223 protein-coding genes, 1 tRNA gene and 4 pseudogenes (2 of these 228 running past the window's edge) are annotated in these 230,686 nt (G+C 37.9%); 105 read left to right on the top strand and 123 right to left on the bottom strand.

Annotation, left to right across the window (positions count from 1 at the left end; translation table 11 throughout):
* The 6 genes from mfd to ABLC00_RS08535 form a co-directional block, all read right to left on the bottom strand.
* On the bottom strand, positions 1 to 1,660 hold the start of the coding sequence (gene mfd, locus ABLC00_RS08560) for a transcription-repair coupling factor (protein ID WP_033846329.1). It extends 1,802 nt beyond the left edge of the window; the window shows 1,660 of its 3,462 coding nt (coding positions 1-1,660); its start codon is at positions 1,658 to 1,660; its stop codon lies off the left edge, out of view.
* Positions 1,661 to 1,794: 134 nt separating this feature from the next.
* Positions 1,795 to 2,151: a hypothetical protein gene (locus tag ABLC00_RS08555; protein ID WP_033846330.1), complete on the bottom strand. Its 357-nt coding sequence runs from the start codon at positions 2,149 to 2,151 to the stop codon at positions 1,795 to 1,797.
* 82 nt (positions 2,152 to 2,233) lie between these two features.
* On the bottom strand, positions 2,234 to 3,166 hold the full coding sequence (locus tag ABLC00_RS08550; RefSeq protein WP_080775596.1) for a Dyp-type peroxidase: 933 nt from the start codon (positions 3,164 to 3,166) through the stop codon (positions 2,234 to 2,236).
* Positions 3,167 to 3,311: 145 nt separating this feature from the next.
* Positions 3,312 to 4,091, bottom strand: coding sequence for a glutathione S-transferase N-terminal domain-containing protein (locus ABLC00_RS08545; protein ID WP_033846332.1), 780 nt, complete (start codon positions 4,089 to 4,091; stop codon positions 3,312 to 3,314).
* 24 nt (positions 4,092 to 4,115) lie between these two features.
* On the bottom strand, positions 4,116 to 4,622 hold the full coding sequence (rraA, locus tag ABLC00_RS08540) for a ribonuclease E activity regulator RraA (protein ID WP_004887438.1): 507 nt from the start codon (positions 4,620 to 4,622) through the stop codon (positions 4,116 to 4,118).
* Between the two features lie 11 nt (positions 4,623 to 4,633).
* Complete coding sequence (locus ABLC00_RS08535) at positions 4,634 to 5,299, bottom strand: NAD(P)H-binding protein (protein ID WP_004709063.1); 666 nt, start codon at positions 5,297 to 5,299, stop codon at positions 4,634 to 4,636.
* A 212-nt stretch (positions 5,300 to 5,511) separates the two neighbouring features.
* On the opposite strand from ABLC00_RS08535, the gene rpsT reads away from it, so the two are divergent.
* The gene (rpsT, locus tag ABLC00_RS08530) at positions 5,512 to 5,778 is read left to right on the top strand and encodes a 30S ribosomal protein S20 (protein ID WP_000013652.1); all 267 of its coding nucleotides are present in this window, start codon (positions 5,512 to 5,514) and stop codon (positions 5,776 to 5,778) included.
* A gap of 56 nt (positions 5,779 to 5,834) precedes the next feature.
* Here rpsT and ABLC00_RS08525 read toward each other — a convergent pair whose 3' ends face one another.
* Positions 5,835 to 6,569, bottom strand: coding sequence for a histidine phosphatase family protein (locus ABLC00_RS08525; RefSeq protein WP_004709064.1), 735 nt, complete (start codon positions 6,567 to 6,569; stop codon positions 5,835 to 5,837).
* Between the two features lie 57 nt (positions 6,570 to 6,626).
* Positions 6,627 to 7,484 (bottom strand): 3'(2'),5'-bisphosphate nucleotidase CysQ, encoded by an 858-nt coding sequence (locus ABLC00_RS08520; protein WP_017392840.1) that lies wholly within the window; start codon positions 7,482 to 7,484, stop codon positions 6,627 to 6,629.
* Between the two features lie 309 nt (positions 7,485 to 7,793).
* Here ABLC00_RS08520 and ABLC00_RS08515 point away from each other — a divergent pair, with 309 nt between their 5' ends.
* On the top strand, positions 7,794 to 8,162 hold the full coding sequence (locus ABLC00_RS08515; RefSeq protein WP_002049893.1) for a hypothetical protein: 369 nt from the start codon (positions 7,794 to 7,796) through the stop codon (positions 8,160 to 8,162).
* A gap of 53 nt (positions 8,163 to 8,215) precedes the next feature.
* On the opposite strand, the gene ABLC00_RS08510 is transcribed toward ABLC00_RS08515, so the two are convergent.
* The 7 genes from ABLC00_RS08510 to ABLC00_RS08480 all read right to left on the bottom strand — a co-directional run bounded on the left by ABLC00_RS08510 (position 8,216) and on the right by ABLC00_RS08480 (position 18,487).
* Positions 8,216 to 8,875 (bottom strand): SOS response-associated peptidase family protein, encoded by a 660-nt coding sequence (locus tag ABLC00_RS08510; protein WP_031944263.1) that lies wholly within the window; start codon positions 8,873 to 8,875, stop codon positions 8,216 to 8,218.
* Between the two features lie 107 nt (positions 8,876 to 8,982).
* Complete coding sequence (locus tag ABLC00_RS08505) at positions 8,983 to 10,713, bottom strand: ABC transporter ATP-binding protein (RefSeq protein WP_004887441.1); 1,731 nt, start codon at positions 10,711 to 10,713, stop codon at positions 8,983 to 8,985.
* A 12-nt stretch (positions 10,714 to 10,725) separates the two neighbouring features.
* Positions 10,726 to 11,868, bottom strand: coding sequence for an ABC transporter permease (locus tag ABLC00_RS08500; protein ID WP_004887442.1), 1,143 nt, complete (start codon positions 11,866 to 11,868; stop codon positions 10,726 to 10,728).
* A 7-nt stretch (positions 11,869 to 11,875) separates the two neighbouring features.
* Positions 11,876 to 12,814, bottom strand: a complete 939-nt coding sequence (locus ABLC00_RS08495; protein ID WP_004709076.1) for an ABC transporter permease — start codon at positions 12,812 to 12,814, stop codon at positions 11,876 to 11,878.
* 12 nt (positions 12,815 to 12,826) lie between these two features.
* Positions 12,827 to 14,860 (bottom strand): M3 family metallopeptidase, encoded by a 2,034-nt coding sequence (locus ABLC00_RS08490; protein WP_006580797.1) that lies wholly within the window; start codon positions 14,858 to 14,860, stop codon positions 12,827 to 12,829.
* The gene (locus ABLC00_RS08485) at positions 14,861 to 16,681 is read right to left on the bottom strand and encodes an ABC transporter substrate-binding protein (protein ID WP_348941072.1); all 1,821 of its coding nucleotides are present in this window, start codon (positions 16,679 to 16,681) and stop codon (positions 14,861 to 14,863) included.
* A gap of 15 nt (positions 16,682 to 16,696) precedes the next feature.
* Positions 16,697 to 18,487, bottom strand: coding sequence for an ABC transporter substrate-binding protein (locus ABLC00_RS08480; RefSeq protein ID WP_006580795.1), 1,791 nt, complete (start codon positions 18,485 to 18,487; stop codon positions 16,697 to 16,699).
* A 142-nt stretch (positions 18,488 to 18,629) separates the two neighbouring features.
* Here ABLC00_RS08480 and ABLC00_RS08475 point away from each other — a divergent pair, with 142 nt between their 5' ends.
* From ABLC00_RS08475 to ABLC00_RS08450, 6 genes are all read left to right on the top strand, one after another.
* Positions 18,630 to 18,743 (top strand): hypothetical protein, encoded by a 114-nt coding sequence (locus ABLC00_RS08475; RefSeq protein ID WP_102990548.1) that lies wholly within the window; start codon positions 18,630 to 18,632, stop codon positions 18,741 to 18,743.
* Between the two features lie 520 nt (positions 18,744 to 19,263).
* On the top strand, positions 19,264 to 21,936 hold the full coding sequence (locus ABLC00_RS08470; protein WP_348941064.1) for a TonB-dependent receptor: 2,673 nt from the start codon (positions 19,264 to 19,266) through the stop codon (positions 21,934 to 21,936).
* 110 nt (positions 21,937 to 22,046) lie between these two features.
* Complete coding sequence (locus ABLC00_RS08465) at positions 22,047 to 22,763, top strand: energy transducer TonB (protein ID WP_004887453.1); 717 nt, start codon at positions 22,047 to 22,049, stop codon at positions 22,761 to 22,763.
* Positions 22,764 to 22,806: 43 nt separating this feature from the next.
* The gene (locus ABLC00_RS08460) at positions 22,807 to 23,685 is read left to right on the top strand and encodes a MotA/TolQ/ExbB proton channel family protein (RefSeq protein WP_004887455.1); all 879 of its coding nucleotides are present in this window, start codon (positions 22,807 to 22,809) and stop codon (positions 23,683 to 23,685) included.
* A 15-nt stretch (positions 23,686 to 23,700) separates the two neighbouring features.
* The gene (locus tag ABLC00_RS08455) at positions 23,701 to 24,123 is read left to right on the top strand and encodes a biopolymer transporter ExbD (protein WP_002050154.1); all 423 of its coding nucleotides are present in this window, start codon (positions 23,701 to 23,703) and stop codon (positions 24,121 to 24,123) included.
* 19 nt (positions 24,124 to 24,142) lie between these two features.
* Positions 24,143 to 24,556, top strand: a complete 414-nt coding sequence (locus ABLC00_RS08450; protein ID WP_348941066.1) for a biopolymer transporter ExbD — start codon at positions 24,143 to 24,145, stop codon at positions 24,554 to 24,556.
* A gap of 73 nt (positions 24,557 to 24,629) precedes the next feature.
* Here ABLC00_RS08450 and ABLC00_RS08445 read toward each other — a convergent pair.
* The 4 genes and pseudogenes from ABLC00_RS08445 to ABLC00_RS08430 all read right to left on the bottom strand — a co-directional run.
* A pseudogene (locus ABLC00_RS08445) lies at positions 24,630 to 24,755 on the bottom strand (GNAT family N-acetyltransferase); the annotation flags it as partial.
* Positions 24,756 to 24,858: 103 nt separating this feature from the next.
* Complete coding sequence (locus ABLC00_RS08440; protein WP_004887457.1) at positions 24,859 to 27,024, bottom strand: malate synthase G; 2,166 nt, start codon at positions 27,022 to 27,024, stop codon at positions 24,859 to 24,861.
* 370 nt (positions 27,025 to 27,394) lie between these two features.
* Positions 27,395 to 28,537 (bottom strand): cell division protein ZapE, encoded by a 1,143-nt coding sequence (gene zapE, locus ABLC00_RS08435; RefSeq protein WP_002050256.1) that lies wholly within the window; start codon positions 28,535 to 28,537, stop codon positions 27,395 to 27,397.
* Positions 28,538 to 28,620: 83 nt separating this feature from the next.
* Positions 28,621 to 29,640, bottom strand: a complete 1,020-nt coding sequence (locus ABLC00_RS08430) for an AraC family transcriptional regulator (protein ID WP_004887462.1) — start codon at positions 29,638 to 29,640, stop codon at positions 28,621 to 28,623.
* Positions 29,641 to 29,761: 121 nt separating this feature from the next.
* On the opposite strand from ABLC00_RS08430, the gene ABLC00_RS08425 reads away from it, so the two are divergent.
* Both ABLC00_RS08425 and ABLC00_RS08420 read left to right on the top strand, forming a co-directional pair.
* Positions 29,762 to 31,309, top strand: a complete 1,548-nt coding sequence (locus ABLC00_RS08425; RefSeq protein ID WP_079377778.1) for an NAD(P)/FAD-dependent oxidoreductase — start codon at positions 29,762 to 29,764, stop codon at positions 31,307 to 31,309.
* A 46-nt stretch (positions 31,310 to 31,355) separates the two neighbouring features.
* On the top strand, positions 31,356 to 32,267 hold the full coding sequence (locus tag ABLC00_RS08420) for a lysine exporter LysO family protein (protein WP_004887467.1): 912 nt from the start codon (positions 31,356 to 31,358) through the stop codon (positions 32,265 to 32,267).
* On the opposite strand, the gene pyrF is transcribed toward ABLC00_RS08420, so the two are convergent.
* The 28 genes from pyrF to ABLC00_RS08280 all read right to left on the bottom strand — a co-directional run bounded on the left by pyrF (position 32,264) and on the right by ABLC00_RS08280 (position 54,421).
* Complete coding sequence (gene pyrF, locus ABLC00_RS08415; RefSeq protein WP_006580789.1) at positions 32,264 to 32,962, bottom strand: orotidine-5'-phosphate decarboxylase; 699 nt, start codon at positions 32,960 to 32,962, stop codon at positions 32,264 to 32,266. The two genes, ABLC00_RS08420 and pyrF, sit on opposite strands and share 4 nt — an antisense overlap.
* Positions 32,963 to 33,130: 168 nt before the next feature.
* The gene (locus ABLC00_RS08410) at positions 33,131 to 33,496 is read right to left on the bottom strand and encodes a lipopolysaccharide assembly protein LapA domain-containing protein (protein ID WP_002049904.1); all 366 of its coding nucleotides are present in this window, start codon (positions 33,494 to 33,496) and stop codon (positions 33,131 to 33,133) included.
* Positions 33,497 to 33,520: 24 nt separating this feature from the next.
* Complete coding sequence (locus ABLC00_RS08405) at positions 33,521 to 33,823, bottom strand: integration host factor subunit beta (protein WP_002050043.1); 303 nt, start codon at positions 33,821 to 33,823, stop codon at positions 33,521 to 33,523.
* A 156-nt stretch (positions 33,824 to 33,979) separates the two neighbouring features.
* Entirely contained in the window at positions 33,980 to 35,653 is a 1,674-nt protein-coding gene (gene rpsA / locus ABLC00_RS08400; RefSeq protein WP_002050239.1) for a 30S ribosomal protein S1, read from the bottom strand.
* A 104-nt stretch (positions 35,654 to 35,757) separates the two neighbouring features.
* Positions 35,758 to 36,444, bottom strand: a complete 687-nt coding sequence (cmk, locus tag ABLC00_RS08395) for a (d)CMP kinase (RefSeq protein WP_002049899.1) — start codon at positions 36,442 to 36,444, stop codon at positions 35,758 to 35,760.
* 10 nt (positions 36,445 to 36,454) lie between these two features.
* On the bottom strand, positions 36,455 to 36,895 hold the full coding sequence (locus ABLC00_RS08390) for an SRPBCC family protein (protein ID WP_002050033.1): 441 nt from the start codon (positions 36,893 to 36,895) through the stop codon (positions 36,455 to 36,457).
* 69 nt (positions 36,896 to 36,964) lie between these two features.
* Entirely contained in the window at positions 36,965 to 37,468 is a 504-nt protein-coding gene (gene tadA / locus ABLC00_RS08385; RefSeq protein WP_006580788.1) for a tRNA adenosine(34) deaminase TadA, read from the bottom strand.
* Between the two features lie 6 nt (positions 37,469 to 37,474).
* The gene (locus ABLC00_RS08380; RefSeq protein WP_006580787.1) at positions 37,475 to 38,599 is read right to left on the bottom strand and encodes an enoyl-CoA hydratase/isomerase family protein; all 1,125 of its coding nucleotides are present in this window, start codon (positions 38,597 to 38,599) and stop codon (positions 37,475 to 37,477) included.
* Positions 38,596 to 39,309, bottom strand: a complete 714-nt coding sequence (gene ung / locus ABLC00_RS08375; protein WP_002049829.1) for a uracil-DNA glycosylase — start codon at positions 39,307 to 39,309, stop codon at positions 38,596 to 38,598. Before ung ends, ABLC00_RS08380 begins: the two co-directional genes overlap by 4 nt.
* A gap of 50 nt (positions 39,310 to 39,359) precedes the next feature.
* Complete coding sequence (locus tag ABLC00_RS08370; protein WP_004887474.1) at positions 39,360 to 39,956, bottom strand: 6-carboxytetrahydropterin synthase; 597 nt, start codon at positions 39,954 to 39,956, stop codon at positions 39,360 to 39,362.
* A gap of 229 nt (positions 39,957 to 40,185) precedes the next feature.
* Positions 40,186 to 41,145, bottom strand: a complete 960-nt coding sequence (gene gspK, locus ABLC00_RS08365; protein WP_004887476.1) for a type II secretion system minor pseudopilin GspK — start codon at positions 41,143 to 41,145, stop codon at positions 40,186 to 40,188.
* A complete protein-coding gene (gene gspJ, locus ABLC00_RS08360) occupies positions 41,145 to 41,960 on the bottom strand; it encodes a type II secretion system minor pseudopilin GspJ (protein ID WP_033846335.1) in 816 nt (271 codons plus the stop codon). Before gspJ ends, gspK begins: the two co-directional genes overlap by 1 nt.
* Positions 41,960 to 42,340, bottom strand: coding sequence for a type II secretion system minor pseudopilin GspI (gene gspI, locus ABLC00_RS08355; RefSeq protein ID WP_004887479.1), 381 nt, complete (start codon positions 42,338 to 42,340; stop codon positions 41,960 to 41,962). The genes gspJ and gspI overlap by 1 nt, the downstream gene beginning before the upstream one ends.
* On the bottom strand, positions 42,330 to 42,881 hold the full coding sequence (locus ABLC00_RS08350; protein ID WP_002049902.1) for a type II secretion system protein: 552 nt from the start codon (positions 42,879 to 42,881) through the stop codon (positions 42,330 to 42,332). Before ABLC00_RS08350 ends, gspI begins: the two co-directional genes overlap by 11 nt.
* A gap of 9 nt (positions 42,882 to 42,890) precedes the next feature.
* On the bottom strand, positions 42,891 to 43,499 hold the full coding sequence (locus ABLC00_RS08345; RefSeq protein ID WP_000375838.1) for a TetR/AcrR family transcriptional regulator: 609 nt from the start codon (positions 43,497 to 43,499) through the stop codon (positions 42,891 to 42,893).
* Between the two features lie 37 nt (positions 43,500 to 43,536).
* Positions 43,537 to 44,310 (bottom strand): TatD family hydrolase, encoded by a 774-nt coding sequence (locus tag ABLC00_RS08340; RefSeq protein WP_004887481.1) that lies wholly within the window; start codon positions 44,308 to 44,310, stop codon positions 43,537 to 43,539.
* A gap of 17 nt (positions 44,311 to 44,327) precedes the next feature.
* Positions 44,328 to 44,669, bottom strand: a complete 342-nt coding sequence (locus tag ABLC00_RS08335) for a PilZ domain-containing protein (protein WP_001183024.1) — start codon at positions 44,667 to 44,669, stop codon at positions 44,328 to 44,330.
* Between the two features lie 12 nt (positions 44,670 to 44,681).
* The gene (locus ABLC00_RS08330) at positions 44,682 to 45,662 is read right to left on the bottom strand and encodes a DNA polymerase III subunit delta' (protein WP_004887483.1); all 981 of its coding nucleotides are present in this window, start codon (positions 45,660 to 45,662) and stop codon (positions 44,682 to 44,684) included.
* 11 nt (positions 45,663 to 45,673) lie between these two features.
* Positions 45,674 to 46,435 carry a 3-deoxy-manno-octulosonate cytidylyltransferase gene (kdsB, locus tag ABLC00_RS08325; RefSeq protein ID WP_004887485.1) on the bottom strand — a complete coding sequence of 254 codons (762 nt, stop codon included), beginning with the start codon at positions 46,433 to 46,435 and terminating at the stop codon, positions 45,674 to 45,676.
* Positions 46,436 to 46,444: 9 nt separating this feature from the next.
* Positions 46,445 to 47,455: a tetraacyldisaccharide 4'-kinase gene (gene lpxK, locus ABLC00_RS08320; RefSeq protein WP_004887486.1), complete on the bottom strand. Its 1,011-nt coding sequence runs from the start codon at positions 47,453 to 47,455 to the stop codon at positions 46,445 to 46,447.
* A 2-nt stretch (positions 47,456 to 47,457) separates the two neighbouring features.
* Positions 47,458 to 49,185: a lipid A export permease/ATP-binding protein MsbA gene (gene msbA / locus ABLC00_RS08315; RefSeq protein WP_006580783.1), complete on the bottom strand. Its 1,728-nt coding sequence runs from the start codon at positions 49,183 to 49,185 to the stop codon at positions 47,458 to 47,460.
* The gene (locus tag ABLC00_RS08310) at positions 49,182 to 49,610 is read right to left on the bottom strand and encodes a biopolymer transporter ExbD (protein ID WP_004887492.1); all 429 of its coding nucleotides are present in this window, start codon (positions 49,608 to 49,610) and stop codon (positions 49,182 to 49,184) included. Before ABLC00_RS08310 ends, msbA begins: the two co-directional genes overlap by 4 nt.
* Before the next feature lie 15 nt (positions 49,611 to 49,625).
* Positions 49,626 to 50,261 carry a MotA/TolQ/ExbB proton channel family protein gene (locus ABLC00_RS08305; protein WP_004887494.1) on the bottom strand — a complete coding sequence of 212 codons (636 nt, stop codon included), beginning with the start codon at positions 50,259 to 50,261 and terminating at the stop codon, positions 49,626 to 49,628.
* A 49-nt stretch (positions 50,262 to 50,310) separates the two neighbouring features.
* Positions 50,311 to 51,198, bottom strand: a complete 888-nt coding sequence (locus tag ABLC00_RS08300) for a ParB/RepB/Spo0J family partition protein (RefSeq protein WP_004709129.1) — start codon at positions 51,196 to 51,198, stop codon at positions 50,311 to 50,313.
* Positions 51,195 to 51,977: a ParA family protein gene (locus ABLC00_RS08295; protein WP_002050124.1), complete on the bottom strand. Its 783-nt coding sequence runs from the start codon at positions 51,975 to 51,977 to the stop codon at positions 51,195 to 51,197. The genes ABLC00_RS08300 and ABLC00_RS08295 overlap by 4 nt, the downstream gene beginning before the upstream one ends.
* A 21-nt stretch (positions 51,978 to 51,998) precedes the next feature.
* Complete coding sequence (gene rsmG, locus ABLC00_RS08290; RefSeq protein WP_002050181.1) at positions 51,999 to 52,631, bottom strand: 16S rRNA (guanine(527)-N(7))-methyltransferase RsmG; 633 nt, start codon at positions 52,629 to 52,631, stop codon at positions 51,999 to 52,001.
* An 87-nt stretch (positions 52,632 to 52,718) separates the two neighbouring features.
* Entirely contained in the window at positions 52,719 to 53,408 is a 690-nt protein-coding gene (gene murU / locus ABLC00_RS08285; protein ID WP_002049766.1) for an N-acetylmuramate alpha-1-phosphate uridylyltransferase MurU, read from the bottom strand.
* Positions 53,408 to 54,421 (bottom strand): aminoglycoside phosphotransferase family protein, encoded by a 1,014-nt coding sequence (locus ABLC00_RS08280; RefSeq protein ID WP_004887496.1) that lies wholly within the window; start codon positions 54,419 to 54,421, stop codon positions 53,408 to 53,410. The genes murU and ABLC00_RS08280 overlap by 1 nt, the downstream gene beginning before the upstream one ends.
* 120 nt (positions 54,422 to 54,541) lie before the next feature.
* On the opposite strand from ABLC00_RS08280, the gene ABLC00_RS08275 reads away from it, so the two are divergent.
* Positions 54,542 to 56,995: an LPS-assembly protein LptD gene (locus ABLC00_RS08275; protein ID WP_004709137.1), complete on the top strand. Its 2,454-nt coding sequence runs from the start codon at positions 54,542 to 54,544 to the stop codon at positions 56,993 to 56,995.
* Positions 56,995 to 58,305: a peptidylprolyl isomerase gene (locus ABLC00_RS08270; protein ID WP_002050186.1), complete on the top strand. Its 1,311-nt coding sequence runs from the start codon at positions 56,995 to 56,997 to the stop codon at positions 58,303 to 58,305. Before ABLC00_RS08275 ends, ABLC00_RS08270 begins: the two co-directional genes overlap by 1 nt.
* Positions 58,306 to 58,425: 120 nt before the next feature.
* Here ABLC00_RS08270 and fba read toward each other — a convergent pair whose 3' ends face one another.
* The 3 genes from fba to ABLC00_RS08255 all read right to left on the bottom strand — a co-directional run bounded on the left by fba (position 58,426) and on the right by ABLC00_RS08255 (position 61,136).
* Positions 58,426 to 59,463, bottom strand: a complete 1,038-nt coding sequence (fba, locus tag ABLC00_RS08265) for a class II fructose-bisphosphate aldolase (RefSeq protein WP_002049840.1) — start codon at positions 59,461 to 59,463, stop codon at positions 58,426 to 58,428.
* Positions 59,464 to 59,584: 121 nt separating this feature from the next.
* Positions 59,585 to 59,827, bottom strand: a complete 243-nt coding sequence (locus ABLC00_RS08260) for a hypothetical protein (protein ID WP_004887500.1) — start codon at positions 59,825 to 59,827, stop codon at positions 59,585 to 59,587.
* Positions 59,828 to 59,948: 121 nt separating this feature from the next.
* Positions 59,949 to 61,136, bottom strand: a complete 1,188-nt coding sequence (locus tag ABLC00_RS08255) for a phosphoglycerate kinase (RefSeq protein ID WP_004887501.1) — start codon at positions 61,134 to 61,136, stop codon at positions 59,949 to 59,951.
* Positions 61,137 to 61,274: 138 nt separating this feature from the next.
* On the opposite strand from ABLC00_RS08255, the gene ABLC00_RS08250 reads away from it, so the two are divergent.
* The 14 genes from ABLC00_RS08250 to putP all read left to right on the top strand — a co-directional run bounded on the left by ABLC00_RS08250 (position 61,275) and on the right by putP (position 74,917).
* A complete protein-coding gene (locus tag ABLC00_RS08250; protein ID WP_002050020.1) occupies positions 61,275 to 61,658 on the top strand; it encodes a DUF2237 family protein in 384 nt (127 codons plus the stop codon).
* Positions 61,658 to 62,251 (top strand): nucleoside triphosphate pyrophosphatase, encoded by a 594-nt coding sequence (locus ABLC00_RS08245; RefSeq protein ID WP_006581996.1) that lies wholly within the window; start codon positions 61,658 to 61,660, stop codon positions 62,249 to 62,251. The genes ABLC00_RS08250 and ABLC00_RS08245 overlap by 1 nt, the downstream gene beginning before the upstream one ends.
* A 30-nt stretch (positions 62,252 to 62,281) precedes the next feature.
* A complete protein-coding gene (locus ABLC00_RS08240; RefSeq protein ID WP_004887505.1) occupies positions 62,282 to 63,445 on the top strand; it encodes a cupin domain-containing protein in 1,164 nt (387 codons plus the stop codon).
* A 360-nt stretch (positions 63,446 to 63,805) separates the two neighbouring features.
* Entirely contained in the window at positions 63,806 to 64,372 is a 567-nt protein-coding gene (locus ABLC00_RS08235; protein ID WP_004709146.1) for a TetR/AcrR family transcriptional regulator, read from the top strand.
* Positions 64,373 to 64,847: 475 nt separating this feature from the next.
* Positions 64,848 to 65,156: a metalloregulator ArsR/SmtB family transcription factor gene (locus tag ABLC00_RS08230; protein WP_002050127.1), complete on the top strand. Its 309-nt coding sequence runs from the start codon at positions 64,848 to 64,850 to the stop codon at positions 65,154 to 65,156.
* A 419-nt stretch (positions 65,157 to 65,575) separates the two neighbouring features.
* Positions 65,576 to 66,778: a serine/threonine transporter SstT gene (gene sstT, locus ABLC00_RS08225; RefSeq protein WP_002050031.1), complete on the top strand. Its 1,203-nt coding sequence runs from the start codon at positions 65,576 to 65,578 to the stop codon at positions 66,776 to 66,778.
* Between the two features lie 5 nt (positions 66,779 to 66,783).
* Positions 66,784 to 67,464: a YoaK family protein gene (locus ABLC00_RS08220; protein WP_004887507.1), complete on the top strand. Its 681-nt coding sequence runs from the start codon at positions 66,784 to 66,786 to the stop codon at positions 67,462 to 67,464.
* A 3-nt stretch (positions 67,465 to 67,467) separates the two neighbouring features.
* A complete protein-coding gene (locus tag ABLC00_RS08215) occupies positions 67,468 to 68,004 on the top strand; it encodes a DUF2058 domain-containing protein (protein WP_002050144.1) in 537 nt (178 codons plus the stop codon).
* 373 nt (positions 68,005 to 68,377) lie between these two features.
* On the top strand, positions 68,378 to 70,225 hold the full coding sequence (locus tag ABLC00_RS08210; protein ID WP_002050158.1) for an ABC transporter ATP-binding protein: 1,848 nt from the start codon (positions 68,378 to 68,380) through the stop codon (positions 70,223 to 70,225).
* The gene (locus ABLC00_RS08205; RefSeq protein ID WP_002050041.1) at positions 70,225 to 70,665 is read left to right on the top strand and encodes a MaoC family dehydratase; all 441 of its coding nucleotides are present in this window, start codon (positions 70,225 to 70,227) and stop codon (positions 70,663 to 70,665) included. The genes ABLC00_RS08210 and ABLC00_RS08205 overlap by 1 nt, the downstream gene beginning before the upstream one ends.
* 108 nt (positions 70,666 to 70,773) lie before the next feature.
* Complete coding sequence (locus ABLC00_RS08200; protein ID WP_000705529.1) at positions 70,774 to 71,799, top strand: AraC family transcriptional regulator; 1,026 nt, start codon at positions 70,774 to 70,776, stop codon at positions 71,797 to 71,799.
* Between the two features lie 38 nt (positions 71,800 to 71,837).
* Entirely contained in the window at positions 71,838 to 72,212 is a 375-nt protein-coding gene (gcvH, locus tag ABLC00_RS08195) for a glycine cleavage system protein GcvH (RefSeq protein WP_002049861.1), read from the top strand.
* Between the two features lie 97 nt (positions 72,213 to 72,309).
* Entirely contained in the window at positions 72,310 to 73,017 is a 708-nt protein-coding gene (locus ABLC00_RS08190) for an NAD-dependent deacylase (RefSeq protein ID WP_079377024.1), read from the top strand.
* Positions 73,018 to 73,426: 409 nt separating this feature from the next.
* Positions 73,427 to 74,917 carry a sodium/proline symporter PutP gene (gene putP, locus ABLC00_RS08185; RefSeq protein WP_033846337.1) on the top strand — a complete coding sequence of 497 codons (1,491 nt, stop codon included), beginning with the start codon at positions 73,427 to 73,429 and terminating at the stop codon, positions 74,915 to 74,917.
* Between the two features lie 35 nt (positions 74,918 to 74,952).
* Here the strand turns inward: putP and ABLC00_RS08180 are convergent, their stop codons facing one another.
* A complete protein-coding gene (locus ABLC00_RS08180; RefSeq protein ID WP_001014235.1) occupies positions 74,953 to 75,441 on the bottom strand; it encodes an Lrp/AsnC ligand binding domain-containing protein in 489 nt (162 codons plus the stop codon).
* 124 nt (positions 75,442 to 75,565) lie between these two features.
* On the opposite strand from ABLC00_RS08180, the gene putA reads away from it, so the two are divergent.
* The 4 genes from putA (at position 75,566) to ABLC00_RS08160 (ending at position 81,567) form a co-directional block, all read left to right on the top strand.
* Entirely contained in the window at positions 75,566 to 79,318 is a 3,753-nt protein-coding gene (gene putA / locus ABLC00_RS08175; RefSeq protein WP_004887510.1) for a trifunctional transcriptional regulator/proline dehydrogenase/L-glutamate gamma-semialdehyde dehydrogenase, read from the top strand.
* A gap of 104 nt (positions 79,319 to 79,422) precedes the next feature.
* Positions 79,423 to 79,896: a GrpB family protein gene (locus ABLC00_RS08170; protein ID WP_004887513.1), complete on the top strand. Its 474-nt coding sequence runs from the start codon at positions 79,423 to 79,425 to the stop codon at positions 79,894 to 79,896.
* A gap of 106 nt (positions 79,897 to 80,002) precedes the next feature.
* Entirely contained in the window at positions 80,003 to 81,088 is a 1,086-nt protein-coding gene (trmA, locus tag ABLC00_RS08165) for a tRNA (uridine(54)-C5)-methyltransferase TrmA (RefSeq protein ID WP_004887514.1), read from the top strand.
* A 248-nt stretch (positions 81,089 to 81,336) separates the two neighbouring features.
* The gene (locus ABLC00_RS08160; RefSeq protein WP_002050077.1) at positions 81,337 to 81,567 is read left to right on the top strand and encodes a hypothetical protein; all 231 of its coding nucleotides are present in this window, start codon (positions 81,337 to 81,339) and stop codon (positions 81,565 to 81,567) included.
* A 35-nt stretch (positions 81,568 to 81,602) separates the two neighbouring features.
* Here ABLC00_RS08160 and ABLC00_RS08155 read toward each other — a convergent pair whose 3' ends face one another.
* A complete protein-coding gene (locus tag ABLC00_RS08155; RefSeq protein ID WP_004887516.1) occupies positions 81,603 to 82,349 on the bottom strand; it encodes a phosphodiester glycosidase family protein in 747 nt (248 codons plus the stop codon).
* A gap of 187 nt (positions 82,350 to 82,536) precedes the next feature.
* On the opposite strand from ABLC00_RS08155, the gene ABLC00_RS08150 reads away from it, so the two are divergent.
* Positions 82,537 to 83,127 carry a lecithin retinol acyltransferase family protein gene (locus ABLC00_RS08150; RefSeq protein WP_002050195.1) on the top strand — a complete coding sequence of 197 codons (591 nt, stop codon included), beginning with the start codon at positions 82,537 to 82,539 and terminating at the stop codon, positions 83,125 to 83,127.
* Positions 83,128 to 83,176: 49 nt separating this feature from the next.
* Here ABLC00_RS08150 and ABLC00_RS08145 read toward each other — a convergent pair whose 3' ends face one another.
* Positions 83,177 to 83,767, bottom strand: a complete 591-nt coding sequence (locus ABLC00_RS08145) for a YceI family protein (protein WP_004709169.1) — start codon at positions 83,765 to 83,767, stop codon at positions 83,177 to 83,179.
* 214 nt (positions 83,768 to 83,981) lie between these two features.
* Between ABLC00_RS08145 and ABLC00_RS08140 the strand changes: the two genes are divergently transcribed.
* Positions 83,982 to 84,389: an OsmC family protein gene (locus tag ABLC00_RS08140; protein WP_004887518.1), complete on the top strand. Its 408-nt coding sequence runs from the start codon at positions 83,982 to 83,984 to the stop codon at positions 84,387 to 84,389.
* 57 nt (positions 84,390 to 84,446) lie between these two features.
* On the opposite strand, the gene tkt is transcribed toward ABLC00_RS08140, so the two are convergent.
* Positions 84,447 to 86,435 carry a transketolase gene (tkt, locus tag ABLC00_RS08135; protein WP_004887520.1) on the bottom strand — a complete coding sequence of 663 codons (1,989 nt, stop codon included), beginning with the start codon at positions 86,433 to 86,435 and terminating at the stop codon, positions 84,447 to 84,449.
* A 524-nt stretch (positions 86,436 to 86,959) separates the two neighbouring features.
* Here tkt and metK point away from each other — a divergent pair.
* Positions 86,960 to 88,126, top strand: coding sequence for a methionine adenosyltransferase (metK, locus tag ABLC00_RS08130; protein WP_002049844.1), 1,167 nt, complete (start codon positions 86,960 to 86,962; stop codon positions 88,124 to 88,126).
* Between the two features lie 121 nt (positions 88,127 to 88,247).
* On the opposite strand, the gene ABLC00_RS08125 is transcribed toward metK, so the two are convergent.
* A complete protein-coding gene (locus ABLC00_RS08125) occupies positions 88,248 to 88,496 on the bottom strand; it encodes a hypothetical protein (protein ID WP_004702072.1) in 249 nt (82 codons plus the stop codon).
* Positions 88,497 to 88,754: 258 nt separating this feature from the next.
* On the opposite strand from ABLC00_RS08125, the gene ABLC00_RS08120 reads away from it, so the two are divergent.
* Entirely contained in the window at positions 88,755 to 88,943 is a 189-nt protein-coding gene (locus ABLC00_RS08120; RefSeq protein WP_002050045.1) for a hypothetical protein, read from the top strand.
* A gap of 71 nt (positions 88,944 to 89,014) precedes the next feature.
* Here the strand turns inward: ABLC00_RS08120 and ABLC00_RS08115 are convergent, their stop codons facing one another.
* The 3 genes from ABLC00_RS08115 to ABLC00_RS08105 form a co-directional block, all read right to left on the bottom strand.
* A complete protein-coding gene (locus tag ABLC00_RS08115) occupies positions 89,015 to 89,575 on the bottom strand; it encodes an FxsA family protein (protein WP_004887522.1) in 561 nt (186 codons plus the stop codon).
* 412 nt (positions 89,576 to 89,987) lie between these two features.
* Positions 89,988 to 90,533, bottom strand: a complete 546-nt coding sequence (locus ABLC00_RS08110; RefSeq protein ID WP_004709178.1) for a GNAT family N-acetyltransferase — start codon at positions 90,531 to 90,533, stop codon at positions 89,988 to 89,990.
* On the bottom strand, positions 90,530 to 91,123 hold the full coding sequence (locus tag ABLC00_RS08105; RefSeq protein ID WP_004887524.1) for a helix-turn-helix domain-containing protein: 594 nt from the start codon (positions 91,121 to 91,123) through the stop codon (positions 90,530 to 90,532). The genes ABLC00_RS08110 and ABLC00_RS08105 overlap by 4 nt, the downstream gene beginning before the upstream one ends.
* 229 nt (positions 91,124 to 91,352) lie before the next feature.
* Here ABLC00_RS08105 and ruvC point away from each other — a divergent pair, with 229 nt between their 5' ends.
* Complete coding sequence (gene ruvC / locus ABLC00_RS08100; protein WP_348941068.1) at positions 91,353 to 91,898, top strand: crossover junction endodeoxyribonuclease RuvC; 546 nt, start codon at positions 91,353 to 91,355, stop codon at positions 91,896 to 91,898.
* 4 nt (positions 91,899 to 91,902) lie between these two features.
* Here the strand turns inward: ruvC and ABLC00_RS08095 are convergent, their stop codons facing one another.
* Positions 91,903 to 93,366: an NAD(P)H-hydrate dehydratase gene (locus tag ABLC00_RS08095; protein WP_348941070.1), complete on the bottom strand. Its 1,464-nt coding sequence runs from the start codon at positions 93,364 to 93,366 to the stop codon at positions 91,903 to 91,905.
* Positions 93,367 to 93,395: 29 nt separating this feature from the next.
* Between ABLC00_RS08095 and queG the strand changes: the two genes are divergently transcribed.
* Together queG and bioB are read left to right on the top strand one after the other, a co-directional pair.
* Positions 93,396 to 94,496 carry a tRNA epoxyqueuosine(34) reductase QueG gene (gene queG, locus ABLC00_RS08090; protein ID WP_004887528.1) on the top strand — a complete coding sequence of 367 codons (1,101 nt, stop codon included), beginning with the start codon at positions 93,396 to 93,398 and terminating at the stop codon, positions 94,494 to 94,496.
* Between the two features lie 87 nt (positions 94,497 to 94,583).
* Positions 94,584 to 95,573: a biotin synthase BioB gene (gene bioB, locus ABLC00_RS08085; protein WP_002049782.1), complete on the top strand. Its 990-nt coding sequence runs from the start codon at positions 94,584 to 94,586 to the stop codon at positions 95,571 to 95,573.
* 45 nt (positions 95,574 to 95,618) lie between these two features.
* Here the strand turns inward: bioB and ABLC00_RS08080 are convergent, their stop codons facing one another.
* Both ABLC00_RS08080 and ABLC00_RS08075 read right to left on the bottom strand, forming a co-directional pair.
* On the bottom strand, positions 95,619 to 95,831 hold the full coding sequence (locus ABLC00_RS08080; protein WP_002050123.1) for a hypothetical protein: 213 nt from the start codon (positions 95,829 to 95,831) through the stop codon (positions 95,619 to 95,621).
* Between the two features lie 66 nt (positions 95,832 to 95,897).
* A complete protein-coding gene (locus ABLC00_RS08075) occupies positions 95,898 to 96,248 on the bottom strand; it encodes a hypothetical protein (RefSeq protein WP_002049957.1) in 351 nt (116 codons plus the stop codon).
* 434 nt (positions 96,249 to 96,682) lie between these two features.
* On the opposite strand from ABLC00_RS08075, the gene ABLC00_RS08070 reads away from it, so the two are divergent.
* The 5 genes from ABLC00_RS08070 (at position 96,683) to ABLC00_RS08050 (ending at position 102,425) form a co-directional block, all read left to right on the top strand.
* On the top strand, positions 96,683 to 97,219 hold the full coding sequence (locus tag ABLC00_RS08070) for a fimbrial protein (RefSeq protein WP_006580773.1): 537 nt from the start codon (positions 96,683 to 96,685) through the stop codon (positions 97,217 to 97,219).
* Between the two features lie 70 nt (positions 97,220 to 97,289).
* Positions 97,290 to 98,030 carry a molecular chaperone gene (locus ABLC00_RS08065; RefSeq protein WP_004887533.1) on the top strand — a complete coding sequence of 247 codons (741 nt, stop codon included), beginning with the start codon at positions 97,290 to 97,292 and terminating at the stop codon, positions 98,028 to 98,030.
* Between the two features lie 55 nt (positions 98,031 to 98,085).
* Positions 98,086 to 100,623, top strand: a complete 2,538-nt coding sequence (locus tag ABLC00_RS08060; RefSeq protein ID WP_020992220.1) for a fimbria/pilus outer membrane usher protein — start codon at positions 98,086 to 98,088, stop codon at positions 100,621 to 100,623.
* Positions 100,620 to 101,639: a fimbrial protein gene (locus ABLC00_RS08055; protein WP_033846338.1), complete on the top strand. Its 1,020-nt coding sequence runs from the start codon at positions 100,620 to 100,622 to the stop codon at positions 101,637 to 101,639. Before ABLC00_RS08060 ends, ABLC00_RS08055 begins: the two co-directional genes overlap by 4 nt.
* A 606-nt stretch (positions 101,640 to 102,245) precedes the next feature.
* The gene (locus ABLC00_RS08050) at positions 102,246 to 102,425 is read left to right on the top strand and encodes a hypothetical protein (RefSeq protein WP_002049890.1); all 180 of its coding nucleotides are present in this window, start codon (positions 102,246 to 102,248) and stop codon (positions 102,423 to 102,425) included.
* Positions 102,426 to 102,482: 57 nt separating this feature from the next.
* Here ABLC00_RS08050 and ABLC00_RS08045 read toward each other — a convergent pair whose 3' ends face one another.
* The gene (locus ABLC00_RS08045) at positions 102,483 to 103,334 is read right to left on the bottom strand and encodes a LysR family transcriptional regulator (RefSeq protein WP_002050142.1); all 852 of its coding nucleotides are present in this window, start codon (positions 103,332 to 103,334) and stop codon (positions 102,483 to 102,485) included.
* 94 nt (positions 103,335 to 103,428) lie between these two features.
* On the opposite strand from ABLC00_RS08045, the gene ABLC00_RS08040 reads away from it, so the two are divergent.
* The 3 genes from ABLC00_RS08040 to ABLC00_RS08030 all read left to right on the top strand — a co-directional run bounded on the left by ABLC00_RS08040 (position 103,429) and on the right by ABLC00_RS08030 (position 106,606).
* The gene (locus ABLC00_RS08040) at positions 103,429 to 104,361 is read left to right on the top strand and encodes a DMT family transporter (protein WP_002050245.1); all 933 of its coding nucleotides are present in this window, start codon (positions 103,429 to 103,431) and stop codon (positions 104,359 to 104,361) included.
* 114 nt (positions 104,362 to 104,475) lie between these two features.
* Entirely contained in the window at positions 104,476 to 104,940 is a 465-nt protein-coding gene (locus ABLC00_RS08035) for a hypothetical protein (RefSeq protein WP_004887541.1), read from the top strand.
* Between the two features lie 250 nt (positions 104,941 to 105,190).
* Positions 105,191 to 106,606 carry a cytosine permease gene (locus ABLC00_RS08030; RefSeq protein ID WP_004887543.1) on the top strand — a complete coding sequence of 472 codons (1,416 nt, stop codon included), beginning with the start codon at positions 105,191 to 105,193 and terminating at the stop codon, positions 106,604 to 106,606.
* 56 nt (positions 106,607 to 106,662) lie between these two features.
* On the opposite strand, the gene ABLC00_RS08025 is transcribed toward ABLC00_RS08030, so the two are convergent.
* Entirely contained in the window at positions 106,663 to 107,100 is a 438-nt protein-coding gene (locus ABLC00_RS08025; RefSeq protein WP_004887544.1) for a PACE efflux transporter, read from the bottom strand.
* Positions 107,101 to 107,189: 89 nt separating this feature from the next.
* On the opposite strand from ABLC00_RS08025, the gene ABLC00_RS08020 reads away from it, so the two are divergent.
* Positions 107,190 to 108,089 (top strand): LysR family transcriptional regulator, encoded by a 900-nt coding sequence (locus ABLC00_RS08020; protein WP_004709197.1) that lies wholly within the window; start codon positions 107,190 to 107,192, stop codon positions 108,087 to 108,089.
* A 590-nt stretch (positions 108,090 to 108,679) separates the two neighbouring features.
* Here the strand turns inward: ABLC00_RS08020 and ABLC00_RS08015 are convergent.
* Positions 108,680 to 109,912 (bottom strand): integrase family protein, encoded by a 1,233-nt coding sequence (locus ABLC00_RS08015; protein WP_004887547.1) that lies wholly within the window; start codon positions 109,910 to 109,912, stop codon positions 108,680 to 108,682.
* Between the two features lie 160 nt (positions 109,913 to 110,072).
* On the opposite strand from ABLC00_RS08015, the gene ABLC00_RS08010 reads away from it, so the two are divergent.
* Positions 110,073 to 110,149: transfer RNA gene (locus ABLC00_RS08010), tRNA-Ile, on the top strand.
* A gap of 187 nt (positions 110,150 to 110,336) precedes the next feature.
* Here ABLC00_RS08010 and ABLC00_RS08005 read toward each other — a convergent pair.
* The gene (locus ABLC00_RS08005; protein ID WP_004887549.1) at positions 110,337 to 111,200 is read right to left on the bottom strand and encodes a hypothetical protein; all 864 of its coding nucleotides are present in this window, start codon (positions 111,198 to 111,200) and stop codon (positions 110,337 to 110,339) included.
* 277 nt (positions 111,201 to 111,477) lie between these two features.
* Between ABLC00_RS08005 and ABLC00_RS08000 the strand changes: the two genes are divergently transcribed.
* The 3 genes from ABLC00_RS08000 (at position 111,478) to ABLC00_RS07990 (ending at position 113,704) form a co-directional block, all read left to right on the top strand.
* Positions 111,478 to 112,038: a TetR/AcrR family transcriptional regulator gene (locus ABLC00_RS08000; protein ID WP_033846339.1), complete on the top strand. Its 561-nt coding sequence runs from the start codon at positions 111,478 to 111,480 to the stop codon at positions 112,036 to 112,038.
* A gap of 208 nt (positions 112,039 to 112,246) precedes the next feature.
* Complete coding sequence (locus ABLC00_RS07995) at positions 112,247 to 112,792, top strand: 1-acyl-sn-glycerol-3-phosphate acyltransferase (RefSeq protein ID WP_004887551.1); 546 nt, start codon at positions 112,247 to 112,249, stop codon at positions 112,790 to 112,792.
* A gap of 162 nt (positions 112,793 to 112,954) precedes the next feature.
* A complete protein-coding gene (locus ABLC00_RS07990; RefSeq protein WP_002050219.1) occupies positions 112,955 to 113,704 on the top strand; it encodes a YebC/PmpR family DNA-binding transcriptional regulator in 750 nt (249 codons plus the stop codon).
* Between the two features lie 42 nt (positions 113,705 to 113,746).
* Here ABLC00_RS07990 and ABLC00_RS07985 read toward each other — a convergent pair whose 3' ends face one another.
* Positions 113,747 to 114,217: an Lrp/AsnC family transcriptional regulator gene (locus ABLC00_RS07985; RefSeq protein WP_002050132.1), complete on the bottom strand. Its 471-nt coding sequence runs from the start codon at positions 114,215 to 114,217 to the stop codon at positions 113,747 to 113,749.
* Positions 114,218 to 114,561: 344 nt separating this feature from the next.
* On the opposite strand from ABLC00_RS07985, the gene ABLC00_RS07980 reads away from it, so the two are divergent.
* Positions 114,562 to 115,878 carry a DcaP family trimeric outer membrane transporter gene (locus tag ABLC00_RS07980; protein ID WP_348941253.1) on the top strand — a complete coding sequence of 439 codons (1,317 nt, stop codon included), beginning with the start codon at positions 114,562 to 114,564 and terminating at the stop codon, positions 115,876 to 115,878.
* 50 nt (positions 115,879 to 115,928) lie between these two features.
* On the opposite strand, the gene ABLC00_RS07975 is transcribed toward ABLC00_RS07980, so the two are convergent.
* From ABLC00_RS07975 to ABLC00_RS07955, 5 genes are all read right to left on the bottom strand, one after another.
* Positions 115,929 to 116,672, bottom strand: a complete 744-nt coding sequence (locus ABLC00_RS07975; protein WP_002049786.1) for an amino acid ABC transporter ATP-binding protein — start codon at positions 116,670 to 116,672, stop codon at positions 115,929 to 115,931.
* Between the two features lie 13 nt (positions 116,673 to 116,685).
* On the bottom strand, positions 116,686 to 117,363 hold the full coding sequence (locus ABLC00_RS07970; protein WP_002049960.1) for an amino acid ABC transporter permease: 678 nt from the start codon (positions 117,361 to 117,363) through the stop codon (positions 116,686 to 116,688).
* 2 nt (positions 117,364 to 117,365) lie between these two features.
* Positions 117,366 to 118,208 carry an amino acid ABC transporter permease gene (locus ABLC00_RS07965; RefSeq protein ID WP_004709206.1) on the bottom strand — a complete coding sequence of 281 codons (843 nt, stop codon included), beginning with the start codon at positions 118,206 to 118,208 and terminating at the stop codon, positions 117,366 to 117,368.
* Between the two features lie 93 nt (positions 118,209 to 118,301).
* Positions 118,302 to 119,195: an amino acid ABC transporter substrate-binding protein gene (locus tag ABLC00_RS07960; RefSeq protein ID WP_004709208.1), complete on the bottom strand. Its 894-nt coding sequence runs from the start codon at positions 119,193 to 119,195 to the stop codon at positions 118,302 to 118,304.
* A gap of 541 nt (positions 119,196 to 119,736) precedes the next feature.
* Positions 119,737 to 120,501, bottom strand: coding sequence for a glutathione S-transferase family protein (locus ABLC00_RS07955; RefSeq protein WP_004887559.1), 765 nt, complete (start codon positions 120,499 to 120,501; stop codon positions 119,737 to 119,739).
* A gap of 345 nt (positions 120,502 to 120,846) precedes the next feature.
* On the opposite strand from ABLC00_RS07955, the gene ABLC00_RS07950 reads away from it, so the two are divergent.
* The 8 genes from ABLC00_RS07950 (at position 120,847) to ychF (ending at position 129,329) form a co-directional block, all read left to right on the top strand.
* Complete coding sequence (locus ABLC00_RS07950) at positions 120,847 to 122,082, top strand: SfnB family sulfur acquisition oxidoreductase (protein WP_017392892.1); 1,236 nt, start codon at positions 120,847 to 120,849, stop codon at positions 122,080 to 122,082.
* 12 nt (positions 122,083 to 122,094) lie between these two features.
* Positions 122,095 to 123,318, top strand: coding sequence for an SfnB family sulfur acquisition oxidoreductase (locus ABLC00_RS07945; RefSeq protein ID WP_004709214.1), 1,224 nt, complete (start codon positions 122,095 to 122,097; stop codon positions 123,316 to 123,318).
* Complete coding sequence (locus ABLC00_RS07940) at positions 123,318 to 124,730, top strand: LLM class flavin-dependent oxidoreductase (protein WP_033846341.1); 1,413 nt, start codon at positions 123,318 to 123,320, stop codon at positions 124,728 to 124,730. The genes ABLC00_RS07945 and ABLC00_RS07940 overlap by 1 nt, the downstream gene beginning before the upstream one ends.
* 14 nt (positions 124,731 to 124,744) lie before the next feature.
* Positions 124,745 to 125,575: a MetQ/NlpA family ABC transporter substrate-binding protein gene (locus ABLC00_RS07935; protein WP_004887570.1), complete on the top strand. Its 831-nt coding sequence runs from the start codon at positions 124,745 to 124,747 to the stop codon at positions 125,573 to 125,575.
* A gap of 13 nt (positions 125,576 to 125,588) precedes the next feature.
* A complete protein-coding gene (locus ABLC00_RS07930; RefSeq protein ID WP_004887572.1) occupies positions 125,589 to 126,422 on the top strand; it encodes a MetQ/NlpA family ABC transporter substrate-binding protein in 834 nt (277 codons plus the stop codon).
* 5 nt (positions 126,423 to 126,427) lie between these two features.
* Positions 126,428 to 127,504, top strand: a complete 1,077-nt coding sequence (locus ABLC00_RS07925; RefSeq protein ID WP_079377084.1) for a methionine ABC transporter ATP-binding protein — start codon at positions 126,428 to 126,430, stop codon at positions 127,502 to 127,504.
* Positions 127,485 to 128,144: a methionine ABC transporter permease gene (locus ABLC00_RS07920; protein ID WP_004887575.1), complete on the top strand. Its 660-nt coding sequence runs from the start codon at positions 127,485 to 127,487 to the stop codon at positions 128,142 to 128,144. The genes ABLC00_RS07925 and ABLC00_RS07920 overlap by 20 nt, the downstream gene beginning before the upstream one ends.
* A 93-nt stretch (positions 128,145 to 128,237) precedes the next feature.
* Positions 128,238 to 129,329, top strand: a complete 1,092-nt coding sequence (ychF, locus tag ABLC00_RS07915) for a redox-regulated ATPase YchF (protein WP_002050104.1) — start codon at positions 128,238 to 128,240, stop codon at positions 129,327 to 129,329.
* A gap of 44 nt (positions 129,330 to 129,373) precedes the next feature.
* On the opposite strand, the gene ABLC00_RS07910 is transcribed toward ychF, so the two are convergent.
* Positions 129,374 to 129,895, bottom strand: coding sequence for a DUF962 domain-containing protein (locus ABLC00_RS07910; RefSeq protein WP_004887576.1), 522 nt, complete (start codon positions 129,893 to 129,895; stop codon positions 129,374 to 129,376).
* Positions 129,896 to 129,987: 92 nt separating this feature from the next.
* Between ABLC00_RS07910 and ABLC00_RS07905 the strand changes: the two genes are divergently transcribed.
* Positions 129,988 to 130,695: a Crp/Fnr family transcriptional regulator gene (locus ABLC00_RS07905; RefSeq protein WP_004887577.1), complete on the top strand. Its 708-nt coding sequence runs from the start codon at positions 129,988 to 129,990 to the stop codon at positions 130,693 to 130,695.
* A 161-nt stretch (positions 130,696 to 130,856) separates the two neighbouring features.
* Positions 130,857 to 131,192 carry a hypothetical protein gene (locus tag ABLC00_RS07900; RefSeq protein ID WP_002050113.1) on the top strand — a complete coding sequence of 112 codons (336 nt, stop codon included), beginning with the start codon at positions 130,857 to 130,859 and terminating at the stop codon, positions 131,190 to 131,192.
* Between the two features lie 69 nt (positions 131,193 to 131,261).
* Here ABLC00_RS07900 and ABLC00_RS07895 read toward each other — a convergent pair whose 3' ends face one another.
* Positions 131,262 to 131,732 carry a hypothetical protein gene (locus tag ABLC00_RS07895; protein ID WP_002050258.1) on the bottom strand — a complete coding sequence of 157 codons (471 nt, stop codon included), beginning with the start codon at positions 131,730 to 131,732 and terminating at the stop codon, positions 131,262 to 131,264.
* A 119-nt stretch (positions 131,733 to 131,851) separates the two neighbouring features.
* Between ABLC00_RS07895 and ABLC00_RS07890 the strand changes: the two genes are divergently transcribed.
* The 6 genes from ABLC00_RS07890 to dapC all read left to right on the top strand — a co-directional run bounded on the left by ABLC00_RS07890 (position 131,852) and on the right by dapC (position 138,642).
* Positions 131,852 to 132,574 (top strand): AzlC family ABC transporter permease, encoded by a 723-nt coding sequence (locus ABLC00_RS07890; RefSeq protein WP_023188365.1) that lies wholly within the window; start codon positions 131,852 to 131,854, stop codon positions 132,572 to 132,574.
* A 1-nt stretch (position 132,575) separates the two neighbouring features.
* Positions 132,576 to 132,917, top strand: a complete 342-nt coding sequence (ygaH, locus tag ABLC00_RS07885; protein WP_004709233.1) for an L-valine transporter subunit YgaH — start codon at positions 132,576 to 132,578, stop codon at positions 132,915 to 132,917.
* Positions 132,918 to 133,046: 129 nt separating this feature from the next.
* Entirely contained in the window at positions 133,047 to 133,436 is a 390-nt protein-coding gene (locus ABLC00_RS07880; RefSeq protein ID WP_004709235.1) for a tautomerase family protein, read from the top strand.
* 102 nt (positions 133,437 to 133,538) lie between these two features.
* Entirely contained in the window at positions 133,539 to 134,756 is a 1,218-nt protein-coding gene (purT, locus tag ABLC00_RS07875) for a formate-dependent phosphoribosylglycinamide formyltransferase (RefSeq protein ID WP_079377083.1), read from the top strand.
* Between the two features lie 27 nt (positions 134,757 to 134,783).
* Positions 134,784 to 137,447: a [protein-PII] uridylyltransferase gene (glnD, locus tag ABLC00_RS07870; RefSeq protein ID WP_004709237.1), complete on the top strand. Its 2,664-nt coding sequence runs from the start codon at positions 134,784 to 134,786 to the stop codon at positions 137,445 to 137,447.
* A 25-nt stretch (positions 137,448 to 137,472) separates the two neighbouring features.
* Positions 137,473 to 138,642 (top strand): succinyldiaminopimelate transaminase, encoded by a 1,170-nt coding sequence (gene dapC, locus ABLC00_RS07865; protein ID WP_006580992.1) that lies wholly within the window; start codon positions 137,473 to 137,475, stop codon positions 138,640 to 138,642.
* A gap of 57 nt (positions 138,643 to 138,699) precedes the next feature.
* Here the strand turns inward: dapC and ABLC00_RS07860 are convergent, their stop codons facing one another.
* The 4 genes from ABLC00_RS07860 to msrB all read right to left on the bottom strand — a co-directional run bounded on the left by ABLC00_RS07860 (position 138,700) and on the right by msrB (position 141,143).
* Positions 138,700 to 139,332, bottom strand: coding sequence for a LysE family translocator (locus ABLC00_RS07860; protein WP_004887582.1), 633 nt, complete (start codon positions 139,330 to 139,332; stop codon positions 138,700 to 138,702).
* 64 nt (positions 139,333 to 139,396) lie between these two features.
* Positions 139,397 to 140,242: an AraC family transcriptional regulator gene (locus tag ABLC00_RS07855; RefSeq protein ID WP_025466842.1), complete on the bottom strand. Its 846-nt coding sequence runs from the start codon at positions 140,240 to 140,242 to the stop codon at positions 139,397 to 139,399.
* Entirely contained in the window at positions 140,242 to 140,727 is a 486-nt protein-coding gene (locus ABLC00_RS07850; protein ID WP_002050111.1) for a glutathione peroxidase, read from the bottom strand. Before ABLC00_RS07850 ends, ABLC00_RS07855 begins: the two co-directional genes overlap by 1 nt.
* A complete protein-coding gene (gene msrB, locus ABLC00_RS07845; protein ID WP_002050224.1) occupies positions 140,724 to 141,143 on the bottom strand; it encodes a peptide-methionine (R)-S-oxide reductase MsrB in 420 nt (139 codons plus the stop codon). Before msrB ends, ABLC00_RS07850 begins: the two co-directional genes overlap by 4 nt.
* A 240-nt stretch (positions 141,144 to 141,383) precedes the next feature.
* Here msrB and ABLC00_RS07840 point away from each other — a divergent pair, with 240 nt between their 5' ends.
* From ABLC00_RS07840 to ABLC00_RS07805, 8 genes are all read left to right on the top strand, one after another.
* On the top strand, positions 141,384 to 142,814 hold the full coding sequence (locus ABLC00_RS07840) for a pyridoxal phosphate-dependent aminotransferase (RefSeq protein WP_004709244.1): 1,431 nt from the start codon (positions 141,384 to 141,386) through the stop codon (positions 142,812 to 142,814).
* A gap of 465 nt (positions 142,815 to 143,279) precedes the next feature.
* The gene (locus ABLC00_RS07835; RefSeq protein WP_002049955.1) at positions 143,280 to 144,587 is read left to right on the top strand and encodes a dicarboxylate/amino acid:cation symporter; all 1,308 of its coding nucleotides are present in this window, start codon (positions 143,280 to 143,282) and stop codon (positions 144,585 to 144,587) included.
* A 683-nt stretch (positions 144,588 to 145,270) separates the two neighbouring features.
* Complete coding sequence (locus ABLC00_RS07830; protein ID WP_002050061.1) at positions 145,271 to 146,338, top strand: type II asparaginase; 1,068 nt, start codon at positions 145,271 to 145,273, stop codon at positions 146,336 to 146,338.
* A gap of 200 nt (positions 146,339 to 146,538) precedes the next feature.
* A complete protein-coding gene (gene dnaE / locus ABLC00_RS07825; RefSeq protein WP_004887588.1) occupies positions 146,539 to 150,099 on the top strand; it encodes a DNA polymerase III subunit alpha in 3,561 nt (1,186 codons plus the stop codon).
* A gap of 14 nt (positions 150,100 to 150,113) precedes the next feature.
* Positions 150,114 to 150,953 carry an RNA methyltransferase gene (locus ABLC00_RS07820; RefSeq protein WP_004887591.1) on the top strand — a complete coding sequence of 280 codons (840 nt, stop codon included), beginning with the start codon at positions 150,114 to 150,116 and terminating at the stop codon, positions 150,951 to 150,953.
* The gene (cysE, locus tag ABLC00_RS07815) at positions 150,946 to 151,761 is read left to right on the top strand and encodes a serine O-acetyltransferase (protein WP_000917698.1); all 816 of its coding nucleotides are present in this window, start codon (positions 150,946 to 150,948) and stop codon (positions 151,759 to 151,761) included. The genes ABLC00_RS07820 and cysE overlap by 8 nt, the downstream gene beginning before the upstream one ends.
* Positions 151,762 to 151,866: 105 nt before the next feature.
* On the top strand, positions 151,867 to 152,808 hold the full coding sequence (locus ABLC00_RS07810; RefSeq protein ID WP_348941083.1) for an ABUW_2363 family tetratricopeptide repeat lipoprotein: 942 nt from the start codon (positions 151,867 to 151,869) through the stop codon (positions 152,806 to 152,808).
* A gap of 116 nt (positions 152,809 to 152,924) precedes the next feature.
* A complete protein-coding gene (locus ABLC00_RS07805) occupies positions 152,925 to 154,931 on the top strand; it encodes a triacylglycerol lipase (protein WP_029769059.1) in 2,007 nt (668 codons plus the stop codon).
* A 54-nt stretch (positions 154,932 to 154,985) separates the two neighbouring features.
* Here the strand turns inward: ABLC00_RS07805 and ahpF are convergent, their stop codons facing one another.
* The 3 genes from ahpF to ABLC00_RS07790 all read right to left on the bottom strand — a co-directional run bounded on the left by ahpF (position 154,986) and on the right by ABLC00_RS07790 (position 157,813).
* Positions 154,986 to 156,551: an alkyl hydroperoxide reductase subunit F gene (gene ahpF / locus ABLC00_RS07800; protein WP_033846344.1), complete on the bottom strand. Its 1,566-nt coding sequence runs from the start codon at positions 156,549 to 156,551 to the stop codon at positions 154,986 to 154,988.
* Between the two features lie 180 nt (positions 156,552 to 156,731).
* Positions 156,732 to 157,253: a chromate transporter gene (locus tag ABLC00_RS07795; RefSeq protein WP_004702206.1), complete on the bottom strand. Its 522-nt coding sequence runs from the start codon at positions 157,251 to 157,253 to the stop codon at positions 156,732 to 156,734.
* Positions 157,253 to 157,813: a chromate transporter gene (locus ABLC00_RS07790; protein ID WP_004709256.1), complete on the bottom strand. Its 561-nt coding sequence runs from the start codon at positions 157,811 to 157,813 to the stop codon at positions 157,253 to 157,255. Before ABLC00_RS07790 ends, ABLC00_RS07795 begins: the two co-directional genes overlap by 1 nt.
* Before the next feature lie 101 nt (positions 157,814 to 157,914).
* Between ABLC00_RS07790 and ABLC00_RS07785 the strand changes: the two genes are divergently transcribed.
* On the top strand, positions 157,915 to 158,817 hold the full coding sequence (locus ABLC00_RS07785; protein ID WP_004887596.1) for a LysR family transcriptional regulator: 903 nt from the start codon (positions 157,915 to 157,917) through the stop codon (positions 158,815 to 158,817).
* 88 nt (positions 158,818 to 158,905) lie between these two features.
* Here the strand turns inward: ABLC00_RS07785 and arsB are convergent, their stop codons facing one another.
* Together arsB and ABLC00_RS07775 are read right to left on the bottom strand one after the other, a co-directional pair.
* A complete protein-coding gene (arsB, locus tag ABLC00_RS07780) occupies positions 158,906 to 159,940 on the bottom strand; it encodes an ACR3 family arsenite efflux transporter (protein ID WP_004887597.1) in 1,035 nt (344 codons plus the stop codon).
* A 104-nt stretch (positions 159,941 to 160,044) separates the two neighbouring features.
* Positions 160,045 to 160,374 (bottom strand): metalloregulator ArsR/SmtB family transcription factor, encoded by a 330-nt coding sequence (locus tag ABLC00_RS07775; protein ID WP_006580988.1) that lies wholly within the window; start codon positions 160,372 to 160,374, stop codon positions 160,045 to 160,047.
* Positions 160,375 to 160,458: 84 nt separating this feature from the next.
* Here ABLC00_RS07775 and arsC point away from each other — a divergent pair, with 84 nt between their 5' ends.
* Entirely contained in the window at positions 160,459 to 160,887 is a 429-nt protein-coding gene (gene arsC / locus ABLC00_RS07770) for an arsenate reductase (glutaredoxin) (protein ID WP_004887599.1), read from the top strand.
* A gap of 69 nt (positions 160,888 to 160,956) precedes the next feature.
* Here the strand turns inward: arsC and ABLC00_RS07765 are convergent, their stop codons facing one another.
* The 3 genes from ABLC00_RS07765 to ABLC00_RS07755 all read right to left on the bottom strand — a co-directional run bounded on the left by ABLC00_RS07765 (position 160,957) and on the right by ABLC00_RS07755 (position 164,068).
* Positions 160,957 to 161,118, bottom strand: a complete 162-nt coding sequence (locus tag ABLC00_RS07765; protein ID WP_000784879.1) for a DUF1427 family protein — start codon at positions 161,116 to 161,118, stop codon at positions 160,957 to 160,959.
* A 57-nt stretch (positions 161,119 to 161,175) separates the two neighbouring features.
* Positions 161,176 to 163,050 carry an amidohydrolase gene (locus ABLC00_RS07760; protein ID WP_004887600.1) on the bottom strand — a complete coding sequence of 625 codons (1,875 nt, stop codon included), beginning with the start codon at positions 163,048 to 163,050 and terminating at the stop codon, positions 161,176 to 161,178.
* Between the two features lie 331 nt (positions 163,051 to 163,381).
* Positions 163,382 to 164,068 (bottom strand): hydrolase, encoded by a 687-nt coding sequence (locus tag ABLC00_RS07755; protein WP_004887601.1) that lies wholly within the window; start codon positions 164,066 to 164,068, stop codon positions 163,382 to 163,384.
* A gap of 195 nt (positions 164,069 to 164,263) precedes the next feature.
* Here ABLC00_RS07755 and ABLC00_RS07750 point away from each other — a divergent pair, with 195 nt between their 5' ends.
* Positions 164,264 to 165,154, top strand: a complete 891-nt coding sequence (locus ABLC00_RS07750) for a LysR family transcriptional regulator (RefSeq protein ID WP_004887602.1) — start codon at positions 164,264 to 164,266, stop codon at positions 165,152 to 165,154.
* Between the two features lie 39 nt (positions 165,155 to 165,193).
* Here ABLC00_RS07750 and ABLC00_RS07745 read toward each other — a convergent pair whose 3' ends face one another.
* Entirely contained in the window at positions 165,194 to 165,943 is a 750-nt protein-coding gene (locus ABLC00_RS07745; RefSeq protein ID WP_006580986.1) for a GntR family transcriptional regulator, read from the bottom strand.
* 398 nt (positions 165,944 to 166,341) lie between these two features.
* On the opposite strand from ABLC00_RS07745, the gene ABLC00_RS07740 reads away from it, so the two are divergent.
* Together ABLC00_RS07740 and ABLC00_RS07735 are read left to right on the top strand one after the other, a co-directional pair.
* On the top strand, positions 166,342 to 167,811 hold the full coding sequence (locus ABLC00_RS07740) for an NCS1 family nucleobase:cation symporter-1 (RefSeq protein ID WP_033846346.1): 1,470 nt from the start codon (positions 166,342 to 166,344) through the stop codon (positions 167,809 to 167,811).
* A complete protein-coding gene (locus tag ABLC00_RS07735; protein WP_004887605.1) occupies positions 167,808 to 168,542 on the top strand; it encodes an aspartate/glutamate racemase family protein in 735 nt (244 codons plus the stop codon). Before ABLC00_RS07740 ends, ABLC00_RS07735 begins: the two co-directional genes overlap by 4 nt.
* A gap of 67 nt (positions 168,543 to 168,609) precedes the next feature.
* Here the strand turns inward: ABLC00_RS07735 and tauD are convergent, their stop codons facing one another.
* Genes tauD through tauA form a run of 4 tightly spaced genes read right to left on the bottom strand, consistent with a single transcriptional unit; the run spans position 168,610 to position 172,210 of the window.
* Entirely contained in the window at positions 168,610 to 169,491 is an 882-nt protein-coding gene (gene tauD, locus ABLC00_RS07730) for a taurine dioxygenase (RefSeq protein WP_004887606.1), read from the bottom strand.
* A gap of 8 nt (positions 169,492 to 169,499) precedes the next feature.
* Entirely contained in the window at positions 169,500 to 170,369 is an 870-nt protein-coding gene (gene tauC, locus ABLC00_RS07725; protein ID WP_004887608.1) for a taurine ABC transporter permease TauC, read from the bottom strand.
* The gene (locus ABLC00_RS07720; protein ID WP_000114465.1) at positions 170,366 to 171,160 is read right to left on the bottom strand and encodes a taurine ABC transporter ATP-binding protein; all 795 of its coding nucleotides are present in this window, start codon (positions 171,158 to 171,160) and stop codon (positions 170,366 to 170,368) included. Before ABLC00_RS07720 ends, tauC begins: the two co-directional genes overlap by 4 nt.
* A gap of 9 nt (positions 171,161 to 171,169) precedes the next feature.
* The gene (gene tauA / locus ABLC00_RS07715) at positions 171,170 to 172,210 is read right to left on the bottom strand and encodes a taurine ABC transporter substrate-binding protein (protein WP_080775661.1); all 1,041 of its coding nucleotides are present in this window, start codon (positions 172,208 to 172,210) and stop codon (positions 171,170 to 171,172) included.
* Positions 172,211 to 172,652: 442 nt separating this feature from the next.
* Here tauA and ABLC00_RS07710 point away from each other — a divergent pair, with 442 nt between their 5' ends.
* Positions 172,653 to 173,837 carry a hypothetical protein gene (locus ABLC00_RS07710; protein WP_033846348.1) on the top strand — a complete coding sequence of 395 codons (1,185 nt, stop codon included), beginning with the start codon at positions 172,653 to 172,655 and terminating at the stop codon, positions 173,835 to 173,837.
* Between the two features lie 59 nt (positions 173,838 to 173,896).
* Here the strand turns inward: ABLC00_RS07710 and ABLC00_RS07705 are convergent, their stop codons facing one another.
* The 4 genes from ABLC00_RS07705 to ABLC00_RS07690 form a co-directional block, all read right to left on the bottom strand.
* Positions 173,897 to 175,363 carry an MFS transporter gene (locus ABLC00_RS07705; RefSeq protein WP_033846349.1) on the bottom strand — a complete coding sequence of 489 codons (1,467 nt, stop codon included), beginning with the start codon at positions 175,361 to 175,363 and terminating at the stop codon, positions 173,897 to 173,899.
* Between the two features lie 194 nt (positions 175,364 to 175,557).
* On the bottom strand, positions 175,558 to 176,949 hold the full coding sequence (locus ABLC00_RS07700; protein ID WP_033846350.1) for an LLM class flavin-dependent oxidoreductase: 1,392 nt from the start codon (positions 176,947 to 176,949) through the stop codon (positions 175,558 to 175,560).
* Positions 176,950 to 177,126: 177 nt separating this feature from the next.
* Positions 177,127 to 178,422 carry an acyl-CoA dehydrogenase family protein gene (locus tag ABLC00_RS07695; protein WP_033846351.1) on the bottom strand — a complete coding sequence of 432 codons (1,296 nt, stop codon included), beginning with the start codon at positions 178,420 to 178,422 and terminating at the stop codon, positions 177,127 to 177,129.
* Positions 178,423 to 178,540: 118 nt separating this feature from the next.
* Complete coding sequence (locus tag ABLC00_RS07690) at positions 178,541 to 179,359, bottom strand: hypothetical protein (protein ID WP_032012214.1); 819 nt, start codon at positions 179,357 to 179,359, stop codon at positions 178,541 to 178,543.
* A gap of 654 nt (positions 179,360 to 180,013) precedes the next feature.
* On the opposite strand from ABLC00_RS07690, the gene ABLC00_RS07685 reads away from it, so the two are divergent.
* From ABLC00_RS07685 to ABLC00_RS07665, 5 genes and pseudogenes are all read left to right on the top strand, one after another.
* Positions 180,014 to 181,459: a cytochrome ubiquinol oxidase subunit I gene (locus tag ABLC00_RS07685; protein WP_004709299.1), complete on the top strand. Its 1,446-nt coding sequence runs from the start codon at positions 180,014 to 180,016 to the stop codon at positions 181,457 to 181,459.
* Positions 181,452 to 182,456 (top strand): cytochrome d ubiquinol oxidase subunit II, encoded by a 1,005-nt coding sequence (gene cydB / locus ABLC00_RS07680; protein WP_002049414.1) that lies wholly within the window; start codon positions 181,452 to 181,454, stop codon positions 182,454 to 182,456. Before ABLC00_RS07685 ends, cydB begins: the two co-directional genes overlap by 8 nt.
* A 14-nt stretch (positions 182,457 to 182,470) precedes the next feature.
* Positions 182,471 to 182,605: a hypothetical protein gene (locus ABLC00_RS07675; RefSeq protein ID WP_000749814.1), complete on the top strand. Its 135-nt coding sequence runs from the start codon at positions 182,471 to 182,473 to the stop codon at positions 182,603 to 182,605.
* A 97-nt stretch (positions 182,606 to 182,702) separates the two neighbouring features.
* On the top strand, positions 182,703 to 184,121 hold the full coding sequence (locus ABLC00_RS07670) for a PLP-dependent aminotransferase family protein (protein WP_016805796.1): 1,419 nt from the start codon (positions 182,703 to 182,705) through the stop codon (positions 184,119 to 184,121).
* A 100-nt stretch (positions 184,122 to 184,221) separates the two neighbouring features.
* Positions 184,222 to 185,138, top strand: a pseudogene (locus ABLC00_RS07665) (LysR family transcriptional regulator).
* A gap of 54 nt (positions 185,139 to 185,192) precedes the next feature.
* Here the strand turns inward: ABLC00_RS07665 and madM are convergent.
* From madM to mdcA, 9 genes and pseudogenes are all read right to left on the bottom strand, one after another.
* Entirely contained in the window at positions 185,193 to 185,954 is a 762-nt protein-coding gene (madM, locus tag ABLC00_RS07660; RefSeq protein WP_002133212.1) for a malonate transporter subunit MadM, read from the bottom strand.
* A 44-nt stretch (positions 185,955 to 185,998) separates the two neighbouring features.
* Positions 185,999 to 186,400 carry a malonate transporter subunit MadL gene (gene madL, locus ABLC00_RS07655; RefSeq protein ID WP_000587899.1) on the bottom strand — a complete coding sequence of 134 codons (402 nt, stop codon included), beginning with the start codon at positions 186,398 to 186,400 and terminating at the stop codon, positions 185,999 to 186,001.
* Positions 186,401 to 186,453: 53 nt separating this feature from the next.
* The gene (gene mdcH, locus ABLC00_RS07650; RefSeq protein WP_033846353.1) at positions 186,454 to 187,386 is read right to left on the bottom strand and encodes a malonate decarboxylase subunit epsilon; all 933 of its coding nucleotides are present in this window, start codon (positions 187,384 to 187,386) and stop codon (positions 186,454 to 186,456) included.
* A gap of 12 nt (positions 187,387 to 187,398) precedes the next feature.
* On the bottom strand, positions 187,399 to 188,007 hold the full coding sequence (locus ABLC00_RS07645) for a malonate decarboxylase holo-ACP synthase (protein ID WP_080775660.1): 609 nt from the start codon (positions 188,005 to 188,007) through the stop codon (positions 187,399 to 187,401).
* Entirely contained in the window at positions 187,998 to 188,825 is an 828-nt protein-coding gene (gene mdcE, locus ABLC00_RS07640; protein WP_033854265.1) for a biotin-independent malonate decarboxylase subunit gamma, read from the bottom strand. The genes ABLC00_RS07645 and mdcE overlap by 10 nt, the downstream gene beginning before the upstream one ends.
* The gene (locus ABLC00_RS07635; RefSeq protein WP_033846355.1) at positions 188,822 to 189,673 is read right to left on the bottom strand and encodes a biotin-independent malonate decarboxylase subunit beta; all 852 of its coding nucleotides are present in this window, start codon (positions 189,671 to 189,673) and stop codon (positions 188,822 to 188,824) included. Before ABLC00_RS07635 ends, mdcE begins: the two co-directional genes overlap by 4 nt.
* The gene (locus ABLC00_RS07630; protein ID WP_032011867.1) at positions 189,666 to 189,965 is read right to left on the bottom strand and encodes a malonate decarboxylase subunit delta; all 300 of its coding nucleotides are present in this window, start codon (positions 189,963 to 189,965) and stop codon (positions 189,666 to 189,668) included. The genes ABLC00_RS07635 and ABLC00_RS07630 overlap by 8 nt, the downstream gene beginning before the upstream one ends.
* Before the next feature lie 2 nt (positions 189,966 to 189,967).
* Positions 189,968 to 190,853, bottom strand: a pseudogene (locus ABLC00_RS07625) (triphosphoribosyl-dephospho-CoA synthase).
* Complete coding sequence (gene mdcA, locus ABLC00_RS07620; protein ID WP_033854266.1) at positions 190,853 to 192,532, bottom strand: malonate decarboxylase subunit alpha; 1,680 nt, start codon at positions 192,530 to 192,532, stop codon at positions 190,853 to 190,855. The pseudogene ABLC00_RS07625 and the gene mdcA overlap by 1 nt, the downstream one beginning before the upstream one ends.
* Before the next feature lie 403 nt (positions 192,533 to 192,935).
* Here mdcA and ABLC00_RS07615 point away from each other — a divergent pair, with 403 nt between their 5' ends.
* Positions 192,936 to 194,123 carry an MFS transporter gene (locus ABLC00_RS07615; protein WP_033846358.1) on the top strand — a complete coding sequence of 396 codons (1,188 nt, stop codon included), beginning with the start codon at positions 192,936 to 192,938 and terminating at the stop codon, positions 194,121 to 194,123.
* A 7-nt stretch (positions 194,124 to 194,130) separates the two neighbouring features.
* Here ABLC00_RS07615 and ABLC00_RS07610 read toward each other — a convergent pair whose 3' ends face one another.
* Both ABLC00_RS07610 and ABLC00_RS07605 read right to left on the bottom strand, forming a co-directional pair.
* The gene (locus ABLC00_RS07610) at positions 194,131 to 194,724 is read right to left on the bottom strand and encodes a GNAT family N-acetyltransferase (protein WP_017392935.1); all 594 of its coding nucleotides are present in this window, start codon (positions 194,722 to 194,724) and stop codon (positions 194,131 to 194,133) included.
* Between the two features lie 42 nt (positions 194,725 to 194,766).
* Entirely contained in the window at positions 194,767 to 195,402 is a 636-nt protein-coding gene (locus tag ABLC00_RS07605; RefSeq protein ID WP_033846359.1) for an FMN-binding negative transcriptional regulator, read from the bottom strand.
* A 115-nt stretch (positions 195,403 to 195,517) separates the two neighbouring features.
* Here ABLC00_RS07605 and ABLC00_RS07600 point away from each other — a divergent pair, with 115 nt between their 5' ends.
* Complete coding sequence (locus ABLC00_RS07600; RefSeq protein ID WP_033846360.1) at positions 195,518 to 197,008, top strand: PLP-dependent aminotransferase family protein; 1,491 nt, start codon at positions 195,518 to 195,520, stop codon at positions 197,006 to 197,008.
* A gap of 7 nt (positions 197,009 to 197,015) precedes the next feature.
* On the opposite strand, the gene ABLC00_RS07595 is transcribed toward ABLC00_RS07600, so the two are convergent.
* Both ABLC00_RS07595 and ABLC00_RS07590 read right to left on the bottom strand, forming a co-directional pair.
* The gene (locus ABLC00_RS07595) at positions 197,016 to 197,705 is read right to left on the bottom strand and encodes an LrgB family protein (protein ID WP_004887631.1); all 690 of its coding nucleotides are present in this window, start codon (positions 197,703 to 197,705) and stop codon (positions 197,016 to 197,018) included.
* Positions 197,706 to 197,718: 13 nt separating this feature from the next.
* A complete protein-coding gene (locus ABLC00_RS07590) occupies positions 197,719 to 198,150 on the bottom strand; it encodes a CidA/LrgA family protein (protein ID WP_017392937.1) in 432 nt (143 codons plus the stop codon).
* Positions 198,151 to 198,260: 110 nt separating this feature from the next.
* Between ABLC00_RS07590 and ABLC00_RS07585 the strand changes: the two genes are divergently transcribed.
* From ABLC00_RS07585 to yghU, 3 genes are all read left to right on the top strand, one after another.
* Complete coding sequence (locus ABLC00_RS07585; RefSeq protein WP_033846361.1) at positions 198,261 to 199,166, top strand: LysR family transcriptional regulator; 906 nt, start codon at positions 198,261 to 198,263, stop codon at positions 199,164 to 199,166.
* 120 nt (positions 199,167 to 199,286) lie between these two features.
* Complete coding sequence (gene yfcF / locus ABLC00_RS07580; protein WP_033846362.1) at positions 199,287 to 199,913, top strand: glutathione transferase; 627 nt, start codon at positions 199,287 to 199,289, stop codon at positions 199,911 to 199,913.
* A gap of 33 nt (positions 199,914 to 199,946) precedes the next feature.
* Complete coding sequence (gene yghU / locus ABLC00_RS07575; RefSeq protein ID WP_032011860.1) at positions 199,947 to 200,807, top strand: glutathione-dependent disulfide-bond oxidoreductase; 861 nt, start codon at positions 199,947 to 199,949, stop codon at positions 200,805 to 200,807.
* Positions 200,808 to 200,844: 37 nt separating this feature from the next.
* On the opposite strand, the gene ABLC00_RS07570 is transcribed toward yghU, so the two are convergent.
* A complete protein-coding gene (locus tag ABLC00_RS07570) occupies positions 200,845 to 201,765 on the bottom strand; it encodes a LysR family transcriptional regulator (RefSeq protein WP_033846364.1) in 921 nt (306 codons plus the stop codon).
* Between the two features lie 125 nt (positions 201,766 to 201,890).
* Here ABLC00_RS07570 and ABLC00_RS07565 point away from each other — a divergent pair, with 125 nt between their 5' ends.
* The 5 genes from ABLC00_RS07565 (at position 201,891) to ABLC00_RS07545 (ending at position 207,445) form a co-directional block, all read left to right on the top strand.
* Positions 201,891 to 202,628 carry an SDR family oxidoreductase gene (locus tag ABLC00_RS07565; RefSeq protein ID WP_033846365.1) on the top strand — a complete coding sequence of 246 codons (738 nt, stop codon included), beginning with the start codon at positions 201,891 to 201,893 and terminating at the stop codon, positions 202,626 to 202,628.
* 238 nt (positions 202,629 to 202,866) lie between these two features.
* Positions 202,867 to 203,376 carry a rhodanese-like domain-containing protein gene (locus ABLC00_RS07560; protein WP_017481583.1) on the top strand — a complete coding sequence of 170 codons (510 nt, stop codon included), beginning with the start codon at positions 202,867 to 202,869 and terminating at the stop codon, positions 203,374 to 203,376.
* An 18-nt stretch (positions 203,377 to 203,394) separates the two neighbouring features.
* On the top strand, positions 203,395 to 204,336 hold the full coding sequence (gene epsC, locus ABLC00_RS07555; RefSeq protein ID WP_080775659.1) for a serine O-acetyltransferase EpsC: 942 nt from the start codon (positions 203,395 to 203,397) through the stop codon (positions 204,334 to 204,336).
* Positions 204,337 to 204,576: 240 nt separating this feature from the next.
* The gene (locus ABLC00_RS07550; protein WP_001107594.1) at positions 204,577 to 205,509 is read left to right on the top strand and encodes a family 2A encapsulin nanocompartment shell protein; all 933 of its coding nucleotides are present in this window, start codon (positions 204,577 to 204,579) and stop codon (positions 205,507 to 205,509) included.
* A complete protein-coding gene (locus ABLC00_RS07545) occupies positions 205,484 to 207,445 on the top strand; it encodes a family 2A encapsulin nanocompartment cargo protein cysteine desulfurase (RefSeq protein ID WP_033854267.1) in 1,962 nt (653 codons plus the stop codon). Before ABLC00_RS07550 ends, ABLC00_RS07545 begins: the two co-directional genes overlap by 26 nt.
* 259 nt (positions 207,446 to 207,704) lie before the next feature.
* On the opposite strand, the pseudogene ABLC00_RS07540 reads toward ABLC00_RS07545, so the two are convergent.
* Both ABLC00_RS07540 and ABLC00_RS07535 read right to left on the bottom strand, forming a co-directional pair.
* Positions 207,705 to 207,825, bottom strand: a pseudogene (locus ABLC00_RS07540) (hypothetical protein).
* An 88-nt stretch (positions 207,826 to 207,913) separates the two neighbouring features.
* A complete protein-coding gene (locus ABLC00_RS07535; protein ID WP_017392944.1) occupies positions 207,914 to 208,552 on the bottom strand; it encodes a LysE family translocator in 639 nt (212 codons plus the stop codon).
* 91 nt (positions 208,553 to 208,643) lie between these two features.
* Between ABLC00_RS07535 and ABLC00_RS07530 the strand changes: the two genes are divergently transcribed.
* Together ABLC00_RS07530 and ABLC00_RS07525 are read left to right on the top strand one after the other, a co-directional pair.
* The gene (locus ABLC00_RS07530) at positions 208,644 to 209,579 is read left to right on the top strand and encodes a LysR family transcriptional regulator (RefSeq protein WP_033846367.1); all 936 of its coding nucleotides are present in this window, start codon (positions 208,644 to 208,646) and stop codon (positions 209,577 to 209,579) included.
* 76 nt (positions 209,580 to 209,655) lie between these two features.
* A complete protein-coding gene (locus tag ABLC00_RS07525; RefSeq protein WP_080775677.1) occupies positions 209,656 to 209,775 on the top strand; it encodes a hypothetical protein in 120 nt (39 codons plus the stop codon).
* Positions 209,776 to 209,824: 49 nt separating this feature from the next.
* Here the strand turns inward: ABLC00_RS07525 and ABLC00_RS07520 are convergent, their stop codons facing one another.
* From ABLC00_RS07520 to ABLC00_RS07500, 5 genes are all read right to left on the bottom strand, one after another.
* Positions 209,825 to 210,691 carry a cysteine ABC transporter substrate-binding protein gene (locus ABLC00_RS07520; protein ID WP_033846368.1) on the bottom strand — a complete coding sequence of 289 codons (867 nt, stop codon included), beginning with the start codon at positions 210,689 to 210,691 and terminating at the stop codon, positions 209,825 to 209,827.
* Between the two features lie 82 nt (positions 210,692 to 210,773).
* A complete protein-coding gene (locus tag ABLC00_RS07515; RefSeq protein ID WP_000476790.1) occupies positions 210,774 to 211,634 on the bottom strand; it encodes a transporter substrate-binding domain-containing protein in 861 nt (286 codons plus the stop codon).
* A gap of 30 nt (positions 211,635 to 211,664) precedes the next feature.
* Entirely contained in the window at positions 211,665 to 212,396 is a 732-nt protein-coding gene (locus ABLC00_RS07510) for an amino acid ABC transporter ATP-binding protein (protein ID WP_001130362.1), read from the bottom strand.
* 2 nt (positions 212,397 to 212,398) lie between these two features.
* Positions 212,399 to 213,064, bottom strand: a complete 666-nt coding sequence (locus ABLC00_RS07505; RefSeq protein ID WP_000418067.1) for an amino acid ABC transporter permease — start codon at positions 213,062 to 213,064, stop codon at positions 212,399 to 212,401.
* Positions 213,054 to 213,713 carry an amino acid ABC transporter permease gene (locus tag ABLC00_RS07500; RefSeq protein ID WP_001104469.1) on the bottom strand — a complete coding sequence of 220 codons (660 nt, stop codon included), beginning with the start codon at positions 213,711 to 213,713 and terminating at the stop codon, positions 213,054 to 213,056. The genes ABLC00_RS07505 and ABLC00_RS07500 overlap by 11 nt, the downstream gene beginning before the upstream one ends.
* Before the next feature lie 64 nt (positions 213,714 to 213,777).
* Here ABLC00_RS07500 and ABLC00_RS07495 point away from each other — a divergent pair, with 64 nt between their 5' ends.
* Entirely contained in the window at positions 213,778 to 213,891 is a 114-nt protein-coding gene (locus tag ABLC00_RS07495) for a hypothetical protein (RefSeq protein ID WP_014206469.1), read from the top strand.
* 106 nt (positions 213,892 to 213,997) lie between these two features.
* On the opposite strand, the gene ABLC00_RS07490 is transcribed toward ABLC00_RS07495, so the two are convergent.
* The 3 genes from ABLC00_RS07490 to ABLC00_RS07480 all read right to left on the bottom strand — a co-directional run bounded on the left by ABLC00_RS07490 (position 213,998) and on the right by ABLC00_RS07480 (position 218,846).
* Positions 213,998 to 214,282 (bottom strand): GNAT family N-acetyltransferase, encoded by a 285-nt coding sequence (locus tag ABLC00_RS07490; protein ID WP_033846369.1) that lies wholly within the window; start codon positions 214,280 to 214,282, stop codon positions 213,998 to 214,000.
* Positions 214,283 to 214,425: 143 nt separating this feature from the next.
* Positions 214,426 to 215,385, bottom strand: coding sequence for a response regulator transcription factor (locus ABLC00_RS07485; protein ID WP_033846370.1), 960 nt, complete (start codon positions 215,383 to 215,385; stop codon positions 214,426 to 214,428).
* Positions 215,382 to 218,846, bottom strand: coding sequence for an ATP-binding protein (locus tag ABLC00_RS07480; protein WP_033854274.1), 3,465 nt, complete (start codon positions 218,844 to 218,846; stop codon positions 215,382 to 215,384). Before ABLC00_RS07480 ends, ABLC00_RS07485 begins: the two co-directional genes overlap by 4 nt.
* Before the next feature lie 195 nt (positions 218,847 to 219,041).
* On the opposite strand from ABLC00_RS07480, the gene ABLC00_RS07475 reads away from it, so the two are divergent.
* Positions 219,042 to 220,658, top strand: coding sequence for a cytosine permease (locus ABLC00_RS07475; protein ID WP_002048267.1), 1,617 nt, complete (start codon positions 219,042 to 219,044; stop codon positions 220,656 to 220,658).
* Between the two features lie 58 nt (positions 220,659 to 220,716).
* On the opposite strand, the gene ABLC00_RS07470 is transcribed toward ABLC00_RS07475, so the two are convergent.
* The gene (locus tag ABLC00_RS07470) at positions 220,717 to 221,172 is read right to left on the bottom strand and encodes an Lrp/AsnC family transcriptional regulator (RefSeq protein ID WP_033846371.1); all 456 of its coding nucleotides are present in this window, start codon (positions 221,170 to 221,172) and stop codon (positions 220,717 to 220,719) included.
* Between the two features lie 156 nt (positions 221,173 to 221,328).
* On the opposite strand from ABLC00_RS07470, the gene ABLC00_RS07465 reads away from it, so the two are divergent.
* Positions 221,329 to 221,940, top strand: coding sequence for a LysE family translocator (locus ABLC00_RS07465; protein WP_000885232.1), 612 nt, complete (start codon positions 221,329 to 221,331; stop codon positions 221,938 to 221,940).
* 72 nt (positions 221,941 to 222,012) lie between these two features.
* Here the strand turns inward: ABLC00_RS07465 and ABLC00_RS07460 are convergent, their stop codons facing one another.
* Positions 222,013 to 222,624, bottom strand: coding sequence for a translesion error-prone DNA polymerase V autoproteolytic subunit (locus ABLC00_RS07460; RefSeq protein WP_348941085.1), 612 nt, complete (start codon positions 222,622 to 222,624; stop codon positions 222,013 to 222,015).
* A gap of 282 nt (positions 222,625 to 222,906) precedes the next feature.
* Here ABLC00_RS07460 and ABLC00_RS07455 point away from each other — a divergent pair, with 282 nt between their 5' ends.
* Positions 222,907 to 223,143, top strand: coding sequence for a hypothetical protein (locus tag ABLC00_RS07455; RefSeq protein ID WP_004709372.1), 237 nt, complete (start codon positions 222,907 to 222,909; stop codon positions 223,141 to 223,143).
* A 62-nt stretch (positions 223,144 to 223,205) separates the two neighbouring features.
* Here ABLC00_RS07455 and ABLC00_RS07450 read toward each other — a convergent pair whose 3' ends face one another.
* The gene (locus ABLC00_RS07450; protein ID WP_058644748.1) at positions 223,206 to 224,369 is read right to left on the bottom strand and encodes a KGG domain-containing protein; all 1,164 of its coding nucleotides are present in this window, start codon (positions 224,367 to 224,369) and stop codon (positions 223,206 to 223,208) included.
* A 482-nt stretch (positions 224,370 to 224,851) separates the two neighbouring features.
* Here ABLC00_RS07450 and ABLC00_RS07445 point away from each other — a divergent pair, with 482 nt between their 5' ends.
* Positions 224,852 to 225,256 (top strand): DUF6367 family protein, encoded by a 405-nt coding sequence (locus ABLC00_RS07445; RefSeq protein ID WP_032041073.1) that lies wholly within the window; start codon positions 224,852 to 224,854, stop codon positions 225,254 to 225,256.
* A 141-nt stretch (positions 225,257 to 225,397) separates the two neighbouring features.
* On the top strand, positions 225,398 to 226,276 hold the full coding sequence (locus ABLC00_RS07440; RefSeq protein ID WP_004709384.1) for an SDR family oxidoreductase: 879 nt from the start codon (positions 225,398 to 225,400) through the stop codon (positions 226,274 to 226,276).
* Between the two features lie 56 nt (positions 226,277 to 226,332).
* Here ABLC00_RS07440 and katE read toward each other — a convergent pair whose 3' ends face one another.
* Positions 226,333 to 228,477: a catalase HPII gene (gene katE / locus ABLC00_RS07435; RefSeq protein WP_080775656.1), complete on the bottom strand. Its 2,145-nt coding sequence runs from the start codon at positions 228,475 to 228,477 to the stop codon at positions 226,333 to 226,335.
* 52 nt (positions 228,478 to 228,529) lie between these two features.
* Positions 228,530 to 229,939, bottom strand: coding sequence for an iron-containing redox enzyme family protein (locus ABLC00_RS07430; protein WP_004887679.1), 1,410 nt, complete (start codon positions 229,937 to 229,939; stop codon positions 228,530 to 228,532).
* Between the two features lie 315 nt (positions 229,940 to 230,254).
* On the opposite strand from ABLC00_RS07430, the gene ABLC00_RS07425 reads away from it, so the two are divergent.
* Positions 230,255 to 230,686: the 5' portion of a CinA family protein gene (locus ABLC00_RS07425; protein WP_033846800.1), read on the top strand. It continues 63 nt past the right edge of the window; the window shows 432 of its 495 coding nt (coding positions 1-432); its start codon is at positions 230,255 to 230,257; its stop codon lies beyond the right edge, outside the window.

Below are 230,686 nucleotides of genomic sequence, written 5' to 3'. Positions count from 1 at the left end.
CATCAGTACCAATTTTATGTAACGGTGCTAAATCTGGGTCGCCGCCACTATAACGGCTAATTAGATGTAAGTTGGTTACTGGGACATAAACTTTGGCATCTTCAGCATAATCTAGCTGTAAGAACTCATAGTCTTGACCTTCGATAGCAAGTGTAATTAAGCCAGCATAACGTCCCACACCATGATCAATATGTACGACAGGAGCACCAATACTTAGCTCAGTTAAGCTTCGAATTAGAAACTCTTCAGAAACTTCCTGTTGACGCTTACGACGACGCTGTACAACTCGGTGTTCATAAAGCTGATTTTCTGAAATAACTGTTAATTGATCAGTTATAAGTAAACCACGGTCTAAAGGTGCATTGGTAATCGCAATTGCAAATTGACTGGTTTTGAATTGCTCAAAATTCTCTACATTCGGAATTTCACCCAAACTTGAACGCAATGCATCTTTTAAACTTTCTCGGCGTCCTGCACTTTCTGCAACCAATAGAACAGGATGGTTTGCTTCATCAATATATTTTTTTACAGCTGCAAATGGTTTCTCTTTTTTTGGATCGACCGGTAATTTAGGGGGTTGCTCAGTTTTAAGGTTAAGTGCACCAGCTTTTTCTTCAATAGTTTCTGCACTTACAAGCATGCGCGGAAACTGATTTAAAGCACTCAGCAAATTATTTGGAGAAATAAATAACTCTTCAGGAGCAAGAATAGGTTGATCAATATTATGACGTCGATCTTCATAACGACGCATAACTTCTTTCCAGAAGTTAGTTAAATCGGTATCAACATCACTAGTTGTAATTACAATGCAATTCTTTGGCAAGTACGTTGTAAACATACTTTGCGATTGCATTTGTTCTTTATCAAAAAATAATGGTAAATAAAATTCAATTCCGGGAGATGCTATACCATCTAAAACATCTTGATAAATTGGATTTTTCTTAGGGTTTGCTGTCGGGAAAAACTCAGAATAACGATCTCTAAAAACTGACCGTGCTTCTTTTAATGGAAACTCTTTAGCTGGTAGAACAGTAAAACTTTTTAACGTTGTGGTTGTTCTCTGGGTTTCAGGGTCAAAGAATTTTAACGAATCAATTTCGTCATCAAATAGATCTATTCGGATAGGAGCTTCTTGCCCAGATGCAAAAATATCCATAATACTACCGCGTACAGCAAATTCTCCATGATCATAAACTGTATCTACCAAATGGTAGCCAGCCTGAACCAATCTTAGTTTTTGCTGTTCTAAATCAAATTTTTGCCCCACTCTTATGTCAAAGTGCTTACCCAGAACCCATGAGTAAGGCGCAACCCGTTGAGCCAAAGTACTTGCTGAAATGAGTAATACGCCTTGCTGCGGCATATTCGATAAAATCGCAAGACGTTCCGAGACAATATCCTGATGCGGAGATAACCGATCATAAGGCAAAATTTCCCAATCGGGAAAAATTGTCGGCTTTATTCCATAAAACTCAAGTTCACTTTCTAATTGAGCAACATGTTGGTTATTTCGAGCGACTAAAACTAATAAAGAAGAATGCTGATTCGCAATTTCTTTAAGCAATAAAGCTGCTGATGAACCTAATAATGACCCCACCCAACGCTTTTCACCGGCCTTGAGCTGTTGCAAATTCAATTGAGAGATTTCTTGTTGAAACATGTATATGGCTTTTATGAGCTAAAAAGGTATGAGGTTAATAGTAGCATGATGTTTTTATTGAATTGAGTTATTTTTCTGAAATCAAGCTACTACTTTAAGATACTTTTTTATAGTTCTTAAACAAATGTTTGAACTTATTTATCACGTAGAAACATCACATAATATTGGTTCAATATTTGTATGATTGCTTTAAGTTCAAGCAACTTTTCTTGAGTATTACCTAACCTTTCGACATAGCGTTGATTTGCAATTTCTAAATCAATTTTTTCATTAATTTGTGGTGTGATTTGGAATAACTTACGTAAATCATCAAAGTTCTGTAATTTACGATTTGAAAAATAGTCAAGGTGCTCTGACCACTTTTCATTAATCACGACATCTTTAATAACCGGACCACGCTCTGAATCAAAACTGAGCTGATTCTCCTGTAAATATAATTGCTCTGGTGACTCTTTCGAGCCTTGAAAAAGCTGGCTTAACTTTTTGAACATTTCATCACATCTTATTAATTTTCAATTTATATAGTAGAGGTAATCTACTCACCTCTACCATCTAAGTTTATTTTTTTAATGCCTACTCGTCACCCAAGTCATCTAGAAAATCTACTGTCGGTACGAAAAATAAAGTACCTGTTTGGGCAGTACTAAAGTCAAGTAAGCGGTCAAGATGACCTTGCTCATTTCCTAAGAACATATTTTCAAGCATTTGACGGGTTGTACTAAATTTACGCGAGTATCCAATAAAGAAAGTCCCATATTCATTTTTTGAAGGGTTAGAAAAAGGCATATTGGCACGCATAATTTTTAGCTCATTACCTTCCGCATCATGCGCTTTACTTACAACATTATGAGCTGTTAAAGGCTTTTCATCATCACCGAGTTCAATATCATTAAACTTCTTACGACCAATTACTTTTTCTTGTTCTTCATCACTTAAAGCACGCCATTTTTCCATATCATGGGTATATTTTTGAATAAATGCATAACTTCCCCCAATGAATTCGCGATCTTCGCTGCCCACTAGAGCCCACTGCGCTGCAATTACAGGTTCAGGATTTTCTGTTCCATCTACAAAGCCAATAATTGCACGACCATCGAAATAACGAAAACCATGTACTTCATCAATTGGATAAGTCACTTTACCCAACTGTTCATTGATAATACTTCCCAATTCATAGCAGAGAGCTTGTCGATCAGCACGAATATGAAAGAATAAATCACCTGGTGTTGAAACGGCTGTGTACTTTGGACCTTTGATTTCTTGAAATGTTTCTAATTCTTGAGGCTTTGATTGTTCTGGAAATAAGATATCCCACGCATTTGAGCTAAAACCGAATGTGGCATTAAATTTACTTTCTGGATAACGATTAGACAAACTTCTAGTTAACGCTGAAAAATTAGCTGCAAAATCTTTTACTTTTTCTACAACAGAATCACCTTGAGCTAATCCTAATACAATAAATAATGCATTTTCTCCAGGATGACTCGTTACAGGCTGAATTCTCATACATTCCATAAAACAGGCCTTATTTTGGTAATTTACGGTAGTAATTTAGCATATTCATGTTTTTATCGTACGATTTCTTATGGTTCTTAGCTATTAAAAAAGAGATTGAACGATCCCAATCTCTTGTAATTTTTCTAAGTTATATTTAGCCACCATATTGTTGTTTTAAGTATTTTACAATTTGGGCAGATTCAAACATTTTAACGCCTGTATTTGGATCAACTAAATAAGGCACCTGCATTTTTCCTTGCATAATCTGCAACGATTTTTCTCGTTTACCACCCTTTAAGGGCACATATTTTCCCGGTTTTAAGCGAAGAATAGCAGGTCCCATATCTTGCCACCTTTCTTTAGCCACATTATGCAAAATATAAGGAATTTCAAGTTCACATAGTACATTTCTTACTACTCTTGAATATGGGCTTGCTTCAAAACTCCATAATTCAAGTTTATGTTCAGGTGCGGCCCGATTTACTATTTTTTTATCAATCCAGACTCCACGAGCACCATTTAATAAGGTTCCAGCAAATGCAACATATGGTTTTTCAGGATAATTTGAAAATTTCTGAGGCGTTTGACCTGTCTTACCATAATGTTTGAATAAGTGATGAATAATATCTTGTGATTCGTATAGTTTATCGCCTGTATTTTCATCAATTAAAAATGGAAACTGCAATTTACCGCCTATTTCTTTTACGACTGAACGATATCTTGTTCCCCCTTTAGGACATGGGTAAATTTCCACATCCAAATTTAAAAGTGTAATCACTTCACGAACACGCCGACAAAATGGTGAACCTTCAAACTCATAGAGTTTTAGAGCTTTAACAGGCTGATTAGGAAATGCTGTACCTGTAACCCCTCTACCACCTTGAGCAATTGCAGATGCTACTGCTTGCAGCACTTTAATTTGATGATTCACCATTACATGTTCCTTTATATTGTGGAGCTAAACTAATTTTTCCTTAGCAATCACAATTCCATTGTTATCTGCATAAATAAAATCGCCAGATTGAATTGTGACTCCACCAAAATACAAAGGAATATCTACTTCACCAATGCCCTTACGATTACTTTTTTGTGGAATTGCAGCCAATGCATGTACCCCTAAATCCAGAGTCGCAAGTGCATCAACATCACGTACACAGCCATAAATAACCACACCATTCCAGTTATTTTTAACTGCTGATTCAGCAATCATATCTCCCATAAGTGCGCAGCGCATTGAAGCACCACCATCTACAACTAATACCCTCCCTGTACCATCTGTAGCCAATAATTCTTTTACACGCGAGTTATCTTCAAAACACTTTACAGTCACAACTTGTCCACCAAAAGTTTGACGTGCACCGTAACTTTTAAAGAACTTACCGTCCATTGAGGGCGTGACCACTTGTAAATCTTTTTCCGGGTTATCATCCAATAAATCACATGTCACAAATGGTACTGTTGACACTTTTATTCTCCTTATCGAGTTTGTTGTATGCTGAGATTATCATATCGTTTAAATGCTTCAATTTGCGTTAGCGCCGCTACAACCATGGTATGAGCCAATTGCTCTGCTGTAACAGGTTTATATTTGAATGGTTTATTCCATTTACTTTCAATGAATTTAAAAAGACTTTGTCCTAAATCTTCCATAAAACGCACATCGCTACGTTTACCAATTAATAAAGATGGCCTGAAAATAGATAATTTTTCGATGCCTAAACTCTGAATATAGTCTTCTAATTGTCCTTTAACCTTATTGTAGAAAATTGGTGAATTAGCATTTGCCCCAAGTGCACTTACAATTAAAAAATGGATATGTTTATCTTGGATCAAGTCTGCAAAATGAGCATTTATCTCATAATCCACCGCATAAAAGCCTTGTTTTGAACCTGCTATTTTTAAAGTTGTACCTAAACAGCTAAATGCGTGAGTATGATCATTTACGTCTTCATCGTTGAGCAATAAAAAATCTTCAATTACTAACTGAGTAACTTTTTTATATGTATTAAGTAGTTGTGATTCTTTTCTAACAACAACTGTAATCGCTTCAAATTCCGGTGTTTGTTCAAGCTCTTCAACTAGAGCTAATCCAACGAGTCCTGTAGCACCTACTACAATTGCTTTTTTCGTGCTTATAGTCATTTTTTATCCAACCTTCTTTAAGTTTGTATCAAATTTAACCTTTTCTTACGGTTTTAGCAGCCCCTAAAACGGCTTAAAATGCTCTCAAGGCTTGACTTCACGGTATTGATTCATCACAATATGGCACTTGTTTACGGGCTGGTGATGGTTACACCAGTTTACTGGATTGACCACAGCCCGCCCAGACCAACTTATTTTCAAGGAGTGCAAGAGTGGCAAACTCTGCTCAAGCTAAAAAACGTGCGCGCCAAAACGTTAAAGCGCGTAAACACAACGCAAGCTTGCGTTCTATGGTTCGTACTTACATCAAACGTACTTTAAGTGCAATCGCTGGTGGTGATTATGCTGTTGCTACAGAAGCTTACAAAAAAGCTGTTCCTGTAATCGACCGCATGGCTGATAAAGGCATCATCCACAAAAATAAAGCTGCTCGTCATAAGAGCCGTTTAAATGCTCAAGTTAAAGCTTTAGCTAACTAATTGAAGCATGTAAAAAAAGCCCAACAGGGCTTTTTTTATTACCTATAATTTTATAATTACTCTACTTTATGAAATTTAGAGACATCTAACTCGTAAGCTTCGCCTCGCCAAATCCATTTCAATTTACAATTTGGAAATTCATCCCCTTCAAACCACACAAACAGGCCTTCCATCATTTCTGGCCAATCTGCCTTTTGTATTTGATTGTTGCCTGAAATTACAGCAACTATGGCAGCAATAATTGTGTCATGACTAACAGCTAAACTCAGCCCACTTTTTGTTTTAGGATGAGTCTGATAAATAAGTTCCAACACATCTAAAACCCCGGTAATGGGATGTTTCATACCTGGTAATGCATTGTTCACAAAACTATTAATAAAGCCTAAAGCACCTTGTTTACGAAAATATGGTGCAGCCTGTTGAATATCGAGTACAAAGCTCCCCGGTTCTACCAGTAAGCCTTGTTCAACAATTTCAATTGTATGTGTATTCGGCTCAGGACTTACCCCATCTGCACCTTCAATCATAAGTGCAGCAGTATCTACACAACGTTGAATTGGACTAGAAATACAGTGTTGAATTACACGATCCGTATTTTTGATTAAATAGCTACCCCATTCCTGTGCAAGCTCACGTCCTTGAGGTGTAAGTTGAAGGTCATATCCTGCCAAGCCTTGCCCATCTACCAGCTCTCTTAAGGAGTGACGTGTAAAAAGGGTTACAGGAGTTGAAGCATCAGGCAATAAATCAATTGCTTCAAACATGCTTTTAGGCAATAAATCGAGTGCCATTTTTATCGTGTCATCTTTTCTCAATATTTTGCCACTATAGCATGTCTGCAATAACTCTCAATCCAAAACACCCGATTGAACCAAAGCTTCAAATGCTATTTTTTTGCTTTCTTGATCACGAAATGCGATAAAGCCCCCGTTTAATACAGTATCACGTTGGTTATATTCAAAAGGTTTACCTTTTAGTGTGAGCAAACCTCCACCTATACTTTCTAATAATCCCTGACCTGAGCTAGTATCCCATTCAGATGTAGGGTGAAATCTAGGGTAAATATCAATCTCGCCTTCTAACATCATGCAAAATTTATAAGCACTTCCCGCCTCACGTCGAATTACGGTACGGCTCTTTTCAATTGGCTCAATAAACTTCTGATACTTCGGGTTTTTACTACTATGACTTAAGCCAATCTGTACAGGCGCTTGTGTCGAATAAGATTCTTTTTGATATTGGTACCATTGTTGTTGGCTAAAGTTATATTTAAAAGGCAAATGGTTTAAATAACCTAAATAAACAACTTGTTCACACGGTACAACAATTACAGAAAATACAGTTTCACGCCCCTCAATCAAACTCAAATTTATCGTGAACTCATCTCGTTCATGTATAAACTCTTTCGTACCATCAAGAGGATCTAGCATCCAACAAGAAGACCAATCGTGGCGAGCGCTATAGTCGCTTTCTTCGGATAAAACTGGTAACTCCGGTGTGATTTCTGCAAGATGTTTTAATAAAAATTGATTTACTTTTAAATCTGCTTGGGTCACAGGTGAATCATCATGTTTTTCTTGAATATTAAACTCATATCCAGCTGAATAATTCTGATATTCTTGTAATAAGATCTGACTAGCCTCTTCCAATATTGGTAGTAGCTGTTCAATTAAGACATCATTGGGGCGAGTTGTTGTTATAAACATAAATAAGCTCTATTTACTTTCCTTTTCATTATAAGTGAATTGTGACAAATTCAGTATTCACCAACAGTCTAGTATTCTTACAAAAAGCTCTTATCTTTAACTAAGAAGTCTTCTATTACCTTAAAAGCTGATTCTTTATATTTTTACTTATTAAACCACTTATTACTCAAGAGAAAGTAACGTTAAATTTTGTATAAAAAACATATTATAACTTATGAAAAATAAACAACTTAATGTAAAACCAACCATTTCCTTTTCACACATTTCTTGCTATGTTCAATAGCACAATAACAAAATGGAAGACTAAATATGACGCTATATGGATATCACTTTTCAACAATTGAAAATAACTGGGAAGACTTAACCCCATTAAATGAGTTTTTACAAACATTTGCTGATGATGATGGTGATGTCTCCCAAAGAGACAAAGAATCACTGAAAGAAATTATTGCTAAATCCGATACAGCTTTGGCTTTAGCTAAAGAAATGGGTTGGGACGGTAGCTATACGGGTTGCCCTTATTTATTCTGGTTACCAAGTAAGAATACACAATCATTTGAATATGGATTTGTTTTTAAACAAACCTCAGATAATTCGACTTTTGTGATTTCACCAATTGAATTGGCTTATCTGGCCCAAGATGAGCAGGTAGAAACTTTAAGTAAAAATATTGACTAAATAACAAAGGTTATTGACTTAAAAATTAAGCCAATAACCTGACTCTACTGTTGTTATTCAAACATACTTAATTGAGGCGTGGGCTTTATAATCTTCTCTTTGGGAACGTGTAAACATTCAAATTCCTCAACAGGAAAACCTTCAATAAAGCTTGAAATATCTGGTGTTTCTAAACTTAACCATTCTTCTAGACGGTCATGCGGAATCACAATGACTGATCGTTTGACATCGCCCGGTTCATGAAAATCTTTCATCATGGGATGATCTATCGCATCCATAGTTAACATACTTGCAGAACGGATAATGGTTTCATTCATTTTGCAAATTTCATAAATTGCGGCAATGAAAAAAGCCTGTCCATCTTTACGGCGGACGCCCCATCGCTCAGGTTTATCATTTATATATTTACTCTCATAAAACTCCGTCACGGGTATTACACCAAACTTACATTTAAGAGCGGCTTCTTGAAAACTCGGTTTTTGGAAAATCGTTTCATGACGGGCGTTATAAGTATGTTTTGCTATATTTGTATCTTCGGCCCATTTAGGAACCAAACCGAACATGACTTCACGCCACTCAAAACCTTGCGGTGATTTGAATAATAGCGGCATTGTCCCACCCGGATAAACCTCATCGGCATAGCTAAAGCCGACCACAGGCAACTGAAGTTGCTGCAATTGGGCAAGAGTTAAAGGTTTAAAGTTGGCACACATAGCAAGAATAAAATACTGTACTTTTACATCTCTTATTTTATAAGTATTTATTCTATAAACCAAATAAAAAGGCACTCGAAAGTGCCTTTAACGACATAACTTTACGCTTAGGAAATGTGCTGAATTCCTTGCGGAATGGCCTGTAATAGTCGTTTAGTGTAGTCATGTTGCGGATGCGCATAGAGCTCATCTGAGTTAGCGATTTCAACAACTTCACCATGATTCATGACCATGACCTGATCAGAAATATATTTCACAACCGATAAGTCATGTGAAATAAAAATATAACTAAGGCCAAACTCATCTTGTAAGTCTTGTAATAAGTTAAGTACTTGTGCCTGAACCGACACATCTAGTGCCGAAACAGATTCATCACAAATTAGAATTTCAGGCTTTAGCGTTAAACAACGTGCAATCGCAATACGTTGGCGTTGACCACCCGAGAACTCATGCGGATATCGATAATAAGCTTGTTCAGGTAAATTCACTCGCTCAAGTAAACCAAGTGCAATTTGCTTACGTTCCGCATCATCTTTACCAATGCCATGAATTTGCATAGGTTCTAATAAAATCTGCCCAATGGTAAAGCGTGGATTTAGCGAAGCATATGGATTTTGGAAAATGATTTGGATCTTCCTTTGATATTTGGCAAACTCTTTTTCAGTTAAAGACAGAATATCTTTACCTTCAATTAAAGCCTGCCCCCCAGATGCTTCATGTAAACGCATAAGCAACAAGCCCACAGTGGTTTTACCTGAGCCAGACTCTCCCACTAAACCAAGCGTTTTACCTTTAGCAAGTTTAAAAGAAACGCCTTTTACCGCCTGAAATTCTTCTTTGCCAAATAACCCCTTACGGCTATAAAAGCTTTTTTTCAAATCTTTTACTTCTAAAATAATTTGCTCATCGCCATTTAAACCACGTTTACGCTGTGGAATTTCTGAAACATCAAAACTTTGCTCTACCAATATATTGTCTTCTTGACGCATAAAATCGCTGGTCACAGGCAAACGATAAGGTCGCTGTGATATTTGAGGACGACAATAGAGCAATGCTCGGGTATATACATCTTTAGGTTGCTCTAGAACTTGTTCTGCAAGTCCCTGCTCTCTAATTTCACCATGACGCATCACAATGACTTGATCTGCAATTTCACCCACTAAAGCCAAATCATGCGTAATAAAAAGCATCGACATTTGACGGCGCTGGCGCAACGATTCGAGTAAATCAATAATTTGTTTTTGAATGGTGACATCAAGTGCCGTAGTCGGTTCATCGGCTATCAGTAGCTTAGGTTCACAAGCAATCGCCATTGCAATCATGACACGTTGCTGTTGACCACCAGACAGTTGGTTAGGATAAGCATCAATCTTAGTTTCCGGTGAAGGTATCCCGACCTCTTTGAGTAACTCTAAAACACGTTGACGGGCGTGTTTACGACTCATACCCATGTGTAAACACAACACTTCTGCGATTTGATTACCTACCGTAAAAACGGGATTTAATGATGACATCGGTTCTTGAAAAATCATGGCAATATCTTTACCACAGATTTTTCGCATATCTTTACGGGATAAGCTGAGTAAATCTTGACCTTCAAAAACAATCTTACTTTTTTCATCAATTTTACTTTGGCCTACAGGTAGTAAACCCATGATTGCCAAAGAAGTAACCGATTTACCACTACCTGACTCACCAACTAAAGCAACAGTCGTATTTGCTGGAATATCAAAGGAGATTCCTTTAACAGTTTCGATATACTGCTTGTCTTCACCTTTAAAACTTACACGTAAGTTTTCAATGTGAAGTAATGGGACATTTTTTTGTTGTTCTGACATTAGCGTTTCCTCTTATTTTAGTTTTGGATCTAATGCATCACGCAGTGCATCAGTAAACATTGAAAATGCCGTAACCAAAACAGCCATTGCTACCGAGGCTGCAACAAGCTGCCACCATTTTCCTAAAAGAAGTTCACTTTGAGCTTCATTTAACATACTGCCCCAAGACACTACCCCTACAGGAACACCGAAGCCCAAGAAACTTAAAATAACTTCCGATTTAATAAAGGAAACCACCAAAATCGACATTTGAACCAAAGCGATATGGCTGACATTAGGAAAAATATGAATAAACATACGGCGAAAATGGCCAACACCAATTGCCTTGGCCGCCAGAACATATTCACGTGAGGTATGTTTCATATACTCCGCACGAATTAAACGGTAAACACCAGTCCAACCCGTTAAACCTAAAATCAAAACAATAGATAAAATGCCCTTTTGTTGCAGTACGGCAGCTATCGCAAGAACTAATAATAAATATGGAATGGAAGTAAAAATGTTATAAAACCAGTTAAGGATGTCATCTACCCAACCACCAAAGTAGCCTGAAATTGCCCCTAATAATGTGCCTAAGGTCACTGCGAGTAATGCAGAAACTAGCCCTACAATAATTGAAGTTTCAGCACCTTTAATGGTTTTTTTAAGAACATCTTGTCCCCATTTGTCGGCCCCAAATATAAGAGTACTTTTTAGTTCACTTTGCTGATCGAGTAAGTGTCCACCTAGTTGCTGATCAATTGCTTTCATATCATCAGCTAGCGGGTCAACTACACCATAATAATCAATTGCACTTCCAGAGGTCTTTTCTTGTTTAATTTCAGCCTTGAGTTGGTGAATGACATCTTTTAAAGGATCGACTGGATTTTCCGGTAACTCTTCATCTACAGCAGCTGTCTTTTGCAAAGCTTCATTTGTTTTATCTGCACCAATAAATGTAGGAGGTGCATAACTGACAGCAACTTCTTTATTCCAGTCTGATGCAATCACGCCAGTAAATGATAGTAGCAATACGACCAGATAGAACAGCACAACAATGAGCGATGCAATTGCAATTTTGTCAGCCCGAAGACGGCGCATTGCAAGGCGCCATAAACCCGCTGAAGCTGGAGCTGTCTGGGTTTGTAATTTTCTTTTTGTTAGAACACTTAGCATAACCCACCTACTTCAACTGTACACGTGGATCAACCACTTTGTAGACCAAATCGGCAATCAAGTTAAATATCATGGTTGCAGCTGCGATATACACTGTAATTGCTTTAATCACAGGAAAATCACTTCGCTCAACCGCGATAATTACTTCTCGACCAATACCGGGAATACCAAAAAAACGTTCAATTAAAAATGCACCTATGAGCAATGCAGGCAAAGTCGCCATCACATCGGTAATAATAGGAATTGAGGCATTACGTAAAACATGCACACCTAAAATTCGGCTTTCCCCTACACCTTTAGCCCGTGCCGTTCTAACATAATCTTGGTTAATCTCATCAAGCACAAAACTACGGTATAAACGTAAAGTAGGTGCAATACTCACCACCAACATAATTAAAATTGGAAGCAAGGCAAACTTAAATAAATTATCGGTAAAGTTATCGCTCCAGCCCTGCACTGGAAACCAACTTAACTGATAAGCCAAAACATATTGAAAAACAATAATATAAACCAAGATACTGATCGACATACCAATAGTACATAACATCATGACCATACGATCTGTTAAAGAACCACGTACTGCCGATACAGCTAGAGCCAAGCCAATTGAAATAACGGTTTGTAAAATAGTGAGTGGAATTAGGAGCGTTAATGAAGGCCCCAAGCGAGTTAAAATAATTTGTGAAACTGGCTCGCCAGTACTCCAACTTGCGCCATAGTCAAAAGTAAGAATCTGCTTAATAAAAATCCAGAGCTGAACGTAATAAGGCTGATCGACACCTAGTTGCTTACGAATGTTTTCAATCTGCTCAGGATTAGACATCTTACCTGCCAGAATATAGGCCGGATCTCCACCGACCCAGTTAAAAAGAATAAAGATAAACAGTACTACTCCCAACATGGTTGGAATCATCTGCCATAACCGCCGAATAACATATGCCAGCATAGTGATAATTCCTTATTTAACCCGTTGTCCGGTAATTTCGTTAAAGAATGCTTTATTGTCAGGATCACGACCAAGGAAATCTTTAACCAATTCAGCTGCCGGTTTTTGGCTACCTTGCGATAAAATAGTCTGGCGATAACGTTGTCCTACTTGTGGGTTATTTAAGTTGTCACCATAAGCAGAAAGCATGTCTAAAGCTAAAACCTCAGACCACATATAACCGTAGTAACCTGCTTGATAACCACCCATCAAGTGTCCAAACTGACCAGGAAACTCTGTTGTTGGGACATATCCCAAAGCTGTAGCTGCTTCCATTTTTTGCCAAGTTTCTAAAGGTTTTACTTTTAAGGCATCAGCCGTATGAAGCGCCATATCGTACTGTGCATAAAGCGTTTGACGTGCGTAACGTAAACCGCGCCCATAGTTATGTACTGCTTTTAAACGGGCAATTAATTCATCATCAACTCGTGGGCATGCCGGGTCACAATAATCGGCCACTTTAGATAAGGTTTCTTTACGGCGTGCCCACTCTTCATACATTTGAGATGGTGCTTCTACAAAGTCACGCTCTACAGATGTTCCAGACTGGCTTGCATAACGGGTATTAGATAAAATGCCATGTAAGGCATGACCAAATTCATGCACAAAAGTTTCGAGCTCATCACTATTTAAACCTTTACGGTTAAAGTTTGTGACTAATGCTGAAACCGGTAAGCGGTTGGTTAAAGTGCTGCCACCATATACTCCCCAAACGGCAGCATGACCATATTTCCCTTCGCGAGGGAATTTATCCATATATAGGCCGCCTAGAAGTTTTCCTGTCTTTTTATCGACTACATCGTAATATTCAACTTCGCTCTGCCATGCTTTCACTTTGACAGGTTTAAAATCAATACCATAAAGATCAGATGAAATAGCAAATAACCATTTTTGTGCTGCTAAAGTCGGGAAATAATCACGAAGCTTTTCCTGATCAATTTGATATTTGCTCTTACGAAGTTTTTCACTCCAGTAAGCTTCACTCCAACGTGTTATCTCGGTTTTATCTAATGGTGTTTTTAAAGTTTGTGCTTTAAATGCACGGAGCTCTTCTACTTCTTTGCGCTCAAGTGGTGCTACCGTTTTTTGTACTTCTGCTAAGAATTGATTTACAGTTTCTGGCGTTTTTGCCATACGGTCTTTTAACGCCCAATCAGCATAACTTGCTTTGCCAAATAATTGCGCCAATTCATAACGCAAATCTATTGCCTGCTTGAGTAATTTTAAGTTTTGTTCAGTACCGCGTCGTGTAAATGCAATCTGGTATCTTTTTCTGGCATCATCATTATCTGCCAGTTCCATAAATGGACGATATTCCGGATACTCAAAACCTAATAAATAGTTTCCTTTGGCATTTTTCTTTAACCCTGAAATATAACTCTCTGGCAGACCTTTCATCTCTTCAGGTGTAAATTCAAGTTTTTCAGGGTTATCACGAATATTGCGGTTATATTCTTGCTCGAGTTTAGTCAATTCATCAAGAATCGCTTTCATTCTTGCGCGTTTTGCTGGTTCTAGCTGAACACCTGTGTCTTCAAACTGATCCAGAATATCCTGACGGTATTTCTGATCTATCGGATCAGTTGCTTTTGTATTTTTAATTACGTTATACAGTTTTGGGTTTTGGAATATATCAGTATGAAATTGATTAATTTTGATCTCACAATCTTCTGCTGCTTTACGTAATTTCGCATCTGGATCTACATTACTATATAAACCTATGGGTCCTGAAAAATCTTCAAGATGAGCAAAAATTTTATCCCACTTTGCTAATATTGGAGCTGCGGCAGCATCAGTTTTAACAGGTGTTTTTTCAAAGTTTGAAATCTCTTGCTGGATTTTTTTTAAATTAGAATCGCACCATGCTGGGAGTTGTTCTGCCTTAAGTAATGGTAAGGTTGCACGTGTGGTCTCTGCCGATGCAAACTGACTTATACCTATCGTCAACATACATAAACTAGTCATTTTCAGTGTGTTATTTTTCATCGTATCTCCAATTTTTTTCATTTAATGATTAGATTTCGTATTTGTATCAATATCGAAGTACATCCATTCAGCATGTAAAATCGGATGCTTCTTATATCCAATGATTCGTGGTTGAGCCAACATATTTCTATAACGTGCATACAAGACTTGCACTGGCATATAAACTTCTAATAAACGTGTCATTTTTCGATAAATCATGTCTCGTTCTGGGCCTGGCTTAACCTGTTGAGACTGACGGTATAATTGATCAAACTCCGGTATTGAACCGCAAGACCAGTTGGTCATATGGGTATTCGGACCATAAAAATTCTGCATAAAATTATCCCCATCCGGATAATCGGCTATCCATGCAGAGGAACCGAACATTCCGTCACACTGTTTTTGTGCCCGAATGAGGTCTGAAAAGAGCATTGGCTTGTACACCATCCGGATATTCAAACTGTCAAAGTTCTTTTTCCAAAGCTCAGCGCTTTGCTGACCAATACTGTCATTACGCGCCATATATTCAATGACCAGAGGCTTACCATTTGGTTGTGTACGCCATCCTGATGCATCTTTTTTGTAGTTATATTTATCTAATAATAAATTTGCTGCTTTAACCGAATATGGGATACTGCTTCTATATTGAGGTTCGGCCCCTACTACACCTGGTGGAACTGGGAAATGTAGACGCTCTGCATCACCGTTACGCACTAACTTAATTTCTTGATCTAAACGGGACATTGCAATTGCACGGCGTAAAGCGATTTTTTCTTTACTCATTCCACCAACTACAGGATTTTTAAGATTCCAATAGTTATAACTAATTTCTGGATCGACGATACGTGATAATTGCACACCCTCTTTTACAAGCTCGGGTCTTAATTTACCGTCTTTAATGGCTTTCGAGACTAATTGCCCTTCGAGCTGAATGATATCAACTTCACCACGCTGAAATGCTAACCATCTTGACTGGTTTTCCTCCATCACCTGAATATCAATTGTACCAATTTGAGGCATTTGTTTTCCCTTAAGATGCTTCACAATAGCTTGATCTTCAGGGGTACTGGCGACAAAATTCCAAGTAAAGCCACGATAATCAGGATTCGCTTTTAAAACTATGCGTGAAGCAGGCACCCATTTACTGAGCATATAAGGTCCTGTTCCTACTGGATGCCCCATAACAAAGCCAGCTTTATCTTTATATTTTTCGATAACTTCACGTGCTACAGCCCCTGTAGGGTCATGTGCCAGTAATAAAGGAAAGTTATAATCAGGTTTTATTAATCGAATAACCAAGGTGTACTTATCAGGGGTCTGCAAACCACTCACACTTTGATCATAATTAAATTTTCCTGTTTTATTAGCTGATTGTACTAACGCATCCATACCTTCAATTTTGTTTTCCAGCAACCAGCTATTTGGTGAACGTAAAGTTGGGTCCAATAACCGCTTAAAAGAGTATGCATAATCATAAGCCGTTAACTCTCTAGGTTTGCCTTTAAAAACAGGGTCTGGCGTAAAATAAATACCTTTTTTAATGTGAATAGTATAAGTCAGACCATCTGCACTCACTTCAGGCATAGCAGTTGCGATTTGAGGAATAAGCTTTGCTGGCCTTGCTAAATAGTCATAGGTATATAAAGTTTCAAATATCGAAGTAGTTACATGCGCCGAATATAAATCATGGATATACGCTGGGTCGAAACCTGTTTCAGCTGTCGGGAACGTATAATGTAAAATTTTATTCGGATCGGCTGGACTTTTGGCAAAAATAGTCGTGTTCCCCGTTAATGCCATTCCGGCAAATAATAGGCCTACACTACAGTGCTTGAGCTTTAGTCTTAAATTTTCAGTCATGATGATCTTTATCTAAAATTATTTTTTAACGGGGGTAATATCAAGATATTGCCAGCTTGTATTTATCATCGGGTGAGGTTTAAAACCCTGAACTTGTGGCCGTATCAACCAATTGCGAATTCGAGTTACATGAATGATCCAAGGATTGTCTGCTTCAATCTGGCGATTAAGCTTTTCATAATATGGTAGACGTTGTTGCGGTGGTAAATGAATGGCCTGAGTATAAAGAGCATCATATGTTTTAGACTGATAACAGGCATGGTTTCCCTGCCCAGCATTTGGTCCATATAGTAATTGTGCAAAATTATCTCCTTCGGGATAGTCAGCAATCCATGCCCCACTCCAGATCATATATTTACATTGTGTCGCGGCTTTTAAGTTATCTGCAAAATTACTTACTTTAAAGTCAGCACGAATGCCAATCGCATCTAAATTTTTTTTCCAGAGTTCGGAAAGAATAACTGCAGCTGAGCTATTTTCATTATTAATTTTTAAAACTAAAGGCTTGCCATTTGGTAAGGTCCGATAGCCATCAGCTCCTTTTTTATAACCATAATAATCAAGTAGTTTATTTGCTAACCGAGGATTATATCCTACGCTACTTTTATACTTTGGGTTATACCCGTTTACACCTTCAGGTATAAACATTTCTGCTCTAACTGCCTGACCTTTATATGCCTGTTTTATGCTTTCTTTTTGGTCATAGGCCAAAGTAATTGCGCGACGAAGTGCAATTTTTTCTGGACTAAAACCACCAATAACCGGATCACGCATATTCATCATGGTATAGGTCATTTCAGGTTCTTTATATGGAAAGTGTTTAATTCCTTTTTTTTGAAAAGAAGCTTTAAGTTGATTGCCATCTAACGCTTGAGGAACGGCATCTGCCGTAAGTTTGTCAAAATCTAATTGACCCGATTGAAAGGCTAACCATCTTGATTGTTGTTCTTCTATAATGCTCACTACAACTTTGCCAATTTGTGGCATTTTCTTTCCAGACATTTCTTTAACAAGCTGGTTATCCCACGGTGTTCCAGTGGACTTAAAATTCCAGACAAAACCACGATAATCAGGATTGGCAACCAACTCGACCTTACTTCTTGGAACATATTTACTTAACATATACGGTCCGGTACCCACTGGATGCATACCAATACGATCACCGTAATAGTCAACAACCTCTTTAGCAACGGCCCCAAAAGCAATATAAGCAAGAATATAAGGAAAATTATAGTCTTGGCGAGTTAACGTAAATTGGAGAGTATATCGATCAGTCGCTTTAAGCCCTGCAATTGGCGCGGCATAATCAAACTTTCCAGTTTTCTTTGCTTGAGCTACCACTGCATCGGCACCCAGCAATTTTCCATCCAGAAAAGAAACAGAAGGTGCTCGATTTTTAGGGTCTAAAATACGCTTAATTGAATAAATATAATCTTCGGCCACTAACTCACGGCGTTTGCCTTTAAAGGCAGGATCATCTGTAAAATAAATCCCTGGCTTAATTTTAAATATATAAACTTTACCGTCTTGCTCAACCTTAGGCATGCTTTCAGCCGTATAAGGAACTAATTGTAATGGACGAGCTAAATAATCATATTTGAGTAGTGGTTCAAAAATAGCTTCAGCAATACTAGCACTATAGAAATTGGTGGTTTTAACCATGTCAAAACCGTCATCTGGTGCTTCATAGGCAACATGCAAAATCTTGTTTGGTTGTGCTGGCGTAATTGCATAAGCACATGGAATTGAAGTAATAGCCAAACTTAAAATGGCGAGCTTAAAAAATTTTAATTTCAAGTTCATATCCACATAACTAATTTTTTTAAAAGATATTAACCTTTTGAGTAACATCTAAATCCGCATAAGAAAAGTTCTTTTTTCAGCAGATAGGCCTATTTGGGATTTGGAATTCACTTTCCTTTATCATCTTTTTATTTGATCAAATGGAAAAATAAATTCAAGTACCCAGAGTTTTGTAACTACTGAATATAAAGCGAATTTCATGCCATCTATTGGTATTCATAATAAAATATTTAAGATTATTCGAAATTCATATTTTTATTAGGTACTTAAATCCGTTTGAACTATATAAATAAAAGTTACTTTTTGCCAAATATTATATTTGTATATGTTAATCATTTAACATCTTAAATGCACAAAAAAAATACATTGATGATTTATTATGCATCATATTAATTCATTTATACCAAATAAAAAATATAAATTTAATTATTTGATATTTAAATAAAATTATGTTAAAAAATCTTACAGAAAATAGTATAACATTACATATAGTAAAGTTCTAAAACGATACATTTTTATTTATTAAGTATGTGAAGTGTCCATTAATGTATATTTTTTATACAAATAAATTTGAAACTTTTAGCCAATATAAAAAAATTTGCCAAACGGAAAATTTATTTTTCATCAAAACAAATAAAGACTCTGTCTTCAAACATAATAAAATCAATATTTATCAGTATTTTGCATAAACTAAAAAAAGAAAAATATATAGTTGGCACTTGCTTTGCTTAAAAGCATTACAGCAATATCGCTAACTACAACAAAAAGGGATCAAGTCCACGATGAAAAAAAAATACAATGTTCGATCTCAGGTAACCCCCAAGATCGGCAAGACAATACTTAAATTAAGTACCCTTAGTTTAAGCATGATGTGTCTTACCATGGCACAAGCAGCAGAAACTGAACAAACAAGTAATGATGACAAACCAGCAAAAGTTGTAAAAGTTGCCGTTACAGGCTCTTCAATCAAAGGGGTTGCTGCACAAAGTGCTTCACCAATTACCGTTGTAAAAGTTGATGAAATTTTAAAACAAGGGGTAACTTCAACTGAAGAAGCATTAGCTAAGATTAGTGCAAACCAATCAAACTTCGTAACTGCTAGCAACGTGGGCGCTAGTAAAACTGTGGGGTCAGCAGCAAACCTAAGAGCTTTAGGGGCAAACAAAACTCTTATTTTACTGAATGGTCGTAGATTAGCTGCCAATGCATACGATAGCGGAGTAACCAATTTAAATATTATTCCACTCGCTATGTTAGACCGTATTGAAGTTTTACGTGATGGTGCTTCTTCCATTTATGGAACAGATGCAATCGGTGGGGTTATCAACTTCATTACTAAAAAGCAGTTTACGGGTCTTAACTTAACTGCTGGGTATCAAAAACCAGAAGAAAAAGGTGGAGATCAACAAGACTACAGCATTTTCGGCGGTTTTGGTGACTTAGAGGAAAATGGCTATAACGTTTTTGGAGTTGTCGATTACCGAAAAGGCGATGATGTCATGGCCCAAGACCGTAAAGTCAGTCGACGTGGAGGCATATTACCTGAATTAGGTGTAAATAAAACCAGTAGTGGTTCATTCCCAGCCAATGTTCCAGGTTTAGGCAATCCTTATGCATCTATAGGTTGTAGCAATGACCCTCTAGTCAGCAGTCCTGATGGCAAAACTTGTAGATATAACAGCCAGGCTGTTATTGGAATTGTTCCAAAAACAGAAGATATTTCTGTAATGGGCCGTGCTACTTTTAAACTCAGCGATAATTTTAATGCAATTGCTGAATATTTATATGCAAGAAATGAGGTTACCACTTCAGTAGCACCAGATGTATTCTTTGATTTAACACTAGATCCTAGTAGTAAATATTATCCAGGAAATGGCATAACTCCTGCTCTTGCTGGTGCAACGGGCCCTATTGATCTTTATTTACGTTCACAAGCTGGTAATCGTATCAGTAATAGTATTAATCAGTCACATCGAATATTTGCCGGTATTGAAGGTGAAACTCATGGCTGGGATATCAATTCAGGTGTGACTTATGCGCATAGTAGTGCCTCTGATGCTATCTTGAGTGGCTATTTAAACTATGACAAAACTCAAGAAGCTTTAAACAATGGCACCTTAAATCCGTTCGGACCGCAAAATTCTGAAGATGCTGGTGTATGGGATCAACTAGGTGTGAAAGGCAAATATCTAAAAGCCAACTTAGATACTACAACTGTCGATTTCACTGCAAGTCGACCTATTTTCAAACTACCAGCAGGTGATGTCGGATTCGCCGTTGGGGCAAGCTATCGTTATGAAGATTGGACTTCAAAGGTAGTTGCAGATGTTGCTCGACTAGCTCCTAGTACAGGTACTGATCCAGACGAACCAGAAAACAAGGGCGATCGTAATATCAAATCGGTATTTACCGAATTTCACATTCCACTGCACAAAACTTTAGAAGCTCAAATTGCTGCTCGTTATGATGACTACAATGACTTTGGTGATACGTTCAATCCAAAATTTGCACTTCGTTGGGAGCCAATTAAACAGTTAATGTTCCGTACCACTTATAGTACTGGTTTCAGAGCTCCTACACTTTGGGAAGTTAATGGCCCGAACTCAGTAACGAATACAGGTGCGACATATGATGACCCAGCACTTTGTCCTGGAGGAGTTGTACAACCTGGTGGTAAACAAGAGCGCGACTGTAATATGCAGTTCAAACGCCAAAATGGTGGGAATAAGAGTTTAAATCCAGAAGAGTCTAAATCTTTTACAGCGGGCTTAGTATTTGAACCTGTGAAAAATTTAGCCTTCACTCTTGATTACTTTAATATAGAAGTGGATAAGCAAATTGCTACTCTATCCGAAGCGGCTATATTTGCAGATCCTGTGAAATATGCAGACAAATTTGTACGTAATGCTGACGGCTCACTAAATTATATTATTACTACACAACAAAATTTAGGCGGCATTAAAACATATGGTTTTGATGTGGGCTTAAGTTGGGTTTCACCAATGACAGCCACAGGCCGATTTGGTTTCAATATTGATGGTACATATATCACTGACTACAAATATCAAGCAGAACCAGATGGTGACTGGAAAGGTGTTGCAGGGTCATATAGCGGTTTAGATTATCAATCGATTATTTTGCGCTGGAAACATACCGCAAACCTGAACTGGAACTACGAAAACTGGGCTTTAAACCTACAACAAAACTTCTCTCGTGGTTATCAAGATCAAAATGCAAATGATCAAAACCATAGAGTAAGTGACTATACAACCTACAATATTTCAGGAACTTACAAAGGATTTAAAAATCTAGAGTTAACAGCAGGTATTAAAAATATATTTGATGAAGATCCACCTGCTTCTAACGTAATTGATAACTTCCAAATGGGTTATGACCCACGTTACGCAGATCCTTTAGGACGTACTTACTTTGTACGAGGTACATATAAGTTCTAAATGGTTGTTCTGCAAATATAACTGTCAAAAGTTAGTTTGCAGAACAAATACTCATTCTTAGCCAAACAGTCATTTTAAAAAATTGTTTGTCTACAGTTTCAGGAGTAACTATGGGCATGACTTTTACAGACATAGAAAATAAATCTGCCAAACGCCTTATTGGTATTGCCGCAGTACTTTTTCTGCATCTTCTTGTTGCCTATATTCTGATGTCAGGTTTAGCAAACAATATTCAAAAACCAGCAGAAAAACCTGTGGAATTACAAATTATTCAGGATATTAAACCGCCTCCTCCACCAAAACCAGAGGAGCCAAAACCTAAGGAAAAACCACCGGAGCCGCCAAAAATGGTCGAAAAGGTTGCCAAGGTTCCTGAGCCGCCTAAACAGGTAGAAAAAGTAACGACACCGGTACAAAAAACTACTCCGGTAGCTCAACCGACTAAAGTCGCTACTCCGGCTCCTGCTGCACCTAATACTCCTTCTCCGAGCCCTGTTGCTGCACCCGCTCCAGTGGCGGCTGCTGCACCAGCACCTAAACCAACTGGCGTGACTCGTGGCGTTTCAGAAGGTTCCGCAGGTTGTGAAAAACCGGAATATCCTCGCGAAGCACTGATGAATGAAGAACAAGGTACGGTGCGTATACGTGTTTTAGTTGATACATCCGGCAAAGTTATTGATGCCAAAGTGAAAAAATCGAGTGGCAGTAAAACCTTAGACAAAGCGGCAACTAAAGCTTACAGCTTATGTACATTCAAACCAGCAATGAAAGATGGCGTGCCTCAGCAGGACTGGTATGAAATTGAATATCCATTCGTAATTGAATAAACAATTGAATTAGTAAGAAATTAAAAATATTGGAGATAACACGATGAAAAAATCAACTCAACCACTAGTACGTTTCGCTTCTGCAAGTTTAATCGCAGCATGCTCACTGCTCCCATTAAGTACAGTTTTTGCAGAAGAAACCAGTAATACTCCTGTTGCAACAGCAACTACTGAAGCGACTTCAAACGCAAGTACTCCTACTCCGCCTCCAAAGCCGGCAACGAGTGAAACTGTTAAGAACCCTTATGGTCTAGAAGCTCTTTGGCGTGAAGGTGATTTAGTTGCTAAATCTACCCTATTCATACTCGTACTTATGTCTATTGGTACGTGGTACATCATTGTCTCTAAATTCTTACAACAAGCAAAAGTAAAACGTCAAGGTAAAGAAGCAGAAAAAAGTTTTTGGGAAGCCACTTCTCTTGATAATGCCACTGATGGTTTGGAACAAAGTAGCGCATATCGTTTTATTGCGGAAAAAGGTATTAACTCAACTAAATCACACGGCGGTTCATTACTTGAACGCATTGACTTTAATACTTGGGTCAGCATTTCAATACAACGTGCGATTGAAAAAGTACAAAACCATTTAGGTGGAGGTTTAGCCTTTCTAGCAACTGTTGGATCTACTGCACCTTTCGTGGGTCTATTCGGAACAGTATGGGGAATCTATCACGCGTTAACTGCTATCGGGATTTCAGGTCAAGCATCGATTGATAAAGTAGCAGGACCAGTTGGTGAAGCACTTATTATGACTGCTATTGGTCTTGCAGTTGCAGTACCGGCTGTACTTGGTTACAACTGGTTGACTCGACGCAATAAAGCAGTAATGGAAAACGTCCGTTCATTTGGTTCAGATTTACATGCAGTTTTATTAAGCGGTGAAATTAATACTAATAATTCAGTTAACCGCAGCATTAAATAATAAGGAGCAAACATTATGGGTATGAGTGTTGGTTCTGAAGATGATGACGAAATGATTGGAACAATTAACACGACACCTTTGGTGGACGTCATGTTAGTTCTACTTATTATTTTTCTTATTACTATTCCGGTAGTTACTCATACAGTTCCGGTGAAACTACCAGAAGAAAAGAATACGCCGTATGCAACCACCCCTGAAAATATTCAACTCTCAGTCAATAAGAAAGGAGATATTTTCTGGAATGAAAGTTATGTACCAAATAAAGAAATTTTATTAGCGAAATTACAGGCTGTGGCGCAAAAAAGACCGCAGCCAGAGGTACATATTCGAGGAGATCAGCTTACCCATTTTGAAGCGATAGATCAGGTCATTAGTACGACCAAACAAGCTGGTATTGGCAAAATTGCCTTTGTTACTACACCTCCAGCCACCCCGTAATGATTTTAAGGAGAATTTTATGGGTATGAATGTCGGTTCAAATAATGATGACGATGTGATGTTGGAAGTCAACATGACACCGCTTATTGATGTCATGTTGGTACTCATTATTATGTTTATTATTACCATACCTGCACCAAACAACGCGATTAATATTCATTTGCCAAATGGCACACCGCCACCAACAAATGAAAAGCCACCTGAAGTGATTGATGTAAGAATTGATGCAACAGGCAAAGTATTTTGGAATAACCAAGCGGTTTCGGACCGAAAGGCACTAGAGACTTTATTTCAAGGTGTTGTTGCAAAAAAAGATCAAGACCAGATCAAACTCAAACCAGACCAGATGGCTGAATATAAAAATGTAGCGATGGTTATGGCTACAGCACAGCGTTTAGGTGTTACTAAAATTGGAATTGTAAGTAGCAACTAGTATTTCTTTTAATTTATATAGCTCCATTATCTCCAACGCTAACTTGAATTTTCAGTTAGCGTTTTTTTGAAGTATCCTCCACTTTAGACTCAGCAATAGAATATACATTTGGTGCAACATAGTCCTTTTGAGAATCATCTAATGATAATTTTGCGCATAGAAGCCAATTCTCACGATCGAGATTTTTTAAGTTAATCAAACTTGAAATCCTTTATTTATAAATTCACACCTTATCTGTAAGCACAAAATATACCGAAAATAAAAAAAGCCTCCGAAGAGGCTTTTTTTATAACAGGTTTAAATTAGTCACCTGTATAACCTTTTAATTTTAAGCGAGCAGCGTGTAGTAACGGTTCAGTATAACCTGAAGGCTGTTCACAACCTTTAAAGATAAGGTCTGAAGCTGCTTGGAAAGCAATATTCGTTTCAAAGTTAGCTGCCATTGGTTTATACAATGGGTCATTCGCATTTTGCTCATCAACAATTTTTGCCATGCGTTTAAGCACTTCTTCAACTTGTTCACGAGTCACAATACCGTGACGTAACCAGTTCGCAACGTGTTGAGAAGAAATACGTAATGTTGCACGGTCTTCCATTAAACCCACGTTGTTAATATCAGGAACTTTTGAACAACCTACACCTAAGTCAACCCAACGAACAACATAACCTAAAATACCTTGGCAGTTATTTTCAAGCTCATTATTGATCTCTTCTGCTGACCAGTTTGTATCAGGTGCAAATGGAGGTGTTAACAAGTCGTCTAATGACAACATTTCTTCAGCTTTTAGCTGATCTTGACGTGCTTTTACATTTACTTGATGGTAATGCATCGCATGAAGTACAGCACCAGTTGGTGATGGAACCCAAGCACATGAAGCACCAGCATTTGGATGAGCAGCTTTAGTTGCCAACATATCTTTCATGCTGTCTGGTTTTGGCCACATACCTTTACCAATTTGAGCTTTACCTTGTAAACCACATTTCAAGCCAATTGCAACGTTACGGTTTTCGTAAGCAGCAATCCATTTTTGTGTTTTAACAGCTTCTTTACGAACAACTGGTGCAGCTTCCATAGAAGTATGGATTTCATCACCTGTACGGTCCATGAAACCAGTATTGATAAAGATAGTGCGATCTTTAGCAGCAGCAATACAGTTTTTCAAGTTTACAGATGTACGGCGTTCTTCATCCATAATACCGATTTTTAGAGACTTCGCTGGTAAACCTAGTGCTTGCTCAGCACGTTCAAATAACTCTACAGCAAATGCAACTTCTTCAGGACCATGCATTTTTGGTTTAACAATATACATAGACCCTTTACGAGAGTTTTTATTTTCGTTCGTACTACGGATATCAGCAACTGATAACAATGGAGTTACCAATGCATCCATAATACCTTCGTAAATTTCTTCACCATCTACTAAAATCGCTGGATTCGTCATTAAGTGACCTACGTTACGAAGTAACATAAGTGAACGACCATGAAGTTTTGTTGTTCCACCAATTAAGTTTTTAATCTCGCGGTCTTTGCTTAACGCACGAACAATTGTTTTACCATTCTTTTCGATAGATTCTTGAAGTGTACCCTTCATTAAACCTAACCAGTTACGGTAACCTTCAACTTTTTCTTCTGCATCTACAGCTGCAACTGAGTCTTCAAGATCTTGAATTGTTGTAACCGCCGCTTCGAGTGTTAAATCTTTAACACCTGCTAAATCAGTTTGACCAATTGGGCTATTCGCATCAATTTCAATAATGACATGCAAACCATTACTTAAAAGTACTACTTCTGAAGGATTTGCTTCTTCACCATTGAAACCAACGAACTGGGCTTCATGAGCTAAACCTGTTTTAGTACCATCTTTTAAAGTCACAACAAGTTTGTTTTGCTCAATTGCATATTTAGTTGCATCAGCATGTGAACCTTCTGCAAGTGGGAAAATTTCATTTAAGAAATTTTTAGCAAACTCAATCACTTTAGCGCCGCGCACAGGGTTATATCCTTTCCCTTTTTCAGCACCACCTTCTTCTGAAATTACGTCAAAGCCGTAAAGTGCATCATATAAAGAACCCCAACGTGCATTTGCTGCATTTAAGCAATAACGTGCATTACGTACAGGCACTACTAACTGTGGGCCTGCTAATAATGCAATCTCTTCGTCTACGTTTTCGGTTGTAATCTGGAAATCTTCAACTTCTGGTAATAAATATCCAATTTCAGTTAAAAACGCTTTATAAGCACCTAATTCAAATTTGTTATTACGGTGCCACTCATCAATTTTTGCTTGTAATTCATCACGCTTAGCCAATAATGCTTTATTTTTTGGGCTAAGATCGACAACAACTTGCTCAAAGTTCTTCCAGTAAGTTTCACTATCTAAACCAGAACCTGGTAAAGCTTCATTTTCGATAAAATCGTAAAGTTCTTTAGCAATCGCTAACTTGCCTTTTTGAATACGTGCAGTCATTGTCTTTCCTGAAGTTGCTACTTTTTATACCAAGAGAAACCTAGTATACCGATTTAAATTAAGCTGAATACTAATATCACATTCCTAAATAGTAAGCATTTTCTCTTGCAAAACTATTGACAAAGATAAATTTTTCTATATAGGAAAATATTAAAATTCTAACTAGGTTTCTCAACAATTTATTCAATATTGAAAGATACTGAAACTAGACTTTTTGTTAACAGACAAAAAATTTCACTATCTTATTTTTTCTAAAGCGTATTTAGTTATATCAAACTTTGCACAATGAAAAAGTATTATTTAGCTAAATTTATCTATTTTTGTTGTAAAAAAAAGCGCTCAATTTAGAGCACTTTTCCTATCTAATGCCTTAAGAAGTTTTAGTCGCATCAATATGACGATGCTCAGAATGCAAATACTCATCTGATTGCATTTCTAATAAACGGGAACGTGTACGCTCAATCTCAAAAGCCAATTTCTCACCTTGATAAATATCAATAATACTGTCTTGAGAAGTTAAGAGTAATTTCACACCACGATCATAAAACTCATCGACTAGATAAATAAAACGACGGGTACCTTCTGACAAGAAGTCAGTTAAGTGCGGCACATTGCTCACCAGAACTGTATTATAGATATTGGCAATTTCAATAAAGTCTGCAGGACTACGCGGCTTTAAACAAAGCTCAGAGAACTCACACCATAAAACATCTTCTGTGTGACCTAGTGTTTCAACAACACGGTTATTAATCACAATTGGTTCATGAGAATTTGTTTGCGTTTGAGTTAAAGCACTATAACGCTCTGCGATCCAGTTTTGAGCTTCATTGCCCAGTGGTGATTTAAACAATTGAGCTTGTTTTAAAACACGTAAACGGTAATCCACACCCGCGTCTACATTTAAAACGACACAGTTCTTTTTGACCATTTCAATTGTGGGAATAAAACGATCACGGTGAATCCCGTTTTTATATAAACCGTCTGGTGCAATATTTGAAGTTGCAATGAGTGTTACACCGCGAACAAATAACTTCTGGAATAAATCACTCAAAATCATTGCATCTGTTACGTTTGACACGAAAAACTCATCGAAACAAATAACAACAGCATCTTTATAAATTTGATCAGCCACGATATCAAGTGGATTACGTTGACCAGAAAGTTTATTTAATTCTTTATGTACATGTTGCATAAAGTGATGGAAATGCATACGTGTTTTACGGCGAAATGGCACAGACTCATAAAATTGGTCCATAAGCCAAGTTTTACCACGTCCTACACCACCCCACATATATACACCTTTTGGAGAGGTTTGACGGCGAAAACGACGAAAAGCTTTTTTAGAAGCTTTATAACGATTTAAAAGTTCTTTCCATACACGATCTAATTCTTGCACTGCCTGTGCTTGTGCTTCATCTGCCATGAACTGGCCTGAAGCCAATGCCTCAGCATAGCGCTCTGCTGGGGAAGAAGGAGTAAATGCAGTACTATGAGAAGATTTTAAATTTAACATATCATTTTATTTCAATTTTAACTTAAGAGAGTATAGCGAACATTTTGTCCGACCACATTAGCTTTTAGCATCAAGAGTTATGCTCAGTAAAACTCTTTTCCATATTGCCGAGGGCTCTGTCCAAACCATCTTTTAAACGCATGATTAAAAGCGGCAGGTTCAGAATAACCAAGTGCTTCTGCAATAACTTCAATTGAATACTCTTTATATTCCATAAGCTTAAGCGCCTTATTCTTGATAATCTGTTCACGAATTTGTTTATAACTCGTATTAAGCTGCTGCAATTGATGCCTTAATGTCCTTTCAGGCATTTTTAAAGCAAAAGCGGTTTCCGCCATGCTCGGGATAATTCCTTGTTGTAGCTCTAAATAATCTTGCACATATTGAATAATAGGTGGTATTAGATGATCTTGTTCATTTAATCGTTTAATTTCTTTAATACATTTAGCTTCATAGATACGATGAGTAATAATATCTGCTGAAGGAATTTTTATATCAAGTACATTCCTACTTAGGCTAAATGCTGCATGTGTAGAATTAAAATGCAGATCATCTCCATAATATGAGAAATATTGAGCAACAGTATCTGGATTAGTAGGTTTAGGAAATGGCAAATCTATACGCATATTAGGCATTAATAAGCCCATCATGGTGTAAATATCTTGAATAAATTTATAAGTCCCTGAAATTTCACACTGGGCACGAAGTAAACCAATTTCTGTTTTTAAGTCGACCGGTAAATAGTTAAGAATGATATGTTTTTCGGTTTCTTGTAAACTCAAAGTGCCAAATAAATGAGTGAGTTTTTGATACTGTATCCCTTTTTCCAGGGCAGTTTGTATATCTTGACTTGTTACAAGTAGCATTAACAATGGACCATAACCTGCTAATGCATAGTGTTGCCCAATAAACAAACCTTTCTCAGGATCAACATTCTCACTAATAATTTGTTGTATATCCCATTCCAAACTGTCATGAATTGTTGAGCTTGGGTCTAAGGAATCTACTTTTATACCTATATCTGCCAAACGTGAGTCGACATCAATGCCCGCATTGCGCATTCCTTGAATTAAATAGATTAAACCAAGTGCCGATCGTTTCATTCTTCTATCAATTTCCCTAGACTGAAATGTTTTACTATAAAGAAGTAATAAAATTAATTGCCGAATATATCAATTTTCACGTCGGTACAATCATGTTTAAACTGTTCAAAAGAAGTTAGTCTTGCCTGCAATCCTCTTTAGCGCATATGCAGGGTTTCCAATGCTAAATTCAAAACAACATGCTACTCAAAAAACTAAAATCGCAATTATTGGGGCTGGATTCGGTGGCCTTGCAATGGCTATTCGTCTATTACAGAACAAGCAAACAGATTTTCTTATTTTAGAAAAATCCACTGATGTAGGAGGAACTTGGCGAGAAAACAGGTATCCAGGAGCTGCCTGTGATGTACAGTCACACATGTATTCTTTATCTTTTGCACCTAAAACAGACTGGTCAAAACGCTATGCTGAAGCCCCTGAAATTTTTGATTATATTCAAGATATAACTAATAAATATCAAATAAAAAACTACTGTAAGTTTAATCATGAAGTTACACATGCACAGTATGATGAAACGCGACATGTATGGATGTTAGATTTTGCCAACCAACCTTCTCTAGAAGCACAATTTGTAGTATTTGCATCTGGTCCATTACATATTCCACAAATCCCTCATATTCAAGGTATTGAAAAGTTTAAGGGTAAAGTTTTTCACTCCTCCCAATGGGAACATAGCTATAGCCTAAAAGGTAAATCAGTTGCTTCGATTGGTACAGGTGGTAGTGCGATTCAATATATTCCAGAAATCGCAAAAGATGTTAAGCAACTATATGTCTTTCAAAGAACAGCAGCATGGGTTATTCCACGTGATGAGCGCAAATATTCAAGCTTAAGTAAAGCATTATTCAAATCTTCTAATATTTATCGCCAACTTCATCGTAGTCGCCTTTATTGGAGTAACGAATCACGCGTTGTACCAATAGTTCAGCCTCAAATCATGAAGTATGGCCAAAAATTGGCAGAAGCATTCATACGCTTCCAAGTAAAAGATAAAGAATTAGCTAAAAAACTTACCCCAGACTTTGTGATGGGCTGTAAACGTATTCTTATTTCAAATAAATACTTCCCGACATTTAACCGTAAAAATGTGGAATTAGTGACGGATAGTATTCAAGAAATTAAAGAACACAGCATTATTACAAAAGATGGAAAAGAAAGATCTATCGATTGTTTGATTTATGGGACTGGCTTTATTACAGATCCCCGAATTTACTTAAAAGATTTTACTTGTATTGGTCGTAACCAAATTGAATTAAAGCAGGCGTGGAAGAACGGTGCAGAAAGTTATTATGGAATAGTGACCAAGAATTTCCCTAACCTATTCCAGCTGCTTGGACCAAATACTGTTTTAGGACATAACTCGGTTATTTTTATGATTGAGTCTCAAGTTAATTATATTTTACAACTTATTGAACTCGTAGATAAATCTGGTCAACACGCTGTAGAAATTAAACCGGAAGTCCAAGATACTTTCAATGAAGAAATACAGAAACAACTTCAAGGTACCGTATGGCAAGCAGGCGGTTGTAATAGTTGGTATCAGGCTGCTGATGGGAAAAACTTTTCTTTATGGCCAACTTATACTTGGAAGTATTGGTTAGAAACCCGTAAAGTTAACCCCCAAAATTATTTACTGCTAAATAAGTTCTCTAAGAGCTATGCAGCATAAAATGTTCAATACATAATAGATAGGTTAATAACAATCTATCTATTATATGCAATCTGTTAGCCTCATTATTCAAATTTTTATTGTAATAGCTTTTGGATACTTTCTTGGCCCTAAACTCTCATTAAATATTCGGCAGTTTATTTTTAAAATTTTACCCTATTTTTCATATATTTTACTAACAAGTGTTGCTTTAGAATTAACACTTGCACTTGATCAAATTAATAATCCATCTACTATATTACCACCAGCCCTATTAATTGCATTTACAACATCTTTTGGCTCTTTTTTTACTTGTTTAATCGCCTACGCAATTTTTGATAAAGAAAGTGTTAAAGGAAAAATTTCACTTCAGCTTTTTATCAATGCTCTAAAAAATATTGCTAAGGCATTTCTAGCTTTAACTGTAGGTATCATTTTAGGTATTCTTTTTACTCGACTAAATATACATATTTCATTTAATAGTTGGTATTTGTTATTAGTCTTTATTTTTCTAATTGGCATCGAATTAGCTTTTACTCATTTTAACCGAACATGGTTAAGCTGGAAAATTCTTATTGTACCTTTGGCTGCCTTTATAGGTTCATGTATAGCTGGTTTTCTCAACTATTTCTTATTAGGCAATCATTTTACACTTAATGAAATGCTGGCTTTAGCCCAAGGCTATGGTTGGTATTCAATGTCAGGTATTTTATTTACACAATTACATTCAGCTGAGCTAGGTGGAATTGCATTACTTACAGATCTATTTAGAGAAATAGTTGCAATTTTACTCATGTACACCATGGGATGGCGTTTTCCACGTCCAGCAATTTCAAGTGCTGGTGCCACCTCGATGGATGTAACATTAGCAATGGTAAAACAGTCATGTGGCACACATTATGTACCACATGCCATGATGAGTGGCTTACTTCTAAGCCTACTCGCTCCACTTTTAATTACTGTGTTTTTAAACTTTTAAGCAATTGAAGCAAGAATTGACTTCAACATTTGAGTTGGGTCTTCTGCTTTAGTAATTGGACGACCAATAACTAAATGGGTAGAGCCATCAAGCATTGCTTGTTTTGGAGTCACAATGCGTTTTTGGTCATCTGCATTACTACCTTCTGGACGTATTCCAGGGGTAACTAAAGAGAAATCTTGTCCAATTAATTCACGGAGAATTTTAGCTTCCTGAGCAGAACAAACTACACCATCTAAACCACTCTCTTTAGTCAGTTTAGCTAATCTTTTAACTTGCTCTACAGGTTCAATATCTAAACCAATATCTTTTAAGTCTTCACGCCCCATTGAAGTTAAAACTGTTACAGCAATTAACTGAGTTTGATAATTACCAGCCTTTAAACGCTCTACACAGGTTTCCATCATTTTTCGACCACCTGATGCATGTACGTTCACCATCCACACACCTAAGTCTGCCGCAGCACATACAGCTTGAGCAGTTGTATTAGGAATATCATGAAATTTTAAATCTAAGAAAACTTCGAAATTTTCTTCTTGAAGTTTTTTTACAACAGATGGGCCTTCATGAGTAAAAAGCTCTTTACCTACTTTTACGCGGCATAATGTAGGATCAAGTTGTTCAACAATTTTTAAAGCGTCATATTGGCTTTTAGCATCTAACGCAACAATGATACTCAAGAGACTTTCTTCCATCATATAAAATCAGCGCTATTATAATAGACAAGTCAGCTACTAATAAAGAAAACTATGAAGACAAGTTTTTGAATAAAAAAATATTGATTTTGAATTTAATGAATGAAGAGAAATATAGGGAGGAAATACTACTCTTTATAACCAGATAAAGAGTAGTATTACGAATAATTATAAAGGAGTAGAGTTTTTATCTTGAGGATAAACATCTACCACAGTTTTTTCATGTCTTACATTTGCAGCTGCTTCTGCTGCTGCCAATTGAGCACTTTGAATTTGTTCTTTTCTCAAATGGTCAATATCTTTTCTAAGGCGTTTAATTTCCCAACCTTTTTGGAAAACTCGGAAAACTTGTACACCTAATAAAAGTCCAACTACAATTCCAAGCGCCAAGGTAAGCAACAATAATAAACCTAAACGCATTGCAGGAACTTGAGTAAATAATAAATCAACAGGAAGTTCTGTTGGGTTCTGCAAAACAAGTGCTAAAGAATAGCCAAATACAATAATGAGTAATGCAATTAGAATATAACGCATAGGCACCCCACTTATGAGTTTTATTTATTTTCCAGATTCATTCACTGCATCACGGAGTGCTTTACCTGGTTTAAAATGTGGAACAGCCTTCGCTGCAACATCTACTGACTTACCTGTTTTTGGGTTGCGGCCAACTCTAGGTTCACGGTGGTGTAAAGCAAAGCTACCAAAACCACGGATTTCAATACGATTGTCAGTCGAAAGAGCTTCGATCATTTGATCAATCATGATTTTAACCGCTTCTTCCACCAATGGTTCAGCCAAGTGTGGATTTTTTAGCGCAATGCGTTCAATCAAATCAGACTTATTAAGAGCTTCAGTAGTCATCTACGACCTCGTTATTTATTACTACTCTAAGTCGTTTGATAATAACCTGTTTAAATACAAAACGGTAGCGCAGTATGTTGAATACTACGCTACCGTTTACAGTAATTTGTATAAAAAGTACAATTTCGTTACATGAAACTGTACTTTGTTAACTTATTACTTCATTTGCGCTTTGATCAAGTCACCAATAGTCTTAGGACCATTTTCTTGAGAAGCTGATGCTGTACGTAAGTTAGCTACTGCTTCTTTCTCTTCAGCTTCGTCTTTCGCTTTGATAGACAAGTTGATAGAGCGAGATTTACGATCAACGTTGATGATTTTAGCTTCAACTTCTTGACCAACTTCTAAGAATTTAGTTGCATCTTCAACGCGGTCACGGTTGATTTCAGAAGCTTTAAGAGTAGCTTCTACTTCGTCAGCTAACTTAACAGTTGCGCCACGAGCATCAACTGCAGTCACAGTACCTTTAACTAAAGCACCACGTTCGTTAGCAGCTAAGAAATCATTGAACGGATCGCTGTTCAATTGCTTGATACCAAGGCTGATACGGTTACCTTCAGCGTCTACAGACAAGATAACTGCTTCAACAGTGTCACCTTTCTTGTAACGACGGATAGCTTCTTCGCCTTGTTCGTTCCAAGAAATATCAGACAAGTGAACTAGACCGTCGATACCGCCATTTAAACCAATGAAGATACCAAAGTCAGTGATAGACTTGATTGTGCCTGAAACTTTTTCGCCTTTCTCATGAGACTTAGCAAACTCTTCCCATGGGTTAGCACGAGTTTGTTTGATACCAAGGCTGATACGACGACGTTCTTCGTCAACTTCAAGAACCATAACATCAACTTCGTCACCGATCTGAACAACTTTAGATGGGTGGATGTTTTTGTTAGTGTGGTCCATTTCAGAAACGTGTACTAAACCTTCAACGCCTTCAGCGATTTCAGCGAAACAACCGTAGTCAGTTAAGTTAGTAACACGTGCTTTAACGATAGAACCTTTAGGGTAACGGCTCATGATCGCTAACCATGGATCTTCGCCTAATTGTTTAAGGCCTAAAGATACGCGGTTACGTTCACGGTCAAATTTAAGTACTTTAACAGTAACTTCTTGACCAACTTCAACAACTTCTGAAGGGTGCTTGATACGCTTCCAAGCCATATCTGTGATATGAAGAAGACCATCAATACCGCCAAGATCAACGAATGCACCGTAATCAGTAAGGTTCTTGATAGTACCTGTAACTGTTTGACCTTCTTCAAGTTGAGCAAGTAATGCTTCACGGTCAGCAGAAGATTCAGCTTCCATAACAGCACGACGAGATACAACAACGTTGTTACGTTTAGCATCAAGTTTGATTACTTTAAACTCTAACTCTTTACCTTCAAGGTGAGTAGTGTCACGGATAGGACGAGTGTCAACTAATGAACCTGGTAAGAACGCACGAACAGGACCGATGTCAACAGTGAAACCGCCTTTAACTTTACCAGAGATAACACCAGTAACGATTTCGCCATCTTCAAAGATTTTTTCAAGTTTAGTCCAAGTTTCAGCACGTTTAGCTTTTTCACGTGATAAAACTGTTTGACCCATACCGTTGTCAAGAGCTTCAACAACTACGTCAACAGTGTCACCAACCTGAACTTCAAGTTCACGTTGTTCATTTAAAAATTCAGCACGGTCAACAATGCCTTCTGATTTAAGGCCAGTGTCAACAGTAACCCAGTCGCTATCGATGTTTACAACAACACCTTGGATGACTGCACCCTTTTCAACGTTGAGGTTTAATTCACTTTCTTCAAAGAGGGCTGCAAAAGATTCGGTCATGATATACCTGATAAAGTCAGCGGTCTTGGATCAGACAAGGCCGGTTTAGTTAAGTATCAACATAGTCTTTATAGACTGATCAAGCTATGCGTCAACTGATAATCTTAGTTGCTAATAGTACGGCTATTGACATAATCAACCATTAACTTAAATACTTGATCGATCGTTAATTCCGAACTATCAATGATATAAGCATCTGCGGCTGGCTTGAGAGGAGCTACTTCCCGCTCCATGTCTCTTTTGTCACGCGCTTGTATATTAGCTAAAATGTCGTTTATTTTAGCATCTAGACCCATGCCCTGCAACTGTTTTACTCTTCGCTCAGCACGAGACTCTGCCGAAGCTGTCAGGTAAATTTTTGCATTCGCTTCAGGGAAAATTGATGTTGCCATATCTCGGCCATCTGCCACTAAACCTGGAGTTTGCGCAAAGGCTCTTTGACGCTCAAAAAGTGCTTGTCTAAGCTCTGGTATTGCTGCAACTTTAGAAGCATATTCTCCAACTCGCTCTGTACGGATAGTTTGTGATACATCTTCTCCATCAAGGAAAACCAATGTTCCCTCTGCTGAAGTTTCAAACTTGATATTAAGCTGACGAGCATATTTCACACACTCATCTAAATGGCTATCTAATTTTTCCAATAAATCATGTTTATGTAATGACAACCCTAACAAACGATACAAGGCGCCAGAGTCGAGTAAATGAAATTGATAATAAGCAGCAAGTTTTGCCGCTAGTGTTCCTTTACCCGAACCACTCGGACCATCAATAGTAATAATTTGAACTGTCATTGAACTCTCACTAAGAAGCAAATGCTTTAGCTAATCTCGAAAAGCCTAGTGTAATCGCTAGTTTTAGCTGTGCAAGAATTAATTTACTTACAACAGGAGCTTTTGCCGTTAATTCGATACGATAAGTAACCAAAGTAATATATGGGGTTATTTCAGAAAACTCGATACGACCTAAATGGTGCTTAACTAAGGGATTATCAATCAATTTATATTCAATACGCTTGTTTTCTTCGAGATAAGTGATTTCTTCTTTAAGTGGTTTAATCGTACCAAACCCCATACGACGAACAGAACCAACCCCATCGGGTCTTTCAGGATCTACTGAGTCTTTTACACGTACAACTTGTAATGGAGCAAATGCCTTATTGTAAGTTGCATGTTTAGAAAGCAGGTTAAATACATCACTAAGAGGAGCATTAAATTCTTTTTGTATAGTAATTACATTACGCATGAAAGTTCCTTATTTAAATAAATCATGTCAATGAAACGGCGTTAGTTTGCCATAACCACATGACATTTTTTAATCATTTAAGGACGTTTTTTGTTGCTTCTCTTGTTTCTTTTGTTCACGTCTTTGTTTAAAAAAAAGACTTAACTGCTGAGCACATTTTTCATGTAAACATCCCTGCTCAAAAGTAAATTTATGGTTGTAATAACCATTTTCTAATAATTGACGTGTACTCACTAGTGAGCCCGCTTTAGGCTCTACTGTTCCAAATACAACGTGTTTAATTCTTGCATGTACTAAAGCTCCCACACACATTGTGCATGGCTCAAGCGTAACGTACAAAGTCGCGTCTTCTGGTAAACGATAATTTTTTAATAATTGGCAAGCCGAACGAATAGCTTGAATCTCTGCATGCGCTGTAGGATCAGATAAACCAATTGGAGCATTGAAACCAGCTCCAATTAACTTATTTTGGCTTACAATTACAGCCCCAACAGGAATTTCCCCCTGCTCGGCTGCTAATTCAGCTTGCTCGTAAGCAAGCTGCATCCAATACTCATCACTAAATTTAGACATTATTTATTATGACACTACACCATACTGTCTAAGTAATGCATTCCAGCTATCAATAGTCGTAATTGGTGGGTCATCGGCCAAAATGCCTCTTAATGTAAGGTCTTCACATGCTTTCCATTCTGGCGATAAATCTTTATCGACTAAACGTGCACGCACACCTTCCACAAAGTCAGGGTGGCGAATTTTCCATTCAGAAATTTGCGCTTCCAGGTCAAAAACTTCGTCCCAAGAATGAACTTGTTTACCCCATTGCCATAACAACCAAGTAATCGCTGCTGTACTTGGCGAACCCTTTTGTAAGTTTTCACTGGCTTGACGCAACCAATCACTGCTTGCATCGCGTAAGCTTACAATCGCCTGATAGTCTTGTTCAAAACTTGAACCACGACAAACGCTATGGATAACGTCTAAAGAATTTTGCAATGGTCCTGCTGCAACCGGACGGTGCAAGCTATTTAAAGTATCGTCAATCGCACGGAAATCACCTGCAGGATAGTGAGCCCAATTAATATTCAGTACTTTTTGCAGAACATTATCACGTTGTGCTTCGCAAATATGCGTCGCCCAACCAATGCTGTAGGCCCCAGCGGCAGTCATGATAGAACCCGTCAAACCAGTAAATAAACCAATTTGCCCACGGTCAGCAAGGAAACGGCTTGCACCTACATCTGGGTATAAGCCAATATTAATTTCAGGCATTGCCAAACGTGAATATGGTGTAACTAAGCGGAAAGGTGCAGCCATAAACAAGCCTAAACCGCCCCCCATTACATAACCTTCGCCCCATACAACAACTGGTTTTGCATAATTATGCAAAAGTAAATCCAAAGCATATTCTTGCTGGAAAAACTTATTTGCTGTTTCTACTTCTTGATTAATGACCAGCTGACGTAATTTGCGTACATCTCCGCCTGCACAAAAAGCTTTTGGTGTTGTCGAGTCCAACCAAATTGCTTTCACTCGCTCATCATCACGGAAGTCTTCAAATACTCGTAATAAAGCCGTTACGATTGATTCATCTAAAGCATGTAATGATTTAGGTCGATTCAAACGTACTATACGCCAACCATTTTTCGCTTCTTCAACTACCAAATCCGGATGATAGCTATTTACATTGGGAGAGTTCATCATGCGTCCAATTGCCAGTCTATGGGCTCAATGCCATGTTGTTTCAAATATTGATTTGTTTTTGAAAACACTTTGCAACCAAAAAAACCACCACGATTAGCCGCAAGTGGTGATGGATGTGCAGCAGTTAAAACTAAGTGTTTTTCTCTATTTATACGTTGCCCTTTACGTTGTGCATAAGCACCCCATAAAATAAAAACAATGTGCTCGCGTTGTTCATTTAAGACATCAATTACTGCGTCAGTAAACTCTTCCCAACCTTGTTTTTGGTGTGATGTGGGCTGTCCTGCTTCTACAGTAAGTACACTGTTTAATAAAAGTACACCTTGCTCGGCCCATTTGGTTAAATCACCATGACGCGAAATTGGTACACCTAAATCTGTATTTAATTCATGAAAAATATTACGTAAAGATGGAGGTAATGCAACCCCTCTTTGTACAGAGAAACTTAAGCCATTTGCCTGATTCGGTCCATGATATGGATCTTGCCCTAAAATCACGACTTTTACATGATCTAAAGGTGTAATATTTAACGCATTAAAAATTTGTTTACTTGGTGGATATATTGTTTTTTGGGCCTGCTTCTGTTGAAACAGGAAGTCTCGCAAACTATCCATGTAAGGACTCAGCAAAAATGGAGTTAATGATCTTTTCCAGCTTTCTTCTAATTGAACTTTACTGAGTTTGTCTTGCTGTTGCTCAGTTAATTGCATTAATGTCATCCTAGATCAATTTTCATTTCTACAAACAAAAGGACGTTAACTTACACTTCTACTTGTAAGTTAACATATGGATTCTGAAACTTAATCCCTTGTTTTAAATTTTCATACATTTGTGGATCAGTCCATTCAGATTGAACTTGTTCTGAGAAAACAATACCTTCAAGGTTTAGTAGTCCCATTTGTTCATTTTGAATATCTTCAAGAAAACTTTGGGCATACCCTGTATCAGTTTCATGAACAATCACTGAATAAACTTCAACATCACCTTCCCCATTTTGGGTAATGGTTGATTTTAATACTTGCTGAGCTAGATAGAAGAAAATACGAGAAAATTGCTCGGCAGATGGAGACACTGGTAAAGAAATCCAACGTGCACTAAAAGTTTTACAAGCATCGATATATTGTGGATCATCTTTTTCCCAGAAACAAATCGCATGATCAAAACTATCAAAAAGGTCCTTAATCACACCTTTTAATAGTCCAAAATCATATACCATTTGTCCATGATCTAATTTCGAAGCTTTAAGTAATAACTCGACTTTATAACTGTGCCCATGAATCGATCGCTTACAACGATCTGATGTACAGTTACGTACTACATGTGCATTTTCAAACTTAAATAACTTACGAATTAACATGTGCCAAATCGATCATTCCTTCTAAGAACATTATTATAAAGCAAAAGATAAAAACTTCGCACCACTTTTCAAATAGAAACAATTAGCAAAAAGTATGATAAGAGATGTGAAGGAATTTTGAAGATATTGATTTTTACTTTAAATATTGTCTATACAGAAATATGACCTCATCCCTTTTATTAATAAGCTTCAAGTATTACAGACTTAGGAAAAATATCAATAAATTTATTTAGTTAAATGGAACCAAACTCCTTGAGTAGACATATACTTGCTTATCTTTTCGCATTAATGCGCTAGTAAATTGGCGCTTTCTATTGTTTAGAACAACTTCAATTTGAGCTTGAAAGAAGTTAGATTTAACATCAATAAGACCACTTGCCTGCTTTTTCTTTTGACTATCAACCGCTGAAAAAGCACTCAATTGCCACAATTCATCAACATTTTGGAAGAACTTTAAATTTTGCTGTCGCGCCTGTAATTCTTTTTCGATCGCTCCAACATCTAGTTTTTCATCAATACTTGCTAAAACCAATGGTGAAGCAGTATTGATGTTTAATTTCGTATTTTCTGGCAAAGCAGAAATATATGGGGCGATCAAATCATATTTTTTCCCATCAAAGCCTCTAACTAGCTTTAACTCTTCAATACGGTGAAATTTAGTATTCGCAGCCATATAGCTAGGATCTAAGCCTTGATAATAACTACTTTCTGCTCCCATTTGTCCAGCTGGCTCATCATTTGGGTCTTGCCAATCAATCACAGCCTGACTTAGCTCAGCAGGTAAACCTACTCGCACAAGCAAACGTTCAAACCAACTTTTAGCATCTTCATTTACCATACCTTCCCCATTGGTCAAATTATTTAAGTTAAATTTCCCGGACTCATCAAGCAAACGCCCTGAGACAGAACCATCTTCTACTGGGAACGGTGGCATAGGTTGTGCCCATGTCTCTTTTAAATGATCTACTCCACCCGCATTATTTGCATCTTGAATTAATAACTCCGAAAAAAAAGCTTCTGCACTTTTTGCATAGAGCAAAGATTGATTTTGACGCATTAAATAAGCTGTATTTTCCATAGTATTATTTTGATGTTTGGCAATAGAAGCAGCTAAAATTGTAGCCAAGGCAACCATAATAAGTATTGTCAGTAAAGCGACACCCTGTTGGTGCTTATAATTTTTAAACATTATGAGCCACCTTGTGGGGAAAGCGATAAATTACTTTGATTTAAGCTATAGATCCATTCATAACTTACTCCTGCTACAGTAAGTTGAATTTTTATTCCTTTCGGTAATTTTTTCAATTCGTTAGGCTTTGTTTGATCAATATTAACCTCAGGCCACTTTGTTACCTCTTGCGGAGTCAAAACCATAATCTGATATTGGTCAACCTGACTTAGCAAGGTACTCGATAAAGGTTGCTCATTATTCGAAGTATTCAAATTTGTATATTTAAGACGATATAATTTTTTTTGGTCTGCATCATAACGATATTCAATTCGTTCAAACGGTGATAAACCTTGTTTTAAAGGATCCGTTACACCTGCTTTGCTAAAACGCAGAATTTGATTATCAATTTCTAAAGCTGGATGAAGTTGGCCACCTTGATTTGCAGATAAAGGAATAATTTGCAGACTATCACGAAGAATTTGTTGATAAGCATCTTGTAACTCAAACAAATGCACTTCATGTTCAGCATTACGGTCACGAACTTTAAGCAAGTAATCGAAAATTTTCCACCCCAATAAAGATAAGACCGCAAAGATAGCAATCGCAACTAACAATTCAACCAACGTAAATCCTAAGGCGCGAGTTAATCGAGCATTGCTCGATCGCGCCGCAAGACGAGAAACCATGTTTCGAGTGTGAGGCTCTCTAAAGCGAAGCTTTGTCTGAGCGTAAGACGAAGAGCTATGCCCAGAGTAGTCAGTCGGAATAACACCCGACTGAGCTCTAAGATGAGAAGCAATGCTTTGAATTCGAAAATTCTTATTTTTTATCATTATTTTGCTTTCACTGGATAATTAAAAAAGACCATATGAGTAATACCGTTTTGTACTTTTCCCTTATCCGGATCATATAAGCTAACTTGTACATCAATTTTTTGAACATTAGGGCTAACAGTTGATTCAGCTGATTTATAAATCTGCCAAGTCTCTCCTTGAGAAGTTACTTGCTTAGTTTGAGTGCCCTGCAGCCACTCTTGATTAATCTCCATCATAGCAATTTCATTCATAGCTACAAATTGAGCTTTAGTTCTTAAAATGGCATTAGAAGTAGACTGAGTGTACTGCATTGCCACTTTAGTTAAAGCAACAGCTGCTACTGCAAAGATTGCCAAAGCAACCATAACTTCTAAGAGGGTAAAGCCTTTAGATTTCATTTATTTTACCCAAATGATCTATTTGTATTTCTGAACCAATCGGTTTTTGCTCTAGATAAAATTGTATTTTGACGGTCTTGGCTTCTCCATTGCCAAACCAGATAAGCTGAGGTGTTTGTCCACCAACCAAATCGGTATTTTTAGCTTTAGAATAATTCTCACCATCTAAAGGCTGTACTGAAAAAGACACATGCGCAGGAAGTTGTCGTGTTTTAAATTCGGTATATTTCTGCCAGCGATTTTTTAAGTCTTGTACTTGTAAAGTGCTTTGATCGTGATATTCGTATAATTCATAAGAAAATGGTGAGACATCTGTCTCACCATGAGTTTCTAAAGCTAATACACGTGATTGGTCTAGTGATTCTTTATTAATTTTCTGTAAATCGAGTAAAAATAACTCTCTTGCCTGCATTGCCTTTTTTTGGTCTATACCACCGATATTCAATACAACAAGTGAAGTCATAATTGTCATAATCACAATGACTACCATCACCTCTATGAGGGTAAAGCCTTTTTGTGATTGAAATGATTTCAATTTCATATTGACCTATTAAGCGTATTGTTCAACTGCTTGTTTCGGTAAGGCCAACGCCTGATCAATATAAGCTACTCTCAAAGTGTCTCTTGAACCCAAATAACGCTGGTAAAAACTTGAATTCAGAATTGCCGCAGCTCCATGAGTAAGGGACCAAATTGAAGCCAAGTAATCTCGCGTAGTCATATGACTCTGGATTGATTCTAAATAATGATCAGTCATACGAATAATAATACGTAAGCGCTGTTTTCTTACTTGATACAGTTCATTAAAAAGATGATGCACACCTTGTGCTGTAATCGAAAGCTTTTCTTCAATTTGATGGAACAAAACTGTTCGTTCCGGGTGGTGCAAATGATGCAACATAAAGAAAGCCAAATGCTCTGGAAAAGCTTTCTCAGTGTCTTGGACCATTTCGAGTAACATGCGCTCATTACGAATAATCAACAACATGTACAATTCATCTTTGCTTTGAAAATGTTTGTACAAAGTACCTTTTGCCAAATCAAGCTCAGCAGCCAGCACATCAAGTGTCATTCCGGCTTCGCCATTTTCTAACAACAACTGTTCCGCAACTTGAAATATTAACGCTTCTCTTGCTCGGAACTGAGCTTGACGGTCCATCTTCACGCAATTACTCTCTTTGTATAGTTTCTATAAGTTAAATCGCTTTGAGTAAATTTTCGAAATTTTGCGAGGTGATTCTTGCAATTTCCTCAACCGATTTATCATATACCTCACTAAGTGCTTTCGCTACATAGGGTACGTATTTTGGTTCATTTGTTTTACCACGATATGGCACTGGAGCCAAATAAGGACTATCTGTTTCAATTAAAAGTCGATCTAAAGGCACTTGCTTGGCAACATCTCGTAAATCTTGAGCATTTTTAAATGAAACAATACCTGAAAAAGAAATATAGTACCCGCAATCTAATACAGCTTTTGCTGTTTCCCAGTCTTCAGTAAAACAGTGCAAAATACCATGCGTAGATTGTTCAGCTCGAATAATATCTACCGTATCATGTTTTGCTGAACGCGTATGAACAACTACTGGCTTTCTTACACTTTTAGAAGCTTGAATATGTCGAGCAAAACAAGCCTTTTGCTCATTAATAAAATCAGTGCTATGGTAATAATCTAGGCCTGTCTCACCTAAAGCCCACACTTTTTCTGATTGAGCTAACTCAGTCAGATACTCAGTCGTTGCTCGGGCCATGATGTCTACATCCTCACAAGGATGCACACCAACGGTATACCCAACGTCTTCATGACGCTTTGCGATTTCAGCTAAAGCAATATGATCATCAAGGTCAACTGAAATTGCCATAAACTTAGAGACACCTTCTGCTCGCGCAGCAGCAAGGGCAAGATCTAAATCACCATTATAAGGTGTTAAATCTAACATTGTTAAATGGCAATGGGTATCAACAAACACTGTTCTTTCCTATCTGCTTACATAGTATAACTTGGACGATCTAAAGACATACTACCAGCTAAAATCCGTTCAGCCTCAGCTTTATAGTAAATGCCTTTATCACCACTTAATTGGATTGCGAAGCCTTGAGGCTTAAAACCACTTTGCTTATGTGAAATCCACACTACTTTACCAGTTAAAGGGATTTTTTGTGATTGTTCTGGTAACGTAGCTAAAATAAAAATTTCTTGCCCCATCTTCACCTTTTGCTTCGATGGCACAAATAAGCCCCCACCTTGTACGTACCCCATATAGCTTGCTTGTAAGGTTGCTCTATCAGGAATATTGACCTGAATAATTCCACCCATTTGTGGTTGCATTATAATTTCCCCTTAAACGTTCATTAATTTTATAAAAAGTTGATCTATGATGAGTTGTGTTTGTACATTTTGTTCAACTAATCTTTTAGATTGCTGCAATTCCTCATAAAGACTGAATAAGCTCTCTAAATTATAGTTTTGCGCCAATTGAACGTACTGTAAATCTATATTTTTCTGTGGTTGATTGAGCTTGACACAAATTAAATCTCCTAACAAGTATTCAAGAAGCATCATAAAATCACTAAAGTTAAGCTCTTTTTGCCATTTAACCGAATAAAATAAAGGCATGTTTTTTTGATTAACTACCTTAGTCCAGTCTTCTAAAAAGGACTGTCTTTTCGCAAACCAATCACTCGTGGCAATTTCAACTGCTTGTAAAGGCATATCATTAGAAAGACCTAACAATAATTCAGGTGGCACTGACGCAATTTCAGCCAAATGCTCATTTAGATAAGATGTTGCCTGCTCATATGAAATACGGTCTAAAGCAAAATGCTGTAAGCGACTTCGAATGGTGGCTGGTAATTTCAAATAGTGATCAGCCAACAAAATTAAAACAACACGCTCACCGGGTTCTTCTAAAGTTTTTAACAGCGCATTTGATGATGCAAGATTTAAAGCTTCGGCTGGTTCAATAACAATAACACGCCATCCTTCACCAGTTTGCTGGACAAATGGCAATAGATCTCGAATTTTTTCTATTTTAATTTTTGCATTCTGTTTTTTATTTTCTTCATCAGTCGTGATATGAACATAGTTCGGGTGCGTGTCTGATTTTAACCATTGACAGCTACTACACTCACCACAAGCCCCCTGAGGCTGTTTATTTAAACAAAGGACCCATGCTAAAAAATGCTTGGCAAAAGCATGCTTACCACAACCTTGTTTACCATAAAATAATAAGCCATGCCCAATATTAGGAAAACGTGTTGTTAACGTTTCCCACATTGTCTGTTGCCACGGATAAACCTTAGAAGTCACATTCTGATTCATTAAATTAACACTTACTCAAAAGACTCAACAGGCAAATTATTTAGACGGTCAAGATCGGCTTGGGTATCAACACCCGGCGGTAAATTTGCTTCTGCTACAGCAATAGCAATACGGTGCCCGTTTTCTAAAACACGTAATTGCTCAAGACTTTCCAACTTTTCAAGTTTACCCATGTCCCATGTAACATATTCTTGTAACAAGTTCACACGATAAGCATATAAACCTAAATGACGAAATGCTTGGGTATGTAAAGTTGGTTCAGCTTGTTTAGCACCATCTCGATCATAAGGAATAGTTGCACGACTAAAATATAAAGCTTCATTTTGATTAGACATAACCACTTTCACAATGCTATCACGCTGAAATTCATCCAATGCATGAATAGGCTCACATAATGTAGACATTGAGCAATTTGGTTTGTCAACCAGAAGCTTGGCAACCTGTTGAACAAGTTGAGCTGGTAGTAAAGGCTCGTCACCTTGTACATTTACAATAATGTCATCAGCATTCCATCCTTTAATACGAGCAACTTCGCTTAAACGATCTGTCCCCGATGGATGGTCAGCACTTGTTAAAACAACATCAACACCCTCTGCACGGCATATTTCAGCAATACGCTCGTCGTCAGTTGCTACACATAAATCATCGAAGCCTTCAACTTTCTTTGCCTGATCTACGACACGTAAAATCATAGGACGATCATGAATAAGTAACAATGGCTTACCTGGCAAACGCGAACTTGAGAAGCGTGCTGGAATAACGATGTGTTTCATTTTTTCTTCCTAAGATATTTGAATATCAAGCTTTTGCAATTGCTGATTTAAAACCTGATAGCACTCTGCAGACAAAACTGCTTTAACAGGTACGACCCAAATAGGCCGTTTAAATTCTGGATACTTTTCAAGTAAAGGTAACAACTTAACCGCATCTTTTTCAGTCGTAATGATAGGCTGATCATCATTAAATACAAGGTCATCAATAACGTAATCATGATGATCACGAAATGCATGCTCTTGAAATTGATTTACACCTAAACCTTTAAGTGTTTGGTAAAAGCGCTGAGGAAAACCAATACCCACTACTGCATGGTAATTATTTTGTGTATTGAATGATAATTCAATTGCTGAAGAAGGATTCAATAAGTAAGGATGCCCCGCTTCTAGATGCATATACATTGCTGTTGAAGGGGCAAATGTATGTTCGATTACTGTACCCGTTTTTAAACGTTCAGCAGGTTCACGCAAATAGCCTTCTGGTAATAACTTTCTATTTCCAAGTCCACGATTTTGATCAAGCACAATCCATTCTATTTGACGACCTAAAGCCCAGTGTTGTAATCCATCATCACTAATAATTAAATCTAGTTTTGTGGATGCTAATAATAACTCGATTGCAGCCTGTCTATTCGGTCCTACTGCCATAGGCACACCAGTTGACTGTACAATCAAAGCAGGCTCATCCCCTGCTTCAGCTGCCTGACTGGCCGATGTTACCAACATAGGAAAAGGACCAGCTCCACCATAACCGCGACTAATTACGCCTACTTTTACATTATGCTGTTTTAAGTAATTGACTAGTTCTATTAATAATGGAGTTTTGCCACTACCACCTACTGTAATATTGCCAATTACCATGACTGGTAGAGGTGCACTATAGGTTTTTTTTAAACCTGAATTATAAAAATAACGATTCAATAAAAACCCAGCACGATACAAACATGACAACGGACGCAAAACAATCAACCAACTTGATTGCTTATTCCATGCGTTTTGTATTAGCTGGGCCAAAGACATGCTTAGTTGTCCTCAAAATTACGCTGATGTAATTGATAATAAGCACCATGCTTAGCAAGTAATTCTTGATGAGTGCCTTGCTCAACAATTTGTCCACGATCTAATACAACAATACGATCTGCATTTTCAATTGTAGATAAACGATGAGCAATCACAATCGTTGTACGGTCTTGCATCGCCTCATCAAATGCTTGCTGAATAAAATGTTCAGATTCATTATCAAGCGCACTTGTCGCTTCATCTAAAATAAGAATTGGTGCATTTTTCAAAATTGCACGAGCAATTGCTATACGTTGACGTTGACCACCAGATAAGTTTAGACCTTGTGCACCTAAAACAGTATCGTAACCATTTGGTAAGTTCATAATAAAGTCATGGGCGTAAGCAGCTTTTGCTGCTGCGATAACCTCTTCATCACTTGCATTATGTAACTGACCATAAGCGATGTTTTCACGTACAGTCCGGTTAAACAAAACAACTTGCTGATTAACCATTGCAATTTGTGTGCGCAAACTTGAAAGTTCTATATCACGTATTGGTAAGTCATCTAAATAAATTTGACCACTTGAGACTTCTTGAAAACGTACCAACATATTCACTAATGAAGTTTTACCAGCACCCGAGCGCCCTACCAATGCAACTGTCTCACCTGGGCGAATATTTAAAGAAAAGTCTTTAATCGCCTGAGTACCATCAGCATAGTTAAGCACAACATGATCAAAACGAATTGCACCTTGCAATTGAGGTTTAAGTTGACCGGTATTTTCTTCTTCAGGTAAATCTAATAATTCGAAAACTGAATGTGCTGCCGCTAAACCACGCTGCAACTTTTCATTAATGTCAGTTAAGTTTTTAACAGGTTTAGAAAGAAGTCCTGCTGCTGTAATATACGCAACAAACTCACCAGCACTGGTATTTCCTAAAATTTGTGGTCTTAAGGCTAACCATACAATAAGAGCCATTGCACAAGCCATTACAACTTGAACAACAGGACTATTTAGGTTTTGTACAATCACCATTTTTAAACCGCGTTTTAGATTCTCTTCAGACGACTTATAAAAACGCTCTTGTTCTGAGTCTTCACCAGCGAAACTTTTAACAACTGCATTACCACTAATACTTTCTTGTACGACATGGTTAACATCGCCCATAGTGTCCTGAACTTGCAGTGAAAGTTTACGCATTCTTTTTGATGCTTTGCGCACCAAAACCCCAATAATAGGTAAGAACACCATAATACAAAGGGTCAGACGCCAATTTGTATAAAACAAATAACCTAGTAGCCCCAATGTAATCATACCATCACGAACAATAGTTTTTAATGATTCAGATGAAGCAGCTGTGAGTTGCTCAACGTTATACATAATTTTAGCTGTAATATGTCCCGAAGAGTTATCGAGATAATATTGAGCCGGCAGTCTTAAAAGCTTTGCATAAACTTCTTGGCGAATACTAAAAACTAAACTACGGGAGATAACAGCAGTATAGTAGCCGCCCATAAATAGGCCTAAGCCACGGAAAAATACTAATAAAATGATTAATAAAGGGAACCAGTCTAGATCCGCTCTACTCGCATTTTGAATGGCATCAATAATAAATTTAATGAGCTTAGCAACAGAAACCTCTGTTGCTGAGTTCATACCGAATCCGATAAGAACTAATAAGGCCACGCCCCAATAAGGTTTTAAATAGGATATGAGACGCAAATAAACCTTAAAATCTTGATTCACTCAGAAAAACCTCTAGAAGGAACTTTGGTACTAATATTGATGTTAACAAAACCGAGTTGTCCTGCTACATCCATAACACGAATAACATCCTGATGAGACGCTTTTGCATCTGCAGCGATGATAAACATAAAATCACGGCGCTCTTGAGCAATTTGCTTAATTGCAGTGCTCAAATCAGCGACTTCCTTGGTAGACAATGCTTGACCATTGACAGCGTAATGACCGCTAGAGTCTACCACGACTTCAATTTTATGATCGTACTGTTTTGGTGGGACGCCTTGGGCATCTGGTAAAGTTAGATTGATGCGACTTGGCTGATTAAAAGTGGTAGATAACAATAAAAACACCAGAATGAACAATAAACAATCAATCATGGGCGTTAGATTGATATGAATGTCTTCAACTTGAGAACGTTTAAACTTCATATTGCTACCTACCCATCAACCAACACGGCGATGTTCTTGCACAACAGAAGAACGTTTATAAAACAATGATGCATGAAAGAGTGTAGATTGTTGCTCTAACTCCGCAATGTAATTTTGTACCACTCTCTGAAAATAACGATAAGAAATAAGTGCAGGAATTGCAATGAGCATTCCAACCGCTGTCGTGATCAAGGCCTTTGAAATACCAGGAATCATTAAACTTGGACTACCTGCCGAACCAAAATCAATCACGAGAAAAGACTCAATAATCCCTACAACTGTTCCAAGTAACCCAAGCAAAGGTGCTATAGCACTTAAAGTTCCCAAGAAGTTAATATTTTTTTCTAAATAAGAAATTTCTTGAGAAGCCATTGCTTCCATTTGAGCCCGAGCAAATTGCTCTCCATGCTCCTGATGCTCAAAACCAGCTTTTAGAATATTTCCTAATGCTGTACTTGAGGCATCAGTATCTTGCTCCAAATTTGTAATGATATGAGAAATATCTGCACTACCATCACTCATCAGTGCTTTAGGCAAAACTTGTGAACGTCTCAAACGTATAAAACGTTCAATACTAATAGCGACCGTTAAAATTGAACACAAAATTAAAGGCAGCATTAACCAGCCGCCCGCTTTCACAAGTTCCCACATATTTTCTTCCCCAAGAATATAAATTAGAAATATATGACCTAACTTAGAATTAATCTGGCAAACAAATATTCAAAATACCATCTAACTCATCGAGTGAATGATAATGAATAACAAGTTTCCCTTTACCTTTCTGGTTATGATCAATTTTAACATTGGCACCAAAACGTTCCGATAATTTCTGAGTTAATTGCTCAATGTCTGGTGCAACAGGAGTTTTTTCCTTTTCCTGTTTAGGTTCGTTCCAATCACGTACTAATTGCTCAGTTTGACGAACGGATAATCCCTTTTCAATGACAATTTTAGCTACTTCAAGTTGCTCTTTACCTTTTAAAGTCAAGATGGCACGAGCATGGCCCATATCAAGCTGGCCTTGTTGCATAAATTCTTTAATGTCATCAGCCAAACTCAATAGACGCAACAAGTTACTGACCGTTGTTCTCGCTTTACCTACAGTATCGGCAATTTCCTGATGACTCAAACCAAATTCATCATGAAAACGTTGTAATGCCAAGGCTTGATCAATTGGATTTAAATCTTGACGTTGAATATTCTCAATAAGTGCTAAAGCTATCGCGACCTGATCATTTAAATCACGAACAATTGCTGGAATTTCAGTTAAACCGGCAATTTGTGCTGCACGCCAACGACGCTCACCTGCAATAATTTCGTAAGGATGAGCTTCATCATCTACAGGACGGATAACAATTGGTTGCATTACCCCATGTTTTTCAATAGAGGATGCCAATTCTTGTAAATCATGTTCATGGATAAAACGACGTGGCTGATATTCACCTCGCTTCAACAAATTCACATCAATTTGCTTTAACTGACCATGATCAAGTGCTTGAGCTTCTAATTGTAATTTTTCTTTTTGAATTGAACCAAGTAATGCATCTAAACCACGCCCTTTCGCCAATCCGCGTTTTTTGATGCTCATACTTTACTTCCTTTCTTTACTTTACTTTTCTTTAACATCTCAGCTGCAAGATTTAAGTATGCAACTGCACCCTTTGAACTCTTTTCAAAATAAATCACTGGCAAACCATGCGCTGGCGCTTCGGCCAAACGAACATTACGTGGAATCACAGTGTCATAAAGTTTCTTACCAAAATACTGCTCCAACTCAGCTGATACATCGCGAGTTAAGGCATTACGTGCGTCGTACATCGTACGTAAAACACCGATAATTTCTAAATCAGGATTTAATGCTTTTTGAATACGATCGATTGTTTGGGTTAAATCAGCCAAACCTTCCAATGCATAGTACTCACATTGCATAGGAATGATTACACTATCTACGGCAGCCAAGGCATTTACCGTAATTAAACTTAAGCTAGGGGCACAGTCAACAATAATATAGTCAAAAGAATTTCTAATTTCGTTCAGAGCATTCTTTAAAATGAACTCACGACCTTCTTGTTCGGCAATTGCCAGTTCAACACCTGAAAGCTCACGGTTTGAACCCAAAACTTTATATCCAACCTCTGCCTTTTGAATTGCAGTTTCAATTGGCACTTCACCCAATAACACATCAGTGATTGAGTAAAGTAGATCATTCTTTTGAATACCAGACCCCATCGTAGCATTACCTTGTGAATCTATATCAACAAGTAATACACGTTTTTTCAATACAGCAAGTGATGCTGCAAGATTTACTGCAGTCGTTGTTTTACCAACACCACCTTTTTGGTTTGCAATCGCAATAATTTGAGCCATGGTAACCCTAATACTTTTTATTTAAATTCGTTGAAGTAAAAGTAAATGACGTTGTTCATCAAGTCTTGGTACATGCAGTTCAATCACTTTACATGAAAATTCCTGCTTAAGCTCTTCCATTTCTTCAACTGGAATCAATCCTTTCATCGCAGCAATTATACTATGCTCATGTAAATATGGACGTGCAGCCTCAACAAAATCAGTTAAAGATGCAAATGCACGACTTGTGATCACATCAAATTGACCAAGCTCATCAATTGTATCTTGATTTTCAACACGCGTTTGCACAGCTACTACGTTTTTAAGCTTAAGGTCAGCAATAAACTGTTTCAAAAAACGAATTTTCTTACCATTTGAGTCAAGCAATACACAAGAGCGCTCTGGTTGACATAAAGCAATGATCATGCCTGGCATACCACCACCAGTACCAACATCAAGCAATCGACCTGGTGGTAAATCTTTCAAAATACTTAGGCTATCTAACAAATGCTTCACTAACATCTCTTTCGGATCACGAATCGCTGTTAGATTATAAGCTTTGTTCCAAAGTACCAAAGCATCTTGATACTTTAACAATAATGTCAAAGCTTCATCGCTAAGCGACAAACCTAATTTTTGACTACCCTGTTGTAACTCTTGAAAAAATGGATGCATAAACAAATAACATCTAAGTAAAATTTAAAACAAAGTATACCCATTTATGCATCGTGGAACACTATTTAACGATTAGGGATTACGCAGTTAATCGTAGAAGCCTTCACGAATTTGCAAATCTAGCTCCATTAAACGTTCAGGCGTTCCCACATCCACCCATGCACCCTTAAGCTTTTCAGCAGATATTCTTTGATTCTGCATCGCTTGCTTCAACAATGGTGCTAACGGACGTTTACCAGGCTCCAATCCATCAAAGAGCTTAGGATTGATAACAGATACCCCACTAAAAGTGAGATTCTCGCCCTTCACATCTTGATCGAATGCAAAAGCACGTCCATCCAATAATGTAAAGTCGCCTTCAGGATGTTGTTTAGGATTATCAACCAACACAAGATGAGCTAAATCATCATTTAGCTTAATATCGCGTAGCGCTTCAAAACCCATTGTGGTCCATACATCACCATTCACTAGAATAAATGGATCTGTTCCAAGCAGTGGCAAAGCATTAATAATTCCACCAGCTGTTTCCAGCCCTTCTTCTTCTCGTGTCCAACGGATGTCCACACCAAATTGAGAACCATCACCTAAGCTACTGATGAGCTTATCAGCCAACCAGGCAGAATTGATGACTATTTCAGTCACACCAATTTTCTTAAGCTTTTCGATATGCCACACAATAAGTGGCTTACCCCCCACCTCAAGCAGAGGCTTTGGTGTATATAGCGTAAGTGGACGCATACGATTGCCCAAGCCAGCAGCAAGAATCATTGCTTTCATTATGCTGCTACCTCATAGGGGCCATATTTTTCTATAAACTTAGGCATGACTGAGTTACGAATAAACGTCATGAAGTCATCAAGCTCATGATAACCACGACTCTCTTCAATTAAATACCACATGACTCGCGGCAAGTCTTTTAAATATCCAGACTTACCATCTCGCTCAAACAGACGAACAAAAATGCCCAAAATCTTGATATGACGTTGAATTGCCATTAAATCGGCATCACGTTTAAATTGCTCAAAAGTTCGGTTTTGTTTAGCAGATGCTGGTAAAAGCTCATAGAAAACTTTAAACCATTGATAAACACGCTCAGCATTCCACTGTACATACGCATCACGTGTAATCGAGATTAAATCATAAGTGTCGGCACCAATAACCGCATCTTGAAAGTCGATTACCCCCAATTCTTCTTCATTACTAATTTTCATTAAATTACGACTATGAAAATCACGATGCACAATAACTTGCGGTTGTGCCAATGCAGCATGAGCTAAGAAATCAAATGCGTCATCAATAGTTTTCTTTTGCTCAGCCGTTGGATGAATCCCAAGTGATGGCAACATCCAATCTGTTAGCAGCTGCATTTCAGACATAAGCTTTTCATAAGAATAAGCTGGGAAATGATCAATACCATTAATTGATTGCAAATGAGTGAGCTGTTTAAAGCTTTGTTCGTAATATTGATCAACTGTTGCATCATTTAATAATGTCGACAACAGCACATCACCAAAATCTTCTAGCAATAGAAAACCTTGTGTTAAATCCTTTGCAACAATTTGAGGCACTCGGACCCCATGCCCTGCAAAAAATTCGTCAATGGTTACAAACGGAACACAGTCTTCTTTTTCAGGAGGCGCATCCATAAGCATATAAGTTTTATTTTGTAACTGGATGCGAGCATAACGGCGAAAGCTGGCATCCCCTGCTAAATAAGCGATCTGAAATTGATCATTTTCAAGAACAGATGTAAGCCATGTATGTATCAATTGTTCACGTTGTGTATTCATTTGCAATAAAATCTAAAACAAGCTGAGATTTTTGAAGGGTTAAGTGTAGCCACTTATAAACTTTTTCTCTATGATGCGACAATAATTAATTGTGAATTAGCATACTTGGTTAATGAGACAATGAAGCATCAGTTTAAATTTAATCCTTTAGCGACCGCTATTTTTACGCTCTTATGTGGCTCCATACAATCAAGTTATGCTGAGTCAGCTGGTGTTGTCTCCAACATAGACAATAATCAACTTAAGGCGAGTATTAAGGAAGCCTATCCTGGGCAGGAATTCTTTCAACAATATTATGTTGATAAATCTGCACCTGAAGCGCAGTTGCGCAATAATAAATATTTGAGTTCGGCATTTTGCCAAGGAACTTGGATTACACCGATTAATCCTGAAACTAAAGCATTAGATGCAGATAAGGCTACATCGGTTGTAACGGCGGATTATGGTCATTACAACCCTGCTGGCGATTCTGAGCTAGAAGGAAACGTAGTAATAGATCAAGAAGGTCGTACTGTACGTGCCGATAAAGTTACCATCGATAAAACTCAAACATTTGCTCATGCACAAGGTCGAGTGCAGTTAGCCCAAGGCGGCTTACTCTCTCAAAGTGATGAAATTAATTACAATTTAAAGACTCAAACTGGTGATTTAAATAATAGTTTTTATATTTCTGAACAGCAGCATGCACATGGTCACGCTGGAAAAATCGAAAGAACCTCTCCAAATGTAATGGTTCTTAATGATGCAAGCTATACCACTTGTCCACCAGGCCAAAAGCCTGCTTGGAAAATTCAGGCTAATAAAATTGAGCTAAATCAGGAAACTGGTCGAGGCGTCACTCGTAATGCAAAAATCTATGTTAAAGATGTGCCAGTTATAGCAGTTCCATACTTTAACTTCCCAATTGATGACCGTCGAACTACGGGTATTCTTAACCCACAGTTTGGTTTTTCAGGTTTCTCAAATAGTGGTGGTGGCGGTGAACTTTCTGTTCCAATTTATTTAAATCTTGCACCTAATTATGATGCAACGATTACTCCACGATATCTATCAGAACGTGGAGCTATGCTCAAAGGTGAATTTCGCTATTTAACGGATGGCTTCGGTGCAGGGGTAATATCAGGCGGTATTCTTCCATCTGATAAAGAATATAACGATAAAGACCGTAAAGATTTTAATTTCCTCCACAACTGGAATATTAATGATCAATGGTCTACTAACCTTGAATATCACTATGCATCTGATAAAGACTATTTTGCAGACTTAGACAGCAGTCCAAACTCTAAAACCGATGTAAATCTACGAAGAGCTTGGGAACTGAACTATCAACATGGTATTCCGGGTTTAAAAGCTCAGCTTAAAGTTGAAGACTTCCAGACGCTAGATCCTTCAGTTTTGGATGCGAATAAACCTTATGCCCGTTTACCACAGTTCTTATTAAACTACGTAACTGGTAATCCACAAGGTCTACAGTACGAATTTAATAACGATACTGCATACTTTAAAAAATCAATTAATGATGGTTCTGCTCAGGAAAGTAGCGGTACACGTATTTATAACCAGTTTGCAACACGTTATAACTATCGTACACCAGCAGCTTTTGTTATTCCTGAAGTTTCTGTACGTTCTATCCAGACTTTTTATGACAAAGATAGCATTGCCTCACAAGGTTTAGATGCCAGTTCAGAGTCTAAATCAGTCGTCGTACCTCAGTTTACTTTAGATACTGGTCTTACTTTTGAACGTGATGGTAAATATCTTCAAACAATTACTCCACGTGCATTTTATGCCTATGCCCCTTATAAAGATCAGAATGGTTATCCAAACTTCGATTCAACCTCTGCTTCAGTTAACTACGATCAACTCTTTAACCCTTACCGCTTCTATGGGCATGACCGCCTTGAAGACAACAATTTCTTATCACTTGGCGTAAGTTATAGCCTTTTTGATACAGTAGGTTTAGAACGTTTACGTGCAAGTGTAGGTCAAAGCTATTATTTTGAAGATCGACGTGTAACTCTACAAAATCAACCTGATACATTTGATACCGAACGCAATACAGGACCAGTTGTAAGCTTAACAAGCCAACTTAACCAGAACTTTACGATTGCAGCAAATTCAGCTTGGATGTCAAACGGCGATAACGCACAGCGTGATTTCCAAGTTTACTACACGGGTGACAAAGGCAACCTATATAACTTAGGCTACTTCTATCGTAAAGATATCCCTGGTCGCCAAGATAACTATGACCAAGTTGTTGCATCGTTTATACAACCAATTAAAGACAACTGGCGTATTATGGGTCTTGTTCAATATGACATGGACAATGATGTGGCTCGTGAGCTGTTATTAGGTGTTAACTATGAATCATGTTGCTGGGGTATCTCAGTCTACGGTCGTTCTTACTATAACGACCTAGATGATCCAAAATCTCCTAATGTTAACGAGAAACGCGCGATTATGGCTGAAGTCACACTTAAAGGTTTAGGTGGTTTAAATAACAAACTTGCATCTATACTTGAAAATCGCGTTTTAGGTTTTAACAAAATTAATCAATCTTGGACACAACGTTAATGAAGGCAAAGCATCTTAAACAGTTTTTTAAAGCAACAACCCTTGCTGTATTAATATCTTCATCAATGCATAGTTTTGCCCAACCCACTGATGAAGTTGTGGCAATTGTGGACAATAGCGTAATTTTAAAAAGTGACCTTGAACAGGGAATGGCAGAAGCCACTCACGAGTTACAGGCACAAAAAAAAGAAGTACCACCTCAACAATACTTACAATTTCAAGTTTTAGACCAACTCATCTTGCGTCAAGCTCAACTTGAACAAGTAAAACGTTATGGTATTAAACCTGATGAGAAAAGCCTAAACGAGGCAGTACTTAAAGTAGCGAGTCAATCTGGCAGTAAAAGTTTAGAAGCATTTCAACAAAAATTAGATGCGATTGCTCCAGGAACGTATGAAAATTTACGTGGCCGTATTGCTGAAGATTTAGCAATTAATCGTCTACGCCAACAGCAAGTGATGTCACGTATTAAGATTAGTGATCAAGATGTTGACAATTTCTTAAAATCACCACAGGGTCAAGCTGCTCTAGGCAATCAGGCACATGTGATCCATATGCGAATTTCTGGAGACAATCCTCAAGAAGTTCAAAGTGTAGCTAAAGAAGTTCGTTCAAAGCTGGCTCAAAGCAATGATTTAAATGCTCTCAAAAAACTTTCAACTGCAACAGTAAAAGTTGAAGGTGCAGACATGGGATTCCGTCCCCTTTCTGATATTCCGGCTGAACTCGCTGCCCGTATTACTCCCCTACAAGATGGTCAAACCACTGATCTAATTTCTGTACGAGATGGTGTACATGTTCTAAAACTCTTAGAACGCAAGCAAAATGAACAAAAAGCCTTGGTACCACAGTATCAAACACGCCATATTCTTATTCAGCCTTCCGAAGTAGTAAGTCCTGAAAATGCAAAACAAATCATTGATAGCATTTACAAGCGATTGAAGGCAGGTGAAGATTTCGCCACTCTTGCGGCAACTTATTCAAACGATACAGGTTCCGCGCGTGACGGTGGTAGTTTAGGCTGGGTTAATCCAGGAATGATGGTACCTGAGTTTGATAAAAAAATGCAGGAAATTCCTGTAGGTCAAATTAGTGAACCTTTCCAAACTCAATTTGGCTGGCATATTCTACAAGTGACAGACAAACGCGAAAAAGATATGACTCACGAATATCAAGAGCGTATGGCACGTCAAATTTTAGGTGAACGTCAATTCAATACTGAAATTGATAGCTGGTTACGTGAAGTACGTGCAAATGCTTATGTAGAGATTAAAGATCCAAGTCTCGACAAAAAGAATCTGCAAAAGTAAGTTAATTTTTATTTAATTAAAACCTGTGTTTATCACAGGTTTTTTTATGGATAAGATTTAGATAATAAAAAAACCGGTTACATAAATAACCGGTTTCCATAAATCAAACCCTATCGGGAATTATTTATAACGATCCACCATTTTCTCTAATGAAATTGGACGGATCTTGTCAGCATTACCTGCTGTACCAAAGGCTTCATAACGATCGATACAAATTTGCTTCATTGAATCGACAGTTTTAGCAAAGTACTTACGTGGATCAAATTCAGCTGGATTCTCCGCCATGAAACGACGAATTGCACCTGTTGAAGCTAAGCGTAAGTCAGTATCAATATTGATTTTACGTACACCATGTTTAATTGCTTCTACAAGCTGCTCAACTGGCACACCATAAGTCTCACCGATATTGCCGCCAAACTCATTAATTACTTTTAACCATTCTTGTGGTACAGAGCTTGAACCGTGCATTACAAGATGAGTATTTGGTAATGCCGCATGAATTTCTTTAATGCGATCAATTGCTAAAATGTCACCTGTAGGTGGACGTGTAAATTTATAAGCACCATGTGAAGTACCTACAGCAATTGCTAAGGCATCAACATTCGTGTCAGCAACGAATTGCTTCGCTTCATCAACAGAAGTTAAAAGTTGAGAATGATCGAGTACACCTTCTGCACCAACACCATCCTCTTCTCCAGCCATACCTGTCTCAAGGCTACCTAAGCAACCGATTTCGCCTTCAACAGACACGCCACAAGCATGAGCCATTGCTACGACTTGACGAGTTACATCTACGTTGTAATCGTAAGTTGTAGGGGTTTTACCATCAGCACCTAATGAACCATCCATCATCACTGAGCTAAAACCAAGTTGAATAGAGCGTTGGCATACATCAGGGCTAGTACCATGGTCTTGGTGCATTACCACTGGAATGTGCGGCCACTCTTCGATTGCAGCCAAAATAAGATGGCGTAAGAATGGAGCGCCTGCATATTTGCGAGCTCCAGCTGATGCCTGAACAATTACAGGTGAATTGGTTGCATCTGCGGCAAGCATAATTGCACGCATTTGTTCTAAGTTATTTACGTTAAATGCTGGTACGCCGTAGTTATGTTCCGCAGCGTGATCCAAGAGCTGGCGCATTGAAATGAGTGCCATAATATCCTCCCAGGTAGTGCGGCTTATTCTACCTTGTCATTTATTTCAATTCAGCAACAAATCACAGTATTTCAAAAAAAATCCCTGCATTTGCAGGGACTTTTTAACAAAAAACAACAAATTAATGAGTTTCTGAAGCAGCCGCCTCGCTAGACGCACTACCTTCAACCACATCTGTATTCTTTTCATCTAAAACTGGCTTATCAAGCGAATCAATTGTAGCTTGCTGTTCAGGAGTTACTTTATCAGAAACTGCTGTAGATGCTGCATCTTGTCCTGCTTTAGAAGACTCTTCTTTTTTCGCACAAGCAGTCAACATCACTGGAACAATTAATAAAGCAGCTAAGGTAAGTTTTAAATTCATCACTATTTTCCACAATTGGTGATTTAGTGCTCATTATTTTATTTCAGTAATATGACAATTTAATGACTTATCAATGAAAAAGGGGTTGAACCCAACCCCTTCTTATTTTTACATATATGTATTATGCACGTTCTAATAAAACAGCCACTGCTGGCAAAGTTTTACCTTCAACAAATTCAAGGAACGCACCACCACCAGTTGAAATATAACCAATTTGGTCAGCAACATTATATTTATCAATCGCAGCTAAAGTATCACCGCCACCAGCGATCGAGAATGCATCAGATTGAGCAACTGCAAGAGAAAGTGCCTTAGTACCTTCACCAAATTGATCAACTTCAAACACACCAACGGGACCATTCCAAAGAATCGTTTTTGATGTTGTTAAAATATTTGCAAATGCTTTAGCTGTTTCAGGACCAACATCTAAAATCATATCGTTTGCAGTTACATCCTCAACTTTTTTAACAACTGCTTGTGCAGCCGCTAAAGAACCCAAGAAATCTTCAAAGTTAATTTGAGATGCATCCGCTACAACAACATCTGTAGGAAGTGGAACGCTTACTTTAGCAGCAATTTGTTTTGCTGTTTCTACCAAGTCAGCTTCGTATAGAGATTTTCCAACGTTGTAACCAGCGGCCGCTAAGAAAGTATTTGCGATACCACCACCAACAATAAGTTGATCACAAATAGTAGACAATGAGTTTAAAACATCAAGTTTTGTTGAAACTTTAGAGCCAGCAACAATAGCAACCATTGGTTTTTCAGGTGTTTGCATTGCACGGCCAAGCGCATCTAATTCAGCAGCCAATAAAGGACCAGCAGCTGCAACTGGAGCAAAACGTGCTACGCCCTCAGTAGAAGCTTCTGCACGGTGAGCAGTACCGAATGCATCCATCACAAATACATCACATAAAGCAGCATACTTTTGTGCAAGCTCAGGATTATTTTTCTTTTCACCAACGTTAAAACGAACATTTTCAAGCAAAACAACTTGTCCAGCCTGAACCTCTACACCATCAAGATAATCAGTAAATAATTTAACTTCTTGGCCTAATGCTTCAGTTAAATATGCTGCAACTGGTGCAAGTGATTGTTCAGGCTTTGGTTCACCTTCAACAGGACGACCTAAATGCGAAAATACCATTACAGCAGCGCCTTTTTCTAAAGCAGCTTTTATTGTTGGAAGTGCCGCACGTAAACGAGCATCGCTGGTAATCACACCATTTTTAACAGGAACGTTTAAATCTTCACGAATAAGTACACGTTTACCTGCTAAGTTAAGGTCAGTCATGCGCTGAAAATTCATGTAAAGCTCTCTTTATGATTTTAAAAACGCGCCAATTTTAAATGATTACATCAAAAAAGGTTAGTTTTTTTGCATAAAAGCTGTAGAAAGCCAAAGTTTTGATTATGATAGAGGTAGTAATTTAATATTTCATCGATTATGTCTATTCATCCCGATCCACAAATCAATCGTTTAAATGTTTTAGGTGAGCCTTTAGCGAGCTGTTGTTTTGATCCTATTACCGGATATTTTCGAAATGGTTTTTGCCATACAGCAGTAACAGATCTTGGGCAACACACTGTATGCGCTCAAATGACGTCTGACTTTTTAAATTTTTCGCAAAAAGTTGGCAACGATCTCATTACTCCTTTACCTGAAGCTGGCTTCCCTGGCCTGCAGCCAGGTGACTTCTGGTGCATTTGTGTAACTCGTTGGGTAGAAGCATATCAAGCTGGTCAAGCTCCACCTGTCAAACTTCATGCCTGCCATCAAGCAGTATTAAGTTATGTCCCATTAGATGTATTAATGGAATACGCAGTGTAATGAAACACCCCCAAATTATTTTGGCATCGAGTAGTCAAACGCGTAAGGATTTGATGAATCATTTGGGCATCGAATATATCTGTATCAGTCCAGATATTGATGAAAGTTCTCGTGGCGAGACTCATGCTGATGATTTAGCTAAAAGACTGGCTTTTACTAAAGCTCAGGTTATTGCTCAGAAAAATCCGGAAGCAATTGTAATTGGATCAGATCAGGTTGCATGGCGAGAACATGCACCTCATGATTTTATTGGCAAACCATTGACTATTGAAAATGCTAAAGCTCAGTTAAAAGCAAACTCAGCCAGAACAGTCTTTTTTAGTACAGCCTTAAGTGTTCAATGTCTTGAAAAAAGCTTTGAACACACTCTAGTTGAACATTATCAAGTTAAATTTCGCAATTTAAGCGACTCAGAAATTGAAAGATATATCGATTTAGATCAACCCCTTCATTGTGCGGGAAGTTTTAAGTGTGAAAGTCTTGGCATTAGTTTATTTGAGAAAATGATAGGCCAAGATCAAACCACCCTAATGGGCTTACCCATGATTCAGCTTTGTCAGATTTTAAGACAGCTTGAACTTCAAATTCCTTAATATTTATTAGTTTATTTATAGGTTATCTCCATGACAGAACCTTTAACCGTTTTAGGCGGCATTACTGCTGAACAGTTTTTATCAGAATACTGGCAGAAAAAACCATTACTTGTGCGTAATGCCATGCCTGAAATCATTGGCGTGTTAGAGCCAAATGATGTGAAAGAATTCGCTTTAGAAGATCATGTTAGCGCACGTCTTATTCGTCAAAAAGACAAAAATCCAAATGAGTGGCACGTAAAGTCTTCTCCTCTAACTAAAGGTGACTTTCAAAAATTACCAAAGCTATGGACACTGTTAGTACAAGCAGTTGATCATTACTCATTCGATTTAGCGGAATTATGGAAGAAATTTCCTTTTATTCCTCAATGGCGTCGTGATGACATTATGGTTTCTTATGCACCTAAAGGCGGCTCAGTTGGAAAACATTTTGACTTTTATGATGTATTTCTTGTTCAAGGACATGGACACCGCCGTTGGCAATTAGGCCAAATGTGTGATGCAACCACTGAATTTGTTCCAAATCAACCATTAAAATTATTGCCAGACATAGATGTTCATTTTGACGAAGTTTTAGCTCCTGGTGACTTATTATATGTTCCACCTGGCTTAGCACATTATGGTGTTGCTGAAGATGATTGCTTAACTTTCTCGTTTGGTTTCCGTATGCCTAATATTTCTGGCATGATTGACAGAATTAGTGACCAATTTGCTACCGATGAATTACTACAAAACCCTGTCATAGATATTGACCGAAAGAGTATTTCTCAAGTTGGTGAAATTAATACAGAAGAATTAGCGTATTTAAGAGGGTTGGTTTTAGCTCAATTGCAAAATTCATCAGTACTTGATGCTGCCATCATGGCATATATGACTGAACCTAAATATCCAGATAATATTCCTGAACCAGACGAGATAGAAGTTGAAGACCTCAATGCTATTTTGACAGAAGGTTATGAATTATTGCTAGAACCAGCCTCTCGCCTACTTTATACAGAACAAAATGGAGTTTTAAAGTTTTGGGGCAATGGAGAAGATTTAACGATAGTGGAATCTTTTGCCACTCAACTCAAAACAATAGCAGATGGAGAAAGTATTCCATTTAATAACCAGCTAAGCAATGTAGAGATTTTAGAAAACATTGTTCAATTATTGAATGATTCAATTCTTATGTTATTGCCACCGGCAGAATAATATTGACTAAATAGGTTAAAAGGAGAAAATTCTAAAATTTCTCCTTTTTTCTTTTATAAATACATGTTTAAATATACCAATCTATAAATCTATTTTGCGGTTACATTTCTATGGTTTAAAATTATTTTCTAAATTAAAAAATTATCTAGTAAATACGTCTAATTAAGACATAGAAATTTTTTCAGCAAATATAAAATATATACCTAGAGCATTATGCTTTGCCCTTCTATTGTTTTTAAAAAACCTATTTTTTTCTATCAATAACAATCAATACAATGTAAAATTGTGCGTTCTTGCTTTTTATTTATACACTCGACCATTTAGGCTAAGAGCAAATTTTTTGTGTGAGGCTACTAAAATATGTCAAAAAAAGATGACATTATTACCACTGCATTAAGACTTTTTAACTCATATAGTTATAACTCTATAGGGGTTGATCGTATCATCAGTGAGTCTGGTGTAGCAAAAATGACATTTTACAAATACTTCCCTTCCAAAGAGAAACTAATTGAAGAGTGTTTATTACTAAGAAACTCACTTTTACAAAATTCTCTTACTGCTGCTATATCTAAACAAGACGAAAATGATCCATTAGCCCGTATTAAGGCAATCTTTTTATGGTATGCAGATTGGTTTAATAGCGAAGATTTTAATGGCTGTATGTTTCAAAAAGCCTTAGAAGAAGTATTAAAGCAATACCCTTCAACTCACCAACCTGCGACTTTATACAAAATATGGTTGACTCAGTTAATGCAGGATCTTCTTGTTCAACATGAAATTGAGGAATCTCGTCCTTTAGCATTACTGTTAGTCAATATTTTAGAAGGTATGACCATTCAAGCTCAGGTTGAGCACGGCTCAGTAAAAATTAATGACTACTGGAAACGTGTAGAGAAGCTTATTGAGTTTGAAAAAGTTGCACAGTAAAAAATAAAGCGTGATATTATTCTTCTTATATTGTTGAATCTTCTTCTTATTCATCACGCTGCGTCTGAAAGTCATTCTAGCCTAGAGTTAGACGTTTTTTTTGGACTATCATCCCAAACTAGAATATACAGACCTGTCTGTACAGAATCAATTATATCTTTAAAAAGTAAAAACTCAATCTTTTTTTATTACCCTTTCATAGATAAATCAGAATTAACTATAGATAGAACTTAAAATAAGATTTTTTTCCTTTGACTTTGTTTCATTTATACTTAACAATTACGCTTCTCACACAATGCAACACTTTTGACACAAAACAACTACAAATTATTGTTATACCTTAATAATGTTATATATTTATCAATTACACTTATAAACCTTTTCAACAAAAACAATTGGATTGATTAGTTTTGCTACATTCATTTTCTTAAGATCAATCTATACTATGCCGGCCATATTGATATAGGTATAAAGTATGAAAGATGGACTCCAAATTGAAGAAATGAAAAATGCGGCTGATTCAGTCGTAGGCACATTAAAGTCTTTAGCTAACCCTGACCGTTTATTAATTTTATGTCACTTAGCTCATGAGGAGTTAAATGTCTCTCAAATCGAAGAGAAAACCCAAATCACCCAACCCACTCTTTCACAACAATTGATGATGTTACGTAAAAGTGATGTCGTTTCAACACGTCGTGATGGCAAACAAATTTTCTATTCTATAAAGGATGACAAGATGCACTCAATTTTGAATACGCTTTATCAGTTATACTGTATAGAATAACTGCGCTGAATTTATAAAATTATAATAATATTAATGTATTCCTGAAATATGCGATTTTTCAACTTGGTAGCTAGTAATAAACCGAGCAAAGAGGATTGAAAATTCGCGTAGTTTTTCAAGTATCTAAAGCTATTGAAAACAACAATACACTCTCTTATTTCTTTCTGTCTCTCCCTCCACTATTTTTCAATAGGTTTTTAGACCCCACAGTTAATTTTTTATTGACTGTTATATAAGCAGAATATCTTTTTAATTAATTTAATAATTTAATTTTACTATTTTAAAAACAAATACTTAATATTACCTTTTTTTATTAATCTAATTACTTGATATAAAAAAGCTTAAGATTCACATCACTTAAGTATAAAATACTCCGCTTGTTCAACCTTTAGCCATGAATAGGTTAATAAGGCCTTTATATGCTTGAATTCTTTTCTCGATTAAGCTTAGTCACCAAAATTATTATCGCCATTATTTTAGGAATAGGTGTTGCACTATTATTTCCAACCGTTACACCTTACTTAAGCTTGTTTGGTGAGCTGTTCATTAAAGCATTGAAATCGGTTGCTCCTATTTTAGTTTTCGTACTGGTTCTCTCATCTATTGCTAACTTTCAGGTTGGTCATAGTGCAAATTTACGACCAGTCTTACTATTATATGTAGTGGGTATGCTATTAGCTGCGTTTAGTGCCGTTGTTGCGAGCTTGTCTTTTCCAAGTACTCTTTATCTTAATACTGTTTCACATAACAACCTACAAGCGCCTGGTAGCCTCGCTGATATATTAAAAAATTTGCTTTTAAGTTTTATTGCAAACCCTGTTCAAGCAATTAGTGAAGCGAACTTTATTGGCATTCTGGCATGGGCAATTGGTCTAGGTTTAGCAATGCGTCATAGTTCAGATACGACTAAACAAGTGATGCATGATGTTTCACATGCTGTGAGTGCGATTATTCACAAAGTCATCGCATTTGCACCTGTAGGCATTTTCGGTTTAGTTGCAGTAACCTTTGCCGATGCTGGTTTAGCAACGCTTGAAAGTTATGCGCAATTATTAGCTGTTCTATTAGGAACAATGCTTTTTGTTGCTCTTGTAGTTAACCCAATTTTGGTAGGTTTAACAATTCGTGGCAATCCATACCCACTTGTTTTTAAATGCTTAAAAGAAAGTGGTATTACTGCATTCTTCACACGCAGCTCAGCAGCTAACATCCCAGTTAACCTTGATTTAGCTGAACGTTTAGGTGTTAATCCATCTACTGCAAGTGTTTCTATTCCTTTAGGTGCTACAGTTAATATGGCTGGAGCAGCTGTTACAATCACTGTGCTTACTTTAGCAACTGTGCATACATTAGGGATTCATGTTGATTTGGCAACTATGATTATTTTGTCGGTAGTCGCTACAGTTTCAGCATGTGGTGCGTCTGGTGTCGCTGGTGGTTCGTTACTTTTAATTCCAGTCGCTTGTAGTTTATTTGGTATTTCATCAGAAATTGCGATGCAAGTTGTTGCAGTTGGTATGATTATTAGTGTATTACAAGATTCAACCGAAACAGCTCTTAACTCATCAACTGATGTTTTATTTACTGCCGCTGTTGATATTCGCTCAAGACAAAACTCTTAGAGAACATGCCATTTCAACGTTTACCAAACTGGTTCCAAATTGGTGCCTTTTTACTGGCAATGAATGCCGGAATGATTAATGTATTAGGGCTTATCACCCTTTTACATCAATCGGTGTCGCATATGACTGGTAATGTCAGTATGCTAGCCATGAGTTTGGTAAACTGGCACTTTGATCACGTCATATATTTGATACTTGTTATACTATGTTATGTATGTGGATCATTTTACAGTGGTTTTATTTTAGGCAATAGCCATTTCAAATTAGGCCGTCGATATGGCCTCCCTTTAAGCTTAGTTGCCCTCTTTATTTTTCTTTGCTGGTTATTACTGCCATATTTTCCCAAATATGGATTATTATGGGCTTGTGTCGCCATGGGTTTACAAAATGCCATGGTCAGCCATTATAAAGGGACCATTATTAGGACAACTCACTTATCGGGTGTCTTAACAGATCTTGGCCTTGCACTTGGTTACATAGCACGAGGTTTAAAAGTAGAAAACCGTCGTATTATTTTACATCTACTTATTTTTTCAGGTTTTCTTATTGGTGGTATAATTGCTGCTTCAGTTCACCCCTACTTAAAATTGCAATCATTTTTGCTACCAGCAATTTTAAGCTTAACACTCAGTATTTCATATTGGGCTGTTTATTTTCATCGTTCTTCCTCTTCAGATTCGGATTAAGTCATGGTTAAAAATGCCTTACAAGCTCAGTTACTCAAAGCAGGTTTAGTTGACAATAAAAAAGCAAAAAAACTCACCAAACAAGCTCAGCATGAGCAGCGTACTGGTCAAAGCAATGAAGCAGAAATCAAAGCAAATATTGAAAAAGCTCAACAAGAAAAACTAGCTAAAGACCAAGCTTTAAATCTAGAAAAACAGCAACAACTCGAAGAAAAAGCATTAAAAGCTTCTATTATTCAAATGATTAAACAACACAAAATTGTAGATTTTGCCGGAGATGTGGCTTATCAATTTATTGACGAGAATAAGATTAAAAAGGTATATCTATCTCAACAAGTCTACAATGCCCTTGTTACAGGTAGTTTAGTAATTGCTAAAGATCAAGATCAATACGCTTATCTTCCAAAAGCTTTGGCCGAAAAAATTGATCAAAAAATGCAAGGCTTTATTTTAATTAATAATGCAGAGAAAAATGAACAAACTACTGACGAAGAAGATCCGTATGCAGCATATGTTATTCCAGATGACTTAATGTGGTAATTATTATGAGCCTTTATGAATATTTAGATAAAGGCTCATGCTGCTTAGGCTAAATATCAGTATTTTATCATTTATTAAAAAAACTTATAAAAATTACATTCACATCAAATTCATTCACCACTTCATCTATTATTATCGATATAATGAATAAAACATTTTTTGTCTTTACCATGCCTTTTAGGCTTTTCCCGTTTCCAAATTTATATCTTGACTAAATCTTGTCAGTTTTAGCTAAAGATATACAACATAGACTTTGACGTGTATCCACACACCCAACAGATCAACATCTATATCGAGTTTGATCTAACTGACTTTATTGCAAATTAAATTGCGAAATTTTAATAAAGTAGCTGATGTATAAAGGTAGTCATTCATGCTGAAGTGGTTTGAAAAACTTGTAGATCCTTATCCAACCAAAGGTCTGGATGAGCCCTTACCAACTCGCTTTTTCCCATTTGTTTGGCAAGCTACTGAAGGTGTTCGTCCGTACTTATTATTACTCATTATATGTACAGCGGGTGCAGCCAGCTTTGAAGCTCTACTCTTTTCAAAAATTGGGCAACTTGTCGACTGGCTGAGTAACAGTCAACCAGAAAGCTTTTTAAGCCAACACGCTTCCAATATACTCATTCTTATTAGCGTTTTATTTGCTAATATTTTATTTGTTAATATTCAATCTATTATAAAACACCAAATTTTATATAGTACTTTTCCAATGCGCTTACGGTGGCGTTTTCATAATCTTTTGTTAAAGCAAAGTCTAGATTTTTTCCATAATGATTTTGCGGGTCGCCTTTCAGCAAAAGTCATGCAAACAGCACTAGCTATCCGTGAATTTTGGATTATTTTGGGCGATATGTTGGCTTATGTCAGCATTTATTTTATTACCGTTAGTATCGTTCTTGGTGCAATTTCACCAACTTTACTCATTCCACTTATGGTTTGGTTGGGTTTATTCTTATTAAGCGCTTGGTTCTTTATTCCCCGTTTAAGCAAAGTATCACAGCAACAAGCTGATGCTCGTGCAGTAATGACTGGACGTGTAACAGATGCCTACACAAATATTCAAACGGTTAAATTATTTGCCCATGCTGGTCGTGAGAGCCAGTATGCAAAAGCTTCAATGAAAGAGTTTATGACAACTGTCTATGCACAAATGCGATTAGGTACTCTTTTTGAAGTCAGCATTAATTTACTTTCTGCTGTTTTATTTGTAGGCGTGATTGGAACAGCAGTCTGGCTATGGACACAAGGCCTAGCAGCACTAGGTGTAATTGCAGCAACGACCGCCATGATTTTAAAGCTTAATAGCATGGCTGAGTTTATGATGTGGCATATGTCAGCCTTATTTGAAAATGTGGGTACCATTCAAGATGGTATGCAAACTCTTGGTAAGAAAATCAATATTCAAGACAAACCAGATGCAAAACCACTTACAGTAAAGCAAGGTGAAATCGTATTTAAAGATGTGACCTTTGCCTATAACAATAAAAATGTCATCGATCACTTTAATTTACACATTACAGCGGGCGAAAAGATTGGTATCGTTGGCCGTTCAGGTGCAGGAAAATCCACTCTCATCCAATTACTTTTACATTTCTACCATCTTAAAGAAGGTGCAATTTTAATTGATGGGCAGAATATTGAAGATGTTACACAAGATAGTTTGAGAGCGAATATTGCTTTAGTTACTCAAGATACTTCTCTACTCCATCGTTCAGTTGCTGAAAATATTAAATATGGCCGTCCGGATGCAACCGATCTGGACATGCAAAGTGCAGTGCATAAGGCAAAAGCAGCTGAATTTATTCCTCAACTTGTCGACTTAAAAGGCCGTTCTGGCTATGAAGCACAGGTTGGTGAACGCGGTGTTAAACTTTCAGGCGGTCAGAGACAACGTATCGCTATTGCACGTGTTTTCTTAAAAGATGCACCAATTTTAATATTAGATGAAGCAACAAGCGCATTAGACTCGGAAGTTGAGGCAGCTATTCAGTCTAGTTTAAATGACCTGATGGTAGATAAAACAGTTATTGCAATTGCTCACCGTTTGTCTACCATTGCTCAAATGGACCGTTTAATTGTTCTTGATGAAGGTAGAATTGCAGAGCAAGGTACCCATGAAGAATTAATTGCTAAAAATGGTATATATGCACAATTATGGAAACGCCAAACTGGCGGCTTTCTTATTGAGCAAAAAGTAGTACAGGGTCAGGATTAATGCTTTATTTAGAAGATTTAAAAATTGGTGATCGTTTTATCAGTCGTGAATATGAAATTACACTAGATGAGATTAAACAATTTGCAAGCCACTACGACCCTCAGCCTTTCCATACAGATGAAGAATTAGCTAAAGAAGATCCAATCTTTAAAGGTATTGCTGCCAGTGGATGGCATACCTCGGCAATTACTATGCGCTTATGGACAGAATGTATGCCTATTCATGGGGGGCTCGTGGGTTCAGAGTCTAGTTTACGTTGGCCTCGCCCGACTCGACCTGGTGACCGTATACATGTTGAAGCTGAGATTTCAGCAATTACACCATCCAAAACAAAATTGGATCGTGGTATTGTAAGCTACGTTACGCAAGCTTTAAATCAACATGGAGATGTTTTACTTATTTCAACGACAAAAATCGTTGTCTTTAAAAAGAATATTTAACGAATCCTTGATATGATTGTCTAACAGTTTTTATAAACTCAAATTATATTTCATGACAAGATGTGTAAGAAATGCACGTAGAAAATTGATGAGAGCAACGGAACGCATATGAAAATTACCTCAGCTCGTCAAGATCAAGGTATTCCAGGAGTCTATGGCTTATTGCTATTAGATGTTGTTTCACGTTGGGGATACAACGATGAGACATTATTTGCCCCTTTTCATCTTACAAGTGAACAATTGGCTGACCCTGAATATCGTATTTCAACACCTGTAGCAAATGAACTGGTTAAACATGCCTTAAATCTCACTGGAGAAAGTACATTGGGTTACCATATTGGCACTCAAATGCGTATTTCAATTCATGGATTTATTGGCTACGCAATAATGACAGCAAAAGATATTACTGAGGCAATTGCTCTCGCTGCTCGTTTTATCCAGTTACGCTTACCTTTTTTACAACTCTATTTTTCTACCTTCGGCCCAAAAGCCACATTACAACTACAATGTGATATTGAGTTAGAACCACTTCGCACCGAAATTGTTTTAGGCTTAACTATTGGCATCATGACAATGGCAAAAGCTATGACAGGTATTGAAGATTTAGCGGGCGATGTCGACCTAGATTTTCCAGAACCAGCAGGCTTTGATAAATATAAGAGCAAACTAAGCAGTACTATTCGGTTTAATCAGCCTCATTTAATTTCTAGTTTTGATAAAAAATATTTAGGTCTTAAATTAATTAATTCAGATCCAATTGCCAGTCAAATTGCTATTAACCAATGTGAGGCTGAACTCTCTGCTTTAGGTGAACGCCGCCGTTTAGCAATGCGTGTACGTGATATTTTAAGTAATTCGGAACAACATTACTTAAGCATAGAAAATGTAGCAGAATACTTACACATGTCAGATCGCACATTAAAGCGACAGTTGGCAGCGGAAGGAACTTCATTTTCAACATTAGTAGATGAAGTCCGCTATCGTCATGCGACTTCTTTACTTTCACGTACAGATTATAGTCTTGAACAAATTGCGGATGAACTGGGTTATTCTGATGTCGCAAATTTCAGCCGAGCATTTAAACGCTGGAGTGGTCGTAGTCCTAGTAACTGGCGCAAAGACCCCTATTTATAATGTTATTAAAATATTGGACACAAGCTTAAGGAGATGTCATGAATCACCCTTCAGAATTGAAGTATGCACGTACACATGAGTGGGTAAAAATTGAAGGTGATCTTGTTATTACTGGGATTACCGACCATGCACAAGATGAGCTTGGAGACTTGGTCTATGTTGAAACTCCGGAAGTGGGCAGCCAAGTAACAGCTGGCGAACAAGCTGGAGTAGTTGAATCAGTTAAAACTGCTTCTGACATCCACGCTCCTGTTTCTGGTACAGTAGTGGAAGTAAATACAAACCTTGAAGATGATCCAGATTTTGTAAATGAAGATCCATACGGGAAAGGCTGGATTTATAAAATTAAGCCAGACAACATGGCAGACGTTGAAAAACTTTTAACAAATGAAGAATATGAAGCTGGCTTATAAAATTTAGCATTGCTTTCAATATTTGATAAAAACCAGTTTACTTTTAAACTGGTTTTTTTATATATGTATAAAATAGCTATAAAACTGGATATGTAGGATCAATAACATGACAAGACTTGTTGTATTTTCTGGTGCAGGTATGAGTGCAGAAAGTGGAATTAGTACTTTTCGTGACAGTAATGGCCTATGGGAAAATTATGATATACAGCAAGTTGCTACTCCGGAAGCTTGGGATAAAGACCCTGCGTTAGTCCAACGGTTTTATAACGAACGCCGTAAAAATATTTTAGAAGCTCAGCCAAATGAAGCTCATCAATATATTGCTAAATTACAAAACCATTTCGATGTACAAGTCATTACACAAAATATTGATGATTTACATGAACGTGCTGGTAGCCAGAATGTGTTGCATCTACATGGTAATATTCGATTAGCGAAAAGCTCTGGACCAAATGCCCAATATACAAATGAATTTTATGAAATTAATGGGTGGAAATTAGATCTAGAGCATGACTTTTGTCCAAATGGCTATCCACTTCGCCCTCATGTGGTTTGGTTTGGTGAAGCAGTTCCAGCATTTGAAGAAGCCATAAAGCAAGTGCAAGAAGCAGATATTTTCATTGTTATTGGTTCAACCTTAAGTGTTTACCCTGTCGCTGCTTTAGTTCATGAAATTCCTAACTACACTGACGCCTACTATATAGATCCCAAAGCAGATCATTCTCGTGTTCCATCTCAATATAAACTATTAAATATGACAGCCACAGAAGGTATGAAAGAGCTATTTCATCAATTGACGAACTAATATTTCTTTCATTTTTATTACAAATTTCACCTCTAAAGTTGTCTCTTCACATGAAATTGATTCGAAAACACTCAACTCATGTCAAATTTATTCTAGAGTCATATACTGTCATTGCTAATTTTGTAACCAAACATGCTGATCTATTTTCTAAATTTACTATTTTTATAATTTTCTAAACAATAAATGAATTATTCATATTATCTAAGCTATTGATTAAATTTACTTTAATTTTAATTGTAATTCAAATTACATTAGTTTACATAAAAATACACAAAACACATCACAAAGATAACAGAGCAAAAAATTTCTTTTGTGGTTGAATCTCAACCTCTTGAAATGCCGTACAAGAAAACAGCGACCTGGATTAGGTTACAATCACGGATTATGGATATAAGGACACACATCCATTATGAGTTATTTTGATCCCACCCTCATCATGTTTATGGTGTACATCGTAGCAATGGTACTTATCGGCTTATTTGCCTACCGTGCTACAAGCGACTTCTCTGATTATATTCTTGGTGGTCGTAGTTTAGGCAGTTTCGTTACTGCATTATCCGCAGGCGCATCAGACATGAGTGGTTGGTTACTCATGGGCTTACCAGGAGCGATTTATCTTTCTGGTTTATCTGAAGCGTGGATTGCAATTGGTCTAATTATCGGTGCTTGGCTTAACTGGTTACTGGTTGCTGGTCGATTACGCGTTCATACTGAAATCCAAAATAATGCACTCACTCTGCCCGACTATTTTACAAGTCGATTTGATGACAAGAAAAAGATTCTTCGTATTTTCTCTGCCGTTATTATCTTGGTTTTCTTCGCAATTTACTGTGCCTCAGGTATGGTAGCTGGCGCTCGTTTATTTGAAAATTTATTTGGTATGTCGTATACCACCGCAATCTGGTTAAGTGCTATTGCAACAATCAGTTATGTTTGTATTGGTGGATTTTTGGCAATTAGCTGGACTGATACTTTCCAAGCTGGCTTAATGATTTTTGCCCTTTTGCTCACCCCAATCGTAACTTACCTTGCAATTGGCGACACAACTCAGTTTGTAACGCTTATTGAAACTGCTCGACCACATGCATTTAACATCGTTTCAGATTTAAGTGTGGTGGCCGTTTTATCTTCAATGGCTTGGGGTTTAGGCTATTTTGGCCAACCACATATTCTTGTACGTTTCATGGCTGCTGACTCTGTAAAATCAATTCCTGCTGCTCGCCGTATTGGCATGACTTGGATGATTTTATGTTTAGTTGGTGCAGTCGGTGCCGGTTTCTTTGGTATTGCGTATTTCCAGCAATATCCTGAACTTGCAGGTGTTGTAAGTAAAAACCCTGAAACTGTATTTATGGAATTGACTAAAATTTTATTCAATCCATGGATTGTCGGTATCATTCTAGCTGCTATTTTAGCTGCGGTTATGAGTACATTAAGCTGTCAACTGTTGGTATGTTCAAGTGCGCTAACTGAAGATTTGTACAAAGGCTTCATCCGTAAAAATGCTTCTCAAAAAGAGCTTGTATGGGTTGGCCGTATCATGGTACTTGCAATTGCTGTTCTGGCAATTGTACTCGCTGGTAATCCTGACAGTAAAGTTCTTGGTCTTGTTGCTTATGCGTGGGCTGGTTTTGGTGCCGCATTTGGACCACTCATCATCTTGTCATTGTTCTGGAAACGTATGACTTTAGAAGGTGCTTTAGCAGGTATGATCGTAGGTGCAGTTGTCGTAATTGGTTGGAAAAATCTTTTCGCAAGCACCGGTGTTTACGAAATTATTCCTGGCTTTATCTGTGCATTTATCAGCATCATCGTAGTGAGCTTGATTAGCAAAACTCCAAATACTGATGTAACTGACCGCTTCGAACAAGCTGATAAACTTTATAAAGAAAGTGTATAAAAATGAATAAAATAAAAAGGGGCTTCGGCCCCTTTTTATTTATTTTTAGTTTTGATTTTAATTTTTGAACTATCTTTTACAACTTGCATCACAGGGTAGCTACGCGTTTCTTTCACACCTGGTAATTGCCATAGTACCTGCCCAGCAATACGTCTAAACTCTTCCATACTGCCACTTCGTAATTTAATTAAAAAATCAAATCCGCCACTAACCATATGGCATTCAACGATCTCTGGATAATGCACTACTGCGTCAATAAACTCATCTAAAACATTGGGTGTTGTTTTATCGAGTAAGACTTCAACAAAAACCAAAAAATTTGCATTTAACTTAACTGGATTTAATTTAGCTTCATAACCCAAGATAAATTCATCCTTCGTCAGCTTCTGCACCCGGGCCATAACTGCAGTTGGAGATAGGTTTACAAGTTCAGCCAATCTACTGTTGGAAATACGCCCATCTGTTTGAAGAATATCCAAAATTTTTAAATCTGTACGATCAAGGCTTAATAAGGGGCCATTCATCTGAATTTTCCTCTAAAAAATGGGCAAAATATAGTGAGTTATTCGGTGTTTCTTCTGTAATGATAAATTATCTAAACCTCTCTACTCAAGATGAGTTTACGAGAGCTGGTTAGCGGAAATAGATATGAACACAATGGATACTTTTCATCAAATGGATAAATCTCACCAAGGCTATATCACCGAATTCAACGATAAAAGTGAGTTTGAACAACGCATTAATACAGCTTGGCGTCGTGCCGAACCTGAAGCTGTAGAAGAGCTATTACAAGCTGCTGCGGTATCTGATGATTTAGATCATAAAATTTATGACCTTGCATTTAACCTTGCCCATAATTTACGTGAACGTAAGACCTCTTCGGGTAAAGCGGGTATTGTTCAAGGGTTATTACAAGAATTCTCTCTGTCTTCACAAGAAGGCGTGGCTTTGATGTGTCTTGCTGAAGCTTTGCTTCGTATACCAGACACAGCAACACGTGATTTGCTCATTCGCGATAAAATCAATCAAGGTAACTGGAAAGAACACGTTGGCCAAAGTAGCTTAATGTTTGTAAATGCTGCAGCATGGGGCCTCATGTTAACCGGTAAGCTTATGGAGACACCAAAGCAAACCAGTCTTTCAAGTGTACTTACTGGCCTGTTAGCCCGTAGTGGTCGTGGCATTATTCGTAAAGCAGTTGATGTAGCAATGCGCATGATGGGTGAACAGTTTGTAACTGGTGAAACCATCGAAGAAGCTGTCGACCACGCAAAAGTACTTGAAGATAAAGGTTTCCGCTATTCTTATGACATGTTAGGTGAAGCTGCCTTAACCGAACATGATGCTGAACGCTACTTTAACGATTACACACAAGCCATTCATGCAATTGGTAAAGCGTCTAATGGTAAAGGCGTTTATGATGGCCCTGGTATCTCAATTAAGCTTTCTGCTTTACATCCACGTTACCAACGTGCGCAAATTGAACGTGTTCACAAAGAACTCTACGGCAAAGTATTTGAGCTCGCTCGTTTAGCTAAACAGTACAACATTGGTTTAAATATCGATGCAGAAGAATCTGAACGTTTAGAAATTTCTCTTGAGTTACTTGAGCGTCTTTGTTTTGAGCCAGAACTTGAGAACTGGAAAGGTATTGGATTCGTTATTCAAGCTTACCAAAAACGCTGTTTCTTCGTAGTTGATTATATTATTGATCTTGCTAAACGCAGCCAAAAGCGTCTCATGATTCGCCTTGTAAAAGGTGCATATTGGGATAGCGAAATCAAGAAAGCACAAATCGAAGGTATGGATGACTACCCTGTCTTCACACGTAAAGTGCATACAGATCTGTCTTATATTGCTTGTGCTAAAAAATTACTTGCAGCGCCTGAGTTCATCTATCCACAATTTGCGACTCACAATGCTCAAACACTAGCAACAATTTATCATTTAGCTGATCCAAGCAAGTATTATGCTGGTCAATATGAATTCCAATGCTTACATGGCATGGGTGAACCACTTTATGAACAAGTTGTTGGTCCACGTGAGCAAAATAAATTAGGCGTGCCATGCCGTATTTATGCTCCGGTTGGTAACCATGAAACTTTGTTAGCTTATCTGGTTCGTCGTTTACTCGAAAATGGTGCGAATACTTCATTTGTTAACCGTATTGCCGATAAAACACTTAAAGTTGAAGATCTTATCCAGTCTCCAATTTATGATATTCGTAATGCAGCTAAGCTTGAAGGTTCAGTTGGTTTAAAACACCCATCAATTCCTCTTCCTTTAGATATGTATGGAACACTTCGTAAAAATTCTAAAGGATATGATTTAGCAAACGACGCTCCGCTTGCAGCTTTAGATAACACAGCTCAACAGTTACGTAACCGTATTTGGCAGAGTCATCCATTATTAGGAAATAGCGATTTATCGAAACAAGGTCATTCTATTGCAATTACAAACCCAGCACAAAATGATGAAATTGTTGGTTATGTACAAGAAGCTGATCTTAATGATGTAGAAATTGCACTTAATGCAGCTGAACAAATACAAATTGAGTGGGCAAATACACCTAAAGATCAACGCGCTCAATATTTAAAACGTGCAGCTGACCTTATGGAAAGCCGTATCCAAGAGTTAATGGTATTACTTTGCCGCGAAAGTGGTAAAACTTATGCGAATGCCATTGCAGAAGTTCGTGAGGCTGTAGATTTCTTACGTTACTATGCAACTCAGGTTGAAAATCTTCCTAATAATACAACCATTCAGCCACTTGGTACTGTACTTTGTATTAGCCCTTGGAACTTCCCTCTTGCGATTTTCTCTGGTCAAATTGCTGCAGCACTAGTTAGTGGTAACTGCGTTATTGCAAAACCTGCCGAGCAAACACCTTTAATCGCAGCTCAAGCAGTGCAAATTTTATGGGAAGCGGGTATTCCACATAGTGCTGTACAGTTATTACCAGGTCGTGGTGAAACAGTAGGTGCTCAGCTTAGCCAAGATCGACGTATTGATGGCATCATGTTTACCGGTTCAACTGAAGTTGCAAAAATTTTGCAGAAGACAGTTGCAAAACGTTTAGCTGCTAATGGTCAATCTATTCCTCTCATTGCAGAAACTGGTGGCCAAAATGCAATGATTGTGGACTCATCTGCATTAACTGAACAAGTTGTACTTGATGTTGTAAGTTCTGCATTTGATAGCGCAGGTCAACGTTGCTCTGCTTTGCGTATTTTATGTGTACAAGAAGATAGTGCTGCAACCGTTATTAAAATGCTTAAAGGTGCAATGCAACAGTTAATTGTAGGCAACCCTGCTATTTTAAAAACTGACATTGGTCCAGTTATTGATGACGAAGCAAAACAGACGATTGACCAGCACATCCAAAAAATGAAGTCTAAGGGCTATCCAGTACATCAATTGATGTTTGGAGCGACAAGCCAAACTGAATTAGATAAAGGAACTTTTGTTGTACCAACAGCAATTGAGTTACCTAACCTCGATGACTTACAGCGTGAAGTTTTTGGTCCGGTTTTACATATCATTACCTATAAGTATGGTGAGCTTGAACAACTCATCTCACGCATTAATGCTAAAGGTTATGGCTTAACAATGGGTCTACATACTCGTATTGATGAAACCATCCAAACCGTAATTCAACATGCTGAAGTTGGTAACCTTTATATCAACCGTAATATTGTTGGGGCCGTTGTTGGCGTTCAACCATTCGGTGGTGAAGGTTTATCTGGTACAGGTCCTAAAGCGGGTGGCCCTCTTTACATGTATCGCTTAATGCAGGATTGTTCAAACAAAGTATTAGCAACTCCATTTGCGGTAAAAAATGAGCAAACCATTTTTGAAGGCTTTAACCGTGAAGTTTATCAAAGCTTACAAAACTGGGCGAAACAACATTTACCACAAGCAAGTCGTGAAATTGAACCATTTGGTGTAGGCAAGTTTTATGAGTTACAAGGCCCTACTGGGGAAAGTAACCAATATATTATTTTGCCGCGTCACCGTGTACTTTCAATTGCCGACACTGAACAAAATCAATTACATCAATTGCTCGCAATTTTTGCAGTGGGTAGTCAAGCTGCTGTAATGCCAAATAGTCCATTGTTGGCAAAACATAAACAAACGTTGCCAAAAGATGTACTTGATGCAATTACGACTATCAAAAACATCACTACAGATGATTTTGATGCTGTTTTGCACCATGGTAGCCGTGAAGAGGTTCTCTCATTACAGCAAGAAATTGCAAGCCGCTCTGGTGCAATTGTAGGCATTACACATGTTGAATCAAACGAGTCAATTCCACTTGAACGTTTAGTAATTGAGCGTGCAATTAGTGTGAATACAGCTGCGGCTGGTGGCAATGCAAGCTTAATGACTATGTCGGATTAACAGATAATTTATCGAAAAGCCCAAATTTCAGTATTTGGGCTTTTTTGTTTAATCGAGTAATCTCTTTTTAAATATATAAATGTTATCGATTAGCGAATTTCATAATGATCTTTTTAGAACCAGAACAATATCAACAAAATTGTATTGATCTTTTCAACTCATACAAAAAGAATATCTCCTCCCTTTTACCATTTGCCAAAATTGAGCATATTGGTTCGTCTGCAATCCCAAATACGATTTCAAAAGGTGATCTAGATATTTATATTGAAGTGATGTCTGATCAATTTGAATTCGCAATAGAACAATTAAAAACACTTAATTTTATAGAAAAACAAAATACCCTTAGGACACATGAGCTTTGCATGCTTGAATCAATGAACGATGATGAAGTTGCATTTCAAATTGTAGTAGCCGATTCAGTATTTACGTTTTTCTTAACATTTAGAAATAAGCTTATAGATTCACCGCGGTTGGTGCATGAATATAATCAATTAAAATTACAGTGTAGCCATTTAGATCCCGATCAATATAGAGCAATAAAATCAGATTTTATTAACCGCGTCTTAAATCATCTTTAATTTAAGTACCCTATTTCTTTATGAATATCTGACTAAAATTGACTCCTGCAAGCTCGATTTTTTTGATACCATTCACTATTTGATTCTGTCTAAATTTTCTTTGTCTATGACCTCTTCTTATCGTCAACAACTTCAAGCTAAAATTGATCGCATTACTACTCAATTTTCTGAATTTACACCGCCTACATTAGAAGTGTTTGAATCACCTGAACAACATTTCCGTATGCGTGCTGAATTTCGGATCTGGCATACAGAAAGTGATATGTTCTATGCCATGTTTGAACGTAACGATGAAGACAAGCAAAAAACAGTTGTCCGCATAGATGAGTTTCCTATTGCAGACAAAAGTATTAACGATTTAATGCCTAGCCTTTTAGCAGAACTCAAAGCTGAGCCTTTACTTTCACAGCGTTTGTTTGAAGTTGATTTTCTCGCAACACTTAGTGGAGAAATGCTAGTTACCCTGATTTATCACCGTAAACTTAATCAGGAGTGGGAACAATCAGCTAAAGCACTTGCTGAAAAATTAAATATTAAAATTATGGGTCGTAGCCGAGGGCAGAAAGTTGTTATTGGCGATGACTTTGTTGTAGAAGAATTTGAACTTTCAAACCGTACATTCAAGTACAAACAAATTGAAAGTAGCTTTACCCAGCCGAACGCACAAGTTTGCAAAAAAATGCTGCAATGGGCATGTGATGCAGCTGAGGGTTCGAAAAAACACTTACTAGAACTTTATTGTGGTAATGGTAACTTTACCCTTCCATTATCACTAAAATTCGAACGCGTACTTGCTACCGAACTTGCAAAATCATCAGTTTATGCTGCTCAATGGAATATTGAACAAAACCAGATTGATAATATTCAGGTAGCACGCCTATCAGCTGAAGAGTTTACTCAAGCTTATCAAGGTGAGCGTGAATTCCGCCGTCTACAAGAAGCAAATATTGATATTCGAAGTTATGACTTTGATACCGTATTTGTAGATCCTCCGCGTGCGGGAATTGATGATGAAACTTTAAAACTTTTGCAAGGTTTTGAGCGTATTATCTACATTTCATGTAATCCCGACACTTTATATGAAAATTTAAAAACACTCACAAAAACTCATCGAGTGACTAAGTTTGCTTTGTTCGATCAGTTTCCTTATACACATCATGTTGAGTCAGGTGTATTACTCGAGAAGATTTAAACAAAATTTTTCAATGTAACTCTATTTTATAAGGAGATTAAATATCTCCTTATTTTTCAACACCTTTTAATTAAGTATTTAAATTTAAAAAAAATATCAAGTCATCTATTCGTCATAATTTCGTTTAACTCAACCATTACTATCGAAAATTCTCTAGTTCAACTGGTGGATTTATCACTTATAGAGACTTGTATTTTAATTTAATTTGGCTATATTTCGATCTATGTTAGGTTATATATGAAGGCTCTATGAGTTTTTGGCAAAAGCTGTTCTTAGCAGATCAACAGCATAACGAGCATAAGAATCAAACTGCTTGTGTTGAAAATGACTGCTCATGTAAAACTAATGAACAACTTCTAAGTGCGCTTGCACAAGCAACAGATGAAGATGTCATTATGGGAATAAAAAAAGTTCTTATTTCCCGTGGGTATAGCCGTAAAGAGTTAAATGAACTCATTCAAAAACCATCTATTCATTAATTATAAAGCCAGTCATGTACTGGCTTTTTTGTATTTTATTTGATTTCACAATTTGTATGGCTGACTAAACCAATAATAGGTCCCATATAAAATTTTCTATCATTACGGTTATTCTTAGGCAAATACAAACTAGAGATAGAACCATCTAGGTATAATGCCTGCTCTACGTTAAGACCTTTTTGGAAAAATTCAGCAAAATTATAAAAATTCACTCTATTTTTAGAGATCACAAAATAAAGTTTATTATTTTTTATACCTACCCCATTACGTATTTTCTTTGAATCGCTATTTGCTAGAAATAAGGGATTTATTTTGCCATTAATCAGCAACATAGGGCCTGATTGAGTTGCATATTCGGGTTGAAAAGCTTTTGCTTTATATTGTTCAGTTGTCAGTATAATAGCTTGTTTGTCATTCCATGCTAGAACTCCATTAGGCTGCAAAAAGAAGTTACCCCATCCATTATCTTCATTTAAAGGTTGACTCTCTCGCCCATTTTCAATATATAGCCCAACTGGAGAGAAGCCAGAATGAAACATACCTGCATTCATTGCAAAAGTAAGCTGTTCGCATGATTTGAGTTGGCGCTGAATATTATCGAAACTTTTATAATATTGATTCGTTTCTGGATTTTGCAAAAATAAGCGCAATTGATTTAAATTTGAAATTTCAATGACTTCAAATTGATCATCGGTAGCATTTTGCATTTGGCTATACTCTTCTGCTAAAGCAGATTGCCCAAAGACCATAAAATTAATAATACACAGCATGAGTATTTTCATTAATGGCAAACCTCATATGTCATTTTCTGTTCATAGCAATACTTTATTAAATAAAATGCTTTGATGTGATATATACCCGAAAGGCGCTTATTCCACCTAAACAATACACTAGAGCACAACTATATTCGTTATAATAGTGAACAGCTTTTAATAAAAGTGATCAAAACTTTATTGGATCAGCGTGAAAATGCAACAAACAAATAAACGCTACCCTTTAGGGGCTCATCTTATTGTAAAACATCTCGGCTATAGCCATCATGGTATTTACGCTGGGAGAGGTCGAGTTATTCATTATTCAGGCCTAGCACATTTCATCAAAAAACGACCCATTGAAATTACTTCATTAGATGCCTTTTCTCATGGCAAAAAAATTCATGTGCGTTCTTATGATGCGCCACGCTACAAAGGAAAAGTGGTTGTTCGACGTATGCGCTCACGCATGCACGAAAACCACTATCATTTAATTATTAATAATTGTGAACATTTATGCAGTTGGGCAATCACTGGTATTGAAACTAGTACTCAAGTTGAGCGTATGATGCATCGCTTAACCACCATTGGTTACGTAAGTTCGATCATGAGTTATATGAATGGCATGATGCTGACCGTAGCAACGACCTGCTTTGCTCTTGTTCTTTATATTAAAAAGAAATTACGTGATCAGGCAAAAATGAAAGTTCCAACTTATCAATTTTTAAGAGAAAAAGCCGAAAAAAGAAATGTAGATCCTTCTCAACCCTTAGTTTTTATAGAACCCGATAAAAAAGAACCAATCTAATAATTAAAAAAGTCCTCATGATTGAGGACTTTTTTAGAAAACTTACAACTTATTTTTTAGCTGCACTAGCTGCCGTTGCTTCAGTCGTAATGTTTACAGTGATCTTATCACCTACATTAGGCACATAGTTGCCTAGACCGAAATCAGAACGATTGAATGAAGTTGTCGCATTGAAACCAATCGCTGGAACTTTTGCCATTGGATGTTCACCCTGTTTGTTTAAAACAGCATCAAGTACAACTGGCTTAGTGACACCTTTAACAGTTAGGTCACCAGTAATTTTGAAGTGTTTTTTATCTTTAGTTTCTACTTTCGTACTTTTGAAAGTGATATTTGGATATTTTGCTGCATTAAACCAAGCTTCTTGTTGGAATTCTTTATCTAAAGCAGGCACGTTTGTATTTACACTGCTTAAAGGAATTGTCACATTTACAGAAGAATTTGCTGGTTTAGCATTATCAACTTTAATTACACCTTGGATGTCCGAGAAGTTAGCGCTTGGAGTTGAAAAACCAAAGTGATTCCATGAGAAAACAGTCGCTGTATGTGTTGGGTCAATTTTATAATCCACTGGTGCAGCTAATGTAACTGTACTTGCCAATGCTACTGCTAAACCGAAGCTTAATGTTTTAAGATGCATTTTTCGTATCCTTTATTGATATAGTCGTTAGTGTATACATCAAGTAATTTAATTCACTATTCTTTATAAAACGATATGTTTCATCCATGCAACAATAAAAGCGTTACAGTTGTTATTCAAAACCCATATTATAAAGTATAGATATTTTTCTATCCGAAACCTTCAGATTTATTGGTTTTTACTTCGATTTTATTGATAAATAACAAGGTAAAACATGGCTAACACTGTTCAAGCACAAAGCACTTCTACTCCGTACCGAGTGACACTGACCGATCCGTCAGGTCATCAATGGTTTGCAGACGAACCAACTGATAAAGGTGGACGAGATACAGCTCCAAATCCAGTTCAGCTTTTACTATCAGCTTTAGGCGCGTGCACTACAATTACACTAGAAATGTATGCAAATCACAAAGGGATTAAGCTTGAGCATGTACAAGTCGATTTAGCTTTAAATCCAAATAGTGATCCGGAAGCCGGTCAAAATAATATTGAACGTAAAATTACGCTAAAGGGTGAATTTACTGAAGATCAACATAAACGTCTTTTAAAAGTTGCTGAAAGCTGCCCAATTCATAAGTTATTGACTTCGAATATTTCGATTCAAACTGAACTTAATATTTAAAATTTATAAAAAAAGCGCCCCAATCGGGACGCTTTTTTCTTCTGCTTAGTTAATTCATTAAGCAGTCAATTCTTTTACTGCAGCTACTACAGCTTCAGTTGTAATACCAAAGAATTGGAACAAATCTTTCGCTGGTGCTGACTCACCATAAGTTGACATACCAATTACTTTGCCATCAAGACCAACAAACTTCCACCAGTAGTCAACATGAGCTGCTTCAACCGCAACACGTGCACGGATATGAGCTGGTAATACAGCTGCACGATATGCAGCGTCTTGTTTCATAAACTCTTCTGCACATGGCATAGAAACTACACGCACACCTTCAAGCTGAGCATAAGCTTCCATTGCTAAAGAAACTTCAGAACCAGTAGCAATAATAATTGCTTTCAACTCGCCTTTCTCTTGAGCAAGAACATAACCACCTTTTGCTGCATTCTGAATTTGTTCTTCAGTACGCGTTTGGAATGGCAAGTTTTGACGAGAGAAAATAAGTGCTGTAGGGCCATCTTTACGCTCTAAAGCAGATTTCCATGCAATTGCTGTTTCAACAGTATCAGCAGGACGCCAAGTATTTAAGTTTGGTGTACCACGTAAAGAAGCAATTTGTTCAATTGGTTGGTGTGTTGGACCATCTTCACCTAAACCAATTGAGTCATGTGTATAAACATGAATTACACGTTGTTTCATCAATGCAGACATACGCACTGCGTTACGTGCATATTCCATAAACATTAAGAATGTTGCCACGTAAGGAATGAAACCGCCATGTAATGCAACACCATTTGCAATTGCAGTCATACCAAACTCACGTACACCATAGTACACGTAGTTACCAGCTGGGTTTTCTTGAACACCTTGGCAACCTTTCCAAAGTGTTAAGTTAGAACCAGCCAAGTCCGCAGAACCACCTAATAATTCAGGTAATAAAGGACCAAATGCTTGTAATGTATTTTGACTTGCTTTACGAGTTGCTACAGTTTCAGCTTTAGCATTTGTCTCACGAATAAACGCATCTGCTTGAGCTGAAAACTCTGCTGGTAAATCACCGTTAATACGACGAAGTAACTCAGCTGCTTCTGTAGGATATTTTGCTTGGTATTGAGCAAATACTTCATTCCAAGCTGCTTCAGCTTCATTACCTTTTGCTTTAGCATCCCATGCAGCATATACATCAGCAGGAATAACAAATGCTTCTTCAGTCCAACCTAAAGCTTCACGAGTTAAGGTAATTTCATCTTTACCTAACGGCGCACCGTGACAATCTTCTTTACCTTGTTTGTTTGGAGAACCTAAACCAATAATTGTTTTACAAATAATAATCGTTGGTTTTTGAGTTTCAGCTTTAGCTTCAACTGTTGCTTGACGAATAGCATCAGCATCATGGCCATCTACACGAAGAACTTGCCAGCCATAAGCTTTGAAACGCTCTTCAGTATCATCACTAAACCAGCCTTCTACTTCACCATCAATCGAAATGCCGTTGTCATCATAATAAGCAATCAATTTACCAAGCTGTAAAGTACCTGCCAATGAACATACTTCGTGAGAAATACCTTCCATCAAACAGCCGTCACCCAAGAAACAATAAGTGAAGTGATCAACTACTTTTAAATCATCTTTATTGAATTGAGCAGCTAAAGTTTTTTCAGCCAATGCAAAGCCAACAGCATTTGCAATACCTTGACCTAAAGGACCAGTCGTTGTTTCGATGCCTGGTGCATAACCATATTCAGGGTGACCAGGAGTTTTTGAATGCAATTGACGGAATTGTTTTAAATCTTCAATTGAAAGATCATAACCTGTTAAATGAAGCAAAGCATATTGCAACATTGAACCATGACCATTTGACAAAACAAAACGGTCACGGTTTGCCCATTGTGGATTAGTTGGGTTGTGATTTAAAAACTCGCGCCAGACGACATCAGCAATATCTGCCATCCCCATTGGAGCACCTGGATGCCCTGAGTTTGCCTGTTGCACAGCATCCATTGCCAATACACGAATTGCGTTTGCAATACGACGTTCGTTTAAAGGGGTCGTCATAGATCAGAATCCAATTTTAATAGATTGATGAAAAGAAGATGATGAATAACCATTCAATGCCGCTATATTGTCTTAAAAAAACGCCTAGGGGTAAACCCCAACACGGTATATTTCTTTATTTTTAACCTTTTCTTGGTTACTCAAAAAACATTTAGCTTCTTAAGCTGTGTAAAACAATACTATTTATGGGTAGTTCTATCCTCAACATTTGTCGAGATACCCCCCTTTGATCAGCATATAAAGTTATATTTATTCTGTTTAATTATAGTCTTTCGCTTCATAGTCGAAATTTTTTGGTTAATATTTAATAAAATCAAATGTTTAAAATTTAGACATTTTTTTAAATTTTTTATATAAAAATAATTAATTTTCATCTAGCTATATCAATTTCCCTGATACTCTTATCAATTAAAACATAGTAGAAATGAAAGAAATTCATGCTTTTTAGTCAGTATGAACTGGTCCTCAAGCTCAAGTCGATGTAACATATTATGTCTTTTTGAAATAACCAAGATAGGACTTTCATGCGCGAGTACGCTGTTTTTACCTCGGAATCTGTAAGCGAAGGTCATCCCGATAAAATGGCCGACCAAATTAGCGACGCTATTTTGGATGCAATCTTAAAAGAAGACCCATACGCACGTGTTGCTTGTGAAACACTGGTAAAAACAGGCGCTGTTGTACTTGCAGGTGAAATCACAACAACTGCGAATATTGATGTAGAAGCTGTAGTTCGCCAAACTGTTAACGGTATCGGCTATCACCATTCAGATCTAGGCTTTGATGGATCAACTTGTGCCGTAATCAACATGATTGGTAAACAATCACCTGAGATTGCACAAGGTGTAGATCGCCAAAAACCTGAAGATCAAGGTGCTGGTGACCAAGGTTTAATGTTTGGTTATGCAAGTCGCGAAACTGACGTGCTTATGCCAGCTCCTATTTCTTATGCTCACCGTTTAATGGAGCGTCAAGCTGAGCTCCGTCGTTCAGGTGCATTACCATGGTTACGTCCAGATGCAAAAAGTCAGGTTACTTTTGCGTATGAAAATGGCAAGCCTGTACGTTTAGACGCAGTAGTACTTTCTACTCAACATGATCCTGAAATTACTCAAACTCAGCTTAAAGAAGCTGTAATTGAAGAAATTATCAAACCGATCATCCCTGCTGAAATGTTCCATGCAGCCACTAAATTCCATATTAACCCGACTGGTATGTTTGTTATCGGTGGCCCTGTAGGTGACTGTGGTTTAACAGGTCGTAAAATCATTGTTGATACTTATGGTGGTATGGCTCGTCACGGCGGTGGTGCATTCTCTGGTAAAGATCCATCTAAAGTAGACCGTTCAGCTGCTTACGCTGGTCGTTATGTTGCTAAAAATATTGTTGCGGCTGGTCTTGCTGACAAATGTGAAATTCAGGTGAGTTATGCAATTGGTGTTGCAGAACCAACTTCTATTTCAATCAATACTTTTGGTACTGCAAAAGTTTCTGATGAGTTAATTATCCAATTAGTACGTGAGCATTTTGATTTACGTCCATTTGGTATTACTCGTATGCTTAACTTAATTCAACCAATGTATAAACAGACAGCTGCTTACGGTCATTTTGGTCGTGAAGGTTCAGATTCTGCATTCACATGGGAAAAAACTGACAAAGTTGAAGTACTTAAAGATGCTGCGGGCCTTTAGGCCCTATATATTAAAAGCCCGCTTAATGCGGGCTTTTTTATTATTTTTTATATTTTGTTAAAATTAAGCAATAAACTTTCCAACACACATTATTTAAAAGTATGTAGCAAATTAAGCACTACTACTGTTTCGTAGTTTTATCACCTTCATTTAGTACATCTAATAAAGTCGATTGGGTAGGTGTATCCTGATGATTTTGTATATAAATATGGACAACTTTGAATACAACAACTACTGCCAAACAAGCCATCACACAAAACATCCATAACCCATAAGGACTACGAATATGATGTGAACCACAATATGGACATGATTTGTCAGTTGATGCCACAACTTTGTCACAACACGCACAATGATATTGATATAGCATAGGTAACCCTCCTTCCCTCACTTCAACCGTTGTTGTTTTAATAGGTTTGCTACAATTTTTAATTTATACATCCTTTATATTTATCCTATGTGAAATGAAAAGAGAATTCAATCTGAATGAACAATGCGTTCATTTTTAAAAACTTTAGTTTATACAATGAGATAAATTAAATATTATTTTTTCTATACTATTTTTCTTATTTTGATATTTTGCTGAATTTGTTAAAATACATGAATAGTTCATTTTCTAGGCCAATCCATGTCACACACCCAACTCATTAATAAAGGTGGCTTTCGTGAAAGAGCCAATAGAAGCCGGAAATATCAACAATCTGAAAACAAGCAGACAGCTCTACCTTCAAACAAGTATCAACCTCAGACGAAGTCAGAAGAAAATTCAACTGTAATAGCTCAAGCTGGAACAGATAATGCTGATTGTTCAAATTAATAATCGATAGAATATTAAAAAAGGCCTAATCATTTAAGATTTAGGCCTTTTATTTTTATATAAGGAATTAATCAATCCTTATTTTTATGTTCAATTTTCTTATGGTCTGGGGTAACTTCTCTCGCTTCGCCATCGATAATGCTGGAGTCACCACGGTATTGATTGCCACCTTGTGAGTTCTGCATATCCTGCATTTGACGCATTAAATCAGCAAATGGGTTTTGACCAGCACCTGCTCCGCCCATGCCACCCATCATTTTTTCCATCATTGCTTGCTGACGCTTTGCAAGTGTTCTCATTGCGATATTACGAAACGCAGTTTGCACGCCTGGAATTAGAATTAAAAGCGCTAACACATCAGATACCACACCAGGCACCATCAATAAAAAACCTGCAAAAGCATATGCTAGTTTTTTAGTTACTGTCGGATCACTGCCTAATTGCCCGGTCATCTGCATTTGTTGTAATTGCGGCATAATACCAGCCGTACTTTTGCGAATAAGCGTAAGACCAATAAAGAAAGCAATAATGAACCAGAAAAACACATACCATCCACTGATGAACTGTGCTACGCCAATCCATACGGCAATTTCAACAATCGCGCCCAGAACCACAATAAGAAGTAAATTCATGTAAAACTTTATCTATCTCAAAAAGAAAATTCATTGCAGTTTTAGCTATCTAATCCATGAACCATTTTCAGTTGAAAATACGGATTAAAGAGCTTGTAGTGAAGCTTAGGCAATGTTTTCTTTTAACCTAAAAACATGGCTAAACCCAAATGCTGCAATACTATTAATAAGACTGATTTAAATTAATAAAATAGCCATACTTTATTATTAATGAGTGCTATAACAACTTTATCAAGTGTTTTTTCTACAAGATTGTAATTTTTTCATAAATTGAGCTCTTTTATTATATGAAATAAGTGGTTTTACATGAAAAGAGATTAGAACTATTAGGTATTTTATAAATCCATGCTATGACTCAGTTCAAATTTTCTTACTTTGAACTGAGCCGTTGTCTACCCAAAAATTCAATAATTTATCCATCCACTGGTTCAAATGGTGTATTTAAAATTAGCTGATAAAATGCAGCATCTAACCATTGTCCAAATTTAAAGCCTACCTGTTTAAAAGTACCTGCATGTGTGAACCCGAGTTTTTCGTGGAGTCCAATACTGGCTTGATTTGTCGCATCAATACAACCAATCAATACATGAATCTGAGCCTCTTGAGCCCGCTGAATTAACGCTTGCATTAAAACTTTACTTAAACCACAGCCCCGATGTTCATGATGAATATAGATACTATGCTCAACCGTATACTTATAAGCCGGAAAAGCTCTGAAAGCTCCCCAACTAGCAAATCCTAATAACTTACCTGACTCATCTACAGCCCCGATTACAGGAAAACTATTTCCGGTTTTTACCGAAAACCAAGTTTTCATTGAATCAAGCGAACGCGGTACATAGTCATACAATGCTGTAGAATTAACAATTGCCTCATTTAAAATCTCTAATATAGCTGCCGCATGTTCTGCTTCATTACAATCAATTAAACGAAAATTAGAATCGAGGGAATAGTTCATGAAGATTCCTTAAGAGCAGACACGAGTTGATTAGAGACGACTAAAATATAGCGAGCGACTTGTGATGAATTATTGCTATATATGACAGGTTGATCTAATTGCATAGCTAAGCAATCCCCTTCGCCCAATGCATAAGAGTTTTTGCCCAGTTGAATATCAATTTGCCCTTCAACTACCCAAATTTGCTGTTGTACTACTTTAGAGCTTTCACTAATTTCATACGTAATTCGAGCATGAGGAGGGAATTCAATTTCAACAATTTGAAATGGTAGTTTTAAATTTGGTGGTGAGACAGTACGGCGAACATATCCAGTTTCCGGATCTTGCCACTCAGCTTGTTCATTTCGGCAAATAAATGGTTGAGGAGATGGACTAGTTGTTTCGTTCGTAAAAATTTTAGTTAAAGGTACTTCTAGACCATTGGCTAGTTTTTCAAGAACAACTGCCGTTGGACTCGTTTCCCCTCTTTCAATTAAAGAAATAGCTGAACGGCTAACTTGGCATCGGGCAGCTAGCACATCCAAAGTATATCCACGTGCTAAACGCAGCTCTCGTATTCGATGTGCAATCCTGATGTTGATATCATCCATCGACCAGACTCAATTCCATATTTATAGATAAGTATTCCATTAAACTAGAATTGTATCAAGTGATCTTAGACCAATTACGATTAAGGTCCAAAAAGTACCTAACAAAATATACATCAGTAGGGTTAGAAATCGAAAAATAACCATTTATATCAGCATTGGTTAAATTACTTATGCAGAACCTTTTTGGCTATGCAACAATACTCTCTAAACTATTTATGTAAGTCTACACATGGCATTGATTATTGGAATTGACCCAGGTTCACGCTTAACAGGTTACGGAATCATTGAAAAAGATGGTAGTAAACTACGTTTTGTCGATGCTGGTACAATCCGAACAGAAACTCAAGAAATGCCAGAGCGCTTAAAGCGTATTTTCGCTGGCGTTGAGCGAATTGTGAAATTTCATGGCCCAACTGAAGCTGCGGTTGAACAAGTTTTTATGGCACAAAATCCGGACTCTGCTTTAAAACTAGGGCAAGCCCGAGGAGCTGCAATAGCCGCCTTAGTTAATTTAGATTTACAAGTTGCAGAATATACAGCCCGTCAAATAAAACAATCCGTAGTGGGTTATGGTGCTGCCGATAAAGAGCAAATACAAATGATGGTCATGCGTTTACTCAACCTAACTATTAAACCTCAAGCCGATGCAGCTGATGCTCTTGCTGCTGCGATTTGCCATGCCCATGCTTCAGGAAGTATGAGTAAACTTTCTGTCTTGAATGCTTTAGGTGGTATGGCACGTGGACGCAGCCGTTCGAGTAGCCGTAGACGTTAAAGCTTTATTGATTATTTACTACTCGAGTAATTGCCTGATTCATTTCATAAGCTTGTAAACCACGTATTCCGTTTTTTGCCAGTTGGTCCCCTGCCTGAGCATGAAGAGTTACAATCTCATGTAATGCAATACCTTTGTGGAACTGGGCTTTTAAGCTTGTGATCATACCCGCTAATATGTCTCCCGTGCCGCCCGTTCCCATACCAGCATTACCTTGGGTACAAATATATAACTTATTCTCTAAAATTAAGCTGCCAGCACCTTTCAGCACCCATTGAGCCGCATATTTTTGTTGCAACGCATAAATAGCAGTAATTCGGTCATTTTCAATTTTCGCTGTAGAACAATCCAATAAAGTAGCGGCTTCTCCGGGATGTGGAGTTGCATAAATATGTGCACCCAATTTTTTAGGTTGTTTGGCAAGAAACCATAGTGCATCTGCATCTAATACAACCTCCAAATGTGAGTCATGATTTAAATAATCGAACCACTGTTGATAGATTTGCTGTGCCCATTCATCACGCCCTAAGCCCATGCCAAAACATACTGCATCAACCTGAGATAAAATCTCTTTAATACTGTTTTCATCGAAATTATTAATGTCACGAAGCATAATATTTGGAGCTCTCGACAAAATAGCCTGATGATGGTTTCGGTGACAAACTACCGTAACTTTGCCTGCTCCTGCATGAAAGGCAGCTTCAGCAGCCATAATGACAGCCCCGCCCATTTGCTCATGACCACCTATCACCAAAACATGTCCATAACTTCCCTTATGACCAAAAGCCAAACGTTTAGGAAGTCTGATATGTGTTGGCGTCAAGTAAGCAAGAGGTTTCAGGTCTTGGTCTACTGGAATTAAATTAATTAAATGAATTTTCCCCGCATACTCTTTACCTTGGCCTGTAAATAATCCAGCTTTAAGCCCTAAAACAGTAAATGTATGATCAACCCTTACAGCACAAGGTAAGACTCGTCCTGTATTTGCATGTAAGCCACTTGGTATATCAATTGAAATTTTTAACCCAGCTTGCTCGTTAAACTGTTGAATAGAATGTTGCCAATAATCATTTAACTCTCGATTTAAACCAATCCCAAATAACGCATCAATATGACAATCAAATGTTCTGTGTACCTCAAAACCTTGATGTATTTGGACATGATTTGCCTTAGCAAAATGGGCAGCATGGTGTAAATCGGCTGACTCGCCCAATTCGGCCGCAAATATTTCAACATATAACCCTGCTTCCTTGAGATAACTTGCTATAAAGTAGCCATCACCAGCGTTATTACCTTGTCCACACCAAACAGCAATATTCTTAATATCTTGGTTTTGAAAAAGTACAATGAGTTGTTGAGTGATTGACCAAGCTGCTTGTTGCATTAAGCCTAATGATGAGTTTTGCGCAGCAAACCAACGTTGCTCCCATGCCTGGATATCTTGGCTATGGTAAACTACTGCCTGCATATTCTTATCCTCTTGCATTTTTCGGTTTTATGACATCTTCCAACACATCACGCATTGCAGTGCAACAAATTGATCCACATGAATTAAAAGCATGGATCAAAGCTCAAGCATTAGACTTGGGTTTTGCTGATTGTGTCATTGCAAAACCAGATGCTCAAGAGCAAATGCCACGTTTTTTAGAGTACCTTGAACGTGGTTATCATGCAGATATGACATACCTAGAAGAAAATTTGGAAAAGCGGGCTGATCCGACTCTATTAGTTCCTGGTACAAAAAGTATTATTTGCGTGCGTATGAATTATTTGGTGGAATCACCAAAGCCAAGATATGTACCTTTTGAACCCAACTCTGCGATTATCGCCCGTTATGCTCGTGGTCGTGATTACCATAAGGTGATGCGAGGCAGATTAAAAACATTAGCTACACGTATCCGTGAAAAAGTGGGAGATTTTGAATCTCGCCCTTTTGCAGACTCCGCGCCGATATTTGAAAAATCATTAGCTGAAAGTGCTGGAATGGGCTGGACAGGTAAACATACTTTGCTCATTCATAAAAAGTCAGGTTCTTTCTTTGTCTTAGGTGAACTATTTACATCACTCGACTTACCTTTTGATAAACCTGCAACATCTCACTGTGGTTCTTGTAGTGCTTGTATTGATATTTGCCCAACTCAAGCGATTGTCGAACCTTATATGTTAGATGCTAGACGCTGTATTGCTTATTTAACAATCGAATATAAGGGAATTATTGATGAAGAATTACGTGCAGGTATTGGTAACCGAATATTTGGTTGTGATGACTGTCAATTAATTTGCCCGTGGAATAGCTTTGCTAAGACAGCTTCTATTACTGACTTTAACCCTAGACATGGTTTAGATAATATTAGTCTGCTTGATATCTGGCAGTGGGATGAAGCTACTTTTTTAGCCAATACAGAAGGTAGCCCAATACGACGCACAGGTTATCAGTCATTTAAGCGCAATATTGCTATCGGTTTAGGCAATGCACCGTACTCAAAAGAAATTGTAGATCAGCTACACAAAGGCAAAAATTTACATGACGAAATCGTCAATGTGCATATTGATTGGGCAATTGAACAGCAACTTAATCAACTTCAGCTCTCAAATTAAAAAAATGATGTTTTTTGCCCTATAGCTTTAATACGAATTCTGTATGATTATGTACAGTAAATTAATGCCATCATCATGGATATGACAATGACTCTACGTAATGATTGGACTCGTGAAGAAATCCAAGCTCTATATGAACAACCTTTTTTGGATTTAGTTTTTAAGGCTCAGCAAGTACACCGTGAGCACTTCACTGCCAATACAATTCAGGTCAGCACCCTTTTATCGATTAAAACGGGTAAATGTCCTGAAGATTGCAAATATTGCTCTCAATCTGCACATTACGATTCAAAATTAGAAGCAGAAAAACGTATTGCTGTTGAAAAAGTAATTAGCGAAGCAAAAGCTGCAAAAGATTCAGGTTCATCTCGTTTTTGTATGGGTGCTGCTTGGCGTAACCCACATGAACGCGATATGCCATATGTTTTAGAAATGGTACGTGAAGTTAAAGCATTAGGTATGGAAACCTGTATGACATTAGGTATGCTTAACCAATCACAAGCAGAACGCCTAAAAGATGCTGGTTTAGATTATTACAACCATAACCTAGATACTTCTCGTGAGTACTATTCTCACATTATTAGCACACGTACTTTTGATGACCGTTTGAATACTCTGGATTATGTACGCCAAGCAGGTATGAAAGTATGTAGTGGTGGTATTGTTGGTTTGGGTGAAAGCCGTGAAGATCGAATCGGTTTATTACACGAGTTAGCAACCTTACCTATTCACCCAGAATCTGTGCCAATTAACATGCTTGTACCAATTGAAGGTACACCTCTAGCTGATGTTGAAAAACTAGATGTTATTGAATGGATCCGCACCATTGCGGTAGCACGTATTGTTATGCCGCATAGTTATATTCGTTTATCTGCTGGTCGTGAATCTTTAAGTGATTCAGATCAAGCTTTAGCATTTATGGCAGGTGCGAACTCACTGTTTTCGGGTGATAAATTGCTTACCACTCCAAATGCAGGTGAAGGTAAAGACCAAGCATTATTTAACAAACTTGGTTTAACTGCTGAAAAGCCAAAGCCAACTGTTTCTGATTTATCAGTAGATGCAATGAGTGCTTAACAGCATCAAGAATAAAAAAGCCCTGATCATTCAGGGCTTTTTTATTCATACAGAAGTTACTAATATTCCATAAGTAGCATTCAGGAAAGTTCCAACTCGAATAATATCCCTACCTGCTGCATGTGTAACCGATAATTCTTGGCTCAATACATCAAACTGAAAAGATTCAAAAACATCTTGATGGTTTAAAAGCCATAGAATGGTATCTGAAATATTTTCATCTGCGATATAAGTCAAAGCTTTGTAGTCTTTGCTCATGAATAACTCAAATAAAAAAAACAAGCAAATTTTATCTGAGATATTCAAAGCTTAAAAGAAATTTCCTTAGGCCGCTTTAGGGTTCACTAATGAGTGACCTGACAATAAGCTATTTAACGCTTTAGGTGAAAACTCTAAAGAAAGTACATGGCTCTTTAAATTAATCGAGTGTCTACTAATCAATGGCAAAAGCCCTTCTTCAGTTTCTAAAACATACTCATCAACAATATTCAAAATACCTTCCAAATTCGTTGTGCTAGATGCTAAGTCATGACTAAAGACGTCATAAATTGTTTGTAAGTTAAACGTCGTGTTCTGTTCTGTAGGATGTTTAAGTAAATAGTCCTTTAAGAATAAGACTAATTTATGAGCAAAGAAAAAATAATTCGGTTTATAACTGTATTTCATGCTGTTCATGGAAACAAACTCCAGAAGATCTTTTATTGAATCACAACTAAAACACTAGGAATTAAACCTTAAAAAATTCTTAAAAAAATAATTATGTTTATATAAGATACACAAAATAAATTTATTAATAAAAACAAAAAGTTAATCAAACAATATATACACATTTTATAAAGAAAAACTTAACTCAATTAAATTCAATAACTTAAATTAAACTTATTATCAATTTATTTTAAATAAAATAAATTTAATATATTTTACCATGTGGTATAAATCTAAATTACAAATCAATTATTCATTAAAAAATAACCAAACAAAATACATAAAAATATAATGTAATTCTTGTTTTTTAATTTAAAGGTGCTATATTTCCACCGCGTTACTTGATCAGAATAAAAGCACTGAAAAGTAATTAATCTATATTTATAGGATATTTCGGGGAATTCATGAAAAAATTTATTTTTATAGCGGTAGCTTCACTTTTTAATATTACAACAGTACAAGCAGCTGATGGTACGATTACTATTAATGGTCTAGTAACTGATAATACTTGTACGATTGAAACAGGTGATAAAAACCTTACAGTGAATTTACCAACAGTATCATCTCAATCTTTAAAAAATGTAGGAGATGTTGCTGGTCGTACACCTTTTCAAATTAATCTAACAAATTGCGCTTCTGCTGGAAAAGTTGCGACTTATTTTGAACCAGGAGCAACGGTTGATTTTAATACTGGACGTTTATTAAACCAAGCCACTTCTGGTGCAGCTGCTAATGTCAATATTCAACTATTAGGAAGCAATAACGCAGTAATTCCTGTACTTGCTAAAGGGGTTTCCGGTGCACAAGATAACTCTCAATGGGTAAATGTTTCTGCTGGTGGTAATGCGGATCTTAATTATTATGCTGAATATTATGCGACTGGTGTATCTACTGCGGGTACTGTAACTTCGCAAGTAAAATACACGATTATTTATCAATAATTTAAAGCCAGCTTCTATTATTAAATAGAAGCTCTATTTCATCTATTATTTATTATTGAGAATATGACTCATGCTTTTTCGTGGTCGTAAATTTTTTTGGGGAATGGCTTGCCTTCAAGCAGTACTTGCTAGTATAGGACATGCTGAAATAATACTGCATGGTACACGCGTAATATATCCATCGGATGCTCGAGAAGTTAGCTTACAACTAAGCAACAATGGTACAACACCCTCACTTGTTCAAGCTTGGATTGATGATGGAAATTCAAAATCGACTCCCGATGAGTCGAATGTACCCTTTATTATTACACCTCCTATTTCCAGAGTCGAACCCACTAAAGGCCAAACCTTACGAATTACTGCACTACCAAGTGCTTCTCAATTAAATCAAAATAAAGAAAGTATTTTCTGGCTTAACGTATTAGATATTCCACCAAAACCAGAAGGGAAAAAACAAGTAAATAATGAACCACTACCTAATAATTTTCTTCAATTAGCGATTCGATCACAAATTAAATTTTTTTATCGGCCAGCAAATTTAAAAGAAAATATTGATACATTTAGTGAAAAAATTCAGTGGGTGAAAAATGGGGAAATATTGCTTATTAAGAACCCTACTCCCTTCTACATTACAATGAGCTCAATTTTTCAAGAAGTAAATCATCAAAAAATAGATTTATTAAAACAAGGTTTAATGCTTTCTCCTTTTTCAGAAGACCAGATAAAACTTAAAAATAGCAATATAACGAATATGAGCTTTGTTTATATAAATGATTACGGCGGGCGAATTGAACAAACAATAAAGTTCTAAGCTTATTTACCTTTTTTGAAATTTAAACACCTATTTATGAATAGGCACAAAGACTATGTCAGAATGGTTCATACCCAGTACATGCTTTAAAAAGCGCACTAGTTATTATCTAGTATTAAGTATAGCGATTAATGTGCCATTAACTGTATATGCATCAGACAATATGAGTGGGCAAAATATACTAAAAGCTGACTTTGATACTAACTTTTTAGTAGGAAATGCACAGAAAATTGACATTGGTCGATTTAAATACGGCAACCCTATTTTACCTGGTGAATATAGTCTGGATGTATATATTAATGGCCAATGGCTAGGTAAACGAAAGTTTCTTTTTAAAACTACAAATTCGAATGAAAATGCAAAAACCTGTTTTACAGCAGATATGCTTTTAGAATATGGCGTTAAAACAGAAATTATTCATCGGGAAGCCAATAATTTACCTACCTGTAATGATCTAGAAAAATGGGTTAATGATGCTTTTTATCAATTTGATACCTCGCGTCTGAGACTTGATATTTCGATCCCTCAGGTTGCTTTGCAAAAAAATGCTCAAGGATACGTCGACCCACGTTTATGGGATCGGGGTATAAACGCTGCTTTTTTTGCATACAATGCTTCTGCATATCGTATTGTAAGTAATGACCATGAAACAAATCATGCTTTTATGGGTACAAACGTCGGGATAAATCTCTATGACTGGCAATTACGCCATAGTGGGCAGTGGAAATGGCAAGATCATAACGAAATTCCAAAAAAGACTTCTTTCTATACATCAAACAATACATATGCCCAAAAAGCATTTCCTAAGTTTAATAGTGTCGTTACTTTAGGTGATTACTTTACCAATAGTAATTTTTTTGATGCCTTACCTTATCGCGGAATTAACGTAGCAAGTGATGATCGCATGCTGCCTAACAGCATGCTTGGATATGCGCCACAAATTCGGGGTTATGCAAAGACTAATGCAAAAGTTGAAGTGCGCCAACAGGGAAATTTAATTTATCAAACTACTGTTACTCCTGGAAGTTTTGAAATTAATGATCTTTATCCGACAGGTTTTGGTGGTGAACTACAAGTTTCTATATACGAGACGAATGGAGAGATTCAAAAGTTCTCTATTCCCTATGCTTCTGTAGTAGAGATGCTTCGCCCAAAGATGAGTCGTTATTCTTTTACTCTAGGACAATTTAGAGATGCTAATATCAATTTAAATCCATGGCTAGTACAAGGTAAATATCAACGAGGCATTAATAACTATTTAACAAGTTATACTGGGTTTCAGGCAACCGAACACTACCAGTCTTTTCTGATAGGTAGCGCATTTGCAACTCCAATTGGTGCAATTGCAGTTGATGCAACTCAATCGAAAGCTAATTTTGATCAAAAACCAACACTAAAAGGGCAAAGTTACCGTTTAAGTTATAATCGACTATTTACGCCAACGAATACAAATTTAACTTTAGCAACCTACAGATACTCGACCGAAAATTATTTGAAATTAAGAGATTCAATTTTAATTCAAGATTTACAACAACGAAATATTGATAGTTTTTCTGTAGGAAAACAAAAAAGTGAATTTCAGATCACATTAAATCAAAGTCTTCCAAATCAATGGGGCAATTTTTATTTAGTGGGTTCATGGATTAATTACTGGAATCAGCCTAATCGCAATCAACAATTTCAATTTGGTTATAGTAATCAATTTAAAGATTTGACTTACAGCATTTCTGCAATTACTCATGAGCTTGATCTCGAAGATCAACAGACTAGTCACGAAACGCAGTATTTATTGTCTTTGTCTTTTCCACTCAAATTTAAGAAAAACACAATTAATTTTAATAGCTCTATTTCTGAAGATAGCAAAACTGTAGGGATGAGTGGTTATATCGGAAACCGCTTTGATTATGGCACGTCCGTTTCATACCTAGATCAAGGACAAAGCAGTGTAAATATTAATGGTACCTACCGTAGTAATTACACAACTATAGGTGCGTCATTTAGCCAATCCGATGCATATCAGCAGGAAATGATCAATTTAAATGGAAGTGTGGTTGCTCATTCTCAAGGGCTTTTATTTGGACCAGATCAAGTGCAAACCATGGTATTGGTCTATGCCCCCGAAGCCACAGGTGCCCGAGTCGGCAATACATCTGGACTAAACATTAATAAACATGGTTATGCTGTAATCCCTTATGTTACGCCCTATCGCTTAAATGACATTAGCCTTGACCCTCAAGGGATGCCATCAAATGTTGAACTTTCAGAAACAAGTCACCGTATTGCACCTTATGCAGGATCAATAACCAGAGTCAATTTCTCCACAAAAACGGGCTATGCACTTTTTATTAGTACTCAAACTCCTAATGGTGGTCACCTACCATTTGCTGCACAAGTGTTTAACCAGAATAACGAAGTAGTTGGAATGGTAGCCCAAGGTAGTCGTATTTATTTACGTACGCCCCTGTCTCATGATCATCTTTATGTGAAGTGGGGAGAAAGTAATACCGAAGAATGTCAACTTGAATATGACATTCAATCAAAAATCTCACAGGAAAAACAATCAATTATTATGACAGAGGCAATCTGCAAATGAAAAAAATACTTATTCAAAGTGGTTTATTAATCACTAATTTCTTTATTTACAACCAAGCAAATGCAAACTGTACTTTAAGTAAAGGTTTTACTACAGTTGATATTCCAATAACGATTGGCACCATTGTGGTTCGTCCAAATGATCCTGTAGGCACAGTTTTACAAAAGAATACTTTTACCATTTCACCCAATAATTCTACTGCAACGTGTAACCGCCCTGGTGACCAAATTATAGCGGCTCTACCTCTAAATTATCCAATTAGTCCAATAGGCAATAATGTTTACGCCACAAATATACCGGGTATAGGTATTCGAATTTACCGTGAGGCAACTGACTCTTCAAACTCTTCTGTTTATTACCCTTATAAGCTTACATTGACACCTCATACAGCATATACACTTTCGCCAGGCTATATTGTTTTGGAAGTGATTAAAACTGCTACCACTACTGGTTCTGGTGCATTAGTGGCTGGCCGTTATAGTACTTACTATGTAACAGGTCAACAAAATCGCCCCTTCTTAACAACTACAGTATTAGGTAGTTCACCTATTCTCATTGCATCATCATCTTGTGAAATTCAAAATGGTGTAGATACGGTTGTTGAACTTCCGACTGTGACAAAATCAGGCTTTCGAGCTATCGGAACAACTCAAGGTGAGAAAAACTTTAACCTATCCATTCTTTGTAATGGTGGCGAGAATAACTCCGGTATACCTACAAGTAACACATTGAGTTTAAGCTTTGACTACAGTTCCGATGCTGCAAACAGTCAGGTTATTAGTAATAGTGCTGCTGAATCAACTAAAGCGAACGGTGTTGGTGTAGAACTTCTATGGAATATGAATGGTGCAAATAGTACGATTCAAAAAGGAAATAAACTAGGTATTGGTACTATAGGCTCCAACCAAACAGTTCAATATGATGTGCCATTAACTGCACGTTACTACCAAACTGCTGCCAATGTAACGGCGGGAGAAGTCAAAGCTAATGCCACCGTCACGATTCAATATGATTAGAGGCAATTTCATTCTTTCTGACTACTGAATCTTAAGAAGAGGTAGTTAGATACGTTGAAGAATAAAGTTATTTTGACTAATTTTTAACTAATACTAAAAGAATCATTTTTTGATATAAATTATTTTTTAAATTTTACTAACAAATAAATTAAAAAAATGCTCATAAGCGAATAAAGCCAATGAGCATTAGTGATAACCACTTAACCTGAAATACAAATTGTGGGAAATAGATCACAATTTGCATGACTATAATTTCAAAATTTAGCTTAAATATCAAGTCTTTTTTTTAACAAAAGTTTGATAAAACTATTTAACCAGTTAATTTTAAACAAAAATTAATTAAAAATAAAATTTAGAATCCCTATTCTACAGACTTTCTAAAGAATTATCATTCGATTAATTAAGAAAATATGAATTTTATAGAGATTAATGTGCAGTAAAATTAAAAAGTGGTTTAGGTAGAATGTTTGAGTTAAAGCCCTAACTTCAAATTATGTAATTCTCTGAACTATAAAGCTTTACATAACCTATAAGAAAAAAAACATAAACAAATCGGGAAATATTCTTCAATTACAGCCTAAATCCCAGTTTTTATTACAAAACAGCATGCTTATTTTTTGGAAAATCTTTTGTATTTTATTATTAAGTTTAGGGGCTTTCGGAGTTGGTTTAGGTATTAGTCATTTAGACTTTTTCTTATTTTTTATTGGGATACTTTTTCTATTGTGTTTTTTTCTAGCCCTAAAGCAAGCGCGTGAAGATGCAGGGATTTTCCCGGATGAATAAAAATTTCTTTAATTTAATAGGTACATAAGGAAAAACAGAGTTAAACAAAATTTAAAATTAAACTCTAAATGGTTCAAAACAATTCAAAAGAAAATCCATCACTACTCTTACCACAGGACTACTCCTTAGATCTTCATGGATGACCAACCAAATTTCAGCGCTCATCGGGTCATTATCTGGTAATTTTATCAAATTGCCTTGTTGGCCTAAAAAGTCAGGTAGAACGGCTAAACCTACTCCGCCGCATGCAGCTCTCCATTGCAACTCAGGATGATTAGTAACCATGAGCGGGTCTTTATTATTCAATTTTTCTTTTAATTTTTGTTGTTTCTGTCCATGTACACCACCGACCTCCACACTAATCCACTCATAATTTTCTTGATTCGTTGAAGCCAAATAACTTGGAGTAGCATATATTCCAAAAGGGATTTCTCCGACTTTACGAGCAACTAAATATTCATCTTTAGGTCGCCCAAATCTTACGGCAATGTCAGCCTCTCTATGCTGCAAAGATACATAATGAACATCTCCAAGTACACGCAGTTTTAATTGTGGATAATGACGATAAAACTTTCCGAGATGAGGCATGATTAGATGAGCAGCAGTTAACGGAGGCATACTAATAGAAACAGTCCCCGTAACCTCCTGCTGTCCAGCCAGAGCAAGTCGCTCAATAGAAAATGTCTCTTCCATCATACGTGCCACTACTTGGGCAAGCTGCTCGCCTTCAGATGTTAAAACGTAAGTGCGGGGTCTACGATCAACTAATTTTAATTTTAAGCTCTGTTCTAACTGAGCAATTCTTCTTGCAACAGTGGCATGGTCAACCCTTAACTTTCTTGCCGCAGCTGAAAGTGATTTTTCTTCAGAAAAAACTGAAAAATAATGTAAATTTTCCCAATCTATCATTGTGCAAATTTTCACATTAGAGATGAATTAATATGGAATTGTACACCTTTAAGTGATTACTCAGAATAGAGACATTCTTTTTCGGAGCCCTATCATGAATAAAACGGTGGTTTATGCCTACACAGGTGTTGTAATAACGATGCTTTTTTGGGGCTCAGCATTTAATGCGATGTCTTATATTATCCAATCGATGCCTCCTCTTTCGGCAGCAGCTGAGCGTTTTACGCTTGCAAGCCTTGCTCTATTTATTATTTTTGCGGCCATGGGAAAATTACGTTGGGCTACTTTTCAGCAGAATTTATTTATCTATCTTATTATTGGAATTATAGGGATTGCTGGTTTTAATATAGGTTGTTTCTATGGCTTGCAAACAACATCAGCAGTCAATGGTGCCTTAATCATGGCAACCACACCATTGATCACTCTACTGCTAGCAATTTTACTTGATGGAGAAAAATTAACACTTCCTAAATTTATCGGAGTTGTATTTGGTTTAAGTGGTGTGCTTTTCGTTATTAGCCATGGGCATATTTCCACGTTACTTCATTTAAAAATAGCAATTGGTGACTTTTATATCTTACTTGGTGGTATCAGTTTTTGTTTAGCCAATGTGTTATCACGCCGGTATGTAAAAAATGCTACGCCTCTAGAAACTACAACGTTCTCTATGCTGTTCGGTGCTTTGACTCTAATCATACTAAGTCTAATTTTCGAGCACCCATTTAAAGCAGTTGTTATGGCGCCTATTACTGCACACTTAGCTATGGGATACGTCATTATTTGCTCTACTATGATTGCTTATTTATTTTGGTTTAACGGCATTCAAAAACTAGGCGCAGGTAGAGCATCAATCTTTTTTAACTTTGTTCCAGTTTTTAGTATGTTAGTTGCAATGTTAGCTGGTCAAACACTTAATATCTGGCAAATTATAGGTACTGCTTTAGTTATGCTAGGCGTGCTAAGTAGTAGCGGCTTTATTCAAATTAAACGCCGTCCTGCACTTATAACCAAGCCTTGTACTAAATAGTGATCACACAAATTCATCTTAATTATTGCGTTGTAACAAACAATGTATGTTTCTTTAAAACTTAACAAATGGCTGCCATATATAGTTTTAAAAACACAACAAGGAGAAATTAAGATGAATTTGGATTTTACAACAATCGAAAAACAGGCCCAATTGCTCAAAGAAGAGCAAGAGAAATTAGAACAGAAAGATCATGATTTTCAGTTAGCTTTAGACAAGCACCGAGAAGCATTAAAAGACTTATTTAAAGAACTATTTCACGATCGAGAAATTAAAACAGAAAAAGGAGGTCAATTTTGTGTCATATTTGGTGATTTTAAAATTTCTTTATTAATTGAAACAGCCAAATTTGAAAATGGTGTGCCCGTTAAATTAAACTCTGTGAACCCAATTATCGTTAAATTTAAGAAAGATAAACCAGTTGCCAAAGCTCAATTTTCCGATGCGACGCAATATCTAGATAGTGCATTTCAAACACCGCATTATCAGTACTACTATAAGCACGATGATAAAACCCAATTAGTTAAATTTTCGGAGTTACCCGTATTTTTTCAAGCCATTCTTGATGCTGAAGTCTAATTATCTGCCCTCATTAGAGGGCTTTTTTTATAGATTTTATTTACCGCTCACTTTCTCATCTTTATAAAAACACTCACCTCACCAGTCTACTGTTCTCACCACATCTAAATTTATGAGTACAAAAAATTAAAGCAATGATTTACCGAAACCATTGCTTCTTTTTGAAATAGCTTGTATATACATGTTTATATTTGTTTGTACAAAATGGATTCTAATAAAAGAAAAGCTCTTAAAGGATAAGGAGAGTGTTATGGACTCATCAACTGGAACATCGAAAAGTGGGTTTGTTGAAAACCGAAGTATTGACTTTATTCCTGAAAATGAAAGGCATGGCAGTATATTCGCCCAATTTACACTTTGGTTTGGTGCCAATTTACAGATTACAGCTATTGTCACGGGTGCATTAGCTGTCGTATTAGGTGGTGATGTATTTTGGTCAATCATTGGCTTATTTATTGGACAATGCTTTGGTGCTGCTGTCATGGCCTTGCATGCAGCTCAGGGACCCAAACTTGGCCTTCCCCAAATGATTTCCAGTCGGGTTCAATTTGGAGTGTATGGTGCATGTATTCCCATTATTCTGGTTTGCCTGATGTATATTGGCTTTACCGCAACTGGTGAAGTACTCGCTGGTAAAGCAATTGCACACCTTGCACAAGTCAGTAATACAACAGGTATTTTAATCTATGCTTGTTTTATTATTTTATTTGCAACTATTGGCTATCGCTTAATTCACTGGGTAGGAAAAGTCGCAAGTGTCATAGGTTTAATAGCTTTTATTATTATCCTTACTCAAATTTTAGCTCTCTCGAATATTTCAGAATTGCTTGCTGTACGCCATTTTAGCTGGCCATCTTTTTTATTGGCAGTTTCTCTTTCTGCTTCTTGGCAAATTTCATTCGGACCTTATGTAGCAGATTATTCTCGTTATTTACCTACAAAGACCTCTTCAAATCGGGTGTTTTGGGCAGTTGGCCTTGGGTCTTTAGTAGGTTCTCAAATTTCAATGATGCTTGGTGTATTCATTGCTCAAGTCTCGAATGGTGGTTTTGTTGGCAATGAAGTTCAGTACGTTGTAGGCATGAATCCAATCGCTCTTGTGATTACTTTTTTATATTTTAGTATTGCATTTGGAAAGGTCACTTTATCTACACTCAATGCTTATGGCAGTTTTATGTGTATTGCGACCATTTGGAACAGCTTTAAACCAAGTGCTCAAATTTCAAAATTAACGCGACTTACAATTGTTCTTGCAATGGTAATTATCTCAACATTTATTGCAGTTGTAGGTGAACATACTTTTTTAAGCGCATTCAAATCTTTTATTTTATTTCTTCTGACATTTTTCATTCCTTGGAGTGCAATTAATTTAGTTGATTACTATTTTATTTCTAAAGAAGAATGCGATGTAGATGCCTTATATGACCCAAATGGTAAATATGGCCGCTGGAACACGATTGGAATCGCTTGTTATTGTATTGGTATCTTACTTCAGTTGCCCTTTATTGATAGTAAATTCTATAAAGGACAAATTGCCGAAATGTTGGGTGGAGTCGATTTATCCTGGTTAGTGGGATTGTTATCCACTGCAGTTTTATATTATGTACTTGCCAAAAGAGCTCAAATAAAAATTTCAAAAGCTCTTGAACTTGAACGAGTAAAATAATGTGAAGACGAGATATCAAAGTCTAAATAACGCTTTGATATCTCATTAATATTTTTCTACTGTTGAGCAGTAGTTGGTTGTGCAGAGGCAGGCAATCCAAATAACTTATCGAATATCCAATTAAATATGAATGTATAAATTGGAATGATAATAATAAATGCAACATCTAACCAAAATGCAGCAACAAGAGAAATATCCATCCACCATGCAATAAGCGGAATTAAGAACATTACTAAAGTGATTTGAAAACCGATCGCATGCGCGATTCTACGTTTAACAGTGCGTGACTTATTCTCTTGTCGTGCTTCCCATTTTTCGTAAAGAATGTTGTAAATAAAATTCCATGTTACCGCAATTGTCGTAATCATGACTGAGAGCGGTCCCGTGTGCTCTACACTATCTCCGGCCAAAAGAGCTAAACCTACTGATGAAATCACCATTCCAATAATTTCATATGAGGACACATAAACAATACGACGCTTTAAACCTTGCATAACCAATCATCTTTTCTTACTTCTTTTTATTTTAGTTTCAGTTAAAATCACATATAAAGTTAACAGCTTTCAGTTTCACTGATATCAAAATGAATTTTAATAGCGAAAATATAGAGCTTTTCTTAAGTGTACTTGATACTGGATCTTTCTCGGCAGCGGCACGTAAGTTAAATCGAGTACCCTCCGCCGTGAGCATGGCTGTTGCCAATATTGAGGCAGAACTTGGTTACCTTTTGTTTGAACGTACTCACCGTAAAGTCATTCCTACTTCAGCGGCTTTAGCATTAGAGCCCCAAGCACGTATTATTGCTGAGCAGCTTAGGTTATTAAGTACCCATGCCTATGAGCTTTCGCTAGGACTTGAAAGTAAATTAAAAATTGGTGTTGTTTCAGATGCAAATACCAATTTACTTTTTAAAGCGATAAAAAAACTGGCTGATAAATTTCCCTTACTTAATGTAGAGATTATTACAGCCCCCCAAGACGATATTCTAAATTTGCTCTATACAGAAAATATTAACCTTTGTCTGGCAGGTTCTGATCTCAATATAAAAATGCGTGAAAGCTTACAATTAGTGATGAATGAAACTCTAGTTGCTACAATTTCTGTTCATCACCCACTTTTAAAACAAAATGATAAGTTAATCTCTATTGAAGAATTAATTAATGTTCGACAAATTGTAGTTGCAAGTAGTGAATTAAACATACAGGATTCACGTTCAATTGTTGGAGCAATGTACTGGAAAACCAATAGTTTACAGACCGCGATTAATATGGTTGAGGCTGGTTTAGGATGGGGAAATTTTCCTTTATCTTTGGTAAAAGAAAAAATTGAACAAGGACATTTAGTTCAACTAGATTTTAAAAATACAAAAAATCATTTACCTCTATCTATCTATCTCATCTGGCTCCAAGATAAACCATTATCAAAAGCAGCAAGAGAACTTGTTCAAATGATTCGAGCAAATTTATCTCATGCTGCTTATTAAAAACCGCCCTATAGGCGGTTTTTAGTGCTTATTTAGATTTATCAGCTTCAGCTTTATCATTCTTATGCTTATAACAATAGCCAAACATTGCACCTGCGCTGAAGAAAAACATTGCTTTTAACATGATGACACTCCTATGCCTCGTTTAGTGAAAATTAAACTTAGCATTTAGGTGTGTTTCACTTTGACTACTATTTAAATCAATTTTGTTCATAATGAAAATTTACGTGTCAATCTTTTTCAATTTATTAAAAAAAACCAAAAAAACTATTTATTTGATTCTATTAGATTAATTTTTTAAGAGATTTAGACTTGAGTTATCAATTAAAACAAAGCAAAAAGCCTATTCATGGTGAATAGGCTTCTTACTGTATTTCAGGACTAAGCAATAATAATAATTATCAAAAATACTCCACTACTGTATAAATTCCAAGTGTTTTAGTCAAGTATAAAATTCATCAATTACAAATAGTTGTAGGAAGTGTGAAAGAATATTCATTCTGTGTTTTACTGATAAAACTTACTGTAAAGTTATACTGATTTTAGAACCGGTCGTAGTCTTATTTTTTAATTTGCGAACTTCAAAATTTTTATAGATTGATAGTAATAGATTTAATAAATTTATCTCTATATGAACCCAGAATAACTTGTTCTATTCTATTCATTCTATTACGCATATCTTGAAAGTGAACCACATTGTTAGATTCTAATATTTTCTCTTTGTCATCTGCCTTTCTAATAAATAGTGGTTTATCACTTAAGTTATCTTCAAAAAATTTAAATGTTCTCCGTAAATCTTGAAAAGTAAAAGAGATATTACACTGCCCTTCTATTTTTTTTCGGAATTTTGAAATATTAACAATATGGCCAGTTTTAGACTTCACAGATGGAAACACCCATTCTTCATTAATTTTCATTTTACGATTTTTCATTAGATGCCAAAGGAAATCACCCATATAAAGTTTATAGCGCTCATTATTATAAGTATTTATAAAGGAAAGACTTCCTTCATCTAAGTCTAGATCTTCCCAACGTAAGCTTTCACACTCATTTCTAAAAAGTCCTGTTAAAACAAGTGTTAATAAAAAGTCCTTATTTGTTTCATTTTCTTGGCCCCGACCTTCATATTCAATAATTGCGTGTACCCATTTTTCTAAATTTTCTCTATGAATATAGTTACTTCGACTTGAAACTGCTCGCCAACGTTGTTTTGAATTTAAAAAATTAACTGGGTTCATCGCAGATATGATGAGTTCTTTACTTCTGTCTTGATAATACTTAACCGAAAAACGATAAATAGCTCGAAGTACTCGCATAGATAAGTTCGCTTTGGCATAACTAATTTTAGATAATTGAATATACTTATCTTCAACCATCTGTTCAGTAATATCAGTAAGTTTAAGCTCCCTCCAATCCATTAAGTATTTTTCTATGACATCTCTATAATCAACTAGTGTTCTGTCTTTTAGTTTGTGTTGATTGATATATGCTTGAAAAGCTTCATCGAGACTAGGCTGGTTAATTTTCTTATCTAAATTATTTTTTAATATTTTATTATTTTTGCTAATTAAATAATTGTTTTCAGTTAAATCTTTTAACTTCTGCTGTGCAAGTATACGAGCTTCTTCAAGAGTAATTTTTTCGTAATCTCCTAATTTACAACGTATCGATCTACCTTTTACTTTCTTTTCTACAATATAGGTTTTATATGAATTATTTACACGAATAGCAAAACCAATAATCTCACTGTCTCTATAAATTGCTGGAATGAGTTTAAGTTGATCGATAAATGACTTAGTTAGCTTTACTCGTGAAGTGCTCATAAGCTAGAATCCCTAGCGCTTGTGATAATTAACAATATAGCAAAATATTTTTCAGGTCTACTGCACACCTACTTTTGAAAAATACTTGTGTTTAATAAAAAAATTGATTAGTATTGCAGGCACTGAAAAGCCTTGAGATTAAAAGCTTTTCTTATTTATAGGGCCTATAGCTCAGTTGGTTAGAGCAGCGGACTCATAATCCGTTGGTCCACAGTTCAAGTCTGTGTGGGCCCACCAAATACAAACCCCAAAAACTATAAGTTTTTGGGGTTCTTTAATTTTAGACATACAGTCGAATATCACTACATTATTCAAAAATTGTTCGATTAAACTTAAAAAAATCTTTTCCTATTTCCATATTTTTAAACGTTCCTTTTAATATTTTGATTATTATTAATTATTAACTTAATTATTTGATCTATTTTTAGGCTAAATTTTGTTGAGGCATTGATTTCGAGTTTTCCATTTGAACATCCCAAAACTTTTTCCATAAATCACAGTATTCGAGACATAAGTTTTCTAAACGAATATAGTCTTCTTCTGTACAAGCTTGCATCAAAATAAACCAAAGGTCTTCTTCATGGTCATCATCTGCTGCCTCAGCAGTTTTGTCTTCAGAGACGCCATGAACATGGTAATATCCACCACCCTCAACCTCTATACCAACAGCACTTGTTGCTCTACGTAAAGGTGGACTATATAAAATGACTTCTTCTTCAGCTACTGCCAATAAAGCTGAAACAGCTTTATAGTCGTTATAAGAGTTTTCTAAAAACTCTCTCACTTGATGTGCAATGCTGGTCGGTTTATAACTTCGGCGTTCTTCCTCTGTTACGCCAAAATCATTAAGCACATCTTCGAATAATGGATAATGGGCATATTCAGGGTTTCCCTGATAGTAACCATCTCGATCGGCTCCAGGACGGAATCCAAACTCATCAAATATATTCAGGCTTAAAAGAAAACGCGGGAACATCTTTGCACCGGCATGCAATCTCGGCTCTAACTGCTTAGTTTGATACTGAGCCATTAATAAAGCATCTGTAAATGTTTGTACGATTGCATGACGATACTCTAAATGAATACGCTTTAAATTTTCTTTATTAATTTCTCCGTTATTTAAAGTTTCAATTGCAGGATGATGAGATACAGGATGCTGCGCAATCTTCGCTCTTAATTGAGTTAAAAAGTTAAGATTTTTATCCCAAAGTTCAGCTGAAATGCTTTGTTTCATCCCTGCGAGTGCCTTTTTCCTAGGATTATTAAAGTTCTCAAATTTTTTAGGCATAATCCACTCTCGTTAAACTTATTAAAGTTTTTTGGTTTTCCATATTTTATTTTAAAAACAAAGAGTTATACCAAAAATAAAACTCCTTTTATCAAAAATCCATATTAGAATTAAAATCATACGAAATCAAATAGAATATTTAAAAAAAGTTAAAAATAATGTCTATTATTTTTATAATATTAACTTGAATCAAACTATGTTTTTGATTATGATCAAATTGATTAAAAATTTAAAATCTATGTAAAGTAATAATTAGTTTTAACTAAATGGAATAGTAATGTCAAAAAAAGAAGATATTATAAATACTGCTTTGGATCTTTTTAACCAAATTGGTTATAACGCTACAGGCGTAGATAAAATTATTGCTGAATCAAACGTCGCGAAGATGACTTTTTATAAATACTTTCCCTCTAAAGAAAGTTTAATTATGGAGTGTCTGCATCATCGAAATATTAATATACAAAATTCAATTTATGAAAAATTAAGTTTACATCCAGACGCCGGACCTCTTGAGAAAATACATCTCATTTTTAATTGGTACATTGACTGGATCAATAGTGAAAACTTTAACGGTTGCTTATTTAAGAAGGCATTTATTGAAGTATCTAAACAATACACTTCAATTCGTGAACCATTTCAAGAATATACAAATTGGCTTATCAATTTACTTAATAGTTTATTAGTAGAGTTAAATATTAAAGACCCTACTCCACTTACTCATATCATCATCTCGATTATTGATGGGATTATTATTGATGGAACCATTGATAAAGAATTGATTGATCCTGTAAAAAAATGGAGATATATCGAGTATTTAATTAAAACCGAGAATTCATAGTATTTTTAATATATAAAAAATTACTTTAAATTGATTTATTATATATTTTTCTATTACGGATTTAAAATATGATATTAATAAATATAAATTTTATTAAATATTTCAATTTAAAAATTAAAATAAATAAAGTTTAACATGTTGATAATTTTCTACCCTTTTAGACCAACTCATATTAGAATTCCGCAACCTTATTGTCTCCCACGTCTCTATGAAAAAGTTTTTAGGCAATTCTATCTTCAAAGCAGTTGGTTGGACCTATGATGTAGATCCTACAATTCTTGAAAAAAAACAAGTAATTATTGGGTTCGAGCACACTTCTAACCTTGATGCGATCTTATCAATCGCTCTGTTTCAAATCTTAGATTTAAAAATTCATACGCTAATTAAAAAAGAGCTTTTTAAAGGCCCAATGAAGCCCATACTTGAAAATCTAGGCGGTATTCCGGTAGACCGTAAAGCAAGTAAAGATATTGTTTCTCAAATGGTCGAAAAATTTCAAAGTAATGATACCTTCAATCTAGTCATTGCCCCTGAAGCAACTCGTGCAAAAGATGGATCTGAGCGCAAACCTATTCGTACAGGTTTCTGGCATATTGCAAAAGCTGCGAATGTTCCAATTGTACTGATGTATGCAAATGCAAGAACAAAGAAAGGTGGCATTTTAGGTAAAATTTACCCTTCAGATTTGCAAAAAGATCTTGAAACAATTAAAGAACTTTATGCGCAATATGATATTGATGTGAAGATTAACTAATTTGTTCTGTAAGCGCTTTTAAGACTAATTTTTTACTTAAATTTAGGCCTTCTAAGCTTTGCTAATTGGTTAACAAAACATAGGACAACAGTTTTCAAGAAAACCATGCCTATGATAATATTCTGTCACTTTTGCATTTTTTAATTTTTGGAGTTCACTTCCATGGCGGGTCATTCTAAATGGGCCAATATTAAGCATCGTAAAGCTAAACAAGATGCAAGTCGCGGTAAAGTTTTTACTAAATATATTCGTGAAATTGTGACTGCTGCCAGACTTGGTGGTGGAGATGCTGCTAGCAACCCTCGCCTTCGTGCTGTTGTCGAAAAAGCACTTTCAGTCAACATGACACGTGACACCATTAACCGTGCAATCCAACGCGGTGTGGGTGGTGAAGACAATGACGATTTAAAAGAAGTAACTTACGAAGGTTATGGCGTTGGTGGTGTTGCTGTCCTTATTGAAACAATGACAGATAACCTCAACCGTACAGTTCCAGATGTACGTCACTGTTTCAGTAAAACAAATGGTAACTTAGGAACTGCGGGTTCTGTATCTTATCTATTTACTAAACGTGGTGAAATTACTTTTGAAGATGTTTCTTTAGAAGACAAAATCATGGAAGTAGCTTTAGAAGCAGGTGCAGAAGATATTGAAGTTTCAGAAGATGAAATTTTAGTAATTACTTCACCAGAGACTTTTGGTGAAGTTCAAGATGCTCTGGCTGCCGCAGGTTTAAAATCTGATAATGCAGAAGTTGTGATGAGTCCATCAACAAAAGCTGAGATTACAGATATTGACCAAGCAAAACAAATTCTTAAAATGATTGATATGTTTGAAGATCTTGATGATGTACAAAACGTTTATACAAACGTTGAATTCTCGGAAGAAGTTTTAGCTCAATTAGATGCTTAAACCAAACATTGAAATTAAAAACGCACCAATTGGTGCGTTTTTTTATAATTTATTTAATAAGTTATAACAGTTAAATACATTGTACTCTTTGATGACAAAGCTCGAATGTAGAGCGACTACATTGTCAATTTTACCAATGCGTCTTAATAAAATTTCGCTATAGTCATCCATATTGCGCGCCACTAATTCAAGAATGAAGTCAGCACTTTGACCCGTAACTAAAAATGCATTTGTAACTTCAGGAATGGCTTCAATTTCAGAAAGAAATTTATCGAAGGTTTCACTATCATGTTTACTTAAAGAGACTTGTAGCAAAATATGCAAAGTAAACCCTAGTTTGCTAAAGTTAATTTCTCTTTTAAGCTGCCCCATGATATTAGCTTCAATCAAATGCTTAATACGGCGATGGACAGAGCTAACTGAAAGATTGATCCGTTCTGAAAGCTCATTCAAATTCAGGTCTTCATGAGACAAAATTTCCAGAATTTGTTTATCAAAACGGTCAAGCTCCATCCTTCTCTCCAAATAGCATTTTATATAACTTAACAGTATATCCTAAAGCCAAGCCCACTTTAAAAATCAAACCCGATTAAAAGTAGGAATAAGCTTTACTTTAATATCTTGAATCAAGTCTGTGCCTGTTAACTGTGCAGTAGCATGGCATTTATAGCGCATTTGAAATCGCTATAGCGTTATATTTTTTCAATGTTTCACTTAGCACATCAGCAAAAGTATATCTTATTTCAAAAATCTCAAGCTTTATTTAATAAAATCAATAGTTTTAAAATTTTTTAAAAAGTTGGCACTGTTTTTGTTATGCACATACGGGAAAACTTTATCCGATGTGGGGAATGCTTGTGAAAAATATCAAAACTTTAGTTCTAGCAATGACTACTATTAGCCTAACAGGTGTAGTTATGCCAGCCCATGCAGCTACTGACGCAGAAGTAGATGCTTTACGCAAAGAGGTTGGTGAGTTAAAACAACTTGTGCAGCAATTATCAAATCAGCAAAAAACAGCACCAGCAGTAAATACTCCAACAGTTTCACAAACGACAACCGTAGCTAGCTCACCAGCTCCTCAGAGCAAACCAGGTTGGATGCAAATGCCTGATGGACAAACTCAAGTTAAGCTTTATGGAAATGTACGAGTAGATGCCACTTATGACTTTAAAGGTTCAAATGGAAGTATTTCAAATGCAGCCAACTACTCTTTAAACAAAGATGATCCAAGACAGGACTCGCTAAATGTATCTGCAGCCACCACACGTATTGGTTTAGATATCACCCGACCTACGCAATATGGCGATTTAACCGGAAAAATTGAAGCCGACTTTATGGGCGGTAATGGTGACAATGGTAGTGGAACTTTCCGTGTACGCCATGCCTATATGTCTTTAGGTAAATGGTTAGCAGGTCAAACCACTTCACCCTTTGTAAATACGGACACATCCCCAGAAACATTAGACTTTACTGGCGCAGTTGGTACAGGAACAACGCGTACAGTACAAGTTCGTTATACACAGCCTATTGATGCACAACAAAAAATATTATTTGCTTTAGAAGGTGGTGATGTTGAAAAAGTAGGAAATGTGGCGGGTGGAAGCCGCTTCCCTGCTCTAACCACTCGATATGATTTTAAAACTGCTGATAATAAAGGCTTATTACAACTTCATGGACTTGCTCATGAAAACCGAGTAGCACCTAAAGATAGTTCATCTGAAGAAAAATTTGGTTGGGGTGTCGGCATAGGTGGAAAATATGATATTACCCCTCAAGATAGCGTAGTTGCCAACTATTATCATGTTAAAGGTGATGGACGCTATTTGTCTTATAGCAACTCTGCCTATGCATACGACACGGCTGCTCAAGACATCCAATTAGGTGAATTTGATAGCGCAGTGATCGGCTATCAACGTAAATGGAATCCAATATTACGCTCTACTTTCGCAATTGGCGGAGTCCAATATAAAGATGACAACACATACGCAAATAGTAATTTGACTAATACCAGTTATAACAAGGAAATTTATAATGCACTGGTAAACCTAATCTGGAACCCTGTCAAGAATATTGACTTAGGTGCAGAATATACCTATGGCCAGCGCAAAACATTTGCAGATGATAAAGGCGATTACTCACGCATAAATTTATTAGCAAAATATAATTTCTAAAAACTTAGAAATAAAAAAGAGCCTTTATAGGCTCTTTTTTATTGTTGTATTTAATGCATTGCCTGAATTTTCTGCAAGAAAAGTTTAGCACGCTCATGACGAGCTTCTAAATTATCAAAAAATTCATTGGTTGGACAATCTTCAAGAATTTTACCTTCATCCATGAAAATTAAACGGTTAGATACGCGTTTAGCAAAGCCCATTTCATGGGTAACACACATCATGGTCATACCTTCATGAGCAAGTTGCACCATAACTTCAAGCACTTCACCTACCATTTCAGGGTCGAGTGCCGAAGTAGGTTCATCAAACAACATACAGACTGGGTCCATAGATAAACCGCGAGCAATTGCAACACGTTGCTGCTGACCACCAGAGAGTTGTCCTGGAAATTTATCTTTGTGAGCAAGTAACCCAACTCGTTCTAAATACTTAAGCCCCTTTTCACGCGCTTCGGCAACTGAACGTTTTAACACCTTCACTTGAGCAATGGTTAAATTTTCCAAAACAGTCATGTGCGGAAAAAGTTCAAAATGCTGGAACACCATTCCTACACGAGAACGGAATTTCGCCAGATCAGTTTTTGGATCTTTTAATGAAACCCCGTCAACAATAATGTCACCTTGCTGAAATGGTTCTAAAGCATTTACAGTTTTAATGAGCGTTGATTTTCCTGAACCAGATGGCCCACAAACAACAACGACATCACCTTTTTCAATACTCGTCGTGCAATCTGTTAAAACCTGAAAATCACCATACCATTTAGAGATATGTTGGATGTCTATCATTGGCATTTAAAATCTCCAATTAGCGAATGATGGCAATTTTTTTCTGTAAACGTTTGACTAATTGCGATAGCACAAACGAGCTACAGAAATACACCACAGCGACGATTAAGTAGAATGTTGCTTTCGTTTCAGGGCCATATGTATTAGCCAATGTATCTGCACGACCTAAGAAGTCCGGAGCACTAATAACATAAACTAATGACACGTCCTGAAACAGAATAATAGTTTGAGTGAGTAATACTGGGAGCATATTACGGAAGGCCTGCGGTAACACTACATAACGCATAGATTGCCCATAGGTAAACCCTAAAGCGTAGCCTGCATTGACCTGACCTTTTGAAATAGACTGAATACCAGAACGTACAATTTCCGAGAAAAATGCAGCTTCAAAAATAGCAAAGGTTACAACACTCGAAAATAATGGTCCCCAATAAGTATCTGATTGAAACTCAAATATTTTTGGTAACAAAAAATAGAAAATAAAGATGACCTGAATTAATGGAATACCACGAAATAGATCTACATAGAACTTTGCAAAGTTACTTGCAATGGTGCTGTTAGATAAACGCATCATTGCTAATGGAGTTCCAATCAGGATCCCCCCCATCATCGCAAGCACCGTTACCGTAAGCGTGAAGATAAAACCTTCTTTTAATGCAGCAATAACATCAGGGTTATGTAGTAGAGAAAAATCCATAATTATTTTCCTCCCGAACCTAAACCTGGTACAGCCATACGTTTTTCAATCCATGCCATCACAAATTTAATGGTGTAGGTAATGATTAAATAAACCGGCGTAGACAGAATAAGAATGATAATGTCCTGAGAAGTTTCTTCTCGCATGGTTTTGGTGTAAGCAAAGAAGTTCAAAACACTTAATGCATATAGAACAGCAGAGTTCTTGAAGACATTCATTGCTTCTGAAGTAATGGTTGGCCATACCGTACGATATGCAACTGGTAAAATCACATAACGATAACTTTGCGCTGTTGTAAAACCCATTGCAGAAGCGGCAAATTTTTGTCCACGAGAAACCGTGTTAATCCCCGCTCTTACATGCTCAGAAACACGTGCTGCGGTATATAGACCCAAAGCAAAAACGCCAATAACAGCAGGATGATGATTTAAAATATTTTTCCACCAGCCACCTGCTACGACGTCCCCACTTCCGGCACTTAAACTATCTGGTAAGAACTCCGGGAATACAAAAGCCCAGAAGAATAACTGTACAATTAAAGGAATATTACGGAATATTTCGACATAACAGTTGCCGATAAAAGCAAGCGGTTTATTGGGTAAAGTACGAATTACCCCGAGGAGAGAACCTAATAAAAATGCGATAAGAAAGGCTACAACGGCAGTCCATACCATAGTAAAGACACCAGAACCTAACATTTGTAACCATGTGGGCGCCTCAGAATAGGCATTGTAGCTAGAGCTACCAATGACTTTACAAACTGATTCTGCCCATGCGGCTTTATCGACACCATATTCATTAGACTCCGCACAGAATATAGTCCAGTTTAGCGAGCCGACTGACATGTTTGCCCCTTAAATGAATATCTTAGAAAATAGACCACTTGTGCAAATGAGGTTTTACACTTGCACAAGTAAATTTAGGACAAAAGGATCTGGTTAGATTCCTGCATCTGTTGGGTGAGCTTTAAGTTTTTTGTAAGATGAACTTGGTTGCATGTTCAAATTAGTATTTTTTGGTGGGATTGGCGATAAGAACCATTTCTTATATAAAGCGTCCATTTGACCAGTTTTCCATAAATTATTTACGGTACGGTCGGCAATTGCTTTAAATTTTGGATCATCTTTTGCAATCATGATGCCATAAGGTTCTGATGAAAGTACTGGCCCTACAATTGCGAACGCTTTTGGTGTAGATGACTTAGCAATTAGTCCAGCTAAGATATTGTCATCCATAACAAATGCTGCGGCACGACCAGATGCCATCATGGCAAACGAGTCAGAATGGTCTTTACCATAAATGTTTTGTACATTAAGTGACTGACCTTTTTCATTCATTTTAATGTACTTGTCTGATGTTGTACCTTGAGTCGTAACGACCGCTTTACCATTTAAATCAGCTAGACTCTTAATACCAGAGTTGGCTTTAACAGCCATACGCACTTCTGTTGCATAGTAGTTTGTTGAAAAACCAACTTGCTGCTGACGTTGTTTAGAGTTTGTAGTTGTACCACATTCCATATCAATATTGCCGGCTAAAAGCTCAGGAATACGTGTTGATGAAGTTACTGCCTTGTATTCAACTTTTAAACCAGGCATTTTCAATTCTTTTTTAATATCATTTGCGAACTGGTTACAAATGTCGACTGCATAACCTACCGGTTTACCTCCAACAACGTATGAAATCGGGTCGGATGATTCTCGGTGACCAATAACGATTTTTCCAGTACTTTTAATTTTAGCTAATGTATCTGCTGCCTGAATTTGAGAAGTAGCACCAACCGTACAAAGCATAATTGTTGAAACAATGAGAGAGGTTGCAGAACGTTTCATAAGAACTCCTTGATGATCATTCTCTCTATTTGTCTACAGAATCATTCTTGTAGAGAAATAGAGCGATTTATTATTAAATTGCAATTATCGAGCCAACTTTTCCAAGCAGGACTCCATCCATTTGCTTCACTTATTATTCATCTGTTTCGCAGAATTAATACCTTTAAAACTGCTCACATGTTTCTACTTTAATCTATGTTTTAATCTTCTGTCTATTATTAAGCTCATCTATTTACACTTAAATGTGGCAAATATTGATTACAATGTAAACATATGCACAATAAAGTCGCTTAAATTTTTCTAAAAACAGTTTTTAGAAAAAGATTATTTTTTAATAAAAAGAAAAAGCAAACTTATTAAATAGTTAGAACAACGTGGATTAATTTTCTCAAAATAAGATAAATCATCAAAATAATATTTATAAATGTTTTAATAAAATCCATTTATAAAATTGATAGTAATATTTTTTACAATTAAAATGCTTTTAGAAATATGAAAAAAAGGCCCGATTTATTTCGAGCCTTTTTATAAAACCTATAGATTAAATGCCTCTCCAATCAACGCGGGCATTTCTTTCAGTTTGATAGATTCTTAAAACATATTGTCCAAGTGGCAAATCAAGTAAACTTTTTTGATAATTGCTCCACTCTGGAGACACCTCTTCATCCTCTTCGGGTTCCCATGGCGTACCTTTTATTTCTAATAAAGGTGCAAGCATAGAACATACTGAAATATCAGCGAGGCTTAATCGGTCTCCAACCATATAACGTCCTTGATTTTCAATAAGATACTGATTCAGTTCATTGATGAGTTCATCCATACGCTCTTTTGACTGGCTCACCACTTCCCCTTCAAGCTTATAGTTCTTTTTTACTAAAGTTTTGAGGAAAGGTTTTGATATTTTTTCAAACTGACGCAAGTAACCTTGTTCGCCCATCATAATCTCGAGAGCATGGTCGCCATGGGCTAAAGTATGCGCTAGTGCCCAACGACGTACATGCACACCCAGTTCATCTGCCAAACTATCAATCTTAAGTGTTTGCTGCCTAAGTTGCTCATCACGGCGTAAAAGTGCATGTTCTGGATAAGTATCATCCAGATAAAGCGCAATTTTAGTTGATTCAGCAATCCAGCGATGGTCATCTTTCAAAATCGGCAATAAGTTTTGCCCTGTTTTGAGTTGTGCAAAAGCACGATGAAAGCCAGGAATCAAATTATGTGCAACGTAATCAAGTTCTTTATGGTCTAACAACCAGCGAGCTTTTTCACAATAATGAGATAAAGGAAACTGATACAAAACCCGCATAAAATCTCCACGTTTATTTTTATTTGACTATTCGTACAAAAATCGTCTTCGGTAAATAGATACTTTAGAAGCTATTTTTAATGAAAACAATGGATATTGTGCTCATTTTTCACTGACAGTTAGGTCTATATTTTTTATATCTTTTTTTACCGTACTTATAGCTCTTTTTCATATTAAAAAGGCTTTAGTAATTCATTTTGCAAATAAAAATTATAATTCTTTGATTTTTAATATGTTTCTATATCTCTATTTATCTATTAAAAATCAAAAAAATTGCTTTGCATTTTTATTCATAAGCTGAGCATAAGTCTTCGTTTAGTGGAAAAATATTTCTTTTGTAAGGTAATGACAGCAATACAAGGTGTCATTATGTCTAATTCTCTATCTAAAACGACGGCATACGTCCAAGTCATTCAAAATGATCAACAAGCGATTAATGCTGCTTATCAAGTGGCTGATTTTGCTTTAGAGGGTCGTAATACACGTGATCAACAACGCCAACTTCCTTATGAGCAAATTGAAAGTTTTAGCCAAAAAGGTTTAGGTGGAATTCGCATTGCAAAAAAATATGGCGGTGCATTTGTTTCCAATAAAACACTGGCACAAGTTTTCCGTATTTTAAGTAAAGGCGATGCCAATGTTGGTCAAATTCCACAAAATCAGATTAGCCTGTTGAACCTGATTGAAATCATGGGTACAGAACAACAAAAACAATTTATCTTTTCAGAAATATTAGCTGGCAAACGTCTTGCCAACGGTGGTCCAGAGCGTAATACACATGACTCAAAAACACTAAAAACTACCCTTACCATTGAAAATGGAAAATATATTTTAAACGGCGAAAAGTTTTATTCGACAGGAACAAGCTTTGCGCATTGGCTCGCAATTAAAGCGGTTCATCCTAAAGGTCATGTTGTTTTAGTGATTGTTAACCGAGATGCTCAAGGCATTGAAGTCATTAATGACTGGAATGGGTTTGGTCAGCGTACTACAGCGAGTGGTACGGTTAAATTAAATCAAGTTGAAGTTAATCCTGATCTTATTTTTGATGAGCGATTATTAACACAAGTTCCTACCTATCGCGGTGCGTATTCACAGCTATTACAAGTGGCTATTGATGTCGGAATTGCAGAAGCCGCGTTTGAAGATACGTTATCGACTATTCATAAAGCACGTCCAATTATTGATGCAAATGTTGAAAAAGCCAGCTTTGAACATTACACACTGCAAGAAGTGGGTAAGTTAAATATTTTACTCGACGCAGCAATTTTACTGCTTGATGAAGCTGCTGAATATTTAGATGAACTTGACCAACTTGAAAATGTGACTGATGAACAAGTAGCTAAAGCTTCAATTTTGGTTGCTGAAGCAAAAGTCTACGCCAATGATGCAGCTCTACAAATCTCTGAAAAACTACTAGAGCTAGGTGGTAGCCGTTCGAGCTTAAGCCAACACAATTTAGATCAACATTGGCGAAATGCCCGTGTACATACCTTACACGACCCTGTTCGCTGGAAATTACATGCCATTGGCAATTATTACCTTAATGGTCATTTCCCTGCCCGCCATGCCTGGATTTAAGGAGCAATTGTCATGACTTCATATCAATCAGTTCAAACCAAACAAACATCGGCATCTGGTCAAGCACATATTATTCAAACTGATGCGGAAGCATTAGAAATTGCAAAACAGTTTGCCGAACAATTTAAAAAAACCGCAGTTGAGCGAGACGCTAAGCGAATTTTACCGTATACCGAAATTGATGCTTTGAGCCAGTCTGGACTTTGGGCAATTACAGTACCCAAGCAATATGGTGGTGCTGAGGTTTCAAGCCATACCGTTGCCAAAGTAATTGCGCTTTTAAGTGGTGCCGATGGTTCAATCGGACAAATTCCACAAAACCATTTCTATGCATTAGAAGTATTACGTAATACGGGCACAGAAGCTCAGAAACAACGTTTATATGGCGAAGTTTTAAATGGCACTCGCTTTGGTAATGCACTTGCTGAGTTTAAAACCAAAACTTCAACCCATAAACAAACCAATATTCGTCCGCATGAAAATGGATATCTCATTCAGGGTGAAAAGTTTTACTGCACAGGAAGTTTATTTGCTCACCGTATTCCAACCTTAGTTTTAGATGATGCAGGCCGAGAATATCTAGCGTTTGTAAAAAGTGGTTCACAAGGATTAAAACTTGTAGATGACTGGTCTGGCTTTGGACAAAAAACCACAGGCAGCGGAACGGTTAAATTTGATCAGGTTTTTGTAGATGCAGATGATGTCATTCCTTTTGATACTGCATTTTTACAACCAACATTAGTCGGCCCTTTTGCCCAAATCATGCATGCATCGATTGAGGTAGGTATTGCACGTGCGGCCTTTGAAGAAAGTTTGCAAAGAGTGCATCAAGCCCGCCCATGGATTGATTCAAATGTAGAAACTGCAAACCAAGATCCTTTAACAATTTATGAATTAGGACGCATTGCAGTAGATGTACGAGCTAGTGAAGTGTTATTAAAACAGGCAGCTCAATCAATTGATGCCGCAAAAATTGAAACCACACCTGAAAGCATTGCTAAAGCATCCATCGATGTTGCCAAAGTACGTGCTCATAGTACCGATATCGCACTCAAAGCATCTTCTAAGCTGATTGAACTTGCAGGAAGCCGTGGTAGTCAGTCGCAAGATGGTCTAGATCGCTTTTGGCGAAATGCACGCGTACATACCTTACATGATGCTGCACGATGGAAATATTACTTTATTGGAAACTATGTTCTTAACGGTGTTCTACCACCTCGTCGGGGGACATTGTAATGGCAGACTTTAAAGCAAAAGAAATTCTACTAAATGCCTTTGACATGAACTGTGTTGGTCATATCAATCATGGCTTATGGACACATCCACGTGATGAATCACATCGTTTTAACGAATTGAGCTACTGGACAGAACAAGCCAAAATCTTAGAAAGTGGTTTATTTGATGGTTTGTTTATTGCAGACATTACAGGTGTCTATGACGTCTATCAAAATGGTATTGATCTCACTTTAAAAGAGTCCATTCAGCTTCCGAGCCATGACCCATCTACACTTATTTCAGCTATGGCGGCAGTTACTCAAAACTTAAGTTTTGGGGTCACTGTGAACTTAAGCTATGAGCATCCCTATCAATTTGCCCGCCGCTTTGCGAGTCTCGACCATTTAACTCAAGGTCGTATTGGCTGGAATATTGTGACAGGTTATCTAGATAGTGCAGAACGTCTAATTGGGCAAAAAGGTTTAAAAGACCACGATGCTCGCTATGAACAAGCCGAAGAATTTTTAGAGCTTTGCTATAAATATTGGGAAGGTTCATGGGAAAACGACGCAGTTAAAAAAGATAAAGTACAGCGTGTTTTTACAGATCCATCTAAAGTTCACACCATTCACCACCACGGAAAATATTACCAGAGTGAAGGTGTGTTTCAGGTGTCTCCTTCTGTGCAACGCACTCCAACACTGTTTCAAGCAGGTGCTTCACCAAAAGGCATGCAGTTTGCGACTCGTCATGCTGAGTGTGTATTTATTGGCGGCGACAAACCTGAAAAGATACGCGAACAAGTGAAAAAGATACGTGCTCTTGCCGAACAGCAAGGACGTGCAGCAGATGACATTAAAGTCTTTGTCGGTATAACCGTTGTTGTTGCCGACACACATGATCTTGCTGTACAAAAACTTAATGAATATCGTCAGTATGCCAGCCCTGAGGCAGGCTTAGCGCATTATGCGAGTTCAACAGGCATTGACTTAAGTAAATTTGCTGACGATGAAGCGATTCCTTACCAAAAAAGTAACAGCATTGTTTCGATTACCGAAAAATTTAAAGAACAGCAAATCACAAAAAATGACTTAAAAGCTCAACATGTTTTAGGTGGCCGTTATCCCCTTATCGTGGGTAGTGGCGAAGAAGTTGCTGAATACTTAATTCATCTTTTAGATGAGACTGATATTGATGGCTTTAATTTGACACGTACAGTTGCGCCTGAGTCTCACCACGATTTTATTCGCTTGGTTATTCCTGAACTACAACAGCGTGGTCGCTATAAAACTGCATATAAAACGGGTTCACTACGGAACAAAATTTTTAATCGGGGTGATCAATTACCAGAACAACACCCTGTTCAAGCGTTCCGATGTAGTCCCTATAACAACAGCAAAAACCTAACAAAAATTGAAGAAATAACCGCTTAAATTTGGAGATAGACATGGCTCAAACAGCCTCTAAAAAATGGCTAGGCGTAGGCTTAGTCGTTGTAGTCCTTTTTGTTGCTTTATTCTTATGGAATAAACATCGTCAAAGTGGCTCAAATGAACTTGTGATTGGCATTAGTCCACCATTTGCAAAACCTTTACAAGCTGCTGCCGATGAAGCAAAAAAACAAGGTTTAAATGTAAAACTGGTTGAGTTTTCTGACTGGAATACCCCAAACATTACCTTAAATCATGGGGATATTGATGCGAACTTTTTCCAGCATCAACCTTTCTTAGACAATGCAATTAAAGAAACAGGCTTTAAATTAAAGGCATTTGCAGTAGGTGCAGCGTCACATGTAGGACTTTATTCAAAGAAATATAAAAGCCTTGATGAAGTGCCACAAAACGCACGTGTAGTCATTCCAAATGATCCAGTGAATCAAGGTCGTGCACTACTACTTTTACAGCAAGCTAAATTAATTACGCTTAAAGATTCAAACAATCATTTATCTGCACTTAAAGATGTAGTTTCAAACCCTAAAAATTTGCAATTCGTAGAGGTTGAAGGGCCACAGACTGCCCGTGCGATTGATGATGTTGACTTGGCTTTTGGCTATCCACATTACTTACGCTTAGCAAAAACAGCTGACCCTAATAGTGCGCTTTTACTTGATGACAATACCAATAAGCGTTATGCCATTTTGTTTGTAGTGCGTGATGACTATCAAGATAAGGGCGACAAACTAAAGAAATTTGTTGAGATCTATCAAAACTCGCCAAAAGTTAAAGCTGTGTTAGACGCTGAAATTGGGCCAAAACTTTGGTTCCCTGGCTGGAAGTAATAACGGAAAGATTATGGCGATTCAGTTCAAACAGCATAAGCCTTGGTTACTCGGAATTACGATTTTAATCGTAGTTCTGGGCCTCGTCGGTTACCGTTATATTAAAAATAAACAAACCGATGATGTTTTAACGATTGGCATTAGCCCGCCTTATGCTGAGCTATTACAAAGCGTTGCCAATGAAGTAGAAAAGCAAGGCGTTCATGTCAAGCTTGTTGAATTTTCTGATTGGCGGGCACCAAACGTTGCCGTACAAAACGGTGATATTGATGCAAACTTTTTCCAGCAAAGCGTATTTCTACGTAATGCTGTTAAAGAAACGGGCTATGACTTACATGCATTTGGTGTGGGCTCAGGAAGTCATGTCGGTTTATATTCAAAAAAATATAAATCACTTGAAGAATTACCTTCAAAAGCACGTGTGGCTATTCCAAATGATCCAGTCAATTTAGCTCGTGCTTTAATTTTATTGCACCGTGCAGGTTTAATTCAGCTTAAAGACATAAATAATGAACTCTCAACAACCCAAGACATTATTGCAAATCCTAAACAACTGAGCTTTGTTGAAGTTGAAGGCCCTCAAACTGCACATGCATATAATGATGTCGATTTAATTTTCGGCTTCCCCCACTACTTAAAAATGGCAAAGGTAACCGACCCACATAGCGCATTATTTTTAGATCCAATCGATAAAAAATATGCAATTTTGTTTGTGACCCGTCGCGATTACCAAGACAAAAACCAAAAACTTGCAACCTTTGTTAAAGCATTCCAGAACTCAAAACAAGCACAAGACATTCTGGATAAAGACTTTGGTAAAGGTTTGTGGTTTCAAGGCTGGAAATAAGGAGAATGGCAATGGTGAGTTTTGGATCACAAGTTGATTTTTCTCTACCTCATATCAAAATTCGTGGTTTAAATAAGTTTTACCAATCTCAAGGTCAAAAACTGCATGCGTTAAAAGAGATTAACCTTGATATCCCACAAGGTAAGATTTTAGGCATTATTGGTAAAAGTGGTGCGGGAAAATCTTCCCTACTCCGCACTTTAAATGGCTTAGAACAAGTAAATACTGGCAGCATTCATATTCATCAACAAAATATTGCTGAATTGAGTCATGCTGAACTCATTCAAACCCGCCAGCGCATTGGAATGATTTTTCAACATTTCAATTTGATGTCTGCAAAAACGGTCTGGGAAAATGTGGCATTGCCCTTAAAAGTTTCCAATTACAACAAAGCAGATATCGACCAACGTGTAAATGAAGTTCTGGCACTCGTAGGTCTTGCAGATAAATCTAACTATTATCCATCACAACTTTCTGGCGGACAAAAGCAACGTGTTGGTATTGCACGTGCACTTGTTCACCACCCTGAAATTTTACTATGTGACGAGGCGACATCAGCACTCGACCCTGAAAGTACTGCCACTATTTTGGCTTTACTTAAAAAGATTAATCAGGAACTTGGCCTCACCATTGTATTAATTACTCACGAAATGCAGGTCATTCGAGAAATTTGTGATCAAGTCGTTGTGATTGATCAAGGTGAGATTGTAGAGGCTGGACAAGTTTGGTCGGTATTTTCACGACCAGAACAACAAATTACTCAAGAACTGTTAAACCTTGAGCAAATTACCCTGCCTTTTAAAATCAGCCCTCTACCCGATGAAAATTCGACGCATATAATCCTAAAACTGAAATATGAGGCGGAAGCACATCAGGTTCCGGATATTCAAGAACTCCTTGCTAGATTTAAAGCACCAGTCAATTTATATCAAAGTCAGGTGGATACCATTCAAGGGCATATTATTGGCTCGCTTTTAGTTGGTATTCCTAACGTAGAAATTGATCTTTCATCTATACAACAAGATGCATTAACAGCAAATGCACAATTTGAGGTACTTGGCTATGCAAGACCAGCTCATTGATTTATTAATTACTGGAACTGTAGATACCTTACTCATGGTAGGTGCATCTGCATTTATTGCTTTTTTAATTGGCTTACCTATTGCTGTTGTTTTAGTCAGTACTTCTGAACATGGCATTCACCCGTCGCAAAAGATTAATCAGTCTTTGGGTTGGGTCATCAACATTACTCGTTCTGTACCTTTTCTTATTTTAATGGTTGCACTTATTCCTCTTACTCGCTGGATTGTCGGCACAAGTTATGGCGTATGGGCAGCGGTGGTTCCACTAACTATTGCCGCCATTCCATTTTTTGCGCGTATTGCAGAAGTCAGCTTACGTGAAGTCGATCAAGGCTTAATTGAAGCAGCACAAGCCATGGGTTGTAACCGTAAACAAATTATTTGGCATGTACTTTTACCAGAGGCTTTGCCGGGTATTGTGGCAGGCTTTACAGTGACTATTGTGACCATGATTAACTCATCTGCGATTGCTGGTGCTATTGGTGCGGGTGGCTTAGGAGACATTGCTTATCGATACGGTTATCAACGTTTTGATATGCAAATTATGTTGGCTGTAATTTTAGTGCTCATTATTTTAGTCATGTTAGTACAAGCGACTGGCGATGCATTAGCCCAGCAACTTGATAAACGTAAAGTTTAAAAGTAATACACCCCTGCTCTAGCCATGACTTTGTCATGGCTTTCATGTAAAATCAGCGACAATTTTTAATTTACACATTTGTGAGTGGTTTTCATGGGTTTTAATTGCGGTATTGTTGGTCTGCCAAACGTAGGGAAATCTACCCTTTTCAATGCATTAACGAAAGCAGCGATTGCAGCGGAAAACTTCCCTTTCTGTACCATTGAACCAAACACAGGTATTGTTCCTGTACCAGATCCACGTTTAGACAAACTTGCTGCGATTGTTAAACCACAGCGTATTTTGCCAACCACAATGGAATTTGTGGACATTGCAGGTCTTGTTGCTGGTGCCTCAAAAGGTGAAGGTTTGGGTAACCAGTTCCTTGCTAACATTCGTGAAACTGATGCGATTGCTCACGTTGTACGTTGTTTCGAAGATGAAAACGTCATACACGTAAATGGCAAAATTGATCCGTTAGACGACATCGCAACTATTAATACTGAACTTGCACTTGCAGACCTTGAAACTGTTGCTAAAGCAATTTTACGCTTAACTAAAGTAGCTAAAGGCGGTGACAAAGAAGCTGTAGCAACTAAAGCAGTTTTAGAAAAAATTCAACCGTTGCTTGACGAAGGTAAACCAGCTCGTGCAGCTGATTTGTCTGATGACGAGCGTAAATTAGTTCGTGGTTTTGGTTTAATGACTTTAAAACCAACTATGTATATTGCAAACGTTGCAGAAGATGGTTTTGAAAACAACCCACACTTAGAAGCAGTTAAAAAACTTGCGGCTGAAGAAAACGCTATCGTTGTTCCTCTTTGCAACCAGATTGAAGCTGAAATTTCATTATTAGAAGATGAAGATCGTGCTGAGTTCTTAGAAGCAATGGGTATGGAAGAACCTGGCTTAAACGTGGTTATCCGTGCAGGTTATGCGCTTTTAGGTTTACAAACTTATTTCACTGCCGGTGTACAAGAAGTACGTGCTTGGACAGTAAAAGTTGGTGCAACCGCTCCTCAAGCAGCTGGTGTGATTCATACCGACTTTGAAAAAGGCTTTATCCGTGCTGAAGTTGTTGCATACGATGACTTCGTACAATACAACGGTGAGAACGGCGCTAAAGAAGCTGGTAAATGGCGTTTAGAAGGTAAAACTTACGTCGTTCAAGACGGCGATGTTATGCACTTCCGTTTTAACGTTTAAGTTAAAGCTAAAAAAGCCCCAATATATTGGGGCTTTTTTTATATTTAATGACTTAAATCCATCGCCTCTCGTTTACTACGGGCCTCTTGTAGAATACGCGCATGCAAAGGCTTTCTAAAACCTAGCATAAATATAAATTCTGCCAATACAAATAATGGACCTATCGCAAGTCCTATTACATCATCAACAAAAGCAGGTTTTTTCTTTTCAAAATAATGACCTACAAACTGAAACACCCATCCCACTACAAAGAAACCAATACTTGCAGCCAACCATTGTCCTAAAGAAAGCTCGGCAATTTGACTCGCCAATGGATACACAGCCACCAATATAATGAGCATGATTAAGCCAAAAACTTTATCTAAAAATAAATAGTAAATTGAGCTTATTGCAATCAACACTATGGCTAAAGTGAGTTTAAAACTGTAAATGTCTAGTCCAGCTCTTGCTGTTAAACATAAAATTGAAAATACAATAAGCGGAATACCAACAAAGTGCGTCAAAATATTTTGATGATTTAAATGATAAGCCGCATATTGGCTCAGTTTCTGTTCCAGATTTGACATAAGTTATTCCCTATTCACCTAACTATAGCCATACTGTACAAATAAGGAAAATTTAAAGTTGTCAGCTATTTGACAAAGTAATGAATTTTTTCATGGATGGGCTGATATTGGATCTTATTTATATTAACCGATTAAAAGAAAACACATGGTTTAGTGTGCTGCCGGAAACATTCCAAAAGTTTATTCTAGAATATGGCAAGCAAATTACTTTTGAGAAAAATAGCTACGTTTTCCACGCTCAAGATGAGTTTGATGGTATTTATACCGTCCTTGAAGGCTCAATTAGCTTGGGTTATGTCGATGTAAATGGTAATGAAGCACTTTCTGCAATTGCTGAGCCGATTATGTGGTTCGGTGAAATATCTTTAATTGACCATGAACCACGTTCGCACGATGCGATTGCTTTGAAAAAAAGTACAGTTCTACATATTCCTGCAAAACCATTAAATGACTTACTCAAAGATAATCCGTATTATTGGTACTATTTTGCACGCTTAACCAGCCAAAAACTCAGGTACGTTTTTTTAGAACAGATTGCCATACAAACACGCAGTCTTTCTCAAAGACTTGCTCAACGTCTTTTATTTATTTTAGAGGGTTACGGCAATCATCTTATTGTCCAAGAAAGACAAATTCATATTTCTCAAGACCAATTAGCTAATATGCTAACCGTCTCAAGACAAACCATTAATCATGAATTAAACCTTTTAGAAAAACAAAATATTATTAAAATTTCGTTTAGAAAAATTGAGATTTTAGATATTGAAAAATTAAATTTAATTGCAAAATCGCATACTTAAAGGTGCTATATAATAAAAACTTAAAATTAAATTAAAAAATCAGATAACACTGCAAAATAAAACATTGTTCAAACTCTATTTCACAAAATAAGTATTCCAAAACAGAAATTTTCATCTTACACTCAAACTGAGCAATAATACTCAACAAGGCGCTGATTAACATGAAAAAATTATCAACAATTCTTACAGCTGGCGTATTGGCAATGTTAAGTGTTTCGGCATTTGCATGTCCAAAAGGAACTCAACTCCAAGGAGGAACTGGACCACATCATAAAGGCGGTAAATGTGTTGCTGTAAGCGGCAAGACTACTGCTCAAAAAGCAAAAAAAGAAGCTGAAAAAACAAAAACAGATGTTAAAAAAGATATGAATGAGCAGAAACATGCTGCAATGACTAGCGCAACTCACGCTAAACAAGAAGCAAATCAAGCTACTCATCAAATGAAACAAGATGCTGTAAAAACTGCGAACACTGCTAAAACCGCAACAAAACCATAATTAATATTGATTAATTTATGGATATAAAAAGGCGAGATTTAAAATCTCGCTTTTTTATATGTAGTCTCTTTATTTCGGAGATGTATTTCCTAAATTAGGATTATCAATCGCGTCCTTACATTGCTGCTTATCACGCTCATAATCAGCCTGTTTTTGAGCAACAGAATTTGCATTTTCCACAGTTTCTCTCGCCCACACATCTAAACTGGTTAAGGCTTTGCGGCAAAGCGCATATTTTCCTTCAGTGACCGAATCCGTCATTTTCACATTAATACGCCAATCCGTACTGAGCTGACGCAGTGGTTTACGAACTTTATCATTTATCTGACTAAGCTGTTTTCCATAGACTAAAGGATCAACGGTATTAATGAGTGTCCATGCTTTGTTTGCATAGGCCGTTGCATCATTGGTTAATTTCGGCGCTGGTTTAATTTCAACTTTTTTATCCGTGCTCTGATTTCCATTATCACAGCCTTGCAATATAAATACGCTCGCACTCAGGATGGCGATATAAACTAAACGAGTTTTTGACTTGAACATATCAAACTGCCGAATTAAACATTTCGGCACTATGCTATTAAATTCGGCTACAATACTCAATCTTTCAAGTTATTATAATTGGTTTACTGCCAAGGTGTCTTGTGTCAAATCAACAACAGATGGCTGCTCAAACAGCAACTTTTTGGCAGGGTGCCAAAGATAGTCAAGCCATCGTACTTACTTATTTACCGGTTTCTTTTGCCTTTGGCGTTTCTGCATCTCAATTTGGTTTTAGCCCATGGGAAGCATTTTTTCTTTCATGTTCAATGTATGCAGGTGCTAGCCAATTTTTAGTGGTGGCTCTTTTAGCAAGCGGCTCCTCTATTTGGCTAACTGCCCTAACGGTTATTGCACTTGATATTCGCCATGTACTTTATGGTCCAGCACTATATAACCTAATTCCAAATAAACTGAACTTAAAAAAGACGGCTGTTTGGGCTTGGGGCCTTACAGATGAGGTTTTTGCGAGTGGAATGATTCAGCTTTCACAGCGCAAGCAGCAATGGTCTGAATCTTGGATGTTAGGCTTAAGTCTGTTCAGCTGGATGTCTTGGGCAAGTGGTTCATTGTTAGGTGGGCTATTTGCAGATCAAGTCGCTCATCTTCCAAAGTTTTTACAAGCAGCTTTAGATTTCTTATTACCTGCTTTATTTTTAAGTTTTTTACTCGCGGCTTTTGAACGTAAACATACTTTAGTCGTCGGTGTATCCTTAATCGTTTCAGCCTTGGCCTGTTATTGGATTAACTTATCTGCTGCTATTTTTATTGGTATTTTTTCAGGCATTTTAGCGGGTCTATTTAAACATTATGTGCTGAAACAGTTTGATGAGGTTGAAGCCTAATATGAACTTAGAAATTATTTTGGTCGGCATTATTGTTGGTATTGCTAATTTTGCTTCCCGCTTCGGACCATTTTTTGTTATACAGAAACTACAAGGTACTCATCAAAAACGTGGGGCTGTCTGGATAAAAATTGCTTTAGGAAGTATTGGTATATCTGCAATTAGTGCAATGCTTGTGGTTGCCACCCTGCCCCCACTTCTTAAAAATCCAGATAAAAGTTTAGCAATGCTCATCGGCTTTCTGGTTTTAGCAGGTCTTTATTTTAAATTTAAGAAAATTGTTCCTGCGACGTTAACTGCTGCACTCGTTTATGGCTTGATCTACACTTATTTACCTTTATAAATAGATAAACTTATCAACATTATATAATATATAAATGCTAGAAGTGATTAAAAATAATGACTTCTAGCATGAAAAACTCATTTTTGAAATTTATTAAAAGATAACACCATCTAGCGATTAGAGATAAAAATGTCACAAGTTAAAATTTATGCAAATGAACAAACGATCATGCAATATCGAGAAATGCTTTCTCATGCGATTCATCAAGCGCTCATTGAAGAGTTGAAATACCCAATCGAGAAAAGATTTCAAAGGTTTATTAGCCTTAAACCAGAAAACTTTATCTATCCTTCAGATCGAAGCCAGCACTACGTTATTATTGAACTTTCAATGTTTACTGGCCGAAGCACCGAAGCCAAGAAAAGATTAATCCAAACCTTATTTCGTAATATTCAACAGTATTGCCGAATTAATCCTCAAGACATTGAAATCACAATTTTCGAAACCCCTAAAGAAAATTGGGGTATCCGTGGTCAAAACGCAGATGAATTACATTTAAATTATCAAGTTAACGTTTAAAAACGACTTACCTCATTGTCTGACAAAATTCATCTTTTTATGCGTTATAAGGCTTAACTCCACCATAAGTTCTGCTATGCTTAAAAAAATAATTTTGTCAGGATGATTCGCATGAGCGTGACACTCGGTACCCCACTTCAATCTTCTGCATTTAAAGTTTTATTGTTAGGTTCAGGAGAGCTTGGCAAAGAAGTTGTAATTTCCCTACAACGCCTTGGTGTAGAAGTACATGCAGCCGACCGTTATGATCACGCACCAGCTATGCAAGTTGCACATTTTTCTTATGTGTTAAACATGGCTGACCCTACTCAATTAAAACAGCTCATTGAAAAAGTTAAACCGAATTTAATTGTTCCAGAAATTGAAGCGATTGCGACAGAAGTTTTGCTTGAGATTGAAGCTAACCAAACAGCAACTGTCATTCCTTCTGCTAAAGCTGTAAACCTCACCATGAACCGTGAAGGTATTCGCCGACTTGCTGCTGAAGAGCTTGGTTTACCTACTTCTGCTTATCGTTTTGCTGACTCTTTAGAAAGTTTCCGCGCAGCTTGTGATGATATTGGTTATCCGAACTTTGTAAAACCAGTCATGTCATCTTCAGGTAAAGGTCAGTCTCGCGTAAAAAGTTTCGATGAAGTCGACGCGGCTTGGGAATATGCAATGCAAGGTGGTCGTGTTAACCAAGGCACTGTCATTATTGAATCTCAAATTGATTTTGATTTTGAAATTACCTTACTTACTGTTCGTGCTAAAAACCCTGAAACCGGTGAAATTGAAACTCACTACTGTGACCCAATTGGTCACCGCCAAGATGCAGGCGACTATGTAGAAAGCTGGCAACCTCAACCAATGACACCTGCTGCACTTGAAGAAGCAAAACGTATTGCAAATAAAGTGACAACAGCACTTGGTGGCTGTGGTATTTTTGGTGTAGAACTGTTTATCAAGGGTGATAAAGTTTGGTTCAGTGAAGTTTCTCCTCGTCCACACGACACAGGACTTGTAACTTTAGCGTCTCAGTATCAAAGTGAATTTGAATTACATGCACGCGCCATTTTAGGTTTACCTGTAAATACAGCACGTCACAGTGTGGCCGCAAGTGCCGTAATTTATGCTGGAGTCGATGCTAATAATTTAAGTTATAGCAATCTGAATGTAGCCTTAGCTCACCCAGATACTGACTTACGTTTATTTGGCAAACCTGAAGGTTTCAAGCGTCGCCGTATGGGTGTCGCAACGGCTCGTGCTGAAAATACTGATATTGCCCGTACTTTAGCGAAAGAAACCGCTGATCAAGTAAGCGTTCAAACAAACTCTTAATTTTTACTTATTGGTAGACCCATTTTCATGATCAATACATCGCCATTGTTGAACTATGTCTCAAGTCATCATGATATTAAAGCCATTAATCAGTGGCGAACGGATGTAGAAAAACAGTTGCAAGATTCATATGAAAATGGGCAATCTATTCGTGAAATTATTAAAGCTCGTTCAGATTTAGTTGATGAAGCACTGATCTTTTTATGGAAACATGCTGAACTTGATCAGACTGAATTGGGTCTTTTTGCTGTAGGTGGTTATGGGCGCCGTGAAATGCTGCCCTATTCCGACGTCGATATCATGATCCTATCGGAACATGAAATTAACGAAGAAAATGAAAAACGCATCTCTACTTTTATTTCTTCATTATGGGACGTTGGAAACTTTAAACCCGGCATTAGCGTTCGTACCATTCAAAGCTGTGTTGAACAAGCCGCTACCGATTTAACGGTTGCAACCACTTTAATTGAAGCGCGTTTAATAACAGGTAATACTCAACTTGCAAGATGGCCTCGCCGCATTGTTTCACAAACATGGACAGATAAAACCTTTTATGACGCAAAAATGGCAGAACAAGCCAAGCGTTACCACCAACACAACAATACTGAAAGTAATTTAGAACCTGACATTAAAAATGCACCAGGTGGTATTCGTGATATTAACCAGATTGGTTGGATTGCTAAACGCCACTTCCGTGTAAACCGTATTTATGACTTAGTACATTTAGGCTTTATTTCAGAATTTGAATTGGGTGTTTTAGAAGAAGCAGAAAGTTTTCTTTGGGAAATCCGTCACCACTTACACCGTTTAGCCAAACGTGATGAAAACCGTTTGCTTTTCGATCACCAAAGGGAAATTGCCGCTAAATTTGGATATGTGCGCCAAGAAGGCCAACCTGTAAATTATGGCGTTGAGCAATTCATGAAACGCTACTATCGTACGGCACAACAGGTTTCAACACTGAATGAAATGTTGCTGGCGTATTTTAGTGAGTCTGTCATTACTCCTCGACTCCCCAACTATGAACGCAAAATTGAAGTTGTTAACGATCACTTTAAGATTGTCGATAATAAACTTGCCGTACAGCATCATAAAATATTTGCAGAACATCCAAGTGCGATTTTAGAGTTGTTCTATATTTTAGCGAATCGACCAGATATCGAAGGTATTCGTGCTCGAACTTTGCGCTTACTTATTCTTGCAGCAAAAAGAATTAACCAAAGTTACCGTAATAACCCAGAAAACCAAGCACTGTTTATGTCGATTATTCGCTCACCGTATCGTCTATACGATACCTTAGTTGCGATGAAACGTTATGGTGTTTTAGGAAACTATATTCCTGCTTTTGGGCAAATTATGGGTCTTATGCAATATGACCTATTCCATATCTATACGGTCGATGCTCACACCTTATTACTACTACGTAATTTAAATCGTTTTAGAGAACCTGAATTTGCCAAAGAGTTCCCTGTGGTAAGCTCAGTTTTCCAACGTCTTGCCCGTCAAGATATTGTCTTTATTGCTGCATTATTCCATGACATTGCAAAAGGCCGTGGTGGTGACCACAGCGAACTTGGTGCAGAAGACGCGATTGAGTTTGGACGTGCACATGGCTTTACAGAGCGTGAATGCAAATTAATCGCATGGCTCATTCAAAATCATTTACTCATGTCTTTGACAGCTCAGAAAAAAGATATTTCCGATCCGGATGTTGTTAAAGATTTCGCTGAAAAACTTGGTGATATGGAGCATCTTGATTATCTCTATACTTTGACGGTTGCCGATATTAATGCGACAAATCCAAAACTCTGGAATACATGGCGCGCATCACTTATGCGTCAGCTTTATACCCATGCCCGTGATGTAATCCGTACTGGTTTAGGTCGTCCTGTTGACTATCAAATGCTGATTGAAGACACTAAGTTTGCAGCAAGTGAATTACTGGTAAATAACTTTGCATTAGCTGATGTCGAAAAAGTATGGCAAGAACTTGGTGATGAATACTTCATTAAAGAGTCAGCAGACGAAATTGCATGGCACACACAAGCAATTTTAAAACATGGTGATAATCCGGAGCCATTAGTCCTCTTGCGTGCCCACCGTAAAGCAGCTCAGGATGCTGTGCAAATCTTTATTTATACACGCGATCAACCTAATCTCTTTGCCACAACCGTTGCTGTTTTAGACCGAATGAACCTAGACGTTCAGGACGCAAAAATTATCACGGCAAGTACAGCATTTAGCTTAGACACTTATGTTGTACTCGATCGTTTCGGTACATTACTTACCGACCCAGAACGCGAAGAAACTGTTAAAAATGCATTAGTGAAGGCACTTAGCCAACCAGACCAATACCCTGGGCTAATGCAACGCCGTATTCCACGTCAATTACGTCACTTCGATATTGAAAATACAGTCGACGTTACATTGAATGAAGCTCTACAGCAAAACATGGTCGAAATTTCAACACTTGACCATCCTGGCCTACTTGCACGTGTAGGTGGTTTATTTATGATGCAAGGTTTAGACATCCATTCAGCCCGAATCGCAACTTTAGGTGAACGTGCCGAAGATATTTTCTTTGTCACCAAAAAAGATGGAAAACCGCTGAATAACGAAGAGGTCAAACTCTTCTCGGAAAAACTGAAAGCTGCATTAGATGAAGCATCTAATCAAATTTGTCAGCACTGAAACTCAACTACTTGGTAACTGTTTAATGAACTCTAGCTTGTCGTTATTACATCCGTATCCATTTGAAAAGTTAAACCAACTTTTTAAGGATACTACTCCTGCTAACCTTCCCTTGATTCCACTATCAATTGGTGAACCTAAGCATCCAGCACCAGAGTTTGTTAAACAGGCTATTATTGATAACTTTAATCATCTATCCACTTATCCAAACAGCAAAGGCTTACCTGAGCTTCGCCAAAGTATTGCAGAGTGGTTAACTAAGCGCTTTAAACTTAATAGTATTAGTGCTGAAAACCATATTTTGCCTGTATCTGGTACACGTGAAGGTATTTTCTCTTTTGTTCAAGCTTTGATTAACCGTGAAGATGCACCCTATGTGGTGATGCCAAATCCGTTTTATCAAATTTATGAAGGTGCTGCTTTACTCGCAGGTGCTAAGCCATACTTTATTAATTGCACAGAAGAAAATGGTTATTTAGGTGACTTTGACGCAGTACCAGCAGAGGTTTGGGAAAAGACAGCGCTTCTTTTTGTATGTACACCGGGCAACCCAACAGGTACTGTACTTTCTAAAGAGCAATTTAAAAAGCTGATTGCCCTATCTGATCAATATAATTTTGTTATTGCTTCTGATGAATGCTATTCAGAACTTTGGTTTGACCAAGCCCCTACAGGTTTATTAGAAGTTTGTGCTGAACTTGGCCGTGATGACTACAAAAACTGTATCGTCTTCCATTCACTTTCAAAACGCTCAAATTTACCGGGCATGCGTTCAGGTTTTGTAGCTGGTGATGCTGATTTGTTAAAACCATATTTGCAATACCGAACCTATCACGGTGCAGCAATGCCCGTACAACATCAGCTTGCTTCAATTGCTGCATGGAATGATGAAAATCATGTTGAAGAAAACCGTAAGCAATATCGTGCAAAATTTGACTTATTCCAATCTGAACTAGGCCATTTGCTTCCATTACAAAAACCTGATGCTGGTTTTTACTATTGGCTAAAAGTTGATAATGATGAAACTTTTGCCAAGATGCTCATGGAAAAAGCACACATTAAAGTTTTACCGGGTCGTTATTTATCTCGTGACACTGAACAAGGTAACCCAGGAGCCAACCATGTACGTATGGCTTTAGTGGCAGACTTGGCACAATGTGAAGAAGTGGTTAAACGTTTAAAAGCGATTCTGTAAGCTTCTTCTTACTTAGTTGTACAGCCTTTACTCAGGTTGTACAACTAGGCTATAAAGCTATTTATATGTAATCAAAAGCACAGCAAAAATAATAAAAGCAATACTAGAACAATAGTATAAACCTGTCGCAGAGCGCTTAATTTTGTCTAAAACCCGCCCCTGAGCAAGTAATCCAATCAGCAGAATATTCCAACCAAGAACAACTCCAACCATCCATACACTCATGAGCAGTTTTTGAATTAAGCTAAACTTATATTGTATAAGCAGCATCAAACTACTATAAAACATAATATTTTTAGGATTTAGAAGACTAGACTGCACACCTAACATTAAACTTTTAATTTTGTTTTTCTTAAGGTTGGCTTGATCACTTAAATTATTGTCTTCAGGTGAAAAAGATAAAACACTAGATCTGGCTGCCTTAAAGCAAAGAACACTCAAATAAACTAAATACGCTGCACCAAGCCATTTCAATAATGTAAGAATGCTACTGCTCAAATCTCCAAGCAGCATAAAACCAAATAAACATGCAGCTAAAATTAAAGCATTTCCGAAAGTAATGCCCAAAACAACACCATAGGTATAACGGCGCCCTTTTTGCAAAAGACTAGTGAGAATTAAAAAGAAATCCGGACCCGGTGATAACAGTGCCAAAAAATGAGTAAATGCAATAACTAAAAAAACTTCCATAACGGCTTCATCTATAAAACAGTCTGGAAAATCTTAGAAATAGAGCTAAACAATTTCTTGTAAATTATTGCGCGGCTGCGAGCTGGAACTGCCGAGGAGTTACCCCTGTATGCGCTTTGAAAGCTTTATGAAAATGGCTTTGATCACTAAAACCTAAGTTGACGGCCAGCTCTGCGAGTGAAATTCCCTGTTTAAGGAGTTCTCGAGCTTGGTTAATTTTTAAATTTATTTGAAAAGCATGGGGTGTTAGACCGACATTTGCTTTAAATAACCGTATGATCGCATAACGGCTCAGACCAATCTGCTGGGCAAGTACCTCTAAAGAAATAAAATCCTCAGAAGAGGTAATTACATTAATTAAATCTAGAAAATCTCTATATAAGTACTGCGGTTTTTGTATTTCTTCTAAAATAAAATGAGGCAATAATAAATCTATAAGACAATCAAAAAGCGCCTGTTCCTTTTCAAGAATTAGCTTTTGCGTATCAAAAAGTGTCTTATTCATTTCAGTAAAAGCTTTGTATAAAGTTTCATCTTTTATAATGATCGGCTTATGCTGTGGCAGATGCAAATCAAAACCTTGCTGTTGAAACTCTGAATATAACTGGCTTAACCAAGTCAGATCTAAATGCAACATTTGGTAACTCCAAGCCATATTTGGCTTAGGATTACAAGAATGCTCAATATGGGCGGGTACAATAACTAAAGTACCCGCGGAGATCTCTTGCGCAGTGCTAAAAGAACTTTTAAAAATACTATTCCCTTCGTCTACAGCACCAATTGAAAATGTTGGATGGCTATGAGACTTATAACATGTTCGGCTAAAACACGACCTTCGAGTTTCAACATATGGCATTCGCCGATCTTGCCAAAACTCGAAAGGTTGAGGAATAGCGTTCATTGAATCGATTAGCCCGCTAATGCTTTTTCAATATCGGCTTCCAATGCCTCTGGTTTAGTTGTAGGTGCATAACGATTTAAAACTGAACCATCTTTGCCAACCAAAAACTTGGTAAAGTTCCATTTAATACTACTACTTCCCAAAATTCCTTTTGCTTCACGTGTTAAATATCTAAAAATCACATGAGCTTCAGGCCCTTTCACATCGACTTTGGCAAACATAGGGAATTTCACCCCATAATTTCGCTGGCAGAAAGCCCCGATTTCTTTATTATTTCCTGGATCTTGCCCACCAAACTGGTTGCAGGGAAAACCTAAAACTTCCAAACCTTGATCTTTATATTTTTCATAAAGTTTTTCGAGGCCCGCAAACTGTGGAGTAAAACCACATTTACTGGCAGTATTTACAATTAATAAAACTTTACCTTTGTAATCAGCAAATTGCTTAATATCACCTTCTAACAATTCAGCTTCAAACTGATAAATGTTACTCATGGATAAGTTTCCTCGTCATTTTTTTCTTGTGTTTTAAGTTGTAATGATGCCGAGTTCACACAGTAGCGTAAACCTGTCGGCTGTGGTCCATCTTCAAAAACATGCCCAAGATGGGCTTCGCAATCATGACAAACAATTTCAGTTCTGACCATACCATGTGTTAAATCTTCATGTTCATCAATAACAGTTCCATTTACTGGGCGAAAGAAGCTTGGCCAACCGCAACCGCTATCGTATTTTGCATCTGACGAGAACAATTCCGCGCCACAACAACGACAAACATAAGTACCGTGCTGCTTAGTATTCCAGTATTGCCCCGTAAAAGCTGGTTCAGTGCCCTTTTGTCGTGTTATCCGATATTCTTCTGGTGATAACTCTCTTTGCCATTCCCGGTCTGTTTTATTAACTTTTCCCATGACATGCACCTTTTATTCTGATGTAAACATAAATTGATAATCGTATTTTATATTTACGCCATTCATCAAAAAAACACTAGTCTCTGAACGTAAAATTTGTTGGAATTTAATCATCTAAGCAATAGAAAGCAAAAAGTAAGCAAATTACAAAAACAAAAGTAAGCATATTTATGCTTTATTTTCTTTCAAGGAAGCAAAGATGGTGCTATTCTTGTTTGGCACGGTTGTATAGGACAAAACATGTCTCAGAAAAAAAGTGTGCTTTTCCAGCAACTATTACCAGTTATCAAAGAGTATCAGCAATCGGGTTTTACCCATGAAAAAATTGTTGAATTACTAAAAGATCAACATGATCTAAATTTGGTAACGGTTAAAACATTTAAAAGTTATTTATACCGATATGCAAAAGTGAACCCAGCTATGTCTAAAAATACTGCTACTCTCCAATCCATGCCAACTTCTCGGGAAATTAAGAAATCATCGAAGCTTGAGCATGTTTGCTATGACATTCGCGGACCTGTATTACGAGCCGCCAATGAAATGGAAGAGCAAGGACATAAAATCATTAAGCTAAATATCGGCAACCCTGCTCCATTTGGTTTTGAAGCACCACAAGAAATTATTAATGACGTTGCTTTAAACCTACCAAATGCAATTGGCTATGTTGACTCAAAAGGTATCTTCCCTGCACGTAAAGCGATCTGCCAGTACTACCAACAAAAAGGTATCTTAAATATGCACGTTAATGACGTGTATATCGGTAACGGCGTGTCTGAACTTATTGTAATGGCTATGCAAGGTCTACTTGATGATGGCGATGAAATGCTAATTCCAATGCCGGACTATCCGCTTTGGACAGCAGCCGTTAATCTTTCGGGTGGTACTGCTATTCACTATAAATGTGATGAAGAAAATAGTTGGTATCCAGATATTGCCGATATTGAAAGTAAAATTACTTCAAATACCCGTGGTATTGTGATTATTAACCCGAACAACCCAACTGGCTCGGTATATCCACGCCACGTGCTTGAACAAATTGTGGCTCTTGCCAAGAAATACGATTTGATTTTATTTGCTGACGAAATTTACGACAAAATTGTTTATGACGGAATTGAGCACGTTTCGGTTGCCTCTTTAGCTGGCGATCAGTTATGTATTTCGTTCAATGGTTTATCAAAAGCTTATCGTATTGCTGGTTTCCGCTCAGGTTGGATGGCAATCACAGGCGATAGAAGTCGTGCGGCAGACTATATTGAAGGCTTAGATATGTTAGCTTCTATGCGTTTATGCGCAAACGTACAAGCTCAATATGCAATTCAAACTGCGCTTGGCGGCTATCAATCCATTAATGACTTAATCCGCCCGGGTGGTCGTCTATATGAACAGCGCAATATCGCATGGGAAATGTTAAATGAAATTCCTGGGGTAAGCTGTGTAAAACCAGAAGGTGCAATGTATTGTTTCCCACGACTTGATCCTAACATTTACCCAATCGAAGACGACGAAAAGCTAATGTTAGATTTACTTCGTGCCGAAAAAGTACTTTTGGTACAAGGAACGGGATTTAACTGGCCAACACCAGATCATTTCCGGGTTGTTTTCTTACCTGCAGAAAATGAATTACGCGAAGCAATTGGTCGCTTAGGTCGTTTCTTAGCAAATCGCCGTTAAAAAATGCATAATTAAAAAAGGCATCTCAATTAGATGCCTTTTTTATTTTTATACCATTTATGCAGGTAGTTAAAAACTTAACCACTTCATTTTAAGCATACTTGAAAAACAACTTAGTATGTTGATTCAAATATGTTTTTTATAAAACAAATTCATTCTAGTCTTTTCTTAAAAAGAAAATAATATTTTTTACCATTCGATTAAATTCTTATATTTTTCCTGTATTTCTCTTCTCGCTATTATGCAAAAAATGCATGAGTTGATATTTTTTTGCATTTCACACTGCTTCAAAATCGAGCAACAATCCCTTTCCATAACAACATCACCATATTCGATTCGGTTAACACTGATGCAGATTTAGGAAGATGAAATCAGTTAACGGACCGAACTGAACTTACAAGGAAAGCTTTTCAATCATCTCTAGCCCATCTAAAAGATGATTGAACCCAAAGGATAGAGGTTCATATGAAGCAAAAGAAATTGCTCAAGTATATTGTGGTTGCTATTTTATTAGGAGTATTGACAGGTTGGATCTGTCACCACTTCTTTAATGAAGGTGAGCAACTGAAGCAAATCGCTTCTTATTTCAATATCGTCACAGATATCTTTTTACGTCTCATCAAAATGATTATTGCACCACTGGTATTTGCCACAATTGTGTCTGGCATTGTATCTATGGGTAAATCAACTTCTATTGGTAGTATCACGCTTAAGTCAATGACTTGGTTTATTACTGCGTCATTTGTATCGCTTGCAATCGGTATGGGTTTAGTCAATTTTTTTCAACCTGGCGCGGCATTAAATTTAGTATTACCAACAGCTCAAGAACTCAGTAGCGCCTCTCTCCCAGCGACTACTGGCTTTACACTACAGTCATTTTTAAGCCATGTTTTTCCACGCAGTATTGCAGAAGCCATGGCGAACAATGATATTTTACAAGTGCTTGTTTTTGCTATTTTCTTTGGTTCAGCACTCGCATATGTCAATCAGGGTAAAGAAAAAGACTCCGTTATTATTCGTCTAACAGATGAACTCAGTAAAATTATGTTCCGTATTACTGATTACGTCATGAAATTTGCACCTATAGCAGTTTTTGCAGCGATTGCTTCTGCAATTACAGTACAAGGTTTAGGATTAATTGTTGACTACGGAATTTTAATTGCAGAATTCTACTTTGGGCTTTTATTACTCTGGGTTGTTTTATTCTCGGTGGGTGCAATCGTACTGAAAAAAGATATCTTCCGTTTAGGCAAGTTAATTCGTGAGCCTGTAACCCTTGCTTTTGCTACAGCTTCTAGTGAATCAGCTTATCCTAAAGTTATGGACGCCCTAAATAAGTTCGGTGTGCCTAAAAAAGTGACGAGCTTCGTTTTACCTTTAGGTTATTCATTTAATCTTGATGGTTCAATGATGTATACCACCTTTGCGGTACTCTTTATTGCTCAGGCTTACCACATTGATTTGAGCTTTACCCAGCAAATCTTAATTTTGTTAACTCTTATGGTAACAAGTAAAGGTATTGCAGGTGTTTCGAGAGCTTCTATTGTTGTAATTTCAGCGACACTCACGATGTTCCATTTGCCTGAAGCTGGCATTTTGTTATTGCTTGGAATTGACCAATTCTTAGATATGGGCCGCACCGCTACAAATGTGGTTGGTAATAGTATTGCTACCGCAGTTGTGGCAAAACTTGAAGGTGACAAAGTTGCTGATATTGAAGAGTCGCCAGAACCTGTATTAATTAAAACAACACAAGAACAAACGATCGCTTAAGTTTCTCTTTTCTCCCACTCTCCCAACTAAAGAGCAATTTTATATGACCAATAAAATTGCTCTTTTTTTATTCTAAAATTAAACAATAAAAATTTACCGACATTTTTATATTAAATAATGAACTCAATAATAGGTTTTAGTTCCTATTAAATTTCTTAATTTTAAACCTTAAAAAAAGAATAAAAACCAAACAATCAAAATTTATATTTTTAAAAATATAGATCAAATGCTTACTTTTTAATTCAATTTATTGTTTATTATTTATATTAAATAACTGAAATTATTATTGAGTTTAACTATATGAATTTTAATATTATTTATAATTTTAACTATAACATTAAAAATCAACAATATAAAATTATCATCTGGTAAATAAAACTTTAAAACCACCTATTATTTTTTATTTTTATAATAATAAAAAAGTCATTTGTAATCTTTATATAAAAAAGTGAAAAAAGAGAGATAAATTAGAAAAACTTAATAGATTTTTTATTTTTTTCATGATATTTATTAGCGCTGAATAAGAGCAATGACTAAATGATTGTTGTTGAAACAAAATGATATTCAGGGATGCTTCTTATTCAAATAAGTTGTGAATATGTTTTACATGGTATGTATTTTGCTTAGGAAAAGCAGGCGTATTCAGCAAACTTCTACTTCGTCACTTCATAAGGATATTTTCGATGTTGACTAAAACTGTTAAATCTTTCGGTTTAGCTATGGGCTTATTGGCCTGCTCTCTCCCTCTTTACGCAAAAAACAACGTTGTTGTCGTTGCTACTGGCGGTACAATCGCTGGTGCTGGTGCAAGCTCAGCAAATAGTGCAACTTACACAGCAGCAAAAGTTCCAGTTGATGCTTTAATCAATGCAGTGCCACAAATCAAAGATTTGGCAAATGTGAGTGGTATTCAAGCATTACAGGTTGCTTCTGAAAGTATTACTGACAAGGAATTATTACAAATTGCTCGTCAAGTAAACGACCTTGTTAAAAAGCCATCTGTTAATGGTGTGGTAATTACTCACGGTACAGATACTTTAGAAGAAACAGCGTTTTTCTTAAATCTTGTTGTTCACACTGACAAGCCGATTGTTGTTGTTGGTTCTATGCGTCCTTCAACTGCACTTTCAGCAGATGGACCACTTAACCTTTATAGCGCAGTTGCTTTAGCAGCTTCTGATGAAGCAAAAAATAAAGGCGTAATGGTTCTCATGAACGACTCTATTTTTGCTGCACGTGATGTAACTAAAGGCATTAACATTCATACAAATGCTTTTGTTAGCCAATGGGGTGCTTTAGGTACATTAGTTGAAGGTAAACCATACTGGTTCAGACAGTCTGTTAAACGTTTTACAAATGCTTCAGAATTTAATATTGAAAATATTAAAGGTGATGCACTTCCACTTGTACAAATCGTTTACGGTTCAGACTCTATGCTTCCTGACGCTTATGAAGCATATGCAAAAGCTGGCGCTAAAGCGATTATCCATGCAGGTACAGGTAACGGTTCTGTTGCGAACTATATTGTTCCAACTTTACAAAAACTTCATGATAAAGACGGTATTCAAATTATCCGTTCATCACGTGTACCACAAGGTTTCGTATTACGTAATGCTGAACAACCTGACGATAAATATGGTTGGGTAGCTGCTCATGACTTAAACCCACAAAAAGCACGTCTTCTTGCAGCTTTAGCTCTTACTAAGACGAATGATGCTAAAGAAATTCAACGCATGTTCTGGCAGTACTAAATTTTTCAACCAGCCCGAATCAGTTTGGGCTGGTTCTTTTCTCCTGCTTCAAAAGACGCAACATCTTTGATCAATCCTCTACTTTCGTGTTCTCAACATTCTGTTTAAATACTAAAATCCATAACAGTTGCCAAAATATTAAGCATTTCGTTTGAACTTTGCGTGTTAAACTATGCTTCGGTCGCATTAAGGATTGGTTTATGCAGTTTGTTCATCTCGGTATTTACACAGAATTTTCGATTACAGAGTCGATTGTTCGCATACCCGACTTGGTCAAGGCTGCTGTAAAGGATGAAATGCCTGCGCTGGCACTTACCGACTTATCTAACCTTCATGCTGCTGTAAAGTTTTATAACTCTTGCCTCAAGAAAGGTATTAAGCCTATTTTGGGTAGCACAATCCGTCTTAATGATGCCCAGCATCGTGCAACTTTGCTTGCAATGAGCGATATCGGATGGAAAGGACTGACTGAAATTGTTTCGCGTGGCTTTATTGAAGGTCAGCAACTCAGTATTCCTTGTGTACAAAAAGAATGGGTTCTAGAGCAGCATCAAGATATTATTGTTTTACTTGGCCAACATAGTGATGTTGGGCAAATGCTTTGCTCATCTAATCCGCAAAAAGCAGAACCCTTACTTGAAGAATGGATCGAAAAGTTTGGCAATCGAGTTTATCTTGCTTTAACACGTACTGATCGTGCCGGTGAAGAAGATTTTATTCAAGAAGCTGCCAAGTTAGCAGCTAAATATAATATTGGGGTAGTTGCCCACAACGATGTGCACTTTGTTGAAAAAGAAGATTTCGAAGCACATGAAGCACGTGTATGTATTGCAGATGGTTATGTTTTAGCAGATGACCGACGTCCACGTTTGTATAGTCCTGAACAGCATTTCAAAACTTCAGATGAAATGATTGAGCTGTTTTCAGATATCCCGAGTGCTATTGAAAACACCTATCATATTGCTAAACGCTGTAATGTCAGCTTAAAACTCGGCACTTACTTCTTACCTGAGTACCCAATTCCTGATGGTTTTACCATCGATACCTATTTTGAGCACTTATCAAAAGAAGGTTTGGAAGAGCGTTTAAACTATCTTTACCCAGTTGAAAAACGTGGTGAAGACTGGCCTGAAATTCGTAAGCCTTATGATGAGCGAATTGATTATGAAGTTGGAATCATTCTTAAAATGGGATTCCCTGGCTACTTCCTCATCGTCATGGACTTCATTCAATGGGCAAAAAATAACGGTGTCCCTGTAGGGCCAGGCCGTGGTTCTGGTGCTGGCTCATTGGTTGCCTATAGCTTAAAAATTACCGACCTTGACCCTCTTCGTTATGACTTGCTCTTTGAACGTTTCTTAAACCCAGAACGTGTATCGATGCCCGACTTTGACGTCGATTTCTGTATCGCAGGACGTGACCGTGTTATTGACTACGTATCACGTACTTATGGGCGTGAAGCAGTTTCTCAGATTGCAACTTTCGGTACCATGGCTGCAAAAGGTGCGATTCGTGACGTTGCCCGTGTCTTAGGTAAGTCTTATGGTCTAGCTGACCGTATTTCAAAAATGGTTCCAACTAAACCACTCGGTGTAGATTTAGCAACCGCTATTGAGATGGAACCTCAGCTTAAAGATATCGTTACCAACCCTTCAAATCCAGATAATGATGATGCCAGTGAAATTTGGGAAATGGCATTAAAATTAGAAGGTATTACTCGAAATACAGGTAAACATGCCGGTGGTGTTGTTATTGCGCCAGGTAAAATTACTGACTTCTCTGCAGTACTTTGTGATGCAGACGGTACGAACCGTGTAGCTCAATACGATAAAGATGACGTAGAAGCTGCAGGTCTCGTAAAATTCGACTTCTTGGGCTTACGTAACTTAACGGTTATTGAAGATGCAATTCAAAATATTAATAAAAACCGTGGCAATGACCCTTTAAACATTTCACACGTCCCTCTTGACGACCCTAAAGCTTACTCTGTCTTTGCCGATGCAAATACAACCGCGGTATTCCAGTTTGAATCCGTCGGTATGAAGCGAATGCTTAAAGAAGCACGTCCAAGTAAATTCGAAGAAATTATTGCGTTCGTGTCTTTGTATCGTCCGGGCCCGATGGACCTGATTCCTGACTTTATTCACCGTATGCATGGTGGAGATTTTGAATATCTTCATCCATTGCTGGAAGGCGTATTAGAGCCAACCTACGGGATTATGGTTTACCAAGAACAGGTAATGCAAACTGCACAGATTTGTGCGGGTTATACACTCGGTGGCGCTGACTTACTTCGCCGTGCAATGGGTAAAAAGAAACCTGAAGAAATGGTGAAACAACGCCAAATCTTCCTTGAAGGTGCTGGACAAAAAGGCATTGACGAAAGCACAGCCAACCATATCTTTGACTATATGGAAAAGTTCGCAGGCTATGGTTTCAACAAATCTCACGCAGCTGCTTATGCCCTTGTTGCATACCATACAGCATGGTTAAAAGCTCATTATCCTGCCGAATTTATGGCAGCGGTAATGTCATCGGAAATGCAGAACACTGACAGTGTCGTATTTTTGATTGATGACTGTCGAAATAACGGACTTGAGGTCTTACCTCCGTCAGTTAACATGTCAACTTATCATTTCCATGCCAGTGATGATAAAACCATCGTTTATGGTTTAGGTGCAATTAAAGGTGTTGGTGAACAGGCAATGCAGTCTGTTATTGACTCACGTCGTCAACAAGGGCCTTATACTGACCTATTCGACTTCTGCCACCGTATTGATTTGAAAAAAATCAATAAACGAACTTTAGAAGCACTTATCCGTGCTGGTGCGCTTGATTGTTTAGGTATTGAACGTTCAAGTTTAATGGCTCAATTGCCTGAAGCCGTACAAGCAGCTGAACAGGCACGTAGTAACCGTGAAAGCGGTATTATGGATTTATTTGGTGAAGTTGAAGAAGTTCAACGTAAACCAGCTAAACCTGTTAAGCCATGGAGTGATGAGGTTCGTCTTAAAGGCGAAAAAGATACACTTGGTTTGTATTTAACGGGTCACCCAATTGATGTGTACCGCCAAGAACTCAAAGCCTTTATTCCTGCAAAACTTAATGAAATTACCGCAACTCGCCGCGGTGTAACGACAGTTTATGCAGGACTCGTCCTTGACGTAGCGAATTTCCCGAACCGTGTTGTTATCGTACTTGATGACGGAACGGCACGTATTGAAGTCAGCTGTAACCACGAACGTTTCCAGCGCTTTAAAGATATTATTCAAGTTGAGCGTGTAGTTGTCTTTGAAGGCGAGATTTATGAGCGTGAAGGCTTTGATCGTCCAATGGGACGTCTGAACAAAGCATTTAGCTTAAATGAAATCAGACAAAAACGTGCCAATAGTATTCAAATCAAATTAACTAATGATTTAATGCAACCAAGTTTGGCAAAAGATCTACAAAATATCTTATTGCCTTATTGTAATGTTGATATGCATCAGCATATTGCAATACATTTACAGATTGACCAATCCTATGCTCAGGCTGAGCTTCAGCTTGGGCCGCAGTGGAAAGTCGCACCTTTAGATGAACTACTTGCCAAACTAAGAGATTACTTTGGTAAAGATAATATTCATATTGAATATCAGGTAAAATCTAAGGCAGCTAAAGCAGCAGAACCTGTTCGTCCACAACCTGTTGCCTCACCTCCTGTGGACATGACTATTGATGATGCGTTGGATTCATACCAAAGCGAAGTTTCTCAATATTCGTAATTTCTGGAAATCTTATGAGTTTGTTTGACGACACCGCCGTGTCAAAACAATTAGCACAAGTGCGTATTGTCATGGTCAATACCACTTTACCAGCTAATATTGGCAGTGCTTTACGCGCAATGAAAACAATGGGCTTGAGTAAGTTAGTTCTGGTTTCACCAAAAACCTATCCACATCCAGATATTCAGGCGCTTGCTGCTGGTGCACAAGATTTATTAGAACAAGTTGAAATTGTTGAAACACTCGAAGACGCCATTAAAGACTGTCATTTAGTTTTTGGAACGAGTGCGCGAAGTCGTACTATTCCATGGCCTTTGCTTGACGTGCGCCCTGCTTCAAAAGAAGCAATTAAGGCAGCTTCACAAGGTCAACAGATTGCGATCGTTTTTGGACGTGAAGACCGCGGTTTAACCAATGAAGAGTTGGCATTAGCAAACTATCACCTTACTATTCCTGTAAACTCAGACTATGGTGTACTTAACGTTGCTCAAGCGATTCAAGTCGTATGTTATGAACTTCGCATGTCGGTATTAGAGCAAAAAGAATCAGTTTCTGATGATGGGCAAATGCCACTTGCTCAAGGTCAAAGCATGCAGTGGGATGAGCCTTTAGTCACTCAGCAGCAAATGGAAGAGTTCTATCCTCATTTGGAAAAAATGCTCACTGAAATTGAATTTTTAGATCCAGAAAATCCACGTTTATTACCTTTACGCTTGCGTCGTTTATTTGGTCGTATACAATTAGATCGTATGGAATATCATTTACTTCGCGGTATTTTTAGTCGTGTTCAAGCCCTCACAAGCGGCAAATGGAAAAAAGCATCATCGGACAAGGAGGATCAATCCAATGCTTAAACAGCTTAAAGAAGATATACAGGCTGTATTCGCGCGAGATCCTGCTGCACGAAATACACTCGAAGTACTTACCACTTACCCAGGTATACACGCTTTACTTTTGCATAGACTTGCACACGAATTGTGGAAAAAAGATTGCAAAGGTACTGCCCGTTTTGTTTCGTCATTTAGCCGTTTTGCAACCGGTATTGAAATTCATCCCGGTGCTAAAATCGGCAAACGCTTCTTTATCGATCATGGTATGGGTGTTGTGATTGGTGAAACTGCTGAAATTGGTGACGATGTAACGCTATACCACGGTGTTACCTTAGGTGGTACGACTTGGAATAAAGGTAAGCGTCACCCAACTTTAGAAGATGGTGTAGTTGTAGGTGCCGGTGCGAAAATATTAGGACCGTTTACAGTTGGTAAAGGTGCTAAAGTCGGTTCAAATGCAGTGGTGACAAAAGCGGTACCCGCTGGTGTAACAGCAGTTGGAAACCCTGCTCGCTATATTTATAAAGATGCCGACAAAACTAAAGATAAAGATGAAGAGCGCCGCCGTGATTATGCGCAGAGTATTGGTTTTGCTCCGTATGCGACTACTGCTGATCAATCTGACCCAATTTTAGAAGGAATGCGAGTTTTACTTGACCGTATTCAGCACAATGAAACGCGTATGAATAATTTGTGCCAACGCTTATCCGAACTTGACCCCACTTTCAAAAAAGAAAGCCAAGATGAACAGCCTTTTAGTGATGAAGAGCTAAAAATTCTTGAAGAAGTTCGTCGTGAATGCGGTGCACAAAACAAGACATCAAAAACGTAATATTCTTGATTCATAATGTAACACGCTTACCCTTGCATGTGGGTTTAGCTTTTCCTAGACTTAGCTGTACCAAATCTGACTTTACTAAAATGAACGGAAGATCCTATGAATTTTAAGCCATTGGCGTATTTAATCCTTGCAACTTCTAGTTTAACAGCGTGTACAATGGCACCTGTAAAAGAACAAAAAATCGAACCTTTTGTTTTCAAGGAACCAGAGCTTACTCCTCCATTTTATGCGTTAAATCCATTTAATTATGATGCTCCACCTGCCTTTGAAGTTGCTTTAAAAGATGCCGCAGCACAGCCTGTAACTAAAATGGTAGTCACTCGTCAGGACGATCCAACTAAATCGCTTACATTAGATACAAATAAACTGATTGTACCTACCATCAATAATTCACAACGTTCGATGAAGTATGCAGGTTTAGTTGGCGATAATGAAATTGACGTGACTGAAATTGATGACTTCTTACAGCTTGTTGAAGGTAAAGCTCGTCACTACCCGCCTCGCTTTACTGATCGCCAAGAACGTAAAGGTTTTGAGAGCAAACTCAAAGAAGTAACTCAGCGTTTAGATACTTTAGCCGCTAATCCAAATGCTTCATTTGATATTTTAATTCGAGCATTTAAAGCAAGTGTACTTGCTCGTAACCTTGATTTAGGTACTGCCCATACCACTAGATCTTTAGAATATGCACAAAGACTTTTAAAAATTAGCCCAGATGATCCAGAAACTAATTTCTGGTTTGGTTTTGGTTTGTCTGAAGGTGGTGGTCAACGTGAAGCTATTCCATACTTAGACAAAGCCATTAAAGGTGATGTTCAAGAAGCATATTTAGCTGCTGCAAACAACTATATTGCAATGGAACAAAAGAAAAACGCGATTCAGACCTTAAAAAACTACAAGGTTAAATATCCTGACGAAGCTGAAGTTGCAGATCGTTTGATTCAAGAAATTGAAAAACAAGGTCGTTGGAATGTATGGCAAGTTTTAACAAACCCTGCTATGGCACCAGCTACTCCAACTGCACCAGCAAAAAAATAAGAGTATAAACTTACTAAAAAGGGCTGATTTGACAGCCCTTTTTTATATTTGATCAATTGAAAAATACTTTAAAATTTGTATGATCTGCATATTACTGATCCACATATTTGACCATAATGTTTGTTAGAAAAAGAAACTCAGCGCTCTTCACGGTCATACTCCTCGGTTCAATTCTGAGTGGATGTCAGGTGGTAAATGTTAAGCAACAGGCCCTCAACGTCACTATTGCAAACGAACGTAATAGTATTCTTACCCAAGATAAATTGAGTGAAGCAAGTCTTAACGTTTTGTCTATGTCAGGACAAGAAGCCAAAACTTGTACAGATTCCCCTGATACCTGTGTTAATCAGCTTAAAAATCTTCCACAAATTTTAGATGAACAGCTTTTATCTGCCGCGAGTGAAATGTATCTGGCAAAAGCGATGGCTTTATCAGATTCTTCCGAGTGTAAAATTAGTCGGTTCACTAAGCACAAAGCCTCTGATGAACAAAAAGCAATTCAGAACAAATATGACGATTGCTTAGACCAACAATTGAGCTTACTCGATAAGAGCATTCGTTATAGTTATGCCTACTTATTTTCAACAAAACGTCAGCCGACCGATCGTATTTTTGATAATAGGCAAGTTCAAATACGGGACTTTTATAATCAAGCCATTGCTAAAATGGTGAGTATTTATGATCTAAGATACCCTAAAAAAAATGTGGTAGAACCACAAATCCATATTGGTAAGAGTGTCTACTCAATTGACTTTGAGTTTCATAGACAGTTAACTGGTCAAAAGTTAGAAAAATTAATTTCAAGTTATAACTTAAATTTCTCTGGTTTAAGAACAATCAACCGTCGTGATGGTTTCGGTTCCGAATTTGTGGCTGTTTTCCCAAGTTCAGAAAAAGAAGATATTAATGAATACATTTTAGATCCCCTCAATTACAGCTATAAAAATGGTGTGAATCCGAATATTCACCATGCACGTTATTTAGCAGCAACTATTGTTGCCGAACCTAAAAAAGCCAAAACTGTTGAAGAAATTATTAATGATCCAGAATTTGTAATTCGGGTTTATGATCCTTATCGAACAGATAATATTAATGTCGCTGGTAAGCAATACCCTTTAGCTGCCAACTTCTCGGCTCCTTATGGTTTATGGTTAGCTGAAAATAACTTAGGTGTAGCCGCTTATTTAAGCCTGATTGATCGTGATCAGCATTTAACCATGCCGCATCTATATATGCTCGAACCTTATAATCCAAACAAAAAAATTATTGTGTTGGTACATGGTTTGGCAAGTAGCCCCGAGGCATGGATTGCTCTTACTAACGATGTGATGGGCGATACAGTTTTAAGAGATAACTATCAGGTTTGGCAAGTTTTCTACTCGACCAATATGCCAATCTTAGAAAGTCGATTCCAAATTTATGCACTATTAAAACAAGCGTTCGGTTCGTTAAACCCAAGTGACCCTGCTGCACATGATGCCGTGCTTGTGGGACATAGTATGGGAGGTATTATTAGCCGTTTACTGGTCAGTGATGGTGATATTACTCAACCAGCTTTGAAGCTAATGACTGTACGTCAACAGAACCGCTTCAAAAAACATCCTATGGTGACTGAACGATTGCAAATGCATTCAATTGCTAACTTTGATCGCGCAATTTTCTTAGCATCACCTCACAGAGGTACAGATTATGCAGATCGATGGTTTACTTTAGCTGCTCGTAAAATTATTCGTTTGCCGGGAGCTTTTTTATCTGCTGTAGCGACATCACTAACCACTGAAAACCTAGATGTTAAAGATTTCTTGAATAACATTGATAATGGTCTGATTCAAAATGGACCAAGTGACTTAAGCCATCAATCTAAGTTTATGGAACTCACTGAAAATATTAATCCACACCAAGGCTTAGTCTTCCATTCAATTATGGGTAACATTACTAAAAGCGATGATCCAAATGTCATTACCGATGGTATTGTTCCTTATAAGAGCGCTCACTTAGATGGTGCAAAGTCTGAGAAAGTACTTCCGGGTGGACACTCTATTCAGTTAACACCTCAAGCTGTACTAGAGCTACGCCGTATTTTACGAGAGCATTTAGTTGAACATGGTTTGTATAAACCATAAAAAATAAAAAAGAGCCAAAGGTGATCCTTTGGCTCTTTTGTTTTAGGTTAGATTTTATTGCCCAGAACGGATGATGTAATCAAACGCAGAGAGTGATGCTTTAGCGCCTTCACCTGTAGCAATAATGATTTGTTTGTAAGGTACAGTTGTACAGTCACCTGCAGCGAATACACCTTTCACATTGGTTTCATTGCGGTCGTTGACAATAATCTCGCCACGATTAGTTAACTCAACTTCACTTTCTTTCAAGAAGTCAGTGTTTGGTAATAAACCAATCTGTACAAAGATTCCTGCAAGCTCGACCACATGCTCTTCATCAGCCGCACGGTCTTTATATTTAAGACCGGTTACTTGTGAACCATCACCCAATACTTCGGTGCTTAACGCATTCATAATTACTGTGGTGTTTGGCAAGCTGTTTAACTTGTTTTGCAAGACTTGGTCTGCACGAAGTTTAGTATCAAACTCAACCAGAGTTACATGCTCAACAATACCTGCAAGGTCAATTGCCGCTTCCACACCTGAGTTACCACCACCAATCACTGCAACACGTTTACCTTTGAACAATGGACCATCACAGTGTGGGCAGTACGCTACACCACGGGTACGGTATTCAGCTTCACCCGGTACATTCATTTCTCTCCAACGTGCACCTGTAGAAAGGATCACAGTTTTCGATTCAAGTTTTGCACCGTTTTCAAGTTCAACTTCAACCAGACCATTTGCTGTTTGGTTTGCACCAGTGATTTTGCTGACACGTTGCAGGTTCATGATATCAACATCGTATTCACGAACGTGTGCTTCCATCTCGGCTGCAAACTTAGGACCTTGAGTCTTTTGCACAGAAGTGAAGTTTTCAATGTCCATGGTATCCATGACCTGACCACCAAAGCGCTCAGCCACGATACCGGTGTTAATACCTTTACGTGCTGCATAGATGGCTGCTGTTGCACCTGCAGGTCCACCGCCAATCACCAATACATCAAACGCATCTTTGGCATTAAGTGCTGCTGCATCTTTTTCCGCCGAGTTGGTGTCAAGCTTTGCCACGATCTCTTCAAGCGTCATACGACCTTGACCAATGTGTTCATTGTCCTGGAATACCATTGGCACAGCCATGATTTTGCGTTGTTCCACTTCGTCTTGGAAGAAAGCACCATCAATCATGGTTGCCGTAGTGTTCGGGTTATAAATGGCAATCAGGTTAAGCGCCTGTACCACGTCCGGACAGTTATGACAGCTAAGTGATACGAATACATCAAAGTTAGCTTTGAGGTTTAAACCTTTAATCTGGTTAAGCACTTCATTTGACACTTTAGGTGCATAGCCAGACACTTGTAACAGAGCCAAGATCAAAGATGTAAACTCATGTCCCATTGGTAAGCCTGCAAAGAACACACGAGGCTGTTCACCTGCTTTAGCCACACCAAAGCTTGGACGACGTGTATTGTTACCGTCAAAACGGGCTGTTACCTTGTCAGAAAGCTCAGCGATTTCAGTTACTAATTCTTTAATTTGGGCAGCTTTATCTGATTCATCCAAAGCAGCAACTAATTCGATTGGACTTTCTAAACGTTCTAGGTAAGCTTTTAATTGAGTTTTAATGTTTTGATCTAACATCTGTTTTTACTCCAATACATCCAAATTCTTTCAATAGATGCATAGTACGTGAAAACAATGAATAGGTAAAACAGTATGTTTTTATGTATTTGATCGGTTTTTTAGATTTTATTATTACTTACTTCAAATCAAAAAAAGCCAACCTGAACTTATCCCAGCGCAGATCGGCAAACTGGTCAACTAGAGCAACACGACACCAAATACAGCCCCAGCAATCAAAACATGCAAGGGATGAACTTTTTTAATTAAAGATAATAAAGTCGCAATGACTACCATAATGATAAGTAAAGTATTTATTGCTGCCGCCTCAGAAATAATCCAAGCACTGGCAAGCACAGTCCCCACAGTAACAGGTTGTAAAGCAAGCTGTAAAACACGGCGCCATTTTTTGTCTTTGAACTTAGACCAGCCTCTCATTACAAATACAGTAATAAGAGATGACGGTAAAAATTTAGCGGTAGAAGCTACAAGTAAACCTGACAATCCCGCTACGTGCCACCCTACCAACGGTACAATCATCATGTTTGGCCCAGGAGCTGCTTGAGCCATAGCAAACAATGCACTAAATTCTTGTGCCGTCATCCAATGATGAATGTCGACTACTTGGCGTTGCATTTCAGGTAAAATTGTATTCCCGCCACCAAATGCAATGAGAGACAACTGAGTAAAAATGATCGCTAAAGCAAGTAGAACTGCGCCCATTACACACGTCTCCAAATAATAGATGAATAAAGTGCCAATAAAATCAACATAGTCAAAAGTAAGGGAACTTTTAGAAAAGCAATACTGACAATTGCAGCTACGACAACACACATCGCTATTGGATTACGTAATAAAGGCTTAATCATTTTCAATCCAGTTGCAACCAAAAGCCCAGCTGCTGCTGCCCCTAAACCTTCGAAAAGATGCTTAACCATCAAGTTATCTTGGAACTGTTCATAAACATAATGTAAAAGTACAACAATTACGGTAGGTGCAAGAATCAAACCAATAAGTGAGCTCACTGCTCCACGGACACCGCGAAACTCCATACCAATCGCAACAGATAAATTAATAATATTGCCGCCCGGTAAAAATTGGCACAAACCAAGTAACTCGGTGAACTTTTCAGGACTTAGCCATTGCCTTTGCTCTACAATAACTTTGCGGGCTAAAGGCAAAACACCACCAAATCCCATTAAACCTAATGTTAAAAAACCTAAAAATAACTCTGTGCAGGTAGGTACACTCTCCTTCTGCACGGCAATCTCAACATGGTTCATTTTCGTTACTTTTCACTTTATCTGACCAAGATAGAATGATACTTTTGTGGTATATCTACAAATGCTTTTATTTTCGTTAACCATACCCTAAAGGTATTTCTATGCTCGATTTACATAAGCTTCATGCCTTTGTTGTAGTGGTTGAAGAAAGAAACATTACGCATGCAGCAAACCGATTGTTTATCCAACAGCCGCCTCTAACGCGTTTACTCAAAAAACTTGAAGAAGAACTCGGTACACAGTTACTTATTCGTCAACCGCGCGGGATTGAACCGACAGAAGCAGGTTTAGCACTATTTAAAGAAGCACAACTTTTATTAGAGCATGCTCGTCATATTACCAAATTGGTCCAAGACGTTAGCCAAGGTAAAACTGGACAGCTTAATATTGGTTTTACAAGTTCCGCAGGTTTACATCCGCTCATTTCACTTGTATTACGTTCGTATCGGGAAATGTACCCTGCTGTACAAACTAAACTTGAAGAAGCAGGTAGTCAAAAGCAACTGGACTGGTTAATTTCAGAAAAACTTGATATTGCTTTTTTAAGAGCGCCGATTAGCCGAGATATTGGTTTGAAGCATCTTCATATATTAGATGAACCCATGGTGGTGGCCCTACCTATCGGTCATCCGCTTACACAGAAGAAAAAAATTAGTTTAAGTAACTTGTCAGAGGAAAATTTTGTTTTATACCGTCGCTCTTCAGGGCAAGGCTTATATGACAATATTTTATATAGCTGCTATCAAGCAGGATTTAGTCCACGCATTATTCAAGAAGCTCCGCGCCCTACTGCGACGCTCAATTTAGTGGCTGCTGGTATTGGAATTAGTATTGTACCCGCATCAATGCATAACTTTTGGGACCATGAAATCGTCTATCGCGAGTTTGATGATTCGATAAAACTAAATGCGCCTATTTACTTGATTACTAGAGAAAATAAAAACTCAGCTAAAGTTTCAAACTTCATTGAACTCATGCAAAAACTTTTACCGACAATGACCTAAGTTTAAAAGCCAGACAATAAAAAGTGCCTATATAAAGGCACTTTTTTAGCGATCTTTAGAAAATAGTTCAAATAAATTTTGCGATTTTTTAAGAGTAATACTTTTTCTTTAACCAAAGCGAAACCGAAACCAGTGAGATCAACACTGGTACTTCAACCAATGGCCCGATCACTGTAGTAAAAGCAACTGGTGATGCCAAACCAAAAGTTGCAATGGCTACGGCTAAAGCCAACTCAAAGTTGTTTCCCGCTGCGGTAAATGAAATAGCAGTGGTACGTGGGTAGTTATTCCCCATCCGTTTACTCATAAAGAAACTGATAAAGAACATTACGACAAAGTAAATCGTCAGTGGAATCGCAATACGTAATACATCTAAAGGTAAACTCACTACATCTCCACCTTTTAGACTAAACATCGCCACAATGGTAAAAAGTAATGCGATTAAACTTAATGGACTAATTTTTGGTAAAAATTTGGTTTGATACCACTCCAAGCCTTTTAATTTAACTAAAATCAAACGAGTTATGAATCCCATTAAAAATGGAATACCCAAATACACTAAAACAGCATGGGTAATGGTCCAGAAATTGACATCAATCACTTGCCCTGCCACACCAAAATACGGTGGTAAAAAGGTTAAGAAAAGCCATGCGTAGCTACTAAAGAATAAGATTTGGAAAATACTGTTAAAGGCAACCAAAGCTGCAACATATTGGTTATCACCGCACGCTAAGCCATTCCAGACCAATACCATTGCAATACAACGTGCTAAGCCAATTAAAATAAGACCTGTCATATACTCTGGATAGTTATGCAAAAAAACAATTGCAAGAATAAACATTAAAACTGGAGCAATAATCCAATTTTGTACCAATGATAAAGTTAAGGTCTTTTTATCTTTAAATACTTCCGGCAAAGCTGCATAGTCCACTTTTGCCAATGGCGGATACATCATTAAGATCAAACCAATCGCAATTGGAATATTAACGTTATCTACACTTAACTTATTTAAAGACACAGATGCCTGAGGAAAGAAAACTCCAATAGCTAAACCTAAAGCCATTGCAATAAAAATCCACAGCGTCAGGTTTCGATCTAAAAAGGAAAGCCCTTGTTTGGTCATGTTTTACTCGAAGAAAGAATTGATTAATTTTGCTCAATACACACAAATGACTAATACATTTATGCTAAGAAAATCCGAATTTTTAAGACAAAAATCTAGAAAGATTAATCACAGCACGTTGTAGTGATAGAAGGCTGATCTTGTTGTTTTACCCTTGTCTCAATCTCGTCATTTTCTATCACCTTTAAAATATCTAAAGCCCATATAGGTAAATCAGGATTTAAGCTGTAATAAACCCACTGTCCTTTTCTTTCATCCAGTAATACGCCATGAGTTCTTAGTAAGGCTAAGTGTCGAGAAATTTTCGGTTGGCTCAACTCAAGCTGCTCTGTTAGCTCACAAACACAAATATTTTGTTTGTTTAGAACTAATTTAAAAATGTTTAACCGAGTTTGGTCAGATAGACATTTAAAGAAATCGACTTGGTTGATCATATCTTCAACAGAGTATATTCGATATTGCAAATATACGGATATCCATATATAAATGCAATAACTTAATTTGAAGATCAATTTATCATGAGCGATCAATTGAAAATCTATCATAACCCTGCTTGTGGAACTTCACGAAATACATTGGCGCTTATTCGTCATGCCGGGTTTGAGCCTATTGTTATTGAATATTTACAAACACCTCCAAGTAAAGATGAACTAATCCAACTCATTCAAGATTCAAACTTAACTGTACGGGAAGCCATTCGTAAAAATGTTGATCCCTATAAAGAATTAGAGTTAGAACAAGACCATTGGACCGATGAACAGTTAATTGACTTTATGGTGCAGTATCCAATTTTAATTAATCGTCCATTTGTGGTTACATCAAAAGGTACACGACTTTGCCGCCCTTCTGAGGTTGTATTGGATATTTTAGATTCAAAAAGCTTAGGCTATTTTGCAAAAGAAGATGGTGAAGTGATTATTGATGAGCAAGGTCATCGTATAAAGTAATTGAAGACACTTACCAATATAAAAAGCTAAATGGCATGGCACCATTTAGCTTTTTATAAATGAAACGGATTAAAAATAGGATTTAATAAAAGGAAGCAGCTGCTCTCCTATTACCATGCCCAATAAACCAACTAATGCAACAAGAGGTGGAGCTGGTGACTTCACATTTAAAACATAATATAAGACACCAACAAGCAACCCTACAGCCAAAGATAATAAGTACATTTTCATGGTACATACCTTAGAAAACCAAGCCATTTAAAGCGGCAGGTTCCCATACTGTTTTATTTAAAATGCAAAACACGAGCACCCTAGTGCGCCCCAGAAAGACTTTTTGTCTTTATTGTTTACAGGAACATCAAGCATCCAAGCGTGGCTGTGTCCATGCATGCCACAGCTGCTAGCACATGCACACAATGCACTTTGTGACTGTAGTGACTCATTGGAAGGCGCATTACGGTTTTCAGATAAACGCCACTGACCACCAAAGCGTTTTACCGGCGACCATGTTGGAGATGCTGGTGGTAACGGCGGATCATCTTGCTTAAACTCTGCCGCTGCGTACACCACTTTTCCGCCCAAAACAGTGAGTACAGACTCAATCCACTGAATATCTTCTGCTTCAACTTTAAAGTAGTCATCGGACAGAACAACCAAGTCAGCAAGTTCTCCTGCTGTGAGTGAACCTTTGATATCTTTTTCACCCGAAAACCATGCCGAACCTTTAGTCCAGAGTTTTAGGGCTGTTTGACGGTCTAATAGATTTTTTTCATCATAGAGCGGTAAGCCACCCACTGTTTTACCTGTAGTCAGCCAATACAAACACACCCAAGGGTTATAAGACGCAACACGAGTCGCATCTGTCCCGGCACCCACAGGAACACCGAGTTCTAACATTTTTTTAACTGGTGGCGTTGCCTGAGCGGCTTCGGCACCATAACGTCTTACGAAAATTTCACCTTGATATGCCATACGGTGTTGAATGGCAATACCGCCACCCAACGCACCAATACGCTCGATATTGCGCTCAGATACAGTTTCGGCATGGTCAATAATAAATCGGGTCGCAAATGGCTGTTTAGCATTTACTCGCTCAAATACATTGAGTAACCGACTAATGCTTTCATCATAGGTTGCATGAATACGGAATGGCCATTTCTTTTCAGCCAAGTGCTCTACAATGGCTTCGAGTTCACCTTCCATTTTTTCTGGTAAATCTGGACGTGGCTCATAAAAATCTTCAAAGTCACCCGCAGACCACGTCAAATTCTCACCGGCTCCATTCATTCTAAATAGTTCATCACCATCGCCCGGAAATGTCATTTCTGTCCAGCGGCGATAATCATCAAGCTCTTGGCCTGCCTTCTGAGCAAATAGGTTATAAGCAATACGTACGGTCATTTGATTTTGGTCGTGTAATTGCTTAATCACATCATAATCTTCAGGGTAGTTTTGACCGCCACCGCCCGCATCAATTGCAGAAGTAATGCCTAATCGGTTCAGCTCACGCATGAAATGACGCGTTGAATTGACTTGATCTTCAACTGGCAATTTCGGTGCTTTACCTAAGGTTGAATACAAAATCATAGCGGATGGCGTTGCGAGCAACAGTCCTGTTGGCTCACCTTTTTCATCTCTTACAATCTTGCCACCCGGCGGGTCTGGCGTGTCTTTGTTAAAGCCTAATACATCAAGCGCAGCTCGGTTGAGCATTGCACTGGCATATAGATGTAAAACGAATACAGGAGTATCTGGCGCAGCTTTATTAATTTCTTCTAAAGTCGGTAAACGCTTTTCGGCAAACTGGAATTCAGTCCATCCACCTACTACACGAACCCATTGTGGAGCTGGAGTATTGTCTGCTTGTTCTTTGAGTAAGCGTAATGCATCTGCAACGGATGGCACACCTTCCCAGCGCAGCTCCATATTGTAATTGAGACCACCGCGAATAATATGCAAATGACTGTCATTTAGCCCCGGTATAACACGACGACCATTTAGGTCTACAACTTTACTTGTTGGTGTTACGAGCTTCATGATCTCATCATTTGTACCCGTGCGGAGAATTTTACCATCTGCAATCGCAATTGCTTGTACTTCGGGGTTCTGAGGATCTAGTGTTGTGATTTTACCGTTTTTGAGTATGAGGTTTATTTCGGTCATTCTGAACTCCATTCTTGTGAATTATTGTTTTAAAAAATAAAGGTATAGCAACAAATATATTTCATTATTCTTTTTTGATTTTACACGACGGAGTCTGACCGTTTTACATCCAATAAGAGGAGTTAATTCTGTTACTTTTCTTTCGGGAAAAGTAACCAAAACCTGAGCTGCCATTAAGGCAGCGCAAGATCTGCAAAACTCGTTCAATTACAATCTTTTTCAGATTTTGTCCTGCCTCGAACAGTTGCAGATGGCTTTTCCGCTTATCCAATATAGTCAAAAATCGAATAAATCAACTTAAATATCGAAATACCCTTAACTCAACTATTTCTTATTTTGCAGGAACTGGTGCAAGTACTTCGTGTTTTGAAGTTGTACGTTCAGGTGCCTTATGTACCATGGTATAAGCATAGTCCACACCCATACCGTAAGCCCCTGAATGTTCGCGTACAATTGCCATGACTGCATCATAAGTATCGCGATTTGCCCAATCACGTTGCCACTCAAGTAATACTTGTTGCCAAGTTACTGGAACAACACCTGCTTGAATCATACGTTGCATGGCATAGTCATGTGCTTCTTTCGATGTACCACCAGAGGCATCTGCGACCATATAAATTTCATAATCACCTTCAAGCATGGCACCAAAAGCAAAGGTGTTATTGCACACTTCAGTCCACAAACCTGAAACGATTACTTTTTTACGATTATTTTTTGCAAGTGAATCACGTACTTTTTGGTCATCCCATGAATTCATTGAAGTACGTTCTAGTAATGGAGCATCTGGAAATACGTCTAAAAGTTCTGGATAGGTATGACCAGAGAAGCTTTCAGTTTCAACCGTGGTAATAGTGACAGGAATATTGAATGTTTTAGCTGCTTTTGCTAACCCGACCGTATTATTTTTTAATACTTGGCGATCTATTGACTGTACCCCAAAAGCCATTTGTGGCTGATGATCAATAAAAATAACCTGACAATTCGTTGCTGATAGTTGTTCTAAAAGTGATTTATTCATGGGTAAACTCCATTATTCCTTAATTGAGGCTTTTAAAACTGCCTTCTGCTTATTATCAAAACAGATAAAAATGTAAAAACATAGACAGCAAATCAGCTCGAATCTGTATGCTGTACGAATACAATCAAAACAATGATTGCTTTTTAATTTTTATAGTTTAATCATTGATATATATTTTTTACCTTTCGCTTATCCATGGATCGATTAGACTGTATTTCCACTTTTGTAAGTGTCGTAGAACATGGGAATTTTAGTAGCGCAGCCAGAGCACTCGACATCTCTCGTGACTTAGTGGCCAAACGTGTTTGCTACCTTGAAAATGACCTTAGAACTACACTATTAACCAGAACAACAAGACAGATGAACCTGACCTCTTGTGGGGAAAAATTTTATCAACATAGCAAAGTCATTTTAAGTGAGTTTGAATGGGCTGCATATGAAATTAGCTACAATCAGCAGTACCCTGAAGGCGAACTCAAGCTTAATACACCAATGTCTTTTAGCAATATTTTTCTTCAACATATTATTTCAGACTTTATAGAGAAATATCCCAGCATTAAAATTGATTTATTCATGACTGATCAGCTATTAGACACGAATAATAATAAATTTGATTTAACAATCCGTGTTGATGGTTCTCCTCCAAATTTGGCAAATAGTAAAATTTTGAATACCTATCAACGATATTTATATGCAACGCCTGAGTATTTTAATCAGCATGGATTACCAGGCTCATTAGAAGAACTTAAAGAACATAAGTTTCTGATTTACTATCAAGATAGCCGACATAAAAAATTGATTTTTCAAAAAGATCACAAAGAAGTGTCTTTTAATTGCTTCCCTGTGATGACCTGTAATAATGGTGAATTATTATTAGATATGTGTCTAAAGAATCACGGTATTGTTTTTCTTCCAGAGTTTATTGCAGAGCCTTACTACAAAGAAGGTAAATTACAGAAGTGTTTAGAGGATTACACTAGTCAGCCACTTCACTTATATGTGACATGGCCAAACCGTAAGATTTTATCGAAGAAAGTAAAACTATTTATTGATTTTTTAACACGTCAAATCATTCCCATAAAATAACCAATCTGGGCCTTTTCCATAGGAATTGGCCCATGATTTTTAGTTAGTTTGAGGCATTTCAATCTTCTTATTTTTAAATAAATTTAATAAATTTTGCTCTGCAGACACTGTGCTGTTTTCTTCAATAAATGTAGTTGCGTAGTGTTCTAAATGCTCTTCCATCAATTGAGTTGCGCGCTTTTCATCGCCTTGTTCAATGGCTTCTAAAATTGCACGGTGTTCATCTGCCGAACAGTTATTATGTTTTGGAATCTCATACAATCCAATTAATAACGAAGTTCTCGCAATAAGCGTCTGCAAATAACTGGACATGATCGAATTTTGATTAGCTTCAATCAGCTTTAAATGAAATTGACCTGATAGCTTAATCCACTCAGCCCAATTTCCAGCTAAACGCTCTTTAGACTCTTGATCGACCAAGCCTCGAAGCTCACTAAAATCTAAGTGATGAGACTTTTGAGCCAGCTTTTTTACAGTGGCAATTTCAAGCATGCTGCGCGCTTCAAAGACCTCTTTTGTTTCATGAGCACTATGTTTTGCGATGAGTGCCCCACGATTGGGCTGAATTTCAATAACCTTATCATGGGCAAGTTTGACAAAAACACGTCTTAACACGCCTCGTGTTACACCGAAAGCTTCACATAAAGGTGCTTCAACTAAACGTGCACCAGGGGCAAGTTGTCGATTTAAAATAGCATCTACAATAGCGTTATATATATGGTCATCAATTTCATCATTGCTCATTTCTACGGCTTTTTTTGGTGCACTCGATGACATTGATTTCTCCATTTTTATTAACGTCTCCTCTTTTTAGAACTTTATCTATTTTGAATAGTGTAAGTTTAACTTAAGCATTTGGAAATATTTCTCTAACTTTCACAATATCTATACTGAGCTGAATAATTCAATATTAGATCTCTAAATATCTACTTATACACCTAAATTTATTTACTTTTTATAAAAAATTAAGCACGTCTCAGTTTATAAATTTGTCTATTCATATCCCGAAATCGTATCAAGCTAAATCACTCATCAATACTACATCTCAAGTTTGGCATAACTTTTGCTCAATGAATTGTGCACAATCTAAATAAAACATTGTGCACAATTTTAATTTCATTCTTTTAGTCAGTATTTCAAGCTGCTGAAGAACGTGCCCGCCCAACATAGGGAAGTGAGTGTTCAAGATGAATAATACCGAAGCAATAATTAAACCTTCTTATGATGCAAAGCTAACAAATCAAGACTTAGCTCCTTTAAAAAAGCAAACTTGGGGTCCTTATAATATTTTTGCCTTCTGGATGTCTGATGTTCATAGTGTCGGCGGTTATGTTATGGCTGGAAGCCTTTTTGCACTAGGGCTAAATAGCTGGCAGGTACTTCTATCTTTACTGATCGGCATTGCAATTGTTCAGTTTTTTACAAATCTGATTGCTAAGTCTAGCCAACAAACTGGTACACCCTATCCTGTGATTTGCCGTGCCACTTTCGGTGTGCTTGGTGCAAATATTCCTGCTGTTATCCGCGGTCTTATTGCTGTGGCTTGGTATGGCATTCAAACCTATCTGGCCTCAAGTGCTTTCTTATTGGTCATTTTAAAATTCTTTCCAGAATGGACAGCTTATGCCGATGCTTCAACTTACGGCTTTCTCGGGCTTTCCTATTTAGGATGGGTTGGCTTCATGCTGCTTTGGCTACTGCAAGCGATTGTTTTCTGGTCTGGCATGGACAGTATTCGTAAGTTCATTGACTGGGCGGGTCCGGCTGTCTACGTTGTAATGTTTGCGATGGCAGTATGGCTCATTTGGAAAGCTGGTTGGCAAAATATTGATTTAAACTTGAGTGGTGTTCAATACGACGGGTTTGCGGTTGTACCAGTCATGATTGGTGCTATTGCGCTTGTTGTTTCATATTTTTCAGGGCCTATGCTGAACTTTGGTGACTTTTCTCGTTATGGCAAAAGTTTTAATGCCATTAAAATGGGGAACTTTCTTGGACTACCGATTAACTTCTTAGGCTTTTCGTTACTTACTGTGGTGTGTATTGCGGCAACGCTTCCAGTATATGGCAAGCTCATTACCGACCCTGTCGAGATGGTTGGAAAACTTGATAATACATTTGTAGTCATTTTAGGTAGTTTGACCTTAATGATTGCCACCATTGGGATTAATATTGTTGCGAACTTTGTCTCACCTGCCTTTGATTTTTCTAATGTTTCACCAAGCAAAATTAGCTGGCGTATGGGTGGAATGATTGCAGCAGTAGGTTCAATTTTCATTACCCCATGGAATTTGTTCAATAACCCTCAAGTGATCCATTACACCATTGATATTTTAGGTGCATTTATCGGTCCACTTTTTGGTGTATTGCTCGCCGATTTTTACCTCGTTAAAAAACAGAAAATCGTGGTAGATGATTTATATACTTTAGATACTCAAGGCTCGTATTGGTACAAAAATGGTTATAACCACTCTGCTTTTTATGCCTTAATTCCAGCTTCATTAATTCCTATTCTCTGCGTACTTTTACCACAACTATCGGGGCTAGCTAATTTCACATGGTTTATTGGTATGGGATTTGGTTTTGTTATTTACCGATTTCTTAACCAACCGCTTAGCCATGCTAAATCAGCAATGACTAAGGTAAAAGTACAATGAAAATTAAAATTATTAATCCCAATACTACTCAAAGCATGACAGACAAAATTGCAGCATCAGCAAATATAGTTGCAGGTTCTGGTACTCAAATTATTGCTGTGAGTCCTCAAATGGGCCCTGCAACGATTGAAAGTTATTATGATGAAGCACTAAGTGCCGTAGGTGTGTTAGAGGAAATCCGCCAAGGTGAACAGCTAAATGTAGATGCCTATATCATTGCCTGTTTTGGTGATCCCGCGCTTTATGCTGCCCGTGAAATGACGTCAGCACCGGTGATTGGGATTGCCGAAGCAGCTATGCGAACTGCAAGTTATGTAAGTACTGGTTTTAGTGTGATCACCACCTTACAACGTACAGTGAATATGAGCTGGCATCTGGCTCATCGCTATGGTGCTCACCCCTTTTGCAAAAATGTTCGGGCATGTGACATTGCAGTTGAAGAGTTGGAGCTTCCTAACTCAGACGCTTATCGGACCATACGAGATGAGTGCAAAAAAGCGCTCGTTGAAGATAAAAGCGATGCGATTGTTTTGGGCTGTGCAGGTATGAGTGATTTATGTCTAAAGCTACAAAACGAGTTGGGAGTAATCGTTATTGACGGCGTTGCAGCAGCCGTTAAACAAGCTGAAATGTTAGTCCAGTTAAATTTAAAAACCAGCAAAATTGGTGATTGGGCTTCACCTCCTGTAAAGAACTACACAGGCATATTGTCAGGATTTGGAATGCGCTAAAGAGTTATTGTTTCAATTCCAGCTCAAAATTCAGAGTTGGAATTGAAACAAAGAATAATTAAAAGAATTAAGCCTCTGCTAACTCTGGCTGTTGTTCTTCTTTATAAAATGGCACATCACCATTAATAGTTGCGCGGTGCATAATTCGATGGGCATCGCCATAATCAAATAATGCTTTATGTTGTGTGCAACGGTTATCCCAAATCGCGACGTCACCGTCTTGCCATTTCCAGCGTAAATGAAATTGCTCTTGGGTCGCATGTTCAAACAAGAAATTAAGTAATTGCTCACTTTCTTGTTCAGGTAACTCATTAATATGTGTGGTAAAACCCTCACTTACGAACAACAAAGGCTCACCTGTAACCGGATGAGTACGCACCACTGGGTGAACCACTGGCGGGTTACGCTTAAAGGTTTGCAAAAGCTTTTCACGTTCTTCTTCGTTATGGGCAAAACGTTCAAGTGGAAAAGACTTACGAATATCGTGTGTTGCAGTTAAGCCACGCAATTTTTGCTGTAACTCAAGCGGGAGTCCTTTAAAAGCTGCTGTGTTGCTCGACCATAATGTATCGCCGCCTACAGGTGGAATTTTAATGGCTTGCAACACACAACCTAAAGGTGGAGTTTTACTAAAAGTCACATCTGTGTGCCAAAGTTCATTATCACGCAAATCTTGTTTCCAACTGTCGAGCACCATCACCTCAGGTACATCTTCAATTGAAGGATAAATCGGGTGCACATGTAAGGTGCCAAAACTACGTGCCAAGTCTGCTTGTACTTGTGGTGCTAATTGTTGCTTTCGAAAAAAAATGACCTGATGATCAAGCAAAGCCTGCTGGATTTGTTGCGTTGTCTGTTCATTTAACGCATTCAAATCAATATCGTGAATAATTGCGCCAATGGTAGGCTTGATCACTTCTATATTTAAGTTTGCCACTACTGTATTCATCTTCTTTACTACAACTGCTGACCATACCAAGGAGAAAACTGTTTTTGTAACCAACGTAAAAACAGCTCAAAACTAACTGCGACAATCGCAATCACAATAATGCCCAGAATCACCGTATCGGTAATTAAGAACTGCGCTGCCGATTGCACCATAAAACCAATACCGCGGTCCGCTGCAACCAATTCTGCTGCAACTAATGTTGACCAGCCCACCCCAAGACCAATACGAATACCGGTAATAATATGAGGTAAAGCCGTTGGTAAAATGACATGCCAAAAGACTTGTGACTGACTTGCCCCTAACGACAATGCCGCACGTTCACGATTCAACTGATGGCTTAATACACCGTGCGCACTACTAATAATCACAGGCGCCAAAATCGAGAAGAAAATCAAAAGTACTTTTGTGGTTTCGCCAATACCGAACCAAATCACGAGTAACGGCAAATAAGCTAACGGTGGAATTGGACGTAATAATTCAACCAAAGGATCTAGAACAGCGCGAACCCATTTGTTCAGCCCCATCCATAGACCTAGTGGTACACCAATCACTACGGCTGCAATCAAAGCCAAAAATACACGTGAGATACTGGCTGCCAAGTGTTGCCACAAAGTTGCCTTCATAAAGCCTTCTTGGCTAACCGATATAAATTTTTGCCATACTGCCTGTGGACTCGGTAAAAATAGTTCAGGTACAACATGCAAAGCAGTAATGAGGAACCAGAGTGCAACCACACTTCCTACACTGATTATGCTAACTGCCAAAGTGTGGTGCTTTTCAAAAAATGACGATAAAAATGAAGCTTTTTCTGTTTGCACATCTGGCTTAATTTTTAGCTCTGCTTTGTCATATTCATAGACGTTATCTTTAGTGTTCATGTAGGTAACGCCTCCTTACCGCTTTGTTTTTGTGCCCTTAAACTTTCAAACAGCTGTTCTCTGAGCTGAATAAATTGAGGGTCCGATTTAATTGAGCGAATAGACTCGCCCTGACGATATCGATTAGCAAAATCGAGATGTAGAGTTTCTACAATTTTGCCCGGGTGCGCTGTCATTAGTACCAGCTGATTGCTGAGCAATAATGCTTCTTCAATGTCATGAGTAATTAAAAAGAAGCTTTTATTTTGTTGAATCCATAAATCGAGCACTAACTGCTGCATGTTTTCACGCGTAAAAGCATCTAATGCGGCGAAAGGTTCATCTAATAAAATAAACGGCGCGTGACTGATCAAAGCTCTAGCAATACCAACACGTTGTTTCATACCACCGGAAAGCTCCCAGATATTGGCTTTTTCAACGTGACTTAAACCCACAATTTTTAAAATTGCGCTCACTTGTTTCTCAATCTCTGCACGCTTTAAACCTTTTAACTGCAAAGCGAAGCCAACATTATCTGCAACATTCAACCAAGGGAGTAAGGCGTGATCCTGAAATACAACAGCACGAGTTACATCTGGTCCAGTTACGACTTCATGATTTACAAGCACATCACCAGAACTCGGCTTTTGAAACCCTGCCAAGATATTAAGCAAAGTTGTTTTGCCACAACCCGACTCACCTAAAATCACGGTTAAAGAACCTTCTTCAATGGTTAGGTTAATGTCTTGTAAAACTGGCTTTTGCTGTTTAGGAAAAGTCAGATGAATATGTTTGGCTTCTAATACGCTCATGACAACTCCTTAAGGCTGCAAAAATGAAGAATTCACATTGCCTTTATAATCGGCTTTAAGTTGATCGACTTTGCCCTGACCTTTTAAGAATTTCGCTGTATCAAAAATATTTTGTGCGAATTCACCATCTAACGTTTGTTTTTGCTGAGCATGGTCAAGGTAAATATTTCCACTTAATAAAAGCGGGATATCTTTTGCATCTGAACCTGTGAGCTGCGCAATTTTTTGCACGTTATCGGCATCTTTAACGTAAGCGGCTGGGTCTTGGTTATATTTTTCGAGTTGCTCAAGTGTGGTTTTAACAAAAGCTTTTAAGAAGTCAGGATTTTTCTCTGCAAAATCTTTACGTACCACCCATAAGTCATAAGTTGGAGCACCCCATTCACCCACTTGTTTTGAGTCGGTTAAAACCGTGCCAGATGCTTTGGCTTTACTTAAAGCAGGTTCCCACACATAGGCAGCATCAATATCTCCACGTTCCCATGCAGCTGAAATTTCAGGTGGACGCAAGTTAATAATTTTTACTTTGTCTTCTGGAATATTCCAATGTTTAAGTGCAGACAAAAGGCTGTAATGAGTTGTTGAAACAAAAGGTACAGCAATGGTTTTGCCAATTAAATCTTGAGGAGTTTTAATGCCTGATTTATTACTTACCACGAGTGCTTCAGACGCACCAAGTTTTGAAGTAATTAAGAATACCTCAATCGGTAAATTGCGGCTTGCCGCAGCAGCAAGTGGGCTTGAACCAATATTACCAAGTACGACATCACCTGATGCAAGGGCATTAACAACGTCTGAGCCTGCATCAAATTTTTTCCATTTAATATTACGTTGACTATTTTTTTCGTAGTCTCCGTTAGCCTGTGCAACTTTGCTTGGGTCAACCCCTGTTTGATAAGCAATCACGACAGGTTTGTTGTCACGAACTGAAGCACTTGTATTATTGTCTTTTTTATTTTGCCATACGATAAATGCAACAATTGCGACTATAACAATTGCCGTGATAATCAACGGTTTGGTCTTCGTGCTCATAATTTCATGATCTTTCAATAATATAAGCTCATGGTATGCAGCTGGCCTTATAATGAAAAATAAAAAAATATGAGTTGCTTATCTGGTTTTTATAAATAACTTTTCTTCATAAGTTTTTATCTTTTGGTAAAAAGCAAATTTTAAGTAATCTTATAGAATAGATACAAAATTAAAATACTTATATATCAATAAGTAAAAACGTTATTCCCAAATCATATGATTGGAAAAGCCTGACATATGCCCTCTAGTATTTTATCCTACTCGCCTTTAATCATTTTTTCTTTTGGCCTATCGCATTAGACGTTTTGCGCCTAATCTATTTTCGCCATTTTTTATAAAGATCAGATTTTATTATCTTTTTATCTTAAAACTTCTGCAAATATTGAGATTTGAACAAATCTTTTTCTGGTTTATACATGACGCAAATTTAATTTTTATTTTTAAGAGGAGAAAAATTCTTTTGTTTAAACATTCTCAAATTTTGAAAAAAACATTAATTACGACGTCTTTCATTACACTCAGCCTCTCAAGTCATGCTGCGCTTACCTTTGGTAATGCTGAAGAAGGCCAACTTAAAGTGAGCGGTACCGTTCGGGCTAAATATGTTTATGATTTTGATTCTGAACCTTCTACCAGTAAATTTTCCTTTAATGATGCGGTTTTATGGCTGGACTACAACTCCCCGAAATGGATTGGCCGTTTAGATTATCGGGTTTATGAATATTATGGACGTTTAGGTGATGCAAATTGGCTTACCGATGCATGGTTAGGTTATAAAATTAATGACAACAGTAAAATTATTGCTGGCTTAAACCCTGTTCCTTTTGGCTTGGGTCGATTTTGGGGAAATACTTATTACTTAGGCATTGCTAATAGTGCCGGTTGGGAAGATGTACACAATCTTGGGGTGAAATATGATTTCAATGATGGAGTCAATGAAGCACAACTCGCCTTTTACCCTACCGATGGTGGCACCTATAGAGGTAAAAGCAAAGACTCAAGTCGATTTAGTATCAACCCTGTCAATGCAGATGACTCTGTACCGCAAGGCACTAACACCAAAGAAAAGAACTCCATTGTTGTTCGCGGTGCTCATACCTTTAAAAATGTCCTAGGCCAAGAAAACTTCTCTACTCAACTTGGCGCCTCCGCATGGTACTCCACCATTGAAAACAAACGTTCAGGACAAGATGGCAATCGCCAAGTCTATTCGGTTTTTAGTAATACCAATTATAACCAATGGAATTTACAGCTTTTAGCTGGTTATCAAGACATTGATAATGCCGACACTCAATATAAAGATCATCTGACTTTGGGTGGTTTCGATTATTCATTTAACTCGGCAACCAAAGGTCAGATTTATTCAGCCGAACTGAGCTATTTATTTCCTCAGCAGTTTGGCCCAATTACCTCTGTTCGCCCGTATTTAAACTATAGTTCTTATCGAAAAGAGCAAGATGGCTTTAAAGATTCAACCCGTTTTATTCCCGGCATTGCCTTTAATTATCAAAAATTGACGGTACAAGCCGAGTTGCTGATGGGTAAACATGATCCATATTTAGGCGATAGCGAAGGCCTTGCGGCTGGTGGAACTAACGATAAATGGAACAAAAAAGCATTTGTAATTTTTGCTTATTACTTCTAACTCCAAAACAAAGGCCAACAGATGTTGGCCTTTGTTTTTATTTAGATATCTATTTCACTCTAGTCAATTACTGGTGAATTATTGAGAGGAAGTTCTGTTTTATCTTCATCGATAACATCGACATCTTGGGCGGTAGGCTCAAACTTAATCAGCAGTCCAATTACAATTAAAGGAATAAATGCAAAGATAGAAATAATCAGGTAAACATCGGTTTTGTACCCCGCCATCCAGATCGGTAAAACAAACAAAGCAATTGCTTGAGCAACGCCCGTTACTGCACGGTTAAAGCCAACACCTACGCCACGAATCGAAGCTGGATAAGCCATAGTCGGATACACCATCATTTGTGCACCTGGCCCAAAACCTTCAGCAAAAAGCCACAAACCGAGCATGCCAATTGCGGTATAGAGTAAAAAGCTATTACCGGGTTCACCAATTAATGCTAGGGCAATGAGGGCTATAAACTGGAGTAAAAAGCCTGTAAGCAACACATGACGAGATTTAAATCTGCTAGCAACAAATACACCTAACAGCCCGCCCGTAAATGCAAACAATAAATTAAGCCCAAGTGTTGTAGTAATGGTCGTCAAGACATCGGTATGAAAGAAACGTGTTAAAATAGAAGGTAAAAAGAAAGCAATAGTGGTGTACTGAAATGCCACCGAAATATGAATCACAATTGCCACAATAGTTCTTGGCAAATAGGTTTTATTAAATAAAACAGCAAAACCCTCACGCTTTTTCTTTTCAGCAGTTCTTTCTACTTTTTCAACTGTAGCGATTGCATAAATTGCATAGGACTCTTGTAGAACTTGAGCTGCTCCTTTTAAATCGCCTTGATTCGCAAGCCAAATGGGTGACTCAGTTAAATATTTACCGCGAATAAAGATAATGAGTAATGCAGGCACCGCTCCAAAAATTAAAGATGCTCGCCATAACCAGTTGCTATGTTCAGGGGGTAAAAGAAAATAAAGCGCCAGAACTAGACCAAAACAGACCGATGAAGCGGCATACCACATTGGGCACCATGCGGCTAAACGCGCTGCTTTGTTGCTACTTCCGTTAAATTTGGAAAACTCAGATAGGTATGACATTGCCACAGGCAGATCAATACCCACACTAATGCCCATAATAAATCTGGCTAAAATCAAAACCCATACATTCGGTGCAAAACCTGCGACAATTGCAGCAATAACAAAGAGCACCATGTCTGCCATAAAGACTCGATAACGGCCAATTTTATCTGTCAGCCAACCACCAATCAGGTTACCAACAATGGTTCCGCAGACAATTGCTGAAGCCACCACACCGGTCATAACAGGGCTTAAAGAAAACTCTGAGATGACTTGCTCAATACCAAAGGACAGTGTTGTTAAATCATAGGCATCAATAAACACACCTATCAATGCCAACCAAATAACTTTATTCGACTTACCCTTCCCTGCAAATTTGGAAATTAATTGTGAAACATCATCGGGAGATTTAATTTCATAACGGTGGTTATGATCGAGTTCTTGTGTGCTCACTTAATAATTCCTGTATTTTAATCACAGAAACAACATAATGATTATTCGCACCATACAAAAACAAATTAATCTGATGTTTTAATCTAAATTATAGAATTATCTTTTCATTATTAACTCAGCAGTAAATCCGATATAAAAAGACAAAATAAAAGCTGGTATTTAACCAGCTATTTATTTAAAGACTTTGCAAAATATTAACTCGCCTCAGCAAATTTTAACTCTTTTAGATTACGATATTTTGCACCGCGATGATTTTCAGGCAAATATGGCCCAGCACCAAATAATTTTTCTCTTAATGTTCCTTGTGTATACGAAGTTTGATATACCCCTCGTTTTTGCAATTCTGGCACAATAAACTCAACCACATCGGCAAAGGTTTGATGAGCCAAAATATAGGCAAGGTTAAAGCCATCAATATCGGTATCTTCAACCCATTGCTGTAAAGCATCCGAAACGGTTTCTGCCGAACCCACCAATACTGGCCCATTACCGCCTAAGCTGTTCCAGTTTGCAATTTCTTCAATAGTCCAAACACGTTCTGGGTCCGCATTCACATAAGAATCCAATAAAGATTGAATGGCGTTAGTTTGAATATATTCAACTTTATCGGTCGGCTGGTATTGTGAAAAGTCTACACCCGACCAGCCAGACAGCAATGTTAAAGCGCCATCGTAGCTTCCATAACTTTGATATTCTTTAAACTTAGCCTGTGCTTTTGCATCTGTTTCATCAGTGACAATTGACAAAAGTGCATAAATTTTAACTGAGTACGGGTCGCGGCCTTCTTGAGCCAATTTTTGGCGAATGCCCTGTACCACTTTTTTAGTGGCAATTTTAGACGGCGCTGCAATAAATACACACTCGGCATTTTGACTCGCAAACTTCTGCCCACGTGAAGATGCCCCCGCTTGATAAAGTACTGGTGTTCGCTGCGGTGATGGCTCACAAATATGGATACCCGGTACAGTAAAGTATTTACCTTCGTGCTGAATTGGATGCACTTTTTTGTGGTCAGCAAAGATACCGCTTTCACGGTCACGGAGTACCGAACCTTCTTCCCAAGAACCTTCCCAAAGTTTGTAAAGGACTTCTAAGTACTCATCAGCAATATCATAACGATTGTCATGATTAACCTGAGTTTTTAGGCCCAAGTTTTTCGAACCACTTTCCAAATAAGACGTCACGATATTCCAACCCACTCGCCCTTTGGTTAAATGGTCTAGCGTGCTAATACGTCTAGCAAAAGGATAAGGATGCTCAAAGGAAATCGAAGTTGTGACACCAAAACCCAAGTGCTTTGTGACTGCCGCCATCGCTGGCACAATCTGTAGCGGATCATTGACTGGAACTTGTACTGCCCCTGTTAAGGCATGTTCGGCACTTTGATGATAAACGTCGTAAATGCCAAGTACATCTGCAATAAAAATACCGTCAAAAAAACCACGCTCAAGAATTTGAGCTAAATCTGTCCAATATTCTAAATCTTTATATTCAACAGATCGGTCTTGAGGATGCCGCCATAATCCAGGAGATTGATGGGCAATACAATTCATTTCAAAAGCGTTAAAACTAATTCTCTTAGTCATAAAATATCAGCCAGCATTTTATTTAATTTTTATACTAAAGCAATTTTTATATTTTCTTTATAATATATACCCCAAACAAAATATGATTTTATTCTAATAGTTTTTTTATAATTTATTTTGAAAATATAAATAACATTAAGCCGCTAAAAATAGCAGCTTAATATCTAATACTATAATTTATTGTTTAGAAACTTCACCAATTCGCCATTGATACGGTGGTAATGTACCGTTCACACTAAAATCACCGATAATTCGATTTTTAAATACTCTCGGGTTATGTGAAGATAAAGTTCGTACGTTACGCCAATACCGATCTAGACCTAAATCTTTGTCTGTTGCAGAAGCACCCAAAGCGTCAAATAAAATTGTAGAGGCATTTAAAATTAAATCAGTAATGACCGTTTGGGACTGCGCACTTTCAAGCTCGGCAAGTGCATTTTGCTCTTCTTCAAATTGCTCATCATTTTGAAATGCAGCCAAATAAGTACGTTGTAAGCTTTGTGCGACTTTTTCAACAATCGCCCCTGCACTGTAAGCTGCGCCACGGATTTGGCCTACGACTTGTAAAATTTGCGGATCCTGTTTTACAAATTGGGCATTTGCATGCGTGTAGTTTCGGGTACGTTTTGCTACAGCTTGAGAAACATCATAGGTTGCAGCACGCCCTAGACCTGTAATGATTGCCAGTTGGACCAGTTGATAATAAGCCGCTGAATATTTAAAACGGTCATCATCAGGTAAAATTTCAGCTTCATCGACCAATACATCATGGAAATATGCCGTACCACTTGCAGTAAGCTGTTGTCCAAAGCCATTCCAGTCATCGACAATTTCAACACCATCATCTTCACGGCGAACAACAACTGAGCCAGACTCTCCTTTTAAATCTGTTACCCCAACATCCACCCAATCTGCATATAGGCTCCCTGTGGTGTAGTATTTTTTGCCTTTAACGCGAATTTTTCCGTCACTATCTCGATATAAGTGCGTTTCAAACTGATCGATTGACTCTTTGCCGCCTTCAGACCATGCACTACCGACAGTTTCACCATTGGCAATTCGGCTCAGCCAACGCTGCTGAAACGCTTTATCTTTACTTACCAAGACATCCTCAGTAAAACCAAAATGCACACGCAAAGCTTGCGGTAAGTTAGAGTCGGCCTCTGCAAGTTCAATGAGCAATGCAAATAGTTCAGGAATAGTTGCATCAAAACCACCATGAGCTTTTGGAAGTCGTAGCCGTGTAAAACCAATATCTTTGAGCCACTGGAGTTGTTCATATGGCAAAATATGCTGCTGCTCACGGATTAAAGCCCCTTCTTTAATACGGGCAAACGTCGGTCTGAAGTTACTTGCCAATTCATCATACCGTGGTGACGGTCCTTCACCCCATACCCGCGAAATGATAGAAGCCTGGCTCAGTGCAGCGTGAGTTAATGAACCGAGATGATGCTCAAAATTTAAATTTGTCATGTAAGTAAAACCAATATTGCTTTGCTTTTACCATAAAATATTTATTTCACATGAAAACGATTATTTTTTTATAACAGTATTCAATCTTGATATAACACCAATTAAAAGCATGACAGCCCTAAGCGATCTCTTTCTTGGTAAGACTATGCTGACTTTGCAATAAGGTTTGCATATATTCTGAATAGACAGATAACTTTTCAAAAATATGTTCTGAATAAAACATATCATCGATTAAGTGCGTCATTTGACTAGTAGTAAAGGTATCGCATAACCCGACCAGTGCTGCATTCATTTGCGCAAAATGAGCACATAACTGTACATATGCTTCATCTTTATTTTTAAATAATAATTTTCGCATATCCAACTGATCTAAACCTTTTAGACCCTCATCTTTTACGACTTTTACCCAATGAATTTTTATTTTTAAGAACTGTTCAAGTTGCTTTAGAGCCTCTAAATCAAGCTCTAAATGGGTGATTAAAAAAACTGTAGAGATATCACTTCGACACAATGCTTTGATTAATTTTAAATAAATAAAGTCAGCTTCTCCCATCTCTATTAATTCTAAATCAAGATATATTTTTAGGCTTTCTAAAACTTCATCTATCTTAAATACGACCTTCTTGTCTGCTTGATAGTATTTATTCAGAATAGTAAGCACAGGTGGTGTTGCAGGTGTTGTATAAATAGCAGCCTTGTTTAAGTTCGCAAAAATAAATGGCGAGAATAGATAAGCCAGACTACTTTGCTGTGGCTCAATATGCGACTGAATTAAATACACGATTTGAGTTTTAGAAAAATCCCTGAGTACTTTCGCTCTAAGTAGGGTTGCTTCAAGATTCACATAAGACTGTTCCAACTGATCTACTACCGAAGTGGAAATAGACTGATTTTTAATAATTTTATGAATGATATTCAGTTGAGACGTGATAAACATTTTTTAACATCCAAGCTATTTTAGAAGCGCTACACTTACACTTAGGTCTTTAAGAAACACGCAGCAACCGGACCCTACGCAAAACAACAATGGAAATAGAAAAGAAGAACATAATCATGTGCTTAAATAAAATCTAAAGCAGCGTTCACATTGAGTCTTGAAAGTTGGTTTAGGTCGACGGTAAATCCTGTTCATTTTTATTTTGAACTTTAGAGGACTGAATATATAGCTACAGATGATTGAAAAAAAACTATAGCACACCTTCGAAACCATACTGAACTGTTATAGTTTTATAAAAAATTTCTGTATCTACATATACAAATAGAGCGAGTGCATGATTAAGAAAACTTCTTAAGGTAGGTAGTTTTCATGAGACGATCTATTGCATATCGCCAGATATTTCATCAATGTTTCAATGCAACGTGCATTTTTACAAATGCAACATCAAGCATAAACTTTGCTAACAGATTGAAAACAATCAATCGCCCTATTCTATTGAAATATCAAGCAATTATATTGCTTTACCCTGTTGGCATTTTACTTGCTAAGAATATTTATCACAGCAGTAAGTTTAATCGCCAGAGTACTTTTTTGCCTGAAAATAAGTATTTAACTCATTCAATCATCATCAGCTAGTTCACAGGGGGAAAGTTTATGAGCCTCGGTCTAACCGCTCTAGAATTAGCGCGAATACAATTTGCTTTCACAGTATCCTTCCATATTATTTTTCCAGCCACATCCATCGGACTTGCCTGCTTTTTGGCAGTTTTAGAGTGGAAATGGTTAAGAACGCAAAACCCAATTTATAAAGATCTATTTAAATACTGGATTAAGATCTTTGCTGTTGCGTTTGGTATGGGAGTGGTTTCCGGTGTCGTAATGAGCTATCAGTTTGGTACCAACTGGAGTGAATTTTCACGAGTAGCCGGAAGTATTACTGGTCCTTTACTTACCTATGAAGTGTTAAGTGCCTTCTTCTTAGAAGCAGGTTTCTTAGGCATTATGCTGTTTGGCTGGGGCCGTGTTGGTCCTAGAGCCCATTTCTTTGCAACGCTTATGGTTGCCATCGGAACATGTATTTCGATGTTCTGGATTTTATCGTCCAATAGCTGGATGCAAACACCGCAAGGTTTTGCCATCGAAAATGGCATTATTGTGCCAAAAGACTGGCTAGCTATTGTCTTCAACCCATCCTTCCCTTACCGCTTTGCACATATGGGTGCTGCTGCCTTCTTGGTTTCATCTTTATTGGTGGTGGGAACATCTGCTTGGCACTTGGTAAAAGGTCGTCGTGATGAATTGGTTAAAAAATCATTCTCGATGGGTTTATGGATGGTACTGGTGACTTCTTGTTTACAAGTAGTAATTGGCGATAACCATGGTTTAAATACTCGTGAGCATCAACCTGCCAAACTTGCTGCGATGGAAGGTCACTGGGAAACCAATCATAACGAGCCTATGCCGCTACTGTTATTTGCCATTCCAGATATGAAAGAAGAACGAAATCACTTTGAAGTGGGTGTTCCATATTTGGGTAGTTTAATTTTGACTCACAGTTTAGATGGGCAAGTGACTGGCTTAAAAGAATTCGCACCTGAAGATCGTCCAAACTCGACGATTATTTTCTGGAGTTTCCGAGTCATGGTAGGTCTTGGCGTCCTTATGGTCACCTTATCACTCATTGCTCTTTGGCTGCGTAAAAGTGGAAAACTTTATGAAACATCATGGTTTCATAAATTTGCTGTAGTGATGGGGCCAGCAGGTTATGTGGCAATGCTGGCTGGGTGGATTACTACCGAAGTAGGCCGTCAACCTTGGGTGGTATACGGCATTATGCGAACCAAAGATGGTTTATCGCATACTGTTTCGGCAGATCAGGTGGGTCTAAGTCTCTTTATTTTTGTGGTGGTTTACACCATCGTTTTTGGTAGTGGTATCTACTACACCTTAAAACTCATTAATAAAGGCCCTGTATTTATCGACACACCAAATATGGAAACAGGTGGCGTAGGTCACTTCAAAACACCGATGCGTCCACTTAGTGCGGTCGATGAAAATATTGACAGCAAACAAAACTCTGGGGAGAACCGTCATGATTGATCTTTCTTTAATATGGGTCGGTATTATCGGTTTAGGTGTTTTAATTTACGTGGTCATGGATGGCTTTGACTTAGGAATCGGGATTATGTTTCCCTTCATTAAGAATAGCCAAGAACGTGACGTGATGATGAATACCGTCGCTCCTGTCTGGGATGGCAATGAAACTTGGATGGTACTCGGAGGTGCTGGCCTGTATGCAGCCTTCCCACTGGTCTATTCAACAGTTTTATCTGCGCTCTACCTGCCTATTATTTTCATGGTGATTGCCTTAATTTTCCGTGGGGTTGCTTTTGAATTCCGTTTTAAAGCTCATCGAACCAAACATCTTTGGGACTTAGCTTTTATTTGGGGTTCGGTTTTAACGAGCTTCCTCCAAGGGATTATTTTGGGGGCCTATATTCAAGGGATTAAAACCGAAAATGGTATTTTTGCCGGTGGTCCTTTTGACTGGCTTACTGCATTCTCCATTTTCACAGGTATTGGTGTAGTTGCGATGTATGCCACTTTAGGCTGTGGTTGGCTCATTTTGAAAACTGAAAAAGGCTTGCAGCAACGTATGTATGAGCTTATGCCAAAGTTAATTATTGCGCTGCTCATTATCTTTGGTGCCGTTAGCTTATATACACCTTTAACACACCCTGAAATTGCAGATCGCTGGTTCTCTTTACCAAATCTGTTTTATTTTAGTCCTGTGCCTATTTTGGTCTTATTGTTTGTTGGCCTGATTTTATCGGCATGTAAAAAACAGCAAGACCACAAACCATTTATATATACCTTGGCATTGGTCTTCCTTGCCTTTACTGGTTTTGTAATTAGCTTATGGCCAAATATCATTCCACCATCAGTTACGATTTGGCAGGCGGCAGCGCCTCATTCCAGCCAGATGTTTGCTTTAGTGGGTGCACTTATTCTGATTCCAATCATTATTACTTATACGGTTGTGTCTTACTGGGTATTCCGTGACAAAGTTCGTGTAGGTGATGAAGGTTATCATTAAGGTACGGGGGTGTTATGAAAAAGTCGTCAGTTAAACTCAGTCAAACCCAATGGTTTATTCTGTTATGGCTTGGTGGTTTTTTGGCCTTAGCTGTGATTGCAGGTTTGTTTAAGGTGATATTGATTTATGCTGCCCCTTACTTAAAGTAAACCCATCCTTATAAACAAATGCCGTTTGTAGATTCTACAAGCGGCATTTATTATGGGTTCAGTGCATCTTTTATTTTTTATTTCGTGCAGCTCATACATGTATAAATCAGAACAACTCGCGCATAGCATTCGTCAACTTATTGAAAGTGGTACTTTAAGTGCACATGAGAAATTACCTTCATTAAGAGATCAGGTCCAACGTTCTGGTTTTAGTTTAATGACTGTAATGAATGCTTACCAAGAACTTGAATCACAAGGGCTGATCTATTCAAAGGAAAAGTCTGGCTACTTCGTTGCCGAGCAAATTGCACTAAAGCCACTCGAGCAATATTCAGTTGTTTCACTAAACTCTAAAATCGAAATTAACTCATTAGTTTTTAAATACCTTAAGTCAATTCAACATGAGTCTGTTGTGCCTTTTGGTTCAGCTTTTCCCGATAGTCAACTTTTAGCTGCTCCCAAACTTATTCAAATTATGGGACAACTTGCACGGCAAAGACAAAGCTATGACCAGACAGCAAGCCTACCTCCCGGTAATTTAGCGTTAAGAAAACTGATTGCTCAGCGCTACTGTATGCAAGGCATACAGACCGATCCAGATGACATTGTCATTACATCAGGAGGATTAGATGCGCTCAATCTTTCTTTACAAGCAGTAGCCAAACCGGGCGACTATATTTTATTGCAACAAACCGTGTTTTACGGTGCTTGGCAGGCTGCTGAACGTTTAGGACTTAAGGTCATTACCATTCCTGAGCATCCTCAATATGGTTTTGACTTAGAGGCTTTTGAGCAAGTTATTCAAACATATCCTATCAAGGTGTGTTGGCTCATGCTGAATACCCATAACCCGATTGGGTTTACGGTCAGTGATGAGATTAAATATAAAATTGCCAAACTACTTCATGAACATCAGATTTACTTAATTGAAGATGATGTGTATGAAGAGCTTTATTATGGCGGGCAAAAACCACTTTCGATGAAGTACTTTGACCAACAAAATCTGGTACTGCACTGCTCTTCATTTTCTAAAACTTTAGGGGCAGGTTTTCGGGTAGGTTGGGTCTATGCGGGTAAATTTTCGGACCATATTCAACACTTGCAGCTCATGAGTACTATTTCAGTAAATGCACTCATTCAAAATGCACTGGTTGAGTTCTTATCTCATCATCATTATGAAAAGCATTTGCGCACCCTTAGACTTTCACTTGAACGTTATAAAAAGCAGTTTTACCACTATTTAAAGCAACATCTGCCCGCAACCTGTGAGATTTATTATTACCCAAGCGGTTATTTTCTATGGGTTAAATTGCCTCATAAGCTTGATAGTATGCAAATTTATGAAGAACTCATCCAACAAGACATTGGTGTTGCGCCAAGCCCACTCTTTAGTGTTTTACCCGCACAGCAGCATTATTTAAGAATCAATTGTTCTTTTGAGTGGAACGAAAAAATTCAAGTTGCTTTAGATCAAGTCATCAAAACCATTCAACAAAAAGTTGAAGCAAGTTTATAAAGATATGGTTCGACCTAAGCACAATTTTATAGACTTTATTTTGTGGTAACTTTATAGCTCAAATCTATAGTTTTAAGGGAAACAGGCTCAAGGAATTAAGATGGAAATAGATGAAGAACTGACCCTTAAAAAATACAGATTTTTTTAGCTTTTATGCGCTGTGGCAATTTGTCTAAAACCGCGGCAGAAATGCAGCTCAGTAATGTCAGCGTTCATAAAGCACTACACTCTTTAGAAAGCGCTTTACGTTGTCCTCTTTTTAAAAACGAAGGCCGTAACCTCATTCCTTTAAAAAGTGCTTATGTATTTGAAGAGCGAGCGCAAAAAATCGTACAAGACATTTTTATCACCGTAAATAAAACTAGAGAAGCTGCAGGCTTTGCAGCTAAGGTTTTACATTTAGGTTCCCTTTATTCGTTGACGGTAAACACCATTCCAAATGTAATTAGCGGTCTTAAACTCAGACGTAGTGAGCTTGATATTCAATTATTACTCAGTTCAAATCAGGATTTGGTGAAAAAGCTTAAAGCAACTGAACTTGATGCCATTATCGTGGCTTTAAATGAAACCACTCAAGATGATGACTTTGAAATTTTACCAATGTTTTCAGACGATATCTTTCTGGCAGTCAATAAAGACTCTAAATATGCTGAGTTTAAAGATATTGATTTAAGCCTTTTAAAAGAAGAAACTTTTTTAACTTTAACCAAGGGTTTTGCAACTCATAACGACAGTGACATCATTTTTAAAAAAGCTGGTTTTTCACCTAAAGTTGCTTTACAGGTCAATGATATTTTTACCCTCATTAGTATGGTCAGCTCAGGGGTAGGTTTTGCTCTATTACCCGGTCGTATTTCTGCCGTCTATGAAAGTTCGGTCAAACTTATTCCACTAAAACAGCAATACCACATGCAACAAGAAATTGGTCTGGTCTTTTTAAAAAGTAAAGAGCGCGATCCAAACTTACTTGCTCTCATTGCTGAATGTCGTATGTTTGCGTCTAACTTTAAAAGATAGATATCGGCAACTTATTAAAGAATAATCAGTTGCCGTTATAGGATTTTCAAAAATTTATCCAAAAATCGCATTAACCGTTAAGAAGAAGACAGAAGGTCCAAGTAAGCACCCTAGTCCTGTATAAAAGGTTGCAACTAAAGCGCCATAAGGTACCAATCGAACATCAGTGCCAGCTAGGCCTGCTGCGGTGCCACTGGTTGTTCCTGCCAAACCGCCAAAGACCATGGCAGAGCGTGGACTTTTTAAATACATAAATTTCGCAAGCAGTGGCGTCCCTACCATAAAGAAAACTGACTTGATTAATCCAATCGCAATAGAAAGTGCGATCACATCAGAGCTTGCGCCAATTGCGGTTCCTGTAATCGGACCCACAATATAAGTCATTGCGCCTGCACCGATCGTTGTCATAGAAATGGGATCTCGATACCCCATGCCCCATGCAACCAGAACCCCGATTGCAAAAGGCACAACGCAACCAAGCATTAATGCAATTAGACCAATTTTGCCTGCTTTCTTCACTTCTTTCACATCAACTTCAAATGCAGTTGAAGCAATAGCCAAATCACGAATCATGGCTCCGCCCAACAGCGCAAAACCAGAAAAAATAGCGATGTCAGAAACACCTTTGGTTCCTTGGGTATAAACCCCTGCAAAGTAAGCAACAACCAAACCTAAAGTAATCGCGATTGCAGAGCTTTGTAGTTTTCCCTTCGTCAAATATTTTGAGAGTAGATGGGAAACAAACATCATTAAACCCGTTACGGCAAGAGCAGTAACTAATGCATTTTTTGATAACACAGCAATTATAGCGTCCATCATTTAATTCCTTTTTGATTGAACTTTTTGTAGTTTATATTTGCTTAGGCTATTTTTTCCTTACTTTCTAACGTCCATTCATAAGTTTCATAGTCGCCACTAATTCTATTTAAATAACGGATGACTAAAACCGTGCCAATTAACGATGCAATAGAGACAATTAGCCCTAACATGCCACCTGATAAAGCTGCAACGACATTTTGACCTGCCGACATCGCAACAACGATTGGAATATACATACCAGACCAATATAAAACGCCAAATTGTGTGACTTGAGGTAAGTAACCTTTTCTTGCCAACAATTCTTTAGACAAAATTAAGAGAATCATTGAAATAGCAACGCCACCGACATTTGCTTTAACACCTAATAACATGCCTAAGGTGTTACCAAGATAGTCGCCTAATAAATGGCAGATCGCTAATATTGCTGTTCCATAAATAATCATTGTAAATCCCTCATATCCTTGGGTTATTACTCAATTTTTAATTTGTATTGTAATTACAAAGAAGCTTTATTTTCGTTTTGCATTGCCAATTGAATGCTGTCTAAACGTGTTCCCTGAAATGACAATACAGTTCCTTCTTTAAATGTTCGACGTGCAAGTGTAGTAAGCACCGTTCCCGGTAAAGCTTCGATCTGCAACCTTACACCTCGCTCCCATGCAGCTTGGATGGTACTTTCCCAATCTACAGTTCGACTCATATTAAAAGCTAAGTCATCTCTAATCTGTTCTGGGCTGCTAAGTGTACGAGCCGTTGAACCACTTAAATATCGAATTTTAGGTTGATTTAAAGTGACTCCCTCCATAGACGCTGCAAGTTGCTTTGCTTGCTGACTTAATAATTCACAGTGCGATGGCACCGATACATCTAATTTTTTTGCCACCACACCTTGTTGCTTTGCCAAAATAGCAACTTGGTTCATGGCTTCAAAACTTCCTGAAATAACGATCTGGTTATGTGCATTAATATTTGCGACAAACACCTCTGGCGTTATTTCATAAACTTGTTTCACCCATACTTCTACTACTGAACGATCTGCACCAATCAAGGCGGTCATACCATAGCCAACCGGATAGGCGTTTTGCATGAGTTCACCGCGATAGGCAACCAAACGAACGGCATCCTCAAAGGCTAAAACTCCTGCTACAACCGCCGCTGACCATGCACCAATTGATAAACCTGCAACATAATCTGGTGTTAAGTTTTCCGCAGTTAATAGTGCAGAACTCACCACACCGGAAATAAGCAAACACAGCTGTACTGCACGCGTTGACTGTAATGCTGCCGAACTGTCCAGCACCAAGACATCTTCTTTAAGTGCATCCGATGCACGCTCAAGGTATTCTTTGACCAGAGCGGTTTGAGGTAAACCGTGCAACATATTGCTTCGTTGCACACCTTGACCCGGATAGACCCAAATTGAAGCCATGATATCTGTTCCCTAATTCCATGGGTTTTCCACTAAAACAGCACCATCAGGACGTTTCAATAGAACTTTTCCGCTATTTCTCGCCCATTCTTTTAACGCCAAACCACCTTGTGGAAGTTGAAACTGTATATCCACATTGAGCCCGGCTTGGTGAAAATTTTCGAGTAGCTCAATCGCCTGCTTTTTAGCAAAAGGTTGTTCCGTTCGAATCAACAGATCTATATCACTTTGCGGGGTTACTGTTTTAATGCCTGTTGCCAGTTCAAACCCGAAACTTCCTGTATATCCCCAACATCCTGAAAAATTTTTCATAATGCTAGAAATGCTCTGTAAACGTTCTGCCAAGTGTTTAAAGTGACTTGGATTTACTTCAGCTAGTGCTTCAGGTTTAAGTTGTCTGCTAATTAGAGATCTTGGCATTTGCGCTGCATATCGTTGATAGCGAAATTGTCCTCTTATACCCACAGCCACCTGATCTTCAGGAGTAATTTCCCGTCGAATTACAACGGGATCACCGCGTAGTAACACCTCTTTCACCCAAAGTGGGGCATCATCGGCCAAGCAATCGACCGTCATACCCCACAGTAAATCATGGGCTTCAAGCTTAAGTTTCATGACCATTGCTCACGCAATAATTCACGGACCCTTTTAGACATTTGACGGTTTTGGCCGTGAAGTCTTTGTTCCAATCCTTTAGATTGATCAGCATTAATTTCTTTAAACGTTTGAGCAATCACCTGCTTCGCTAACAAAAGATCATCATTTGTCGGTTGTTCAGGGTTTTCAACAGATAGTAGTTCCGATAACAAACCAAGCGTGGCATAACTTTCAATGTCATAAGCCATTGGTGGAATGCTTGATGCCAATTGCTCTAACTCATCAACTGACCGTAAGGTAACGCGTGCAGCAGATTCTTTACCCATTGCATGCACCATAACACCTGAATCTTTTAAGGCAATAATACGATTGGCTTGATATCCATGCGCCAAAAAAGCACCAGACATCGACTTACCAACCAATAAACTCACAATTGGATGGCCTGCTAATCTGGCTCTAGCATAGCTATCTACTGCACCCGCTAAAGCTTGATGAATACCTAATAATTCTTCGCGGCGCCCATAGGCCTGACTTGGGACATCAACCAGACATAAAATACCGCGTTTAGTTTCAGCCTTTGCATCGGCTTGAATCACGTCATCAACTGCTTTTGCCAAGTTCCAGCCTTCCAAGAGTCCAACTTCACCTTGTTTTGCCCGTGGGAACAGATTATTGCTGTCTTGCACAACTGCAATCACACGCACCGCTTGCTGATCGATCTGACCATCAGCTACCCAAACAGAAGCTGGAAAACCTTCAACTGTCTTAAAATCCTGCGTGAGTGCTTTAAACCAATGCGCACCACGAGTAGAAGCTTTTAATGTATCAACGGCGATATTCATGCTTGTTCTCCTTGATACAAAGCTTGAACTTGTGCTGGGGTAATCTGTTCAGCAGTATCAACTTGTTGTAGCTTTTCTAAATAGAATGAGTAATTTGAACTACGGTGCTGCTGAGGCACACCTTGAGTTAAATAATCGATAACTTGCTGACGAATTTTCTGGCGATCATCATCTACATGAGCATCTACCAAACCACTCGCGAAGCGCTGGTTACCACCCGTAATACTCCATATAAATGGACGATCTTTGGCGTTATATTCTTGTACACCAGCTTCTTGTTCTATCACTTGGGGACCATTTAAACCTAAACGTCCTTCTTGTGTCATTACAATATAGCTACATAGTCCAGCTGCAATTGACATACCGCCGAAACACCCTACACTGCCTGCAACCACAGCAATCACGGGTTGATACTGACGTAAGTTCACAATTGCAGCCTGAATTTCAGCAATTGCAGCCAAGCCCAGATTTGCTTCTTGTAAACGAACGCCGCCTGTTTCTAAAAGTAAGATTGCTGCTGTTGGAATGCCTTTCAGATTGTCTTCAACCGCAAGTTCTAAGGCACCCGCAATTTTGGCACCGCCCACCTCGCCTAAACTTCCACCTTGAAATAAGCCTTCAATAGAAATTAGAACCACTGGGCGTTCTTGAATAGTTCCCTTTACAATCACTACACCATCATCGGCTTGCGGCACAATATTTTGCTGAACCAACCAAGGTGACATAACACGGGCAAATGGGTCGAGTAACTCTCGAAAAGTCCCTTCATCTAATAATGCTTTAGCACGCTCTCTTGCGCTGAGTTCAATAAAATCTTGTTTATTTAACAAGCTTTGAATATCAGTCATGGGCAATCTCCTCTAATGCTTGTTCCAGACGTAAGCGAACGACACCGGGAGTTGCACCAAAATCATGGATATCAATATTGACCGCTGGCGGTATTTGCGCAGTAAAAATCCGTTCAAAAAGATTGTGCCAACGTGCCGCACTGCCATCTACCGAAGTCACTACCTGAATAGAAGCTTTGCCTGTTTCACCAGGTTCCATCAAAATTTCTAAATCGCCCGAGCCAACACATCCTACTAGTGCTTTTTTTACAGGTGGCTTTGTCGCCACAAATTCAAAATGAAGTGTTTCCATAATCAAAATCCTTCTTTATTTTTTGACAGATGTCTGCTCAACACGATCTATAAATAATGTTGCTGCCAACAAATCTGCTGCACCACCAGCAGAGGCTTTCATCCGCAGCAGATCAATTTCTAAAAGATGCAAAGCACGTCGACCTTCCAAGCTTGAGCTGCCACCTAAATCGAGTACTTGCTGAGCACCTTGTTGCATACGCTTTAAACCGGATGTTCCCGAGCGATAAAGCACACAGGTATCGGTCAGGTCAGTCATCATGGCAAGTAATGCATCTAGACGAGCGAACTCTTCTTTCATGGGTTTACTGCGACTTTGATAAAGCTGCTTTAAACCAAAATTCACAATCGTTGGAAAACCTTGTTGTGCCTGTTCTTTGGCACCTAAGATGCCTAATTTTTTCTGTACTTGCTGGCCATGACTCAAAGCCTGCTTTGGAATAAAGCGATCTTCAAGCTGGGCAATCTGGCCTGCTAACTGGCATAGCTCAACAGCCGATAAATATTGTTGATTCGTGTGTGCTACTGCTGCTGCCGTAACCATTAACCCTAAGGCCCAAATTGCGCCGCGGTGTGTGTTGACGCCATTTGTTGCCAACATCATGGTCTTTTCACCTTGGCGACCAATTTCACCAATATCTTCACGCAAGGCCAAACAAACTTTTCCATGATGCTTTGCAGCTTGGGCCATTGCATCGAACATCGGCCCTAAACTTCTTGCAGAGCACTCCATTAATTCCAAAGTCAGGTCATCATGTGCACCACTACCACGGCGATCTACCAAAGCTGGTTTTGGTGTCAGATTCACTTCATCAATCAAAGCTTCTACTGCTATATCTGCCAAAATCTGACTATCGCTGAGCGTTTGATATTGAACTTGCGCCATCATTACCAACTCCTGAATTTTGCAGGTGGTTGATATAAACCATCTGACCATGTCACCAGGTCAGCAATATTTTTCGCCGCTAAAAGTTCACGTGTGGCATCGGTACGGCGAATACCTAAATCTTCAGGGAATACCACCAAACCTTCACGTCTTAAACGTGCAGTTGTTTTCGGATCTTGAGTTAAACCAATACTGGTCACACCTGCTACCGCAGCAATCATGGCTTGACGTTCTTCTTGGCTGCTTGCTTTATATAGATAAGCAATTCCTTCTTCAGTGAGTAAGTGAGTGACATCATCGCCATAAATCATGATCGGTGCTAAAGGTAAGCCTGCTGTTTTAGCCACATCAATCGCATCGAGACGATCTACAAAAGTTGGCTTACCACCCTCTTGGAAGGTTTCCACCATTTGTACAACTAACTTTTTACCACGTGCCAAATAGGTTTCAGTTTCATTGGCACCTTGCAAACGCATATCTAGCCATGCAGGTGTATCGTGACGACGACCACGCGGATCATGCCCCATGTTTGGTGCACCACCGAAACCAGCTAAACGGCCTTTGGTAACAGTCGAAGAATGGCCCATGCCATCAACTTGCAAAGTTGCACCAATAAATAAATCAACAGCGTATTGCCCTGCAAGCTGACACATCATACGGTTGGAACGTAAAGCGCCATCACGACCTGTAAAGAAAACATCAGGTCGAGCAGCAACATATTTTTCCATACCGAGTTCGGTACCAAAACAATGCACGCTTTCTACCCAACCTGTTTCAATGGCTGGAATCAAGGTTGGATGCGGATTCAGTGTCCAATTTCGGCAAATTTTTCCTTTTAAACCTAAAGTCTCACCATAAGTCGGTAAAATTAGTTCAATTGCCGCAGTGTTAAAACCAATGCCATGGTTTAGAGATTGCACATTATGCTTTTCATAAATTCCGCGAATAGCCATCATGGCCATAAGCACATGCACTGGCTTGATGTGTTTCGGGTCACGAGTAAATAAGGGTTCGATATAAAATGGCTGATCTGCCACCACCACATAATCAACCCAAGAAGCAGGAATATCGACACGTGGTAACTCTGAAACATCATCTACTAGTTCATTGACCTGAACAATAACAATACCGTCACTAAACGCCGCAGGTTCAATAAGTGCTGGAGAATCTTCGGTACTTGGCCCTGTATAGATATTGCCTTGACGGTCTGCCATAAAACCCGCTGAGAGGACTACATTTGGAATAAGGTCAACCACCAAACGTGAATACAACTCGATATAGGTATGAATGGCACCAATCTCTAATAGTCCATCTTCGATTAACTGGCTAATACGTAAACTTTGTGGGCCAGCAAAAGAAAAATCGAGTTTACGCGCAATGCCTTTTTCAAACAGATCGAGATGTTCCGAACGTCCCACACTTGGCATGATCATATGTAAATCGTGCAAAATATCTGGGTTGGTTTGTGCCAAAGAACGCGATAAAAAATCTGCCTGCTTTTGGTTATTTCCTTCGAGTACAACTTTGTCACCCGGTGTAATTAAGGTTTCTAAAACTTTAATAATGTCTTGAGTTGGAATGACTACACCATCGGTATATTGGTTTGCCATCTCTAGTTTTAGTTGTTTGGCATGACGCCGCTTTGTCCATAACCGTTCTTTATTCTGAACTGATCCTTCCATGTACTTACCTATAGATCGCAGTTTTGTTCTGAATCTATAAAAACGCTTTATGAAATTTCGATCAATCAACCTACATGAGTTGTTATTAACCTCAGGTTAACGATTAAATGTAAATTGACTAAAATGATCTGAAAGAATAAATCCAATAAACGTCGTGTATATCAATGCTTATTTAGAAAAAACGATGCTCAAATGTTTTGTGTCAAATTATCAGATGATAGAATATTAACCCTGATTATTCAGCTACAATTACTTGATAAGAAATAGTTTATGAAAAAGAAATATTGTTATGCCTGCCACCAGAAACACCTCAACATTTTCAAGCTGAGCTGTTGATACTTGCTTACTATATAAAAACTCAGCACCCAGACTCATCTATTAACACATATAATTAAAGGCTCTCATGCTTCAAAACACCATGCACCGCCAAGTATTAATTTTGGCGAGTTCCCAATCACTTTTTCAAACTGTTTCTATCATGGTCATGACCATTGGTGGCTTGGCTGGGGCCAATATCTCAAATACCCCTACACTTGCAACCCTACCCATCGCATCTATGTTTTTGGGTACAGCTTTAATGATGTTCCCTGCTTCAATGTTGATGGCACGTATAGGGCGGCGTAACGGTTTTCTATTCGGTGCTTTTTTAGGTGTGCTCGGCGGCATTATTGCATCAATCGGTATTTTTTATAGTTCACTCATACTTCTTGCCTTAGGCACACTATGTGTTGGCGCATATCAATCCTTCGCTCAGTTTTATCGTTTTGCTGCTAGTGAAGTTGCAGATGATGCATTCCGTTCACGTGCTATTTCTTGGGTGATGGCAGGTGGAATTGTTGCAGCACTGATTGGCCCAACTTTAGCCCGCTTTGGTGGACCCTTATTCCAACATGTGGAATATATCGGTTCATTTTTAATTATTAGTATCATTTCACTTGTGGCAATGGGCATTTTATCTAGCCTACATATTGCCGATACAGTTGAGCAAAATTCTGACTTTACTGCTGGTCGCCCGTGGCATCAGATTGTCTTTCAACCCACTTATTTGGTTGCTCTGTTTGGTGCAATCACAGGTTATGGCATTATGATTTTATGTATGACTGCTACACCCATTGCTATGCGACATTCACAGCATGAACTAGGCACGATTACGACAGTCATTCAATTGCATGTACTTGGTATGTTCCTACCTTCATTCTTTACTGGAAACTTAATTGCTCGCTTTGGTGTGCTTAAAATCATGTTTGCAGGTCTTTTATTATTTGCCTGCTATATCGGATTTGCTCTCTCAGGTATTCAGTTCACATCTTTTGCTATTTCTTTAATTTTATTAGGCGTGGGATGGAACTTTTTATTTATTGGCAGTACTTCTTTACTCACAGGAACTTATTCTGCGATTGAAAAAGCCAAGGCCCAAGCCATTAACGACATGACCGTTTTTGTTGTCGGTTTGATTTGTTCGTTTAGTGCAGGTGCTTTACTGGATTTATTTGGCTGGAAAGCAATGAACATAGCGTTAATACCATGGTTGATGATTGCCGCAGCTTCTCTCTTTTGGCTAAGCCAAAAAAGAGAAAAGCAGTTTGTTTAAATCTTTTCTATCGAGGTTTATTCAACATCCATTCCAGATTTTGGCGAACCGCAGGCCACTCATGTTTTAAAATGCTATAAACATGAGTGTCCCGTAAAATATCATCTTTCACAATTTGATGGCTTCTTAGCACACCATCGAGCTTTGCACCTAAGCGTACAATCGCGGCTTGACTTTGAACATTTAAAGAAGATGTGCGTAATTCAACCGCAATACAGTTTAAAGTCTCAAATGCATGGGCTAACAGTAGTTTTTTACATTCAGTATTGACAGGTGTACGCTGTGCAGATTTGCGGTACCACGTCGAACCAATTTCGACACGGCGATGCGCTTCTTCAATATGCATTAAAGTTGTCATGCCAAGCGCTCGTCCCGTTTTTCGGTCTTCAATATAAAATGGCAACATAGAACCAGATTTTTGTAAACCAAGACGTCTTTCAATTTCAGCAGTCATCTGTTCAGGTCTTGGCACACGGGTATACCAAAGATTATAGAGTTCCCCATCGCAAACGGCCTCTGCCAGCGATTCAGCTTGAGTGACATCTAGTGGCTTTAAAATAACGTGTTCGCCTACCAACTCAACAGGTGTAATCCAAGCCATCTTTATCTCCTCCATTAATATTAAGCTTTTATATTTCCAAAGTTATTTATTTAAATCAGCCACACTATACATAGCGTCTGCTATGGTTTGATGACCAGATTTTGATAGGCCATCTGCCGCACCTAAAATGTCTCGACGTTCTTTGTTTTGCCCCAATTTTAATTGGCCTTGAAGCTTAGTAATTTCAATTTCTATTCCCACAATCGCCTTTAACATCGGTTCAAGATAGTCCTTTGGTGCATCTGACATTTTCCAGGGTTCAGGTTGAGAAGCTTCATGGCTACGGGTTAAACGAGCCACCACACCGCGAACATAACGTTCATCATCGTGAACTGTTACTTTGCCATAAGCATGCACAACCCTATAATTCCACGTCGGCACTTGTCTGTGCTGTTCATGTTTGGATGGGTACCAGTTTGGTGAAATATAAGCATCACCGGCTTGGAACACGACCAACACCTCATCTCCATTTTTAATGTTATGCCAGACAGGATTCACTCGAGACACATGCGCATGTAGAGCGCCAAACTTCCCTTCATTTTTCTGAAGTTCAAAAGGAAGATGGTTTGCATCTAAGCCATTACTTCCATGAGTAAAAAGCACACCAAACGGATATTCTGTAATAAGAGAATGCAAAACATCCAAACGGTTTTCTGCATAATCATCGGGGATATACATGGCTCAAAACCTCACTGTAAATCTCAGGGTTATTTATATTTTGTGTTGTAAATTTTCTGGTTTATGTGGTTTATTAAAAAGAACCACTTTGTATTTTTTTAAGTAGACCAGAATTATGGCAAGAATGGCAAAAGTTGTTGAACTTCCGTCGATTGCAAAGATTGATAAAAGCAAAGGAAAGATAAGTGCTCAACTGACCCAAGCCTTGCGTGAAGCTGTACAAAGTGGTGATTTACAACCCGGCGACCCTTTACCATCTTCGCGTGAGCTGGCTCAAACACTTGAAGTCGCTCGTGGAACAATTATCGAAGCTTACGATCAGCTTTTAGCTGAAGGTGTTTTTTCTTCACAAGCCCGAATTGGCACTTATGTATCACATGCCTTAACTAAAAAAACTGTATTGGAATCTTCCCAGAAAGAAACAATTTCTAGCTCCATCCCTTTAACCAAATCAGCTCTTTGTTATGCCGAGGTACTCAAAGAGTTTAAACCCCTTCCTCATGCCCCTTTTGCAGTGTCTGTTCCGATTGCTCGTACTCAACCGAGTGATATTTGGCGTAAGTTTGGTAATAAATTTAGATCTCGAGGGGCTGGTGCTCCGTCAGGTTATGGTGAACCTCAAGGGGTGTTATCATTAAGAATCGCTATAGCAGACTATGTACGTCGATCCCGCTCTGTACACTGTGAACCTGAACAAATCGTGATTACACCAGGCATTCAACAGGCACTTTATATTTGCAGCCAGATTTTATTTGAAACGAAAGATGAAGTCTGGATAGAAGATCCGGCTTATCGTGGTACCACAGCCATTTTTGAACATGCCGTAAAAAATATCCGTACGGTACGTGTTCCTGTCGATGAAGAAGGTATTCAAGTTGAAACTGGGATTAAACTTTCAAAACATGCGCGTGCTGCTTTTGTGACACCATCTCACCAATATCCACTTGGCATGCCAATGAGTCTAGCAAGACGCACAGCTTTATTGGCTTGGGCAAAACAGCAAAAAGCATGGATCATTGAAGATGACTATGACAGTGAACTTCGTTATAACGGCCAGCCCTTTCCATCTTTACAAGGTATGGCACCCAACCAAGTCATTTATCTTGGCACTTTCAGCAAAGTTCTATTTCCATCGCTTAGGCTTGGCTATGCCGTATTGCCTAAAGAACTGGTGGCACCTTTTTGTGGGCTCAGAGTATTAATTGATAGACACCCACCTGCTGCTGACCAACACGTTTTAGCTGCTTTTATTCAAGAAGGCTATTTAGAACGACATATTCGACGTACTCGACATGTTTATGCGGAAGTTCGGCAATACATTATTGGCTTGATTGAAAAACATATACCTCAAGAACTGGCTTGGTTACAGCCGGGTGATCAAGGCATGCATATGGTGTTATGGCTTGCTCATCATATTAATGATATTGACGTTGCAAGCTCGGCAGTCGATGCAGGTATTGCCGTTAAAGCAATTTCACCAACATTTTCAAAAGAGCAACAACGTCCGGGTTTAATTGTTGGCTTAGGTGATTTTGAACCCGAACAGATGCAACAAGCCATTAAAAAACTATCAAAAATTATTCAACAACATGACAAACCGTCTTAACCCAAGCTTACAACATCAACCATAGATGAATCGCAAATGGCCCAATCAACACCATTAAAATACCAGCGATGACCATAGTTAAACTCGCAATTACACCTTCTTCACTATTTCTTTGCTGTGCTCTGACTGTACCAAAACCATGAGCTGCATTACCAAAGGCAGCTCCATTTGCTACATTAGAACGGATTTTAGTAATCGCTAAAATCGCATCGCCGCAAATCATACCAACCAAACCGGTAATAACGGTAAATAGTGAAACCAATGCTGCCGAACCGTGAATATCTTCCGCTAGAATCATGGCAAATGGGGTTGAAATAGAACGTGCCATCAAACTGTTGGTCACTTCAGGGCTAAAATGGAACCACTGTGCCATCTCATAGGCAGACATCACACCTACACTCATACCCACAATAATCGCAATCGAAAGAACCCCAAGGTTTTTACGAATTGTTTCCCGATAGCGATAAATTGGTACAGCAAAAGCAACCGTTGCTGGTCCTAACAAATTAACAATCCACTGCGTATCTTCTGCATAAGTTTGATATGAAATTCCAAAAATCGTCATCAAAATAATGGTGAGTACAGGCACACTAATTGCGGGTGATAACCAAAGTTTTGGATTTTTCTGATAGATTCGCTTTGCCACCACATAGGCAACCAAAGTCCAGATGAGACAAAGAATTGACCAAATATTCATGTCGTTTTGCTCTCTAGATATGCTTATGTTGAAGACGTTTTCGAGCTTGTAAATAAGCTTTTAAACGATTGTAATAGTGAATAGTCAGCGAAGTACTTAGCATGACTAAAATAGTCCCAATGGCAATACTCAAGACAATTTGCCATCCTTCGGTCATAAACAGCGTTTTATACTGAACTACGGCAACTACAACGGGCACGAAAAACAGTAATAGCTCACCTAAAACCACAGTTGCTCCCATTGCTACCTGATCCATTTTGATAATTTTAAAGAACAGACATAAAAGCAATAAAAACATACCTAAAATACCCGCCGAGACAGGGACGCCGAGTTTTTGATGTAAGAGATATCCGATCCACCAAAATCCAGCCAAAATGAGAATTTGTTTAACTAATACGAACAGTGATGGTTGTAAGGGTGTTCCAGAAGCAGATTCAGTACTCATTTTTCGAAATTAAATGGTTAACTACATCATTATGCTATCTTGGTTAAAGCTGCTAAATATGAATTATTCATGTTAATATTATTCCAAAATGGAATAATCTATTCTTTATTATGCTTTCTCTAAAATCATTACAGTGCTTCGTTACACTGGTAAAAACTAAAAGTTTTACTCGCACTGCTGAAGAGTTATATTTGACTCAGCCCACCATTAGTAAAATATTACAACAACTCGAAGAACAGCTTCAGGTACAACTTTTGGTCAAACCCGATCATGGACGAAAAAGACAAATTGAATTAACGGAAATTGGAGAGCGTATTTATCAACATGCGGTCGAGCTTCTTAAGGCAGAACAAAACATCTTTCTTGAAATAGAAAACTATCAACAATTAAAAACAGGTACTTTAAAACTTGGCGTTCCACCTTTAGGTTCCCAGATCCTAACAACAGCCCTGTTTGACTTTCATCGCCAATGGCCAGCTATTGAATTAGCTTTTATGGAAGTGGGTTCACGTGGTATTGAACAAGCTTTACTCAATAACGAGTTAGACGTTGGCGTTTTATTGCAGCCTTTTGATGAGCAAACTTTTAATAGCATTGAGCTATGTAACTACCCTTTAATGGTCCTTTTGCGTCGTGATGCCACTTGGGCAACCCGCAAAAAAATAAATTTAGAAGAGCTACAACACCAATCGTTTTTAATGTTTCCTGAAAATTTCTCTTTAAACAGTATTATTCTCGATGCCTGTAAGCAGCATGGTTTTTACCCAACCATTGCTTGCCGTACCAGCCAGTGGCATCTTTTGGCAGATATGGTGTTACAACGTATGGGGATTGCGCTTCTCCCCCAATATTATACCGACATGCTTGACCCTAGTTTATTTGCAGCAGTACCACTTGAAAAACCAAATATTCAGTGGCACTTAGTCATGGCTTGGAAAAAAAATCTTCCTGTCTCACCAGCGGTACAAGCGTGGCTGAACATTGTTCGTGAGCATTTCCAGCACGTTAAGCCTTAACTTTGAACACTGAAATGGCTTAATTCAAAAACCAATAAAGCTTTTCCACAAAAAAGCTACCCAATCTTGGCTTAGCTCACTTAGACTAGATCCGATTGTTTTATGACATGGACAATAACAATGAATAATGAGCATTTTAAGCTATACACAGATTCACAATTTCTAAGCCCCTATGCGTTTACTGTTTTTGTAGGGCTACATGAAAAACAAATTCCATTTGAAATAGCGACCATCAACTTAGGCCAGCAAGGCCAATTTGAAAAATCTTATGTAGCAAAGTCATTAACTGCCAAAGTGCCTGTACTTGAGCATAACGATTTTGCCTTATCAGAATCTTCTGCCATTTTGGAATATCTCGAAGAGCTCTATCCAGACACAGCTATTTATCCAAAAGATATTCAAGCACGTGCAAGAGCACGTCAAATTCAAGCATGGCTTCGATCAGACTTAGTGGCACTAAGAACAGAACGTCCAACCGATGTTATTTTTATTCAGCCCAAGTCCACTCCACTTTCAGAAGAAGGCAAAAAAGCAGCCGAGAAACTTTTCTTTGTTGCAGAAAAACTTCTTGCGTCTGATGCCGAATTTCTTTTTGGTTCATGGAGCATTGTAGATGCTGAACTTGCCCTGATGTTGCAACGCCTTATTCAAAATGGTGATGCTGTACCAGAGCACCTAAAAACCTATGCATTACAGCAATGGCAACGTCCGAGCGTACAAAAATGGCTTGCCTTGCGACATAACTAAACCCTTATATTTACACCAAACATGAGATAAAAAATGAGTGATTCAAACTATATTCCTCCACAAGTTTGGCAATGGACTGGAGAAAAAACCGATTTAAACCAACCTACCTCAGGTGCTCGTTACGAACATACACTTCCAGTAGGAAAACATCCGCTCCAGCTCTACTCTTTAGCAACGCCTAATGGTCAAAAAGTCACTATTTTGCTTGAAGAGCTTTTAGCGTTAGGACATAAAGATGCTGAATATGATGCTTGGCTGATTAAAATCGGAGAAGGACAGCAATTTGGCAGTGGCTTTGTAGACATTAATCCAAACTCTAAAATTCCGGCATTGGTTGACCATAGCCAAAACCCGCCATTAAGAGTGTTTGAGTCTGGCTCAATTTTGCTTTACTTGGCTGAAAAATTTAAAGCGTTTATTCCGACTGATATTGCTGCACGTACTGAATGCCTCAATTGGTTATTCTGGCAAATGGGCAGTGCACCTTACTTAGGTGGCGGTTTTGGGCATTTTTATGCTTATGCACCCTTAAAAATTGAATATGCGATTAACCGCTTTGCAATGGAAACAAAGCGTTTACTTGATGTGTTGGATCAGCATCTGGCAAAAAACGAATATTTGGCTGGTTCTGAATATTCGATTGCTGATATTGCGGCATTCCCTTGGTATGGTGGTCTTGTTAAAAACTGGGTATATAACGGCGCGGAGTTTTTAGGTGTCGATCAATATAAAAATGTTCAACGTTGGGCAGATGCGATTTTAGCGCGCCCTGCGGTTCAACGTGGCCGTATGGTCAACCGTACTTTTGGTGATTTAGCTACACAGTTACATGAACGTCATGATGCGAGTGATTTTGAGACCAAGACTCAAGATAAATTGCAGAATCAGTCTTAAAAATATCATTCAGTTTTTGACTTACCCGCAAGATATATCATTTTTGCGGGTATTCAAAGTTGGCAAAATAACTCGTATATAACTCACTCAGCCAAGCAACAAAAACTCGTACGCGTGGCGAGAGCTGCCGATGCTGCGGATATAAAGCAGAAACTGACATCTTCGGGATTTCCCACTCAGATAAAACCTCAACTAGCCGCCCATTTTTTAATTCATTTACCACATGGTAGCGCGGTACTTGAATTAAGCCAGCCCCTTGTAAGGCAGATAATACATAGTTTTCAGCGTCATTTACCGCGATCCAACTTTTCAAAAAATAATCTTGTTTTTTGCCATTCACCATCAATTCAAATGGATAATTCCGTCCGCCTGATGTCGAAAAGAAATTGACACAATAGTGTGATAACAACTCTTCTGGTTGCTGCGGCATTCCATGTTTATTTAAATAGTCAGGACTCGCACAAATCACTTGTGGCATATCCACCAAATGTCTAGCAATTAAAGTGGAATCATCCAAACGGCCCGCTCTCACCACACAGTCTATCCCTTCCCTAATCAGATCAACCAAGCGATCACCCGTACTAATTACCAGTTCAATGTCGGGGTACAACTCGTGAAATTGATCAATATTAGGTAAAACAATTTTAGTTGCATGTGCGCCTGATAAATCGACACGTAATAAACCACGGGGCTGAGCAATTACATTGCGTAAAGATGATTCTGCATCATCGAGTTCCGATAATATTTGTGTACAGCGTTCATAAAATGCCTGTCCATCTAGTGAGGGTCTTACATGCCGAGTCGTCCGCTCTAATAAACGGCACTGTAAATTACTCTCTAACTCTTTAATGGCATTACTTGCTGTAGCACGTGGGATATTCAGTTGATCGGCTGCCTGACTAAAGCTTCCCAGCTCTACAATACGGGTAAAAAGTTGTAAGGTATCAAATTTATCCATGGAGCTCGCTTTTAATCCTATCTATTATTAACGCATATGGAATTATCTTATCCAATTCCAACGATTTATCCCATATTTCTATATTATTAAAATAAGCCATACTTACTCAAACAGGCAATCTAAAAATGAATATTTCAAAAAAGACAGCTCTGATTACTGGCGCATCACGTGGTATTGGCCGTGCTATTGCAGAACGTTTAGCTCAAGATGGCTTTTATGTGATTGTTAACTATGCAGGCAATAAGGTGCATGCCCACGCCACTGTAGAACACATTATTGAGCAAGGTGGTCAAGCTTCTGCTATTCAAGCAGACGTTGCAAATGAACATGAAGTGAGTCGTTTATTTCAAGAAGCTAAAGCGATTAACGGTCAATTAGATGTTGTGGTTCATAGCGCAGGCATTATGCATATGGCAAAAATTACACCTGAAAACCTGCCAGATTTCGATACAGTGATTCATACCAATTTACGTGGCGCATTTTTAATATTGGCGCATGCGGCCGAAACGGTGCCAGATGGTGGTCGGATTATTGCGCTTTCAACCAGTGTAATTGCCAAATCTTTTCCAGCATATGGTCCTTATATTGCTTCAAAAGCAGGTGTTGAAGGTTTAGTACATGTCTTAGCAAATGAATTACGTGGCCGCAATATCACTGTAAATGCAGTTGCGCCCGGCCCGACAGGTACTGACCTTTTTTATAATGGAAAAACTGAAGAGCAAGTGGCGGCTATTGCAAAACTTGCTCCATTGGAACGAATCGGAACACCTGACGAAATTGCTGGCGTAGTTGCCATGCTAACTGGTCCAGATGGACGTTGGGTAAATTCTCAAGTCATTCGAGTAAATGGTGGATTTGCTTAATATTTAAAACCGTGTGGATTATTTTAATTCACACGGTTTTTTACTAACTATTAAAATTTCTTAAATCTATTTTATTTTAATAACTTTATAAGATTAACTAATACTGTTTTATATAAAATATTCACCACTCTTATTTATCAAAATAATATATATAAATAGATATTCCTTATTTTTGCTTATATTTAAAACCGCGTAAATTGAACCTTAACAATCTGAATCAAAGATAAGGATATATTCAATGAACGCTAAATTAAATACTGAAACTCCACAAAGTTTTATCTCAAATGGTTCAAATACATCCTTTTCGGCCGAAGATATTCTTGCTAAAGCACAGCAATATGCACAAGAACATGAACTAAATTTTAATGGCAGTTTATCACCTGTTGACGCATGGCAACTCGTACAACAAGGAGAAGCGGTTTTAGTTGATGTGCGTACCAATGAAGAACGCAAATTTGTGGGTTATGTCCCTGAAAGTATCCATGTTGCATGGGCAACAGGCACATCGTTTAACCGTAATCCACGCTTTTTAAAAGAACTTGAATCAAAAGTTGGCAAAGACAAAACCATTCTTTTGTTATGTCGTAGTGGCAACCGTTCAGCACAAGCTGCCGAAGCCGCATTTAATGCAGGTTTTGAGCACATTTATAACGTTCTTGAAGGCTTCGAAGGTGATCTAAATGATCAACAACAGCGTAACCAGAAAAATGGCTGGCGCATCCACCAACTTCCTTGGCAACAAGACTAATACTTCAATCAATTTTCAGTGAATCAAGGAAAGCTTGTGACTCAATGGAACATTAATGCGGTTGTACAAGGTTTACAACAAGCAAGGCATGACTGGCGTCAGCAACAGCACAGAACAAAAGAATTTGGGGGCCGCGAACTTCCATCTAAAGAAGCTTTAAAGGCCATTTTAGATGACCTGTGCGGCATTTTATTTCCAATGCGTTTAGGCCCGGCTGACTTACGCCAAGAAACTGAAGATTCTTATATTGCCTATACTTTAAATCGAGTACTCACAGCCTTACATGCGCAAGTACAACTGGCTTTAAATTATGAAGCAAAACGTCATTTGGGCCATTCAAGCACAGTCCAGCAACCACAAGAACTTGCCCAAACTATTGTTCAGGATTTTGCCAACACTTTGCCCTCTATACGACGCCTTTTAGATGGTGATGTACGGGCGGCTTATGAAGGTGATCCAGCAGCACATAGTGTAGATGAGGTACTACTCTGCTATCCGGGCATATTTGCGATTATTTATCACCGAATTGCGCATCAGCTCTATGCTCAAGTGCCTTTATTGTCACGCATTATTTCGGAGTTAGCTCACTCTGCAACAGGTATTGATATTCATCCGGGTGCACAAATCGGTAAAGGCTTTTTCATTGATCATGGTACGGGTGTGGTGATTGGCGAGACTTGTGTGATTGGGGAACGCGTTCGTATTTATCAAGCCGTGACCCTTGGAGCAAAACGCTTTGAAACCAATGATGATGGTGGTTTGAAAAAAGATTATATACGCCATCCGATTGTTGAAGATGATGTCGTGATTTATGCAGGCGCGACTATTTTAGGCCGTATTACGATTGGTCGAGGGTCCATTATTGGGGGAAATGTCTGGCTTACGCATAGTGTTGCAGCAGGTAGCCAGATTTTACAGTCACCAAATGAGTCTTATCAAAAAAATCATATTGCCGGTTAAAAACTATAGATGTGAAATAAATAGATAAGGAGACAAATAAAAAAGAAAACGTGCAGATTAATAAAATGCTTATTTCTAGTTTAAATATATTTCTATTTAGAAAATAGATAACTCATTAATAAGCTCAGTATTTAAAAAATTTATAACGCGATTTTAATTTTAAAACCAGAACTAATTCTAGTTTATATGCATCCTAGAATTTTTATTTCAAAAAGCCAATGTAATAAGGAAAAATGATTCATGGCGAAAAATACAGACAAAGCCCAACTTGCACTTGGGGACCATGCGGCCCGTCAACTGGCCAATGCAACCAAGACAGCTCCCCAGCTTTCTACAATTACTCCCCGCTGGCTGACTCACTTACTTCAATGGATTCCTGTTGAAGCAGGTATTTATCGCCTAAACCGTGTCAATAATACCGATGATATTCAGGTGGCTTGCACACAACGTGATGAAGCAACTTTACCTCAAACTTTCGTCGATTATGATCCAGAACCACGTGAATACTTTTTAAATGGTGTATCTACTGTTTTAGATGTACATACACGCGTTGCTGACCTTTACAGCAGCCCACACGACCAAATTAAAGAACAGCTCCGTTTAACCATTGAAACCATTAAAGAACGTCAAGAAAGTGAGCTTATCAATAACCCTGAATACGGTTTACTGGCAAGTGTGACAGATGACCAACGTATTTCGACCTTAAATGGTCCACCTACCCCAGATGATCTTGATGATTTATTACGTAAAGTCTGGAAAGAACCGGGATTTTTCCTAGCACACCCTGATGCGATTGCAGCATTTGGCCGTGAATGTACACGCCGTGGTGTACCACCTCCAACGGTTAGCTTATTTGGTTCGCAATTCATTACATGGCGCGGTATTCCACTTATACCATCAAATAAAATTCCTGTAGAAGATGGCAAAACTAAAATCTTGCTGCTTCGTGTTGGTGAAAAGCGTCAAGGGATTGTTGGTTTGTTCCAACCGGGTCTTGCGGGTGAACAGTCACCGGGGCTTTCAGTCCGCTTTATGGGAATTAACCGTAACGCGATTGCGTCGTATCTAATCTCGTTATATTGCTCACTTGCAGTATTAACAGACGATGCGTTAGCAGTGTTAGATGATGTGGAGGTGGACAAATATCATGACTACCCAGTTAACTACAAGTAATCTGCAAGGTAGTCCAACAGGGCCTGAAGTGACTGGTGTTAACCCACCAGCCAACTTCCCCGATGAGTCCACCATTGCTCGACTTGCTAATGAGTTCTTTTCAGCAGTACCGAACGCAAGCAGTTCGACTTCTCCATCGGGCCTTAACTTGGACTTACCTGTCGGAGCGCCACCTCACCCACCGCAACCGGGTGAACCATTTTCTGCACTCAGTGGTCGTGCGCCCAATATCGCGTTTCAGAAAAGTCTCAATCCAGAATATCCTGAGCATATTCCAAATTTGCCAGACTACCCTGAACGCCGAATAGTAGCTTCCGCGCCTGTGGTGGGTGGAGCTAATTTGCCACGCCCACCATTTGAACCACATTTACCACAAGCTGCTCATAGTGAACCAAATGTGCCGCGCATTGAACCCAGCTTACCCACTGGTGCAGGTGAATCACCTTATTATTTTTTAAATGATTTTTCTGCCCCCACTGCAGCAGAACCATCTGTTAGAGGGGTTGAAGATAATTATTCGGTTGCGCAGTCTTTTCAGTTGCCACATGGTGACCAGCTAAAGTCCTTACTGACGGAAGATCGTTTTGCAACGAAAACGCCTACCCAAAGTTCGGCAAGCTCTGCATTTTATTTTTTAGACTTGCCTCAAAGTGGACAAAGTTATAGTCACTATCAACCATCGCAACCCACTTTTGTAGCAAGTAGTGCTCAACCACTCGATGTGCATGCCATACGTCGCGATTTTCCAATTTTACAGGAACGCGTCAACGGTCGACCTTTAGTCTGGTTTGATAATGCAGCTACTACACAAAAACCGCAGCGTGTGATTGACCGGATTGCTTATTTTTATCAGCATGAAAACTCAAATATTCACCGTGCTGCACATGAGTTAGCAGCCCGTGCAACCGATGCCTATGAACATGCAAGAAATGTAGTTGCCCGATTTATTGGTGCACCCTCTTCTAAAGAAATTATTTTTGTTCGAGGAACAACCGAAGGCATTAACCTGATTGCAAAAACATGGGGTGAGCAAAATATTGGTGAAGGTGATGAAATTATCGTTTCTCACTTAGAACACCATGCCAATATTGTGCCTTGGTATCAACTCACTAAAAAAACTGGAGCGAAATTACGAGTCATTCCTGTGGATGACACGGGCCAGATTATTTTAGAAGAGTTGCCAAAACTGATTAATGAACGCACTAAGCTGCTGTCAATTACTCAAGTTTCGAATGCTTTAGGCACAGTCACACCTGTTGCTGAAGTCATTAAAATTGCCCATGCCAAAGGTGTACGCGTTTTAGTTGATGGTGCTCAATCTGTTTCGCACATCCCTACCGATGTACAAGCTCTCGATGCAGACTTTTTTGTGTTTTCTGGACATAAAGTGTTTGGGCCAACAGGTATTGGCGCGGTCTATGCCAAACCAGAGTTGCTAGAAAGCATGCCTGTCTGGGAAGGCGGCGGTAACATGATTCAGGATGTTACCTTCGAACAGGTAGTTTACCAACCTGCACCCAACAAGTTTGAAGCTGGAACTGGCAACATTGCCGATGCTGTCGGATTAGGCGCTGCGCTTGAATATGTCGAAAGTCTAGGCATTCATAACATTGCTCGCTATGAACATGATCTACTCGAATATGGTCAAAATGCGCTGAGCAGTGTGTCAGGTTTACGCTTGATCGGAACGGCACATCATAAAGCCAGTGTAATGTCCTTTACCTTACAAGGCTATTCAACTGAACAAGTCGGTAAAGCTTTAAATCAACATGGTATTGCCGTACGTTCTGGGCATCACTGTGCACAGCCAATTTTACGTCGTTTTGGTGTAGAACAGACCGTGCGTCCGTCTTTGGCTTTTTATAACACGACTGAAGAAATTGATTTATTGGTGTCGGTGTTACATCAACTGACACGTAATAGGCGTAGTAATTAAATCTATTTTTAGGCTAGAAAAGACTGCTTTTGAGCGGTCTTTTCTATGGATTATTTATTAAAACTACTTGAACTCAACTTCATATATAGGAATAAGACAAAATAGCTATCACAGCTGAGTCTTATTATTTGAAATTCGATTTCTAAGTTAGCCTTCGGCTCGAGCTAAAAGTCATTAATAATCTAAAAAATTTAAAGTGCTTATCACGGCGGAGTCTTATTATTTTAAATTTGATTTCTGGATTAGCCTTCGGCTTGAGCTAAAAGTCATCTACAGCCTGCCCATAATTTATAAAAATAATGTTTTTGCAACATTTCCTGATAGATGAAAACAGTGAACAGGTTCTGTAGATGACAAAGTTTTTTGGTTACTTTTTCCAAAAAAAGTAACAGAATTAGCTACTTTATTATGACCTATACAGGGTAAGACTCCGTCGCGCTAACCCATCCACTTATAAATAAAACCAACTTAATTAAACACCCCCCAAATCAATCTCAACGCAATCCCAATCAACAACACTCCCATCATCCGCTCAAAATAAACCCCGAACTCCAAAAACCGTTTACGTACGATAGGCTGTGCAAACAGTACACTCACCACCATAAACCAAATAGCGTTAACCATACACATCCATATCCCATAAAAAACCTGAACTTTCATCGGTGTGGTCGTACTTACAATCGTCGTAAAAATTGCCAGAAAAAAGATAGTGGCTTTGGGGTTTAACGCATTGGTAAGAAAACCCATTGTAAAAGCTTTAAATAAGCTCGGCGCATCACTATCTGCTTGGCCATTAATCTCAATATTGGTATTCGGCTGGCTACGTAAGCACTGCCATCCTAAATACACTAAGTAAGCCGCCCCCGCTGTTCTGATCAGTGACATAAGCCATTCACTTTGCTGAATCAAAAAGCCAATACCAACCAGTGTATAAAACACATGGACTGAAATTCCGACACCAATACCAATTGCGGTTAGACAACCAATCAAATAGCCATAACGTACACTTTGTCTTACCGTAATCACAAAATCTGGTCCCGGTAAAATCACCGCCATGAAGTGAATAAGAGCTAGCGTTAAAAACTCATGTCCATACAACTGCCACATAACAATTTAGTTTCCTGAAAATCACTTAAACGATTGTATTGATATTTTTTAGACGCGATAATCCAATCAAAATCCAAATAACTTTTGCCTCATGAGCACAAATCAAAGTCTGGTTCTGTTAAATGAAATGGCAACTTTCGTGAAGGTTGTCGAGTCGGAAAGCTTTTCTGAAACTGCACGCCAGCTTGGTACAACACCTTCTGCTGTGAGCCGCGCGATTGCCCGTTTAGAACGTGCTTTAGGCACTCGTTTACTCTATCGAACTACACGGAAACTTCGTTTAAGTGAAAGTGGACAACAGGTCTATCAACGCTGTCTAGACATGGTGAATGCGGCACAAGCAGTCATGGAAAGTTCTGGGCAATTTCATGTCGAGCCAGAAGGTGTTATTCGTATGAGTGTTCCGAAAGCTGTGGGACATTTTATGATTCATCCACATTTACCCGAATTTTTAGAACGCTACCCTAAAATTGATATTCAAATGCTTTTAGAAGATCGCTATGTAGACCTGATTGATGATGGCGTTGATCTAGCGCTTCGAATTACAGAGCAACCACCGGGTGGGCTGATGGGCCGAAAACTCATTGATATTGATCATTTAATTTGTGCCACACCTGAATATTTGGCAAAGCATGGCACACCGAACCATCCTCATGATTTAAAACAGCATGAATGTATTTACTTGGGTGAGCAAGCCAGTGACTCAAAATGGAAATTTCAACAGGGGAATAAATCGATAAGTGTTGCTGTGCGTGGCCGTTATGCAGCAAACCATACCGGTGTGCGTTTGAGTGCTGCATTACAGCATTTAGGTATTGCGAGCTTGCCGTACTTCGTTGCACGCCATGCGCTACAACAAGGTAGCTTAGTTCAGGTTTTACCAGATTGGTATTTTAAGACCTATTATAGTGGTGGGCTGTGGTTACTTTACCCACCGACACGACATGTTCCGCCTAAATTGAGTGTGTTGATTCAATATTTGGCAGATAAACTAGCAGCAGAGCCGACTTTATTTAAGTTAAAGTAATATAAATTCAATGAATTAGCACGATAAAATTCTATCTTTGAATCTCTAAAGCGATCAGCTCATTCTGTTACTTTTTTTGAAAAAAGTAACCAAAAAACTTTCTCATCTACAGAACCTGACCACTGTTTACATCTATAAAAAATATTGCAAAAACATTATCTTTATAGATTATAGGCAGGCTGTAGATGAATCCTAGCTCAAGCAAATTCTATCTAAATCCTAGTCATTAGGGGCTATGAGTAAAACTACTCAACCAATAGATCTTTTGGATTAATCGTATCGCCATAGACTGGTTTTAAGGTTTTTTCATAAGCCTGATGAATCACGCCTTCTTTCGCCAATTTCTCTAAATCTTGGTTTAACCAGTCCAATAACTCTTTGTCACCCTTTTTCACTGCTGGTGCAATCAAGTCCTGCTCACCTAAATTGGTAATGCCAACAGTGTAATTTGGATTTTCTTTAGCCCAAGCTAAAACCAGCAAGTTATCATGTGCAAGCGCAGCACCACGACCATCTTTTAAAGCATCAAAAGTTTCAGTGTTTTGCTCATATTTTTGTAGTTTAATTTCAGGGTGAGTCTTGGTGAAGAATGAATCAGCCGTTGTACCTTTGTTTACCAGTAAAGTTTTATCTTTCAGTTGAGCAACATCAGTAATTGGATGGCTTTTAGGAGAAACGACACCCAAAGCCACTTTTAAATAAGGTTTAGCAAAATCGACCACTTCTTTACGCTCTGGTGTAACAGTAAAGTTTGCAAAAATAATATCTACTTTATTGGCTTTTAAATATTCGACACGGTTAGCCGCTTCAGTTAAAACAAACTCAACTTTGTTTTCATCACCCAGCAGATCTTTCGCAACATGCTTAGCAATTTCTACATCAAAACCTTGATTTTTACCTTGTGCATCTAAATATCCAAACGGCGGTTTATCACTAAATACACCAATTCGTACCACTCCATTCTTTTTGATCTGTTCAATACTCGACACCTTTTGTGTGGTATCGGCCGCTTTTTCAGTAGATTGAGTTCCTTTGTCACATGCAACCAAACCTAAACTCAGTAAAGAGGCAGCTAAAATATGCTTCATGTTTTGAAATGTTAATGTTGTCATTATTTCACCCTATCGTTCTTGTAAAAGTCTTATTTAAAATCGCAGCGCCTACTTTCAGACACTGCTCTAGCGATATCGAAAATTATTGGCCTACATCTAAAAACACATTCGGATTGACCGAGTCACCGTAAATTGGTTTCAAGGTTTCATCATAAATTTTCTTAATTTCACCACTTGTTCTGAGTTGCTTAATTTCAGTATTAAGCCAATTCAACAATTGGGTATTGCCCTTTTTAACTGCTGGTGCAATAAATTCTTGATCACCAATAGATTGAATACCCGCCACATAACTTGGGTTCTTCGCGGCCCATGCCAAAGCATACGTACTATCTTGTGAAATTGCGTCACCACGACCGTCGGTTAAAGCTTTGAAGGCATCCGAATTTCTTTCAAACTTGAGTAAATTCACTTTTGGATAATGCTTGGTAAAGTAGGTATCCGAACTTGTGCCTTTATTTACAATTAAGGTCTTACCTTCTAATTGAGCAATGTCGGTAATCGGCTTGGCTTTAGGCGAGACAATGCCAAAAGCACCTTTTAAATAAGGCTCGGCAAAATCGACAACCTCTTTGCGTTCTGGCGTTACCGTAAATGTCGCAAATACCACATCGGCACGATTTGATTTTAAAAACTCCACCCGATTTGAAGCTTCAGTCACAATAAACTCAACTTTCTTTTCATCACCGAGCAAATCTTTAGTCACCCGTTTTGCTAAAGCCACATCAAAGCCCTGATTATTACCTGCACTGTCTACATAACCAAACGGCGGATCATCGGCAAAAACGGCAACGCGTAAAACCCCATTTTTTTTGACTTGCTCTAAAGAATGGTCTTCTTGAGCATTACTTGCCTGTTCAGTTGATGGCGTTTTACTACATGCAGTTAACAACACCCCAGCAACGGCAAGACTGCTTAATATTTTTATTGAATTACGTTTAAACATTCACTTCCTCATGATTCAAATAATAAAAATTTAGTACGACAAAATATTTAAAAAGGCTTTCGCTCGTTCTGTCTTCGGCTGTTCAAAAAATTCTTCTGGTGAAGCCTGTTCAATAATCTTACCCTTATCCATAAAAATAATGCGGTCAGCAACCTTACGGGCAAAGGACATCTCATGTGTCACAATCAACATGGTCATTCCTTCATTCGCTAACTTGAGTACTACATCGAGCACTTCCCTCACCATTTCTGGGTCAAGCGCAGCGGTAATTTCATCAAGTAAAATCACTTGAGGTTGCATGACCAGTGAACGGACAATGGCTATACGCTGTTTTTGTCCACCAGAAAGTTGGCGTGGATAATCAAGTTTTCGCTCATATAGCCCGACTCGCTTTAACAACTCATCTGCGACTTGCTCTGCTTCATCACGGTGACGTTTTTGTACTTTGAGTGGTCCAAGCAAAATATTGTCAATAACATTCATATGCCCAAATAGCTCATAGTTTTGAAAAACCATGCCAATTTTTTGACGAGCATTAGTCCAGTCCACATCTTTACCGAGCACGCCTGAACCAGTTAAACGAATCTCACCACCCTGAATCGGTTCTAAGCCATTAATACAGCGCAATAAAGTACTTTTACCGCAGCCCGATGGACCTAAAATAACAACCACCTCTCCTTGTTCTACATCCAGATCAATGCCCTGTAAAATATGACTTTGTGCAAATGATTTCTGTAATTGTTGTATCGATAACAAAGGCATAATTACTCCCAGACCTTTTCTAAATGTGCCGCCAAACGAGATAAGGGATAGCAAATTAGAAAATACAAAATAAAAATAAAGCCATAAATCCAAAGAGAAGCACTCGGCACGGTTAACAGCGAATTTTCAATAATTTGCTGGCCAACTTTAATGACCTCAACTACACCAATCAGGACTGCCAAGGAACTAGTTTTCACCATTCGGGTAAATAAATTAATCGCGCCAGGAGTTACTCGTTTTAAACTTTGCGGAAAAATGACATAGACCAAAGCTTGAACATGGGTAAGTCCGAGCGCATAGGCCGAATCACGTTGATGCTGATCAATCGAAGTAATGGCAGCACGAACCAAATCGCCCATTTCAGCCGTACCCCATAAAACAAACACAACAACGCAAACCCACATTGCAGAAAACTGCCAGTTAAACCATGTCGCAAAGCCGAAATAAAACACAAACAGCAAAACTAAAATTGGAATGATTCGAATCGCTTCTAAATACAGACGGCACAATGCTTTAACGACTATGTTTTTAGAAGTCATAATGACGCCGAAAACTGTGCCGAAAATTGCAGAGAAAAAGACCGAAATAAAAGCAATTTTTGCAGTTGCCCAAAGTCCCCACATTAAACGTTCGAGGTGACTCGCTTGAAATAGATAATCAAGTTCCATGGCTCACCTTCCGACTTCTGTGCTCCAGATAACTGGTTAAAATAGACACAGGCAATAAAATAATCAGATAAGCCATGATGAGTAAAAACAGAGCTTCCGTAGTTTTATAGTCCATGCCAATTAAGTCTTTGGTCACAAAAAGTAGCTCAACGACAGCAATCGCACTGACCACAGAACTTTCTTTAATTAGAAATAGGCAATTTGCCCCTATTGCCGGAATTGAAATAGCCAGTGCTTGAGGGAAAATGACATATCTAAAAATTTGAATCGGTTGCAGACCAATACTTTTTGCTGAGTCAATTTGCCCTTTTGCCACCGACTGTAAACCTGCTCGGAAAGCTTCAGCCATATAGCTTCCACCTAAAAAGGTCAGTCCGATTACACCGCAAGTAAAACCATCGATTTTGATGCCCAGTTTTGGCAAACCGTAATACAAAAAGAACAGTTGAATTAATAGAGGGGTATTTCGAGATAACTCAATATAGAACTGGGCAATTCTATTTAGTACCCGCACACGATATGTGATTAAAATGCTGCAAATCAGTCCTACAATAATCGCCAAAATAATGCTGATAATTGAAATTTTCAGCGTGGTCAAAGTTGCAGAGAAAAATTGCGGCAACACACTATGGATATACTGCCAGTTCAAGGAAAATTCCAACAAATAATATTAAAACGTTATAAATATTTAGCTTTCGTCAGCCATTAAATATTTGTGTAACGAGTTTATTTTTTTCCCAATTGGTCTAAAACTATTTTTATTAGATAAGCTTTTCTATAAGTTTGATAAATTCGATTTGGCAATCGAAAACCTTCAAATCAGTTGAATACAACTGCTTAAAACATATTCACTAAAACAAAGATGAATAATAAAGCCAATAAAAAATCGGACACCAACGCCCGATTTTTATTAAATAATTTTCAATTTATTTTTTACTTTCTAAGTACATCCCCAATATTTGGGTCTTTATCAAAAACTGATTTTGCATATGGGCAAAGCGGAATTACTTTTACGTCTTTTTCACGAACAAAAGCTACCAAAGCATCCAGTAATTGTCGACCTACCCCTTGTCCGCGATAATTTTCATTCACATCTGTAGAATCAATAATCAGCATGCTTTCGCCTGCCCATGTATAAGTCATTTCACCTGCAACGGTTTCACCATCAAGTAAGCTAAAGCTGCCGTGTTTTGTATCATCTTTTTGTTGAATATTCACAATGAATTCCTCGTATTATGACTCATATTTATTTAGAAATGACTTTGTATAATCTTTATCTATAAGAACAAATTTAACTGTAAAAAAATAGCCTATTTTTAGCAGTGAGTCTGTATGCTTTTTAAATACAATCTTCAATTTACTTAATGAAACTCTTGTACCAAGCTATTAATGTGTGCAACAGCAGCAGTTCGGTTTTCAACGCAAAGTTTTTCAAAAACATGCTCTAAATGTTTGTTCACCGTCCGTGGGCTAAGCTCCAAAATTTCTGCAATATCCTTATTGGTTTTCCCCAACAACAACCAGTGCATGACTTCTGCCTCACGTTGAGTCAACTGTGGGCAATATTTCAAAATATCAGCCATTTCCAAAGCTGGTGTAGAAGTTTTTATCTGGATAAGATAATTTTTAGCCACACTTGGCTCACTCTCCCACGGCGTGAGCAATAAAAGCTGTAATTGCTGAGATGGTGTTGAATAAGAACAGCTGGTTAATTTTTTGGGATCTTTTTCTTGCTCTAAGTCTGAAAACCAAGCTTTTAAGCCTGTCTCAAAACCCTCTAATTCAGGTAAATATTGATTCAGTAAATCACTGGCTTTTTGAGTTTTCCAAACAATTTTACCGTGAACATCTAGCGCGAGAATGGCTGTTTCCGTTGCATCAATCACCTGTTTTTGTTGTTGCAATAGTTTAGCATGTGCCAAATGTGTTTTTACCCTTGCTAATACTTCTTCAATATTCAGAGGCTTGGTTACATAGTCCACCCCACCGACCTGAAAACCACGCACAATATGTTCTGTTTCCGACAAGCCTGTCATAAAAATAACGGGAATAAACTGCGTAATTGGGCTCGCTTTAAGCTGTATACAACTTTCAAAACCATCCATATGTGGCATATTGCCATCAAGCAAAATCATATCCGGTAAGCATCGGTGTGCAATTTCAATAGCACTTAATCCATCCGTTGTAACAAGCACGCGATAACCTGCCTGATCCAGACTTTCATGTAACAAGCCCAAATTTTCCGGCACATCATCCACAATCAGGATAACAGCCTGCTCGTTTGGCGAAGCTTGCTGAAAAGAAACATATTGCGTACTCATTGCTTATCCTGAATCAATCGTTGCGCGTGTTTTAAATCAAACTTTTGAATAGTCTGTTCAAGCTGTTCCCATAACTCGTTATGCTCCGGAAAATTTTGACGACATTGCATTAAAGTCTGTTGAATTCCGCGAATATAACCCTGCCCAATTAAATCATTTAATTGCTGCAAGCTTTGCGGTAAATCGAGCAGATCATTATTTTCAGGTTGTGTAATTGATGTATGAACAGCAGCTTGCTCCTGCTTAAACACCTTTACATCAAGTGCTTTAACTTCATTATTTTCAAAGAATGTCTCTGATTTGGAATCAATCCAAACTAAGCCTAATTTGTCTCCAATTTTACTCAGCAACAAATTCAGGTCGATTGGTTTTAACATAAAGTCTTCGCTTAAGACTGCATCTTGTGGATTGACTTCACGCTCGCCTGCATTGGCGGAAATAATTAAGATCGGCACATTGGTAATATTATTCTGACGCAATAATCGTGCTGTTTCCCACCCGCCCATCAAAGGCATATTTAAATCCATCAAAATCAGATTAGGCTGAAAAATAGGTACACGTCTTAAACAGTCAATGCCCGACTCGGCTTCTTCAATTATAAATCCCAATGGTTTTAGAAAATTAGCGACTAAACCTCGGTCCACCGCTTCATTATCGACAACCAAAATTCGTTTTCGCTCGCCTTGATAGCCTGTAATCTGGTTGGAATAAACATTAGAAATTGGATGAACTACTTCTTTTGAAGGTAAATAAAACTTAATCTTAAACTGAGAACCTTGATTGAGCTGACTAGTCACAGATAGCTGGCCACCAAGTAAATCAACCAATAATTTTACAATTGGAAGTCCGAGCCCTGTTCCGGTAAATCCGCCTTGCACTACATTGCTGCCCCGTTCAAACGGATTAAAGATTCGCTCTAAATCTGCTTCTGCAATACCACAGCCCGTATCTCTAATTTCAAAATACGCCGTTTGAAAACGGTACTCGACTTTCAAAGTAATTGTACCGCTCGTCGTAAATTTTAAAGCATTGCCCAGCAAATTGATGAGCACTTGTTCTAAGCGTTTTTTATCGGTACGGACATAGTGCGGTAGGTTCTCTCCAATTTCATAAACAAACTGCAAATTCTTCTGTTCAAACTGTGGCTGAAACATTTGAATAATCTGTTCTATAAAATTAGGGAAATGAACATCCACCACATTTAAAGAAATTTTGCCTGTTTCAATGCGTGCTAAATCTAGTAAACCGTCAATCAGTGAAGTTAAATGCTGCCCACTACGGCTAATCACCCCGAGCGCCATTTTGCCTTGTTCTGAAAGCTGCTCTTGTTTCTGAAGTAATTGGCTATAGCCCAAAATACTATTTAGAGGCGTTCGTAATTCATGGCTAATGCCAATGACATAACGGCTTTTTGCATCATTTGCTCGTTCTGCAGCTATTCTGGCATCTTGTAAGTCTTTTGAAGTGACTTCATGAGCAGCAATTTCATCAATCAATAATGTTGTTTGCTGATGCGTTTCGATTTCAGCATTACGACGACTTTCATCGTTTAACACGAGCCACCATGCAGCAACGCTCATCAATAAAAATAAAATCGTGTAAATTTTGACAAATAGCGTAAATAACTGTGGAACGGCTGCCGCATTAATGGTTTCCAAATAGGTTTTTTCTTGGATATAAACCAGACTTAAACTCACTGCCAGAACAATAGACAACCCCAGAGTCAGTAATAAATACAAACTGACCCTGCTATTTAAACGGCTAGCCCAACGTTCTGGTAAATAGTGCCAAATGGCTTTTTTGAGTTGTACTGACCAACGTGCATCGGGTTTACATAAATCGTGACAGCGTGCTTCAAGTGAACAGCATAGAGAGCAAATCGTACCGTTATAAGCTGGGCAGCCCGCCATATCGGCAAGTTCATAGTCCCGTTCACACACAACACAATTTGCAACCGAAGTTGCCTGAATTTTTTCAGGTTGGCGTGCAATGTAATATTTGCCTTTGGTTAAGTAAGCAATAACAGGCACACATAACAACGCAGTTCCTAACGCAACAAAACTCGCCAAACCTTTCGCCATGAGTCCAAAAAAGCCCAAATAACTCAGCATCGATAGCACTGAAGCGATCAGTAAAGCACCCACACCTACGGGGTTAATGTCGTATAAATAAGCACGGCGAAATTCAATTCCTTTCGGGCTTAAGCCTAAAGGCTTACAGATAATTAAATCGGCAACAACGGCACCAATCCATGCCAAAGCGATATTGCTATATAGTCCCAAAATGCGTTCAACCGCATGGCTAATGCCCATTTCCATCAAAACAATGGCAATAAACACGTTAAAAAGAAGCCAGACAATTCGTCCCGGATGGCTATGAGTTAAACGGGCAAAAAAGTTAGACCATGCCAATGAACCAGCGTAGGCATTGGTCATATTAATTTTAATTTGCGCCAAGCAAACCAGTGCTAGAGTCAATATTAAAGCAAGCTGAGGGTTTGGAATAAACTGTTGGTAGGCGACCCAATACAGATAAGTCGGATTGTCTAGTTCAGAGACTGGAATAAATAGCTGAAAAGCTAAAACCATCAGCAGCATGCCCATCAAAACTTTTAAAAATCCAAAAATAATCCAAGATGGACCACCTAGAAAAACGGCAAAACGCCATGCGGTTCTGTTCTTTTCTTTTTGCGGTAAGAAACGTAAATAATCGGCTTGCTCACCAATTTGGATCACAAATGAAAAAATAAGAGTGCACGCCGCACCAAAGTAATACAGATTAAAATCGGTCGAGTTTGAAACTGCCCCAACAAAATGCAGACTACTACTTAAAATTTGTGGTTGTTTCCAAAGTACAAAAAACCACGGTAATAACAGCAATAAGAGCCAGATTGGCTGAGTGACTGCCTGAACTTTGTTAATAAAACCAATGCCTTTGACTACTAAAGGCAAAATCACTAATGCCGAAATTAAGTAACCAATGACTTGTGGAATACCCAAGGCAAGCTCAAGTGCCATTGCCATAATGGCGGCTTCAAATGCAAGTAAAATAAAGGTAAAGCTGGCATAAATTAGAGACGTAATGGTCGAGCCAATATAGCCAAAACCTGCACCACGAGTAAGCAAATCGACGTCTACATTATATTTTGCGGCGTAATAACTAATCGGCCAACTGGTCAAAAATATGATGGTACATACGACAACTGCTGCCCATACTGCATTGCTAAAGCCATATTGCCAAAGCATGGTCGCCCCAATGGCTTCCATCGCCAAAAAGCTGACTGTCGAAATTGCGGTATTGGTCACCGTCCAAGGTGACCATTTACGGACTGAGGCGGGTGCGTAGCGGAGCGCATAATCTTCGATACTTTCATCTGCTACCCAAATATTATATTCACGGCGTGTTTTGATCACACGTTGTGGCGCTTGTTGGGGGCGTGAAGAATCTGGCATAACACTCATGTTTGGCATGTGGCTGCATTAAACCCAGCAATCCTTATGCCAAAAGTCATTTATCATGGCGATTTTTTCTAATATGCACATATACGCAAAATAACGTATTTTCAATTTTTCCCAAAAATCACACACTCAAAACCATCAAAAAACAATGATCAATATTTGTGTTGATTGACCGAAAATGATTGGGAGATTGATGTTATGAGTGTATCTGAACATCCAAATCTGGACACTGTGCAAGGTACAGATTCACAAAAAGCAGTGAATGAAACCTTAGAAGATTATACTTTACGTTACGCTCCACACAGCTTTCGGCGCTGGAGTCCCAAAGTTGTCGCTATTACTGCACTTGGTGGTATTGCCTATCTTGCTGACTTTTCTATTGGCGCCAGTATTGGTATGTCTTATGGAACAACCAATGCTGTTTTCTCCATTTTATTTGCAGCAATTATTATCTTCTTAACTGGTATTCCTTTAGCCTACTACGCAGCGCGCTATAACATCGACCTTGACTTGATTACCCGCGGTGCAGGTTTTGGTTATATCGGCTCAGTCCTAACCAGTATCATTTTCGCCAGTTTTACCTTTATTTTCTTTGCCCTTGAAGGTTCAATCATGGCGCAAGGGTTATTACTCGGTTTAGGCATTCCGCTATGGGCAGGTTACCTCATCTCAACCATTATGGTCATTCCACTGGTCATTTACGGCATGAAAGCTTTAAGTAAATTACAAGTCTGGACTACCCCACTTTGGCTCGTTCTAATGATTGGTCCTGTGGCCTATCTGATTTATCAAGAACCTACCTTAGTTAGCCAGTTTGCAACGTTTACAGGTCATGAAGGTTTTGCACCTGTAGATATGGCAGCGATTATGCTTGGTGCGGGTATATGTTTATCTTTAATCATGCAAATTGGTGAACAAATTGACTACCTACGCTTCATGCCTGCAAAAACAAAAGAAAATAGCAAAGCATGGTGGGCAGCAGTTATTTCAGCAGGTCCGGGTTGGGTGATTTTAGGGGCAATCAAACAAATTATTGGAGCTTTTTTAGGATTCTATTTACTTACTAAAATACCGGGCGTAAACAGCACTGAACCTGTTCAACAGTTTAATGCAGCGTTTCATGACATGCTTCCGGGTTGGGCTGCTTTAACACTCGCGGTTATTTTAGTGGTTATTTCTCAAATTAAAATTAATGTGACCAATGCTTACTCTGGTTCCCTTGCATGGACAAGTGCCTACACTCGTATTAGTAAACATTATCCGGGGCGTATTGTCTTTGTGATCGTAAACTTGGCAATTGCGCTTGCTTTGATGGAAGGCAACATGTTTGCGGTATTGGGTAAAATCTTAGGATTCTATTCAAACTTTGCGATTGCTTGGGTGGTGGTGGTTGCAACAGATATTTCGATCAACAAATATGTTTTAAAACTTTCACCAAAAGAACCGGAATACCGCCGTGACATGCTCTACAACGTAAACCCTGTTGGTATGGTTGCGTTCCTTGTATCAGCAGGCTTATCAATTGCAGCATTCTTCGGATTACTTGGTAGCTTCTTAGCGCCTTACTCTCCAATTATTGCACTTGTACTTGCCTTTGTATTAACACCAATCATGGGTTTATTAACCAAAGGAAAATACTACATCAAGTCACACGATGACGGTATTAAAGAACCACGTTACGATGCTGAAGGAACACCAGTAGCAACTGTTTATCACTGCCGCGTATGTGAGCAAGGCTATGAGCGTCCAGATATTATGTTCTCTCACAAACATAACGGCACGATCTGCTCTTTGTGTAAAACACTCGATGCTTAAATATTCTTAAAACTAAAAAAGAAGCTTTAAAGCTTCTTTTTTTTATATCTGATGATTCTTAGCCAATCGGAAATAAACGTTCAGGCACTACATCTTTCATCACAATGGTTGAGATGATCCGTTGCACACTTGGAATAGCAGATAATTTTTCATCGTACAAACGCTGAAAAGCCGGCAAATCTTTAGCGACCACATGTAGCAAATAATCTGGTTCACCAAACAAACGCTGCGCCTGAATAATTTGTGGGATATCAATTACGGCATTTTCAAACTTCTCGACTGCCTGTTTATCACCTTCTTTAAGCGTAATAAAAACAATCGCTGAAAATTCAAATCCCACTAAGTTTGGGTCGAGTTCTGCGCGATAGCCTTTGATGGCTCCCGACTCTTCTAAAGCCTTCACTCGTCTGTGACAAGGTGAAATGCTCAAACCAACTTTTTCTGCCAACTCAGTGATAGATAATCGGCCATTTAATTGCAATTCAGCAAGAATCTTTTTATCTGTGCGATCCATTTAGAAAAATTTACCCCAAATGCATGTGATATGAGCAAACATTTAAAAGCACATTCTAAATACATGAGCATATTATTTTCAACAAGCTCGCATAAATAGGGATTTTTTCTAAACCACGAGCGAAACCTTTGGGAAATAGTTTGCCGAGATAAGCATATGGCTTTTAACATTTTTATTGCATTTTGGAGTGTCTCTATTCTTTTTATTATTACGCCAGGGGCAGACTGGGCCTATGCCATTTCGGCAGGTATTAAGGGTAAAGTCGTCGTACCCGCTGTTGCAGGTATGCTATTTGGGCACTTTATTACGATTTTATTGGTAGCGGCTGGTGTTGGTCTGCTTGTAGCAAATAACCCAACTGCTTTGATGATTCTTACTGTGGCGGGTTCTGCTTATTTGTTATGGATGGGAATAAACTTATTACTTACCCCTCCTACTCCGAACGAGTCTGGTTCTGAAAAGGCTCAGTCATGGTTGAGCTGGGCAACTAAAGGTGTTTATGTGAGTGGCTTAAACCCGAAAGTTTTTTTACTCTTTTTAGCCTTGCTTCCTCAATTCATTGACACCACTGCTTCATGGTCAGTGACAACTCAAATTCTTGCCTTTGGTGTTGTCCACATGATTAGCTGCGCCATTATTTACTTAATGGTGGGTTATGGTTCAGAGGCCATTTTGAAAACCAGACCGCAGGCAGCACAGTTAGTCGGCCGTTTTTCAGGTGGTTTGATGGTCGTTATCGCTACATGTTTATTGATTGGGCAAATCTAAAAAGATATTCAGCAAAAAGTTACTGGCCTCCATTTCAGGTCAGTAACATGAATAATAAAATATAAGAAAAATTTATCTCATACGTTTGAGGTTATACGTCACAACGCCCCAGATGACCAACTCCTGTCCATCTTCAATATAAATATTTTGATAATCAGGATTTTCTGCTTTTAGCCAGACTTTAGGTGGATGAAATTGAGTATCAATCATTAAGCGCTTAACAGTGAAATCATTGTCGATAAGTGCAATCACTATATCGCCCGATTTAGCTGGAATACTACGGTCCACAATAAGCGGATCATCAATATCAATTCCGGCATCTAACATGGACAACGAATTGGCTTTGACAATAAAGGTGGCATTTTCATTTCTAATTAAGTACTCATTTAAGTCGAGTGCTTGTTCAATATCATCTTGTGCTGGCGATGGAAAACCCGCAGCCACACGTTCTGTCGCCAAAGGGATATGGTAAATTTTATCGTTGTTCGGATGCACCTGCTGTATTTTTAGTTTTGAGGTGAAATCTGTCTGGTTATCGGTTTTGACATTATTCAGTAACCAATTTTTGATAGAGTTTACTTGAGACTCAGGAACACGAATCACTTTGGTGGGTTCATTGAACTGTGCTTTACGGCCGGCATTTTCCCGTGCACCGCCATGCTCGAATTCTTTCTTCTTTGGCATATTGCCTCCATTTCACCGTTCAAATCCTACACAAACAATGTAACTTGAAAAAGTTACATTTTCAAGTTGACGAAATATTTTTTTTGCATAACAATAAATTTCATGATCAGATTTTAATCCATTTTGCTTTTAACAGGGATGTTAAAACGGAAATGGTAATTTGAAGAGAATCAAAACCTATTGTGAAATAGTCCTTATTACTGACTGTTTTGATTTTTATCAATGAAATTCTGAACACTTAAATATGAGTTAGATTCAGTTTTTGGTATGGAGACATGCGAAATGAAAAATCAACGTGATGCAGTTTTAGGTTATGCGAATGAACAACATGCCTACTATATCCGTCTTATTGAAAATGATGCGGTATTAGGCGAAAGCTATGGAATTTTCTGTGAAAATCCGGAAAGTGAAGCAGCCGAAAGTATTATGACGACATTGTTTTTAAAGAAATCTTTTTGGATAAACGGCTCAGAATTTACAGATATTGTAAAAGGCCTACACCCTCTTACTCATTCATAAGTTTAAAAATAATAAAAAATAAAGGAGGCATAATGCCTCCTTTATTCTCAAAAACTGGTTGCTTAAGACGTAAAGCGCCCATAAGCATCGCGTTTTTGATTACGAGAGTTTTGTCCACGGCCATCTGAACGACCACGGCGATCATCGTCGTCATCGTCATCATAACGGCTACGGCCACGACCTCGGCCACCTGAACGGCCACGATCATCATCTTCATCGTCGTCATCACGGCTGCGACCACGACCTCGGCCACTTGAACGGCCACGATCATCATCTTCGTCGTCGTCATAACGGCTGCGACCACGACCTCGGCCACTTGAACGACCGCGATCATCATCTTCGTCATCATCATCACGACGGCTGCGACCACGACCTCGGCCACCTGAACGGCCACGATCATCATCTTCGTCGTCGTCATAACGGCTGCGACCACGACCTCGGCCACTTGAACGGCCACGATCATCATCTTCATCATCATCGTCACGACGGCTGCGACCACGGCCTCGGCCACCTGAACGGCCACGTTCATCATCTTCATCGTCGTCATCATAACGGCTGCGACCACGACCTCGGCCACTTGAACGACCGCGATCATCATCTTCGTCATCATCGTCACGACGACTGCGACCACGGCCTCGGCCACCTGAACGGCCACGATCATCGTCTTCATCGTCGTCATCATAACGGCTGCGACCACGACCTCGGCCACTTGAACGACCGCGATCATCGTCTTCATCGTCGTCATCATAACGGCTACGACCACGGCCTCGGCCACTTGAGCGACCGCGATCATCATCTTCGTCATCGTCATCACGACTGCGACCACGGCCTCGGCCAGTCGAACGACCACCGCGATCATCATCTTCGTCGTCATCGTAACGACTGCGGCTACGGCCTCGGCCACCTGAACGACCGCGATCATCATCTTCGTCATCGTCATAACGGCTGCGACCGCGACCATTGCGATCATCATTCTTATGACTTAAAGCACCAGCTTCACGAGCCTCTTCCGAGGTAAATTCATGTGCATTACCACTAGCGTGTGCAGCTCGACCAGCTTCACGAGCTTCTTCTGAAGTAAATTCATGTGCATTACCACTTGCATGCGCAGCACGCCCACCTTTACTGGCTATTTCTCTTACTCTTTCAGGATCCATACTTGCAAATCCACGATTTGAAGTACCTGAACTATTGTTATCGTGATCTTCATATCTAGTATTAGCCATAGTTATATCTTCCTATATTTAAATTATAGTAGCTACCGCTTTTGTTGAACGGATAAATTTAAGATAAGAGATTTAAAATATTTTTATACCTATGCTATGTTTCAACCTTTTTAAATGTATATAAATTAAAATACGTAAAAAACTCTAAGATGATTATTTAAATAAAGATTTTATCAATTAAAATATTTATAAAATATTCTATAGTTTTACTTTTTAAATACTGGCCATACTTATTATTACTCAATCCTACATAATAATATATTTTTACAAATGCCTTTAAAAGATCAATGTGAATAACATAAACTTTCACAATGTACAAATCAATAATAAACAAAAACATCTTAACAATTGAAGAAACAAATAAAAAATACAATTAAAATTATTTAAAAACAATAACATAATCAATTACTTTTTTAGAAAAAATTTACTTGAGTGAGCAAAATCAAGATTTAAAATTAAAATATAATATTTATGAGAGATGAATCATGCAATTACCTCAAACTCAGTCATCGCTACAATACATTCATATTTCTGTACCTGAAATTTTACTTAGCAATATACAAATTAAAAATATTTGGCAAGATTATAACCAAGAATGGAGCTATAGATTAGACCCACCTCATGCAAGCCATCCTTTCCAAAGAGATTTACATATTATTAAATCAAAAAACATTGAGAAAGAAGATACAAAAGAACCATTTGATAATTTAGCAGCTAAAAATAAACCAGAATTAAAATCTATAGTAGAAGCAGAAACCGTAATAAAAGAAATTTTAGATTTATCGGATTATATACCTATAGAAAATTGGTTAGAGGATACAGGTAATCGATCAATTATTGAAAGTATGATTGATAAAAACAAGGTTAAATTATTGGATATTATTTAATAAAAATTTAGGTGTTATATTTTTTTACATCCTTATATATAAAATAACAAAGACAACTTTTTAAAAAAGACTATTTACTTATATTCACGTGCAGATTAATCACTATAAAGGGACTGAAATTTAAATAGAGGTAGTCTAGACATGGAAAATACAACAAATGAGTATCCATCAGCAGTTCCAGCACAAGTTCAACCTCATCAGCCAGGCGATCAGGAGAAGATGCATCCTGAACCAGAAATCATTAAAGCATCTCATAAAGGTAGTGAGAAACTAAAAGGCAAAGTTGCAGTCATTAGCGGTGGCGATAGCGGTATTGGTCGTTCGGTTGCCGTATTGTTTGCCCGTGAAGGCGCCGATATTGCGGTACTGTATCTTGAAGAGGATCAAGATGCTGAAATCACCAAACAACTTGTTGAAAAGGAAGGACAACACTGTCTTCTATTAAAAGGTGATATTTCCGATGCAGACCTTGCAAAACAAAATATTGATAAGGTTTTACAGCATTTTGGAAAAATTAATATTTTAGTAAATAATGCTGGAGTTCAATATCAGCAAAAAGAAATTGAAAGTATTAGTAATGAACAATTAGAAAAAACATTTAAAACAAATATTTTTGCCATGTTTTATTTAACCAAAGAAGCGATTCCTTATATGGAAGAAGGTGATAGTATTATTAACACCACCAGCATTACCAGTTATCAAGGTCATGATGAGCTCATCGATTATGCGAGTACTAAAGGTGCGATTACCTCTTTTACTCGTAGCTTGTCGAACAACTTAATGAAACAGAAAAAAGGTATTCGCGTAAATGGTGTGGCACCAGGGCCAATTTGGACTCCTCTCATTCCAAGCAGTTTCGATGCAGAAACAGTTGAGAAATTTGGTAAAGATACCCCAATGGGTAGAATGGGTCAGCCAAGTGAAGTCGCCCCTGCTTACCTTTTCCTTGCCTCAGATGATGCAAGTTACATTACGGGTCAGGTAATTCATGTAAATGGTGGTCAAATTGTTAATGGCTAAGCGCTAACATCATTTAGAAAAAGCCCTGAAAGCTTCAACTTTCAGGGCTTTTTTATTTAAGCTGGTACGTGTGCGGCTATTTGTTCTCGTGACCAAACACGATGAGCTTTAATCAGATTTTTAAATTTTTCTGCAATATGCTGGAACTCATCCTCTACCAAAGTTCCTTCATCTGCAACTAAACCGAGTGGTTCAAGCAAATCAGATTTATTGCCTAAAAATGCAATTGGTTTTAAATGCTTATAAGCTTCTAGTACATAATGGCGCGCTACACCATCTTGCATCACTGCATTTAAATTATCGCCATCTGGAACAATTACAGCATCATAAGCAATTGAAGGTTCAGCCATTTGCATACCATCAGCTACAATAATATTGTCTTTATGGTCTTTTACTGGAGCCAAGCTCGGCGCTAGTAAATGAACAACTACACCTTCTTTAATTGCCCAATTTTTAATTGCTTCAAGTGTATCTGACTTCACAAGATTATGAATAAGCACAGCGACTTTTCTACCTTGAATGTCTTCAGGAGGGAAAGCTAAAAAAGACAACTTGGCAGATTTTTCAATTGCTGTTTTCTTATAATCTAAGGTTAAATCCGGCACTTCAATACCTAAATTCGCACCGACTTGACGTGCCAGATCGAGGTCGATATTTGCCAAAATTTGTTGAACTTGGCGCTCACGAATATGTTTTCTTTGAACTTTACTTAACTCAAAAGTATAGGCATCGACCACATGTTTTTGCTCATGCGGCGCAAGGCTTTTGTAATAAAGTCGAGGCTGTGAGAAATAATCAGAAAATGTCTCACTTCTTTGACGAAGTTTATGTCCGCTGATTTTTTCAGGATAACTTTCAAAACCACCATTTGATGCTGCTGGCGGTGTCTCAACTGGCCAATTTCCATCGATCGAGTTTGGTTGATATGAAGCTTGACCTTTATGAATGGTATGTTGATGAATGCCATCACGTTGATTGTTATGGAATGGACACACAGGTTTGTTAATCGGAATTTGGTGGAAGTTTGGTCCACCTAAACGGCTTAACTGGGTATCTGTATATGAAAATAGACGCGCTTGTAAAAGTGGGTCATCTGTAAAATCAATACCAGGCACTACATGACCCGGACAGAAAGCCACCTGCTCTGTTTCAGCAAAGAAGTTATCTACATTTCTGTTTAAAACAAATCGACCAATTGGCGTAACAGGGACTAATTCTTCAGGAATAATTTTTGTTGGATCAAGCAAATCGAAGTCAAAGTTCATTTCATCTTCTTCTTCGACAATCTGCACCCCGAGTTCCCATTCTGGATAAAAACCTTGCTCAATCGCTTCATAAAGATCACGACGGTGGAAATCTGGGTCTTTACCAGCAAGTTTTTGAGCTTCGTCCCATACCAGCGCACTTAAACCTTGTTTTGGTGTCCAGTGAAATTTCACAAAGTATGATTTACCTTCGGCATTAATTAAACGGAAGGTATGCACACCAAACCCTTGAATTGAACGTAAATTACGTGGAATCGCACGGTCTGACATTGCCCAAATTACCGCATGTGCAGATTCAGGTACTAAAGACACAAAATCCCAGAAAGTATCATGTGCAGTTGCACCAGTCGGGATTTCTGTATCTGGTTCAGGTTTTACTGCATGGACAAAGTCCGGAAACTTAATACCGTCTTGGACAAAAAAGACTGGGGCGTTATTACCAACTAAGTCGAAATTACCTTCTTGGGTATAAAACTTAATTGCAAAACCACGAATATCACGGACAGTGTCGGCTGAACCACGCGGCCCTTGCACTGTTGAAAAGCGTACAAAAATTGGAGTTTGAATGGTTGGGTCTGTTAAGAACCCAGCTTTGGTCAAACGTTCATTTCCTTCATAAGCCTGAAAATAACCATGCGCCCCTACACCACGAGCATGCACAATACGCTCAGGTATACGCTCATGGTCAAAATGGGTGATTTTTTCTCTTAAGATAAAATCTTCCAACAAGGTCGAACCACGAATACCTGCTCTTAAGCTATTTTGGTTATCAGCTATTTTAACACCTTGATTTGTGGTTAATGCCTCATTGGTTGCATCATCTCTTACTGTGTCTAACTGTTCAGTTTTCTGGGTAGTATTGGCTTTATTTGCTGCATCGGCACCAGCCATTTCACTTGTTTTATTAGTTAATTTAGTTTTGTCGTTCATGTCCATTACCTATGTTTTGAAAGTTAAACTTGGGTTGAAGTTGAAAACGTTTATCAAACTAGTTTTTAAACGTCCCTAAATAAGGAAAAAGAAGTTCTACGTATTTACGAGTACTCCAAAGACCAATACTTTTATGATGAGAATCAGGGGCTAGAAAGGGAGTAAGTTTGCATATTTTTATTGCAAGATCGCTTGATTGCAGCACGCGCTCTTGCAGTGCATCAAGCTCGCCATCAGAGATATAGCTAAACAAATAATCTTGAATACGCTGGCTATTCTTTAGTTCTCTGCTGTACGCCAAGAAGTTAGAAGAATGATCACTACCAGCGATCCAGTCATGAATAATTTGACGCTCTACAGGGTTAAATACCCCAAACATTTTTCCATTTTCTTCATTAATCATCCGCCAGAACACGCTCTGTTCAGGGTCGGTATTAAACTTAATCCATTTCTGTTCAGTTAAATGATTGATCAATCCTGCAATATCATCGGGGTTTGATAACCATTGATTAATAGTTTTGCAGCCAAACTGTCTGGTTTCGTTATGAATTAACTGACCGACAAGTGCTTTTCTTTTCAAAATTTTATGAACAAAGTCTTCAAGACTTAAATTCTTTATAATATTTGAAGAAGATTCACCACGGTTATTCAAGGCAAAACCTTGTTTTAACTTGGTAAAGAAGAGCTCTTTATCTCTGTATTTATTGTAAATATCTTCAATAACCTTAATCGCTTTATAAGCATGGCCATTGTCAATATTGTCGATAGTAATGTGTAAATTAAAGTATTTAGAATCGATACCTAATTCAGCAAGCTCATAATTTGAAATTAAAAGATGCAGAGGAAGCTGCTCATAACCTAAGTTAAAACCAACAATTTCTGGAATAAACTCAGGCGGTGCATACCCTAGTGCAAGCTGTACTACGGCTTGATGGTAATAATCATCTTCTAAAAGCAGGTCGAAACTGTCGAGTCCAAGACTGCGTAAAAGATCATCATAGATACACACATGATTCGCTTTCGGTTCACCTAATCCAAGCTCTTCCAGATAAGTAATAATAAGTTCATGAAAGACAGGATCATTCCAGTAATGTACAGAGCTATATAGCCAAGCTCCATCTACTTTTTTGGTCGGAGACACCTTTATTAAAAACTCAAACGCCTGAGCAACATTCTGAAAATACTCTCTACCATGACCATCTTGTCTACGATTTAAATATGCCTGAAATTCCTGACAATTTTTTTTATTATCGTTTTCACACCATTCTTTAATCGAATCAATACTTGAAGGAAAATCTATTTCCGTCATCTCTAGTTTATCTATTTCTTTAATAAGAAAATCTCTTGCCTTTTTCTCTTTCTCAAAACTTGAAACATCAGGGTCAAGAAAAAAAACAAACAATTCATAATAATTTTGTTGATTATCTTGTAATAAGTCTAATAATCTTTTTTTCACTACAACAGGCATTTTCATTCTCCGTTTGTGAGATATCAATTACCATACGTCACCCTAACTATAATCAAGTTTTAACTTTGTTATTTTGCGTTATTAAAAATTAAGATCAAACCTAAAAATTAAAATATTTCAACAACATAGTTACTAACGCAAAATTACATTTAAACTTTTAGAATTATTTAAACTGCTGTTTTTATATAAAATTTGCAAAACTTAATCTAAACTTACATTAGTTTCACCATCAAAATTATAAACATTAAAAAAATAACAAAGCAAATAGTTATATATTTTTATAACATTTTAAAAACAATTTAAGGGAGAATTAAAATGTTTAATTCATGTTGTAAATTATTAGCTAAGGAAAAAATTAAAATTGCTTTTTTTGAAAGTGCTTCTGCCGGCTATCTGGCTTACCGCTTTTCTTTGAGCCCTTATTCGGGGGATATATTGATTGGAAGCCTTGTGAGTTATGATCTTCGTGTCAAAGAAAATACCCTACATATTTCAGAAGAACTTATTGAAAAATATACAGCAGAATCAATGCAAGTAACTGTTGAAATGATTAATAAAGGAAAAGAGCTTTTACATGCAGATATGTATGTTGCATGTACGGGTCTACTCAAAAAAGGGGGTTCCGAAACACAAGAAAAACCAGTAGGAACGTTCTTTTATTCAATATATTATCAAAATAATTTTTATAATTTTAGGCGTGTATTAAAAGGACCAGCTTTTTTAAAGCTTAGAAAGTTGACTTACTAC

The sequence above is a fragment of the Acinetobacter nosocomialis genome (genome assembly GCF_041021905.1).
GTDB lineage: Bacteria > Pseudomonadota > Gammaproteobacteria > Pseudomonadales > Moraxellaceae > Acinetobacter > Acinetobacter nosocomialis.
This window is presented reverse-complemented; position numbering and strand designations above follow the sequence as displayed.

What these genes read in the sequence shown, in the direction of transcription:
- ABLC00_RS08555 (WP_033846330.1), bottom strand. Translation starts at nt 2,151, where the DNA reads ATGTTCAAAAAGTTAAGCCAGCTTTTTCAAGGCTCGAAAGAGTCACCA.
- ABLC00_RS08550 (WP_080775596.1), bottom strand. Translation starts at nt 3,166, where the DNA reads ATGAGAATTCAGCCTGTAACGAGTCATCCTGGAGAAAATGCATTATTT.
- ABLC00_RS08545 (WP_033846332.1), bottom strand. Translation starts at nt 4,091, where the DNA reads ATGGTGAATCATCAAATTAAAGTGCTGCAAGCAGTAGCATCTGCAATT.
- ABLC00_RS08535 (WP_004709063.1), bottom strand. Translation starts at nt 5,299, where the DNA reads ATGACTATAAGCACGAAAAAAGCAATTGTAGTAGGTGCTACAGGACTC.
- ABLC00_RS08525 (WP_004709064.1), bottom strand. Translation starts at nt 6,569, where the DNA reads ATGGCACTCGATTTATTGCCTAAAAGCATGTTTGAAGCAATTGATTTA.
- ABLC00_RS08520 (WP_017392840.1), bottom strand. Translation starts at nt 7,484, where the DNA reads ATGTTTATAACAACAACTCGCCCCAATGATGTCTTAATTGAACAGCTA.
- ABLC00_RS08515 (WP_002049893.1), top strand. Translation starts at nt 7,794, where the DNA reads ATGACGCTATATGGATATCACTTTTCAACAATTGAAAATAACTGGGAA.
- ABLC00_RS08510 (WP_031944263.1), bottom strand. Translation starts at nt 8,875, where the DNA reads ATGTGTGCCAACTTTAAACCTTTAACTCTTGCCCAATTGCAGCAACTT.
- ABLC00_RS08505 (WP_004887441.1), bottom strand. Translation starts at nt 10,713, where the DNA reads ATGTCAGAACAACAAAAAAATGTCCCATTACTTCACATTGAAAACTTA.
- ABLC00_RS08500 (WP_004887442.1), bottom strand. Translation starts at nt 11,868, where the DNA reads ATGCTAAGTGTTCTAACAAAAAGAAAATTACAAACCCAGACAGCTCCA.
- ABLC00_RS08495 (WP_004709076.1), bottom strand. Translation starts at nt 12,814, where the DNA reads ATGCTGGCATATGTTATTCGGCGGTTATGGCAGATGATTCCAACCATG.
- ABLC00_RS08490 (WP_006580797.1), bottom strand. Translation starts at nt 14,860, where the DNA reads ATGAAAAAAATTGGAGATACGATGAAAAATAACACACTGAAAATGACT.
- ABLC00_RS08470 (WP_348941064.1), top strand. Translation starts at nt 19,264, where the DNA reads ATGAAAAAAAAATACAATGTTCGATCTCAGGTAACCCCCAAGATCGGC.
- ABLC00_RS08465 (WP_004887453.1), top strand. Translation starts at nt 22,047, where the DNA reads ATGGGCATGACTTTTACAGACATAGAAAATAAATCTGCCAAACGCCTT.
- ABLC00_RS08460 (WP_004887455.1), top strand. Translation starts at nt 22,807, where the DNA reads ATGAAAAAATCAACTCAACCACTAGTACGTTTCGCTTCTGCAAGTTTA.
- ABLC00_RS08455 (WP_002050154.1), top strand. Translation starts at nt 23,701, where the DNA reads ATGGGTATGAGTGTTGGTTCTGAAGATGATGACGAAATGATTGGAACA.
- ABLC00_RS08450 (WP_348941066.1), top strand. Translation starts at nt 24,143, where the DNA reads ATGGGTATGAATGTCGGTTCAAATAATGATGACGATGTGATGTTGGAA.
- ABLC00_RS08440 (WP_004887457.1), bottom strand. Translation starts at nt 27,024, where the DNA reads ATGACTGCACGTATTCAAAAAGGCAAGTTAGCGATTGCTAAAGAACTT.
- zapE (WP_002050256.1), bottom strand. Translation starts at nt 28,537, where the DNA reads ATGTTAAATTTAAAATCTTCTCATAGTACTGCATTTACTCCTTCTTCC.
- ABLC00_RS08430 (WP_004887462.1), bottom strand. Translation starts at nt 29,640, where the DNA reads ATGAAACGATCGGCACTTGGTTTAATCTATTTAATTCAAGGAATGCGC.
- ABLC00_RS08420 (WP_004887467.1), top strand. Translation starts at nt 31,356, where the DNA reads ATGCAATCTGTTAGCCTCATTATTCAAATTTTTATTGTAATAGCTTTT.
- pyrF (WP_006580789.1), bottom strand. Translation starts at nt 32,962, where the DNA reads ATGGAAGAAAGTCTCTTGAGTATCATTGTTGCGTTAGATGCTAAAAGC.
- ABLC00_RS08410 (WP_002049904.1), bottom strand. Translation starts at nt 33,496, where the DNA reads ATGCGTTATATTCTAATTGCATTACTCATTATTGTATTTGGCTATTCT.
- ABLC00_RS08405 (WP_002050043.1), bottom strand. Translation starts at nt 33,823, where the DNA reads ATGACTACTGAAGCTCTTAATAAGTCTGATTTGATTGAACGCATTGCG.
- rpsA (WP_002050239.1), bottom strand. Translation starts at nt 35,653, where the DNA reads ATGACCGAATCTTTTGCAGCCCTCTTTGAAGAAAGTGAATTAAACCTC.
- cmk (WP_002049899.1), bottom strand. Translation starts at nt 36,444, where the DNA reads ATGACAGTTCAAATTATTACTATTGATGGTCCGAGTGGTTCGGGTAAA.
- ABLC00_RS08390 (WP_002050033.1), bottom strand. Translation starts at nt 36,895, where the DNA reads ATGCGTAATGTAATTACTATACAAAAAGAATTTAATGCTCCTCTTAGT.
- tadA (WP_006580788.1), bottom strand. Translation starts at nt 37,468, where the DNA reads ATGTCTAAATTTAGTGATGAGTATTGGATGCAGCTTGCTTACGAGCAA.
- ABLC00_RS08380 (WP_006580787.1), bottom strand. Translation starts at nt 38,599, where the DNA reads ATGATGAACTCTCCCAATGTAAATAGCTATCATCCGGATTTGGTAGTT.
- ung (WP_002049829.1), bottom strand. Translation starts at nt 39,309, where the DNA reads ATGCAATTAACTGAGCAACAGCAAGACAAACTCAGTAAAGTTCAATTA.
- ABLC00_RS08370 (WP_004887474.1), bottom strand. Translation starts at nt 39,956, where the DNA reads ATGTTAATTCGTAAGTTATTTAAGTTTGAAAATGCACATGTAGTACGT.
- gspK (WP_004887476.1), bottom strand. Translation starts at nt 41,145, where the DNA reads ATGTTTAAAAATTATAAGCACCAACAGGGTGTCGCTTTACTGACAATA.
- gspJ (WP_033846335.1), bottom strand. Translation starts at nt 41,960, where the DNA reads ATGATAAAAAATAAGAATTTTCGAATTCAAAGCATTGCTTCTCATCTT.
- gspI (WP_004887479.1), bottom strand. Translation starts at nt 42,340, where the DNA reads ATGAAATCTAAAGGCTTTACCCTCTTAGAAGTTATGGTTGCTTTGGCA.
- ABLC00_RS08350 (WP_002049902.1), bottom strand. Translation starts at nt 42,881, where the DNA reads ATGAAATTGAAATCATTTCAATCACAAAAAGGCTTTACCCTCATAGAG.
- ABLC00_RS08345 (WP_000375838.1), bottom strand. Translation starts at nt 43,499, where the DNA reads ATGGACCGTCAAGCTCAGTTCCGAGCAAGAGAAGCGTTAATATTTCAA.
- ABLC00_RS08335 (WP_001183024.1), bottom strand. Translation starts at nt 44,669, where the DNA reads ATGCAACCACAAATGGGTGGAATTATTCAGGTCAATATTCCTGATAGA.
- ABLC00_RS08330 (WP_004887483.1), bottom strand. Translation starts at nt 45,662, where the DNA reads ATGAATCAGAATGTGACTTCTAAGGTTTATCCGTGGCAACAGACAATG.
- kdsB (WP_004887485.1), bottom strand. Translation starts at nt 46,435, where the DNA reads ATGAAACACATCGTTATTCCAGCACGCTTCTCAAGTTCGCGTTTGCCA.
- lpxK (WP_004887486.1), bottom strand. Translation starts at nt 47,455, where the DNA reads ATGTCTTTGGCCCAGCTAATACAAAACGCATGGAATAAGCAATCAAGT.
- ABLC00_RS08310 (WP_004887492.1), bottom strand. Translation starts at nt 49,610, where the DNA reads ATGAAGTTTAAACGTTCTCAAGTTGAAGACATTCATATCAATCTAACG.
- ABLC00_RS08305 (WP_004887494.1), bottom strand. Translation starts at nt 50,261, where the DNA reads ATGTGGGAACTTGTGAAAGCGGGCGGCTGGTTAATGCTGCCTTTAATT.
- ABLC00_RS08300 (WP_004709129.1), bottom strand. Translation starts at nt 51,198, where the DNA reads ATGAGCATCAAAAAACGCGGATTGGCGAAAGGGCGTGGTTTAGATGCA.
- ABLC00_RS08295 (WP_002050124.1), bottom strand. Translation starts at nt 51,977, where the DNA reads ATGGCTCAAATTATTGCGATTGCAAACCAAAAAGGTGGTGTTGGTAAA.
- rsmG (WP_002050181.1), bottom strand. Translation starts at nt 52,631, where the DNA reads ATGCATCCATTTTTTCAAGAGTTACAACAGGGTAGTCAAAAATTAGGT.
- murU (WP_002049766.1), bottom strand. Translation starts at nt 53,408, where the DNA reads ATGAAAGCAATGATTCTTGCTGCTGGCTTGGGCAATCGTATGCGTCCA.
- ABLC00_RS08280 (WP_004887496.1), bottom strand. Translation starts at nt 54,421, where the DNA reads ATGAATACACAACGTGAACAATTGATACATACATGGCTTACATCTGTT.
- ABLC00_RS08275 (WP_004709137.1), top strand. Translation starts at nt 54,542, where the DNA reads ATGAAGCATCAGTTTAAATTTAATCCTTTAGCGACCGCTATTTTTACG.
- ABLC00_RS08270 (WP_002050186.1), top strand. Translation starts at nt 56,995, where the DNA reads ATGAAGGCAAAGCATCTTAAACAGTTTTTTAAAGCAACAACCCTTGCT.
- fba (WP_002049840.1), bottom strand. Translation starts at nt 59,463, where the DNA reads ATGGCACTCATTTCAATGCGCCAGCTCTTGGATCACGCTGCGGAACAT.
- ABLC00_RS08260 (WP_004887500.1), bottom strand. Translation starts at nt 59,827, where the DNA reads ATGAATTTAAAACTTACCTTAGCTGCTTTATTAATTGTTCCAGTGATG.
- ABLC00_RS08255 (WP_004887501.1), bottom strand. Translation starts at nt 61,136, where the DNA reads ATGAATTTTCAGCGCATGACTGACCTTAACTTAGCAGGTAAACGTGTA.
- ABLC00_RS08250 (WP_002050020.1), top strand. Translation starts at nt 61,275, where the DNA reads ATGTCTATTCATCCCGATCCACAAATCAATCGTTTAAATGTTTTAGGT.
- ABLC00_RS08245 (WP_006581996.1), top strand. Translation starts at nt 61,658, where the DNA reads ATGAAACACCCCCAAATTATTTTGGCATCGAGTAGTCAAACGCGTAAG.
- ABLC00_RS08240 (WP_004887505.1), top strand. Translation starts at nt 62,282, where the DNA reads ATGACAGAACCTTTAACCGTTTTAGGCGGCATTACTGCTGAACAGTTT.
- ABLC00_RS08235 (WP_004709146.1), top strand. Translation starts at nt 63,806, where the DNA reads ATGTCAAAAAAAGATGACATTATTACCACTGCATTAAGACTTTTTAAC.
- ABLC00_RS08230 (WP_002050127.1), top strand. Translation starts at nt 64,848, where the DNA reads ATGAAAGATGGACTCCAAATTGAAGAAATGAAAAATGCGGCTGATTCA.
- sstT (WP_002050031.1), top strand. Translation starts at nt 65,576, where the DNA reads ATGCTTGAATTCTTTTCTCGATTAAGCTTAGTCACCAAAATTATTATC.
- ABLC00_RS08220 (WP_004887507.1), top strand. Translation starts at nt 66,784, where the DNA reads ATGCCATTTCAACGTTTACCAAACTGGTTCCAAATTGGTGCCTTTTTA.
- ABLC00_RS08215 (WP_002050144.1), top strand. Translation starts at nt 67,468, where the DNA reads ATGGTTAAAAATGCCTTACAAGCTCAGTTACTCAAAGCAGGTTTAGTT.
- ABLC00_RS08210 (WP_002050158.1), top strand. Translation starts at nt 68,378, where the DNA reads ATGCTGAAGTGGTTTGAAAAACTTGTAGATCCTTATCCAACCAAAGGT.
- ABLC00_RS08205 (WP_002050041.1), top strand. Translation starts at nt 70,225, where the DNA reads ATGCTTTATTTAGAAGATTTAAAAATTGGTGATCGTTTTATCAGTCGT.
- ABLC00_RS08200 (WP_000705529.1), top strand. Translation starts at nt 70,774, where the DNA reads ATGAAAATTACCTCAGCTCGTCAAGATCAAGGTATTCCAGGAGTCTAT.
- gcvH (WP_002049861.1), top strand. Translation starts at nt 71,838, where the DNA reads ATGAATCACCCTTCAGAATTGAAGTATGCACGTACACATGAGTGGGTA.
- putP (WP_033846337.1), top strand. Translation starts at nt 73,427, where the DNA reads ATGAGTTATTTTGATCCCACCCTCATCATGTTTATGGTGTACATCGTA.
- ABLC00_RS08180 (WP_001014235.1), bottom strand. Translation starts at nt 75,441, where the DNA reads ATGAATGGCCCCTTATTAAGCCTTGATCGTACAGATTTAAAAATTTTG.
- putA (WP_004887510.1), top strand. Translation starts at nt 75,566, where the DNA reads ATGAACACAATGGATACTTTTCATCAAATGGATAAATCTCACCAAGGC.
- ABLC00_RS08170 (WP_004887513.1), top strand. Translation starts at nt 79,423, where the DNA reads ATGATCTTTTTAGAACCAGAACAATATCAACAAAATTGTATTGATCTT.
- trmA (WP_004887514.1), top strand. Translation starts at nt 80,003, where the DNA reads ATGACCTCTTCTTATCGTCAACAACTTCAAGCTAAAATTGATCGCATT.
- ABLC00_RS08160 (WP_002050077.1), top strand. Translation starts at nt 81,337, where the DNA reads ATGAGTTTTTGGCAAAAGCTGTTCTTAGCAGATCAACAGCATAACGAG.
- ABLC00_RS08155 (WP_004887516.1), bottom strand. Translation starts at nt 82,349, where the DNA reads ATGAAAATACTCATGCTGTGTATTATTAATTTTATGGTCTTTGGGCAA.
- ABLC00_RS08150 (WP_002050195.1), top strand. Translation starts at nt 82,537, where the DNA reads ATGCAACAAACAAATAAACGCTACCCTTTAGGGGCTCATCTTATTGTA.
- ABLC00_RS08145 (WP_004709169.1), bottom strand. Translation starts at nt 83,767, where the DNA reads ATGCATCTTAAAACATTAAGCTTCGGTTTAGCAGTAGCATTGGCAAGT.
- ABLC00_RS08140 (WP_004887518.1), top strand. Translation starts at nt 83,982, where the DNA reads ATGGCTAACACTGTTCAAGCACAAAGCACTTCTACTCCGTACCGAGTG.
- tkt (WP_004887520.1), bottom strand. Translation starts at nt 86,435, where the DNA reads ATGACGACCCCTTTAAACGAACGTCGTATTGCAAACGCAATTCGTGTA.
- metK (WP_002049844.1), top strand. Translation starts at nt 86,960, where the DNA reads ATGCGCGAGTACGCTGTTTTTACCTCGGAATCTGTAAGCGAAGGTCAT.
- ABLC00_RS08125 (WP_004702072.1), bottom strand. Translation starts at nt 88,496, where the DNA reads ATGCTATATCAATATCATTGTGCGTGTTGTGACAAAGTTGTGGCATCA.
- ABLC00_RS08120 (WP_002050045.1), top strand. Translation starts at nt 88,755, where the DNA reads ATGTCACACACCCAACTCATTAATAAAGGTGGCTTTCGTGAAAGAGCC.
- ABLC00_RS08115 (WP_004887522.1), bottom strand. Translation starts at nt 89,575, where the DNA reads ATGAATTTACTTCTTATTGTGGTTCTGGGCGCGATTGTTGAAATTGCC.
- ABLC00_RS08110 (WP_004709178.1), bottom strand. Translation starts at nt 90,533, where the DNA reads ATGAACTATTCCCTCGATTCTAATTTTCGTTTAATTGATTGTAATGAA.
- ABLC00_RS08105 (WP_004887524.1), bottom strand. Translation starts at nt 91,123, where the DNA reads ATGGATGATATCAACATCAGGATTGCACATCGAATACGAGAGCTGCGT.
- ruvC (WP_348941068.1), top strand. Translation starts at nt 91,353, where the DNA reads ATGGCATTGATTATTGGAATTGACCCAGGTTCACGCTTAACAGGTTAC.
- ABLC00_RS08095 (WP_348941070.1), bottom strand. Translation starts at nt 93,366, where the DNA reads ATGCAGGCAGTAGTTTACCATAGCCAAGATATCCAGGCATGGGAGCAA.
- queG (WP_004887528.1), top strand. Translation starts at nt 93,396, where the DNA reads ATGACATCTTCCAACACATCACGCATTGCAGTGCAACAAATTGATCCA.
- bioB (WP_002049782.1), top strand. Translation starts at nt 94,584, where the DNA reads ATGACTCTACGTAATGATTGGACTCGTGAAGAAATCCAAGCTCTATAT.
- ABLC00_RS08080 (WP_002050123.1), bottom strand. Translation starts at nt 95,831, where the DNA reads ATGAGCAAAGACTACAAAGCTTTGACTTATATCGCAGATGAAAATATT.
- ABLC00_RS08075 (WP_002049957.1), bottom strand. Translation starts at nt 96,248, where the DNA reads ATGAACAGCATGAAATACAGTTATAAACCGAATTATTTTTTCTTTGCT.
- ABLC00_RS08070 (WP_006580773.1), top strand. Translation starts at nt 96,683, where the DNA reads ATGAAAAAATTTATTTTTATAGCGGTAGCTTCACTTTTTAATATTACA.
- ABLC00_RS08065 (WP_004887533.1), top strand. Translation starts at nt 97,290, where the DNA reads ATGCTTTTTCGTGGTCGTAAATTTTTTTGGGGAATGGCTTGCCTTCAA.
- ABLC00_RS08060 (WP_020992220.1), top strand. Translation starts at nt 98,086, where the DNA reads ATGTCAGAATGGTTCATACCCAGTACATGCTTTAAAAAGCGCACTAGT.
- ABLC00_RS08055 (WP_033846338.1), top strand. Translation starts at nt 100,620, where the DNA reads ATGAAAAAAATACTTATTCAAAGTGGTTTATTAATCACTAATTTCTTT.
- ABLC00_RS08050 (WP_002049890.1), top strand. Translation starts at nt 102,246, where the DNA reads ATGCTTATTTTTTGGAAAATCTTTTGTATTTTATTATTAAGTTTAGGG.
- ABLC00_RS08045 (WP_002050142.1), bottom strand. Translation starts at nt 103,334, where the DNA reads ATGATAGATTGGGAAAATTTACATTATTTTTCAGTTTTTTCTGAAGAA.
- ABLC00_RS08040 (WP_002050245.1), top strand. Translation starts at nt 103,429, where the DNA reads ATGAATAAAACGGTGGTTTATGCCTACACAGGTGTTGTAATAACGATG.
- ABLC00_RS08035 (WP_004887541.1), top strand. Translation starts at nt 104,476, where the DNA reads ATGAATTTGGATTTTACAACAATCGAAAAACAGGCCCAATTGCTCAAA.
- ABLC00_RS08030 (WP_004887543.1), top strand. Translation starts at nt 105,191, where the DNA reads ATGGACTCATCAACTGGAACATCGAAAAGTGGGTTTGTTGAAAACCGA.
- ABLC00_RS08025 (WP_004887544.1), bottom strand. Translation starts at nt 107,100, where the DNA reads ATGCAAGGTTTAAAGCGTCGTATTGTTTATGTGTCCTCATATGAAATT.
- ABLC00_RS08020 (WP_004709197.1), top strand. Translation starts at nt 107,190, where the DNA reads ATGAATTTTAATAGCGAAAATATAGAGCTTTTCTTAAGTGTACTTGAT.
- ABLC00_RS08015 (WP_004887547.1), bottom strand. Translation starts at nt 109,912, where the DNA reads ATGAGCACTTCACGAGTAAAGCTAACTAAGTCATTTATCGATCAACTT.
- ABLC00_RS08005 (WP_004887549.1), bottom strand. Translation starts at nt 111,200, where the DNA reads ATGCCTAAAAAATTTGAGAACTTTAATAATCCTAGGAAAAAGGCACTC.
- ABLC00_RS08000 (WP_033846339.1), top strand. Translation starts at nt 111,478, where the DNA reads ATGTCAAAAAAAGAAGATATTATAAATACTGCTTTGGATCTTTTTAAC.
- ABLC00_RS07995 (WP_004887551.1), top strand. Translation starts at nt 112,247, where the DNA reads ATGAAAAAGTTTTTAGGCAATTCTATCTTCAAAGCAGTTGGTTGGACC.
- ABLC00_RS07990 (WP_002050219.1), top strand. Translation starts at nt 112,955, where the DNA reads ATGGCGGGTCATTCTAAATGGGCCAATATTAAGCATCGTAAAGCTAAA.
- ABLC00_RS07985 (WP_002050132.1), bottom strand. Translation starts at nt 114,217, where the DNA reads ATGGAGCTTGACCGTTTTGATAAACAAATTCTGGAAATTTTGTCTCAT.
- ABLC00_RS07975 (WP_002049786.1), bottom strand. Translation starts at nt 116,672, where the DNA reads ATGCCAATGATAGACATCCAACATATCTCTAAATGGTATGGTGATTTT.
- ABLC00_RS07970 (WP_002049960.1), bottom strand. Translation starts at nt 117,363, where the DNA reads ATGGATTTTTCTCTACTACATAACCCTGATGTTATTGCTGCATTAAAA.
- ABLC00_RS07965 (WP_004709206.1), bottom strand. Translation starts at nt 118,208, where the DNA reads ATGTCAGTCGGCTCGCTAAACTGGACTATATTCTGTGCGGAGTCTAAT.
- ABLC00_RS07960 (WP_004709208.1), bottom strand. Translation starts at nt 119,195, where the DNA reads ATGAAACGTTCTGCAACCTCTCTCATTGTTTCAACAATTATGCTTTGT.
- ABLC00_RS07955 (WP_004887559.1), bottom strand. Translation starts at nt 120,501, where the DNA reads ATGCGGGTTTTGTATCAGTTTCCTTTATCTCATTATTGTGAAAAAGCT.
- ABLC00_RS07950 (WP_017392892.1), top strand. Translation starts at nt 120,847, where the DNA reads ATGACAGCAATACAAGGTGTCATTATGTCTAATTCTCTATCTAAAACG.
- ABLC00_RS07945 (WP_004709214.1), top strand. Translation starts at nt 122,095, where the DNA reads ATGACTTCATATCAATCAGTTCAAACCAAACAAACATCGGCATCTGGT.
- ABLC00_RS07940 (WP_033846341.1), top strand. Translation starts at nt 123,318, where the DNA reads ATGGCAGACTTTAAAGCAAAAGAAATTCTACTAAATGCCTTTGACATG.
- ABLC00_RS07935 (WP_004887570.1), top strand. Translation starts at nt 124,745, where the DNA reads ATGGCTCAAACAGCCTCTAAAAAATGGCTAGGCGTAGGCTTAGTCGTT.
- ABLC00_RS07930 (WP_004887572.1), top strand. Translation starts at nt 125,589, where the DNA reads ATGGCGATTCAGTTCAAACAGCATAAGCCTTGGTTACTCGGAATTACG.
- ABLC00_RS07925 (WP_079377084.1), top strand. Translation starts at nt 126,428, where the DNA reads ATGGCAATGGTGAGTTTTGGATCACAAGTTGATTTTTCTCTACCTCAT.
- ABLC00_RS07920 (WP_004887575.1), top strand. Translation starts at nt 127,485, where the DNA reads ATGCAAGACCAGCTCATTGATTTATTAATTACTGGAACTGTAGATACC.
- ychF (WP_002050104.1), top strand. Translation starts at nt 128,238, where the DNA reads ATGGGTTTTAATTGCGGTATTGTTGGTCTGCCAAACGTAGGGAAATCT.
- ABLC00_RS07910 (WP_004887576.1), bottom strand. Translation starts at nt 129,895, where the DNA reads ATGTCAAATCTGGAACAGAAACTGAGCCAATATGCGGCTTATCATTTA.
- ABLC00_RS07905 (WP_004887577.1), top strand. Translation starts at nt 129,988, where the DNA reads ATGGATGGGCTGATATTGGATCTTATTTATATTAACCGATTAAAAGAA.
- ABLC00_RS07900 (WP_002050113.1), top strand. Translation starts at nt 130,857, where the DNA reads ATGAAAAAATTATCAACAATTCTTACAGCTGGCGTATTGGCAATGTTA.
- ABLC00_RS07895 (WP_002050258.1), bottom strand. Translation starts at nt 131,732, where the DNA reads ATGTTCAAGTCAAAAACTCGTTTAGTTTATATCGCCATCCTGAGTGCG.
- ABLC00_RS07890 (WP_023188365.1), top strand. Translation starts at nt 131,852, where the DNA reads ATGGCTGCTCAAACAGCAACTTTTTGGCAGGGTGCCAAAGATAGTCAA.
- ygaH (WP_004709233.1), top strand. Translation starts at nt 132,576, where the DNA reads ATGAACTTAGAAATTATTTTGGTCGGCATTATTGTTGGTATTGCTAAT.
- ABLC00_RS07880 (WP_004709235.1), top strand. Translation starts at nt 133,047, where the DNA reads ATGTCACAAGTTAAAATTTATGCAAATGAACAAACGATCATGCAATAT.
- purT (WP_079377083.1), top strand. Translation starts at nt 133,539, where the DNA reads ATGATTCGCATGAGCGTGACACTCGGTACCCCACTTCAATCTTCTGCA.
- glnD (WP_004709237.1), top strand. Translation starts at nt 134,784, where the DNA reads ATGATCAATACATCGCCATTGTTGAACTATGTCTCAAGTCATCATGAT.
- dapC (WP_006580992.1), top strand. Translation starts at nt 137,473, where the DNA reads ATGAACTCTAGCTTGTCGTTATTACATCCGTATCCATTTGAAAAGTTA.
- ABLC00_RS07860 (WP_004887582.1), bottom strand. Translation starts at nt 139,332, where the DNA reads ATGGAAGTTTTTTTAGTTATTGCATTTACTCATTTTTTGGCACTGTTA.
- ABLC00_RS07850 (WP_002050111.1), bottom strand. Translation starts at nt 140,727, where the DNA reads ATGAGTAACATTTATCAGTTTGAAGCTGAATTGTTAGAAGGTGATATT.
- msrB (WP_002050224.1), bottom strand. Translation starts at nt 141,143, where the DNA reads ATGGGAAAAGTTAATAAAACAGACCGGGAATGGCAAAGAGAGTTATCA.
- ABLC00_RS07840 (WP_004709244.1), top strand. Translation starts at nt 141,384, where the DNA reads ATGTCTCAGAAAAAAAGTGTGCTTTTCCAGCAACTATTACCAGTTATC.
- ABLC00_RS07835 (WP_002049955.1), top strand. Translation starts at nt 143,280, where the DNA reads ATGAAGCAAAAGAAATTGCTCAAGTATATTGTGGTTGCTATTTTATTA.
- ABLC00_RS07830 (WP_002050061.1), top strand. Translation starts at nt 145,271, where the DNA reads ATGTTGACTAAAACTGTTAAATCTTTCGGTTTAGCTATGGGCTTATTG.
- dnaE (WP_004887588.1), top strand. Translation starts at nt 146,539, where the DNA reads ATGCAGTTTGTTCATCTCGGTATTTACACAGAATTTTCGATTACAGAG.
- ABLC00_RS07820 (WP_004887591.1), top strand. Translation starts at nt 150,114, where the DNA reads ATGAGTTTGTTTGACGACACCGCCGTGTCAAAACAATTAGCACAAGTG.
- cysE (WP_000917698.1), top strand. Translation starts at nt 150,946, where the DNA reads ATGCTTAAACAGCTTAAAGAAGATATACAGGCTGTATTCGCGCGAGAT.
- ABLC00_RS07810 (WP_348941083.1), top strand. Translation starts at nt 151,867, where the DNA reads ATGAATTTTAAGCCATTGGCGTATTTAATCCTTGCAACTTCTAGTTTA.
- ABLC00_RS07805 (WP_029769059.1), top strand. Translation starts at nt 152,925, where the DNA reads ATGTTTGTTAGAAAAAGAAACTCAGCGCTCTTCACGGTCATACTCCTC.
- ahpF (WP_033846344.1), bottom strand. Translation starts at nt 156,551, where the DNA reads ATGTTAGATCAAAACATTAAAACTCAATTAAAAGCTTACCTAGAACGT.
- ABLC00_RS07795 (WP_004702206.1), bottom strand. Translation starts at nt 157,253, where the DNA reads ATGGGCGCAGTTCTACTTGCTTTAGCGATCATTTTTACTCAGTTGTCT.
- ABLC00_RS07790 (WP_004709256.1), bottom strand. Translation starts at nt 157,813, where the DNA reads ATGAACCATGTTGAGATTGCCGTGCAGAAGGAGAGTGTACCTACCTGC.
- ABLC00_RS07785 (WP_004887596.1), top strand. Translation starts at nt 157,915, where the DNA reads ATGCTCGATTTACATAAGCTTCATGCCTTTGTTGTAGTGGTTGAAGAA.
- arsB (WP_004887597.1), bottom strand. Translation starts at nt 159,940, where the DNA reads ATGACCAAACAAGGGCTTTCCTTTTTAGATCGAAACCTGACGCTGTGG.
- ABLC00_RS07775 (WP_006580988.1), bottom strand. Translation starts at nt 160,374, where the DNA reads ATGATCAACCAAGTCGATTTCTTTAAATGTCTATCTGACCAAACTCGG.
- arsC (WP_004887599.1), top strand. Translation starts at nt 160,459, where the DNA reads ATGAGCGATCAATTGAAAATCTATCATAACCCTGCTTGTGGAACTTCA.
- ABLC00_RS07765 (WP_000784879.1), bottom strand. Translation starts at nt 161,118, where the DNA reads ATGAAAATGTACTTATTATCTTTGGCTGTAGGGTTGCTTGTTGGTGTC.
- ABLC00_RS07760 (WP_004887600.1), bottom strand. Translation starts at nt 163,050, where the DNA reads ATGACCGAAATAAACCTCATACTCAAAAACGGTAAAATCACAACACTA.
- ABLC00_RS07755 (WP_004887601.1), bottom strand. Translation starts at nt 164,068, where the DNA reads ATGAATAAATCACTTTTAGAACAACTATCAGCAACGAATTGTCAGGTT.
- ABLC00_RS07750 (WP_004887602.1), top strand. Translation starts at nt 164,264, where the DNA reads ATGGATCGATTAGACTGTATTTCCACTTTTGTAAGTGTCGTAGAACAT.
- ABLC00_RS07745 (WP_006580986.1), bottom strand. Translation starts at nt 165,943, where the DNA reads ATGGAGAAATCAATGTCATCGAGTGCACCAAAAAAAGCCGTAGAAATG.
- ABLC00_RS07740 (WP_033846346.1), top strand. Translation starts at nt 166,342, where the DNA reads ATGAATAATACCGAAGCAATAATTAAACCTTCTTATGATGCAAAGCTA.
- ABLC00_RS07735 (WP_004887605.1), top strand. Translation starts at nt 167,808, where the DNA reads ATGAAAATTAAAATTATTAATCCCAATACTACTCAAAGCATGACAGAC.
- tauD (WP_004887606.1), bottom strand. Translation starts at nt 169,491, where the DNA reads ATGAATACAGTAGTGGCAAACTTAAATATAGAAGTGATCAAGCCTACC.
- tauC (WP_004887608.1), bottom strand. Translation starts at nt 170,369, where the DNA reads ATGAACACTAAAGATAACGTCTATGAATATGACAAAGCAGAGCTAAAA.
- ABLC00_RS07720 (WP_000114465.1), bottom strand. Translation starts at nt 171,160, where the DNA reads ATGAGCGTATTAGAAGCCAAACATATTCATCTGACTTTTCCTAAACAG.
- ABLC00_RS07700 (WP_033846350.1), bottom strand. Translation starts at nt 176,949, where the DNA reads ATGACTAAGAGAATTAGTTTTAACGCTTTTGAAATGAATTGTATTGCC.
- ABLC00_RS07695 (WP_033846351.1), bottom strand. Translation starts at nt 178,422, where the DNA reads ATGACAAATTTAAATTTTGAGCATCATCTCGGTTCATTAACTCACGCT.
- ABLC00_RS07690 (WP_032012214.1), bottom strand. Translation starts at nt 179,359, where the DNA reads ATGTTTATCACGTCTCAACTGAATATCATTCATAAAATTATTAAAAAT.
- ABLC00_RS07685 (WP_004709299.1), top strand. Translation starts at nt 180,014, where the DNA reads ATGAGCCTCGGTCTAACCGCTCTAGAATTAGCGCGAATACAATTTGCT.
- cydB (WP_002049414.1), top strand. Translation starts at nt 181,452, where the DNA reads ATGATTGATCTTTCTTTAATATGGGTCGGTATTATCGGTTTAGGTGTT.
- ABLC00_RS07675 (WP_000749814.1), top strand. Translation starts at nt 182,471, where the DNA reads ATGAAAAAGTCGTCAGTTAAACTCAGTCAAACCCAATGGTTTATTCTG.
- ABLC00_RS07670 (WP_016805796.1), top strand. Translation starts at nt 182,703, where the DNA reads ATGTATAAATCAGAACAACTCGCGCATAGCATTCGTCAACTTATTGAA.
- madM (WP_002133212.1), bottom strand. Translation starts at nt 185,954, where the DNA reads ATGGACGCTATAATTGCTGTGTTATCAAAAAATGCATTAGTTACTGCT.
- madL (WP_000587899.1), bottom strand. Translation starts at nt 186,400, where the DNA reads ATGATTATTTATGGAACAGCAATATTAGCGATCTGCCATTTATTAGGC.
- mdcH (WP_033846353.1), bottom strand. Translation starts at nt 187,386, where the DNA reads ATGGCTTCAATTTGGGTCTATCCGGGTCAAGGTGTGCAACGAAGCAAT.
- ABLC00_RS07645 (WP_080775660.1), bottom strand. Translation starts at nt 188,007, where the DNA reads ATGGTCATGAAACTTAAGCTTGAAGCCCATGATTTACTGTGGGGTATG.
- mdcE (WP_033854265.1), bottom strand. Translation starts at nt 188,825, where the DNA reads ATGAATATCGCCGTTGATACATTAAAAGCTTCTACTCGTGGTGCGCAT.
- ABLC00_RS07635 (WP_033846355.1), bottom strand. Translation starts at nt 189,673, where the DNA reads ATGACTGATATTCAAAGCTTGTTAAATAAACAAGATTTTATTGAACTC.
- ABLC00_RS07630 (WP_032011867.1), bottom strand. Translation starts at nt 189,965, where the DNA reads ATGGAAACACTTCATTTTGAATTTGTGGCGACAAAGCCACCTGTAAAA.
- mdcA (WP_033854266.1), bottom strand. Translation starts at nt 192,532, where the DNA reads ATGGAAGGATCAGTTCAGAATAAAGAACGGTTATGGACAAAGCGGCGT.
- ABLC00_RS07615 (WP_033846358.1), top strand. Translation starts at nt 192,936, where the DNA reads ATGCTTCAAAACACCATGCACCGCCAAGTATTAATTTTGGCGAGTTCC.
- ABLC00_RS07610 (WP_017392935.1), bottom strand. Translation starts at nt 194,724, where the DNA reads ATGGCTTGGATTACACCTGTTGAGTTGGTAGGCGAACACGTTATTTTA.
- ABLC00_RS07605 (WP_033846359.1), bottom strand. Translation starts at nt 195,402, where the DNA reads ATGTATATCCCCGATGATTATGCAGAAAACCGTTTGGATGTTTTGCAT.
- ABLC00_RS07600 (WP_033846360.1), top strand. Translation starts at nt 195,518, where the DNA reads ATGGCAAGAATGGCAAAAGTTGTTGAACTTCCGTCGATTGCAAAGATT.
- ABLC00_RS07595 (WP_004887631.1), bottom strand. Translation starts at nt 197,705, where the DNA reads ATGAATATTTGGTCAATTCTTTGTCTCATCTGGACTTTGGTTGCCTAT.
- ABLC00_RS07590 (WP_017392937.1), bottom strand. Translation starts at nt 198,150, where the DNA reads ATGAGTACTGAATCTGCTTCTGGAACACCCTTACAACCATCACTGTTC.
- ABLC00_RS07585 (WP_033846361.1), top strand. Translation starts at nt 198,261, where the DNA reads ATGCTTTCTCTAAAATCATTACAGTGCTTCGTTACACTGGTAAAAACT.
- yfcF (WP_033846362.1), top strand. Translation starts at nt 199,287, where the DNA reads ATGAATAATGAGCATTTTAAGCTATACACAGATTCACAATTTCTAAGC.
- yghU (WP_032011860.1), top strand. Translation starts at nt 199,947, where the DNA reads ATGAGTGATTCAAACTATATTCCTCCACAAGTTTGGCAATGGACTGGA.
- ABLC00_RS07570 (WP_033846364.1), bottom strand. Translation starts at nt 201,765, where the DNA reads ATGGATAAATTTGATACCTTACAACTTTTTACCCGTATTGTAGAGCTG.
- ABLC00_RS07565 (WP_033846365.1), top strand. Translation starts at nt 201,891, where the DNA reads ATGAATATTTCAAAAAAGACAGCTCTGATTACTGGCGCATCACGTGGT.
- ABLC00_RS07560 (WP_017481583.1), top strand. Translation starts at nt 202,867, where the DNA reads ATGAACGCTAAATTAAATACTGAAACTCCACAAAGTTTTATCTCAAAT.
- ABLC00_RS07550 (WP_001107594.1), top strand. Translation starts at nt 204,577, where the DNA reads ATGGCGAAAAATACAGACAAAGCCCAACTTGCACTTGGGGACCATGCG.
- ABLC00_RS07545 (WP_033854267.1), top strand. Translation starts at nt 205,484, where the DNA reads ATGACTACCCAGTTAACTACAAGTAATCTGCAAGGTAGTCCAACAGGG.
- ABLC00_RS07535 (WP_017392944.1), bottom strand. Translation starts at nt 208,552, where the DNA reads ATGTGGCAGTTGTATGGACATGAGTTTTTAACGCTAGCTCTTATTCAC.
- ABLC00_RS07530 (WP_033846367.1), top strand. Translation starts at nt 208,644, where the DNA reads ATGAGCACAAATCAAAGTCTGGTTCTGTTAAATGAAATGGCAACTTTC.
- ABLC00_RS07520 (WP_033846368.1), bottom strand. Translation starts at nt 210,691, where the DNA reads ATGACAACATTAACATTTCAAAACATGAAGCATATTTTAGCTGCCTCT.
- ABLC00_RS07515 (WP_000476790.1), bottom strand. Translation starts at nt 211,634, where the DNA reads ATGTTTAAACGTAATTCAATAAAAATATTAAGCAGTCTTGCCGTTGCT.
- ABLC00_RS07510 (WP_001130362.1), bottom strand. Translation starts at nt 212,396, where the DNA reads ATGCCTTTGTTATCGATACAACAATTACAGAAATCATTTGCACAAAGT.
- ABLC00_RS07505 (WP_000418067.1), bottom strand. Translation starts at nt 213,064, where the DNA reads ATGGAACTTGATTATCTATTTCAAGCGAGTCACCTCGAACGTTTAATG.
- ABLC00_RS07485 (WP_033846370.1), bottom strand. Translation starts at nt 215,385, where the DNA reads ATGAGTACGCAATATGTTTCTTTTCAGCAAGCTTCGCCAAACGAGCAG.
- ABLC00_RS07480 (WP_033854274.1), bottom strand. Translation starts at nt 218,846, where the DNA reads ATGAGTGTTATGCCAGATTCTTCACGCCCCCAACAAGCGCCACAACGT.
- ABLC00_RS07475 (WP_002048267.1), top strand. Translation starts at nt 219,042, where the DNA reads ATGAGTGTATCTGAACATCCAAATCTGGACACTGTGCAAGGTACAGAT.
- ABLC00_RS07470 (WP_033846371.1), bottom strand. Translation starts at nt 221,172, where the DNA reads ATGGATCGCACAGATAAAAAGATTCTTGCTGAATTGCAATTAAATGGC.
- ABLC00_RS07465 (WP_000885232.1), top strand. Translation starts at nt 221,329, where the DNA reads ATGGCTTTTAACATTTTTATTGCATTTTGGAGTGTCTCTATTCTTTTT.
- ABLC00_RS07460 (WP_348941085.1), bottom strand. Translation starts at nt 222,624, where the DNA reads ATGCCAAAGAAGAAAGAATTCGAGCATGGCGGTGCACGGGAAAATGCC.
- ABLC00_RS07455 (WP_004709372.1), top strand. Translation starts at nt 222,907, where the DNA reads ATGAAAAATCAACGTGATGCAGTTTTAGGTTATGCGAATGAACAACAT.
- ABLC00_RS07450 (WP_058644748.1), bottom strand. Translation starts at nt 224,369, where the DNA reads ATGGCTAATACTAGATATGAAGATCACGATAACAATAGTTCAGGTACT.
- ABLC00_RS07440 (WP_004709384.1), top strand. Translation starts at nt 225,398, where the DNA reads ATGGAAAATACAACAAATGAGTATCCATCAGCAGTTCCAGCACAAGTT.
- katE (WP_080775656.1), bottom strand. Translation starts at nt 228,477, where the DNA reads ATGGACATGAACGACAAAACTAAATTAACTAATAAAACAAGTGAAATG.
- ABLC00_RS07430 (WP_004887679.1), bottom strand. Translation starts at nt 229,939, where the DNA reads ATGCCTGTTGTAGTGAAAAAAAGATTATTAGACTTATTACAAGATAAT.